This window comes from Paenibacillus sp. FSL K6-1566, from assembly GCF_038050475.1.
In the GTDB taxonomy this organism is placed as follows: domain Bacteria; phylum Bacillota; class Bacilli; order Paenibacillales; family Paenibacillaceae; genus Paenibacillus_AQ; species Paenibacillus_AQ lactis.
Genome location: NZ_JBBOSR010000001.1, coordinates 2757744 through 2988429, shown reverse-complemented (window position 1 = coordinate 2988429; position 230686 = coordinate 2757744). Strand labels below are relative to the sequence as shown.

Sequence of the window (230686 nt, the reverse complement as noted above, 5' to 3'; positions counted from 1 at the left end):
AACAAGCGCTGGTTCAAGGTTTTGGTCACAAAAACGAGCGTCGCCCCTAATGCGGTCATTCCCCATGTAAACAAGGTAGCGAGCAGTGCTTGTAGAATGGGATTCAAGTTCATAAATACATCTACCATTATGGATGAGCTCCTTTTTATGTAAGTGATTATGCTAATGATAAAGTTAGGGTTTCCCCATCAAATCCTAGCATGCATATGCCGACTTTTGTTAGAGACATCTAGAGAATATGTACCCAAGAGGGTTACTCCCCATACAGCCCATCAAAATTATATATCAAATATTCCGTATCATTAACACTTACCTTTTGGTAAGTACCTGAACTAAAAGTGCATACTTACATAATTTCGGCTATCGCTTTATACTCAAGACAATTCATCTTGCAAGGAGGACAACGCTTTGAAAACGCTAGTCATCGCAACACACCCTAATCTGGAAACGTCGGTCGTAAATAAGCGATGGGTCGATGAACTCCGGAAATACCCGGAAAAATACACGATTCATGAATTGCATAAGGTTTATCCGGACGGCATCATTGATGTGGAACAAGAACAGCAGCTAATCGAAACGCACGGCAATCTTGTCCTGCAGTTTCCTATCTATTGGTTTAATTGCCCGCCGCTTCTCAAAAAATGGCTTGATGACGTCTTCACCTACGGGTGGGCATATGGTTCCAAAGGCGGAGATAAATTAAAGAAGCGTAAGGTTGCCCTGGCGGTATCCGCCGGCATTAGAAAAGAAGACTATACAAAAGAAGGAAGGTATCGCTATACGCTTGATCAGCTGCTGACTCCGTTTGAGACGACATTCCGATACTGCGATGCGGATTACCGTTCATTCTATGCGTTTTATGGTCAAGAAAATGAACCCGGCGGGAACGTGCCCGGTATGGAGCCGGACCCTGCTCAAAGCGCATTGGAAGCAAGCGCCCGCGATTATGTGAAGTTCGTCGATAGCCTGTAATCGGGGTACCGGTGTGAAGGATTAAAAAAGAAGTATTCCTTGAATTGGGGAATACTTCTTTTTTTGAGTCCGGCCTCATGTCAGGCCTCTTGCGGTACAGATTCGGGCGTGGGCATATGGTTCTCGCCCCACTCGCACATCATATACAGCACGGGAATGAGGGAATGCCCCCGTTCAGATAGCGTATATTCCACCTTTGGCGGAACTTGCGGATATTCCGTGCGAACGATCAGGCCATCCTCTTCCAGCTCCTTTAACATTATGCTCAGCGTTTTAAAGGATATCGAACCGATGCTTCGCTTCAGCTCATTATGCCGCATAACCTTATTTTCGGCCAGCCAATACAAAATGATCATCTTGTATTTACCGCCGATCAAGGACAGCGTATACCCAAAGCCGGTGTCTCGGGGGTTTACGCCGGTAGGAACACAGGTTTCACGCACTAGGGTCACTCTCCTTCTAGTCTGCTTGCCTAATATTTCTTGTATGATAAATCTTATCATAAATACAAGCCGATAATGGGGAAAGCTTCATCTTGTTTCAACAAAAAATCCAGGCAGCAAGTCCGAACGAATTCTCGCTCATGGCTGCCTGGATATCGTTAAGTCATGCTTTACAAGGACGGGTCCATGCTGACATATGGATCATCCAGCCCACACATCTTTTACATATCGACCGGACGATTCCAGCCCGGATAACCAGACGGCAGCTTCTTCTTCGCTCACGCCATGCTGATCCCGGTATGAACGGATCAGCGTCTGTTCCACATCCGGCGCCATTCTTGAACCGTCCCCGCAGATGTACATTTTCGCTCCCGCCTCCAGCAGTGACAGCAATAAGGATCCGTCCTGCTTCATCAAATGCTGGACATAGCATTTCTCCACACCGTCTACCCTGGAGAAGGCTGAATGCAAGGTGACCAGCCCTGCTCTCTCCGCCTGCTCCAGCTCGTCGCGGTAAAGGTAATCATGCTCCGGATTCCGACAGCCGAAGTACAGATGCGCAGCACCCAGCTCCTGCCCGGCATCCCGAAGCGCTTGCCTTGCTTGGATGAATCCCCGGAACGGAGCAACGCCGGTTCCCGGCCCGATCATAATCATTGGCGTTGCCGGGTCTTCCGGGAGCTCGAAGCCGGATTCCGGGGAACGTATAAAGATCAACACCTCTGCGCCTACCTCTAATTCCGCCAAATAATTGGATGCAATTCCCCGGTATTCGCCGCGGCCGCTCCAGGCGCTGTCCCGCACGACGCTGACCGTGATGCTGGCCGTATTCCGGCTGACTCGCGGCGAGCTGGATATTGAATAGTATCTCGGCTTCAGCGGCGGCAGCAGCTCTAGGAACCGTTCAAACGGAAGCTCACAGGCTTCATACCGCTCCAGAAGATCCAGCATACTGATCCGTTTGGCTCTCACTTCATCCTGATATGTCGGATCCTCAAGCAGTTCCAGAAGCTCTTTGGCATGGGGCGGGCAAACCGTACATTCGGCCATTTCCCGAATTTGCGCACGCGTGGCGGGTTCCTGCAGCTCTACGCTGCGGGAGAGCAGATCGTCCAGGCGAACCGGGACGCCGGTCGGCAAATGGGCGCCGCTTCTTCCTTCAGCCGATAAAATAAGATGCGCCCCCGCGTCCAATTTAAATCTTCGGAGGACTCTCTGAACCAGCGTCGCCGGGTTAACCGGAAGAACGCCAAGATGGTCTCCTTCATGGTATTCAGTTCCCTCCGGCAGGGAGATTTCGATATGCTGTGTTATGCGTCCGCTGTCTTCATGCTGCAGATTCCGGCTGTGAACAATGCGCCCGCACGCAGCATGGTAGGTATTGGCCAGCGGTACGGCGGCAGCACCCGGTACGAACTGGACGGACAAAGAGCTGCGCTTCGTCTCATTGACGGCTATCACTGGCAGGCCGAGGGCCTGCATCAGATCCGGCCATAGCTCCGCAGTCCATGCATCGACTTCACGTTCAAAATCACCGCTTGCATCACTCTCGCCTCGCGGCAGCAATCGCTGTGCCCCTTTGATAGCCAGCTGCTCGTCGATCAAACGGGGGATGCGCTGGTACGTGCTTGCCCAATTGTGATCCCCGCAGCCGAATACCGCATACCGCACACCCTGGAGTTCGGACTCATCCGCATTCTCCAGCCATTCCACGAAACTCTTGGCATTCGAAGGCGGCTGCCCGTTGTAAGATGCCGATACAATCACGACCGCCCCTTCCTTCGGAAGCCTTCCAGCGAAGTCATCCAGCGTGCCTACCTGGCTGTCGAATCCTAAATGCTTCGCAGCATCGGCCACTTCTCTGGCAATTCCCTCGGCCGTGCCCAAATTGGATCCGTACAAAGCGAGAAGCGGCGTATAATGTGCATGAGTTACAGGTTCAGGACTTGCGGATTGCCGCTTCTCCGATTCGGTAGAAGCGGCTGCGCCTCCTCCCGGAATCATTAGGGCCGTTCCGTCTTGACGGTTCCGGATTTTAATATGGAACCCTTCCGGCTTCAGCGTAAGCGTCTCCTTCACATTCAGCTCGTAAGACTGATCATCGATAAGTTCAAAATATTTGAGAACCAAACCAAGCACCAAGGTTGCCTCCTGCAGCGCAAATTGCTGCCCGATGCAGGCGCGCTGTCCGTTGCCGAACGGTTTGTACGCATCATGCGGCACCTTGCTCGGATCTTCGAAGCGCTCCGGTCTGAACGCTTCCACGTCGTCTCCCCAGACGCGGGAGTCTCTGTGCAGTCCCGGTATGAGGACCGTCACGCTGTCCCCCTGCTTGACCGAATAGGTGCCGCCGATCGTTGTATCTTCCTTGGCATACAACGAGAAGGCGGGCGCGGTCGGCCACAAACGCAGCGACTCGTTTAGAACCATGCGGACGTATTTGAGCTCCCTCACCTGGTTGTAGGACGGTACGGGATCTTTAAGCACCCGGTCCACTTCGCTGACCGCCTTTTGCAACTTATCCGGGTTTTTCATCAAAAAGTAAATAGCAAACGAAAGCAAGCCGCTTGTCGTCTCATGCCCGGCGATCAGAAACGTGATCATCTGGTAGCGGATGTTCTCTTGATCCAGCCGCTCGCCGGTATCAGGATCTACCCCTTCCAGCATATGGGCCAGCAGGTCCCCTTCATCTCCGCCATGCTTCTGGCGTTCTCGAATAAGCTCATCCACAAGAGAGAACATGAACTGAATATCGTCTTGAAACTGGCGCTTCTTTTTCAACATGAACATGTCTTGGATGCCCAGCCGGTGAAGCTGGTTCATTCCCTCATCAAGCGCACGCACCATGCTATCGATAAACGGATGATTGTCTTCCCGGTAGAAGCTGTTAAACCGGTAATTGAAGCCGCACAGGCCGATCGTATCCAGCGTGAGCCGCGTCATGTCGGCAGGAACGTCCACCGTTTCATCCGGATTGAGACGGGCCCATTTCTGGATCAACTGCATGGCAATATCGAGCATTTTCGTATGGTAGCCCTGCATCGCGCGCTGACTGAAGCTCGAAAGCAGGATGTTATGGGCCTTCTTCCAATTGGGTTCATGCGTTGCGCTTGTGAACAATCCATCGCCCGCAAAGGCACGTACATTCTGCAGCGGTGCCCATATCCGCTTGTCGAAGCGCTTCTCGTCACAAGCATCTCTTACATATTCATGGCCGGAGACGTACAGTTCCCTGCGACCGCCCGGATACTGAAACTGAAAGATCGGGCCGAGCTCCGAAGCGATTTTCACTAGCGACTGAACCGGTGCGGACGAATCCAGCAGGGGCAAATTGCCAAGCGGTCCGTAAGTTTTAGGTTGAGGTATCCCTTTTGTTAGCATCTTCGTTTCCCTCCATCTTCCGAATTTCCATCTGTTATTCGCCCTTCTCCCGGCGGGTTCCACCCTGGTCCGGTACGAACTGACCGAAATCGTAATACGGTCAATTCGCGGTAAAAAAGGAGGATGTGACAGCAGCTTCGCAGTATCCCTATAGCATGGCTGTCTTATCCTAGCCTATACCCTATCATGATATGATGGTCTCGCATATCAGCCGGAGGTCCATAATTATCCAGCCCTAGCCGGGTCTCGCAGTGCTACTTTTCAACCAGGAACCACTCCCTGATTGAATCTTAAGGACTAATCGGCGTTTTTTCGGATACGCCTCCAGATGGGATAACAACCGCTGAACTAGCGGCAACTAAACCCCAGACGCTCTTTGTGCAGGGAAGCATGCTTTCGTTGATATTACTCGGTCTTTTCGGCTTGATGCTGCAATCTAAGCGCATTCCCGACTACAAGGAGCGAGCTCGCCGCCATCCCGATGCATGCGATGCGAGGGTCCAAATATCCCAGCGCAGCCAAAGGTACGGTAATCGCATTATACAGCAGGGCAAACAGCAAATTTTGGTGCACATTCCGCATGGTTAGTCGACTCCAAGTGTAGGCCCCGATGATGCTGGAGAGCCTGTTCCCGATCAAAACCACATCACCGGCCTGTTTGGCTGCATCCGTCCCGCCCCCCATCGCTAACCCGACATCTGCCGCAGCTAAGGCGGCCGCATCGTTGATGCCGTCTCCGATCATGGCTACCTTCCGGCCGCGTCCCTGCAGCTCTTGGATAAACGCCAGCTTGTCTTCGGGAAGCATTTCCGCACGAACCTGATGGATCCCCGCCGCTGCAGCCACCGCTGCTGCAGCGGGCTCTTCATCGCCTGTGACCATCCACACATCCGCTTTTTTCTTCAATACCTGTACGACCTTCCGGGCATCTTGGCGCAGCTTATCATTCAATACAAACGAACCGACGCACTCCCCGTTCAAGGCAATATATAGTCTTGTATGACCCGGCAGATCTTCATGGCGATCCGGATGGATTCCTTGCTCCAGCAGCCATTTCCGGTTTCCCACACGGACGCGGCTTCCTTCTACATGGCCTTCCATCCCTTTCCCTGCCCATTCATGGAACTGCTGGACTTCCGGTAGAAGAGTCCCTCTGTCCCGCGCGGCTCTTACGATGGCTTGCGCTAACGGGTGAGCGGATCGAACGGCCAGCGCTGCCGCCCTGGAAAGCACGTATGCGCCGCAGCCGCGGTATGCGTGAATCTCCTTGAGCTGGGGCCATCCTTCCGTCAACGTGCCTGTCTTATCCATCAATATGACATCGGTCTGCCGAAGCCTTTCCAGAGAGCTGCCTTCCTTAAACAGAATACCTCTTCGGGCGGAGGACCCGGTGGCAATCAGGATGGATACCGGCGTAGCCAGACCAAGCGCACAAGGACATGCGATCAGTAATACGGACAGCGCGTGACGCATGGCGGTTTCGGAAGCATCATGGCCATGGGACAATATCTGCCATCCCGCATAGGTGAGGGCAGCAAATGCGATCATCATAGGAACGAAAATGGCAGCAATTCGATCAACAACGCGTTGAATTTCCGGCTTGCCCTGCTGCGCAGACTCGATAAGGCCAATCATCTGCGATAAGCGGGTCTCCTCATGCTGCTTGTCGACGACAATGTTCAAGCTTCCGATGAGGCAGCGCGTTCCGGCATAAACCCGGTCGCCCGCCTTTTTGGCCACTGCTGCGCTTTCACCTGTCAGCATGGATTCATCGGCATCCGCCGTTCCCGAATGCACGAAGCCGTCAACGGAAATCCATTCCCCCTTATTCACGCGGATCCGGTCCCCGGTCTGCACCTGATCCGTGGTGAGCCATTCTTCGCCATGACCGCGAATTACCCTCACCGATTTAACCTGAAGCTCGTACAGCGCGCTCAGCTGCCTTAACGCTCTGCCTTTCGCTACCGTTTCGAGCCATTTTCCCAGCAGAACTGTAGTCATAACCATTGCGATCGTATCAAAATATAGCATCGTATGCGTCAAGTCGTGCCTTGATTGGAACAGCGTATAGTGACTGTAAAAGTACGCTACGGAGGTGCTTAACGCCACAAGGGTATCCATATTGGCCGTACGGTGGATCATCGCCTGGTAGGCGCCATAATAGAATGGATATCCTACACCGAACTGAAGCAGGGTGGCTAGCACCCACTGAATTACTGGGTCCATCAGCAGAGCCGGCGTCCACCCCATCGGCAAATCGGCGATATGGGCCACCATCGCCCATAAGAGCGGGAGCGACAAGCAGGCCGCGATGATGAAGCGGATGCGGTACGCTCCTGATTCCGCTTCGATTCCTGTATGCGGATTCGACAGCTTGTCGGACGCACCATAGCCAAGCTTTTCGATTCTTTCCAGGATGGTGTTCATGCCGACCCGCTTCGGTTCATAATGAATCGTCGCCCGTGACAAGGCGAGGCTGACGCGGGCTGACTGTACGCCGTCCATCTTGCGAAGGACTTTTTCGATCCGCGCTGCGCAAGCCGCGCAAGTCATCCCGCTGACATGGATTTGATCCAGCTTCACAATGCTTCCTCCCCATCCTTTGCTCACTTCTGAATTCGCTTGTCCATACATTCTATGTGGCTGCCCGAATAATCAGAATGGCCAGGATGGAAACCGGATATGTGAGATGAACAGAGCCCAGCTGTCCCGCGGCCTGCTTCTAATGTTGCCTATTCTTCATTTTCAGGAAATTCGTGAGCTGCTCGTTCATATATTCCGGGCTGCGGGTGAAGCCGTCCTCATGCCATTGAATCAGCAAGCCCATAATGGCATTGGCCTGATACGCGATGACCAGCGGGATGTCGATGGAGTCCTCATTTGGTGCGGATGTGCTTTCCAGCATTAAGCCTTTGATTTTCTCAAACAACGAGTAGTAATAAGACAACGAAGATTTTTTATCAAACACAATTTCATAAAACGGCTGGTATTTCTTCACATGGTGAAAGATGCGGATCGTTGAAGGATCAAGATGGCTAGGGTCCAGCATAGCTACATGACGGTAGGGCTCATAATAGGATTCCTCCAAATCTTTAAGCAAATGATGGAGATGCTCGTCAAATAAAGTCCCTACGTCTTTATAATGCAAATAGAAGGTGCCCCGATTGACGCCCGCTTCACGGCAAAGCGCGGACACTGAGATCGATTCCAACGTGTTCGTTCGTAATAAACGCAATAACGCTTGATGCAGTGCTTTCTTGGTCTTGATGACCCTTAAATCATTTTCGTTCATGGCCTGTTCACCTCTCCACGCATACACAGATGTATACTCCTCGTATTGTTAATGAACGTTAATCCGACAATTTGTTCAATAACTGAATAATGACAAGAATTATATACCGATCGCTGCAAAAAGTACACTAAACGTCTTTCCATCTATCCTATGGCTTTGCCGTCCGAGCGTCGACGCTGGTCATCGTGCAGCAGTCATCATTACAACGCGCGCCGAGAGAGACACGCGGTAGCCGCTTCCCGTTCCGTACGTTTTCCCCAATCGCTGCTGGCAAGGGACGGGGGATGAAAACTCCTCTGCAAGATCGTAACCACCAGCACAAGAAAAAAAGAGCGTCCCGCAGTAGAACAATCTACAACGGGAAGCTCTTCCGTGTTCTGATCGATATCAGGTTATTATAATTACGCTCAATCTATTAGAAGCCGGCTGTCCAGCCTCCGTCCGCGGTGATGACGGCACCGTTAATAAAGCTGGATTCATCGGATGCCAGGAATAAAGCGACTTGAGCGATTTCTTCCGGTTGACCGGCACGCGGAATGACGCCTTGGGTTACTTTCGTGCGGGAAGCACCGAACTCGTCCAGATTTTTCATCGTCGAACCAATATTGGTGATCGTTGCCCCGGGCGCAATGGCGTTACAGCGGATTCCCTTCTGCGCATACATGAATCCGGTGTTCTTCGTAATGCCGATCACCGCGTGCTTCGAAGCGGTGTAGGCTGCTCCGGCATGCGCACCGCTGAATCCGCCCGTCGAAGCCGTGTTTACGATCACGCCTTTGCCCTTTTCAAGGAAAATTGGAATCGCCTTGCGGATCGCACGCATGACGCCTTTCGTGTTGATATCGAAAATCAGATCCCATTTCTCATCATCCACTTCGCCTACCGGCGCCATATTATCCATGATCCCGGCATTATTCACAAGGATATCCAGGGTTCCATACTGTTGAACGGCGGTATCGATCATGGCATTGATGTCCTCCAAATTTGCAACATTCGTTCTTATTGCGATGGCTTCTCCGCCGGCAGCCTTGATCCCGGCTGCAACCGCTTCCGCGCCTTCTTTATTTAAATCGGAGACAATCACCTTCGCCCCTTCTTGTGCATACAGCTCAGCAATTGCTTTACCCATTCCCGATGCTGCACCTGTAACGACAGCCACTTTATCCTTCAACCGCATAACGATCCCTCCGCATATTTATTGAACAGTTGTTCATTTAAATTATAGAAAAGCTTGCACGTCTTTGTCAAACCAGAGATTTGTGGACTACGGAACGAGTCATCCTAGCGAATCCGCAGTCTTTTGCTTAGATAATCTCCGTTTTAACGTAAACGGAGCTGCCGATCATCCCGGCAGCTCCGTTATTATAAAAGTTATGTGAATTTCCTTAGGTAAAAGTTATCATGGCTTATCCAGCCTCATATCGACCTTGCAACGCGGAAGCCCAGATCGTCTATTTTAAAAGCAGGATGACTGCGACGGCGGCAACTCGCGCCGCATCCCCTGGCCTCTTCGGCCCAGCTCCCTCCCCGAAATAACCGATAAGAGCCGTATACGAGGGGATCATATTGATCCCAGCACCACTCCCACACATTGCCGATCATATCGAACAGCCCCCAAGCATTCGGCTCCTTTACACCGACAGCATGAGCCCTGCCCTCCGAGTTGCCGTGATACCAAGCGATATCATCGAGTTCACCGTATCTGTAGCCAGTCGTTCCAGCAAGGCATGCATATTGCCATTCCGCCTCAGTGGGAAGACGGTAGCCGTTCGCTTCACGATCAACATGAATCTGTTCACCACCATCGGTTACGGAGTAGCATTCCTTCAAGCCGAATTGCCGAGACAACGCATTACAAAAATGTATAGCATCATACCAAGAAATATTAGCGACAGGGATCTTGGAGCCCTTGAATCTTCGCTCTCTCGTTTGCATGATCATAGAATAAAATTCTTCCGTAACCGGTACAGGTGAAAGGCAAAATGGATCCAGCTCCACCGTCCACGTCTTGTTGATCCGGTCGTCCCTTAGCTTCACTTGGCCCGCGGGAATCGTTACCATCGGGTAATGTTCATCGTGATGATGAAGCTGCGTCATCCTTGCAACCCCCATTCTACTTAATGGAGCTCAGCTTCTCTATCGCCTGTTGTTCAGTCGGCATAAAGAAAAAATCACTGCCATTATTGCTTTCGTATATGAAATCGCGAAGGCTTCGGCTTGAATAGATGGTGAAATCCCCAACAATGGCAAGCTTCGCTCTATAATTGATGAACTTTTGCAGGATATCGCCGGCTAAACGTGTGCTTAAATCGAAAAAACGCTCGCTGATCAATGATTTATGTATGACGATCCGATCGCTGCCCGTCTCATATTGTACGGTTGCCATCAGATCCAATGCGGACTGAACGTCACTAATTAATATACCGCTGCCAGTAACGAGGGCAATGTCCCTGCCGCCTGCCTCGAGTTTCGTTATCTTCATTTTACATCCTCCCAAGTGTATGGTGGTCTTCCAAGCACGCATGGTTATATATGCGAGAAGTGCATGCGTTGCAACTGCTATCCCCCCTTGCGGCCGGTAAATGATCGTACATAATCCTCGCCAATCGTCCGGTTATCTCCCCCATGGATCAGCGGTACGTCCGCTACCCTGAAGAAGCTTAAACCGATCACCATCGCCAGCAATCCGTAAGCCGCGTTGTAGGTATCCTTAACGGACATTTCTCCCGTCTGATTGCCGAAATCAATGATTTTGGCGATCCCATGGAAATCCCTGCTGTAGCTCTCGGCTACAACCTCCTGAAATTTCGGGTCCAATGCGGCCTTCGAGAAAAATTGAACAAACAGCCTGGCTTGATCGATATGAGGAATATGCATCCTTTCAATTCCATCCAGCTGCGATACGTTAATGCTCGGTGCCTCATCATCACGGTAGGGAGGCAATAGATGCTTCATTGTCACCTCCATCATCTCCATCGCCGTCATGGAGCTTTTGATGTCCGATTCAATCTTAAGCCCGTAATAGGCAAGGAATGCCTTGAAGGCTTCGATGGTCAAATGCTCTTTGTTCTTAAAATAATACGTGACAACCCCCTTTGAGCAGTCTGCATGCTCAGCTACCTTATCCAGGGTCATGCCGTCGATTCCATGCCTGCTGATGCAGGTTAACGTCGCATTGATGAGATCCGCCCGGCGTTTCGGTTCCATTCCGATCTTTGGCATATCCATATCTCTCCTGTTTTTTTATACTGCACGGTCAGAATAAAAAAATTATATCCAAATATTGCCTGCACGTCAAATTCAGCCGCGCAAACTCCGAAACGCTGAGTATTAGAACCCCCTAAAAAAGACGGCTTCCCCGGAATTTAACCGCTCGGATCTTGCTGGTATAACGACTTCCCCGCTATTAGGAACCTTCATCATACATGTGCATGGATGGAACCCGCCATCACCTTTTCAATCAACGGCATCCCATTTCGAATGTTCACTTTCATCACGAAATCGGACGGAACCTCCTGGGTGCATAGCGATAGATCCTCCTCCAAAAACTCAGGCTGCCCGTTGTCGTAAAACTTCTTGGCTGCTTCCGAAGCTCGAATCCGCTGGATGGTCGCTTCCGGCGTTACGCAGTCTGACCGTTGGAGGAGATCGGCGATATATTCGGCGCATGCCAGGTCATCATCCCCCGAGGGATGGGAGGCAATGATGTTAATAGTCGTCTCTTCATCCCGCAACCATCGATCCTTAATAATTTCAGCGGTAGTCCTGGCATTCGAAAATCCAGTAACCAATACATGCTCGGCATTCAACGCATTTAAAGCAGCAGTCACTCCGTTGGTTGTCTTCTGGATCAGAAGCTTCCCTTGGAGATCGAACTCCTGCAAACGAGCAGGCGAGTTATCCAGTTCAAATCCCGGGATTAAAAGCCCCTTAATTTCACCAGCCAATATGAAATCAGGGTTTAAGCGCTTTAGTTCCAAAGCTTCATCGACTGTCGCTGCTGGAATGATGCCTTGAGCCCCTCTCAGAAATGCATGGTGAGCCACGGTAAACGCGCGGATCACGTCAATGACAACATTGATATGAGCAGCCTTGGGTGGCTGGTTATGTCCTTGGAGCATTCGAATTTTCATGTTGCATCCCCCTTACCCTGCGAATTAGGCAGTTTAATAAACAGTATATTTTCGCCGGCATAAGAGGTGATTTGTCTAATCGCAAGCTCTAATTACGCTGACCGTATTTGTACCGCTTCGCTACGGAAGCGAGGTACTCCATAGAAAGGAGGTGATCCAGCCGCACCTTCTCGCAGCCTTGAACTCGGAATCAGCCGCGGAATATATAATCCGAATGTGGTCATAATTAGGATGATATGTACATTTACTGCACAACCTGAAAGGGTACCCTTATGTTCTGTTAAATCTCCACATCGAGGAGCCACATCATGGAAAAGACAAAAAAACGAAAACTGAACATCAGCTTCCAAAGCGATATCGACCTGGAGGACTCTCCGGAGACAACGGACGAAGATTCAAAGGCCAAAGCCAAATCTGCAGGCGGTTCTAAGGGACAAGTCTGGGAATTCATCGCGCTGGCGACCATTCCGATCGTGCTGGTATTCGGCAATTCCATGCTGGTCCCGGGACTTCCCGAAATGCAAAGGGAGCTTGGCATCAGCAAATTCCAGAGCAGCTTGATCATCACCATTTTCTCGCTGGCGGCAGGCCTGTTTATTCCGTTGATCGGGTATCTGTCGGATCGGTTCGGCCGCAAGGTCATCATCATTCCCGCCTTGATCCTGTACGGAGGAGCCGGTATCCTCGCGGGTTTCGGCGCGATATGGAATTCTTATGCGGTCATTATTTCCGCCAGGGCGATTCAAGGGTTCGCAGCGGCGGGAACGGCACCGATCGCGATGGCGCTCGTCGGCGATTTATACGATGGCGGGACCGAGAGTAAAGCGCTGGGTCTTATCGAAGCATCCAACGGCTCGGGCAAAGTGCTTAGCCCTATTATAGGCTCTCTGCTGATGCTGATTGTTTGGTATGCCTCCTTTTTCGCTTTTCCCGTTTTTTGCGCTTTATCGCTGCTGGCTGTGATTTTCTTGATTAAAGAGCCGAAGCGTAACCAAAAGCAGGAGCTCAAGAAATATCTGGGTAAGATCAAGGATATCTTCAAGGAGAAAGGCCGCTGGCTCATCACTGCGTTTTTTGCCGGATCGCTGGGGCTGTTTATTTTGTTCGGCGTGCTGTTTTATCTCTCCAACATCCTTGAGGAGAAGCCCTACAATATCGATGGCGTGATGAAGGGGTTGATTCTGGCCATCCCGCTGCTGGGGATGGTTATCACTTCCTATACAACCGGGAGCCTGATCAAGAAAAAAGGGCTGCTGATGCGCTGGTTAATGAACATCGGTTTAATCGCCATGACGGTTTCATTAGCCGCTACCCTGTTCTTTTTGAAGAACATCTATGTATTCATTGCATTGCTGACGGTCAGCAGCATTGGAACCGGAATGCTTCTCCCCTGCTTGAACACAATCATTACCGGCGCGGTCGAAAAGAGCGAACGGGGGATGATCACATCGCTGTATAACAGCTTGCGGTTTTTGGGCGTTGCAGCGGGTCCTCCCTTATTCGGGTGGATGATGGACAAATCCGATCATGTGGTGTTTATCACCGTTTCTTCCCTTTCTTTGGTGACATTAGGTCTTGTGTTCTTTTTGATTCGGCCCCCTCGCAAGATTGCCTGATCGGCATTCCAATATGGTTAAAGATGGGCACCTGCCTTTAGGGTTGCGCATATGATACCAGTGTCAGTTGGAATATCGACAAATCAAAAATGAATTGGGGAGATTTTAACATGAACAATTCCCTGCGTGCAGTTTGGCCCACGGAGTTAAGTGACCCGAGCGGGCAGCGCAGCAATCCCGCCATGGGAAGAAAAGACCGCGACGCCTATGGGGGCACAGGCCGCGGGATAACGATGGTCATTGATAAGGGTCTTGGCCGTCATGCGTTTACGGATCTGATCGAAACCTCTTCGGATTATATCGATTGCATCAAATTCGGTTTTGGCACGGCTCCGTTGTATAAAATGGATATGCTGCTGTATAAAATCGGCTTGGCCAAACAGCATGGGATCATGGTTATGCCGGGCGGTACCCTGCTCGAGACGGCCGTGCAGCAGGATATTGTCCCTGCATTCTTCAATTCCATTTGCAGCCTCGGATTCAATGCGGTCGAAGTATCCGACGGTACCATCGAGCTGTCCCGCAAACAACGAACGGCTCTGATCCGGGAAGGCAAACAACGGGGATTCCGCGTTTTTACGGAGTATGGCAAAAAGCTGTCCGGCTCCCTCATAGACGCAGCAATGCTTGCCAAAACGATGGAAACGGATTTGTCCGCAGGCGCCGAGTTTATCACGATCGAAGCTCGCGAGACGGGAATGGGCGTCGGCATTTTCGATAAGCAAGGCGAATGTCGGGAAGAATTGATCGATGATATCATTAAATTCGTTCCGGATACGAGAAAGCTGATTTGGGAAGCGCCTCTTAAACACCAGCAAGCCATGCTTTTGCGTAAATTCGGCTCCAATGTACATTTAGGGAATATTCCGCCTTCCGAGGTTCTTGCGCTTGAAACGATGCGCCGCGGGCTTCGTCAGGATACGTTTGAATTTGGGTTGAGGGCGCAGGAAGCGGATAAGTTTTGTTATGTCATTTAACACATAGCCGAAATAACGGCGGTTACGAATAAGGGCAGCCCGGGTAGGATTCCGGACTGCCCATTTATTATACGTTCGATTGACATGATGGTAATTCCAAACAGGGGCTTAGAGCGGCATGAGCTTTTTAACGATAACCCGGCATCCCCTTCAAGTGACAAGCATACACTACAATATCAGGATAGGCTTGTCACTTCAACCAATGAAGGAGATTTCAGTGTGAGCATTCCGTTCTTTCCCGATCGTTGGAGACTCTTGTTTTCTCGTCGAATAGCGATAAGGTTTCTTCTCATTACGGCCGGAGCTATCATACAGGGCTTCGCCATGGCCGTATTCTTGTTCCCTCACGCCATTCCGTCCGGAGGAGGCGCGGGGATCGCGGTGCTGCTTAACCATGCATTCGGCCTCCCGATGAGCTTCGGGCTTTGGCTTGCCAATACGATTTTTCTAGTATTCACCGTCCAATATCTAGGCAGCATCAGCGCTTTCGGGACCGTATATGTCATAACAGTCACTTCCGTATCCGTCAATTTCTTCGAGGTGTTTGTAGATCCGCCGTTCAAGAATGTATGGATTGATCTTCTCTTCGGTTCGGTGATTCTCGGAACCGGCGTCGCCATGCTGATCAGGCAGCGGGTCTCGAACGGAGGAATCGGTTTTGTGGCCCTGGCAATTTATAAATACAAGGGCATCAACCCCGGAACATCGTTGTTCTGGATGAACGGCATCATTTTTGCCCTGACCGCCTATGTGATTGATTGGAAAATCATAATACTAGCCGTGGGATGCCAATGGATGTCCACCCGGATCATTAACTGGATCCACCAGTTTCCCGCCCCGAAGACAACCTATGCACCCGCATGGCGTAAAAAATAATACGTGCTTGAAACGAAGACGAGTGGCTTCAAATGCCGATCCAAGCAATGGAGTCGCGCTTATCAGCCGATACGATTATCTACCGCTAACAGCATGCAGGAAGCGGCAATAGCCGATCTCGGCCGCATTTTTCATCAGCTCCACGTTCAGCCATGCCGCCAGTTCATGAAAGGGTCTCCCCGCAAACGGCCACCGCGTTCGTTCCGAAGACAGGAACTCTTCATCCGTGAGCGCCGACACTTCACGGTTCCATTCGCTTCTCAATTGATTGATCCTATCCCGGGTCTCTTGTATGCCGCCGCTCGAAAAGATATCTTCCCGGGCCAGAGTTCCGCTGCCAAACGAATGGTTCAGTACCATCGACCACCAGTACGCAATATGCCAAGTCAGCCAAGCTATGCTTGGTGGTCCGATATCGTAATTCTCCGATTCCGGCCATTCCGCCCGCCATATTCCGGATTCTTGATGCACATGAAGCCCTTTCGAGGCGGGTCGCCAATGAAACTCCTCGTCTTCCAGCCCGGTTAGATGCAGGTCGAGCAGCTGCCAAGCCATTTGGAACTGGAAATCAAGCGTGCTGCGAATCAGGCAGTTTGGATTTGACGGAGGGGCATCAGCCATACGAGTCACCTCCTCTCTTTATTGTAAACATTAATTTAATCTGTCTATATATTTACAAACATATTAAGTTATCGTCTGATTAAATGTCAATGGAAGGTCTAAACGAAAGTCCAATGGATTGTCGTGCAATCCGCCTCAATAATTTTATAAAATGTAATGATGACTGCTGCACGATACTCTGCGTCGACGCTCGGACGACAAAACTACGGAGAACTCAAACTCAACGAAGAATGGATGACTAGATGATAAAAAATGCTAATCAAAAAAAGCCGCATGATAGCGGCTTTACCTTGTGCCGATCCCCGTTTCGGACAGCCGGGTCGCTTTGACCAAATAAGTCGCCAGTCCAGGAATCATTCGGGCGATGGCGGGATAGAAGCGATTGGTTCTGGCAAATGCCAGGCTCTGAATTCTCCTCGCTCTTCGAAGGAGCTGCGTAAACGCAGCGTTGGCTTCGAGCGAATATTGATATTTCCATTCATCGAAAGGAATGTCTCCGTCTAAATACTTGCCGGTCCAGTCCGCGCATAGGCGTGAGGAGCGCAGCGCAACGGACATCCCGTCCCCGCAAAGCGGCGGAAGCATCATCATGGCATCACCGATGTGCGGGTATTGCGACCATGGCTCGGGCAGGTCGGATAAACGAAGCGGGGCGATCGATACCTGAGTTCCAGGAACAGGCTCCCCTTCAGCCATCCGATCGGCTAGCCTTTTGTTCGAGCGCGAAGCAGACCGGAGAATTTCCGGCACCGATTTCCCGCTTCCCTGCACCGATTTCAAGGTCAACAACGCAGCTACATTAACCCTTCCGCTCTCAATCGGCGATATTCCGACATAACCACCCTCGCAAAAATACAGCTCAACCCGAGGATGCAGCGTCACGCCATGATAATGGGACTTTAAACCAACGTATACGGGATCATCCCGTTCATCACCGGCGGAAGCCGCGCCGCGCGGCTTTTTGGTCCCGTGCGCGCCAATAACAGCCCTGGCCACATACCGAACGCGTTCGTCCCCTTGCTTGGCGTCTACTTCGTACCGCTGGTCGTCCAGCAGCCGAATATGGGTCACGGTCGTTCCCGTGACAATATCCGCTCCAGCGCGCATGGCATGCTGCTGCAAGAGCCGGTCCAGCTCATAACGGCTAAAGCCGTATGCCTGCCCAGGTAACGGAGCTGTGATCTCGCCGCCGTGAGGCATAATAATCATGGCGTGATCCATGATACTCGTTCCGATCGCCAGCTTATCGTGCCGGATGCCTAAGTACTCAAGCATCTCCTTCGTTTCGGGCGACAAGAACTCGCCGCAAGTTTTATGACGCGGGAAATGCTGACGGTCCAGCAGGAGGGTGCGGCGGCCCTGCCTGGCGAGCTGCAGCGCACAGCTGGTGCCCGAGACTCCAGCTCCGATCACGATGACGTCCGTTTCTACCGTCATGGATACACACCACCTTTCATCATGCTTGGGGACAATTTTGGACCGATGGATTTACGATCTGCTACCGTGAGTCGCTTGGCACCTCATATCTTGGGGATGACAACGGAATATCGGAACAGAGGCCTCCATTCGTAAGTCATCGTCTCGTGTGCCAATTGCCGTTTCAGCTGCTCCCAATCGCTTCCGTTAAAGCCCTTGGCCACTGACAACGGTCCATCATGCCTAATGTACCGGTTGCGGGAAATGAGACGCGTTGCCAACCAAACCGCTGCATAGGACAGCCGATGCCGATGGATATCATTGATCACGACTCCGTGGACGGAGGCCCGCAGCATGTGGGATACGATATCGATCAGCTGCTCGCCGTCAAAATGATGAACGAACTGAGAGCCTGTCACAATATCAGCCGTGGCTTCGGGGAGCTCCTTCACGTCCGCACGCTGTACCCGTACCCTTGGTTCCCTGCTGAATAACCGTCTGGCCTCCTCGCATGCTTCCTCCGTCAGATCAACCAGGGTAATCGTCAACTGGATCCCCTTTCGTTCGGACCATCGGATCAGCTTCCGGTTAATATCGCCTGAGCCTGCCCCTACATCCAGAATGCTGAGCTTGCCTGGACTTCCGATGCGCTTCCATAATTGATCCACCCCGGTCAGCGTGGGTCCCGGCGCAGCAAACAGTTTGTTCAGCCGCCTTAAATGCTTGAGTGCCTCGCTTAATTCTTCGCCGCCCCGGGAAAAGTCATCCATCAGCTCTTCTTCCTGCGCCCGCATGGACAATGGTCTAAAGAAGGACATGGTCCTGCTCACTTAAGGATGAAGAATATGCTGGAACGTAGCTAAAGCGCATAAGCTCTGCCGTCAGTCCGGGTCCGAATGCCATGGCAATCCCTTCTGTAGAGGCTTCATTCCGGTTTTTCATATCCATGCGCATGGCGTTCAGCACGAACATAATGGTGACGGAAGACAAATTGCCTGCCGTCCTTAAAACCTCTCTGCTGTAGTGTGTCTGTTCATCGCTTAGACGCATCACATCCTGTACCGCATCGACGATGCCTCTTCCTCCAGGATGGATCGCCCACAGCTCAGGGAGCTGGTCTTCATGGAGCAGGAGTCGAAGCTCTTCCTCGAGATGAGCAGCCAGCAGCTTAGGAATTCGGGGAGATAAATAAAGATCGAAGCCAATATCCCCAACCTCCCATGTCATGTCCTCCGTTGAGTCCGGGAGAAGTACCGAGTAGCCGTAGCCCAGCTTCAGAACATGCTGATGCCAAGCCTCCGGGCAGCCGATGACGCAGGCGGACGCTCCGTCCCCGAAGAACGAAGCGGCAAACAACGCCTCCCTCTCCTTCACCGGCTGAAAATGAAGCGTACATAGCTCCACGCATACAATCAGCACATGGGCACTCGGGTCACCCTGAACGACATCCCGCGCCATCTGAATCGCTTTCAGCCCGGCGGCGCAGCCCTGGAAAATCAATGGCAGCCGATTGACCCGAGGCGATAGACCTAAGTGCCGAATCAGCATAATATCAAGACCCGGTTGAAATTGCCCCGTACAGCTGACCGTAATCATATGTGATACTTTTTCACGGGAAATGCCGGCATCGTTCAATGCCTGCTCAGCAGCCTCCAATCCAAGCGGAAGCGCCTCTCGCTGATAGGTACGCATTCGCTCCTCCGTGGACGGTACGTCCATTTCCTCGCGGAGCGGCAAATAACGGCAATCCTCAAGCGGCCCCAAGTAATTGGGTTCACAGGTATACCGTCTCTCTACGCCGCATGACTTGAACACCCTTTTCGCAAATCGGGCCAAATCCGGTCGATCCTGCAAAGATGAGGCTATTAAATCCGCAATATCGGACTGGGCAACCGAATGGGCGGGCAGGGCTGTCCCCATCCCCAGAATCGCAATATCGGTCGATGATCTCACTTCGCCAACCTCCTGTACAAACTTGGAATGTATTCATGGTATACCCTATTTCGGACATATTGAATTCCAAATTTCGAATATGGATAGGGTTAGGATATCCCAATGAGGTTGAATCGTATCCAGATCGAACCAATTTATCTTAAAACCAAAAAAAGCCCTGCCATAGAATAGGATCCATGACAGGACTGTTCGTTTATGACAATTGCATATCCACTAAAATTTTGCATTGCTTTCGGTCACTAGCAAGGGCCTCAAAGCCTTTTCCAACAATGTCTTCAAGCGGGATGAGACTTGTAATGACCTTATTTCCATCGATGATGCCGCGAGCGAGCAGCCGGATCACCTCAGGGAACAAATTGACATAAGCGTATGACCCGGTAATTTTCGCTTCGGTTTTTACAAAGCTGTTCGGACTGAAGGTAACCGGCTGTTCCCATAGGCTCACCACCTTAAACTCTCCGCCTTTTCGAACCGCGCTGACACCGCTTAAGAATGTGGCCTGAACGCCGGCTGCATCAAAGGCCACATCGACTCCGCCGCCCGTCAGTTCCTTGATTTGTTGAACCGCATCGGCTTCGACCGGATGGATAACATGGGTTGCACCGAGCTCCAGCGCTTTCTCCCGGCGTTCATCGGAAACCTCAACGACAATGATTTCGCTTGCTCCCGCCGCCTTTACCGCTTGAAGAAGCAGCAGCCCGATAGGACCCGCACCGAAAATAGCTGCCGTATCGCCCAGTCGCAGGGTGCTTTGCCGTACGGCATGCACCGCTACGGCTGTAGGCTCGACAAGCGCGCCAAGCTTTACGTCCATTCCTTCCGGAAGCTTAAACGCATTTTGCTCTCGTACAACCGCATATTCCGCGAAGCCGCCCGACAGCGAATAGCCGTAACCGCTGCTGTTCGTGCACAGGTTGGCCATGCCTCTTCGGCAATTGGCGCAATGCCCGCAGGCAATCAGCGGTTCAACGGCCACCTTGTCGCCTGGCTGCATTTCCGTAACGCCCTCGCCAATTTCAACGACCGTGCCGGAGAATTCATGTCCAAGCACCGGCTGTGTCCGGATCGGAAAGGTCCCTGCCATATATTCATGCATATCGCTTCCGCAAATGCCTGCATAATCGACCTTGATGAGCACGTGGCCTGCTTCAAGAGACGGAACAGATGTCTCTTCAACCCGAATGTCTTTCGCTCCGTAAATTTTTGCTGCTTTCATGGTGTTATCCCCTTTGATGTTATCTTGAATGCAAACCGTGCAAGACCAGGCGAATGATATGCTCCGCCGCCTGCGCTGCATCGTCCTTTACAGGCGGCAAATCGCTGAACACCGGCTCGAGAAACGGAATCTGTCTGGAAAAAATAACGGCACCCATCACAAAATGCACGGCATGTACAATCGATTCGAAATGAAGCTCCCCCTGCCTCTTGCCTGCCTCCAATATCGCCCGTAGATGCTCCCATGACGGGTAATAGGCGTTCGATAGCATCCGCAGCCGGGGACTTTGCATCATCATTTCCTGCTGCAGGATATGAATAAGCTCTTCGTTCTCGTAACGGTAGGCAACAAATCCGCGAATAAACTGTTTAAGCGCCTCAACCGGTTCCTCCAAATGGAAGGACAACTTGGCAAAGTGCTCGTTAAGCGGCTCAAACAGCGCATATAGCAGCTTGTCTTTTCCTCCGAAATGGTAGGATACAAGCGCTAAGGCTACGCCGGCTTCGTCGCAGATTTGCCTGACGCTGGTGCCTTCAAAGCCCTTACCGGCAAAAAGCTTCCTGGCCGCCCCCAAAATTTTCTCTTTGACGTCCTTTTCCTGAGCCTGCTCCTGTTCTTCGTTTACCATCGATCTCCATTTCCTGTCTTCATGTATTTGCGATTCTCTATTTCGATAAGTTGCATTTTTAATTTTTGAACGATCGTTTTGAACAAGTGTTCAAGCAGCTGCAAATTCATTCTACTCCTCGTTTTTTTGCCTGTCAAATCATCTTTTACAAGCGTGCGTTACCAAAATCTATAAAGGCTTCACATATTCCCAAATGTTTTTGCTGGGCTTGATCGGCGATAAACCGAAGGAAGTGAATTAAGGACATGTTGCTATCCGCTGCAAGCAAAAACAACCCGCCTTATCGATGGATAAGGCGGGTTGTATCTAAAATTCCCATGAATGTTATTTACCCGATAAGTAAAGACCGAGCTCCGACAGCAGAGCACTCCCTACATAGGTTCCTGTAAATACGAAGACCGCAACAATCGCGACTCGCCATGACGTTTTGCGAAGATCGGCCAGCCGGTCGGCAACGGAGATGCCCGCGAAAGCCAAAATCGGCGTCGTAATGGAGAGGAAATTGACATTGGCAATAGCATCAACGAATACGTCCGATATGAGGCAGCAGATGAGCGAAACGATGGATACCCACCCAAGGACCGGGAACTCCTGCAAGAACTTTACCGGCACTTTCTTCATTAACGTTGAGATGATGACCCCGATAAAGGAAAACAGCCACAAAACGGCCAAACCGGTAATCGTCCCGAATGTAATATGGCCTTCACCGCTCTTTATGAACTTCATCTGTTCCGTAAATAGGATGAGACTGACGCTGAGCAGGAGGACGAGGGCGTATTTAGCATATTTATTCATGCCGGTGCTCATCATTTATCACCTCTGACTAACAATTTGTACATGAACCGCTGCAGCGGCACCGCCAGGAATACCATCGTGTAGGTTCCCAGGAAGCTTGTAAGCAACTGGCTCGCTGCTGCATAGCTGTTGATGGTTTGTTCCATATCAGGCGCTGTTGCGATCAGAGCTGATGACGAGCCTGTCATCATGCTTGCCGATCCGACCCCGGAAGCCATCGCCAACGCTTCGATTGAGAAGCCGGAGGCATGCATAATAGGAGCAATAATGCTGAAGAACAACGTACCGAACAGGGTGCCGATAATATACAAGGAAAGGACGCCCCGCCCTTCGTCGGAGTCGAGCGTATACTTTTCGGATATGTAGGCCAGCTCGCCTTCACGCCCGAGTCCCAGCGTCGAGCCGATCGCTTCTCTTCGCAGGCCGAGCAGAATGGCGATCGGGAGCCCGAGCAAAATCGTCCCCAGATTTCCGATTTCCTGGATGATGAACACCCAGCCGACCTTTAAAATTTCCTCGATCCTCGGAGCGACATCCGCGCCGTATCTTGCCATAAGCGGCAGCATGATGAAAATCAAGTACTTGCTTGAGAAAGCGACATTCGCTTCGCTGTATATTTTCTTCATGAACCCTTTGCGGAAGATCGACAAACCAAGGATCATTGTAATCAATATCGCGAACACGAGCGGCAGCAAACTTATTTTAACAGACCCGACCTTTACCGCCTGAATCCCGATAAATTCGGAAACCGCAATGACGATCAGTACGAATGCGAGTAAATAGATGAATGATTGTTTCGACTTCATGCCTTGACCTCATTTCCGTTTATCGGCTTTGCACTTACAATGGACTCTAGCAGCTGCTCGTATTCGGCGAAAGATCTCCGGTACAGCTTCGAGCGATCGATTCGGCCGTTCATCCCTTCAAGCACCTGGGTCAGAAATCTCGGGAACACCTCATAAATATATTCGGGGTCAATATCTTTGAAATCATCCCCGTGAATCGTACCCGTAAAGCCGCTGTAACCGATTTGTATGCATGGCATCATAAAAGCCAGATCCCCGATATCACCCGCTGCGCTGATGGCATTGTTGTTCCAGATCGCCTCGATTTCATCATTGCGCTGGAATGCTTCCATTACAAATTCCGACAAATATCGATCCTGAACGAACGGCAGATATCCCATCTGCGTCTTGATCTCAACCTCGCCCTGCAGCGCCAGCGCGCTCCCTCTCGCCGCATCGTCCATCTTTTCTGCAGCTTCCTTCATATACTCCACCGAAAGAGTCCGCAAGTCACTTCCGACCGTAATCCGGTTCGGAACGACATTCGTCGACATATCCGAATCAAGGACGATCGGATTCATTCGAACCTTCTCGCTGTCTTTCATTTGCTGCCTGCTAAGCCCGAGCGCCACATTGAACAGCGTTGACATACTGTAAGCATTTTTGGCGGAGAACGGATCAAACCCGGCATGCGTTGCTTTACCCGTAAATGTATACTGCTTGTACAAGAAGCCTGCCAGGTCGCAGTTGATTTCGATCGTACGCTTGTCGAACTCGCCGCCCATGGCGTGCACGCACAGCCCGATATCGATATCGTCGAAGACCCCAAGCTTCATCGCTTCGGGTTTTCCGCCGTAATACGAAATTGTTCCTTTCTTAAGGAGCTCATCCCGGTAGGCAAGATCCAGGTACTCTTCCGCGGGAACGAAAATGAACGTCAGCGTATAATCAAGATTTTCATAAGCGTTGGTCTCCACGTAGTGCTTGTACAATGCAAGCGCAATCGCCACCTGAGTGTAATGTCCGCAATTATGCGCAGCGCCAGTCGCCGGATCGGAACGCCAGTGGGAAGGTGCATAAACGGCGTCCAACTCCGCAATGAAGGCGATGTTGAGCGGTTTCCCGGCTCCGAGCGAGGTCCGTAGCCCCGTCGTGCTGAACGTCTGAAGCTCGGCTTCAGGATTTACTTTCTTCAAGAATTCTTCAACCAGCCCGCTTGTCTTGAATTCTTTGTACCCAAGCTCGGGATGTTCGAATATCGTCCGGGCGATCTGCGCAATTTCTTCGTACTGCTCCTTAAAACTCATAGCTGCCTCCTTCATGATGAAATAATCCTAATGTTATTTTAATTCCTTTGATTATGTCAATAATAATCACGTTATATTATTTTTCTATAAACTTTATAGTGTAATGAAATAAGATACCGGTTATGCCAGTCTCCATATATCGACGATTGATCGCTAAATGGAAGATACTGTAATCCCTATCAGTTATGAAACCTCACATTCATGGACGATGAATATCGTCAAGCTTTATACAATGTGTTTTAGACTCCTTTTGGCGGGCATCGCTATGCTTCTTTTTTTTGCATCAACTACTATTTTGTCCTCGCATTCGTTGTTCACTCCTCGATTTCTGCACTTATGCATGATTCGCCTGCGCTCCATGCAAGGTTGCTGTTGGAGATTGAAACAGCCCCCCAAATCCCTCTTCAGTTGCGTGTCACTTGGGCATTTGCTGCATACAATGGTTAACGTAGCATGAAAGAACCGATTCAATAACCACCGATAGGAAAAGGAGATTTCATGATCGCTTTTATCATTTCTAGGGGAAGTCATTCAGGAACCCTACAGACGGAAAAATCCCTGAAAGCTGTACTGCCTGATTGGGAAGTGATCACGATCCCCGAGACAGGCACAGCCGATCGATTGAATCAATCGCTTCAAAGCTATGACGAAGCGTTTTTTCTTACCCTGCATGGCGGCGATATCCTCCGGCCCGAATTTATGGAACAGCTTCAAGCCTGGTCGCAAGAGCTGCAGGACGGGGATGGCGGAATCGTCATTCAGCCTCGACGATCGTACACAACGCGAACCCAGGACACGATCCAAGATTGCGCGGTTCTATGGCGGACCTCGGCGGTGCTGACTGGCACGTGCCCGGGATTTGCAGGACGAAATTTCATGCCCTTCGATCCATTGGTGCTCTACGACCAATATGTCCGGATTAGGCATGCTTATCGTTGGAAAATGGTCAGCACAGACGCTTATATTCCCGCTAGAGCCTATCCTGAACGGCCTGCCAGAAATCCTGAGGTGGAAGCCAGAGAGATTATGCCGATCATCCTGCGCAGCCAGACTCAGGTAGAAGAGCGGCCGGAGGTTTTATTTTCCCCTGTCATATCGGTTGTGATCTGCACCTACAATAACGCCGATTATCTGCCCTGGGCTGTCCGTTCCGTTATGGCCCAGAATGATCCTGCATGGGAGCTCCTAATCATTGATGACGGATCGACCGATGCAACCCCGTCGTATTTGAAGACGCTGCAAGAGGATTCGCGAATTCGCTGTTATAGGCAGCACCGAAACGTTGGTAAAGCCGCCTGCCTGAATACGGCCCTGCAAAGGGCCCGCGGCAAGTGGCTGCTGGAGCTGGACGCCGACGACTGGCTGGCGCCGGAGTGCTTGGCGCGTCTGTCAAAAGAGGCCCTAAACTCGGAGGATTCAGGGGCGATCTACGCGGACCATTATGAATGGACCGAACGCAGAAGCGGAGAGCTGGTCTTCCGTGGCGTCAAGAAACCGCCGGAAGCGCTCTCCCGTCAATGGCTTCTAGAAGAAGGACCTGCCCTGGCTCCCCGGATGTTCCGTGTCGGTCTGTTAATCAAGCTTAACGGATGGAGCACTTCGGTGCCGCAAGGAGGAAGATTATACGAGGATATTGAATTGTTGGCCCGGCTCGCCCTCGAAGAAACGATCCGCTACCTCCCACTGCCGCTTTATCACCGGCGAATTCGGAGCGGCAGCATGACGCGAATGCATGAGCGCCTTTATAAACCGTGGAGCCGGTCCATGTCGGCCGAAATACGTAACGAAATACGTAAGGGCGACCCTCGCTCCCTTTAAATCACAGCTTAAGGCAGGATGCGGATGAACGTGATGTTATTGCTGAATACCGTCACCACTTCCGCTGCAGGGATATAGCTGGTGCTTGCGATCTCGATCGTCACAATCCCGTCGGCGGCCGATGCCAGCCTCCCTTGCAGAAACTGTCCCGGCTGAACGAGTTCAACGGATCTCCCGATGAAACTTCTTAACGCCTCAATGAAGTTCATGGATAAACTCCCCTCCCATTATCGTATTCAGACAACGGACAACACATTACGAAGCGGGATGAGTACTATGCTTCCGTCTGCCTCCCGCAATTGAACGAAATCCTCCCCGACCAGGATAATCGTACCGAACAACGTCCCGGCAGGCGTCTCGATTGTTGCGAGAGTTCCAACCCGTGCCCTTAAGAAGGATACGATGCCTCCTTGGGCGGGTGTCAGAGCGTCTACCCGACTCTGAAGCGCGCTCACTTGAACGGACAAGCGATCCACCTGCTGTCTGAGAAGTCCCAGTTGGTCCGCCAGTCTTGCCAGCCTCGCGACCACGAACTTTTTTAGTCGCACCCAATGCTTTTGAAGGGTGCTTTTTTTCCTTTTACGGAGTGACGAATTTCTGCTCCGGACGGCTGGAATGCAATCGGAACGGTATACAAAAGTTCTGCGCAATTTCACGGCCTCTACCCCCTTCACTTGGTCATGAGTACAATATGTCGGCGCGGTGCAAGTGGATACCTGTCGTTCTAAAGATAGTCAAATGACCTACCGATCTGTCCACTATTAGAAAGAATGCCAGGGCCCCCTACCCATTCGAGTGCAAAAATGGTGATCTACCCAAGCGGAAATCCATATGGAGACATAATTTAAGACCATAGACAATCGCGTAGGGAGGAGAATGGTGTTGAACAGACCACGGAAGAGGTCCCGGAAGCCGATAAAAAAACGAGTGTCTCTATCGCTTAAGAAACTTGGAAAACGCAACAGATCCATTCGTAATCGCAGGCTGAATGTCCCGTTTTCACTTCCGAGCACCTCTATGCATCTGAAGCCACATACGGCCCAGCCGCTGCCTCTAAGCCCTGTTGGCGTGTCCCAAGGCAAGCAGCAGAATCGATCGGAAGCTGTGCAAATACGCTCAAACCCGCCGGCAGGAGCGCGCGGGGAATATGACGTGCTGCGGTTTCCGGTAATTGATTGGGACTTCCGGTGGCAAAGGCCTCAGCAAATATCGGAGCAATTCGCCCTTCATGGCCACAGGGTATTTTATATAACGACCGACATCGCAGTGCTTCCAATGGAAGAACCCGTTTATGAAGATGTGGCACGGCATGTCGGAATTAAACGGATCGAGCCGAACATATGGCTCATTACGCTCTGTGCCACCCGCAAGCTGAATCTGTACAGAGACCTGATGAATGAGACGGATATCCGATATCTTAGCTGGTCCATCGATTATGTCCGGGCTCGCTTTCAGATAGAGCATCTTGTTTCGATCGTCGACCTTCCGTTCTGGACACCGCTCGTAACAGCCATCGGCAATCACAAGCTCGTGTATGACTGCATGGACGAACATCAAGGATTCTCTACCAATGACAAAGCCATACTGAGCCAGGAGGAGCAATTAGTACACAGCGCCGACTTGGTCGTGGCCTCATCCCAGGCATTGTATGACCGAATGAAGGAACTTCATCCTTCCACCCTGCTTCTGCGCAATGCGGCGGATGCTTCCCATTTTTACAATCCTATGCCCGTCGCACCGGAGCTCACGCCGATTCGGGGACCGGTCATCGGGTACTATGGAGCGATTTCCGATTGGTTTGATATCCGGCTCATTGGCCAACTGGCAGCACGAAGACCGGATTGGACATTTGTCCTGATCGGGCACACGTTTGGGTGCGACACATCTGTCGTTGAGAACCTCCCGAACGTCATGCTCCTTGGCGAGAAGCCATATGAACGGCTTCCATCCTACCTCCACCGCTTTGATGTTGCCTTGATTCCTTTTCTGGAAAACGAGCTTACCCGCGCAACCAATCCGGTGAAGCTCTATGAATATTTGGCTGCAGGCAAGCCGGTTGTTTCCACTTATCTGCCTGAGCTGGAAACCGTGGCGGCCGGCTTAACCCTCGTCGCCCGTACGCCTGAAGACTTCGAACAAGCGATCGAACGATCCCTGCAGCAGCAGGGCCCCCGTGAGGTCCAAGCCAGAACGCAATTTGCGCGGTCTCATACATGGGAAATGAGATATATAGAGCTCCATGAACAGATCTTGTCAAAGCTGTTCCCGAAGGTGAGCGTTGTCATTTTGACGTACAACAACTGGGCTTACACGCGCCAATGTCTGACCAGCCTTCAGAAGCCGGGCCGTTATCCCAATATGGAGGTCATTGTTATCGATAACGGTTCCACGGACGAAACCAGGCAGGGCCTAGCCGAACTCGATTCCGATCTGTTCCGGATCATGTTTTCCTCGACCAATCTCGGCTTTGCCGCAGGGAATTCCCTGGGATGCCGCAAAGCCAGCGGCGAATATATCATTCTGCTGAACAATGATACCATCGTACCCGATGGGAGCTGGATCAGGCGGTTGATCCGCCCTTTGGCGATTGACCCGGATCTTGGCATGACCGGACCTATGTCTAATCATGTGGGCAACGATCAGGCCGTGGACCATTTCGTCGGCAATCCGGTAGAAGGCGCCCATTCGGATTGGCTGCGCGATTTTTACGAGTTTTATGAAGGAGGAAGTCGGTATACCGATCTGCTTGGCTTCTTCTGCGTAGCCATAAAACGCAGCGTGATCGAACAAATCGGAGACTTGGACAGCAATTATGGGGTCGGCATGTTTGAGGACGATGATTATTGCGAGCGGGTCAAGCGGGCCGGTTACAAACTGGCAATCATCGAGGACGCCTTTGTTTATCACCATGGCAGCGCCACGATCAAAAAGCTGAAGCCGGGCGAGTATGATCAGCTTTGGCGCAACAACAAGTCCTATTATGAACGGAAATGGAATAAAGTCTGGCAGATGCCTAAACCGCCGGAAAATCGGTTTTCCGGGGCAGTATCTTCTGAGGAAGTGGCCGCGAGGCTTGCGAACATTACCGTCGAGTGCGTACTGGTGCTCGGAGAGCGCGAGTGGAGTCGTCAGGATCCCAGATGGAAGCGGATCGTTAAGCAGCTCGCCGCCGATCGGAAACGTATCATCGTGGTTCACTTGATGAAATATCATCAACAAGATGTCATTGGCATACGGAAAGCCGGTCCGCAGGTTTATTTCACGAATCGGCTGGATTTGTTCAGCCGTGTCCGTTTCGATAGCGTAATCTATTGCGGCGAAACCGACCAACAGCCCGATGTCCATGCGCGGCGTGAACTTATCGATGGCCCCTCCTACCATGCACACCAGCTGCGCGATTTGGCTGCAAAGCTCGAGAATGCTGAAGTGCTGGAAGAACTTTGCCCTGCCCAGCTGGCACGGGGATCGATTGGGTCCAAGGAGCCCCAGCCCAGCTCGTGACTTCAAGTCCACCAAGCATAATAAAGCCTTCGTCATCCCGGGCCGGATCGCAGCGGTTCCGGGATGCGAAGGCTTATTCGTATTACGTTAATATGACATTCCGTTCTTTATTGTGCATCAGCATGAAGATACCGCTGTATAACCTCCGGATGAGTGCCCGTGAACGGCAACGTTGCGATGCTGTATTCGTCATGCGCAAAATTCCAGTCCGGTTCCCCCTCGTTGGTCAGAAGGTTGACATCTCCGCGCCGATTATCGTTGAACTTGATTTTTTTGCCGAGAGCGTAATGGTAATGATAAATATTCACATCGATCCGGCTGCGCGGCACGCTCCATATGCTCTGGCCCCCGCTTGCTTCAAGCGTGCAGTGATGCCTCTCCTCGCGATACTTTATGCCGATCTTCGCTCGCCACATTCGGGTAATATCGTTGGACCACCGCTCATCTCCCGGACTGTTTACACGGAGTGTCCAGGGATCGCCCCAGAAGTTGACGAATGGAAACTGAAAAATATCCGCATCGGTTCGACGCATCAGCTCAGGCAGAACTTCGATGAAACGGTCGTCGACCATTTCATCGATATCCAAATTCATGATCCAGTCACCGGTCGCCTGTTCGATCAAAAAGTTGCGGACCTTCGATTCATTCCAGTCCTCCGTATAGGGCAGACCGGTTTGGTGCATATGATACAAGCGAATGGGAAGATGGCGCTTGTATTCCTCGATCAACTGTACTGAACGGTCCGTGCTGCCGCCATCCACCATAATGATTTCATCCGCGTAAGCTGCAGCGCTTTCCAAATAAAGCGGTATGAACGTCTCTTCATTCAGTACCGGGACGATCAATGACAATCGCATCCCTGTCAGACTCCTTCCTTTTTTCCTGAATTAGCCGTCTCATTTCTTCCGGTTTGCCAAGTGCGGCCTTGTACCGATGATAGAGCGCATAATTGGACTCATAATTCGGATTTCCCTCAGGTCCCACAAACGGGTGCCAGAAATGCAGCAGATTCCCTTCCAGCCGAATATGCTTTCCGATAATCGTATCCAGGGAATAGGCAAAAGCCTCATCCTCCCCGCCCCATCCCACAAACCGCTCATCATACCCCCCGACTGCCTCGAAGGCGTTCCGGGTAACGAGGTTTAAGCCCCCGACAAACAAACGGGCATCGTGCGGAAGCGTTTCAAGCTCTATCTGAAGCGGCCAACCGATCTCCGCACGCAGAATGCTTTGGGAGTTATTCAGGGTCAGTCGAGTAATGCTGGTAAACGGAATGATCCATTCATGATCCTCCAGCCCACGCACAGCCTCTTTCATCATTTCCGGATCATAGATCAAGTCCCCGTCCGCAATAATGAACCGGTCGCCATTCGCCAACGCCGCAGCCTTGTTGATCGCTTTGGAGCGGCTGAACCGCTCGTGCTCCATCAGGTCTCCGACACATACTTCGGCCCCTGGCAGCAGACGCCTGTAGAACTCCTTTACGTAGCGAAAAGCTTCGTCCCGAGGACCTCCATCCGGCTGATACGGTATCAGCACAGAAATGCCTTCGAACATCGTGCTCACCCCTTCGCCTCAGTTAGGTAATCATTTCTGAAACACGCCGAGCTCCCGCAGCTTGCCGGTTCCGAACGTGTCGGCGAGCTTCTCATATCGTGTGAAGCCGGTATTCTCCTGGATCAGCCTCTTCTCCTTCCGAGGATCGTCTCCGGATTCCCAGAAGAGCAGCTGCTCGACGGATTGATCCAATTTATCAAGAAACGCTCGGCATACCTCTTCATTCTTCATGACATGATAGAAAACGGTCAGCATAATTCCGATATCATAGCTCCCAATGCTGGCACCTTCGAAAGGCTCCGGAATCCATTGAAAATGCGTATGCTCCAAATCGTTCAACGCCTTCAACATCCGGCAATGATCGGCATCATGTTCAATACCTGTCACGGAAGCCCCCTCGCGGGTAAAGCAGCGTGCATGATACCCGATATTACAGCCGATATCGACAACGCGGGTTCCGCGCAAAGGAGACACTCCCAAATAACGCATCATATAATCGAGTCTGGTCGGGTATACACGGTCTCTCTCACTGCTCCAAGAATAAAACTCCGGATGCAGGATCGGCGTATAGATTAGCTGTCGCTGCTGGTCTTGGATCGTAGCGCGGACCGCTCCGGCCTGATCCTCATTGAGCCACTGTGCATAGTCTGATGAGCTCATTTCCAAATATACCCGGCGAAAGCCGAAGACGTACAGGAAGGAGGCTCGGTGATGACCGTCCTTGATATTGAAATATCCCGCGGGATTATATCGCGCTTGTATGGGATGATCCATGAAAAAGCTGCTATTTCTGAGGAGTTCATTCCTCATATTAATGAACTCCATCTGCTTCTGACGGAGCACCGCCTCCCTGTCCGGAGCTTTCAGCCCTCGGGTCGTGTAGATCTTATCGTGCCATTCCAGATAGGCTTCGGGAGAACTTTGATGCCCCATGAAATACGAATATAGGTCCCGATGAGGCGTAAAGCGCATAATGGATATATCGCTATGCAGCAAATGATGCTCGAACCAGGCATCCGTGTAATGATCAATCCTATGCTCCGTACGTGATGATTTCACATCGGTATCCGTAAATACTAGCTCAATCGGCACGGAGCATACCACCTTATGCGGGTTCATGCTGGTTTGATCAGCCATTCCAAGTTGCTCCTCTCAACCATTCGTCTCGGTTTAGGCTCAGTGAAGCAGGCTTCCTTGCAGCAGCATCGTTGCAAAGTCGCGGCCAATGTAATCCTTGAACATCTTTTTTTCCACGACCGGATATTTTTGAAAGTCCGCTTCATTCCAATCGCTGCGGTGGGTTTCATATTCATTGCCATACTCGCTTCCCTGCGGCCAATCCTGCCCGATCGGAATATTAAGCAGGACATAACGGCTGATCTCCAGACAAGATCGCAGAAGCTCATCGCCCCGCCGTTTCGTAAAATGCTCAAGAACATCGCCTAGAATAATCAAATCGTACTTTCTCTGCTCCTTCTGAGTCACTAAAAAGTCGTAGGCTTCCGTACGGTAAATCCGGTTATAGAAGAAATCGTGATAATCGTCGATGCTTCGCTCGAACACCTCAATCCCTTCGATGGTTGTCGTCCATTGCTCCCGGAACACCCTTCCCTGCCATACATCGAGAAACTCGCGGCATATCATGCCCCAGCGCCCAAAGCCCACGCCGACATCAAGCACGCTAGACGGCGCCACCCTGCGGATAAGCTCCACGCAATACGAAATATTTTGCCAATTCGAAGTTCCCATCACTTCACCTCCATTCGGTTAAACAGATGGGATAACCAGCGCCTTGCCCCTGATTCGATGTTCCAGTTCAACTCTACGTTGTTCCGGCACTGTTGACCGATCAAGTTCAGCTCTTCCCTATGATGCATCCAGTGCTCAATGGCGTGGATGAAATCAAGCGGATGATCGGTTTTTAAAATGAGAGGATATAAATCAGAGCCGGCGGCTTCCATAATGTATCCGACGTCCGTAGACAGGACCGGCGTGCCGCAGGCAAAAGCCTCCAGCGCCGGCGCCCCGCCGCCTTCACTCGATGAGGTGATCAGAAGAAGATCAATGGAGCGGTAAAAGCGCGGCATATCTTCATAGGCATACGCTCCGCTTGTTTCCACGAACTGGATTCCCGGATGACGGTCAAAATACTGCTTAATCGGTTCAACGAGCGAATGATAGTTTTTCGACTTCTTCCCCTTGTCGCCGGCCCACCCGATCACAAACGGTTGATCTGGACCACGGACGGATTCCGCGGGGGTAAAATGCAACGTGTCGACAAAATGTCCGATAAAATCGATACGTGCTTGAGGAACCAAATCCTGAAGAGCAGCCGTCAGCCTGCGGTTCATGGCACCGATGACGGGAATGCGGGAAAGCACCAACCGAAGGAATTCAGGGTCCGGAATGATCGGATCCATCCATTCCCGAAAGGCTTCATAATTTCGAGTGAAATAATAATAAGAAACGGCAGCGGAAGAATCGACTCGGATATGCTTGAAGATCGCCCAGGCGGCAATTCCTAAGCACATCGAGCTGATAACGCAATAACGCTGATTGATTTCTTGGGCGCCGACGGATTCAACGAGCTTTTCTGCTTCAGCAAACGACATCAGCTCGAGATTCGGATGATAACGCTGCAGAACCCGGGCTGTTTTCCCCAGAATCCACCAGTCTACATCGTACAGCAGAAGATCTTTTGGCAGTCTGACTCCCCCTTTATCCTTTACGTTCGACATGCCTCCTTTTTGGATTATATTCGAGGGTGTATCCCCTAGTTACGTGATGGACAAAATTGATGAATCGGTCTATTTCATCGGACAAATCGGTTAACCTCTCACTTGAAAGGCATCAAAAAAAGACCCTGACGGATCAAGGTCTTTGTTACTGTCTTTTACGTTTAAAATGTTGGTTGTCGAGAATGATCACCGAATCCGTGGCTGCCCTGGCCGCCGCCGTCTCCTTCGTGTGAAGCACGAGCTCATAAATCGTCCTGCAGCATTGCTGAGCCCCATTAACCAGAAACGGAACGCCAATCACATCCAATTTCAGTCCCCGGGACAGAAATCCTCCAATGCTCATCATCATCGGCACGGTAGGCGACGTATTGGAGAAAATGATCGGTTCATCGTTCTTGAATTTATCCTGAAGCATGGAAGCCATATGAACCATTGCCGGGAGGACGGCTTTGGAATTTCCCTTTCCAACCGTGTATACCGGATTTCCGTCCTCATCCAGTCCACGAAAGATAAGCTTGCCCATATCTGAAGCCGTGAGCTGATTGAAATAATCAACGGCCAATATTTCTTCCTTTGTAAGCTTCCGGTGCGTCGGCAGCTTATTCAAATGGTAAGCGGCCGCCAGCGACGTCGTATGGGTCCCGCCGTAATCGTGGTATATGAAGATCATCCCGCCGTCCCTCCTGCCTAGGCTATTAAGTATATTATTGCCAAACAGGTGGTTCTCATTCGCCAGTATCGGCGTTCCGATATTCTGCAGCTCATGGACGGGGCCAGCGGGAAACCTTCACGATTTCATTTACTGGCGATCGTTCGGATCCGTTCTCTCTCTTCATCTTTGTTCAGATATTCAAATAAGCCGATTCGATTCCCCCATGGATCGGTAAACGTTCCCCATTTAACAGGAACTTCATCCCGAGTGTGGATGGTGAAGCTCTCCGTCTTTAAATGCTGGGCAAGACGTTGGCGCTCCCGTTCGATATGTTGTACACCTAAACGGATCGGACCGCTCCCCGGAGCCGGTTCGCCTTCCGCTACCTGAAGCCAGCACCCGGGAATCAGCTCCCATTCTGCAAATCCTTCATGGGGAATAAAATCAGGCTCCCGGTTCATCAACGTTCGGTACCATTCCAGCCCCTCCGGATAATTCGCAACGCGAACCTGTATCGTTATTTCAAAAATCACACGGTTACCTCGCTTTCCATATATCCATCATCTAAGCAACAATATTAATTCAATCGCTCACTCATAAATTCTTCCCGATTGCTATAAATGCAAAGAAAGCTCTGATTATTCAGAGCTTTCCTCAGATTTTATGGATATGAAAATGCAAATTTAATCCAAGTATACCGCCTGACCAAGGCGTGCGGATTCGTACAGCGCTTCAAGAATGCGGGATACCACATACGCTTGCTCCGGCGTCACGACAGGATCCTTATCCTCTTCGATTGCTTCAATCCATTTTCTCATCTCAATATCAGGCGCCGATTCCTTGCGTCCTTCATAGAAAGCGACGCCACCGGAGCTCAGCTCGATTTCCTTCGTGTATAACCGGCTGAATTGTTCCCCGTTGATCCGAAGCCCGTTCTTCATGTCCGCGCCGCCTTCGGTGCCGCTTAAGCTGCACTTCGCTTCATCGACCTCGAGCGTATTGAGCGCCCAGCTCGATTCCAAAATGATGGTCGCACCGTTCTCCATGACGATCATGCCGAAGGCCGAATCTTCAACCGTAAATTTCTTAGGATCCCATGGTCCCCATGCATTTGCCGCATTTTCCTTACTGGACAACTCATGATACGTAGTGCCAAGCACAACCTTCGGCTTGTAGTTATCCATCATCCACAGCGTCAGGTCAAGCGCGTGCGTACCGATATCGATCAACGGACCCCCGCCTTGCTTCTCCTCGTCCAAGAACACGCCCCAAGTCGGCACGGCTCTTCTGCGCACCGCATGTGCCTTTGCATAGTAGATGTGGCCGAGCTCGCCGGCTTCGCACATTTGCTTCAAATACAAGCTGTCTTCACGGAACCGGTTATTATAACCGATCGTCAGCTTCTTGCCTGTGCGCTTTGCTGTTTCCAGCATTCGCTTGGCATCCGCCGCCGTCTTGGCCATCGGTTTCTCGCACATGACATGCTTGCCCGCTTCTAACGCAGCAATCGAAATGTCGGCATGGGAATCGTTCGGAGTCAGAACATGGACAATATCGATGGTCTCGTCTTTCAGAAGCTCGGTATAATCGGTAACCACGCTGGCATCCGCGGTTCCGTACGTCTTGGCAGCTTCCTCCGCGCGCTCCTTCACGATATCGCAGAACGCAACGAGCTCCACGTTCTTCAATTTGCTAAGGCTCGGCAGATGCTTTCCGTTTGCAATGCCGCCGCAGCCGATAATGCCGATACGATATACTTTACTCATCAATCATCACCATCTCTTTGCATAAAATGTAATCGGTATGAATCCAATGCGCACGCATCAGGTGCAGACGGGCCAGGTGTGTGTTCATCTATGTAATTCTGTCACGGCGAACCGCTGGGGCTATCTGTCACCGGCTAGTCGGCCTTAGCCGATCATGAGAGGCGGGCCGGCTCCAGGTCCTCTGTAAGCGGCAGCGCCATGAATCCTGACATCCAAATATAAGGTACCACATCTTGCGATTTTTTTTAGTCCAACTATGCGACATGTTCGACTATAAAATTACGACATCCTTCAAACACCTGAAGATAAAAACAGCACTTAAGGTGCCTATCGAAGGTGCCATGGCACATACATCATCCTCTCGCATCGCTCTTCACTTTCGACCGGCCAGGTTGAAATATTTTCCAGCCCCCCTTCCAATCAACTCAGCTCTTCGGATACGAACCACTAAAAAACAGCGGATTGCCCGCTGTTCTGTGGTTACCTGCAGGGAGCGCGTCCACTGCAAACTGCTATTGTCTTGAAGGCTGCATGCAAGCTTTTTATAGCGACGGTCCAGCTCCCCCGTCGATATTCACCGATGTTCCTGTGACGTAAGAAGCTGCTTCGGAAGCTAGGAACACGATGACTTTCGCCGCTTCATCGGTGTCGCCGATCCGGCCGAGCGGAATGTGGTGACGGGGATCCCGGGCGTATTGCTCCCATGTGAGACCCGGTTCTTCCCTCTTCCAGCGCTGCTCCAGCTGGTCGCTTCGGATCATGCCGATGCAAACGGTGTTGACCCGAATTCCGTCCTGCGCCAAATCACGGCTCATGGCCTTCGTCAGGGCTTGTCCGGCGGCACGGCTTACACTGCTGGGCATCGATGAGGCAGGCGGGGTCTTGGCTGAAGATGTCGTGACATTAATAATAGAGCCGCCGCTCGCCGCGCGCAAATACGGTACCGCCGCCCGTGAGATGCGGATCGCTCCGAACAGCTTCAGATCCAAATCGGCTGTCCATGCTTCGTCATCGATCCCTTCAAACGGCTTCGCAGCAGCGGTTCCAGCATTATTGATGACGATGTCGAGCCGGCCGTAGCGCTTGACGGTTTCCGCTACCGCCCGCTCACAGTCCGCCGGCTTCGTCACGTCGGCGCTGATGATCAGGACATCCGCTCCTGTCCGATCCTTGATGATCGCGGCCGCGTCTTCCAGCTGCTCCTCGTTCCGGGCGCAAATGGCAACCATCGCTCCTTCCGCAGCGAACGTGACAGCCGTTTCCAACCCGATGCCCTTGCTCCCGCCGGTTACGAGAGCAACTTTGCCTTGAAGTCCTAAGTCCATCTCTTTGAGCTCCTTTCGATTCCATCATTCATGTAAGATAATGTCTTTCACCTATCATTTTATCATTTGAGCCATGCGGGCAATATGAATTTCGGTAATAATGATTTCCGGCAATAAAGGAAAAGCCGATGCCCTTGATCGGACACCGGCTTGTTCTGCTATATGCTGATCCTTCTATTTCTTCTGTGCCAGCCATTGCGACAGCACCGTAATATCGTCTTCCGATAGTCTGTCCTTGAACGACGGCATGCCTCCGCGGCCGTTTGAAATGATGCCGGCAATCTCTTCGGCGGAATGTTCCGCGCCTATCTTCTGAAGGCTTGGAAAGTTGCCGCCTCCGCCCAAATCCGTTGCATGGCAAGCCATGCAGTTTGCATTATACAGCGACTGCGCTTGAGCGCTGACATCCCCGCCAGTCGCTCCCTCGCCGTTACCTGCATTTCCGCCATTCGCCGTATCCGGAGCCTGTTCGGTTCCGTCAGCCGGAGCGGGTTCTGTTGCATTGTTCCCTCCACCGCCGCAGGCTGCCAGTGATAGAACCAGCACGGTGATCAGTGCCGCTATGAACCAACCTTTTTTGAACATGGTGTGTACTACCTCCTTGAAGTGTGATGTGCAAGCTGCAGGTTATACCAACAACCCGCCCTTTTTGCTGTATTGGACAATCCCCTCCGCCGCGCGATAAGCTAAAGCTCCCACAGTGCCTGTCGGATTGTAGCCGCTGTTATGCGGGAAGGCGGACGCCCCGATGACAAACAAGTTTTCCATATCCCACATCTGCATATAGTTGTTCACTGCCGAAGTGTCGGGGCTTGCCCCCATGATGACGCCGCCGGTATTATGCGTGGATTGGTAAGTCGTGATTTCGTACGGCCCAAGCTCTTTCATTTTCAAAATGCGGTCGGTGCCCATCTCCTTCATAATGTCCCCGCAGCGGTCCGATAGATAACGTGCCAGCTCCCGGTCCTGCTCCTCGAAGTCGAAGGTGATCCGAATGAGCGGATCCCCGAACGCATCCTTGTAGGTCGGATCCAAATCGAGGTAGTGATGCCGAAACGGCATCGAGGAGCCTTGGGAACCGATCGTAAGCACGCTGTTGGCGTATTTCAAGGAATTGGCCTTGAACTCTTTGCCCCAACGCGGTGAATCCTCCGGCACCGGGTTGTTCTGAATAGGACGCTGGCCCGTAAACGTATGGGCGATGTTTCCGCCATGGATGAATTTCAGATCGGAGTGATCGAAATTATCCCCGTTATAATCGTCCACGCAGACGCCGAGACTGCCTGCACCGGCGTACAGGTTGAACTTCTGATCGTCGAAAAAGCCGACCGCATTTCCTTTGATAACCTGATAGGCGTAGTTTTTGCCAATGACTCCCTTACCGGTGGCCGGATCATACGGCTTGCCAATCTTGGACAGCAGCATCAGGCGGGTGTTATTAAATACATACCCCGTTGAGACCACAATATCCGCAGGCTGTTCAATATCCTCGCCCGTTGTCATATCCGTGTACATTACTCCGGTCGCTTTGCCTCCGCTATGTAAGATCCTTCTTACGTAGGAGTGCGTCCGGATCTCGAACTTACCGGTTTTCTTCGCAACTGGGATCACGGTAACGACAGGATCGGCTTTCGCACCGTATTCGCAGCCAAACCGCTCGCAATATCCGCAATATTGGCACGCCGCCCGCGAAATGCCGTCCGGGTTCGTGTAGCTTTCGGATAGGTTCGCGGAAGGTACCGTGTACGGGTGGAGATTGAGCTTTTTAGCCGCTTCTACGAACATCTTCATCGATGGCGTATGGAGCATCGGCGGCGTCGGGTAATCATTCGAACGCTTACCCGCGAGCGGGTTCACCTCGCCTGAGATGCCCGCCATTTTCTCGAATTTATCAAAGTACGGCTCAAGCTTGTCGTAGGTTATTCCCCAATCCTGAATCATCATGCCCGGCGGTATTTTATCTTTCCCATATCGCTCTTCCGTCATGCTGCGGATTTCAAAATCATAGGGAAGGAACCGGTACGTCTGCCCGTTCCAGTGTACGCCGGCCCCGCCTACCCCCTCTCCGAGAAGGAAGGATCCATACTGCCGCATAGGCAGGGCGCGAATTTTCTCATTGCCCCGGAACGTAATCGTTTCTTTGGACAGATCCTGCATCAGATCATAACGAAGCGCGTAACGCAGCTCGTCATGCGCCATATAGTAATCCTCCGTCACCCTCTCCTTTCCTCGTTCCAATCCGACAACAGACAGTCCCTGTTTCGTCAATTCCGATGCGATAATACCGCCGGCCCAGCCGACGCCGATTATGACAACATCCGTCTTAGGCAATTTTTTGGCCATATGTTTACCTCGCTTACGTGTATAGTGGTTGAATTACAAGTGATCTCTCAGACTCTGTGGCGGCACGACGGTGAAATCTTTCTCGATGATATTCGTGTAGGTCATCTGGTTGCCGGGATAATCCCTCATCGCCCAGCCCTGCATATTCTTGTTTCCTCCATATAAAGGATCGCTATAGACCCCTTCCAGGGTACTGCTGCGCAGCAGGTTAAAGAATCCGCTTGCGGATATCGTCGTTACGTTCACTTCATCATTCTGAAATGCGGTCAATACGGCATCCTGCTCTTCAGGAGACAGGGCCGGAAAGTCCTTCTTGTATTTCTTTTGACTGTAGTTCTGGAGCTCCCTCAAGCCGATATAGAATATCTCGCGTCGGTTAATCCGCCCCTGATAGCCTTGCGTCTTTTCGCCGACATAGAATGGCGGCTGCATATAGTCTCTGGCATTGAAGCCCCAATCCCCGGCCAGCTGGTGGTCGATAAAGAAGGCTACGCCGAGGTCCTTGGCTCCCGGGCCGTTGTCATCCGCCGGGAATATTCGCTCCACAGCTGCTTGCGTAATTGCATACTGCTCCTGCGTGAAGAACATCAAAGCTTCATTGTAGTTCGCTTCTTGCTTCTGTGGTGCCGGCGGTGTTGCAGGCTTCGCTCTCTCCTTCGGGATCAGATACCCTAGCAAGCCGCCCAGGACGACGCCTCCGACTGCATAGCCGGATCTCGTCAAGAATTTCCGTCGTGACATTCTTTGGGACTCTTTGGTTTTGGTTGCTTCACGGTTTTCATTTTGTTGTGAATGTTGATCTTGTTCGCTCAAGGCTTTGCACCCCTACTCTAGTTCATTTGGATACCGTTATTGTCCCCAGCAAAATTCCATTCATACATTATTCTCCATCCGGGCATGCTACATTTACCAAACCATATGGAGGCGAATAGTTATGAATCCATTCTGGAGTCGCTGCAAAGCTCCGATTCTAGGCTCTGCGCTGCTGCTTGCGCTCACAGCCTGTCAAAATCAAACGGACAATCAACAGAACACGCAAAAAGCTCAGAATGTGCATCCCAATGCAGCGCATCATGTGCAGGATCCGGATCTCATCCCGAGCTACCATGGCATGAAAACACGTACAACCAATGAGAATGGGGAGACGACAAGCGAAATGGGCACGACCGTATACAGCTTGATCGGCTCCTCCAGCCTGCATGAAGGGGGCGTGTCCTCCCACGTCCAATCAAGACTCGCGGGGCTGGGCATTGAAGGCATTAAGGCATTTGTCGTGAATGACACGATCATTCTGGCTCAAGCCGAATCCACCGTGTCTTCAAACCAATATGACCATATACAGAGGAGGGTATTAAGCCAGATGGACGGTTTGTCTGGTAAAGGCGAGCCGGATCCAGGCGTTACAGGGAAAGAAACCTCGCAGACCGATAATCTGTCTCAGGCGAGAGAAGAAGTGAGGAATATGTTTAATAAGCATGTGCAAATTCTCACCGTGACCCATCCGGAGGCGCCTGGCCTGATCGACCGGATCGCATCCAAGCTGCATGATTCGCCGCGAGATGCATCCATCGCCGGTGATATCACCAAGCTTCTGCAAATGACTTCGAAAGAACAATAAATGTAGGGGAGTTGATCTTATGCCACTGGGAAACATCGGAGTAACCGGATTGATTCTGATCCTGTTGATCGCCTTGATTATTTTCGGGCCATCGAAGCTGCCTGAGCTGGGGCGGGCTTTCGGACGGACGCTCAGCGAGTTTAAAAACTCGACGCGCGAGCTCGTATCCGCGAACGATACGGAAGAAGGAGACAAGCTGAAATGACGGATCGGGAGCAGGAGCAGCATCTGACGGAGCATTTTATGGAACTTCGCAAGCGGATTATGATTACATTGGGCACCTTCTTGGTTGCCCTCTGTGCCGCTTTCCTGTACGTAGAACCCCTGTACAAGATGCTGACCCGCGATGTCGAGGGTCAGCTTCAGGTTCTGGGGCCTACGGATGTTATCTGGGTGTATCTCATGATCGCAGGCGTGATCGCATTGGCGGTAACGACTCCGGTCGCAGGTTATCAGGTATGGCGGTTTGTCGTGCCGGGTCTTCGCCCTGTTGAACGCCGCATCACGCTTGCTTATATTCCGGCGATTGCAGGGCTGTTTGTCCTGGGTCTCTCCTTCGGTTATTTTGTGATCTATCCGATGGTGCTTTCCTTTCTGGATTCGCTGTCCGGCAACTTTATGACCGCATACACGGCGGAGAAGTATTTCCGCTTCATGATCAATATGACCGTACCGTTCGGCGTTCTATTCGAAATGCCCGTCGTCATCATGTTCTTAACGTCACTCGGTATCCTGAATCCGCTGCGGCTGGCCAAAATGCGAAAAGTCGCTTATTTGCTGCTGACCATTGCCGCCGTGACCATTACGCCCCCTGATTTCGTGTCCGACATTCTCGTGATCGTCCCGCTGTTCCTTTTGTATGAGATTAGTGTGGGACTCTCCCGTCTCGTCTATCAAAGAAGGCTGACAAAGCTCAATCCGATCAGCGAGTGAATGGTGGCTCGGGTGCGGCAGTGCATTGATGACAACGGAGAAAAGCCGCCATGCCGGCGGCTCTTTAGCGTGTCTATAATTTTGTAGGTTCGTTAAGCTTCAAGCCTTCATTCAGAGCGTCCCTGCAGGTTTATGGACGGATGCCTACATCATTCAGCAGGATGGTTCCGCGCTTGGTCAGGTTGAACTGGAGACGGATCTTGGTTAACTGCTCCGGATTGAAATCCGGATTCATTTTTTTGAAATCGCCTAGCCCGAGATCATAGCTCTGAAAGACGGGTTCCGAGGTCTCCCCAAAATTAGATAATGGCCATTTCAGCAGTTTGCCCTTAATGACAGGCGGCAGTTTGGATATATGGCTGAGGGGAAGGCTTGCCTGACGGCCCTTCTTGTCTTCTACCGTAATCGTAAAATTGATCAGCTCCTTCGGATCGCCGTTATCTTCTTTTCGGCGGGCATCCGCCAGCGAGAATACGATGGAGCTCTCCTCGCCTGTCTTCACCGCTCGTTCAGGGAGCGTAACCGTATAGGCTGCGGGTTCAGCCGAAGCTTTTGAATTCCAACCTAAACGGACTGCGCTGTAATCCGCTTCACCCATTTTGGCCTTCACCTTCTCCTCCTTCCATTGCTGGAGGTTCTCGCCCATTATGCTGCCGCCTGGCAACGTGGTGCTCTGGAGATCAATGTCTTCTTGATAATCCGCAAGCAGGATCGTTTGCGAATCGTTATAATTGCCGACGTACAGATTATCGGGAAGCCATTCCTTGGCGTACCCCAAATCTCTGAACACCTCTCGATATTGCCCTTGGTCCTTCAGCGTGGCATCTAAAAACGAGGCTATAAACACTTTCGCAATCGCTTCCTGTTCATCCCGCGGCATGATTTGACGGACGTTAAACAGTTGGTTCCCCAAGCCTGCCACGTCTCCTCTGCCCCAGCCTCCGTTAAACTGGCCGTGGTTGGCGCCATAAATATAGACCAGGGCTTTCATGTAATCCGTGCCCTCCGTATACCGAATCCGATGATACTGCTTGGCACCGTCCAGGCTGCTGACATCCATATCATGAGCTCCATGCAGAGCCAAATAATGCACATCTTTCAGCGGCAGCGGTTTGCCTTGAGGCTTATATTGCCCGTCCGTGCCGGCGATGGACACCAAAGACCGGATCGAAAAGTTATAATCAAACTTGATATGGCCGCGGTCCGGATGACTCGAGAGCCTGTTGAAGGCAGCGGCGATAGTGACCGCTTCCCCGCCTCGGGAGTGTCCGATCAGGGCGATTCGTTCCATATCGACTTTCTGATAAAAGGGATGGTTCGGATCGCTGTTCCAGCCCTTCCAGGTTTTCAAATGCTCCAGCAGCAGCAAACCTCTTGCCGGATTTTCATTCAGCAGCGGGCTAAGCAGGAACAGATCCTCATACGGGGAGAAATTCAGGAAATTTTCATCCACCGACACAAATATATACCCTTTGCTCGCCAGCAGTTTGCCCAGGTAATCATATCCCGCATCCGAATAATCGTTCATCAAGTGATTTCCATGGACGATGAGAACTAACGGAAAGGGGCCCTCCCCTTCGGGATACCACACTTCTCCGTTTAACGGCATGGCATCGGGGCCAAATCCAAGCGACTTCGTGCGAACGGATGACCATTTATCGACAAACTCGGAAGCATCCACCGTCTTGGTAGTCAGCGAACCGCTTTGATTGAACTCTTTTCGATAGTTGTCCGGACTTCCGTACAGCAGGCTTTTGACTGGATACTCGCCTTGCTCGGCAGGGTTTTTCATCGCCGTGCCATCATACCGGGCTGAAGTTTTCAGCTGTTTCAAGGTCACGTCCGGAGCGGCTTCATCCCCCGCACGAATCAACCAGAAGCTGCCGGAGCCGATCACGAATGCGATCAGGGTTAAACAGGCCACGGCACCAATTTTCCTGGTTTTGGAAGACTGCTTGTATCTTCCGGTTGCAACATTATAAACCAATGCACCAAACAAAGAAAAAACAACTGCAAACAACACGATGAAAACTACCGATACTTCCAACGGTCCAATGAAGCAAAATAAAAGCATGCTGAGGGAGTACAGCAATATCCAAATATAACGACTTGGCAGCTTTTTTACCCCGTGCAGCAGCCATGCAGCCAATCCGCTAATCAACGCTACGGCGAAGACAAACAGGAATGTACCTGTGAAAAAGCGGACGAAACTTTGCCCCGTCAATAGATACCTTGCCTGAATAAGGACCAAGATCAATGCGATGGCGCCAAGCCCGAGTGACGCTCCCTTCCAACCGGGCGTTAGCGGCTTTATGCGTTTCCGGCCAGTGATCCATCTTCGAATCAAGATCGGGCCCTTCTCTGTTTGTTTCTCTTCTTGTGTCTCCAAACTCTCCAGTCCTCCTGTATACCCTTTATAGTTGGTTCTACATCAGAGATTACCGGACAACTCTTTCACTTCGCTTTCCCTATTCTTTCAGTAATCTTACATTTCTTCAGGCAGAAAAAGAACGAATGTCGTTTGCCCGTTCGTGGTCAGCGTGATCGTTCCCCCATGCTTTTCAATGACCTGTTTGGCAATAGCAAGGCCAAGCCCCGTACCGCCATCGCTTTTCCGGGCAAGGTCTCCGCGAACAAATGCATCGAACACCTTCCCCTGTATGTCTTCCGGAATGCCGACTCCATCGTCCGACAGGTGAATTTCCACCCCGTTACCCGCAGCTGCCAATTTCAAGCCGACGGTTGTTCCGGGCGGGTTGTATTTCAAGGCGTTGGACAGGATATTGGAAACGGCCCGGTATAACCAGGTCGCGTTAAATGGGATCCAGATTTCCCGATCGGGAATATCGTAATGGAAATAAAACTTATGCTCCTCGAATACCTCGTAATACTCGGCCGCGATGGCCCTCGTAAATTCCGTTATGTCCGAGGTCTGCACGTCAAAAGGATACTCCGGGCTATCCAGCTTGGACAGCTCAAAGATCCCGTCGATCAGCTCTAGCATCAAACTGGCTTTATTGGAGATCATGCTCAGGATTTGCGCCCTTCTCTCTTCAGAATCAACGAGCCCTACCTCCATCGCTTCGATATATCCCCGAAGGGTGGTCATGGGTGTTTTTAAGTCGTGAGAAATGTCCATCAGCATTCGCTGCTTACTCTCTTCCAGCTCCCGCTTCTCCTTCTCGATTTGTTCGAGCCGCGCTGCCATTTCATTGAAATCATCCTGAATTTGCGCAAGCTCATAGCTCGCTTGAAAATTCAGCCTTTCGTGGTAATGTCCGCGGGCAATGCTCCGGATGCCGTCTGCGATCGACCGAAGCGGAGTGGTTACCCGGGATGCAGTCCACCTTCCGAAGGCATATACGATGATTGCAAACAAAGCGAGAAACAGCAGAAGCGTTTTCAGAGCCATTCCATAAAATACTTTCACTTTCTCTTGCTCATGCTGTTCGCTGTTCACTCCAGGCGCGGCAGCTGGATCGCCCATAACTTCAGCCTCCACCGACTTGATCGGTCCTGAAGCCTCCCTAAAGTAATTCACCATTTGCGCATTTAATACGAACAGTGAAAACGCGGCAATGAGCGCAATCGTTATAAAGAAAAAAATATATTGGCGGATCAGCGAACGCTGCAGGCGATTAGGCGATTTCATGGCTGTAACTCATCTTTCTTCGCAAACCGGTAACCGAGCCCGCGAATGGTTTTGATATAGACGGGCTTCCTCGGACAAGCCTCGATTTTGTCGCGCAGCCTGCTGATTTGGACCATGACGGCGTTATCGTCAGCAAGATAATGCTCGTCCCAGGCATACTCAAAAATTTGCTTCCTCGTAAATACGCGCCCCGGCTCCCCCATGAACAGCTTCAATAATTTGTATTCGATCGCGCTCAGCGAAATCGGCGTTCCCTTGATGTATAACGTGCATTCCCGGTGATCCAGCTGCAGGTCCCCGATGCACGTGTCGAATACCCGCGGAGCTTCAGGCAGCTCATTGAACTCATATGAACGTCTCAACTGGGCCTGTATTCTCGCCATCACTTCCAGCGGGCTGAACGGTTTGGACACATAATCGTCTGCCCCTAGCTTCAGACCGGTTATTTTATCAAGCTCCTGATTTTTGGCCGAAATGAGAATGACCGGGATCTTATAATCCTGCCGCATCATGCGGAGCAGCTGAAACCCATCGATGAACGGCATCATGATATCGAACAGCGCCAGATCCACGTGCTTGCTTCGCAAATGCGCTAAGGCTGCTTTACCGTCGAAAGCTTCCAGTGTCTGATATCCTTCTGCGTCCAGATAAAGTTTAAGCATATCGATAATATCCGGATCATCATCGACTACAAGTATGGTTTTTGGCATTAATGCATCCTCCTCCAAGTAGTATATGGTTCTCCTTGGGAGGCGAATTTCCTTTTTTGCGTGGATTCAAGAACAAGTTGGTAAATAACAAAAAGCACCCTCCGTAATCGGAAAGGCACTTTCCATCTAACCATTTAGCGGCGTCCAACAAAACCATACAAGAGAAGCTGATTAAGCTCAGCCATCTTCTTTTTATAATTCCCCGATCTTGCCCATGAGGCTTGGAGTGACCCTACGGCATTTAATAATTCCAAGAGGGTCTCCACGGAAACCGAAGCGTGAATCGCCCCTTCCTTCTTCCCCAGCTCAATATATTCCTGAATAAGCTCGATTCTGATTTGATTGGTGTTTTCGCTATATAAGCTTGCCAGCACCTGATCTTCAACGGCACCCGGTGTGCCAAGCAACTGGTAGTCTTGTTCGGCACAGATCTCCAGTACTTGGGATAGCTTGTCCTTAAAGTCGATATTTTGCTGCAAAAGCTCCTTGGCTCTTCGGATGGTGTTTTGCATCAGAACGTTTGCACATTCTTTGACCACCCCTTCTTTACTGCCGAAGTAGTTATACAGGGATACCGATGAAACGCCGGATTCTTCAGCAATGTCTTTAATGCTGACATGGATGAAGCCTTTTTCTTTAAAAAGCTTTAATGCCGCATGAATGATCGCATCCTTCTTTTGCTGCGTTCTGATTTCGAATTTGTTCATCCGCCTTCACCCGCTTCCAAATTTCATCACTTCAGGTATTTTAACATAAATCGAATATTTTTTAAATTTAATCGGGAATATTTAAAAACTTCTTGACATCCTGGTTGATGTCCATATAGAATCAAGCTGTTAATTTTTAAATTTCATTACGATTATTTAAAAACTTTGTTGAAACAAATAAGCGCATAAGCAAACACGGGTTGGATCAAATGATTCAACTCAATCAACCGTCCAATCCGACATGACGATGGGAGAGGACGCTAAAGGAGGATCCGCGATGCAAATATTAGTTTACGGCGCAGGCGTGCTGGGCAGTTATTTAGCCCACGAGCTGGAGCGCGGAGGACACAAGGTCACGATGCTGGCCAGAGGACGACGGGCGGATGAGTTGGAGAAGAACGGCAATGTCATCCGGCACTATTTACAATTTCGGACCACGGTACACAACGTACGGGTCATCCGCGAACTCCAGCCGGACGATGTTTATGACCTGATTTTTGTCGTGATGAAATACCCGGATTTCGAGTCGGTATTGCCTGCGCTTGCAGCAAACCACAGCCGCCATATCGTCTTGATGGGCAACAATGCAAGTCCAGGGCCAATGGAGGAGTATTTGCAAACCCATAGTCCGGTACCAAAAAAGGTTGCATTCGCTTTTCAGTCGATCGCTGGCTGGAGAGAGAATGGTCTTGTCATAAGCGTCCGCAGCCCAAGAACCAAAATCAACATCGGAGGTTTAGGCCAGGACCTGTCTTGGCGTTCGGTAATCGACCAGGCTTTGGTTAACACCAAATTTAAGTGGTCTTATCAGAAAGATATGGATGAATGGCTGAAAAGTCATTTTGTGTTCATCTTGCCCCTGAATTTCATAACTTCTTCCTATAACGGCCATCTGCGGAGAGCCGCAAAAGACAAGAAGCTCCTTCATCTCGTGATCGATGCTGTAGATGAGGGACATCAAGTGTTGGAGAAGAACGGTTATACGGTTACTCCCGCCGCTCAAAAGCAATTCGCCCGCAAACAAAGAAAGCTGTTTTACTTCCTGTTAAAGATAATGCTGTCAACCCCGATTAGCGGAATCCTGTTAAGCGATAAGGCCGTATCGGCAAACGAGACGACCGCTTTACAGCATGCCTTCAATCAATTGAAGAAACGGGCGAACATGGCCACACCCGCTTGGGACGAGCTTCAACGGTATTCCCCCGTTGATAGTCCGAATAAGTAGCTTCGTCAATTTAAGAAGCTTTTTCATAGAAAAAATCTCTGCTCGACCAGCGAGCAGAGATTTCATAAACATTCGATCAGATCCGGATCAAAGAGACAGCCGGAGCTGCCCCAGTTCGACCTGGATCATCCCTTAGTCAATAAACTAAGCGCTCTGCGAACCGGCATGTCCTAGGCCATATACCCTATTTCGCCATTCACAACCGTCATACACACCTTGATCTTTAGCAGATCATCCGGATCCATATCATTATGTATCATTCGGTCAACGACGGTGAAATCAGCATATTTCCCGACCTCGATGCTCCCTCTCTCCCCTTCTTCACCCGCCGCTGCTGCACTGCCCGTGGTGAACAGCTCCACGGCCTCGGTTACGCTAAGCTTTTCTTCCGGGATGTAGCCCTCATGCCGCTCACCCGGCTTTCGTCTTGTAACGGCGGCATGAATGCCAAGAAACGGATCCAACGGTTCAATCGGCGCATCGCTCCCGCCCGAGCAAGGCAGCCCGCTTCGCAGCCATTTCTTCCATGCATACAGATAGTTTGTCCGATTGGAGCCGACCCGTTCAAGCACCCAAGGGAAGTCGCTGGCAACGAACCTTGGCTGCAGATCGACGGCCAGACGGAGCTTCATCATCCGCTCAACTGTAGGCGGCTGAACAATCTGGGCATGTATGAAACGGTCCGGAAGCTTAGCATCCATCGGAAGCGGGTTGGCTTCCAGCACTTCTGCCATGCATTCGGCAGCAGCGTCACCGATCGCATGGAAGGCCACCGGATAACCCAGCTTGCGCGCGCTTCGGACAATATGTGCAAGCTCTTCCGGCGAATGCATTGCGAGCCCGCAGGTATGCGGGGCATCGTCATAGGGTTCCATTAACAATGCCGTTCTTCCGCCGACGGCTCCATCGACGAACAGCTTGATTGCACCGATGCGATTCCATTCGTCTCCGCTGCCAGCCTTCAATTGAAGATCCTCTATTTCTGCCAGAAACGCATGATACATGAGCTGATGGGTGCGAAAATGCAATCCCATCTCTCGTAGCTCCCGATGGATGCGAAGCATGTCGTCCGCACTGCCGAGAAGCCGCAGGTCTTCCGTGTGCGCAGCCGTGAGGCCAAGACGGAGCGCATCCCGGCAAGCTTCATGCAGTGCGTGCTTCAAAGCTGCAGGCTCGGGCTGCGGCTGAACGTCAAAAAAAGGAATCGATGCATTTTCATAGATCCATCCATTCATCTGTCCGCTCGGATCCCTGCCGAAGGCTCCGGATTCCGGATCCGGAGCCCCTTCGGGAATGCCTGCTTGGCGAAATGCTGCCGAATTGCCCAAATAAGCATGAAAACAGGTCCTCGTTAAAAAGATCGGATGTACCGTCGAGATTTCATCCAGCTCCAGCCGATGTGGCACCGTGCCTTCCCGGAAGCTGTTCTCGTTCCAATTCAGCCCCAGAATCCAATCTCCCGGCGGCGTTACCTCAGCACGTTTCCTCAGCATATCCAGCATTTCGTCTTTGCTTGTCACTTCCGTAAAGTCGAGCATGCCAAGCTTCAATCCATGCATGCCCAGATGCATATGGGCATCGACAAGGCCCGGAAGCACCCAGGCACCTTCCCAATCCACTATGCGATAGTCTTTGCCTGCCAGCTGAAGCCGCAGATCGGCCGCGCTGCCAATGGCGCGAATGACGCCATCCTCCACAAATACGGCATCCGCAGCTGTGGGGGACTGCCTCGTCCATAATTTTCCATTCATAAATAGGACTGGTTTCATGGATATGTCCTCCGAATGTTTTTCCTCATTATATCAAATTCATAGACTTACCGAAGACGCAAAAAAGGCCCGGGAATCACCCCGAAGCCTTTGCTTCCAACACCTGGCATTATTGCATCGTCAATATGAGCGGTCCGTCCTTTGTGATGGCAATGGTATGTTCATATTGCGCGGATAGCTTTCCATCCGCCGTCCTTGCGGTCCAGCCGTTTGCATCCATCTTGCTTTCCCATACCCCCACATTAATCATCGGCTCGATTGTAATGACCATGCCTTCCTTTAAACGCAGCCCTTTTCCCGGAGATCCAAAATGAGGGATTTGAGGTTCTTCATGGATCCGCGGCCCAATGCCGTGACCGGTGAACTCGCGGACAACCCCGTATCCCCGAGCTTCGGCATACGTCTGAATCGCATGGCCGATATCACCGATCCGGTTTCCGATCTGAGCTTGCTCAATTCCTTTGTAGAGGCATTCGAGGGTTACGTCCATCAGTCCCTTCGCCTCTTCGGAAACGTCGCCGACCGCATAAGTCCAGGCCGAATCCGCCAAGCTGCCGTTCAAATTGACGACGAAATCGATCGTAACGATATCCCCGTTTGCAAGCGGCTCCTTCCGGGGATACCCGTGGCAGATTTCATCGTTTACCGACGCGCATGTTGCATACTGGTAACCGTTATATCCGATCTGTTCCGGAACAGCCCCGTGCTTCTTTAAATAGGTTTCAACAAAACGGTCGATGGCCGAGGTTGAGATGCCGGGCTTGATTAACTTCGCGACCTCGCGATGGCATGCGGCGAGCAGCTTGCCCGCTTCGTGCATGGATTGGATTTCCCTATTCGATTTTAGTGTGATCATGATCGGTTTCCTCCTATATCAGCCTTTGGCTGCCCATTTTAGTGCGTTCATAATGATAACGGTTGCGGCAAGCCGAGCCGCAAAACTTAGTGACCTGGGCCCTGCGATAGGGAATGAACCAGCGATCGCATTGTACACAGGTCTGCAGCGCAAGCGTGCTCTTCTCCATAGCCTCAAGCAGGCTGATGATCGACTCCATGTATTTTCGTCTCAACTGATCCGGTCCATCCAAGAACTCCGAGTGCAGCAGCAGCTGCTGTCCTTCTTCACCGGTATCACTGGTATGCTCGTCTGTTTCACCAGCAAACAGTGAAGCCGCCCTTGGAACTAAGCTCACCTTCAGCCGTATGGCCTGATATTGCTCGAAGAGCTTATTCAAGCGATGGAGCGTATCCATGCCGAGCCGCTTTCCGTCCCGAACCGATTCGGCCAATTCCAGCAGCATATCCCGGAGTCTCTCCTCCAAGCTTCCGCTCTCCACGCTATGCTGATTCAGCTCATTGATCACCTGCAGAAAATAATGCTCTCGGGATAGTATCGGACACATACCAGACGCCTCCTCCTTCATCGATGCTCCCCGTTCAATGGATAAATGGATTCAATCCATTTATACCATTAATATAGCTGAATTTCAACAATTCTAACCCGATTCACTAAAAAGAACACAGACAAAAGGCGCGGCTATGTAAGCCGCACCCCATCCCGTCTATTACACGCTATGTGTTTGTTCAAAGCATTTCTCGGTTACGGTGACGATGATCATGCTGTCCTTGTCAGATCACTTCCAGGTGATCTTTATCCGGCAGAGCACGGAATGTCGCATGCGGCTCGGCCTGGTACCAATACGCAACGGACGCAATATCGTCCTGCAGCGGCAAATACCTTCCACCCGAGCGCCATCCGAGAGCCTGAACCGTCACCCGCAAATCCTCCTCAAACCGGATCGGATCCATGATATGCCAGCGGTACATGCCGAAGCGCTGCTGACTGCGATACAAGCCATCCGGTTTAATGATCTGCGGCAGTCCCAAGAACGGCGTCGAGAAGGTACCGTATTCGCCGGTCGGATGCTCGAAATTCCAGGCCCCGCCGAAATAATCCTCCGTTCCGGTTCCACAGATGGTCGGAAATTCGCCATCGCCGTCCATGTAAAACTTAACCTCACCTTCGCCCCACCAGCCGGTATTGTTCACCTGCCACGCCAAATAAGTGCCGACATAGTGTCCTCTTCCTTGAATTCCGTCGATAATCGTATGAACGTCCTTATATTTCACGGGATTGCTTCGGTTCCATGCAGCATGGAAATAGGCGGTGTCCTCGGGCACCTCAGTCAACGTGTAATTAATCTGATAATACAGGATGACATCCTCTGTCGCCCGATTCTCCACGGTCAATCGCGCGTTACGGCGGAACGGCATCAGCCAGTAACTGTTCATTCCTCCTGCCGGATTTACGGAGATCGGCATGGAATTCACATTGCTGCGCTCACACCAGCCATTACAGAAGAAATCGCCAATAGGCACCTCAACGGATGGAGCCTCTTCATGATCCCAGTAAAAGCGTAAAATTAAATTCCGCCAATGGCCTGGAAACGTGGTCATCCACATATGCTGGATCGCTCCCGGACCGGTGATGTCGGCCAACACAAAGGTGGTTCCTGCCGGAATGGATACGGATGGCGATACCTTCCAGCCTTGGCCCAGATCGCGGGCACATGCTGCCCCGGTTCCTTCCGTCGCCATCGCTCCTTTCCCTTTTTCTCCAGTGAAGTTTTCCGGGCTGATTGAACGTGTGACCGCTTTAGATAAGCGCGGCAAACTTCCCAGACCCATATCCAGGCCGTTGAATGCTGACATGCTTGTTCACCCTCCATTTGTAAGCGTTCTATTGCTAATGATTTCGACAATGCAAACTTATGATATAGTTGACTTTGTACCGAGTTTAAAATATTCCGCGATTGCATGACAGATCCGATCAAGTCAATTTTTTAACCAAAATTGCTCATTATTTCGCCTGCCCGTTTGGGATCCTATACATATTGGCCACAGGAGGTTTCATTATGGATATGAACATGCTTTCACCCTACATACGCGTAGCTTGGGATAGTATCGTGGAACCGCCTTTCATCATCCCGGAGCGTGTTCTCTATGATTACGAGCTGATGTACGTCAAGGAAGGCGAGGTCGAGGTTACTGTGGAGGAACAAACGTTTCACGGAATCCCTGGAGACCTTTTCCTGTTCAAGCCGAAGCAGCCGCATTCCATTCGGCTTCTTAACGGCAAACGCCTTCGCCAGCCGCATATTCACTTCGACTTGTTCTATCAGCCCGACAGCCCTGAAGTCAAAGTATCCTTCAAACCTCTGAAGGCGATGACCCAGGAAGAACGGAGAAGCTTTCGCGAGGATCTAACCCCGCTGCTTGATCTGCCGCTGCCCAATCACATCCGGCTTCATCAGCCGATCATTATTGAGAAGCTCCTGTTTGATATCATTCACGAGCAGGAGCGAAAATTTCCGTACCACGACATTGCCGCCAAAGGTTTATTCATTCAGCTGTGGATTCAGCTGCTGCGCGAGGTGCATTGGCACCGAAACCCGCACCTGCAATCGAAGCAGGAGCTGCTTGACCGCGTCAAGCAATATCTCAGCCATCATACGGACCACGAAATTACGCTGGATGAGCTCGCCAGACTCGCCAATCTCAGCAAATTTTACTTATGCCGCCTGTTCAAACAGGCTTATGGCATGACCCCGATTCAATACCATGTGACCGTCCGACTGGAGAAAGCCAAGCAGATGATCCAATTTACCGACCTGCCGCTCTCCCATATCGCCGAAATGCTCGGTTTTCAAAGCATTTACGCCTTCAGCCGGGCATTCCGCAAGCTAGAGAACGTTCCCCCTTCCTATTACAGGAAGAAGAGCTGATCGCGCTTTAAGCATGAGCCACCGATATAAACATGAAAAAACCATCATCCTATTTTGATCAGGATGATGGTCTAAAGCTTCATTAGAAGCAACTATCCGTTTTCAGCAGCTATCCATCCGTTATTGCCGCGGGCTATTTTATGCTGTCGTTTCGCAATCCCAATCCGGCGATGAGTGCAACGATCAGGGCTGCACTCGTTACCAGAAATGCGTCGGAATAAGGTATGGCACTCAGCGTGTAGAGGGGATTGAGCGGATCGCCGGCAGTGCGGCGAGAAGAGAGCACCGCCCCGATAATGCCTGCCCCCGTTCCTGCACCAAGATACAGCGCACCTTGGTATATGCCGATTCCAACGCCCACCTCCTCTTTAGACAACGAACTGACCGCAGCGCTGTTAGCCGGAGAATTGGTCAGCGCGAATGCGATCCCTGCTCCGAGAACACCCACGGATACGATCGCTGGTGGAGATCCTGCCGCATACGTTGACAAGAATAATGTGGAGACGCCCATCAAGCTGACACCGGCAAGGATCAGTCGTTTCGTCCCCACCCGATCCGATATCCGACCGATCCAAGGGGACAGGAGCGCAACTGCTGCCCCTCCCGGCAGCAGGACCAGCCCCGCTTCCCCCGGCGTAAGCCCGTTCGATTCTGCGACTAGGAGCGGCACGAACACGAGCACTGCAAAATAAGCGAACATTGAAAAGACAGAAACCAGGATGGAACAGACGTAATACCGGTTTGCAAACAATGCCGGAGGAACGAACGGGTTGTCTACGATGGTAATTCTCCGGATAAAACCGGCCAAGGCTAACAGCGAGCAGGCAAACGTGCTTAATGACGCTAAGGAACCGAACCCGGAGCTCTCTCTAAGTGTGACGCCTAGCAGAAGCATACCTGCGGAAAGCCCCAGCAGCACGCCGCCGAGCAGGTCAAACCTTCGGCCACCTGCTCCTTCCGGCAATGGCTTCAGCTTCGGCAGCGCAAACATCGAACCGATCATGCCGCCGAAGATCGGGCCGCCGGCAGTTCCCACGCCGATGCATCCTGCCATGATGCCTAGAACCCCGCCGCGCTTGCCCGGCGGGAACACCTTCGAAACGGCGACAATGGACAACACGGGAATGGCTGACATCCCCGCTCCCTGGACCATCCTTCCCGCAACCAGTACGATAAGATCCCTTGCGAGGGCACAAATCAAACTTCCTAGCGCTAAAATACATACCGCAATCAGAAACAGTTTTTTCAGCTCCACAACATCGGACATCCGCCCGTATAGGGGAACGCCGAAAGCCAGCATAAGCGCAACGCCGCTGACCACCCAGCTGACCTCTGCTTTAGTAGTTTCAAATTGATCGATTAAGATCGGCAGCACTGGGTTCACCATGTCAACCGTTATTGCAGCCACGAGCACAGATAGCGCGAATGTTGCGATAAAGAGCCTTGCTCCGCCCTGTCTTATTGTTGAAGTCAAAGCTTTTGTATTCGTATCATGAGTCATTCTATACGCCTCCTAAAAAATAAAATTCTTTTTTAGGAGGCTGCGTCCACTGCCTTCTTCACCGGTTTCTCACTCCATTTCATGACGAGATGCATCGATGGTCTCTCTTGGCAAACATCAGCCAACGAAAAAAGAGGCACCGACTCATCGGTGCCCCTGCGTGAAGCGTTTGACTCGCTGGAAATCACGCATGATCAGCGAGATTTGTCCGTCACGAAGGCAACATGCTTCCGGGCACCGTATTCTTCAAAGCCATAAACAATGCGGCAAAATGGGCAGACGTATCCCGTTAGCGTCATATCGCCGGATTTTTTTACGGATTGATCCAGATAAGCAGATACGAATACGGATCTCACGTTTGTTGCCTCCTCTCTCCCATAGATACGGACATTATATCCGATACGCTTATGTAAAACAATTCAATCTTGATCAGGATGGAACGCCTCAAAGATTCCTGATTAAAGTAACCAGACGCCCCAGAGAGCCCGGTGGGGTGAAAAAACTGGTCTAACTCTTTGGCCTAGCCCCAAAAAAAGTCGATGAGCTTCCCGCTCATCGACTTCCATCATTCAGATCGCATACGCCTCATAAATCCTGTCGAGCTGTGTCCTTAAGGAATCAAATTTCACGAATCGCCCTTCCCTGATCAACTCCTTGCCATTCACAAACAAGAGCAATACAGGCACGGAGAATATCAGAAATTCGGAGGCAATATCTCGGGCGACTTCCGCATCGACCAAACCTAATCGAATTTGCGGATAATCCGCTAACAGCGATCTCAGCTTCGGCAGGATGGCATGGCACACGCTGCAATCCTGCCGGGAAACATACACAAAGCTTAACGGATGATCATGGATAAATGCATCAATGGCTCTGACCGAGTTCAGCTCATGCAACTCTTTCATTGGGAGCTCCATCGGCTTTCGGTTCCTTAATCCAGAACCGCTTTGATATGCTCGGTCGTCACGGCCCAATGCGAGGCGGTCCAGTATTTCGCCTTGTCTTTGATGTAGATAATTTGCGGGGATTCATGCTTTACATTCAGATCCTCGGCAATCTGATTCGATACCGGTCTGGATTCGATCACCTTGACAAGTGTATAATCCACATCGGCGTTCGGAGTATCTTTCAAATATTGCTCATATTCTTTCAAAGCGTTCGCGCTCACGGGACATGTTGTGCTGTGTTTAAGGATAACTTGTCCGCGTTCCGCCGACTTCTCCAATATGTTCTTCCATTCATCCTGGGTCGTGATTTCTGTCCAATTCATATATGTTCTTCTCCTTCTGCTATAAAAATAAACGCATGCCGCTCTCTTCGCTGCACGATGCAATCTAACATTACGAGTAATGATAGCGGAAAATGGCCCACACATCAAGTTGCAAAACGCTTCGCTCCCGAAGCAGCACTTCGCATCCTTCCGTAAAAAGACATTCTCTCTTGGAAGCAGGCTATGGCTGAAGAACTTAGCTCAAGAGCACAAAGAACCAGGGCATACTTGCGCCGCCTGGTTCTTTGGGTATCCGCCGTTTTTATTTTGCTTGAATATAGCCTTCTGCCTTCAGCAGCTCCGCGATCAGAACCGCACCGCCGGCTGCGCCGCGCAGCGTGTTATGAGACAGCCCTACGAATTTATAATCGTAGATGGTATCCTCACGCAGTCTTCCGACCGAAACGCCCATGCCGCGCTCGATATCGCGATCCAGGTTCGTCTGCGGTCTGTTCTCCTCTTCGAAATAGGTGATGAACTGCTCCGGGGCGCTTGGCAGGCGGAGCTCCTGCGGTCTGCCCTTATATTGCCGCCAGCGGTCGATGATTTCATCCTTCGACGGCTTATTCTCGAACGAAGCAAAGACGGTAGCCAAATGTCCGTCCGTAACGGGTACGCGAATACATTGGGTTGTAATGATTGGGGAAGCGGCTTTCACGATCTCCCCGTTGTCAACACGTCCCCAAATCCGCAGCGGCTCCTGCTCGCTCTTCTCTTCCTCGCCGCCGATGTACGGGATGACGTTATCGAGCATTTCCGGCCAGTCGGTAAAGTTCTTGCCCGCACCGGAAATGGCCTGGTACGTCGATGCCACCACTTGCGTCGGCTTGTAATCAAGCAGGGCATGGAGCGCTGGCACATAGCTCTGAATCGAGCAGTTCGGCTTCACGGCGATGAAGCCTGTCGAGGTTCCCAGCCGTTTGCGCTGCGCCGCGATCACTTCGATATGTTCCGGGTTTATTTCCGGGATCACCATCGGCACGTCCGGCGTCCAGCGGTGAGCCGAATTGTTGGAGATGACAGGCGTTCCCGTTTTGGCGTATGCTTCTTCGAGCGCCTGGATTTCATTTTTCTTCATATCTACCGCACAGAAGACAAAATCCACCTGATCGGCAACCTGCTCCACCTGCGAAGCATCCTGGACGACGATCGGCTTCACATCCTCCGGTATCGGAGTGGCCAGCTTCCATCTTCCCTGCACGGATTCCTCATACGTTTTTCCTGCCGAGTTGCTGCTTGCTGCAATGACCGTTACTTGAAACCAAGGGTGGCCATCCAGCAGCTGGATAAAGCGCTGACCGACCATTCCTGTTCCGCCAACAATACCAACTTTAAGTTTTTGTGACATGTGTACTTCAAATCCTTTCGTAATGGCATCTTTGATTCGGGTGCACGGACCAGCTTCCGTTAGCGAAGGAGGTCATGCAGTAAGCTTTTCTCTAGATTACTATTCAAATCGTCTGAAATGGTGCACGTTTCTTACAGGGATTCCATCCATCCTGCCGGCACAAATAAAAAAATCCCACCCCCAAGACCGAAGTCTAAAGGGACGAGATTGAGTTCTCGTGGTACCACCCCAGATTTGCCGGCATGTCGCCATACCAGGCCTCATCGAGTACGGCATGCTTCCTGCATGTATATACTCTAGCTCTGTAACAGGAGCGCCTGTCACACCATCCCCTTTAAGAGGTTGTTCAAAAAGTCGTCAAACCGACTTTTTCAACTCACACTTTAACCTAGGTTCCGATGTGCTGCTCAGAGGCTTTATTCAATAAGGAATTCTTTACTCCTTCTCAGCTGCCGGAGCTCTCTGCACAAAGAATTCAATATTTACTCATCTCTTCATCGCATTTAATAAGATTATAATACATAAATCGGGATCTGGGGAATCCAATTTTTAAAAAATTTTATCAAGAACCTGTACGCTCCGCTCACACCTTAAGAGTATACTTGCCGCGGGCGATCCGGGTGGCCTCCACCATGTTGCGCAATGAATCGACCGTTTCCTCGATTCCTCTCGTTTTCAGGCCGCAATCCGGATTAATCCAGAACAGCTTCGGATCCAACACGCGCAGGGCGCGCCGGATCATACTGGTCATTTCCTCCACCTTCGGAACGCGCGGGCTATGGATATCATATACCCCCAGGCCGATGCCGAGCTTGTAAGTGTTCTCCTCGAAGCTGTGGATGAGTTCCCCATGGCTGCGCGACGTTTCGATCGAGATGACGTCCGCGTCCATCGCTTCAATCGAATCGATCATGTCATGGAACTCGCAATAACACATATGGGTGTGGATTTGCGTGGTTTCCTGGACCGTGCATGTCGTCATGCGGAATGCCGCTACCGCCCAGGACAAGTATTCGGCCTGCTCCTCCGCCTTCAGCGGGAGTCCTTCGCGAACAGCCGGTTCATCGACCTGAATCATCCCGATTCCGGCTCGTTCGAGCTCCTCAACCTCTTGACGGAGCGCATAAGCCAGCTGATACGCGATATGCTCGCGCGGGATGTCCTCTCGGACGAAAGACCAGTTCATAATCGTAATCGGTCCGGTCAGCATGCCCTTCACCGGACGTTTCGTCTGCGATTGAGCATATTTCGTCTCCTTGACCGTCATCGGTTGTTCAAACGCAACATCCCCGAATATGATCGGCGGCTTCACGCAGCGGGAGCCGTATGACTGTACCCAGCCAAACTGTGTGAATGCGAAACCGGCAAGCTTCTCCCCGAAAAATTCGACCATATCCGTACGCTCGAATTCGCCGTGCACAAGAACGTCCAGTCCGATCTCCTCCTGCAGCTTGATCCATATGTCGATCTGCTCTCGAATGAAGGCCTCGTAACGCTCCTCGGACCATTCGCCTTTGCGCCACTGCTGCCGTGCTTTCCGCACCTCCGCTGACTGCGGGAAGCTGCCGATCGTCGTGGTAGGCAGAATCGGCAGCCGCCATTTCTTCTGCTGCGCGATGTGCCGCTGCTCAAACGGTTGCTTTCGCTGCGGCTTCTTCGAGCGAAGCTCGAGGACGGCGTGCTGCACGTCCTGCCGATTGCGGGCATCGGACAGCTCCAAGGCTTCAAGATCATGATCGCAATGAGTCAGATCATCTCGAATGGACTCGACGCCTGACGATAGCGCTCTGGTCAGAAGCTTGAGCTCGTCCAGCTTCTCGTCCGCAAATGCCAGGGCATTTTGCAGCTCGGGCGGGAGCTTGGCCTCGCGCTTTGCGGTCACCGGCACATGAAGCAAGCTGCATGAGGTCTGCACGATGAGCCTTTCGGGCGCTACCACATTCGTAAGCTCCTGCAGCAGGCCGAGCTTGTCACGAAGCGGGGCTTTCCAGATTCCACGGCCGTCAATGATCCCGGCACCGAGTATTTTATCCTTCGGGAAACCGAAGGCTCGCAAGGAAGCGATATTGCCTTTCAAGCCATGTACAAAATCAAGACCGATGCCTTGAACCGGCAAGCTCACGATATCTTGGTAATTCTCCACCGATTCAAAATAGGTTTGCAGCATAATATTCAGTCCGGGTACGGATGCCGCAATTGTCTCATAAGCAGTCTTTAATCGCTTGTTATCCGCATCCTCCAATTTTGTAACCAATATCGGCTCATCCAGCTGTACCCATTTCACCCCTTCTTGTTCGAGCTCCTGAAGAATATGTACATATAATGGCAGCAGGCGGCCAAGCCAAGCGTCCGTCTCGCTTTCTGCGTAGCCCTTTGATAGCTTCAAGAAGGTCAGCGGCCCGACGATCACCGGCTTCCCTTCAATCCCGAGCTTCTCCTTCGCTTCGCGATAAGCGGCCAGCGGCTTATTTTCGGTGATGACAGGAACCGCCCCTTCGAGCTCCGGCACAATATAATGATAATTCGTGTTAAACCACTTGGTCATTTCACTGGCTGCGGCATCCTTCGTGCCACGGGCAACTCCATAATATACGGAGAGAGGAACCGTGCCTCCTTCATATCGGAAGCGCTTGGGAATGATGCCGAACATGGCGGCTGTATCCAGCATGTGATCGTAATAACTGAAATCATTTACCGGAATGAGGTCGATCCCCTTTTCCCGCTGCTTGAGCAAGTGCCCTAGCCGGATTTCCTCTAATCTGCTCTGAAATGACGGCTCATCCAGCTTGCCCGACCAGAAAGCCTCGAGCGCTTTCTTCCATTCCCTGTCCGCGCCAATTCGCGGGTATCCCAAAATACTGCTAATTGCCATTCTCGTAACACCCCTTACACACATATTTGATTACATGTAAGATATCACGGATCCCCTGGCGGGCAGTAACCGTTTTAAGCTATATCTAGTTATAGCCAAAAGCTATAGCAAGCCTTTAGGCCTTAAAATATAGCCACACCATAAAAAACCCTCCTGGCTCCTTGTATGAGTCCGGAGGGTTTGGAAACCGGTAAGAAACGAAAAATGGCCATCAAGATCCTTGCTCACAGGAACGATGCGATGCCAAAGCCGCATGATCGGTCCGAATCGGTTTCCCTCTAATTCTAGCAGTAATCAATCGTTCGGCCGAGGCTCAGTTTTAGTTCGCAACGTCTTGAATATCACATGTTCGATTGGACCTGAGGCAAATGCTGCCTGTGCCTGTTATAATGATACGGTAAGCGATCCGATCGATCATCGATCATCAATCACCTCATGTCATGGATACTAAGGGAGATACGAACTGGAATGCGTCTTTTTTCATATGCAGCTTCCTTCATCGCCGCATGGCGGGATTATCCGGCAGAAGCGGATTTCATGCTCGGAAACCGATATACCGTCCAAGGCTTGCTTGGCGAAGGAAGCTACGGAATAACCTACCGATGCGAAGACTTGGAGAGCAAGGAGCTCGTAGCTGTGAAGCAGGCAAGACCGAGCAAGGGCCCTTTTGCAAAAAACCTGCTTCGCCGGGAGGCAGCCCTTCTTAAGTCCTTAGCACATCCTCATATTCCGGCATACAAAGATTTGTTTACGTACAAGAATAAGGACTTTCTGGTGATGTCCTATATCGAGGGGGATACCCTGGAGGATTTAATCTTTGACCAAGGCATCCGGTACACGGAACAAGATTGCCTGCGAATTACGCTGCAGCTTCTGGAGATTGTGACCTACATTCATGATCAAGGAATCATTCATCTCGATCTTCGGATACCGAACGTGCTGTTTAAGAACGGAAAGCTGCAGTTAATCGACTTTGGCCTCGCACGGAGAGTCGGAGAACCCCCGCCGCTGCAAAAGCCAAAACAACGATGGACCCGCAAATCCCGTTTGGATATCTCTATACCGGCCAAGAGCGCCGAAGAAAACTCGGATTTGGCGGATATCGGTCATTTTATGCTGTTCATGCTGTACTCTGCTTATGACGTTGATGACGATCCGGATCAAAGTGAGCGAAGCTGGCAGGAAGAATTGATTCTTTCCGCTGAGTTGCACCAGATGATTGAACGCTTGCTTGGGATCCGGGAACCATACCAGGGATCCTCGCATTTCATGAATGAGCTGCGTGAGCTTTATTCGTCATATGATCCAACAATAAGCGGCATGACCGATAAATGACGATGCTTCATTTCAACCTCCACAGCGCCGGGTAAAGTTGAATACGGGGATTAATCTATGATAATATCCGATTAGCACGATGGAATGACCTCGAACAAGACAGGAGGCCAAACAGAATGTTTAAAAAAATCGTCAATAAGTTCCTTCACGCCGCATCCAGCACGCATGGACGGAAGCGTTACGGCAGCTCGGGACAGCACTATGGCAAACGTTACAGCAGTTCAGGAAAACACCTTGGCAAGCGATACAGCAGCTCAGGAAAACACTACGGCAAACGCTACAGCAGCAGCCACGGATTTTCTCGCCGCAAAGCCTCTTCCTCAGACTTCAAGCATCAGCATGGTCACCGTGGGCACGGCTACTATAAAGGCAGAAAATACAGCTCCAGCTAACCCGTAAGAAGCTCTCCTTACCCTCTTAATTATTGAGGGTTTTTTCATGCTTTTAACCGCCAAGCCTCGAGAGACCACACCTTGCATCACTTCGAATTATCATACACCCGCCCGGGCAGTCGACTTCAACCGCTGTTTTCGTCATCGATCCCTTTACATTGGCTCTGACAGCCGCTCTCGACCGGCTTTCCGGCCACCCGCAAACAACCCGATCGCCAGCAGCAATGCCAACAACACGACGAAGAATCCCGCCCAGCCTAGAACCTCTACAGATGCGCGACTCATCACCACTCCACCAATGCCCGAGCCTAATGCAAATCCAAATTGAATAAAGGACGTGTTCACGCTGAGGGCGATATCCGGGGACCGGGGCACCCGAGTGACGAGATATAACTGCTGTGCCGGTGATGTCGCCCATGTCGCCACCATCCATAGCATGATCATTGCAATGACACCCGACAACCACCCGTTGACCATCGAGAGCATAAACAGCATGGCTGCCTGTAGGGAAAGTCCCAAATAGATGGTGAACTTCGATCCTTTGGTATCCGCCATCGCGCCTCCCATTTTCGAGCCGATAAAACTGCAAATGCCTGCTGCGAACAGAATGATGGAGAGCTCTGCTGCCGAAAGCTCGGCGTTGGCCTGCAAATAAGGCGTGATATACGTAAATAAGGTAGAGTAAGCGCCGATATACAACAGGGTTATCATGAGTGCTAGGGCAATCTTTCTATCCTTCAAAATCGACAGCTGCATCCCGAGCGTGACGGCACTCCTTTCCCGCATCGAGGGAACTTTACGGTAAACGGCGAACAGCGGGACCAAGCTCAAGAGACCGATTACGATAAACAGTGCTCTCCAGCCCAGCCATTCGCTCAAGAACGTGCCGACGGGTACGCCAAGCACCAGGGAACCGCTCAATCCCATCAATATGATACCGATGGCTCTCCCTCGATGCTGCTCTCCGGCAAGCCTGGTGGCTACCGCCATCGCAACGACGGTGGCCACCCCTCCGCTAACCCCTTGGAATATGCGGGTAACCAGCATCATCTCAAATGAATGGCTTGCATAAACCATAAGGCTGCTTAAAATGAAAATGCCGAGCATGGTAAGCAGCACGCTTTTACGGTCTGCATTGATCGTAACCGCAATGACGACAGGGGCGCCAATGGCAGCCGAAAGGGCAAACACGGTGACAAGCAATCCGGCGGCAGAGGTTGTTACGCTTAGTTCGGAAGCCACCATTTGAATAATGCCGCTGATAATATACTCAACTGTCCCAATCAGAAAAACCGCCAAAGCGAGCAAATACACGACCCATTTATTGTTCATTCGGCTGCCCCCGCATCGATGATCGGAATTTGAACCTCGACCAGGCACATGCCCGGTTCATCCGATAAGGGCACATAGATTTCCCTTCCAGGCCGATCCTCCCGGATGAGATAGCCGTTATGTTCGATCCAGGCGGCAAGGTCAGCGCAAGCCGTTTCCGAGAATGAAGAATCGGAGCGGAACAGAAGCGTAGCCATCGTCTCAGCAGGCATGAAGCGCTGTCCAAGACCGACAGGAAGCTTGTAGGTTCCCGGTTTGGCGGCAAAGCCGACCTCCAGCTCGAATTCATCATCTTGACGGCTGCTTTCCTTCCAAAGCACCGTCTGTGGCCCAGTCAGGACAGAACGTATACTTCCTTCAAGAAGACTTTCAAAATGTTGAAATAGCTGTGGAATTTCTTCGGCAGTACCAAACGACGCATACGAAATCAATTGCAGGGCATCAACCTGCTTGATGACGGCCTCCTGCTCCATCTCCATCCTTCCCTCTCGTTCCACGAGCTGCATTCGTTTTTTAATACGTGATAGCTTGGACATTTCGTTCTCCAACAGCTGCTGAATCTCACTTTCTTTCAACCTCAGCATACCGCGGATCTGTTCCGCGGATATATCTTCTTGAAGCAGCTGAACCATTTGCTGCAGCGTGAACCCAAGCTCCTTGAAAATGACAATGCGGTTGATCTCCAGAAGCTGCTCGGCGGCGTAGTACCGATACCCGGTCGATCTATCGATCCGCGCAGGCTTGAATAACCCGATCTGATCATAATAGCGCAATGTCTGGATCGGGATCCGGCTCAGCCTCGAAAATTCGCTGATTTTAAACAATATCTCACCTTCCTCCTATGAATGTCGGATTGAGTATATACCTTCGAGTCGACTATAAAGTCAAGAGGGAATTTCATGATGAAAGGCTTTGAGATCAATACCCATGAAAAAATAAAAACCGCGAAGCTCGCGGTTCCATTTGCATCAGCGCATATTGTTATCGCCCAACCTGATCGACATCGCCGGATTAATCACTAGCCTTGAGCACGTTGGCGGTCCTTTTAATTTTCGCGATTCACCATATAATTCAGGAGATGCGTGAGAAAGGCGATCGGACGGGGAAGTTCATCCAACGCTTCCGTCGCCAGGCAATAATGCTCCCACATTTCTCGTTTGGCGCCCTCTATGCCAAGGATGGTCACAAAAGTCGACGTATTGTTCTCTACATCTTGACGCGTCGGCTTCCCGAGGACAACCTGATCGCCTTCCGCATCAAGCAGATCATCCTTGATTTGAAATGCGATGCCGGCATGGTAGGCATACCGCTTCAAGGCGGAGATCTCCGTCTCGTTGACACGGGCGAGGATCGCCGGCATGACCAGCGAAGCCTCGAATGCAATGCCGGTTTTGTAGAAGCAGATCCGGTTCAGCTCCTGAAGCGTGAGCGCCGCTCCCTTGGATTGAAGGTCCATCGCCTGCCCCATGCACATCTCCCCGGCTTTCTGCGAAGAATAGCGCATCAAGCGGAGGACGACCTTAGGATCGAAACCGCTCAGGGACGCTTGTTCTTCCGTCGCCTTCTGGATCAGGTACAGACCGGTTAACTCGGCTGTTGAGCTGTCATACACCTCATGCAGGGTTGCTCTTCCCCGGCGGGTGGACGCATTGTCCTGCGATGGCAAATCGTCAAAAATCAAGGAAGCGGTATGCATATACTCCAGTGATTTTAAAAGAGGGATGATCGCTGAGGCATCAAGCCCGTATTCCTTCACGCCCATCACCCATGTCAGGATGGGCCGCAGCCGCTTTCCGTCCCCATCCAGGCTGTAGTTGGCCGCTTCAATCAGCGAGGTCTTCATCGGAGGAAGATTCTCCGGCTCTGCGATGCGGAGCTGATTATTAATCTGCTCGCGGACCGACTGAACCGTATCGAAGAACTCTTCCTGCTGCTGTCTTTCATTTTTCAGTATCGTGACCATCTGGTCCCGAAGCAGTTTATCGAGAAAATCCACATCGTCCGCTTTTCGGACCATCCGCCGAATAAGGCGGTGGAGCTCCGGCTGCCCGGAGGCGAGCACGCTCATAATCTCGTTATATTGGTCTGAACCGAGCCGCGCTTTGCATCGTTTAAGACCGTTGATGGCACGATCCAGGATCACCTCGCGCGTCATGGCGTCCGAACGGTATACGTTTCGAATCAAATGCGCAATGACCGTCCAGTACAATTCGTACGGGTTGATTAAATCGGGACGCTGCTCCCTGTATTTAAAGAAATAAGTATACGGCGTTACCGCTCCATCCCTCATATCGTCGAACATATCCGCGAAGTCATCGGCCAGCTGGTTATAAATTCCGTAATAAAACGTACGCTGGTCGAAGCCCTCGTCCTCCGGAGCGCTCAATACCGAACGAACAATCAATCGGGAGGAGGAGGATTTCAAAATAATCGGCAAATAAAGCTCTTCATTGGTGTAATCGGCATTCGATAAATCCTTCACGCGGTCCAGATGCTGGGAATGAAAGAATACATAGGATTGCTCGAAGAACAGCATTCTGAATTCCGGCCGTTGATGTCCTTTAATGTATTCAAAGGCTTCGCGAAGCTCGGCGTGTATAAAGCGGATCAGGTTCATATTGGTGCCGGTCCACGTTCCAAGCGCCGGTACCGTGCCCGTAAGCAGCGCGCTCCGGATCATGCGGGAATAACGCTCCTTCTCCTGATCATTCAGCACCCCGGAATCGAGAAGATCGTCAATATACGGGTAAGTCAATCCGTAAGAATAGCCGAGTCGGATGGCATGATCCAGCCTGCGTGCACGCTCTGCGGGAAATATTTCGCCTGGGGACTCTTCCACCTCTTCGATGGCATGCATCACGACGCCGACGATGATTTTGATGAGCTTGCGCTGGGCATGCTCCGGATTCATGTCTTCCGGGATATGGCACGCAACGTTTTTCAGCTTGTTCATCACCCAGATCACGGCGCTCTCAACGCCTTCCTTCTGGGCCCAGCGGTACAGGCCAGCCAAGCTTATGAACGGCGGCTGCTGCCCCCCGCCGGTCCCGGCAGAGCGGATCAGAAACTGTTCAAGACCTTTGACGACTTGTTTGATCCGGGACTGGGTCTTCGGGCAATCCAGCGCTTTGCCAAGATCTCTCATATAAATATAGGACACGCTGCGATCCAGGTAGTCCTTCAATTTCCCAGTATAATTCAGCCATCTCATATATCGATGATAATCCCGTGAATCAGGTTTGCCCGTTCCCCGGCTCATAAAGGACAGCCACGGTTGACGGCGGATATGCTTCCTGCTCCACAATCGGATATCTTCTGCCAGACCGTTCACATAGGTTTGATCCGTAACCTGTGCATGCAAGGTCTCAAAATACCGGGCAGCTTTCTGTTCTGCTTGCTGATACCACAGGTCGGCATAATCTGTAAGCTCCACATTCATTGATGCATTACCTCAGCTTCTAATTGGATTAGATACGTTAAACGTCCGAACATATTCATTCCTTTATACGTGAAAGAACTCCATCGGTTACGAAATCGTCATCAGAAGATCAGCGATCGTCCAAAATCCGGGATACGCCAGCCTGCCGCGCAGCTAAAACGCTTTGAATCGTCTTTCATATCCAGTCTATGCATGTTCCGTTCCCTCTACCTCAAGCATCAAGCCTTTTCGTTTATCGTTTTTTCCGTGATCGTGATAACATCCGGGGGGTCTATTGCTGTATACTTTAGCATACACAATAAAGGCTGCCGATGATCAGCAGCCTTTATCGTTCAGGTATGATGCTTACTTATCTCTCAAATCGGAACCAGCCAGGATCAACGTCCTGCCGCTGCGTTCTCCCGTTTATTGAAGATATCCTGCTTCTACTTCCTGCAGTGCTTGCTTGGCTTGTTCAACCCATTGGTCATCCAAAGAGGCATCCGGATCAATCGGCGACTGAAACTGATCAAACAACGCTCCGATCAATCGCGGCCTCGCATGCTTGTCCGTCCCTGTATTGTAGATATGACGGAACACAAAGGGACGTCCGAGCTTGACCGTGGCCTTGCACCCGCCGCATTCCCCGTCCAGGCTGCCCCTCGTGACATGAAACGGGATCCGCAGCCATACCATTCGTTCATGATCCAGTCGCTTGTCCAAATACCCGTGCTTATAATCCCAGTTGCCCGCTAAAGAGAACTGATGGGTGCAAAAGTATTTATCGATTTCGTCGAATCTGCCTTCGATGTTCTCCAGCCTTGATTCCAGGTTTCTCATTCGCTTAGCCCCCTTGCCCGTTATATATTAAAGGATGGACTCAGGCAGCTGCTGCTATACTTTTCAAGCGGCAGAAATCCACGAACCAAAACTATGAAATGCAAAATGAAGGGATAAAGCGGCTTCCATCAACGAATGCTATGACCAATTCTTTATATATTTGCCAAAGGAGATGGGAACGTGCCATCTTATGACATCGGAACGATACGAGAACGGCTGGCGGAATGGGTGGAAGCGAGCCGTCCATACGCCGCAAGCGGAAGAGTTGCGTCCTACATTCCCGAACTGTCCAAATCCCCGCACAATGCCCTCGGTGTCAGCCTGCTGCATGCAAGCGGCGAATCCGCGACTGCAGGTGATTGCGGAAAAAAGTTCACGATGCAGAGCATCTCTAAAGTCTTTACGCTGATACTTGCATTGATGGATAACGGTGAAGAGGAGGTGTTCCGTAAGGTCGGCATGGAGCCGACCGGCGACAACTTCAACTCCATGCTGAAGCTGGAGCTCGTTCGCCCGGGCATTCCGTTCAATCCGATGATCAACGCAGGGGCCATCACGATTTCATCGCTAATCCGGGGCAGCAGCCCGGAAGAGGTATACGGACGGATCCTCGATTTCCTGCGGGTGCTTGCCGGCAACCGGCAGCTAAGCTGCGATGAGGCAGTGTACCTCTCCGAATCCGAAACCGGCAATCTGAACAGGTCCATTGCTTATTTTCTCAAACAAAACGGGGTGCTCTCGGGAAATGTCGAGGCTGTGCTTGACGTCTACTTCCGGCATTGCTCCATTCAGGCCGATTGCGCCGACCTGGCCCGCATGGGGCTGGTCCTTGCTTGCGGAGGTCTCGATCCGCTCACTGGAAACCGGCTGATCCCAAGGCGATACGTTCAGATCGCCAAAACCTTCATGACGACATGCGGAATGTACAATGCGTCAGGTGAATTCGCCATTCAGGTCGGGCTGCCCGCCAAAAGCGGGGTCTCCGGCGGCATCTTAGCGCTTGTCCCCGGACAGTACGGCATTGGCGTATTCGGCCCCGCGCTTAACGACAAGGGAAACAGCCAAGCTGGCGTGCATTTACTGGAGGTTATATCGAGAGAGCTTGATTGGAGCATGTTTTGACAACCAAACGGGACCAGCTGTGCACCTGATTAAGGCATGTCCGTTCGATGGACACCGCCAGGGGTAAGAGCTCTCACATTTACATCAGAACCACCCGTCAAACGGGTGGTTTGCTCTTGGGGTATAACCCCTTGTTGCCAAACTGCGCCTAAAGACGCTAGCCTGACAATAAAATTGTTCAGGCTCAGTGTAATTTGTCACTTTCACTTACCAGTTAAACTGGTTTACTTCTTCTTGTTACTGTTTTTGCTGAATGGGTCTTCATACTCTTTCACACTCAGTTTATCAATTGCTTGGTCATGTGCTTCTTGCTCACGGATATATTTTGCCACGGTGGCTTCATTCAAGCCCACTGTGCTGACGTAGTATCCCTCCGCCCAGAATTTTCGATTACCATATTTATACTTCAAGCTAGCATGCTTCTCGAATATCATGAGTGAGCTTTTCCCCTTCAGGTATCCCATAAATGATGATACTGAGATTTTTGGGGGAATTGCTACCAACATATGTACATGATCGGGCATCATGTGACCTTCGATTATCTCCACTCCCTTGTATTTACATAATCGTTTGAATATTTCGATTAAGTCTTTCCTCACTTGATTATAAATCTCTTTCCGTCTATACTTCGGGGTGAACACAATGTGGTACTTGCACATCCACTTCGTGTGAGCTAAACTATAGCTCTTGTTTGCCATCTAAGACCATTCCTTTCATTATTGAGCCTGAACATCTCAATTTTATCGGAATGGTCTTGTTGGTCAAACCTCGATCCCTCCACCCGCATAGCGGGTGGTTTTTTGTTTCGCACGCTTCGCGAGCTCAACTGGCTAAAGCCGCAATAAGAAAGAAACCGCGCAGCATACGCGGTTTCTTCAATTGACAGGGACATCCGTTCTGCAAGCTACCGGTTGAAAAACAGCTTTTTGATCCGCTCGGCGAATTCCTGCAGATTAACGCTGGACGGATCGAGCCGATAATACCCGTTCTTCACCGCCTCCAATACCCACAGCGGCAGCTTCTTGCCTTCGATGAGCGGATACACATTGTCGTACGCCCACAGAAGATGCTCCCATCGCCTGTCGTTACCGCTCTGGATATACTCTGAAACATCCAGCACTTTGCCACGGCCGTTTTGCAGCAGCACATTTTTCAAATGAATATCTCTGGGATTGAGCCCTTTCTCCCTGACGAAGCTTCGTGCTGCCTCCACATCATCAATGACTTGCCTCGGTACCGGCACGCCGTACAGTAGACAATCATACAATGTCATCCCGCTCTCCCGGCTGATCGCCACATAACGCTCTCCCGCACCGTAAAACGTAGGGAAATAAGGGCTTCCTTGCAGAGAGCGGTACACGCGAATTTCGGCTTCCTTTTTGGGAAGCGCTTCTGCCGCGTACAACTTGTAAGCATAGTGTGGCAGCGGTTCATAGACAAATACCGCAGCATCTGTGCCGATCCCGATGCAGTGCAGGTCATTCGATTCGCCTTCAATGGTCACCGGATCGTTAGTTCCCTGCTTCATGACCTCCATGCTGGATAAAGCCTTTTCAGCCTGCTTCCATTCTTCCGTGTTCATAAGCCACCTCATTTGGCTATCAGCATAACTTGCATAGATCTTTACGCTCGAAAGGATCAGCGTTTTGCAGGCTCGCACTTGTGCTTGTCCACTTATGACTGTAAATGCCGTGCGGGACCTTTGACAAGCAACAATCGGAATAAGGGCTAGCGTTCCATTGCCGATCCTGGACAGCTTCTTGGTTATTACTTGTATCAGATCATATATTATACTCTTCAACTCACCTTCTTAGTATAAACGCTAGACGAAATTCTGGGCAAATGCCTGAAATGAGCACCCATACGATCCATTCGCACAAAAAAGAGAGCATGGAAAGGGTTAATTTCCAGCTCTCTCTTCATGGACCAAATAAAATGAATTCTTATAACTATTTCATTGCCAGGACTGGATGAACGCGCGGATTACGCTTTGGATCCCATTCCGGGCATTTGCCTGGATGTCCTCCTCCCCCGAGCGTTCCAGATGCTTCAGCGCATTTTCCAACTGATGAACGGCTTGTTCGAGGCGTCCCTCCCCATAGTGGAAATGCGCTTGCCGAATTGCATTTGTAAGCTGCTGCGCGAGCGGGTGTCGAACCTTCCCTTGGTCGATTTGGGACTCCAGCCAATCCGGCAGCTGATCCGGCGTGACTGTCTCCGTATAGGATATGGATGCATCATCATAATACGCCTTCGTCGTCCACAGCTGGGAGCAGAACAAGACCAATCTTACGTAAGCTGCATTCTCCGGAGCGACGGCGCTCATCTCAAGCTGCTGCCATTTGCCGCTGCCTGCTGTAATTTGAAGCGAGGTCCCGCCCACTTGCTTATGGTTGGCATCATAGTAGTTCATTGATGCAAGGGTGCGTCCTTCCTTAAGGTAAACCTGGAATCTCGCCGTATACGCCGTCCCGGGCTTCACGGGAACGGAATCGGATGCAACGGCCACCGTTTCCGTCGCGGAAGCATCCGTGATGTACAAGCTGCTCGGGCCGCTTACGCTCTGCTCATTGCTTAATCCGAAAGACACGTTCGGCGTTTTATTGAACAAGGGGCTCCAGCCGGGGATCATGCCGTTCTCTGCAGATTGGTCAAAGCTTCCGTTCAAGATTGGGAGCTCGATCGGAATGTGAACGGCTCCGTCGCCTTTCGTCACTTCGATTTTTTTAAGTAAGGTATCATCCGAATAATAGATATGTCCGTCATCACCGAGCGTCATCAATGGCGTTGTCGACAGCGTGACCGCCGCTTCCGGCTCGTTCGGATCGATCACGGTAATCCTGCCCGCAAGCGTGGTGTACATATAACCGTCTTCGCCCCACCGGATGTGTGCCGGGCGCCATCTTCCATAATTGGATACGGACGGATAAATATTCGCGCTCTTCACGATGTTCATCGTCTCCGGGTCCATGGCGAAGATCGTCCCGTCCGCCGCTGCCCACAGCAATCCGTCAGGGCCGATGCTGAGTCCGCTGATCATCCCTGGTTGAACGGTTGCGCCCGGGATCGAAGGAACGAATTCCTGAAGCTTTTTACCGCTGGCGATATCCCACACAAATATTTTGGCTGCCGTCTCCGTCGGATCGATGCCAAGCCCGCCGGCCACGGTAGTCGAACCATACAGCTTCCCGTTGCGGACGGCAAGGCCGACAATCGATTGGTTGTGCACGACATCTTCATAGACGGTAAACCCTTGCTCAGGCCCGAGCGAAGGATCATACACGGTCAGCGAGCCTCCCAGCTCGCCGTAGTCCGGGATCGTGCCGATAAACAGCTTGCCATCGCCAGGCGTCATGATGAACGGCCTGTCCTGGTGGGGAATTTTATAAATCTCTTTCGGATTCACCCCATCCTGGATCGGCTGATTGACGTCCAGCTCCCAAATGCGGCCTCCCGGATAGAGACCGAAGTACATTTTGTCACCAAGTGCAGCCATGCCTTCGGCCTGACCTAAGGAAAAGGTCTCGATTTCGCCGGTGATCGGGGAATATGAAGCCCCTTTTCCTCCAGGATAGCCGCTCATGTACAGCTTGCCGTCGGGCCCTTTCTCCAGCGTTTGGATCGGAATCGGATTACCAGAGAACGGGTAGGTAACCGACTTGACCTTCTTCGTCTCCAAATTCATATAAGCAACCGCCCCCGACCACATGACGGTCGCAAGCGATTTTCCCGGGAGATCCGGATCATTCGGCATCTCGATCCAAGCGGTATTGCGAAGATAGGTGGTATATTCGATTCCGGTGTCGACCGCCTCCATCGAGATGAGATCCAGCTCCATCAATCGGTTGTTCTGTACGAAATACACCTTATTGCTGCCCGGCTCGCCATACGATAAGCGAATCCCCTTATTGTCCAGAAAATAGGTGTCGCTCCAAGCCCCGGCTTCCGTGTCATAGAACAGCAGTGCGTTATTCCCTCCGCTCAAGCCGGCTACGATATACTTGCCGGCAGCATCAAGCTGATACACTTGCGCAGTCTGCACCGCACCGCCGTATGTCGGCAGCGGAATAGGCTCTTTCTCCCCCGTTTCCACGTTCACTTTCACAAGGCTTCCCTGAATGCCGATCCCAGCATACAAGTATCCGTTATGGTAGGCCGTGGCCCGGGTATAGCTCTGGCCAGGCATCACGCTGCCGTAATCTCTCATCTCGCCGGTGGAGGGATCATAGCGGCCTACCTTGGCATTCGGATAAGAACCGAAATAGACCCTGCCCTGCTCGTCATATGTCAGCCCATAAACAACGCTCTCTCCGATCCCGCCCAGATCGCGCAGCTCTTTCGTTGCCGGCGAATACGTATACAGCTTGCCGTTACCGCCAATATAGACTGTACCGTCCGGCAGGGTTACATGAGTCCAGGAGCTCTCGGTTCCTTCCAGTCTGTATTTGCGCAGCACCTCCCTGCTGACCAGATCAACAACCTGGAAGATGGCCGGCTTGCCCGTTACCGTCGTATACATGACATCCCTGCCATCTTCTTTGCCGAAAGCTGCATCAAAAATGGCTACATTCTCAATTGGGGAACCGATGGTTACCGGTTCGCCGAATGCTTTGTCCACCCGTGCATCCGCTGGAGCGGCGAGCCACCATTGCGATACGAGAACCAGCATGAGCGCAAGCATGAAAACCAAGCTCTTTTTTGCGTAAACGACCCTTTTTTGCATAAATGAGATCCCCCGTTTCTTGTCTTTTGTGAAAGCGCTTTACATCCGTTCGTCAGCAAAATTGAACTTATAAGCTCGCTATCCCCCTCCTCGTGCCGTAATCCGCGTGCAACGCGTCCAATTTCAATGTCAAACCGTTGGATTCGATTTCACCTCTTCCCCCCTTCGTGATCACGACCTTCACCATCACGACCGTCATGATCGGTAATCTATTGGACGTCCCGCCATTCGCCTTCCAAGATGAGTTGCTGGGGCTGCATCGGTTCAGCTCCTCCATCACCAACCTAGAAGCAGCTATAGGCACCTTTAGTATATGAATGCCTTCTTTTTTTCGTAAAGGAGCGTATTTCCACCATCTGTGATTTTTCGCACCCGTTGCAATTTCGAACCTGCGCAGTATTCCAAACAACGGGCATTCGGCTTGTGGAATTTGCTAAATGGATAGAAATACATAAACACATTCGGATTTAATCTTCCCCGGGTTAGACTCTAGGACCTTTTAACGGCGAACAGCGGAAACCATGACGCATGGTTAAGGACGGACTCTGGCCCCGTAACTTTTTACCTGAGCGGTTAGCCTCAAATTTTCCAGTTTTATCAATTTTCTCTTTCAGCGTTATTTCACTTTAATCAGGGACTAGTTCCATGTTACCCGAACGTATATTCCTGATTGTGCGATAGGCAGAGTCCTGTAAGAACAAGGGCTCATCCCTTTCCAAATCATCAGTGATATAATAACCCCGTTTACAAAGAAAGAGTTTTGGAGGAATGGAGGGAAACTATGAATGTACGAGCATGCCAGAAGCTTGCCGGCCTTCTAATGGCACTGCTTCTGGTAGGGTTGCAGACACCGGCATATGCAGAGCAGGCCAAGGTGAAAGCTACCTGGGTATGGCAGACCGAATGGATCAAGGATGGCGGTGAAGAGCTCCTTGATTATTCGCATGAGGAAGGCATTAACCTGATCTATTTGCAAATTAATCGTCAAATGTCTGCAGAGATTTATCAAACCTTTGTCGAGAAGGCCCATGCGGCTAATATTGCAGTCCACGCGCTGGGGGGCGATCCGGGGTGGGCGCTTGAGAAGCATTTGCCGGATATGCTGGGCCTTGCCGATTGGGTGAATGACTATAACGCAGGCGTGCCGGAGAACGGCCGGTTTGACGGGCTCCATCTTGATATCGAGCCCTACGTGCTGCCCGAATGGGAAATTCGTCAGGAAGAGGTTATATCATCCTGGAAGAGCAATATAAGCGCTTTTCTTAGCCGTATCTCGGGAAGCGGGCTAGAGCTAGGGATCGATATCCCCTTCTGGTTTGATTCATACACCCTGGAAGACGGCACTCCGATCAATGAATGGCTCATGGGATCCTTTGACCATGTCACCGTTATGTCTTACCGGAACCAGTTGGATTCCGAGCATGGAATCCGGTCCCTGACCCAGGCTGAGCTCGAGCTGGCGGATCGGCTCGGAAAGCGGGTCGTAGTGGCGGTGAATACGAAGGAGATGCCCGGCGAAGCCCACACGACATTCCATGGACTTGGCCGGGAATATCTGTCCAGCACATTGGAACAATTATCCGCCGATCTGAGCTCTTACAGCTCATTCGCGGGACTGGCTATCCACGACGCCCGAAGCTGGAGGGACATGCCGACAGGCGGTGACGGGGCTACACCCCCTAACGGAGAGAACCCTGCGCCGAATCCGACCCCTCCTACAACCCCTGATCCTGGTGGCGGCGGGACGGTTCCGGATGCGGACCCGATTGAGCGGGATTCCCGGGTAAGAGGCACCTATATTTGGGAAGCGCGTGACGTGGTTGAAGACGGTCAAGGCATTTTGGCGTTTGCGAAGGAGAAGAAACTGAATTGGCTGTATGTAAGGTTGGATTTGGAACAGCCGTTCGATTCGTATTCTTCTTTTGTCAAACAAGCCTCCGCAGCAGGCATTGAAGTACATGCCATGGGCGGCCATCCGATATGGGCGCTGCAGGAGAACCGTCCACGGATGATGAAACTGGTGAACTATGTAAAAGAATATAACCGCTCCGTTGCCGGCGATGAACGATTCCATGGCATCCATCTGGATATCGAGCCGTATGTCCTGCCCGCCTGGTGGGCCGATTCGGACCGGGTTATTGCGGAATGGACGTCCAATTTGGACGCCTTCGTAAGCGAGCTGAAGAAGGACTCCAGCCTTGAAGCCAGCATGGATATGGCCGTCTGGCTTGACAAGCACAAGGCTCCCGGCTCAGACATATCCCTCAGCAAATGGATGATCGACCGGATGGATCATGTATCGTTGATGGCCTTCCGTGACACCGCAGCAGGCTCGAACGGGATCGTCAGCGTCTCCAAAGAGGAAATCGGATTTGCTAATGAGCTTGGAAAGCCGATCATCCTCTCTGTAGAAATGAAAGCAAGCCATGAAGGCAACCATATCACCTTCTATGAAGAAGGCGCGGCCTACATGGAAGAAGAGCTGGCAAAGCTGCCTGAATTGCTGCAGGATTCCCCTGCTTACGCCGGCAATGTGGTTCATGCTTACGAATACTGGAAGAACGCTAAGCCTTGACGGTTTTGCGTAAATAATTTGGGGTGTCCCGCATGATCTCGGATCTGGAGGGCGCCCCTTGTCCCGTTTGGCGAGAATCGTCATCAAGGGTGTGAACTTGTCTATTTATGTCTATGGTTGTTGAAAGAAAAAAGATTGACGAACCGAAATCTTGACGCTACCATGATGAAGGACATTTCGTAAGGGGCATTCTTCTCTCGAAATAGGGTCCGATCATCGAACGGCTGGCGTTTGAACATCGCAAAACTTCTGAAACCAAGCACATATCAGATAAGGATGATCTCGATTCCCCGTACATAGATCTGATGCTAGGGTCAGAGAATTTCAGCGCATGGATGAACGCTATTTCATCTAAAGAAGGAAAGCAGGTGATTATTTATGAATCTGTTAAAAGAATTTAAAGCCTTTGCGCTGAAGGGGAACGTATTGGATCTGGCCATCGGGGTCATCATCGGTGCCGCCTTTGGTAAAATCGTATCCTCGCTGGTTAGCGACATTATCGTGCCGCTGATCGGCTTGCTGATGGGCGGCGTTGATTTATCCGGGTTGAAGGCAACCCTTGGAGACGCAACGATTACTTATGGAGTATTCCTGCAGACGGTCGTGGACTTTCTGATCGTATCTTTCTCGATCTTCATGTTTATTCGAACCCTCAACCGCTTCAAGCGAAAAGAAGAAGCCAAACCGGACGAGCCTCCTGCACCATCCAAGGAAGAGGTTCTGCTAACCGAAATCCGCGATCTGCTGAAGCAGCAAAACGAAGCAGGCCGCTCGTAAGCGCTAAGGGAGTATGTTTTCGATTAATCGAAAACATACTCCCTTTTTTGATGAAGCCTGTTAAAGCCGCCCGCTTCATAAAAGCACCGAGCAGCTCCATTAAGCTTCCCTGCGCTGTTGAAGCCGCTGCTTCGCCCCAAGGATCATGGCGGTCATCGCGGCCAGCGACGCCTCGATCACTTGCTCTCCCTTCTCTTTCGTAGCCAGCGTCGCATCGCCCAAAACAGCCGAAGAGGTGAAGGTTTCCCATGGTGTTGGGGTGCAATCGGCTTCAAGCCCGATTTGGGGTATATCCCGGATTGCCTTGTCCATGTCGACATATTCTTCGGCAAGATAGAGCATGTAGGAGGTCTCAAGCTCGCATGCGTGAAAATACGATGCGTGGGTGGACGGCGTCTCACGAATCCTGGATATGGCCTCTCCGGTACCCGGATAGAAGAAATAATAGACTTTCAATTCAGGGTGATCATTGTACAGCATTCGGGCGGCGTCTTTTAATGCGGGCATGTTCCCGAGGTGTCCGTTCAGCATGACAAAAATTCGGAAGCCTTGCCGTACCAGACTCTCGCCGATATCATAGAGGATTCGGATCAGCGCTTCATTGGATACGCTCAGACTGCCGGGGAAATGCTGAAGACTCCAAACCTGCCCGTAAGGCAGCGTCGGCAGCGCCAGGCTGTCCGTAAGTTCTGCCAGACGCTCGGCCAGACGCTCCGCCAGCAGATTATCCGTTCCTAGCGGCAGATGGGGTCCATGCGTCTCAACGGCGCCGACCGGCAATATCGCGCAGCCCTTGCGTTTAATCAGCTCGCCGATCTCGTAAGCATTCTGCTGTTGATAATCCATCCAAATCCCCCCTATCGCTTAAAAGCGAAGCAGTTTGCCGGATTATCGACGAAAAACCGGCGGATCAGCTCCTGTCCGTCAAACCCCGCCCGCTCGGCCTCATCGATGAATCGCGGCACCCACTTGGCAATGATGAACTCCAATCCGGGACCGTGGTCATAGTGCTTGTAATACGATTTGCGGGCGGTATCCCCGCTGATCAGAATTTGACCGGCGTATCCTTTGCGGACAAGCTCCAGAATGAGCTCGATCCGGGTGCTCTCTGGAGCGTATTTGATTTTGCCGATGCCATCGAACGACAAGTAGGCCCCTGTTCTTGCAATCTGTTCATGATAATACGGATCCGGATTACGATCCATATGACCTAGGCTTAAGTAACTCAGGTCCACGTTCTCGCTTCGCAGCAGCTCGATCTGCTCCAAAGCCATCGTGCCGACTTCGGTGTGGGAATGAACCGGAGCCTTTGTCTCATGATGGGCCCGGGCTACCGCGCGCAGCGTCTTCTCCTCGAGCGGGGTTATCCGGTTATATCCGGTTCCGAATTTCACCTGACCGGCGCGAAACGGCGTTCCTTCCAGACCTTCTTCCACTTCCCGGATGACGAAATCAGCCAATTCATTGATGGTAGCGCTCTCAATCCATTCATAGTACGTACGGTAATTACCGATGATCGGCTTGAGCTCTTCCTTGATAGACGCATCCCAGAGGAAGCTCTTGTTAAAGCCTGCCGTCCCGATGATCCGGACGCCCGTTTGTTCCATGATGTCGTGGACGGCAGGCACGTCACGTCCGTAATCGACGGCCGTGGCGTCTACAATCGTCTGTCCCCCGTGCTTTTTGAAATCAAGGACATCCTGTTTGGATTTAGCCGGGTCATCGAGCAGGAGATCATCCTCCCCCCGCTCGGACCAGTAGGCAGGGCGGCACACGATATGCTCGTGAGAATAGGTGAAGCCTAGTTCTTCTCTGGGAATATCCGCGTCAAGCGTTCGTATAAAGCTCATGTTGTGTTCCCCTTTCTTCTCCATAATTGATTCCGATCAGGAAGATCGGCACGCCGATTCAGAACAACAGCTCCGACAAGAAGCGGATGATCGGACCGAGGATAAACATATCCGAATCGGCGGCCCACATGGCCGTATCCGGGATGGTGGTCGAGATCAGGAATCGCACCATGATGAATTGACCCCATGCCACGACGGTAGATGTGATGAATCCGCCTAGCAGCGCTCCGCGGACGCCTCCTGTCGAATTGCCGAACACGCCGGCGGTGGCGCCATGGAAGAACAGGACGATCATCGTCGGAACAAAGATATACGACATCGTGTTCCCAAGGACGACAAGCCAGATTAACGCACCGGCGAATGCGCCGACGAATCCGAGCACGACGGCATTCGGGGCATAAGGGTAGGTCACCGGTGAATCAAGCGCAGGTTTCGCGCCAGGCACGAGCTTCGTCGCAATCCCGTTAAAAGCCGGCACCAGCTCGCCGATGAACATCCGGACCCCCAGCAGCACGATCGCGATGCCCCCGGCGAAAGTAAACGATTGCATGATGGAATAGACCAAAAAGTTCTGCTCTCCGGACTGGGCGATCAGCTCCTGTGCAGCAGGCGTTCCTTTCAGCGAGAGAATGATCGCGCCAATCAGGAACAGCACACCCATGCTAAGCGCCGTGATGACGTTCGAATCCCTTAGGAATTCAAGCCCTTTCGGTACCTTGATCTTCTCCGAATCATTCTCCTTATTGCCGATCCACTTCCCGAGCAGGGCCGCAAGCAGCGCGACGGATGCCGAGCTGTGCCCGAGCGCGATGTTATCGTTTCCGGTAATTTTTCGCATAAACGGCTGCGTGAGCGCAGGCTGAAACGTCCAGTACAGGCCAAGGATAACCGCCAGGAACAGCACAAGCTTCCATTGCGGGACGCTCCCACCTGCCGTGTGCACGACGATGCCCGCAAATACGGTGGTGGTCCAGAACATCATATGTCCGGTCAGGTAAATATACTTGAACCGGGTAAACCGGGCGAGCAGGACGTTGATCATAAATCCGGCCAGCATCGCCAGCGTAATCGCGCTTCCGTATTGGGCATTAAACGAATCCTGGCCCAGAAACTGCCCCAGCGATTCCGATTTAAGGCCGAACACTTCCTTCCACATCGGTTCGAAAACATTGAGTGCTTTCACAATAACGTCGGATCCTGCGCTGATGATCAAGAAGCCGATAATCGCCTTGAAGGTGCCGCTGACGATCTGGCTTGCCGATTTCTTCTGCAGTAATAATCCGAGCAGAACAATGAAACCAAGCAGAACGGCAGGAGTCCCGAAAATATTCGTTGCAATCCAGGATATAACACTCACGAGCGTTCCCCCTCGTTACTTTTTATAGAGCTTCCTGAAGCTTTTCCTTGATTTCGTTCAGGTCGAAGTAATTGTTGACGATGACAATCGTAGCGGAATGGCCCGGCAGACTTTGCGCCAATTCGTTGCTGGTCACGATAAAATCGGCAGACATCCCTGAAGCCGTTGAGACATCCGTATGCTCGACGTCCGCTTGAACACCGAGATCTTTCAGCACATTCTCCACGTTCATTCGCAGAATCAAACTCGTGCCTTGTCCAAGTCCACACACACATATGATTTTCATATCGATTACCTCCTGTAATTTAGGTTTGATACGGATATCCATGACGGATTACTTCAATAAATTCTCAAGCTCCTCCGCGCTTTTGGCGCTGCGGATCGCTTCGATATTTGCCGGATCGGTCAGGAGCGAGGATAAGGTGCGCAGCAGCTTGATATGGTCAGAGCTTGACGATGATCCTAGCGCGAAGACCAGATCCACCGGGTCATTGTCGGCATGGCCGAACTTGACCGGCTCCTTCAATCGGGCAAAAGCGACCGCAGCTTCATGGACGCCGCTCTCCGCTTTGGCATGGGGAAGCGCAATATGCGGGGCGATCACGATGTAAGGCCCCTTCTCTCGGTAGGCCGCCAACATGGCTTCCACATAGGATGCCTCCGCCGCGCCGCTGTCCACCAGCAGCTGTCCGGCACCGCGGATGGCCTCCTCCGCATCCTTAACTTCGATATCGAGATTTACCAGGCTTTTATCAAACAAACGCATCTTGCTCCTCCTTCATGTCTCTTCATTCTTCTGAGGTCGTCGAATACTTGCGGATGAGCTGCAGCACATCCTCTTTGCTGTCAGCTTGTCCCATCAAAATGCGGTTGCCGTCGTCTCTAAGCAGATGCGTTAGCTGCGACAATGCCTTCAGATGCGACTCGCCGTCCGCGCTCACCATGACGAACAGTCCGTGAACCAAATGCCTGGATTCATCGCTGAAGGGCACGCCGCTGCGGATGCTGATCAACGCCATCGCATGACGGAAGGCTCCATCCTCCGGCTTCGCATGGGCAATGGCGATTCCTGGTGCAGTGACGATGTACGGTCCGTACCGCTCGACGTTATCGATCATCGCCTGAACGTACTGCGTCTGGATACACCCTTCTTTCACCAGCGGATCGGCGGCTGTACGAATCGCGCTTCGCCAATCGGAAACGCTGTCGAGTATTTGTATTCGCGATGCAGGCAGCAGCTCCGCAAGCGTTGGTTTGTAGTCTGCGGGTGCGATGCTTTTCGCCGCCGTCAGATACCGCTGAATCTCTTCCAGCAGCAGCGCTTTGTCGGGAATCTCGACATGCTTTCCTACCAGATCGACGATGGCCTGCGCGGAAGGTCCGGGCAGCGGTCCGCCGTTCCCTTTAATGTAAGGGGTCAGCTGATTCAGCAAGTGAACCTTCTCGGTATCGTTCAGAACGGCCGGAACGGTAAATACGGGAACCTTGCTGCCATGAAGCGGGACTGTGGAAAAGACGAAATCGACGCTTCGTTCAAACGTCTCGTATTGCCGCAGCGACAGGATCGCAACCAAATCAACGGACGGGAGCAGCTGCTCGATCTGAACCTTGAGCAGCCGGGAAGCGGATATGCCGTTAACGCATACGATGACCGCTGTCTTCCGGGGCGACAATACGATGTCTTGACTGCGTATCCAGCCGCCGAAATGCATCGTCAGATATGAGATTTCATGCTCGCTCAGCGGACGGCCCAGCAGCCCTTCCAATGGCTGAGCCGATTGCTTCGTCAGCTCGAATATCTCCCGGTATTTCACCATGATCGTCTCCGCCAACGGATTATCTGCCGGGATCCCGTACTTTGCACGGTAATATAATGACTTCACATGAAGCACGAGCGGCTTCTCAAGCTCCGCCCGGTTGCGGAAATGAACGCAGCCCTGATGCTCAAAGGCCTCGATCATCCGTCGAACCGCTTCCCGGACCCGCCTCGCTTCCTGGCTGTCCGGTTCGACCTCGAGCTTGTTCACTTTGCCCGTCAGCAGCTGGATCGTAATATAACACACCTCATCTTCCGGCAAATCCGCTCCTGCCAATGACCCCAGGCGTCCCGCGATTTCCTGAGCCGCCCGGTATTGCGGGACCTGCAGCAGCGCCGATTTCTCCTCGTCATCCAGCTCGACTGGGTGCCCTTGGAGAAATCTGCTCGTGTACAGGATTAACCGGGACGCCAGATGGGCAATGGTCTCATCGGACAATTCCATACCGATCAAGCGTTCGCCGGATGCGATCATGTCATATACCGCGGACCACTGCTCTGTTTCCAGCATCATCGCAGATGCGCGGAACAGTTCCTCCGTCATCAGCTGCTCGATTCGAACTCGAATCCCTTCGGTGCTGACGGAGGGAAGCAAATCATTCAAAAAGGAGGATATCGCAGCTCTTACATCCTTCTCGTTCCCCTGCACGGTATAGCCCCGTTTGCGTTCATAAACGATCTGTAAGCAAAAACGTCTCAACTCGCTGCGAAGCTCCTTCAGCTCCGAATGGGCGGTGCCCCGGCTGACCTGCAGCAGCTCCTCCATATGATGCAGATACATCGGCTCGCTGCGGCTGATCAAGTGCAGGCCGAGCCATGCCTTGCGTTCCTCGCGGGAAAGATAGTAGTGGGTCGCCGGAACGTCTTTCATCCGTTTCGGCAGCTCCGACCGCGTTTCCTGAGGCAGCAGGTACCCGGTTTCCCGAACGTATGCGACCGGCGGCAGCTGCTGAAAGCGCAGCCATCCGTTGATTTTATCCATATCGTAATAAACCGTTCGTTTGGAGATGTTGAAGGTATCCATCATTTCCTGGATCGGAACGTAGTCGGCCGTTTTCTGCAGAAGCTCCAGGATCGACATGCTGCGTTCATCAAGAATGGTGACCCCTCCTTTCTTATTGCGGGTATCCCTGCTTGCAATGAATTATACGTTAGTAGCGAGGCATGACAACAGCGCAAACCTCGTACGGTTTCGTGTGCAAAATTATACGGATCCCCAAATTCGGCTTTTGGGAAGTCCAGCATAACATGCGTTAAGGCCGGCATCAAAAAAAGAACCTGCGGGAAAAAATGCCTGCGAGGTCCTTTCGCTATTTATATTGGATTACTCCAGAAATTTACTAACTGGGTAATTGACGTTTTGAGTACCCGTAATCTCCATAAAATTATCGTCATAGGTTTCGATCTTTAATTGGATCAAGGCTTCTTGCAGGGTAATCGAGGCGATATGCTGCGTTTCTTGAACTGCATATTTCTCCTGCATATCTCCGCTATTCAACGAATAGACAAAAAGCTGCCTTGTGGAAGGAATGGTTCCATATTTATTGCCCGTGGAGATCAGCAGATGTGCATCATCCAGCCAATACACTCTTTTCGGCGAAAGATCAGAAGGAAAGTCATCCGATGACAATATTTTGTTCGTATTGTTCCGGGTATGATCGTACAGCCAAATTTCACCCGACATTTCGAATTCGAACGGAGCGATAAAAGTTAATTTGAGTCCATCCGGCGAAACCATCGGTTTGGATGGAAAAGCGCTGGCCAATATGATTTACCACATTATAAACGGGTACGGCTCGTCAGAGGTTACGAGAAGATGAGGTTTCGGTATCGAAAGTGCAACAATGGCATGTAGCAATTCTCTCACCGTCCTGAACAAGCCGCTGGTCGGCAATGTGATTTGCGTTCTGCATATGCCGAATAAGCCGGAGGTATCCGCCGGCTTATTCACCTTTGATGGGATCTTGTTGTGTGGACGAAATCTTATTATTCTTTGCAGATCATCAGCTTGTTTCCATCCGGATCCTTGACGACGAACCAGTGGTCGTGCTCGATCTCCGTTACGATTTCTGCGCCCAGCTCCTTCATGTACGTATAAGATCCTTGCAAGTCTTGCGTCAGGAGCATGAAGGCAGGCGTCTCGATATGCGGCGCTCCCTCTTCCCGACCGCCGCCCCACATTGGCATCGTATCCAGGATAATCCCGGTCCCCTCCATCGGCAGCGGACATAAATGACCGTTCAGGATCGAACATTCCTCTTCATTTAATCCAAGCATGCGGCAGTACCAGACACGGGATCGTTCGATATCGCGGACCGGCACGAAAATGCTCCCTACTTTATTCTTGATCGGGCTGGCGGATGACAGTCCATCCGCTTCTTTCCGAGATCCGTTCATACTAGTTCCTCCGTTCAGCAATTTCATCACTCGAGGTGCCTTGAAGGGGCGGTATCCTTCGGGCATTTCCTGTTCTTTTCTCCTCAGCGGATTCATAGTCGTCTCTCCTTATCCATGTGATCGGGTTATCGGCACGCAGCAGAACGTATTCGGTCGGGAGCGAGAACTTGAGAGCTGCGTAGACCCGTTCGATTGAGGCAGATAACGAATGAACCAAGATCGGCCAGCGTCTGGACTATAGTCTGCCGAGGCCTCCAACCAGCGATTCAAGACCTCCAGCACACCAGTCATCGTACCGCCCGCCTCTGAAGCCAAGCATGCGTATAAGCCCCCATCAAGCCGGGTAAGCCTACCGGTATCCACTGGTGATCGCCTGTATCCTTGCGGGAGAGCTATGAAGACTTCGCAAGCGGATGGTTCATCATCTGTCGTAGCTTTCCGCCAGCTCATAAACACTGCGAAGCCGTCATCCCCGTCCCATCCGCTGCTCTTCAACCACTCGATCGCAGCCTGGTCGGCACGTATTATCGACCCGGACCCTTCGGCCCGAAACGCCAAGACGTCGACCGGCTTGAGCTCAACGATTTCTATGGGTTGTGTCTTCCGGCTGCGTACCACCGGGAGATAAAGATGCACCTGCATGATCTGATCTCCCTTGAACACAAATTGTTCAAAAAGCCGTTCCGAGGCTGGTTCGAACCGGCTCCCCGGAAGCCAGCCGGAATAGAGCCTGTTCCAGTCCCCGACAATCTGCTCAGCCGACAAAGCACGGGCTCTGCAGCTGGCATACACCCCACCCTGAAGATCAACGGGCTTTAGCTCCGGATGAACGATGCCTCCCGGACCGAACGGGATATCAGGAGCAAGCAGCTGATACCCAAACAAAGGCCTCCACTCGTCAAGATCGACGTTCCAGCCGAATACACTCATGTCACAAAGCTCCTGTCCCCTTGCGGCCAAGCATGCACGAAAACGTTTCAGGGCATCTTCTTCCAGTCCATCCTCTCGCTCCGAAACATGCAAGTATCCGATTCCTTTCCGCGGCGGCAGCCGGACAATTCGGATATCCGAATGCGCATGCTGGCCGAACACCCCCCTCTCATGGGAGGTGCCGCTATCTTCGAGCGGGAGGCGTTCGAAGCTGAAGAAGGATTCCGCGTCCCGATATTCGGTCGGTGTCAGTCCCGTGTATCGCTTGAATGCCTTCAAGAATGCTCGATAGGTCTCGAAACCGCATCGGATTGCGATATCCATTGCCCCCAAGTCGGTTGTACGCAGCAAGCCGGCAGCCTCGCTGGTTCTGCGTTTGCGTATGTATTCTTTGACCGGATGGCCAGTCAAGCTGTAGAACACCCGGTACAGGTGGGCTACCGAGACCCCAGCCGTCTTGGCGATATCGGACAGATCCAGGGGCTCGTCAAGAAACTCCTCCATATAATCCATGGCTCGCCTGACAATGTCGCTTGTATGCATGCTGCTTATCTCCCCGCTTGCAACGTTGATAATCATGATCTTTTGAAACTATGATAGCAAACTTAGCTGCGATGCGACTGAACAATTTTATCATTTTAAGAATCTCTTCGGGAAAGGAAATGCGGAGCTGGTATTGAAAATGCATAAGATGATTGCGAATAGATAAGGGTCCCCACCGATGAAAAAACGGCACGAGATTTTATTCAAAAAGATGGAGAGCTATCGCAGCACGGTTATGGATGCACTGAGGGATGTTACGGATGAGGAAGCCGATCTAGTCCCTTCGGGTTTCAATAACAATATGCGGTGGAATGCAGGCCATATCTTTCTCGATCAATACCTGTGGATCCAGGTGCTCACTAAAGAAAAAATGGATCCGCATGAAATAAAATGCGTAACCGAGGCTTCCGATTCGCCTATTTCGGACGAATGAATACACTATAGAATCAGCGTTCACGAAAGGTGGATCCCTAGGGATGAATAACATGGAAGATGCAATTCTATTTACGGCAGCTTCTGGGAGCACGGCTTACGACATCTGGATGTACCGGCTTGCAGACGGCCGCATATTCAGGCTGACCGAGAATCTGGGCGAAGCGCATTCCATTCCATACTGGTCGCCGGACACCCGCTTTGTATCCTTCATCGGCCGTAACGGTATTGTGTTTGTGTTGGATATGCAGGACGGCAACCTGGCCCGCATCGATCAGATCGAGCCCTATACGCTGCTGAGCTGGTCGCCGGACAGCAGGTATTTGACCTACGTAAAGGGCAGCCGGATCGTCATCTACGACATTCGCTTACATCTCAGCACTGGGATCGTTCACGAGGGGGCAGCCGATGCCCAGTGGTTTCCTTCCGGGGAAGCGCTCCTCTATGCCGCCCCGGATGAAATGGGAAACGTGCAGCTATTCCGAACCGACATAGCTGGCACAGACAACAGGGTTCAATTAACGCAGAATACCGAAGGTCCGCTTCACGACGTCAGGATTTCCCCTGACGGGCAGTTTGCGCTCTATACATCGCCGGGAGTCAGCATATCCTTGATATCGGTTGTCAACCTGGCAACGGGCGAACGCCGTCAGCTCGAAGGCGGTCCGCAGGCCAAAAACTATTATCCCGCATGGTCGCCGGACTCCTCTCTAATCTCGTATAGTGCGACGGATTTGATTCAGAATCAGTATATTTCTTACATCCAGACCGATGCTCGGAATGGGGGGCAGCAGCGAACACTGGCGATCTCAAGCTGCTTCGCAACGCCGGTAAGCTGGTCGCCGGACGGCAGTCGCATCGCTTATTTATCGGGCTGCGGCGAACAAGAGCCTGCATCTCAAATTTGGATCGTGGATACAGCAGCCTCCTTACCCCCCGTTAAAATCGTTGATGCAGGACGAATTACGGCTTTAGCGTGGTCACCGCCAAGACCGGCTATCCATCCATACCGCTTATATCGCAATTCAGCGTACAACGTATCATTCTACTACCCAATGAATTGGGTGCGGGTGACCGATGAGCGATACGAAGGCCCGGACGGTTTTTTCCAAATATCCGCCATCATGTCCGAAGCGGACATCCACGAGGTGTGCAGATCGGAGGCATTTCATCCCTTAAGACCCTATGGCAGCAATCCGAGGATCATCCCGGCTGTCATTCAGTCTCAAGCTGCCTGCTATATATTCCCTTCCGCAGATCAGCCCGCCGAAATGGGGAACCAGTCCGCACTGATCGTTAAATATCCGGAGCCGGTTGTTATTCAAGGCAGCTCTTATCCTTATTTTATTTTATGGGCGGATCGAGGTCACATCCTTCAGCTCAGCCGGACGCTCAAGTTCATTCGCTAAATAAAAAACTCCCGAGTTCTACTTACCGATTCTCCTTCCCAGAGGGGTTGGCAATCCGTCGATGGTATGCATGTTTTTCTCCTGCCAATAACTCGCGAGCCCCTCTTCCCCTTTATGCTCCGCCCATCGCTGGAGTGTGTCCCGTTCCTTCTCATAAGTCATGAAAGGCACGGCATAACCGCATGAAGTCTGTACCTTGTGCACGTCAACGACAATAATTTGCCTCGCGCCGGCAATTGGCTCGAAGCGGCTGTACAGCTCTTCCCATCGCTCGTCTCCAGGCAGCAGAACCGTTCCGGTCCCATAGAGACGCAAAATGTTGGGAGGGCCTTCAAACGCGCAGAACATAACCGTAATCCGGCCATTCTCCACAATATGAGCGCTTGTCTCATTCCCGCTCCCGGTCAGATCCAGGTATGCAACTTGATTCTCGGACAGGATGCGAAAGGTATCATACCCCTTCGGCGACAGATTCACATGCCCATCAGGTGACGATGCCGCAGTCCCGACAAAAAACAGATGCTGTTTCCGGATAAACGCCATATGCTCCGGGAGCATGGACGGAAATTGTTTCCCCATTTCAATAGGCCTCCTCTTATAGATTGGCATCACGCCCAAAGCCGCCCTGCCACCCATACTAATAAAATACGGCAGTGTATACAGGCATGTTCAGCCCTTATCGCTGCGGCAATGTTTACGCTATAGAGCGTACTTCGAATAAATTATGTACATTGTACTCGATGAAGGAAGACAAATAAACCATATTTTGGCCCCCGAGGAATAGCGATCCAATGTCCTGTCAGATGGAACAGGAAGAAAGCCTGCTTTCGCAGGCTTTCCATGAAAATCGCGCCGATAACCGGTTAACAGCATGCCAACGCACCGCGATGGTGTTTTTTTCAAGCCCCTGCCTTGCATGCCTTAACTGATCCTCAAACGCGCAGCTGCGTTTCATATAAATGGGCGTATCGCCCTTTCTTCCCGATCAGCTCTTCGTGCGTTCCCTGCTCCTCAATTCCGTCATCGGATAGGACGATAATCCGCTGCGCGTTGCGGACGGTCGACAGACGATGGGCAATGACGATTGTTGTCCGGTTCTCGCTCAGCTGTTCCAGCGATTGCTGGACTGCCCGCTCGCTCTCGTTATCCAATGAGCTTGTCGCTTCGTCGAAAATGATAATCGGCGGATTCTTCAAAAACACACGCGCAATGCTGAGCCGCTGCTTCTGTCCGCCCGACAATTTGACGCCGCGTTGACCGATATCCGTGTCATACCCGCCGGGCAATGCCATGATGAAATCATGGGCATTCGCCCTTTTTGCCGCCTCCACGATCTCCTCCATGCTTGCCTCCATGTTCCCATACCGAATATTGTCTGCAACCGTTCCGGAGAACAAATATACATCCTGTTGAACGATGCCAATGCTTCTCCGAAGCGAGCGCAGCGTAACATCGCGGATGGGGATGCCGTCAATGAGAATGCTGCCTTCGCTCGTTTCATAGAATCTTGGGATCAAGGAGCTGAAGGTGGTTTTGCCGACCCCGGACGGCCCGACAAGGGCAATATACTCCCCGGGTTTGATGTGGAGAGACACATGTTTAAGGACCTCGCCGTAATCCTCCTTATACTTAAAGCTTACATTCCGGAATTCCACGCTGCCGCGCACATGGGCCAGTTCAATGGCATGAGGGGCGTCCACGATGTCCGGCTCGACCTCCAGAATCTCCATAAACCGGTCGAATCCGGTGATGCCCTCCTGGTATAACCTCGCAAAATTTACCAGCCGCTGTATCGGTTCAATCAGGATGCCGATGCACAGGAAAAAGGTCAGCAGGTCCGCAAGCTCAAGCGAAGCATCCACGATCGCCGCACCGCCGAAGACGATCACTGCAATGGTGATCAGCTGCGTAAACCCGACCAAACCTTCATGAAAATAAGTCTCGCTCTTATACCCTTCTCTCCTGCTGTCGACAAAGCGGCGGTTCTCGTATTCGAACTTCTCCTTCTCCACCTGCTCGTTCGAAAACGACTTCACGACCCGGATGCCGGACAAGGAATCCTCTACTTGGGCATTGATGTCCCCGATCCGGTCCTTGCTGACCCGGAGCGCCTTGTTCATTCTCTTATTGAAATAGAACGCGAACACGGCCATCACCGGAAAGAACATAAAAACGATGAATGTAAGCTTTACGTCAATATACATCAAAATGATGAAGGCACCGGTAAATTTCAGCACGGATATCGCCAGGTCCTCCGGACCGTGATGATACAATTCGGTCAGTGAAAGGATGTCATTGGTGGCACGGGTCATCAGCTGCCCGGTTTTATGCTCGTCGTAAAAGCTGAACGAAAGCTTCTGGAAATGGTCAAACAATTCACTTCTCATGTCCCGTTCCATGTAAGCGCCCATCATATGCCCTTTATAGGAGATGAACATATCGCACAGGGTGTGGATGATCACCATACCCAGCATGACCACCCCCATCAAGTAGATCTGACTGAGCGCATCCGGCCTTTGTTCCTCCAGGACATTGATCGTAATATACCTTACGCATAACGGCAGCAGGAGCGTAATGGCCGATACGATGAATGCGCAGGCCAAATCAGCCGCGAGCAGCCCGATATACGGCTTGTAATACGACAAGAATTTTCTCGTTCGGGAATTCAAATAGGATCTCCTCCGCGTTGGAGGGTTAGATTGTCATACCCCTCCTGCTTTTTTTGATGGTGGCGTATCCTGTTCTTCTCATTTTCAACACCCTTCCTGTTTATGGTTATTAACATCATACGCCGAATTTGGCCGACGCATATATGTAACAAATATTTATATTTGAATAATCCCGTGATTCAAGGGAACGTCCCTATCTTTCAACCGATCGATTCTTTTAGCTTCGGACATATTCTATAAAAAATTTCTTGACTTCCCGCTTCGAATTTTATATCTTTATATCACGGCTTAGCTGATCCAAATGTTTGCTAAGCATGAACGTGATTAAAGGGGAGTAGCTGCTACAACAAAGTCGTCAGTTCGAGATTATTCTCCGGCTTTGTTGGCAACGATTCGTTGTTAGCGAGACCTTTACCACACAGACACTGTGGTGAAGGTCTCTTTTTGTGTGTTTGAGACCTTCACCTGCGGTGAAGGTTTTTTTTATGCTCGTCAATAAGTCTTAGGAGGATGTGGAATGGAGCTATTATTAGAGTACGGATGGGTGCTGCTTGTGCTCGTTGCGCTCGAAGGACTGCTGGCGGCGGATAACGCGCTGGTCCTGGCGATCATGGTCAAGCATCTGCCTGAAGCTCAGCGCAAAAAGGCGCTCTTTTACGGCTTGCTCGGTGCGTTTGTGTTCCGTCTCGGATCGCTGTTTGTCATCTCGTTCTTGGTGGACGTATGGCAGGTACAGGCAATCGGTGCCCTCTACCTTCTGTACATTTCGATCAATCACACCCTGAAGCACTTCATTAAAGGCAAGAAGCCAACCGAGGACGCGGAACCGAAGCCGGAGAAACCGAAGAAACAATCCGGCTTCTGGATGACCGTATTCAAGGTCGAGGTAGCCGACATTGCCTTTGCCGTGGACTCGATTCTCGCAGCGGTTGCCCTTGCGGTCGCGCTTCCGCCGAGCGGCATCCCGAATATCGGAGGCCTGGATGGAGGACAATTCATCGTTATCTTCCTTGGCGGATTCATCGGTCTGATCATTATGCGTTTTGCAGCGTCCTATTTCGTTAAGCTGCTGCAGCAGCGCCCTGGACTTGAAGTTGCGGCGTTTATTATTGTCGGTTGGGTCGGTATCAAGCTCGCCGTGATTACCTTGGCGCATCCGGATGTTGCAATCATTAATCATCATTTCCCTGAGAATCCGATCTGGAAAGCGATCTTCTATGTCGTTCTTGTCCTGATTGCGCTCATTGGGTGGTTCACCTCCTCGAAGCGGGAAGTCAGCAGTGACCAGAATGCCGTTAAAGAAGTGGAAGAGCAGCAGCCGGGAAATTCCTTCTGATCATTCAAGCTCCATACAGCAAATTAATAATGAAACGGCCTGTCATCCGGAATAGAACCGGTTGTTGACAGGCCGTTTTTATATGACAGTATACAGGCAGTCCCCTTTACGCGGCAAAGCCATGCCAGCCTACTTGTTTACGGGGCTCGCTTCCCGTTTAATACATTAGCAAATTCGATTCCTTCATCCCAAGCTTAGGAGGCTTTAGCCATGGACATGTTTATAGATTTGAGTATGAAACTGGTGATCAGCTTCTTCGGGTTATGGGTCATCACGTTCATTACAGGACGGAAAACGCTCAGTCAGCTAACGCCGCTTGATTTCCTGTCTTCCTTAATATTAAGCGAAATCGTAGGCAACACCTTGTACGACGACGGCGTTCACATTACGCACTTGTTATTCGCGCTGACGCTATGGACCTCGCTTTCCTACCTCTTCGAGAAGGCAACGACGCATTTCGTAAAGTTCGGTTATTTAACGGAAGGCCGGGCCGTTCTGCTCATCGACAATGGGAGACTGAACCAGAAGTGGCTCGACAAATACGATATTGAATACAAGCAGCTATTATCCATGCTTCGGCGGCAAAACATTTTCTCGCTCCAGGAGGTTAAATTTGCGATTCTGGAAACGGACGGCTCGTTGTCTGTCATGAAGAAGCCTGAATTCGAGCCTCCTTCCGCCAAGGACCTAGGCGTTTCGTCCGGGCCTGACGCCTTCACCGTAACGGTGATCGATAAAGGTAAGATCCTGGAGGAATCCATGCTGGGCCGGAGGATCGATCCCGAGCTCGTGAAGAGAAAAGCACGGGAACAAGGCTTCGAGCGCATGGATGACATCGCCTACGCCGAGTACGGCGATGACGGAGAACTCCGCATCTACTCCAAGCATGAAGTCCGGAATGGACGCCGTGACGGGTGATAAACGTAAAAAAGCCGATCCCTTGGGATCAGGCTTTTTGTTACGGAATCTTAGAAAAAGTCCATCAGCAATGTCTGCCGAACAGGAACAACCGAATCCAGCTCTGCCGCCTTTTGCGTTTCCCCTTGAATGCGGCCGGCTTTGTGCAGGGTTTGCACCCTCTTATATCCCGTTAGAATAGCGCTTAACGCCTGAATGTCCAGGGTCAGGTCAGCTTCCGCACCTTCCTTCGTCTCCAGCAATTCTGCCTCTCCCCTGCCATCGATATTGACGGATAAGCGCCACACCCCGTCGTTCCAAGGAGCGGCGGCATCCTGCACCTTGAGCGTAATTCCAACCTCCACATCCCTCATAAACGGATACTCCTCCAGAAGTGATTTCAGATCGACGATCCGTGCCATGAAATATGGGACCGTCTCTTGCGATACCCGCGGGTCCGGAAGCAGGAATGGCAGCTCGTCGTCTACAGGAACCATCTTGAGGCTTACTTGCTCAATGCGCGAATCATGATTGGCGAAGAAGGTCCACAGGGCGCTGCGGGCTTCTTCATTCAGAAAGACAAACTCATCGCATGTCAGCTCCTTGTCCTTAAGCTGGTACAATGCATAGCCCTGAGGCTCCCCGTCAGCCGAATAATAGATCACATTGTGCCCGTCATCATCCAGAACGGATTGCTTCCACCACTCTTCAGTCCGAAGCAGCGTCCCGTTATACCCGCTTGCAAATGAGCGATAGACGGAATCAAGTGCCGGCAGATCCGCCGCATCGCGAACGATCCGTCCCGGCGACTCGGTCTTAGGCGGAAATTTATGTACAGGGATGACGTATTTCTTATACTCCGCATACAGCTCCCACCCAAATTTGCGATAAAAGGGGATGGAGAACGGATGCAGGAAGGAGACCGTCTGACCCGCGTTCTTCATTTCGTTCAAAGCATGCTTCAGAAGCCTTGAAACATGGCCCTGCCTGCGGTTCTCCGGCCATGTCGCAACTCCTGCGATGCCGCCCATGTCAAAAGCCTTGCCATGAAGATATGTTCGCAGCGGCAGAATGGTCAGCTTCGCCTGCAGGTCCGCCCCATAGAAAATTCCCCAGGTCTGCTCGGGTTTGAAGCGGCTTTTCCGCTCTTCTTTCTCCTCGGGTGTCAATGTGTATTGAAATGCATATTCACCTAATGATGTGCTGGCTTCGAACTCGTCCGTTTTCAACTGTCTGATCATCATGTTATCCACCTCGCAATTTCTGGTATGCGCCTCCCAAGGGTATCGACAAGATAAAGATCTTATCATAAGGGACAGCGGGTCCGATTACTCTACTATAGCATTTACATGGCAACGAGCTACAGACACAAACTCTCTTGATTTAAGGATAATTAACAAACTTTTTGTTAGCTACTTGACATTAATAACCGACTGAGTTTATGATTATCTCATGCAACCAGGACACCAACAAAGATAAAATACAATTTCAATAATCAGGAGGGAATTACAGTGTCGAAATTGAACATCGGTATTATTTTGGGCAGCACACGTCAAGGCCGCTTGAGCCCACAGGTAGGCGAATGGGTGAAGAGCATCGCCGATCAACGCGGGGACGCGAATTATGAGATCGTAGACATCGCCGACTACAAGCTTCCGCTGTTGGGTGAGGCCGATGCGTCCGAGCAGGCAGCCGCATGGAATGCAAAGCTTGCCAGCCTCGACGGATTCGTATTCATCGTGCAAGAGTATAACCACAGTATTACAGGCGCGCTGAAAAACGCCCTCGATTACGCACGCGAAGCTTGGAATAACAAAGCTGCGGGCATCGTAAGCTACGGCTCCGTCGGCGGTGCTCGCGCTGCCGAGCATCTGCGCGGCATTTTGGGCGAATTGTCCGTTGCGGACGTTCGCATTCACGCTGCGCTGTCCTTGTTCACGGATTTCGAGAACGGAACGGTGTTTAAGCCGGCCGACCTCCATCTCACGAACGTGAACGGCATGCTGGACCAAGTGCTCGCATGGAGCGGTGCTTTGAAAACCCTGCGTCAATAATCGTTATAAGGGACTGCTGCGACATCATGGTGATGATGGCGTGCAGTCCTTTTTTATTTTTCCGGCTTACATAAGGAAATAAATAGCTGCAGAGAAGCTCATCTCAAACGGAATTAACGGCCCTCAACATCGATCCCGAAGGTTGCCTTGAAGCCCTTCTTCCCCTTCTCCGTGACGCGCACGGCCCGTGTTTTTGGCAAACGTTCGATCCATTTCAATTCGAGCATCTTCTCAAGCAAAACGCTTCCCAGCGATCCCGCCAGATGATGGCGTCTTTCGCTCCAATCCAGGCATTTATGCGAGAAGGAACGGCGCTTTGCTCTCGCCCGGTCCAGATCCAAGCGGAAATCCCTAAAGAAGGCTTCCCCTGCAGCGGTTACCTCAAATTGCTTATGGTTTTCGTCAAGAACTCCCATCTCCAATAAGGAAGTCGTCAGCTGGATTCCCAGCTTCCCCGCTAAATGATCGTAACAGGTCCTTGCGGAACGAATCGCCCGGTCTTCGTCAGCTTGCCTGAGCGATTTGATTTCCACCGGGGGCGCGATTGACAATAAGGACTCCAGCATCCGTGCGACCTCCGGGTCCCGGATGCCATAATATCGATGCCTCCCCTGCTGTTCAACGCTGACGATGCCCGCATCCGTCATTTTAGACAGATGGAAGCTCGCCGTTTGCGGTTTGATTTCCGCCATATAAGCCAGCTCGCTTGCCGGGTGAAAGCGGCCGTCGAGCATCGCGGTGAGCATGGCCGCACGCGACCCCTCGCTAACAAGCGATGCAACGATCGCCAGATTGGCGTTTGCCTGTGCCTTCATTTCATTTCTCCTCCCATGTCATCCATATTTCGATGATAATCGAAACATCCCTGGACTACAATGATTCTGGAAGAACGAAATGAATCAGGAGGAGAAACCATGCACACATCTGCAGAAAAACCGCTTATCAAGACCATTCATCCAAGCATCCTCTACTATGGTACACCCGTTATTCTTCTAACAACATTGAATGAGGACGATAGCATGAACATTTCACCTTTGTCTTCATCATGGGCGCTAGGACACTCCATCGTGCTAGGCATCGGGCTTGGGGGAAAAGCGATCGAGAACCTTAAGAATCGCCCGGAATGCGTGATTAACGTACCGGATCCTTCACTATGGGAGCAGGTTGAGAAGCTTGCTCCGTATACCGGTAAAGATCCCGTACCGGACTTCAAGCTTCGAAACGGATTCCGGCACGAAAAAGATAAGTATGGCATCGCCGGGTTGACCCCAGTCCCCTCCCTGTCGGTCACGCCTGCACGTATTCTGGAATGTCCGATACAAATTGAGGCCCGCGTCAGCAACATCCACAGCCCTGCCAATGCTTCATTATTTGCCATTGTTGAAACGGAAGCAATCCATGTGCACGCCCACGAAGATATCGTACGTGACGAGAACCACATTGATCCAAATCAATGGAGTCCGCTCATTTATAATTTTCGGCACTATTTTGGTCTTGGCGATCGGCTTGGAAAGACGTTTCGTGCGGAGACCTAAAGCGAAAGATCTACCGATGGCTGTCCTTCCAAAGCGAGGTCCCCATCCTATATGCAGCGTTCTACTTGTAGAGATCCTCTAATCAAATATGAGCGAGCCCGCTCCTGACTAGGATGCGGGCTGGTTTATATTCTTCGATGACAGGCCTTATAGTCCAAAAGGCCCGTTATGTATCAATCATACGATATTAACGAATATACGCCCCATAATCCAAAATAACCTTTCCCTTGTCATCCGGCGAAGCAAAGCGCTGCGGGTGATACTTCTCGAAGAACCACGGATTTTCTTTAAGCTTCCAGCCTAGCTCGGCCAATTGGTCCATGCATTGATTGTGGGGGCCAATGCCGTACAGCTCCCCGCTATCATCAGATCCGTGCAGCCAGCAGATGCCTACGTCACTCTCCGCAATATCGGCATGCGCATAACCTTCCGGAACTTCGGTCTCAGAGGGAAACAGCATGCCAATCCAATATTCAAACTGTCCTCCCTCCATTCGCATCATTCCGTAAGAAGCCCCTTCCGACTCCGGCAGGGGACCAAGGTTAACAAGCTCATCGAACCAACTGCTCGCGATCCATTCCCCCCACTTCTCCCCCAAGCTGCCTGCAGCATCGCGGTCCTGATCTGTATATCGTTTGCCGATCAGCCGCAGCGCCGGCAAATGCTCCTGATAAACCTTAATGACTTCAGCCGCCATCTGACCTAACAACCTCCTAATTTAGAATGGTCTCCCAATCCTTTATTTTTCGATGAAGCCTTCTCCAATTCCTGCAATAGACATCCAACTTATACATTTTTGAACAGAGAAATCTCGCGGAATCAGGCAATCGGTTACTGGCGATCAAGTCCATGATTTATTCAAACAGCAGCTCGGCGGGTATTAAGGTAGTATTCGTTCACCAGCAATGATCGCTTCCCAATTTAAATCAGCAGGAGGATTCATATGGAAACATCAAGACCGATTCCAAAAGAAGAAGGCATAGACAACAGCTTGAGCGTGCTCCGCGAAGGCTATCTCTACGTGACCAACCGGGCCATCGGCTTTCAATCCGACATTTTTGAAACACGGCTCTTAGGCGAACGCGCCATCTGTATGCGAGGCGAAGAGGCGGCCAAGCTTTTTTACGACGGGGAGAAATTTCAGCGGCATGGCGCGGCACCGAAGCGTGTGCTGAAGACCTTGTTCGGTGAAAACGGCGTGCAAACCCTTGACGGTGAGGAGCACCGGCACCGGAAAGCGATGTTTATGTCTATCATGAACCGTGATGGCCTTCTGGCTATGCGCGAGATCACTCGAAAGCAGTGGATGCTCGCTGTCGAACGCTTTGAGGAGCTGGAGCAGATTGTTATCTACGATGAAGCCAAGGAGCTTCTTTGCCGTGCTGCCTGTGAATGGGCCGGCATCCCCATTTCCGGGGAGGAGGTGAAGGAGAAGACGGAATGGCTCGGTGCCATGATTGAGTCCGCGGCTGCAATCGGCATCAAGCATCGGCGTGGAAGAATGGCCCGCTCGAAGGCAGAGCAGTGGCTGGAGGGCTTGGTGCTGGACGTGCGCGAAGGCCGAATGCATCCGGCGAACGGAACGGCCCTCTCCGTTTTTTCCAAGCATCGGGATCTGGCCGGTAATAGGCTCGACCCGAAGGTCGCAGCGGTCGAAATCCTGAATATCCTGCGTCCGATCGTAGCCGTTGCAGTCTACGTCTGCTTTACAGCACTTGCTGTCATTCAGCAGCCGGAAGAGCGCGAGAAGCTGATGTCCTCTGAGGAAGGCAAGCTTCAGCGTTTTGTTCAAGAGGTTCGAAGATTCTATCCGTTCTTCCCCTTTGTCCCCGCCCGCGCAATCCGGGATTTTACGTGGAAGGGTTATGAATTTAACAAAGGTGTGCTGACGATCCTTGACCTGTACGGAACGAATCATCATCCAAAGCTATGGGACCAGCCCGAGCTGTTCAATCCCGATCGGTTCAAGGATTGGAACGGAAGCCCGTTCAGCTTTATTCCCCAAGGCGGTGGAGATCATGATGCCGGTCACCGCTGCGCCGGTGAATGGATTACGCTCGAGATCATGAAGGAAAGCGCGGATGTTCTGGCTAACTGGATTCGGTATGAAGTGCCTTTGCAGGACCTCAGCTTCCGTTTTCATGACATGCCGTCCCTGCCGCACAGCCGCATCATCATCCGCAACGTGAAGCGTTTAAATTCGTAATCAAGAGTCTGGACGAATAATCCTCCCAATCCGTATCCATGGTACGAAGCGCTGCACGATGTCGGAGTTGTTTAGGACAAATAACTCTTGTACAACCTCCTTTGAACATGTCACAATAACAAGAGAGACTTTTGCCACAGCAACTAAACCTACAATGAATCGGAGGGTCTTGATTTGAAAACGATTAAACTTGGAAGCAGTTCGCTTGAAGTACCTGTCGTAGCCGTGGGCTGTATGCGAATAAATTCGCTGGATAAAGCGGAGGCCGAGCGTTTCGTTCTAACGGCGCTTGAGGAAGGGGCCAACTTTTTCGACCATGCCGACATTTACGGCGGCGGAGCCTGCGAGGAAATCTTCTCCGAAGCTATACATATGAGTGCGAGCGTCCGCGAGCAGATCATTCTGCAGTCGAAATGCGGGATTCGTCAAGGGATGTTCGACTTTTCGAAAGAGCATATTCTGAATTCGGTTGACGGCATTTTGAAAAGACTGAACACCGAATACCTCGATGTGCTGCTCCTGCACCGTCCGGATGCCCTTGTTGAGCCGGAAGAGGTTGCCGAAGCATTTGATCAGCTTGAGCGCTCGGGCAAAGTAAGACACTTCGGTGTATCCAATCAAAACCCGATGCAGATTCAGCTGCTGAAAAAAGCCGTGAAGCAGCCGATCGTGGCTAACCAGCTTCAGCTCAGCATCACGAATGCCACCATGATTTCAAGCGGAATCAATGTGAATATGGAGAATGAATCCGCCGTCAACCGCGACGGCAGCGTGCTGGACTTCTGCAGGCTGCATGATATTACGATTCAGCCATGGTCCCCATTCCAATACGGATTTTTCGAAGGGGTATTCTTGGGAAGCGACAAATTCCCTGAGCTGAACCGGCAGATCGATGAGATCGCAGAAAAATATGGCGTAAGCAATACAACCATCGCCATTGCCTGGCTGCTTCGCCACCCTGCCCGCATGCAGCCCGTGATCGGCACAATGAATATCGATCGCTTAAAGGACTGCATCAAGGCGAGCGATATCGTGCTGACGCGTGAGGAATGGTATGCGATCTACCGCGCGGCAGGCAATATTCTTCCATAAGCGCTAGCAGAACATAATTACGGTCAGAGCATAAACACTGTAGAACATTAGCACTGACAGCTCATAATTACAGTCAGAGCATAAGCACTGCAGTACATTAGCACTGTCAGTTCATAATTACGGTCAGAGCGCAAGCACTGCCGAATCATAAACTCTGTCAGCGTAAAAACAGCCTCCGGACCAAGCAGACCGGAGGCTGTTTTATTCCTATGAAACCCGTTGCCGGATTAAGCGCTTTTGCTTGATTGCGCTGCCGTTTTACCCAGCTTGATCGATCCCAGGCAGACTGGGATCAATACCAGCGATAGCAAGCCTCCGGCCAGCGAAAGCGTGCTGTAGCTCGTGCTGGCTGCGACCACGCCGGACAACGCGCCGCCCGAAGCGCCGGCAAGGGCAATCAGCACATCAATCGTTCCCTGCGTCTTAGCCCGGGTAGTTGGATGCGTAGCGTCAACGATCATCGCCGTTCCGCTGATCAAGCCCAGGTTCCAGCCTACGCCAAGCAAGGCGAGGGCAAGGATGAGCAGCACAAGCGAATCGGCCGGCGCGAACGCTGCCAAGATCCCGGAGATCAACAGGACCATGCCGGATGCGATGGACATGGCAAGCCGTCCCACTTTATCCACGAGATAACCGGTAATGAGCGACGGGAGATACATGGCCCCGATATGGATGCCGATCACTAAGCCGACAGCACCTAGTCCGTGACCGTGATGCTTCATGTGGACCGGCGTCATGGTCATGATGGAGATCATCACCACTTGAGTCAATATCATCACGGCTGTCCCGACCACGAGCCCCCGTTTGTTCCCGTCCCCAGTTGTTGAATCCGAAGATGGCCCAGAGCTGGTACGGTTCGCTTGAGCGATCGCTTGCGCTATAGCGTAAGGGTCGGGACGAAGCAACACCAGCAGCACCAGGCCTGCCAGTATGAATGCCGCAGCTGCTAGGATAAACGGTCCCGCTAAAGCGGGCACGCCGATCGACTCTGCGGCCCGGCCCATCACATTGACCAGATTGGGGCCGGCAACAGCGCCGAATGTCGTCGATACCATTGCCACACTGACCGCCGATGTACGCTGTGAAGGCTTAGCCAGATCCGTCCCTGCATATCTCGCTTGCAAATTAGTGGCTGTGCCTACACCGTAGATCAGCAATGAAGCAAACAGCAGAATGATGTTCTGTAAGGACGCTGCAATAATGACCCCGATTGCTCCAATCCCGCCGGCAAGGAACCCTGTTGCGAGACCCGGCCCCCGCCCGAAACGCTGACTAAGCCGTCCGACATACCAAGCACCTAGCGCGGAGCCTACCGTTATCAGTGCGGCTGGAATACCCGCAAAGCTAGCGGTTTTAAGCATTTCCTGGGCAAGCAGCGCTCCGACGGTTAAGCCTGCCGCTAGCCCCGCTCCGCCGAATATTTGCGACAGGATCACGATAATAAGCGTTCGCTTGTACAGCCGTTCTTGAAGAACGGGAGATTCTATGTACTTCTGAATCTTTGGAAGTGCTTGTTCTCTTCCAGAACGTTCCGGTAGTTTCGGCATGATCCGCTCCCCTTTCGTATGCTATTCCTCAGAATACCATAGATTTCTCTCCTCGCTACCCTGTTTTTTTCAAAAGATGTCCCCTGATGGAATCCGGCACGAAAAACAGCCTTCGGTGGTCGATGCACCCAAGGCTGTTTGGCTTTGTATGGGATCAAATTGTGTTCTTCGACCTTCCCCCGCCACCCCTGACAAATGCCGGCTGCCTGGGAGGCGTTCACAGCGAGCTGCCCCCTTTACGGTTAAAGAACCATCATGCTGATCCCTAAAAATTGCACGGAACCTATAATTTCGATAATGCCAACATTCATCGGCTTGATGACTTTTCCGGAAAACAGCCAGCTTCGGCAAAGCGGAAACAGAAACGCAGCAGCGAGCCAGGGTAAGCCGAGGATCAGAGGAACGGCCGGCGCAGCGACATGATACGCCCGCGAATAGACCGTATACCGCTTGTTCTTCCGTTCTCTGAAGACGGATTTCACGAAGAAAACGGTGCCGGCAAAATAGACCACATTCACCAGGGCTACAACCGCCAGCTCTTTACCGACAGTTCCGCCGCCAAGCATATAGGCAGCCGCACCGCCTGTGCAGAACAGCAGAATCGCGCATAGATCATTCAGAAGCGCACGCTCCTTGCGCCGTACGACATGCCATATGTTAACGGTGATCAATGCAAGCAGCACCGGGGCGAACCACAGCATCCACGGGGCATGCCAGATGACGGGAATGAGAAACACCGCTCCGGCTGCAGCGTACCCGATTCCCCAATACACCTCTGAGGTCTGTTTTTTCCTCTTGAGCGATTGTAACAATGGATACAAAGCGAAATACAGCAGCAGCCATGCCAAAAACAGCGGAACATGCAGAACGGTTGGCTTGGCCGCCGTCATTCCGATCATATAGGGGACGATGAGCATCGCCCATCCTCCGTGTTCCCGCGGTATCACGATCTTCGTTCGGTTCATCCTTCTCCCCTGCGCTTTCCAACTGATATTCGATCCTGACTCCAGGCAACAAATGTTTGAAGATACTTGCAGGTTTTCCCAAGGCTTTCGCTTCATCAAGGAATCACTGCCGCAGCGATGACGCTCCTGCCCCTACGTTGTCCGTGCCGTTGCTCGGCCCGCTGCCGCTTGTTCCGTAATGTCGCTGAATGTGCCTACATAATGAATAATATCTCCCGTTTCGTCCTTTACGGCATTGATCGTAAGCAGTTCAAGATACTCTTCCCCGTTCTTTCTGCGGTTCCAAATTTCACCCTGCCAGCTGCCCCGTTCTGCAATTTCCGTCCACATCTCGGTATAGAAGTCCTTAGATTGACGTCCGGATTTCAGGATGCTCGGATTTCTCCCGACCACCTCTTCCTCGGTATATCCCGTCAGCGCAGTGAATGCTGGATTGACCGCATGGATTTTTCCATTCGGATCCGTGACAAGAATGCCTTGGCCTGTCGAGTTAAACACCTTCGAGGAGACCGAAAGTTTGTCCTGAAAGTACATCCAGACGACGATGATAAAGCTGGCGAGGGCTACTTGAGATAAGGCCATGAATCCGATCGCATACTGACCCGTAACCGAATGGATGAACGACAGCATCAGCGGCGGAAAGAAACCGCCGAGACCGCCCATCATGGACACGATGCCGTTCACGATCCCGGCCTGCTTGTTGAAATACAGCGGAACCAGCTTGAAGATGATTCCGTTTCCCAGTCCCGCACCGACCGCAATCGTTAAACAACCGACGGTATATAAACCGATCGACGGAGAGAATGCCAAAAGGATCGCAGCAACCGTAAGTCCGATAAACACGCCCATCAGCAGGAACAGCGGTTTGAATTTGTCGGCAAGAAAGCCGCCGATCGGCCGCATCAATGTTGCAAGCAAAATGAATCCTGCAGTGCGGAGTCCCGCATCGACCTTGGCAAGCTCGAAATGCGTGACCAAGAAGTTCGGCAGGTAGACGGTAAATGCGACAAATGAACCGAAGGTAATAAAATAAAAGAGCGAGAAATACCACAGCTTGTCGTTCTTGTACACGCCCCGAATCTGTTCCATGATCGGTGTCCGAACCATGACTTCCTTGCGGTCTCCCAAGAACACGTTCAACCCCGCAAAGATTAGCAGCAGAACCAGATACAGTTTCACCGTTTTCGACCAGCCGATCTGCGTGGCAATCACCGGTGCGGCAAAAGTCGTTACGGCGGTGCCCAGGTTGCCCATGCCGTAAATGCCGTTCACCAGCCCAAGCTTTTCTTTGGCATAATATTTGGGAAGCGAGGTGACGCCGACGGAGAATACGGCGCCGCCGATGCCGAGGAACAGCCCTCCGATCACAAGATGGGTAAACGTGGAAGCCGAGCTGATAAGATATACCGGAAATAAAAGCGCGATAAAGCTGACGATGAATACAACTCTTGCCCCGACGATATTGGCATAATAGCCGAGCGGAATGCGCAGCACGGAGCCCAGCACCACCGGAATGGCCGTCAGGATGGCAACGCGGTCAGCAGGAACCGGAATATCCTCGCGGATAAACGGCAGCAGCGCGGATATGATCACCCATACCATAAAACCGAGCACCAGATTCATCGTTTGCAGCGGCAGCTGCATTTTTTTGATCATCCCCATCACCTTTTCTCTCGAAAAATGAATGGCTTTCGTATCATGGATCCCCAATTCCATTGTAAGTGCATGTATTCACAAAGATAATAGGGAAGTTCCCTGATCCTTGACAAGGAACTTCCCTATTCATAGGCAGATGGTTTCCCTTCGACGGCTAATGTCCGTAGCAGTATCAGAAATCCAGCAGCTTCTTCTTGAGCGCATATTCAACCAGCTGGGGCCGGCTCTTTAAATTGAGCTTCTCCATAATTTTCGCTTTGTGCGCCTCTACCGTCTTCACGGATACATACAGCATCTCCGCGATCTCTTTATTCCCGTAACCCTTGGCAATCAAAGGCAAAATCTCAAGCTCCCGCTGCGAAAGACTGCTAAGCGGATCCTGCTCGGGACTTTCGCTGTCCTTCTTGATAAATTCCCGCACCAGTGAAGTTGCCATCTGCGGATGAATGTACGTGCCTCCGGCGTAGACCATCCGTATGGCGGAGATCAGCTCATCATCCGGCGCGTTCTTGAGAACATATCCAGACGCGCCGTTCTTCAACACATGAAACAGATAATCCTCATCGTCGTACATGGTCAGAACGATAATCTTGGTGTCTGGATAATCGGCACTGATTTTGCCGGTTGCGATAAGTCCGCTCTCGCCAGGCGGCATGCTCAGGTCCATCAACAGCACATCGGGCCTGTGTTTGGCTACCATCGCGTATGCTTCCAGCCCGTCCGCTGCCGTAGCTACAACCTCCATGTCCTCTTGATAGTTGATAATCATCGAGAACCCGCTGCGAACGACGGCATGGTCGTCGGCAATGACAATCTTCATGAACGGTCCCCCTCCTGCATTACATCTTGAGACAGTGGTACACTGAGCTGCACCGTTGTGCCTGCGCCTGCCGACGAAGTCAGCGTAAACTGCCCGCCAACCAGCTCCGCGCGCTCCCTCATGCCGTACAATCCGAGCCCGGTCCCTTGCGCCTCGTTAATAAACATATTAAAGCCGACGCCCTCATCCCGGACGGTCAGCTGAAGCACCCCATTCTCCTCCCACAGCCGCACATGAACCTCATCCAGCCCGGAATACTTTAGCGCATTAAGCACGGCCTCCTGGCATACCCGGTAAACGACGGTCTCGATTTCGTTGCTGTACCGGGCTGCCGCAAGCTCGGCGGAAAAATGCACAAGCAGGCCATAATTCTTCTCCATCCATTTAAAGTGCGATCTGAACGCAGCTTCGAGGCCCAGATCGTCCAGCGATGCGGGACGAAGCTCTACCGATAAATGCCGAATATCGTCCAGCAGCCGCGTCAAGGACTGCTCCGTCTGCTGGATTTTATTGAGCACATCATCGCTTACGTTCATGTATTTCAGCACGCGCAAATCCACCAGGGAGCTGAGGAGCTCCTGCGCGACGCTGTCATGCAGCTCACGGGAAATCCGCTTGCGTTCATCCTCCTGGGCTTTGATCACGTATTTCAGCATATGGTTACGCTGCAGCATTTCCTGCGTCTTCAGCTGTTTGGTAAGATCAAGCAGCATCAATACGCGGATGCCCTGTTCTTCGTCGATCGTATGATAGCTTGCCGCGAACGGCACGATGCCTTCGTCCCTTGTCCTTAGATATACTTGAAAGGAAGAAAACTCTCCCTTAGGATAATTCAAATAGCATCGGGAGCAGGACATCAGCTCCTGTTCATCCGTGTATCCCTCGCAGGTTTGACAGAACGAGTCGTCAATCCCCGACTGAATCCGCTCAATGACATCGACCTCCAGAATCCGCTCGGCAGCCGGATTCATGCCGACAACGCCGCCTTTTTGATCCATAAAGAAGATGGCTTCCGTACCGTTCCGGTACAGCTTATCCAGCATTTCGCTCAATCGATCCCCGGTCATGGTAATCAAGTCTGCGACACCTCCCTGATCCGAAAAGCTCCAAACGTCACCCCGAGCTGCTCCCGGAAATCGTTAAAAACCGCCGGATTCATCCGGTTCTCCTCCCGGAACCCGGCCAGCAAAACGCCCATTACCCGGGCCTCCACCCACAGCGGAAGGGCCCCCAGACTCTTGAGCTTCTCGGCGGCAATGATCGGAAAATTAAATAAGTCGCGTGCACCAATATCGGCGTTAACGTTTTGAATGAGCATCGATTTTCCGGTCTTGAACACAATTCCGGCGACGCCTTTGCCCGAATGGAGCACGATCCGTTTAAACCGCTCATTGTGATTGCCTGAAGCATACTGCCACGTCAGCACAAACCGGTCTTCGGCAGGCTGGACGAGCGCTAGCGACACGAAATCGAATTGAAACCGATCCCGCAGCCTATCGATTTCCAGCTGATAATCATAGCCAGACTGTTCTATTACCGTCATAGCCCTAACTCCTCTGATGTAGAAAAGAAGGCCGCAAAGCCTTCTCTCGTCTACGATTCATATTTACGGTGCTTCCTATAAAGGATATATCTTCTTCCGACATAATTCAACGGAACGCTCCAGACATGGACAAGACGGGTGAACGGCCATAAAGCGAAAATACCGAGCCCGGCCAGAATGTGGATTTTGAAAGACAAAGGCACCTCTGTCATTAGTGACGCATCCGGACGAAGGACGAACAATTGGCGGAACCATACCGATATCGTCTCCCGGTAATTGAAATCCGGCTCCACTGCATTCGTAACGAGCGTACTATACATCCCCATAATAATGATGAACAGCAGCAGCACATTGACGATCAGATCCGACGCCGTGCTGAGCTTCCGAACGCTTCGCATCGTAAACCTGCGCGATGTCAGCAGAACCATGCCTGCCAATGTCAGCATGCCGAAAGCGCCGCCGACATACACCGCTCCGATATGGTACAAATGCTCATTAACGCCGACCGCCTCCATCCAGGACTGGGGGATGCCGAGTCCCGCGACATGTCCCCCGATGACCGGGATGATGCCCAGATGGAACATCAGGCTGCCTGCTTTCAGCCGCTTCTTCTCGATAAACTCGCTGGATTTGGCCGTCCAGTTAAACTGATCGGTCCGGTATCTGTAGATATGTCCGACAATAAAGACCACGATGCAGACATAAGGGACAATGACCCACAAGAGCTGATCCATCATGTTCATCCGAGCTCCGCCTCCTGAATCGTGCACATTTTGAGCGTGTCGCGAAGCGCACGTATTAATCCGGAGTACGGGCTGTCCAGCCGATCCAGCTCCTTCAACAGATGATACGTTCCGTCCTCCAAGACCGCCAGCATAAGGGACAGGCTCTCCGTCGCTTCCTTCCTGTGCCCTTCCCACCGGGCGGCATATAGAAATTCACACATCAGGGGCAGATAATCCGAGAGCTCGGAGCTGGCTATTTCCAGACCGAACAGCTCGTAGGTCTCCTTTAGCCTGACAAGCATTTGCCCCCGCTCCCTGCTGTCCTCCATCTTGAAATAGGTCATGTACAGGGTCGTCTTTTTTTGAAAGTCAAACGTCTGAACATACAATTCTTCAATCTGCTCCAAGCTGAACTCATGCATGCTGTCCCAATATCGCTTGATTGAAGCATAAGCCGGGTGGCCCGCATCCCAGGCCTCCTCCAAGAGCGAAGGGTGAAAGTCCAGTTTATCCGGATAGGTGAGATGCCGTGCAAAAAAACCGAATGACGGTTGCTGCATCTGGAGCTTATCAAGATCAATCACGCCATATCCCCCCGTAGAAGTTTTCTTCATACAACTCCTTGCCGCTCTTATCGAAAGGATTATCCGGCCCGCAGCCCGACTCAAAGCCTTCAAATCCCTGTGAGCGGTACACGTCCAGATGCTGCTCCTTATGCGAGGTTGGGATGACAAACCGGTCTTCGTATTTTGCGATAGCCAGCAAGCGGTACATTTCCTTCACCTGCTGCGTGGTAAGCCCTACCCGCTCCAATCGGCTGTCATCGTATTCGGCTCCCGAGGATTCGGCCCGCATGTAGGAACGCATCATCGCCATTCGCTGCAGCGCTCCTTTGACTACGGCGGTATCTCCTGCCGTCAGCAGGTTCGCTAAATATTGGATCGGCGTGCGCATTTCCTCGATCGCCGGAAAGATCAGATCCGGATTCGCTACGGAATCCTTGCCCTCAAACACATTCATAATCGGACTAAGCGGCGGAACATACCATACCATCGGCAATGTCCGATATTCCGGGTGAAGCGGGAATGCCAGCTTGTATTCGATTGCGAGCTTATACACCGGGGATTGCTGCGCCGCCTCGATCCACTCTTCGGCGATCCCGTCCGCCCGCGCCTGCCGGATGACCCCAGGATCGTGCGGATCCAAGAACAAACTGCACTGCGCTTCGTATAAATCCTGCTCGTCGGGAGTAGACGCGACTTCCTGAACTCGGTCTGCGTCATAGAGCAGCACGCCCAGATAACGAATCCGCCCGGTGCACGTTTCGGAGCATACCGTCGGCAGTCCAGCCTCGATTCTAGGAAAGCAGAAGGTGCATTTCTCCGCCTTGTTCGTTTTCCAGTTGAAGTAGACTTTTTTGTACGGACAGCCTGTCATGCAATATCTCCAGCCCCGGCATGCTTCCTGGTCCACCAGCACGATGCCGTCCTCATCGCGCTTGTACATCGCTCCGGACGGGCAGGAAGCGACGCAGCTTGGGTTCAGGCAGTGCTCGCACAGGCGGGGCAAATACACCATGAACGATTGCTCGAAGTTGAACTTGATTTCTTCTTCGATCTTCTCAATATTCGGATCCAGCGGCCCCGTTACATGGGCACCAGCCAAATCGTCTTCCCAGTTCGGTCCCCATTCCAAATCCATCGTCTCACCTGTCACGGCCGATTTCGGCCGGGCGACCGGCTGATGCTTCTTCTCCCCCGATGCGGTCAGATGCTCATAGTTATAAGTCCAAGGCTCATAATAGTCCTTCATTTCCGGCATATCGGGATTGTAGAAGATTTTGCCGAGCGCGATTTTGGACAATCTGCTGCCGGATTTGAGCTCCAGCTTGCCTTTGTTCAGCGTCCAGCCGCCTTTGTATTTCTCCTGATCCTCCCAGCGGAAGGGGTAACCGACGCCGAGCTTCGTCTCCACATTGTTGAACCACATATATTCAGCGCCCGGTCTATTGGTCCAGGTGCTCTTGCAAGTCACGCTGCAGGTGTGGCAGCCGATGCATTTATCCAAATTCATGACCATGGCGACCTGTGCTTTAATTTTCAAGCCAATCCACCTCTTTCATTTTGCGGACAGCCACGTACACATCCCGCTGATTTCCGATCGGTCCGTAATAGTTGAAGCCATAGCTGAGCTGCGCGTAGCCTCCCACCATCTGGGTCGGCTTCACGTGAATCCGCGTGGGCGCATTATGACTGCCGCCGCGGTCCTTCGTAATCTCCGAGCCCGGCACATTGATGTGCTTATCCTGGGCGTGGTACATGTACATCGTGCCCTTCGGCATCCGGTGGCTGACAACCGCCCGTGCGGTAACGACCCCGTTACGGTTGTATACCTCGAGCCAATCGTTGTCCTGAATATCATGAGCATCCGCGTCATCATTGTTGATCCATACCGTCGGCCCGCCGCGGAAAAGCGTCAGCATATGCAGATTATCCTGATAGGTGCTGTGAATGTTCCACTTCCCGTGCGGTGTTAGATACCGGAGAACAAGTGCATCCTTCCCGCCGGCGACCTGCTTGTCGCGGGGACCCATCACCATCGGCGGAAGCGTCGGCTTGTAGACCGGCAGCGCTTCGCCGAACTGCAGAAACAGCTCATGGTCGATGTAATAGTGCTGTCTTCCTGTTAGCGTACGGAATGGAACCAAACGTTCGATATTCGTCGTAAACGGCGAGTATCTCCTGCCCATTTTGTTGGAACCGCTGAACACCGGGGTCGGGATGACCTCGCGCGGCTGAGCGGTTATGCTCTGGAAGGTGATTCGCTCTGCTGCCCGGTCTGCGGAAATATCCTTCAGCTTGATGCCGGTGTCTTCCTCCATCGCCTCCCAAGCTCGCTGGGAAACCCTCCCGTTCGTGGCTGATGATATATTCAGGATGACATCCGCTGCGTGCCGGGCCGTGTACAGTTTGGGCAGCCCATCCTTGATCGTTCCATCCTGGTACGTCCCGTTGATTCGTTTCAGCTCGTCGAATTCCTCAGCCACCGGGAAGCTCACGCCGTGGGCGCCGACCTTGCCGGCGGCCAAGTTCGGACCAAGCGTGATAAATTTATCGTAAATTTGCGTATAATCACGTTCGACCACCGTCAAATTCGGCATCGTTATTCCCGGTATCGCCTGGGCCTCACCGGCCTTCCAATCCTTAACCATACCGAATGGCTGCGAGATTTCCCCTTTGCTGTCATGGGCAAGCGGAGTAGCAACCAGATCCTTGTACACGCCCGGCAGATGGGTCTTGGCCATCTCCGAGAAATCTTTGGCGATCGTTCGATAAATGTCCCAGTCCGAACGCGATTCCCAGAGCGGGTCTACCGCAGGATTAAACGGATGGACGAATGGATGCATATCCGTTGAGGATAAATCCGTCTTCTCATACCAGGTTGCTGCAGGGAGCACCACGTCTGCGTACATCGGCGTGGCTGTCATTCGGAAATCAAGCGCAACAAGCAGATCCAGCTTGCCCTCCACATCGCCATGCCACGCCACTTCCTCCGGCTTTTCTTCTTCATTCGGCTCCGACAGAAGATTGTCGGAGGCGCCCAGCAGGTGCTTCATGAAGTATTCCTGACCTTTTGCCGAGCTGGATATCAGATTTGAACGCCATACGAACAGCGAGCGGGGGAAGTTCTCCGGAGCATCGGGATCCTCAATCGCAAATCGCGTCTCACCTTTAACCAGCTGATCAAGCGCATGCCGAACGATCTCATCAGCTGTGCTCTTCCCTTCTCTCTCCGCCTCTTCCGCAAAAGCAAGGCTGCTCTTGTTAAACTGCGGATAGGAAGGCAGCCACCCGAGCCGTGCAGCCAATACGTTATAATCAGCAGGATGGCGGTACCGGATATCCCCGCCGGTCGGGGATTTCAGCGCATCCGCCCCCGACTCCTCATATTTCCACTGGTCGGTGGCGAAATAGAAGAAGGAGGTCGCATTCTGCTGGCGCGGAGGTCCTTGCCAGTCTTTGGCGAAGGCGACAGTCGACCAGCCCTCGATCGGCCGGCATTTCTCCTGGCCTACATAATGCGCCCAGCCCCCGCCATTCACTCCCTGGGATGCCGTAAGGATCACCAGATTCAAGATGGAGCGATATATCGTGTCGCTGTTGAACCAATGGTTGATCCCGGCCCCCATGATAATCATGGACCGGCCGCCGGTATCCAGCGCGTTCTGGGCGAATTCGCGGGCGATCTGAATGACGACCGAGGCTTTTACACCAGTGATCGCCTCCTGCCATGCCGGCGTATAATACGAGCTTGCATCCTCGTAATTTGCCGCCTCGAGCTCGCTCCCGACCCGCCGGATTCCATACTGGCTGAGCATCAAGTCATAGACAGTCGTCGCGAGACATGTTGTTCCATCGGCCAAACGCACCGTCCTTGCAGGAATCATCCGTTCGAATATCCCGCTGCCGCTGGAATCGAAATAGGGAAAACAAATGTTATGCCAATCCGCATTATGACCTTCCATCGAAAGAGCCGGTTCGATTCGTGTCCCGTCTTCCCGCTCCAGCATTAAATTCCATTTCTCTCCCTGCTCCCAGCGCTGGCCAATCGTGCCGTTCGGGACGATGATTTCACCCGTTTCCGCGTCCAGAATAACCGGCTTCCACTCGGCATTCGGCGAGGCGTCTCCCAGATCGCTTGCCCGCAAGAAACGTCCGGCTTTCAAGCTGTCTCCATGCGCATCGAGCATGATCAAGAACGGCATGTCGGTATACTGCTTCGCATAATTCAGGAACATCGGCTCCGCGCGCTCCCGATAATATTCGTTTAAGATAACATGCGTCATTGCCTGGGCAAGAGCTGCGTCCGTTCCAGGATTCGGTGCGAGCCAGTTATCGGCGAATTTCACATTCTCCGCGTAATCCGGAGCCACGGACACGACCTTAGTTCCCTTGTAACGCACCTCGGTCATAAAGTGTGCATCCGGCGTCCGGGTCAACGGCACATTGGAGCCCCACATGATGAGGTAGCCGGCATTGTACCAATCGCTGGACTCCGGAACGTCGGTCTGCTCCCCCCAGATTTGCGGCGAGGCGGGCGGAAGATCCGCATACCAATCATAAAAGCTGAGCATTTCTCCGCCCAGCAAGGAAATAAACCGGGCTCCTGACGCATAACTGATCATCGACATCGCCGGAATCGGGGTAAATCCGGCAATCCGGTCGGGGCCGTATTTACGAATTGTATAGATCAGCTGTGCGGAGATGAGCTTTGTTGCATCCGGCCAAGTTACGCGCACATGCCCTCCTTTTCCTCGAGCCTGCTTGTAAGCCTTGGCTTGATCCGGGTCCTCCACAATGCTGGCCCAAGCCGCAACCGGATCCTCGTGCAACTCCAAAGCCTTGCTCCACATCCGCCAAAGCTTACCTCGGATATAAGGGTATTTAATTCGAAGCGGACTGTACTCATACCATGAGAATGAGGCACCACGCGGACAGCCTCGCGGCTCAAATTCCGGCATATCCGGACCGCATGACGGATAATCGATCTGCTGGTTCTCCCAGGTAATGATTCCGTTCTTCACGAACACCTTCCAGCTGCAGGAGCCGGTACAGTTTACGCCGTGGGTCGTCCGAACGACCTTATCGTGCGACCAGCGCTTGCGGTACATATCCTCCCATTCCCGGCTTTTCTCTTCCAGGACGGACCAATTGTCCGAGTAGCTCTCCACTCTTTTGAAGAATGTCAGTCCCGATTTGCGTTTCATAGGACGCGTCAACTCCTTCTGCTTGAATGACCATGGTTGGGGAATCCATGTATCGTCCATTCGTATGCATTCATTATGCAGGTATCGCTGGAGGCATCCTACTAGGGAAACTCCTATATTCGCAGGGGAAATCCCTGGTCATGCTGGCGGCAGCCTTTTTTCAGGCACGCACTGGGGTCCCCATCTTGGGAAGATGCAGATGCAAAAAGAACCCCTGCCCGGCGGGCAAAGGCTCTTGAATGGGTATCTATAATAACAGGATGGGCATTGCTATAGGAGCGTGCGAATCTCTTGGAACAGAACGTTGTTCTCCAAATGGATATGCTCATAGGTGTCTTTCTCAAGACCCGCAAGGCGTTGGTAGACAAGTCTGTATGTGCCGCATGCATCATCCGGCAGCTCCCAATCATTGGTGACCTCTCGAAGCTCCTGCAATATGCCGCCTGCACTGGAGTGCTCCTCCTCAAGCCCGGTTATCAGGGGCAGCAATTGCTGTCCAGCATCCGTCTTGGATTCGGTGATGACCCGGACCATAAGCGGGAAGACATTCTGATCTTCATCCTGCGTGTGCTCCAGCAGTTCCTTCTTGAGCTGCGTGAACAGCTCTTGAACCCGCAAAAGCTCAGGATGCCGTTCTCCGTGGACACGGGCAAGCTTAGTAACATATGGGGTCAGAGCCGGCAATTCATCACGCAAGAATGCATGATGCTTATGCTGAATGTGCTCGATGAGCTCAAGAGCGCCCAGGGAGGCCGGACGGCTCTCCTGGTATTTCTCAAATTTGTCCTGAAGCAGCTTGACCTGATTCAGGACAGCTTCGGGATCCAGCTGCCGCTGTGCGGCCGCATTCTCCAAGGGAATCTGGCCGCCGCAGCAAAAATCGATGCGAAGCGAACGGAATAAATCAGCCGTCTGAGGCACGGAGGAAACGATATCCGAGACATGGGTATGAAGCGTAATGGTGCTCATAGAAAACAACCTCCTGTCATTTGTGGCCATAGCTTAGCTGCTGGCCGTTTCTCACGCCTCAAGTATAGACAGCCCTTTAATCCGCATCAGTGATTGCAGTCATACGGATTGGGGACAAATTGTGAACGGCAGGCCCCGAAGCAGAAGCACCCATTCAAACCCTGTATGGAGCCCTAAAGGAAACGGCAAGCCTTTAAAATGTACCTGTAAATGTTCCTGTTCAAATTTTAAAGTCACAAATTGTTGCGATTTTATGTGATTCAAATCACAATGCCATGCGAAACGGGGTATCTATAATGATATCATCCACTTTATGAAAGCGAGGCGCAGCTTTATGCTAAGCGAAAAAACGATCGCAACCATCAAATCAACGGTTCCTGTCCTGGAACAACATGGCGTTACCATCACTTCCACCTTCTATCGGAATATGTTCAAAGCGCATCCGGAGCTGTTGAATATTTTCAACCATGCCAACCAGCAGCGAGGCCGCCAGCAAACCGCCCTTGCAAACACGGTGTATGCAGCGGCGCTGCACATCGACCGTTTGGAGGCTATCCTGCCTGCCGTTAAGCAAATCGCGCATAAACACCGGAGTCTTGGCGTCAAACCGGAGCATTATCCTATTGTCGGGGAGCATCTGCTAGGAGCAATTAAAGAGGTGCTTGGAGATGCAGCAACCGAAGAAATTTTGCAGGCGTGGAAGGAAGCATACGGCGTCATTGCGGATGCATTCATTTCTGTTGAAGATGAGATGTATAAGCAATCGGAGACGCAGGTCGGGGGGTGGAGCGGCTTCAAACCGTTCCGGGTCGAGCGAAAAGTACGGGAGAGCGAAGTTATTACGTCCTTCTATCTCGTTCCGGCGGACGGAGGCCCGCTGGCCGCTTTTGAGCCTGGACAATATGTCAGCATCAGGCTGCAAATACCCGGCGAAACTTATACCTTGAACCGCCAGTACAGTTTGTCTGATGCGCCTGGCAAGCCATACTACCGGATTTCAGTAAAACGGGAGGCCGAAGGCATTGATACTCCGGAAGGGAAAGTATCGAATTACCTCCATCAGTCCGTTGAAGAGAACGGGATCGTGGAGCTTTCGGCTCCTGCCGGCGATTTCACATTGAACCTGGAGGATTCGTCTCCGCTCGTCCTCATCAGCGGCGGTGTTGGGCTCACTCCGATGATCAGCATGCTGAACACCGCTGTTGAAGCACAACCGGGGCGTAAGGTGATGTTTATCCACGCAGCACGAAATGCCAATGTCCATGCAATGAAGCAGCATGTCGAGGAGCTCGCGGAAATGAATCCGAATATTTCTTACCGGTGGTGCTACAGCAACCCGGGCGCAGAGGATGGCGGATACCATAAGAGCGGATTGATCGACCTGGCATGGTTAAAAGATACCGTACCCGGGTCATCGGCAGTCTATTATTTCTGCGGTCCGATCCCGTTCATGAAGACGATCAACGACGCGCTTCTGGCAATGGATATTCCTTCCGACCGGATCCATTACGAGTTCTTTGGTCCTGCTGCAAGCCTTTCCTGACGGAGCAGCCGGTTGACCGTTTCCCGTCGCAGCCCGATCAGCTGTCCGATTTCCACTTGGGTCAGGACATCCGTAAGACGCGCAGGTGAGATATACTGCTCGAACCACCGCTGAAGCTTGTGTAATCGCTCAATGGGCTCGATTTCGCTTAATTGATCAATCCGCTCCTGCATCATTCGCAGCTTATCCTGCAGCTGAAGCGCTATGGAACGATATCGTACCGGGTCCTGCTCCAAGGAACCATACCATTCATCCGGACGGTAAACTTGAATCTCGCTTGTCACTAATGCAACCGCGGTTCCGAAATAGGGCTTGGGCGTAATTAATGAATGATGCGGAATCGTTTCCCCGGGGACAATCAAATTCACTAGCAAAGCATTGCCGTCCTGGTGTACACGCTCGATTTTGAGCATGCCGCTCTTCACATGAAACAGCGGGCCGGATTCGCCTTGCCGAAATAAGGTTTCTCCTTTATGAAGGATCATAAACAGGTACCTCCTCAATCATGACACTGTCTCTAATCATAGCGTAAGCGTCATGATATGATCAAGAAGGCCTTATTTGTAGGCGAAGATGTAATGGTAACAGCCCGGTTTCTCTGGTTTTCCTGAGGAACCGGGCTGTTACCGTTTAATAAAGATTCCATGATCTCCCTGCTGCTTGGTACTGTGGTACATTCACGCAACAAAACCGCCTTGAACCAAAAGGCAGTTTTGTTTGCGAAACGCGAAGTTAGGCATTCAGATCGCGTGTTCCGGGGCTATGCTCGTTAGGGAGCTCAGGCAAGTTCGGTACCGGGAAGCCTTCCGGCGGCGGAATGACTTGGAGACTGCCGCCGTTTCGGCTTGGCGTCTGGCCGCTGAAAATTTCACCGATCCGCGTGTTATCCAGCCGAAAATTGAATTGGGCATTATGGAAGCCCATATCCACATATTTTTTACACTCCGGATACTTATTGATATCGTAATTCGGTACAGGGAACAGCTTGCCCCACTCGACGCCAAGCGTCTCCAGCGCCTTGGCAAACGCGTTCTGATGGGCGTTGTCGCGAACGATCAGGAAGGCCAGCGTTTCCCGGAACGTTTTGTTCGTACTCATCTCATAGATTCTTGATTTTTGCAAAACTCCCGTTGATTCCAGCACGAGATTATCGAGCAGATTCGCCACCAGATTGCCGTGGTCGTACACATAATTGCCCATCCAAGGATTGCCTGCCGCATCGACCGGCAGCGAGCTTTGAGCTCCCATAATAAAGTGATGCGGGTTCGCGTGCTTGACCGCCTCATCCAGCGGAGCTTCATCGATTCCGGCATTGCCCGCGCCATCAGCGCCGGCTCCCGTCAACAGCTGGTTGATCGTATGCTGGACGAGCTCGACGTGGCTGATTTCCTCCAAAAACACGCCTCGTATCAAATCCCGAAACTGGGTGTCCAGTCCCCGGAAGTTATTGCTCTGGAAAAAGAACTGCATCATCGTGCGCATCTCGCCGAACCGTCCGCCAAGCGTTTCCTGCAGCACCTTTGCGGCAGCGGGATCGGGTTGATCCGGCACGATCAAATTGATCAGGTCTTCTTTGTAGAAATACATGGCGATGCCTCCGCTTTCCTGGATTGTATTGATGCCTTCAGTTTCATTCCCAGGGACAAGTTTCATGCACGCTGGGGATTATGTAATAATTACCTGCTGTGCACGCCCAAGAAGTTGCAGCATGAAATACATGGTTCCTGTACATAATGACGATGTTCAATAAATATAAAGGAGCGAATCATATTGGGTATTTTAAGCGGCAATCCGAAAGATGAGCCTATGCATTACGGCGAAATCTTCAGCGTATGGGAAACGTCCATGATGGCCAAGGGCACCATCTCTTGCTATGAGGCGTATATGTATCATGCAGGAGACAAGGAGCTGAAGAAGATCCTTGAGGACCTGCTCGACCAAGCGAGACTTGAAATGAAGGAATGCGACGAATTGCTGACCGACAACGGCATTACGCCAGCCCCGGCGCTGGCTGAACGGCCTCCTGCCAAGCTCGAGGAAATCCCGATGGGCGCCCGGTTCACCGATCCGGAAATCGCCGCCAAAATCGCTGCCGAGAATGCGCTAGGACTCGCTTCTTGCAGCAAAGTGATGGGAATGAGCATCCGGGAAGATATCGGCGCTTTGTTTGCGAAATACCATACAACCAAAGCGGCCCTCGGCCTTCGGATTCTTCGCATGAACAAGGAGAAGGGCTGGCTTATTCCTCCGCCGCTCCAAGCGAAGAGGCCTGAATAGCAGCAGCCGCACGAATAGCAAAGAGACTCAGCAGGATCAAAGCCAAGCTGAGTCTCTTCCTTTTGATCGATGGACGGTCGTTTAATGCGGCTTCCAACAAGGCTTAAGCGCGCTGTCTTCGAACCGGGGTATGATCCCGCAGGAGCCACATATGGAACAAATACTCAAAGCCTCCTGCCAAAACCGTAAGCAGCAGTATCTCCGGGAAGCTTAGCGTCCAATTGGCGGCATCGGCAATGATCCACAGCATGACGAATACCAAGCCTGCATCCGCGATGGTCGCTACCATGTTATTCGTCCTTGGCAGAATTAGAAGATCCCCGAGCAGATAAGCAACAATGCCTATGCCCAGCGCGGTGATCAGGGCCGCAATCAGCGTGGCGTTTGAAAGAGCGAGCAGCAAGCCCGTGATCATGACGCCGTGAACCAGCAGCTTAACCAACAGCTTTTCCATAATTATCACTCCTTCTGAAGTTAGGTTATCCAATTGTTACATTTATAACCCGTTTCAGCGCAATCAAACAGCAAGAATGATCTCTAATGGAACCGTGTGCGTGCCCTGTCGTTTTATTTTCATCGTTGAAATCGGGGATACAGGGAAAATACAAGCTATCGATTAAATAACCCTCTCTCCCCGCTCCGTTGTTTGCTACTGTTAAGTTCTTTTAGCCGTATTTAGATTCAGTCCGGATTTGCCAATGTTACGTTCACCTCCTATTCGTTTCTGGTTCACGCCGATCAGCACCATGCCACCCGCCACCAGCAGCCCTCCGGCCCATTGCTCCACTCCTGCCCGCTGACCCAGCAAGACCACGGACAGCACCAGGGCGGTAAACGGCATCATTCCAGAAAATGCCGCCGCCGTGGAAGCATCGCATCGGCGGATTCCCGCATACCATAACACAAAGGCAAGTGCCGTCACAAAGGGACCGTACCAGATCAGCGCTAGCCACTCCTCCCATGCGATCCCTGCAAGGGACCGAAGCGGGTGTTCAAACCCCGCCGGTATAAGACAAAGAAGGAACGCTATCGCAGATACCAGCGTCGTTTGCACAACCGGATCCACCGGTTGTTGTGATCGTCCGTCATTTTTTGTCGAGCTCATACGCGACAGGATATTGAATACCGATTCACTAGAAGCCGCGCAGAGCACCAGCACATTTCCGATTAAGTGCTGTACGGTAAAGGGATAATCTTGCGAGAACAGCCCCTGAATCAGAATAATTCCGCTGACCGTGCTAGCGATTCCGAGCAGACTGAAGCGGTTTACCCGCTCCTTCAGAACAAGCCTTGCCAGCACTACGGTAATAGCCGGCGTTGCCCCAGTAATGATCCCCGCTTCCGCAGCGCTGGTATGGGAGAGGCCAAAGAGCATAAACATGCGGAACAAAAACATGCCAAAGACAGCTTGAAGCAGCAGTTGACGCCAGTTTGTGCCGGCTCGGCTCCTGAGCGTACGAACCAGCGCCTGCAATCGCATCGGTACTAGAATCATAAGCGCGAGCAGAAGACTGATCGCCGTAATCGTGAACGCGCCCAGCTTGCCGTTCAACAGCCAGGCCGTAATAACCGAAGTACCTGCCAGCGTAAACGCCCCGAACAGATACAACATCCCTTTCCATCTTTCCACCCGAGTTCACATCCTCACAAAAAACAATAGTCGCTTGATATCCTCAACATGGTACAATCTTATCGGAGTTGGTTGAAGAACCAGTTCAGCTTGAATTTATACAAACCAGTTGGAGGAATTATGTGGGGATTCGAATTGCGGCGAGAAATCGAGGTTCCGCTTAAGCGTCAAATTTATCTGGCAATCAAGGAACAAATTGTTGCCGGAAAGCTTCGTGCAGGGGAAGCCCTTCCTTCCACCCGTCAGTTGGCGGAGGAACTGAAGATCTCCCGAAATACGGTGAATGAGGCTTTTGATATGCTGTTGGCTGAGGGATTCGTTGTAAGCCGCCAGGGAGCTCCAACAAGGATCGCGGAAGGCGTAGCTGTCCATACGGAGAAAAAGGAGGTTGCTCGGCAGCGCGAGGAACAGCCTCTTCCCCTCCTCGCCGATTTCCGTACTGGCCAACCGGAGCTCCGGCGGTTCCCTAATTATTTGTGGCAGCAAATCTCGATCAAGGCTTTCCGCGAGATGTCTAACGATATGCTCGGGTATACGGGCCCCCAGGGACTGCCAAGCTTGCGTTTTGAAATATCCTCCTGGCTGTACCGGAGTAAAGGACTTGTGGTAGATCCGCTGGATATTTTCATAACGGCAGGCGCGACCCACGCCTTGAGTGTCATTGCCCACCTGTTGTACCGGCAGGATCAGGCGATTATCGTTGAAGATCCGACGAACATCGAAATGCTCCAGTCGTTCATCAATAAAGGCTATCAAGTGAAACGCGTTCCGGTGGATGAGTTTGGCTTATTAACAGACAAGCTCCCAAGAATTAGCGGCCCTGTCTATGTAACCCCCTCGCATCAATTCCCGCTTGGCGGAATATTGCCTGCCGATCGTCGTGCGGCTTTGATTCGGTTTGCGAGGGAAAATGACAGCTATATCGTTGAGGATGATTACGACAGTGAATTTAGGTATGAAGGAGACCCGGTTTCCCCCCTCTATGCCGTGGATCCGGATCGCGTGATCTATATCGGAACGTTCAGTAAAGTACTGTTCCCGGCCCTTCGGATCGGCTATGTCATTCTTCCGCATTGCCTTCAGGAGCGATGGCGTTATTTGCGCACGCATACGGATGTGCAGAACCCTCCCTTCGAGCAAGAGGCATTAGCAGAATTTTTACGGACACGGAAATTTGACAGGCATATCCGAAGCATGCGCAAGCTGTATCGTGAACGTAGACAAGCGCTCCTGACAGCATTAAAGGCATCATTCGGTGACCGTTGGCGGCTATGGGGCGATGCAGCCGGACTGCATCTTGCGGTCGAATTCGAGGATATGCAGTTCGATCCGTCCTTTAAAGACATGTGCAGGAGCAACCGGATCCGGATAACACCTGTTGAATATCACGCGATTGCCAAAGGACTTCACGCCAATAAGCTGTTATTCGGCTATGGTCACCTGGAACCTCAACAGATCGAAGATGGGCTTGCGGTGCTGAAAGAATTTCTGATTGCCCGGGGATATATGTCATCCGCTCGGCTTGCCCCCCTTAAATAACCATGAAAAAACCGCACTATCGCGCGGTTTCTCCGTCGATCTTCCTTTGCTTCTCGCCTTGTGATGGCTCCACCAGCAAATCCAGCAGGAACGCCTTTAGATCAATCACACGCAAGTACCGGGGTTCACGGTCTGTTCCGCAAATAATGAGCGGCACAAGCGATTCCTTCTTCCTTATAGATCCGTGCCCGCCTCCTCCTTCATGCGTCGGAGAGCTTCGGTCTTTGAGCTCATAACCCGGTTTCGAGGTTACAACCATATAGCTCCCGGCGTGGGAATGAAGAGCGCTCGCCAGTCTTTGCAGAACATCAGGGTATTCACCATAGCTTATGGATTGTCCCCCGTCCCCATCATTCTTGCCTGCTTTCAGATTCAAAGCGTCCATGTCCCCTTCGATCTCCCACTTCTGCCCATAGGTGTCCGAGAACGGACCATCCGCACGATATTTCAGTTTCTTGCCTGAAGAACTCCGGGTGACATGAATCCATCCGTCATCTTTCCATGCGGCCATGTCGATACGATTGTCCTTAAGAAGCTTGCCTGCAATTTCTTGCAGCGAGTACTTCCCATTCGCGTTGTATACGTAAGCCATCGTTTCATTCACGGCGAGGATCACATCGGTTTCATCCGTCGGCCGCTCGCCCGGACGCAGGATACGGTACCCGTTCAGTATGGCCGGAAGGTCGATTTCCGAATGCTGATCAGCCGGCAGCAGCTGCGTCATGCCGCTGTCGCCCGCAATGATGATCACGGCTTCATCCAGCGCTTGTTCGGGCGATCCGAAGGCTTGCAGCATGGAATGAAGCTGAGCGTCAAGCTTCTTGACGCCTTCCAAATCCGAAGGCCCTTTCTTATGAAGCTTCTGATCCAGATCCGGCAAATACACGTATAAAAAGTCCGGCAGCTTCTTCTCCTTGATTAAGTATTCCAAGGCTTCCAGCGCAAATTTGTTATCCATTCCCAATCGGTTGGCAATGCTATCAGGCATATTCTTTTTGCCGTTCAGCGGATTGGAGAGGGCACCCAAGGTCAACAGATCGGGGCCTTTGACCTTGATGTTGCGATGAAGTGAGGTCGGTACCTCGATCCACGTTGGAATGGAGAGGGTATGCTCCGATTTTCCCCGATACACCAAACCGTTGATCGAGCCGGAAGTCAACCCGAGTCTGGCCGCTTCTTCATAGATCGTAGGAATCTTCGGATTGAGGTGCCGGCCGTTCAGGTTGATTAGGGCATCCTCAAGCACATGATTCACGCCCTGCCTCAGAATCTCCATCGGACCGGTTCCGTAGTTGATTAACCGTTTCTCCTCGGCCGAATACCAAAGAAGCCCGGGTACTCGATGTTCATGAGGATAGGTTCCGGTCAGCATCGAGCTGTCAATCGTCACCGACATCGTCGGAAACGAACTGACCATATCCCTATGATACTGTCCATTCTCGATAAGATACTGAAAGGTTGGAAGCTGCTTTTGACGGATCCCTTCATCGATGGATTGGGCCATCAAAGTGTCTATCATAAGAAAGATCACTTTCTTCTTATCGGCCCCCTGCTTGGACTTCACATGCAGCAAATCATGCTCTTTCGTCTCTTTATTCCCACAGCCTACCGCAGCCGCCAGGATGAGAACCACAGCAAACCATTTCATTCCCATTGTTCGCATATCGTCACCCGCCTTACCTACATTTTGCAACGGATAACGAAATGTCATTCGAGGGATTTTTTAGCTTGCCGATGCTCCATCCCCGTTCGCTCTTGTCAGCTTGGTAAACGCCCATGCGCCAAGGCACGAGGTGACGAACAACACCGCTCCCATCGGCACGGCTGTCGTCTCGTCAATGCCGACCAGGGGCGATACCGCCGAGCCCAGCAATAACGGTACCAATCCAAGCACAGCGCTTGCGCTACCAGCCCGATGTCCCTGCTTCTCCATGGCCAAGGTAAATGTGCTGGTTGCGACGATTCCGATCGTGATCATGTATATAAAGATTAAGATGACGATGAGGGCCAGCGGACCTCGGATCGCCGTCATGATAAGCAGCAATGAAGTTGCGCTTACCGCCGTCCATACGCCGAAGCGCAGCAATGTCCGTTCCGGAATGATGCCGCCGAAACGTCCGATCAGAAAGCTGCCGAAGATGATCGCGAGGCCATTGATGCCGAACAGAATGCTGAACACCTGCGGCGATACACCATATATCCCTTGATATACAAACGGAGTGCCTGACACGTAAGCAAAGCTCCCGCCGTGGATGAAGCCGACCGTCAAGGCGTATCCGATGAAGGAACGATCCTTGAACAGATCCCCCATGGTCTTTATCGAGTGGCCAATCGAGCTTGACATCCGTCTCTCGGGCGGCAAGGTTTCCTTCAACCGCAGCGTAATGGTGAGCACGATAAACAGACCGAATAAGCTTAGAAAATAAAAGATCGAATGCCAGCTGGCGGATGGAAGCAGCAAAATCGCTCCGCCCGACATTGGGGCGACCATCGGCGCAACGGCATTGATGACCGACAGCAGCGCAAAGAACTTGGTCAGCTCCCTGCCGCTGAACACATCCCGCACGACCGCACGGGAGATGACAAGGCCGGCAGCAGCAGTAAATCCCTGCAAGAATCTAGCGATAATCAGTGTCGTAATATTCGGGGCAAGCGCGCAAAACAGAGAAGACAATGCGAACAGCCCCAAAGAGATGATTAAGGGCATTCTTCTCCCGCGTGCGTCACTGATTGGACCCACGATAATTTGTCCCAAAGCCAGGCCAATCAAGCACGAAGTCAAACTCAGCTGCACCAGTGAGGCTCGCGCTCCCAAGTCAGACGATATATCGGGGAAGCTGGGCAGATACATATCGATGTTGAATGGTCCCAATATCCCCAGCAAACTTAGAAGAAATGCTAGGCCGAGGCGTTCTCTTCCTGTTGGATTATGAAGCATGCGTATCAAACACCTTTACGAAGAATTTAGCTTTAACTATGAATGTAACAGCCAAGCCATAGCTTGCCGAGCAAGTAAATGCATGCTCAAGCATGTTGTTTCCCGGACGACAAGACTTCGACCATTATAAAGGGTTCCGTTCTTTTTGTTAAGTGTTCGTTATAAAAAAACACACGGTAATGTCTTACCGTGCGCTCGCCTTCTTCTTATGATTCAGTTTCCTTCTTTTTCCTAACATAGGAATCCTAGCATAGTACTAATCGGGCCATTTCTTATATCAAAATGGCTTTGACACCATAAAATAAAGGATGGCGAGGGGAAGCAGGGTTGCGATCGTTCCGAATATCGCCCAATACCTTGAGGCCTTCTTATACCCTGCCGTGACCGCTCCACTTTCTACGGAATGCCGGCTGTGCCTGATCATGCTTTTCTGTAAAGGGATCAATACCCCTCCCCAAATCAGCCCTGTCACGCCGAACAAGACAAGCGATGCGGTGAGCCAATTCATTCCTCCAATCCCAAATCCGGAGCGGCCAGCCATCACGATGCCGGAAACGATAAGCAGCAATAATCCCGGAAGCGTAAACACGTAGTCGGCCAGCATCACGTTCTTCGCCGTCCGGTGGATGTGGGACGGATTGCCTTCAATGTCGGCCCTTACCTTCCAGAACGCAGCCGTTATGATATTCCCCACAAACAGCACGCTTCCGGTTATATGAAGAAACAGCCATACCGTCATCAGCTCCTGCCCCCCTTACCGGCTTCTCCGGGCTGGAGAATACCGATGATAAAATCCTTATACTCCTTCGTACCGAAGACGTCGCTCTTGACCCCGATCAATCCCCGTACCCGCAGCCCGAAAGACAGCAATTCGAACAGCTCAGCCGTCCGCTCGGCATCGATGGATTTTGGAATTACGCCCGCTTCCTGCCCGGTCTCGATCCACTTCCTCGAGGTGGCCGTCGATTCCCTGTAAAACCCGGCTACAATTTCGGCAATCCCCGGCTGATCGCTCTTTCCGATCAAATACATCAAAATCTGGTTGCTGACGTCATCGCGGCTTTCCAGCTTCGTCATTCCATGCGCGATGGCGTTCATGGGTCCTTCAAATTGCTTCTTCTTCCCCTGCTTGTTTACTTCATTCATAAACCGTTCGTTTGATTCCGCGAGCTTCGCTTTCAATACATTGATATACAGCTCATCTTTGCCGGAGACGTAATGAAAGATCGCGCCTTTGGAGAGTCCGGTGCGCTTCATAATGTCCGTCAACGTCGTTTGACTGCAGCCCTTCTCCCGAATCAATTCCTCTGTTGCTTCCAGCAGGATGTGCTGCGTTTGCTCTCGGCGTTCTTCTTGCTTCATATGCGATTCCTCCTTATAGGTACTGCATTATCCTTGCGAAGGCAGCCAGCCTGCAATTAATATAGCGGCTATAAACACGATTTGAATAACCGTTCTGATCCCTATCGGTGGAACCGGCCTGCCCGCTAGCTTGAGCTTATGACGGGCTGCATGCATGTTAGCTGGAAACATGGCAATCAGCAGCAGTGCCAGCAAGGTTGCTGCTATCGTTGTCGTCGACGGGAAGAGCAGCAGAAAGGCACCCGTTATTTCAAAAATGCCTGTCAAACTTACGATCATCCCCGCCTTCGGGATCCATGGCGGTACCATCGCAATCAAATCGGGACGCATTCTGCCCCAGTGAGCCGACGCGGCGATCAGCAGCATCACCGCTGCTGCAAAGCGAAGCGATATGACGGTGTCGTTCATGTACTCCCAGCCGGCTAAACCGAGTGACCGAAAAACGAGAAACGAAATGACCATGCCTATAAATGGTGCCATCTCCACCAACTCCTCATCCTCTTTGCTCCTTATTATATATACCGACCATCGGTTTGTAAATACGAACGACAATAAATGAGAGCCGTCCAAATTTACAACCCGCTCACAATGTCATGCGATCGCCGCGACGACATATAAGCAAGCTGTAAATCTGACGGCTTTGATTTGATCTGTTTGATTGCCCGGAGGATTCCCCAATCTATCCGGCATGGGACCATCTATTGTTTTGACGAGGCGGGGTATATTCTGAACAAATGTACGTATAGAACGACACTAATAAGTGCTGACAGCAGGATCAGGCTGAATATTCCCATTGGCGGAATCCACGCCGATAAAAACACAGTGACCGGCGCCAAAAATCGCCCGATCGTATACTGCAGATTGTCAGCGCCCATGTATTGTCCTCTTGCATGCTCCGGAGCATAATGGCTGATAAAGCTTTGCATGACCGGTGAGCGGACAATCTCGCCGAATGTAAACACGATCGTAACGATAAACAAGAACCATAGATTGGTGCTGAAGCCGAGGGCAAACGTCCCTAATCCGGATAACAGCGATGACATAATGAATACGTCGCGCTCCTTCCAATGGCGCAGCCACTTGGTTACCGGCAGGATAAACAGCACAAACAAGAGACCGTTCAGGCCGAGCAGCCAGCCCAATATCTCGGTGCTCGAAAGCATCAGCTTGCCCTCCTCCCAGGAGAACAAAGCCTGAGCAGGCACGTAGTTCGTGACGTAGACGGCTAAATACAAATCCAGCTGCATAATCGCTACCAGCGCGAATATCCCTGCTAGTATGTACACCAGAAACACCTTGTCGCGAAAAATAACGCCGTATCCCTTCCACTGCTCCCTCCATATTTCGCCAACCGTTGCTGAACGGCCAGCGCTTCCCTCCCCAGGCGGCATGGATTCTTTAACGATCAAATAGATAGCGATGAAATACAGCAGCAGGATGAACGAGCAGGTCCACAGCAGCTCCTGCCGGTAATGGAAGAAGAATACCGCTCCAAGCGCCGGGCCTAACACTGCCCCGATATTATTGGCGGTCGTGAACGTAGCGAACACTTGACGCCGGTCCTGTGCCGGAACCAGGTCCGCCACCATGGCCGTGCTGGCCGGCCGATAAATGGCACCGCCGAAGCCAATGGCAATAAACGCCGCATAATCGAGCCAATGGGAAGATGACAAGGCGAATACGGCGAACATCAAGGTTTGGAGCGCAGCGCCCGTTAGCATGACGGGACGGCGTCCGATCCGGTCCGCCAAAGCGCCTCCGATCAAGCTCCCTGCCATGCTGAATAACGGGGGAACCGTCATCAGCATCCCCGCGATATCATTTCCTAACGCATTCCCGAAATAAACCGCGATAAACGGAAAGTACATCCACACGAGCATATTGAACAGCGCTTCGCCAAATAAGCGAACTTTTAAATTGGTATTCCATAATCGAATTTGCATAAGAAATAGGCTCCCTTTAGCTATACAACGCGATGGCTAAGCTCTGACTTCCCGGCCGGGTATCACCTACTATAAAATAATTTCCTGGCAAAATATAGACTTATATTAGGCGTTCGTTTATACTAATAATATGAAAATCGAATAAGACCCCGTTTGATTCAAATGTTCCTTAAATCGAACGTACGTTCTAAATCTAATGATTAAAGACGCCTCCGCGGAGGCGTCTTTTTTAGACTTAAATGCATCATCGTTCTCTGGTTAATCGTTCAGCTGCTTGGTCTCGTATAACCGCTCGAAGATCAGCCGGCTCACCTCGGACACACGTCCTTTATCTTGATATGTCAACCATGCCAGCTCCTCGATCTCCGAGGCTGGCGACAGCTCTCCGTCCGCCTCTGCCGTATAACAGGACATCTTCACGATGGCTCCATCGGTTTTACCATGAGCCTCCGCCTCGAAGGTTCCGTAGTGCACGGCGCTTTCCGGTTGTATCCGAACGGACAGCTCCTCTTCAATCTCCCTGGCAAGCGTTTCGAGCTCCGTCTCGCCGGCCTCACGCTTTCCGCCGGGAACATAGTACGTATCCTTGCCTCTGGAACGGGCGCATAAGATGCGTCCGTCAACCACATGCAGCCATGCGACTTTATCAATGATCGATCCCATGTTTACTCTCCTCCTTCGCGAACTTTTCGAGCTTCTTGCTTCTCTTGTGATCCTCCTAATTTAAACACCAGAATGCCGCCGATGATAACCAGAACTCCAATCAGCTGGTTTATTGTAAAAGGAACCTTAGCAAGACCGAGCCATCCCATGGAATCCCACAAGAGGGCGAACCCGAGCTGTGACGTCATGACAATCGATATGGCGAACGTCGGTCCGAGCATTTTCGTAGCTTGAACCAGACAGATCACCACGCCTACGCCGATGACCCCGCTGATCCAATACCAGGGCTTCATCTGGTCCAGCTGGAAGGTGGCGGTACCCTCAACTGCCAAGCTTATGATGAAGGATGCAGCAAAGCCCAATCCAAGCACCAATGTTGTCGTTGACCATAGTCCCGTGGCAGCATTAACCCGGTTGTTGAATATATTTTGCAGACTTACCAGAGCGCCGGCTATAAGCGCCAATACCAATCCTCCGGCCACATTCCGCTCCTCCTTCACTTTCCTCATATGGCGTTCTTAGCGGTCATTTATTCTTCGTAAATATTGCCCCCGGCCACCTCGAACAGCTTCTCCCGATTCTTGATCAGGATGATGCCGCGGCGGCGCTCGATCAAGCCGTCCTTGCAAAATTTATGAATCACCCGGTTCAGATGCCTGTAGCTTGTCCCGAGCAGATTCGCAATATCTGACAGCTGGAAGACATCTGGAGGATCGGTTGCGAACGCTCCGGAATCGCCTTGCGAGACCGAAAGCAGATAACTGGCCAGACGAACTTCCACCGGATGCATCAGATTAAAGCTCATAAAATTGGACTTAATATAAAATTTGCGGGTGACGATCTGCAACAGAAACTGCAGCAGCGGCGGATGGGACTGACCGTATTTATTCAGCCAACGATGATGAACGGCAACCATGGTCGAAGGCATCACCGCCTGCACCGTGTTGATGAATGGATTTCCTTGAATATACTCAATATCACCAATCACCTCCAGCGGCGTTTTAAAGGACAGGATGAGCGCCCTGCCTTCCGGTGACGTTGTAAACACCTTGATTTTCCCTCCAACAAGCACATAAAGGTATTCAGCGGTCTCCCCCTGCTTGCAAATGCTCTCTCCCTGTTCGTACTCACACAGCAGCAGATGGGGCTCCAGTTCTTCCGGGAACACATGCTCCATCTGGTGCTCGCGAATTAAGGAACGCAGGCGTTCCGGATCGCGACTTTCTTTCATCGATCAGTTCACTTCCCATCTGTTCATGATTCTGTCCTTTGCTGCTACATTTTAAGGAACAGCACACCGGCGATCATCATGGCAATGCCAATGCATTGAGCTGCCGTAATCCTCTTCTTGGCCACGCCGAACCATCCGCCGGCGTCAATCACGAACGTCAGGCTCAGCTGTGCGATCAACAGCGCCGATATCGTCAAGGTTACCCCGATATGCCGGATCGCGGTAACTTCACTGAATATGATCGGTGCCGCCAAAGCGCCTCCTAATACATACAGCGGGTTGACCTGCCTAACCCAATACTGCTTGCTGTCACGGACAAACGACAAAATTACCAATGCCATCAAAAACCCCGTCAGCTGCGTTACGGATGCCGCCGGCCATGTTCCCATATCCTGACTGATCCTTGCGTTCGCCACACCCTGCAGAGTTATGCATGCACCGCCCAGTATAGCAAATACAATTCCTCTCATGCGTATAAACTCCTCGCGTCGTAATTGATCTGTATATTATTAAAGAGTATATCCGGCATTGGGGAAAAGGACATATGTCCTAAATGGGGCGAAAATGATAAAACTCCGATTGCATCTATGACTTTACCCTCTCTATGGTCTAAAATAGAATCTATGTATTCATGTTCATCGCCCATGTGGAAGGAGATTCATATCATTCATGACGAACAAACAAACCTCATCCGAATCGCTGCGGCATAGTCTGCAATCGGACTGTTCCAGCTGCTTCGGCTTATGCTGCGTGGCGCTGCCCTTCGCGGCATCATCGGATTTTGCGGTGAATAAGGACGCCGGAACACCCTGCAGCAATCTGAGAGCCGCTTTCCGCTGCGCCATCCACGATCATCTTAGACAAAAGGGCTTCCGCGGCTGCACCGTGTTCGATTGCTTTGGCGCAGGACAGAAGGTATCCCAGCTTACTTACCAGAGACGCGACTGGCGGCAGTCAACTGAGACCGCCAAGGAAATGTTCGAGGTATTCCCGATAATGCGGCAGCTCCACGAGCTGTTATGGTATTTAAGCGAAGCATTGGAACAACAGCCGGCGCAAGAAATTCATGCCGATATCGAACGAGCGCTGGAGGAGACCGAGCGCATGACGCTTCTCCCTCCGCCAGCTCTGCTGAAGCTCGATGTGGCAGCTCATCGGGCCGAAGTCAATTTGCTCCTGCTTCGGACAAGCGAGCTTGTCCGGGAGAATGCCCGCCGTAAGCACACCGGTCCTCCCGTCAGGAAGAACATCGGCGGCCGGGGTGCGGATCTGATCGGCGCCAAGCTTAAGGGCGCCGATCTTCGATATGCCAATCTGAGAGGGGCTTATCTCATCGCAGCTGATCTGCGCGGCGCGGATCTGAGGGTAGCCGATCTGATCGGCGCGGATTTCCGGGATGCGGACATTCGGGGAGCCAATCTGACCGGATGCCTCTTCCTAACCCAAGCCCAAGTCCAAGCCGCCATCGGGGATGCGAGCACGAAGCTCCCGCCTTCGTTAACGCATCCTGAGCATTGGCCAGCCTAATACGTTCCCGATGGAATGCAGCGAATGCAACTCTATTCCTAGCGTTCGCAAAGCTTAATGCATCGCATACATGGTCATTTGAACATGTCGCTGTTCTGCCTCTTCCACGAATCCTTCAACGGCACAACGCGGTTAAACACAAGATGCCCGGAATGGGCGTGCTTGTTATCGAGACAGAAGTAGCCGTGTCGGATGAACTGGTAGGTTTGATGGAAAGAGGCATTGCTTAGGCTCGGCTCAAGAAAAGCCTTCTCCACCCGAATCAACGATGCCGGGTTCAGGAGCTCCTTCCAATCGTTGCCGGATTCTGCAAAAACAGCGGTCTCCTTCAGAAGGCGATCATACAGATGCAATTCTGCATGGATCCCGCAACTCATGGATACCCAGTGAATCGTCGACTTGACTTTCCTTGCGTTGAACCCGCTTCCGCTTCGTGTCAACGGGTCATAGGTGCAGTGCAGCTCGGTTATTTTACCGGTTAACGGGTCCTTTACGACTTCCTCGCAGCGGATAAAGTAAGCTCCCTTCAGCCGCACCTCCTGCCCCGGCGACAGCCGGTGAAACCCTGCGATCGGATCCTCCATGAAATCCTCCCGTTCGATCACCAGTTCCCTGGTGAACGGGACTTTCCTGGTTCCCAGGGATTCATCGCCTTCATGGTTCCGCAGAACAAGCATTTCCGTCCGGTCCGCCGAAAAATTCGTGATGACCACTTTCAGCGGGTGCATCACAGCCATGGCATTCAGGGACCGCATCTTCAAATCCTGGCGGACAAAGTGCTCCAGCATCGCCGAGTCCACGGTACTAGGATTTTTTAGCGCGCCAAGCTCTTCGAGAAATCGTCGAAGCCCTTCCGGAGTCACGCCCCTACGGCGCAACCCTTGCAGTGTCGGCAGTCTTGGGTCATCCCAACCGTCGACATAACCCCCATCAACCAGCTCCCTCAAATATCGCTTGCTCGTAGCCGTTCCCGAAATATTCAGCCGGCCGAATTCCCTCTGCTTGGGAGGCTCCGTAATATCAAGCTCCCTCAGTACCCATTCATACAGCGGGCGGTGATCCTTGAACTCTGCCGAGCATAAGGAGTGCGTAATCCCTTCAATGGCATCCTGGATCGGATGGGCAAAGTCATACATCGGGTAGATACACCATTCATTTCCGGTTCGGTAATGCTCCGCATGGATAATCCGGTACAGTACGGGATCCCGCAAATTGAGATTAGGCGATGCCATATCGATCTTCGCCCGAAGCACCTTCGAGGCGGCTGCAAACTCTCCATTCTTCATCTGCTTGAATAAGGACTCATTTTCTTCCACCGTCCGGCCTCGGTATGGACTATCCTTCCCCGGCTCGGTCAGCGTTCCCCGGTAAGCAGTCATCTGCTCCGGACTAAGGTCGCAGACATAGGCCCTGCCCTTGCGAATCAGCTTGATTGCGGCCTCGCAGATTTGCTGCGAGTAATCCGATCCGAAATATACATCCGGCTTCAATCCAAGCCATTCAATATCCTGTTTGATCGCCTCCACATATTTAACGTCTTCCTTAAGCGGGTTCGTATCATCGAAGCGCAGATTAAACCTGCCGTCAAACCTGTCAGCGATCGAATGGTTAACCTGGATGGCATATGCGCTTCCGATGTGAAGGTAACCGTTCGGCTCGGGCGGGAAACGCGTCGCGATCGGCCTGCTGTACACTCCGCTCGCGATGTCCTCCCGCACAATGTCCGTCAGAAAGTCGGACTTCATAGCTGCGTTTCTTTTGTCAGTGCTCATGGGTACAACCTCCTCTAAATTAACATGTTCATTTCCTCTGGAACGACAAAAAATCCCGCCCCCAAGACAAATGTCTTGGGGACGAGATTTGATTTCGCGGTGCCACCCCTATTTGCCGATATCTCACGATACCGGCCTCATCAGGTACGGCCATCGGCTGACGGCTTATACCCTAGCTCTATAACAGGAGCTCCTGTCGCACCATCTGCTTATGTAAACCACAAGTTCCGATGCGCCGCTCAGAGGCTTGGTTCAACGAAGGGTTTCCCGCCCCTTTTCAGCTTGCTGGGGCTCTCTGTAGGGAATCCTGACTCGTCTACTCTTCTCTTCATCGCGTTTATAATTTGAATTATAGTATCATCAAAGAACGCAAAAGTAAATCATGGAATTGCACGCCTGGTGGCATTTACACCGGGAGCAGCTTCACCGTCGCCTGCTTGCCGCTCACTTGGATGCCGGTTTCCTTCGTTCCCTTCCCGGCCAGATCGTGGATCAACCGTTCCAGCAGCTTCCGGGCGGCATCGCCCTCCTTGCCCTGAATGCGGATGATCGGCTGGACCGCCTTGCCCGATTCAAGCAGGCGCTGCATTTGGGACAGCTTGGTATCATAGTCGTGCTCCTCGATATGTACGGTGAGGCGAAATTCTTTCACTTTGATCGGACCGCTGGCCGGCTTCTGTCCTTTCTTCTCCTTCGCGGCCTCCTGCTTGGCCATTCCTCGGCTGACCAGCTTGCATGGCGGAGGGCTGCTGAACAGCGAAGTGCACACTAAATCCGCCTTATTCGCTTTCGCCAGCGCTAATGCCTCGTCCCGTGGCATGATGCCGAGGTCCTCGCCGTCGAGTCCCGTCAGTTCAACCTCGCGTGCCTTTATTTTCTCGTTCATCATCAACATCCGATTGCCTCCTTCAGATCCATCCTGATACGTAAGGATAGCATACCATACCCGGCAAAAAAAGATCGCCCAAGCACATCGCTTGAACGATCCTCAGCAGCATCTCCTCACTAGTCGAGCTTTTGAAAGGGATATGGGCTCTCGATCCCGGCTATCTTCAACTACTGATAGTTAGGATTCAGTATCCGTGCTTTGTAGAATGCAGCACCGGTCTTGGTACGCGTTGCACTCGGAAGGAAAAAGTCTGCCGAATCCGTACACCACGTGTAAAGCGTACAGCCGCCGACCGGATTCTTCGCGACATCCGCGACCGTTTGCACCACCTGGCCTGATGACTGATTACCGACAGCCTTTACGCCCACCCGGCTGATCTCGTCAGCTCCCGCATACGTAAGATCGAGCGAATTGGTCGATTTGACGTATTGATATACCTTCCCACCCGATGCCACCCACAATCGGTCAAGGTCTCCATACACCGGTTGTATGTCATGCCCGTTCAAGCGGGTAACATCCAGTCGAACATGCTCGGTCAACGTCGGGCTCGCGGTTGTTCCCCCTACCTTCAACCCAACGATCGCCCCATTTCCCAGGCTCCATAATATTTCATTATGCGGATCCCAAGATACGCCGTGAGCGCTCTCCAAACGATACTCTGCGTATGTCGTTGAATGACAGCTCTGAGACGATGTATAAATCCGTACCCAGCCTCCAGTGCTTGCTGCAACGGCAATGTTGCCGTTGGGCAGAAGTTCGGCGGAGTGGGGATTGCCGCCTACATTCGCTGCCCAGAGCTTATAATTTCCTGCAGGATATGGAATAATCGCGGCCAATCCCCTTGAGTCGGTAACGAGCATAACCTGGGTTCCGAAGAAATCGCTGTTTCTAATCCGTGCTTCCGTCGGCAATCCCCAATAGGCGGTAAACTCAGCGAAGCCGTTGGATGCAATGGGTGCCCAAGACCATTTAACGGCCATGGAATCATTCCAATCAGAGACGCCAGGGTCCATCACCAATATTTTTTTGGACGCTTGATCGCTCATAGCGATATCATAATCCTCCTGGAGAGGCGAAGATGCGTCCACCCAGCTCATTCTTAGGTTATCCCCGGTAATAAAGAGAGTCAGGGCAGCCAGAGAGATACCAGCAGCGAGCAGCAAATGGCGCAGCCGGGATGTCATCTTCTTCCGATTATTCATTCGATCCCTTCCTTTCATCATGTGTTCACGGAAGTTCGATTGCTTTCGGATAAGCAAGATCATAGCCTTCGATCAATCGTTCCCAGCAAGCTGCCACTTCCGAAGGAACAGGTCTGCGGACCTCGAACATAAACGGACCTTGGTAATCGTGCAGAACCAATGCTCGCAAAACCTCGTTCCACCGAATAGAGCCCATGCCCGGCATCCAGTGTCTTTCATCTCGACCGTCGCAATCCGACATATGGACCGTGAAGATGCGTTCGCCCTGTTCTCTGATGAAGCATTCCGGGGCTTCCAGCAGAAGATGGTTGACATCACAACATATGCCGAGCCGAGGATCCGCTGCAAGCAGACTTGCGATCTCCCGGCCCGAATTCCCGAGGCACGTGCGCGGCAAGCATTCAACTGCGATCCGTATGCCGAGCGCTTCCGCTTCATCTGCCAGCACCGATAATGCCCTCCTGCACGCTTCCAGCCGTTGCGGACGTTCCTCATCCGTAATTGGCTCCCAGCTTGGATGGAGTACAACCATGGGAATGCCCCATTCATGGGCAAGCTGCATCAACCGGCATAATAAGCGGGAAGCCTCGACAGAAGCCGCTTCGCTGACGGCCGATATATCGAAGGCGGGGCCATAAGGCAGATGCAGCGTCCAAATGCTGATTCCAAGCTCTCGACTATTCTCGATCCAAAATCTGCAGGTCCGCTCATTCACCGGATTGAACAGATCGAAGGCATCGTTTCGCCAAGCCAGCTCGATAACCTTAATGCCGGCTTGATGAACAGCTTCAATATCGACATGACCATCGGCCCAATCATTTAACGAGAGCGATGTTCCAAGCGGCCACATGGAAGGATGATCCGATAGGACAGACCGCTGCTTCTTTAGTGAAGTCATGCTCCAGCCTCCTTATTGTGATCATAGACGGGCTAATACCCCGGGGCCCAAATCCTAGCCTTGTATATCGCTGCCCCTTTGCGGATCCGATTCGATGTCCCGTGTAAGCGGATCTCGTCCGTCGTCCATTCATAAAGTCCTCCCGGTTTGGGCGCAGCAGAAACGATTACGCCAGAAGGTTGATTGCCGATGCTCTTCACATCATGCCAATCCACAAACGGGCAATCCGCATATTCACTCACAAACCGTCCGGATGATATGACGTACTGGTAGACATGCGAAACCGTAGTGATCCACAAGCGATCGTCGTTTCCCCACACGGGCTGGAGATCATGACCGTACCTGCTTGGCAGGGGAACCCGATCGTCCACCGCGATCTCCGGTTGATCATCTGTTCCTTCGAGACGGAGGGCTACCAAATCATGATCGCCTAGAGCCCATAATACATTTCGGCGAGAATCCCAATGCAGACCATGCGAACCAGGAAGCGGAAGCTCGGCATAAACTTGATCTGTTAGCCCTTGGGAAGAAGCATAGATCCTGACCCAACCGCCTGTACTGGCCGCCACAGCCAGATTCCCGTTAGGAAGCAGCTCGGCCGAGTGAGGATTGCCGCCTACGCAGGCCCCCCATATGAGGGATTCTCCTCCGGGATAAGGAAGGATCGCTGCAAGCCCGCAAGAATCCGTAACGATCATGCACTGCCCACCGCGAATCGGATCATGCCGAAGCTTGGCTTCAGTCGGCAGCCCCCATGCCGGAAGGAGCTCGCTGAATCCGTCCACGTCTAAGAGAGACCAGGACCATATCAATGATTCGTCCATGTTCCAATCGGGCGCTGTCGGGGCGAAAACCAGGATTCGATGGCTTTTCTGGTCTGTGCAGGCAATCGGATAATCCATGCTCTGACTGCCGCTCATTTGTCGAGCCCCTGCTCTCGCACAGCTTCGTTTACTTCCTGTATAGCCTGTGACAAGCCTTTGTTCTCGTAACCTGCCACAATGCTCTCCCACATCGCTACCGGGTCCTCCTTGGATAGCATGACCCTAGTCAAATCCTCCGTCGGATTTATGGCGCTCAGCTTCGATTTGGCCGGGGTATACAGCAGTTCCAGCTGATAATTGGTCGGCACGGGGACATGCTCGGCAATTCGCTGCTTCAGTCCTTCCCTCGACATCCTCGACAGCTTCTCTCCATATGCAATATTGTTGACTTCACTCTCTACGAATTCGAGCTCTTGTCCCCAAGCCGCGAGCGAACCAAACAGGTTGAAGGACGGATACAAGCTGCCAATCGTTTTAAATTCGCCCTCTTCATTCTTCTCACGCGTAATCGTGATCTTCTCGCCTTCTATGGTATAGTCCTTCCCTTCAATTCCGTACTGTTTATCTCTGATAAATTCGTCAGAGAGCAGATAATCGTATATTTGCAGGATTCTGTCCATCTTCTCATCGTTCACTCGAGCACTGAAATAGCTTTCCGACCAGAACGTAACGGCCGTATAGCGGTATCGGTTTCCGTCATCCGATTGCCATGTCACCGGAATGATGTGGGCAATATCCTCAAACTTTGTGTCCTTGTTATATTTGCTCCATGCCGCATTGAGCTTGGCTAAACCGTTCGGAGTAGCCTGCATGGAGATCGCGCCCACTTTACCCTGGCCGAATTTTTCAATCCCGTCGTTTGTTTTCATAATGGCAAAATCCGGATCGATCGCGCCTTCCGTAAAGAGCTGGCGCATCTGCTTGACGACCGTCTTCATCTTATCGGAGGCATAGTAAGGGATATACGTTCCATTCTCCTTCACCCACGAGCTGTTCAGCAGGTGTGGAAAGGTGCCTCCGGCAATGGGAGCCAGCATCGCAGCCGACCGGAAGGTAAGACCAACCGTATCGTTCTTGCCATTTCCGTCCGGGTCATCCTTGGCGAAAGCCTTCAGCATATTCAAATAATCATCGTAGGTAACGGGATCCGCAATCCCTAACTTCTCCATCCAATCCTTGCGGACGATCAAGGAACGTTCCATCGCCCATGTATCATAATCCCGGTACGTCAGGCGCGGAATCATATAGGCCTTCCCGTCCACACGAAGCGACTTGGTTTCGTCGAGCGAAAGCACCTTGGCTACATTCGGATAGGGACTGAGATCGTCTGGAAGTGCGCGAATGATCCCTTGTTTAATCCAGGAATAATACGTCTCCGAGTTAATGATATCGTGACTGAACACATCGGGGAGCTCGCCGGAGGCGCTCCAGAGCTGGTATTTTTCCTTGTAATCCGAATAGCTGATCACTTTGTCAACGAAACGGACATTAAATTTGCTTTCGAGCTGCTTCAAATATTCGTCTGTTTCACGGTTCGGAAAGGCGAGCCCGATGTTAAAAAAAGAGACCGATATATCCAGCTTCTTCCCGTTCTTCCCTCCCCCGGATCCACCTTCTCCAGCATCGCTATTGCCTGCCTTCCTGGTGCAGCCTGTAATGACAAGTGCCAGGATCATGATCGCGATCAAAACGGATTTTCCTTGCCAGCGGACGCTTTGCATAGTAAAACCTCCCCCATCGATATTCGTGAATATGTGTCACTCTTTGATAGCACCCAATGTTACGCCTGCCGAAAAGTGTTTCTGCAGATATGGATACACCAGCATAATCGGCACCATGGTTATAATGACGCTTGCCATTTTGATCCCGTCGGGGTAGCCCTGATTGAGCTGCGACATCATGGCCGCGCCCATATCGTCCCTGGCCATCTTGGTTACGTCTGCCAGCATGTTCCTTAAGAACAGCTGCATGGGATGCTTATCGGTGTCAGTCATAAACAGCATCGCATTATACCATTCGTTCCATCTGGCGACCGCGTAAAACAAGGTAATCGCAGCAATCGTCGGCTTGGAAATCGGAATGACGATGCGAAAGAGGATATACAGATCATTCGCCCCATCGATCTTAGCGGACTCCTCGAGACTCGGCGGGATCGTGCGAAAGTGATTGATCATGACAATCAAGAAGAAGGTGCTGACTGCTACAGGGAATATCATGGCTCCATAGTGATTGATCAACTGAAGCCCCTTAATCGTCAAATAATATGGAATAAGTCCTCCCGAAAAGAGCATCGTAAATACGATGCCTGCCATCATAATGGAGCGGCCGGGCATGGATTTCTTGGACAAGGCATAAGCTCCGCATGTGGTCACCAGCATATTAACCGACGTTCCGAACACCGTGACAATGAGGGAGTTCAACAGCGCTTTCCCGACATAACTGCCGTCAAGCAGCATACGGTATGAGCTGAGATTAAAGCTGGTGGGAATTAAATAGAACTGCTGCTTAACGACCGACGCCGGATCGGCAAATGAAGTGATGAATACATTGTAAAAGGGCAGAATGGTCATGACGGCCATCAGCATAAGCAGGATGTGAATCATGTAATCGGCTCCATTCGCTTTCGGTTTCATTGGCGTCCTCCTTTCACCCGAAATACAAGCAGCAACGCAGCTTGGCATGCTTTAGTAGAGACCATCCTGGCCCAACCTCTTGGCCGCGCGGTTTGCCGCTACCAGCAGCGCAAGATTGATGATGGATTTAAACAAGCCGACGGCCGTTGACGTCCCATAGCTGTCGCCGACCGAAAAAGTCCTTCGGTAGACATAGGTATCGAGAATATCCGCTTTTTCATAAACAGCCGGGTTGTACAGATTAAAAATTTGGTCAAACCCGCTCCCACCGGAACTCATCGTATTGCCGATTTGCAGAATCAACAGGATCACAACCGTGCTCTTTAGAGACGGCCAGGTAATATATCGCATCTGGTGAAACCGATTGGCTCCATCGATGCTGGCCGCTTCGTAGAGTGACGGATTAATCCCGGCGATGGCCGCCAAATAAATGATCGTCCCCCACCCCATATCCTTCCAAATGCTGCTGCCGAACAAAAGACCGCGAAATGATTCGGGGTCTACCAGCAGGCTGACTTTTTCAAACCCCAATATGTCCAGCAATTGATTCAGTACGCCGAACGAGCCCAGAAAATTAACGAGAATTCCGCTAACGATAACCCAAGATAAAAAGTGCGGAAACGTGTACACAACCTGATAAAATTTCTTTAGTCTGGCCGTTCGGACTTCATTCAGAAGCAGTGCAACTACAATCGGTACGGGAAATTCAAAGATTAGCCGGCCAAGTGCAATGATGACCGTGTTTCGGAACGCCGTCCAAAAGTCATCCAATAAAAAGATCTCTTGAAAATTGGCCAGTCCAATCCATTCGCTGCCCCATACGCCCTCGGCGAAATTAAATTCCTTGAAGGCAAGCTGCAGGCCATACAGCGGGACATACTCGAACAGGATGTAGAACACTAGCAGCGGAAACACGAGCAAGTACATGTATTTATGCTCCACCATCCGCGCCCATAAGCTTTTCTCCATCGCATCTGCCCTCTCTTTCATGGCGTTATCTTTTAATGCTCCAAGTATACGGTGCGCTGAAGGTAAACCATATGTACGATCCTCAGATATGCTATGTACTTTTCTAACATCATTCGCTCAAAGCCTTGCGTGTCAAATCCGCTTCAGTCGCACGAAAAAGCCCCGGACACACTAGGTGTTCCGAGGCATTCAGCGGGGCTGATCCGAATCTATGGTTTTGTCGATGCATCTATGGAACGGTACTCGGTCGGCGTCAAGCCCGTGTGCCGTTTAAACATTTTTGCGAAATAGAAATAGTCTTTGTACCCGGCCTGTTCCGCCACCTCTCGGACGGATAAGCGACTGTTGAGCAATAAGCTGCAAGCGTGCTCCATTCGGATATCGTTTAGAAACTTCGTGAAATTGACCCCGAATTCCCGTTTAAACAGCGAACTTAAATAGTTCGGATGGAGAAAGAACTGTCTGGAAATATCCTGAACCGTTAGAGGCTCCCGGAAATTCCCGCGAATGTACTGCTCAATCGAGCGCAGTGTATCGTCCCCCGGGCGCGAATCTGCCGTATCCGTAATCGCGTCAGATGGCCGAATGGCTTCGGGCTGCTTTTCGCGTTTCAGACGATTCTTCAAACCCTGCAGCACTTCGGATATTTCTTCGTTACGAAATGGTTTAAGGATATATCCGCCAGCACCGTAATGCATAGCTTGCCTGGCGTACTCAAACTCCGCGTATCCGCTGGCGACCACGCAACAGACCCCGGTCTCTTCTTCATACAGCTTCTGGATCAATTCGATTCCGTTCATGCCCGGCATCCGGATATCAATGAACGCAACATCCGGTCGATGGTGCTTCATCTGCCGGTAAGCATCCAGTCCGTTGCTGGATTCCCCCACAATTTCAAAACCGTGGGACGGCCAGTCAAGCATTCGCTTCAAGCTTTCCAAGATCCAGGGTTCGTCATCTGCAAGCCAAACCTTATACTGCATTTGTCATTCCTCCATGCGGAAGCTTGATAACTACTCTGGTTCCGTTCGACGGTTCGCTATCGACCGATACGATGCCGTACGCCGGCCCATAGGTATATCGGATTCGGTTGTTTACGTTTAACATGCCGATAAATTTTGTATCCGAGGTCAGGTCCGGGCCAGACTTGTCCTCTAAATGAGCACGGATTTCATCCAGCTGGGCAGGCTCCATGCCTACACCATCGTCTTGCACCCATATCAGCATGCTGCTGCCCTCAATCCGGCTTCCTACCGTTAGGAGGCATCGCTCAAGGCTCGGTTCTATTCCATGGAACACCGCATTCTCCACAAGCGGTTGCAAAATCATCTTGATGACCGAAACCCGCAAGCTTCGTTCATCCACATCATACACAACGTCAAACCGATCCTGGAATCGAATCTGTTGAATCCGGATATAGGCATTAACGATCGCAAGCTCCTCCTTGAGCCGTACTTCGTCTCCGCCTTTAATGCTGTAGCGGAAGATGAGTCCAAGAGAATCCGTCATTTCCCGAATCTCGGGGACGTTCTTCACATATGCGATTCCTTTAATGGTTTCGAGCGTATTGTAAAGAAAATGGGGATTGATCTGATTCTTTAAAAATTGCAGCTCCGCTTGCTTCCTAAGAAGCTTCAGCTCATAAATATATGTTTTTGAATCGACAAGCTTCGCAGCCAGATCGTCGATCTCATCGAGCAGTGTATTGAACTGCCTGGCCATGATGCTAATCTCCGCATACCCGTCAAGCGATACACGTTTGTTCGGATTATCTAATCCTTGCGATCGCAGGCCGCTGATAATTTTCATGAAAGCGCGGATCGGGTTAAGGATGTTGCGGCTTATAGCGGTGTAAAAGGCATATAAGATTACGATGGACAACGAAAAGATGCCAAGAACAAGGGTCAGCATATCCTTCAATCCGCTGAATAGCTCACCTGTTTCGAACACGCTTACGATACTTCCGCCGATCGCCGGCACCGGCCTGGCATGCAGGATGAAATCTCCCTCTTCGTTCTGAAACTTAACGGGCTCGCCCTCCTTGACTTGAAGCGCACGAGCAGCATCCTCTGCCATTCCGCCAACCGATTGGCCGATGCTTGGAGCGTCGTTACTTGTCACTACGATTCCGTTACGGTCCAGTACATAAAATTTCCCGGCAAGATGAGTCGACATCGAGCCGAGCTGGGGTGCGATCGCATCGGCCTCCAGAACGATGACGGCATAACCGATTTTTTTCCCGATTGTCACAACGTTTTTCTTATCATACACAGGCGTACCCACATACACCACATTCTTCGTCGGACTTGAGAGCTTATAGTGATAAAGTCCTGAATAATAGGCGTTGGTCTGGTCGGGAATATCGTCAAAAGGAATATAATCCTTGCAGTTTACGCAATTATAGAAGCCTCCCCCTACCGTAGAGAGGAGCACGATTCTATCGATCCCCTGTTTCATGGACTGAAGATTAACAAGAAGTGCTTCAACTGCTCCCTGCAGTTCGAACTGAGCCAGGCGCTCGCGCTCCATCAAAAATCGCTGAATCGTCTCATTATAAGCGATATTAGGCAAAATGCGGTTAATGGAGTCCGCGTTGTCCGCGATATTTTTCTGAATCGTTGATATCAGCTCCAGGGTATATTCGCTGTTCCGTTTGTAGGTGATTCCCCGCATTTGGTCATAACTCCATAGAAAAGTCCCGAACAATAACAGCAGCATCGCCCCACCGATGGTAAGCAGCTGAACGCGGATGGAATACTTCCGGAGTATAGTGATCACGAACGCTCCTCCGTTCTATGAAAGTTATCATTCTGCAAGCGGAGTCACCCCCGCTACGGACCACGGAACATATCCCTCTTCTAACTCCGTATTCTAGCACAAGATGATTCGGTGCCATATATATCATGAGGTTCATCTTCTTATGCGCTGAAACCGCCATCTGAAAGGGGAACGATTGCCTGTTGTTCATATCGATCCATTGGAAGACTCAGGGTTCATACGAACGTTTCCTTAGCCGGCAAATGTATATCTTGCCATCATATCTCCCCAAGGTGCGATCCCCGCTTTCCGAAAACCGGTCTGGAGATATAATCTCTCCGCCCGCTCATTCTCTTTCTTATAACAAAGCATCACATGCTTCGTCTGATCAGGCGCGCTGCGGATCTCTTCGAGCACTAGCCGCAGGGCCGGCTTCGCATAATGCAGCCCCTGATAATGCTCATCGATCATGAACCTGTAAATCCAATAATTATCATCGTAGGTATGAACCCCGTACATGACAAAGCCGATCATGTCCTCATCATGATAAATGGCCCTTGTTCGGAATCCCTCCATAAACTGCGCCTCAGCGATGGAGTAAAGGTTGGGGGCAATCCACTTTGCTTGCTCAGCCTTCGGCTTGAGGCGAATGCAATCCTCCCAGTTGTTTTTATTGATCGCATGAAGTGAAATCATACGCAAGACTCCTTTTTATCTGGTGTATGGGTCTATCCTAATCCAAACCGGGAAGCCGTTCACGGTATTAATCAGATATAACTGAATAATTCACCTGGAAACCTCAACATCGGAGGATGAAGCGTCAGGAGCAAGAGAATGATTCATTATAAATGTTCTCGGCATATGCCAGAGTACGGCTGGGTGGATAAACTATTAGTAACTTTATTGAATATGGAGGCGGTATTGATGCGGCAACTGAAACAGAATGCGCAATCGAAAGGAACGATCACAATGAATTTAATAATGAGGGCTGCTATATATGAAGAACATATTGAATATCGGGGTGTTGGCCCATGTTGATGCTGGCAAAACGACATTAACCGAACAGATTCTCTTTAAGACAGGCGTGATCAACCGAGCCGGCTCGGTTGATCAAGGCAATACAACGACCGATTCGCTCGATATTGAGCGCCGTCGGGGAATTACGGTCAAATCCGCGGCGGTTTCGTTTATGCTGGGAGAATTGAAGGTCAATTTGATCGACACGCCAGGTCATGCGGATTTTATATCGGAAGTCGAGCATTCGTTAAGCGTTCTGGACGGCGTTATCCTGGTTATTTCTGCCGTTGAAGGCGTGCAGGCACAAACAAGGGTACTGATGCAAACGTTGAAGGAACAGGGCATCCCGACCATTTTATTTATAAACAAGCTCGACCGGATGGGGGCGGACTACCGCAAAGTCTGCAGCATGATCCGTCAGCGGCTGAGCGGGAACGTTTGCGAGATGTCGGTCCCATCGGAGGAAGGTACGGCGTGGGCCACGGTCCGTCCCGCCGACCCACATGAAGCTGGCTGGCTCGAGATTCTGGCTTCGAACAACGAAGATATGCTGAGGCATTATGCGCATGACATCCCTGTTTCTGCGGTTCGATTGCAGGCGGAATTGCGCCAGCAGACCAAGAATGCTGCAGCTTATCCGCTATTTGCGGGATCCGCAGCCAGGGGCGTAGGGATCGACCCCCTCCTGGAGGCATTACAGTCGTTCCTGCCTGTTCATACTCCCGTCGAGGACAGCGCCGATCCTTTATCCGGCCTTGCATTCAAGGTCATGAAGCAGGCAAATGGGGAGCGTCTTGTCTATCTCCGGCTGTTCGCCGGAAGCATCCGGAAGCGGGAGCGAATACCGGTCGTTTCGAAAGACGGGCACACAACGTATATGAAGGTAAAACAGCTGTTTTGCCTGATGCATGGAGCCATCGTGCCAACGGACGGCGTCTATGCCGGGGACATCGCGGTGCTGGGCGGCGTGGATGTGAAGGTAGGCGACGTGATCGGCGTTGTATCCGATCGGATGAAGTCCTTCCGCTTTGAACGCCCCCCGATCCAGGTCAAGGTATCCGCTATGGATTCAAAGGATGCTCCTATCCTGCATCTCGCATTGAGCGACCTCACCATGGAGGACCCTTTCCTGCAATATACGCGCGATTCAAGAACGCAAGAAAGCTTCATTCACGTATTCGGCAAGGTCCAGCAGGAAATCCTGCTTGAAATCATACGGGAGCAGTACGGCATCGAAGCCGTCTTCTCCGCTCCAAAAGTGATTTGTTTGGAGAAGCCGGTTTCTATCGGAGCGGCCGTGGAGCGGATGGGAGAGCCTCAGAACCCCTTCTATGCAACCGTCGGTTTCCGGGTGGAGCCGGGAATCGACGGATCGGGATTGCAATACCGATTGGAGGTCGAGCTTGGCTCCCTTCCGCTGTCCTTTCAGAAAGCGATCAAAGATACCGTGTTCGAGGTCCTGCAGGAAGGGCTCTTTGGATGGTCCGTCACGGATATTGTCGTAACGTTAACTCATACCGGCTATGCAAGTCCCGTCTCGACGGCCAAGGATTTCCGGAGTCTGACGCCGCTCGTGCTGATGAAGGCCTTGAACGAGGCTGGAACGAATGTCTATGAACCGGTGAACAAGCTTCAATTCATCGTACCGGAATTTAGCTTGAGCAAGGTGTTATCGTCCCTGGGTGCATTAGAAGGAACCTTCGAGGAGCCGCGGTTTGTGAACGGCATCGTCCACATCAACGGAACGATCCCTGTTCGCACCTCTGACCAGCTCAAAGCCGAGGTTCATGCCTTGACGAGCGGCGAAGGTCTGCTGACCATCAGGCCCGGGGGCCACGTTCGTGTTCGCGGCAATATTCCGGAGAACAGCCGCAAGCAGGTAAACCCGCTTCATCGCGGGGAGTATATGCTCTACTTGAACAACATCATGTGACCGGACCCTAATCCGTCCTTCGCGAGTTGCTCAGCCGTCCGTGGCGAGCTTCGAGCAGCTGCTGTCTATGAGGCGCGCAAACCGGCGGCTATGATTTCCCCTCTCTATTTTTCTTAGTCCGGTGCAACTCTTTTTGCCTCTCGTCACTTATTAAGTGATAGGAAACAACGTTGCTCTAGACCCACCCGTCATCGCCTTGATAATATAGTCAAGTATTGTTTGAGGGATGCGGAAGGAGTCGGCTAGATGTGGAACAACAGCGTTACGAAGATTTGAAAACAGGTGAAAAGGGCGCCATTATCAGTATAATTGCTTATCTGTGCTTATCTGCAATTAAACTCGTAATAGGTTATGCCGGGAACTCCGAAGCCCTAAGGGCGGACGGATTGAATAATGCAACAGACATCGTTGCCTCGATTGCGGTGCTGATCGGGCTCCGCTTATCGCAGAAGCCAGCGGATCAAGACCATCCGTACGGACATTGGAAGGCCGAAACGGTCGCTTCCTTAATGGCCTCCTTCATCATGATGGCGGTCGGTATACAGGTGCTCTTTGGGGCGGTTTCTTCTATATTTGAAGGCAAGCATGAGGCGCCTGACCTGATCTCTGCGTGGACCGGAGCATTCTGCGCCATTGTGATGTACTTTGTCTATCGGTACAATAAGCGCCTCGCCGCCAAAATCAACAGCCAAGCGGTCATGGCTGCAGCCAAGGACAACCTGTCGGATGCTTGGGTGAGCATCGGCACCGTTGTCGGTATTGTCGGCGCCGCTCTCGGCTTGCCTTGGCTCGATCCGGTGACGGCCGTGCTTGTCGGCTTCCTGATCTGCAAGACGGCATGGGATATTTTTCGCGATGCCTCCCACCACTTAACCGATGGTTTCGATGAGGATAAGATCAGCGCCTTCCGAAAAACGGTGCAGCGCGTTCAGGGCGTTAAAGGCGTTAAAAACATCCGCGCCAGGAATTACGGCAGTAACGCCGTGGTCGATGTCGTCATTCTCGTGAAATCCAATATGGACATTCGGGTTGCTCATGATATCGCCGATGAGGTGGAGCATGCATTAAAGCTCTCGCACGGCGTCTATGATGTTCATGTTCATATCGAGCCCAATTGAGAGGGAAAGTCAGCAGCGAACTTGTAAAAAGGGACGGCCGTCATCGAACGGCCGTCCCTTTTTCATGATCACAAACTCACTTCCATCCATCCCTTGTCAGCCATGGAATGGATACCCGCCCCCTGCTTAGCCCCCAGCATCTCCGCGATAACGAAGGCGTCCTTCGAACCTGTCCGCACACATGCTCCGACTAAACGATGCGAAATTGTTTGCATGTTGGAAGCTTGGATTCCTGCTTTTATGCCTTCTAGTCCTTCAGCTTGGCATAATTGTCTATCACCAAGAAATACAATATAATCATATTGCATAATTTTTCTAAAGAAAGCGGTGCATAGGAAATGAGCAGTATGCTTGGTGTATCCGGACTTGCGTTCTTATTAGTAACCTTATTTACGCCGCTCCTCATCTGGGGGCTGCGCACATTGAAGCTGATGCAGCCGATCCGCACGGAGCTTCCTCCCGATCATCAAGCCAAGCGCGGAACGCCTCTCATGGCCGGTCTTATCCTCTTGATCGGAATCATCGTCTCTTTGCAATTTCATCCCGATCCGCTCATGATCTTCTTATGCTCGACCTTTCTTCTGTTCAGCTCGATCGGCTTCATGGATGATTTTAAAAAGGCTGTCTTTCAGGATCCCTCCGGCATATCCGGGCGGATGAAGCTGGTGTTTCAATTTCTGTTTACCGGCGGGCTGCTGCTCGTACTATTCCGGTATTTCTCGCTCTCAAGCGATATCGAACTATTGGGCGGATATTCCCTGCAGCTGCCGATTGCCGCGTACGTGATTATCATGCTGCTCTTTATCGTCGGATCCGCCAATGCGATCAATTTTACTGACGGATTGGACGGGCTGCTGATCAACGTATCCATTCCCACTTATTTCTTCTTTTTTCTCATATCCGACAAGCCGGAGGTACAAGCATTCTCGCTTGTCATGATCGGCTGTCTTCTCGGTTTGCTGCTGTACAACATTTATCCTGCCAGAGCGTTCATGGGGGATACGGGATCGCTTGCCATCGGCGGCTCCCTTTCATTCCTGGCTGTTATCGAGAAGGTTGAAATTTTAATTCCGCTTCTATTTTTCGTTTATTTAGCCGAGCAGCTTTCAGTCATTCTGCAAGTCTGGTATTACAAGCGCACGAAGCTGAGATTATTCCGAATGACACCCATCCATTTTCATTTCAGCTTGAAATACGGCTGGAGCGAGAACAAAATTGTTGTAATCTTCGGATTTGTATCATGGTTTATGGTGTTCACCAGCTGGCTGATTGCTCGTTATGTAATGTGAGGGATCTTCATATCTCGGCTTCGAACTCGAGCAGCTCTTTACGCAGACTGTCCAGCGTATTCCTGCGTTCTTCTTCGGCCTGTTCGTCATACAACAGCTGCTCCATGAATTCCCAAATATCTTCAAGCCGACGCCTGATTTGATAAAACCGCAGCGCATCTTCATCCATCTGGTAGCCGTTATGCCGGGAACGATAAATATGCATAAATTGCTCAAAATACGGCGTATCCGTCATAAACATCAGATCCGATTCCACCGGCGCTAATTTCATTCCTTCCCAGTCGAGAAGCACTAATTCATCCCCGCTCTGCATCAGATTCCAGTGGTGCAGATCCATATGGCAGAGCGCCATGCGCAGATTGCGGCCTGCTAAACGCTCTGATAGCGTGCGAACCGTACGCATCCCTTTGACCAAGTGCGAACGAGCCGGGGCTATTGCTGCTTCCATATCATCCGGCAAGCCTTCTTGCATGCGATCCTCCAGCTTGCGCAGAAACGGAACCTCGAAGCTCTCGCGAATGCCTTGCGTAGAATACGGGATTTCCTCTCCCAGCAGGTGAAGCTCGCTGACGATTTCGGACAGCTGCTTGACCTGCTCTCCCGTCAATTCGTTCTCGCCAATCGTTTCGCCTTCAATATACTCAAACAGCAGATAGATCCCGTGTTCATCCTCACAGCGGTACTGGCCGTCCAGGGTTTGAACAGGCACCGGCACCTTTCCGCGAAAGGATTCCTGCTCCGAAAGCCACGCCAGGATCGGGATGTATTCCCGAATGGCCGCCGTCCATTTCGGCGTAGAGGCGCGGCTCTTCTCATATTGCTTAAGAAAATAGGCGCGGCGATCATCGCTCACTTTAAATGCCAATGCGGCCCAGCCGCCTTGCTGCGGCCTGACACCACTTATTTCGATGCCGTAGTGATTTTTCATAATGGACTGAATCCGTTGCATCCTAACGTTTCCCCCCTTTCATGAATTAGTATAACCTCCCCTGCTCCAATACGTCGATCCGTATTCCATGCCGGAATCCCGCCCTCCGTACCAGTTACACATTCAATCGCTTTTGGAATCTTACGCTGCATTGCAGACGAACGAATTTGGGCTTACAATGAATGAGCCATTTCCATTATGGATAAACCATTCCGTCCTTGAAGCTGCAGCCAATCAAAGGGGGTAATACCATGTGTGCAAATCCTTGGGATCCCGAGTGGGATGTATCCTCCGGACTCGTCCGGCGTTTGCTGGACCGCCAGTTCCCGGAGCTCTCTGCTGAAACGGTTGAGCGGCTGGGCCATGGCTGGGATAATATCGTCTACCGCATCGGGTCCGACTATGTTTTCCGGTTTCCAAGAAGACGGGCCGCCGTGCCTCTACTGCAAACCGAAGCACGGATTCTGCCGAAGCTATCTGATTACATAACCGTACCTTATTCGAAACCGCTTTATTTTGGCAAGGAAAGCACGGACTATCCGGCACCTTTTCTGGGCTATACCCATGTACCCGGCGTGCTTCCAACCGGCTTAAGCGACGCTCAGCGCGCTCGTTCCGCGCAGATTCTTGCGCAATTTCTAAAGTCTCTTCACGCGTTCCCCCTGGATACGGCCGAAGCGGAAGGGGTTCCGCATGATCAGCGAAATCTATCGGATATCGCTGGACGCAAAGAACGCATGCTGGGCTTTCTGCCGAAGCTGAGCCCGCATCTCGGAAGCGAAACGGCCGGCGCGCTTGAAAGCTATATCCATACGATCACGCTCGGCCGGGCTTCCACGCAGAAAGCCCTGATTCACGGTGATCTGCATTATAAAAACATGCTGGTCGACAACACCGGGATCATATCCGGGATCATCGATTGGGGCGACGTTAATGTGGGGCATCCCGCATGCGACTTAAGCGTAGCCTATAGCTTCCTGCCCCCGTCTTCCCGGCCCGCCTTCTTTGAAACGTATGGTGAGGTCGACGATGAGACTCATGTCCTGGCACGCATGCTCGCTGTATTTATGCCGATGCTCATTTTGCTGCAGTCCATCGACGACCGGGATGAACGAAACAAGCTCGAGGCAACCCGGACCATTTTGCGTGCGCTCGCGTAAACGGCCCATTTACTTACCGCGTGCCTCTCCCGGCGCGAAGGTGTAATGATGACTGCTGCGCGATTATCGTCGACGCTCGGACGACAAACCATGCAGGCAAACAAGAAAGAAGCTTGATTCGATCAAGCTTCTTTCACATGGAGAATCTGTGGAACGACCTCAAATCTTCAACATATTGAGGAGAGGCATGATAGACTGGATTACATTCACGCCAAGCTTGATGTGAGGCAAGATATCGCCGATGAATCCGAGTGGTCCCGGGCCACCTCGGTTTTCGGCTTCGGCGGCAGCTCCGGCAGCAGCTGGAGAACCGCTGCTGAACGCGCCGGCACCGAATAAATCGCTGAATAATCCGGAAATTCGAGCACGTTCGCCGTTCTTGGCGATTCGGGCCGCCATCTGGTCATTAACCCGGAATCCCGACAGGGTGACTTCCTTGCCGTGCACCTTATTCAGTTCGCCGACATAACAGCTGCCGTCCTTCAGCACCACAACGACCGGGTGGCCGACCCATCGCTTGGCCGTTTCGGATCTGGATGTTGCACGTCTCTTCCGTCTTGAAGGCATCCTGCACTGTTCACCTCGCTCCCACTCTAGTAGTTACTACATCCTATGCCGGCTCCTGCTTTATTTCTTGTGCCTTTATAAGCAGGGTATGCGTATACTTTGAGAGCGAAGAATCGCGTAAATCTTCCGATTACGGTAAATGGCAGAGCTGCATGTTCCCTAGGTTGCAGGACGATTGGAAGCTCTCACGGTGCCTTGGTTGGATGAGTGATCGGTACATAGCAGCAGTATCAGCCAATAACCGAAATAACCGAGAAGTCCCCCGAAACCGTTGAGAATCAGATCATCCACATCAAAGCTCCCTAAGGAGAAGAGCAGCTGCGAGCATTCCAGCGCAAGACTGACAGCCAGAGAAGCGACCAAGGCTCCTACGGCTTTCCTTTTGGTCAGAAGTCCCAGGAATATGCCGTTCGGCATAAAAATGACCAGATTTCCCAGAAAATTAATCATATGATGCGGGTCCGAGATCCGCCGGATATTCAGTCGAATCGTTAGAAAAGGCGTGAAATTCGCGGACTCCAGCCCATTCTGTATCATATCGGGGTGCTGCATCGCGCGAGCCAGCTGTTTCAACAGAAACGATGCATCCACCGCGCCGAACTTAAACAGGATAACCTTGAGCAGTACATACAAATATCCGCAATACAGCAGCATTAACGTCCATTTGGGCAATGCCTTCATTATCGGTCACCCCCGCTTCGTTTCACCGTGACGATAACACCATCCATATTGCTGCCGGAGAGCTCATATTGGCTATTCTGAGGAAGCTCAATCACGGTGCCGCCGTTTGCAACGGGTACATAGCGAATATCGTACTGCTGTCCTTCGACGGTTGTCGAGTACGCTTTCTCCTTCTTCAAAAACATTAAGTATTCTTCTAACGTAAACCGCTTCTCTTCCATGATCAGACTGTGCGGCAAGCCGACATACCGGAAATGCCAAGGTTCATATTGGATCCCCGTAATTTCAGTCTTATCCTTCGGATACCTGAGAATAAAGCCATGCTTCCAGGCATGCTCCTGAAGCCATTTGCCTTCCGGCGATTGGTCAATCGGCATCTGGGTTGAGCCGATATCCATGGACAGGCCGAGATTATGCTCGCTGTAGCCGGCGGGCAGCGCATAGTCAGCCCCTTTTTCACGATACAGCTGCTCCTGTTCCTCCATGTCCCGATAGCCGCTGCTGAGCATGAAATGGACAACTCCATCCTCCGCGGCAGCTTCCATCATCCCGTTGAATTGCTCGGCTACTTGTCGTGACAGCCGGATCGAGTTGTCCAGCAGCACATACCCTTGCAAGAGCTCGGGGGTATCGTTCAGATTAACGATATCGGATGGTACTGCCCCGGCATCCAGCTTGAACTCCTTGTTTACCAGGACCAGATTACCTCGACGAACTTGATCTTCTTCTACTAGAACGGTCTGCACCTCGGCATCCGGTTTTTGATTCGTCTGATTATCATCTTTTTTCTGCTTGGCTGGATGAACACCGGAACCCTGACCCAAACCCTCGTTCCCGGCACTCCCCGTAGGGTGCGGTTCCTCGGTCGGTTCGCAGCCGGCCAGCATGAATACGATCAACAGCATGATCCATTTCTTCAACTTTAGCATCTCCCTCTGTCGTCATTAACTCCCTCAGATTACGTGACAACTATTAAGAAAATAGCAGATGAAACCTAAAGATTTTCTTAAGAAGCGGTCGCCCACGATAAAAATATATCCCTTTGACAATCCGTGAGAGAATGGCTTAACTTGGTAACTAGACCATACCCCAAATACCATACACCATACACTAAAAGAAGGTGAATCGCACTCTTGCTCAAATTATTCCGTTACTTGCGCCCCCACTGGGTCGCGGCTGTTCTAGCACCGCTGCTCATGCTGCTGGAGGTAGCCATGGATCTCCTTCAGCCGGTTTTCATGGCGCGCATTATCGACGAAGGAGTCATGCAGAATGATACGACCCGCATCCTGCATACAGGCTTGCTTATGCTAGGATGTGCCGGAGTCGGGCTGCTGGGCGGTCTCGGATGCACCGTCTATTCCTCGATCGCTTCCCAGCGCTTCGGAGCCGACCTGCGGCGGGATTTGTTCCGCAAAGTCCAGACCCTCTCCTTCCGTAACCTGGATGAGCTGTCGACCGGTTCGCTGATTACGCGGCTGACAAATGATATCGTGCAGCTCCAGACAATGGTCCAAATGCTGCTCCGCATTTTCGTACGCTCCCCGCTGCTGGCCATTGGCAGCATGATCATGGCGGTAATCATCAGCCCCAAGCTTGCAGGCATCCTGGCTCTTGCCGTACCGCTGCTGTTCATTGTCATGTTTCTGCTGATCCGGGCAACCTTGCCGCTGTTTTCCAAGGTTCAGAACAAACTCGACAAGGTAAATACGGTACTTAAAGAGAACTTTGCAGGCATCCGCGTATCCAAGGCCTTTGTCAGGGCCGGATACGAGAAGCGGAGATTTCACGAGGCAAACGCGGATTTCACGGATGCTTCCGTCAAAACCCAGCGCCTTGTGGCGCTGAATATGCCGATCCTGACGATGATTTTGAATGTCAGCATCGTTGCCGTCTTATGGTTTGGCGGAAAAAATGCCATCGATGGCAGCTTTGAAGTCGGCAGCCTTGTCGCATTCATCAATTACGTCACCCAGGTGCTGTTTGCCGTCTCATCCGTCGCCATGATGCTGGTGAGGATATCTACCGCCAAGGTCTCGGCCGACCGGATCCAGGAAGTAATGAACACCCAGCCTGATATTGTCTCCCCATCCGCTCCGGTTAAACAGGTGGAGCCTCATGGCGAGGTGGTATTTGACCAGGTTTCATTCGCTTATCGAGCTGACAGCGGAAAGCCTGTTCTGCAAGATATCCAGTTCAGGGCACAGCCCGGACAGAAAATCGCCATCATGGGTGCAACCGGATCAGGCAAGAGCTCTTTGGTTGCCTTGCTTCCTCGTCTGTACGACGTATCGGCCGGAAGCGTGCGGATCGACGGCGTGGATGTGCGGGAATACGATTTGGCTGCGCTGCGCGAGCGGATCGGCATCGTTCTGCAAGAGACCATTCTCTTTACCGGCACGATCCGTGATAACATCCGTTACGGCAAACCGGATGCATCCGACGAGGAGGTTGTTGCTGCGGCAAAAGCAGCCCAAGCGCATGATTTTATCGCCGCCATGCCGGATGGTTACGATACGGTACTCGGACAACGGGGCGTCAATCTGTCTGGCGGGCAGAAACAGCGGATTTCGATTGCCCGGGCTTTGCTTGTAAGGCCGTCCATTTTAATTCTCGATGATAGCACAAGCGCGCTCGATATGAGCACCGAATCCAGATTGCAGCAGGAATTGTCCCGGCTCATGTCAGGCCGGACTTGCTTTATGATCGCGCAGCGGGTCTCGTCCGTAATCGACGCGGACAAAATCCTGGTCATGGATGACGGAAGAATCGTGGCGGAAGGCACGCACACCGAGCTTCTCGCTTCCTGCGAGCTGTATCGGGATATTTACCAATCCCAATACGGCAAGGAGGTGTCCGCCCATGGCTAGAACGGATCAGGAAAGATCGGCTCAGGATGGATCGGAACAGGGTGGATCGGAACAGGAAAGAACGCAGCGTTCGGATCATGCCCCGGATCTTAGCATGCGGGGCGGAAGACCGACGCATGGCATGACCGTAGCAAAAAGCAAGCCCAAGAATACATTCGGCACCATTCGCCGGATTTGGAGCTATATACGGCCTTACAGGGCAGGAATGGCAGCCGTATTCCTGTTCACCCTGGTCAGTACGGTGCTCTCCCTCATCGCTCCATACTTGCTCGGGAGCGCTGTGGATGACTACATTATCCCGGGGGATTATAAGGGGCTTGCCGGTTTATGTGCGGTTCTATTGTCCGTGTATGCAGGGACAGCCCTCTTTGCCTGGCTGCAGCAGCATGTGATGGTGAAGGTTTCCCAATTGTCCATTCAGGACATGCGCCGGGATATTTTTGCTAGGCTGCAGCTCCTCCCTCTTCGTTTTTTTGACAGCAAGACGCACGGAGAACTGATGAGCCGCACAACAAACGATATCGAGAACGTCTCCGGGACGCTGAACCAAAGCGTAACGCAGCTGATCGCCAGCATCCTGTCTCTCATCGGCTCGCTTGGCATTATGCTTTACTTAAACCTATGGCTGACTCTGCTCAGCATGGTAACCATACCACTGGTGATGCTGTTCACGAAGACGGTAGCCGGACGTACCCGCAAGTATTTCTCCAAGCAGCAGGCAAATTTGGGTGAGCTTAACGGGTTTATTGAAGAGACCGTCTCCGGGCAGAAGGTGGTCCAGATCTACCGGAGAGAGCGGCATGCAGGGGAGCAGTTTGACGCGTATAACAAAAAGCTGACCGAAGCGAGCATCCAGGCACAGATCTATGCCGGCACCGTCGGTCCCGTTATGAACGTGCTGAACAACGTCAGCTTCGCTTTGATCGCTGCGGTTGGGGGTTACATGGCCTTCCAGGATTGGACCACCGTTGGAATCGTCGTAGCTTTCCTGAATTATTCCAAGCAGTTCCAGCGTCCGCTGAACGATCTGGCGAATCAGTTCAACCTCGTGCAGTCAGCCGTCGCAGGAGCCGAGCGCGTATTTGAAATCATGGATACGGAATCCGAGTACGAGAATGAAGAACCAATGCAGGACGCCGGCCGCCTACGTGGCGAGGTAGTATTTGATCGGGTATCCTTCAGCTATAAGGAAGATGTGACGGTTCTGAACGATGTGTCGCTAACAGCCAGCCCAGGACAAACCATCGCACTGGTTGGCCCGACAGGCGCGGGCAAAACAACCATCATCAACCTGCTCACCCGTTTCTACGAGATTGATTCGGGCAGCATTACGCTGGATGGCATGGATATCCGACTGCTCGATAAAGACAGCCTCCGCCGCAAGCTGGGCATCGTGCTGCAAGAAGCCTATGTCTTCTCCGCTTCCATCAGGGAGAACATCCGCTACGGTCGAACCGATGCAACGGATGAAGAGATCGAGGTTGCGGCCAAGCTGGCGAACGCCCATGATTTTATCATGAAGCTGCCGGAGGGCTATGACACGATGCTGGTATCCGGCGGGAGCAACCTGAGCCAAGGGCAACGGCAGCTCCTGACCATTGCAAGAGCTGTGCTCGCCGATCCGGTCATTCTGATCCTGGACGAAGCGACCAGCAGCATCGATACGCGGACCGAGATGCATATCCAGTCCGCGATGCGCACGCTGATGCAGGGTCGAACCAGCTTTGTCATTGCGCACCGTCTCAGCACGATCCGCGAAGCGGACGAAATTCTCGTCATGCACCAGGGCGGCATTGCGGAGCGCGGATCGCACGAGCAGCTGCTCGCAAAGCGCGGCTTCTACTACGATCTGTACAACAGCCAATTCAAGCTTCCCGGGTAACGCGAGGCATCCCCATGCATAGGCATGGGGATTTTTTCGCGCCGCCTTAGCGTACAAGAGCCCTAGCTTGTGAACGTATTCCATTAAGCTGGCTTATGTGGGCCCTGCCCGGATATCCTTAGTCCATTCCGTTAAGTCACTTCAGGGAGAACAGAAGCGATTCGAGTATCTGTCTCCGTTTAGAAGTCCCCAGGAGACATGTTACGCTATAACTTCCCTACAAAGGTGTGATCGATCCCCATTCACGTTTTGCGGGTCCGTGTGACTTTACTGCAGCTTAAGAACCCGCAATCAACCCAAAGGCAAGGTAAGCAGCCGTCCCCCACATGATTACCGCCGAAATCCGGTTGATCACCGTAAGCAGTCGGCCCGAGGTGTCCATGCTTCCCACAGCCTTCCCGGCGATTCCAAGGGCTATAAACCACAACCAGGATACCCCGATGCACACTGCAGCAAAAACCGCTTTCTGCACTCCTGCATACTGAAGAGAGCTGGTGCCGATAACACCGACCGTATCAAGCAGTGCATGCGGATTCAGCAGCGATACGGACATCGCGAAGGCAATCTGCTTCTTGGGGGTTAACGAACGGGGACTGCCTTCCTCCTGCTTCCGGGGCTTGCTCTTCCATGTCGCTTGCCCCATGTAGATTAGAAACCCGATCCCGAGCGTGATCATGGTCATGCGCAGCCAATCGTATTGTAGAACGACCACCGATACTCCCATAACGGCCAATGTAATGAGCAGCGTATCACACAGCGCTGCGGTGATAATCACAGGCAGCGCCCTAATAAGTCGCGGTTGGACCGCCCCCTGATTAAATACAAACACATTTTGCACCCCCAAGGGCAGAATCAGACCCAATGCCAATATAAATCCATGAACAATAACGCCGGCCATTTTATTTCATTACGCCTCCAGCTCCATTTTTACCTCATTGTAGGGGAAGGTTGCCCTGGTGTCTCCGTCCAATTGGTTGGCATTTCACCCAACCAATTCGATATAATAGTGGAATCACCATACGGAAAGCTGGGGTAACTGTGTCAGAAGAATGGAGCTTGAACAAGTCAGCAGGCATACCGCTTCATCAGCAAATTTATGACCGTATCAAAGAGAAGATTATGAACGGGGAGTGGCCTGTCGGCACCCGGATTCCACCGCAGCGGGAGCTGGCCGAGCGGTTCGGGGTGAACCGGAGCACGGTGGTGTATGCGCTGGGCGAGCTTGCTGCCGACGGCTTGATTGAAGCCATGACCGGCAGGGGAACCGTCGTTGCCAACAACACCTGGAATCTGCTGTCTTCCGCACCTTCGCCTGATTGGAACCGATATGTGAGCTCGGGCTTCTATCAGCCTAATATTCGGATGATTCAGGCCATCAATAAGGCAGAGGCCGATCCCGGCATCGTTCGCCTCGGGACGGGCGAGCTTTCTTCGGAACTGCTGCCTGCCGGCGAGATGCTGGATAAGCTTAACCGGAGCCATGCCGCAGCCTTTTCACTAGGCTATTCCGAGCCGAAAGGCAGCCTGGCGTTACGAGAAGCCGTCAGCCGTTATTTGCGCAGCAAAGCGATTATCGCATCGCCCGCATCTATTTTGATCGTATCCGGCGGTCTCCAAGCGCTTCAGCTCATCTCATTAGGCCTGCTGCACCGCGGCTCCACCATATTCGTTGAAAATCCGTCCTATCTAAATTCCATTCATGTATTCCAATCGGCAGGCGTGCATATGCATGGGCTTCCCATGGACGAGGAAGGGCTGCGGACAGAGTCGATCAGCCGATTGAAACGGCAGCATAACGCTTCACTGCTTTATACCATCCCCTCCTTCCACAATCCGACCGGCTCGCATATGTCATCCGCAAGACGGCAGGAGCTGCTGAATTTATGCTCCCGGGAACGGCTTCCTGTCATCGAAGATGATGTTTACGGTGATCTCTGGTTGGAGCAGCCGGCGCCGCTTCCGTTAAAAGCAAGGGATCAGCAAGGTCTTGTGCTCTACTTGGGAAGCATGTCCAAGACACTAGGTCCCGGCCTTCGCATCGGCTGGATTGTCGGACCGGAACCGGTCATTGACCGTCTGGCGGACATTAAAATGCAGACCGATTACGGCTCGAGCGCCTTGTCACAGCATGCTGTAGCGCAGTGGCTGTCAGAAGGGCTGTATGAGGAGCATTTGACACGGATTCGCAGAGTATTGAAGCTTCGCAGAGATTATACCCTTCGTTTATTGGAGGAGGATTATCGCGAGCTTGCGGATTGGAGCTGCCCTCAGGGCGGATTTTACATATGGCTCCGTTTCAAACGGGCCCTCTCGATTCGGTCCCTGTTCGATCATGCCCTGGCGGAGGGCATACTGCTTAACCCCGGCATGATCTACGACCGGAACGACCGGCAGCACCTCAGGCTTTCCTATGCCTATGCATCCATGGAGGAGCTGCGCGATGGGCTCCAGCGTCTTTCCCGCATGATCCGCGGGTTGGCATAGCCGGAGCATCCGATTGACGGAACAAATAAGGGCAACCGGAGTAGATGCCTTCCGGCTGCCCTTTTTTTAGGTCGAATCGCCATTATCCCGCTGCATGGATCCTATGATATTGAATAATGTGATCATAACATGGCGATACATGCAATTGAGAGATATTTCACTCAACATGATTTGTTAGGAGAAGTGTTGTCATACATGACGCCGTTCCATCAGATTGATTCCGATGCCCATACATAAAACTGCGATCAGAATAAGCTTGGACAGCGGCAGCCACAGCTCCCCGATTCCATTGTCGTATATCGCAATCCCGGTCAAAGCCTCCATCGCGTGCGTGATCGGAAAGATTTCCGCCACCCCCAGCAGGATCGGGCTCGTAATGGTTCCCGGCGGCATATATACGCCGCTGACGAGCGGCATAATCGGAACGATGGACGGAAACAGCATGTTAAATTTTTCGGGTGTCCGGAGTATCCCCGCCAGCAGGATGCACATCGCAACTATGGTCATGGAGTACAGGGCAATGACCAGAAGCAATAATCCGTATCGATGGCCCAAACCGAAGTTGAAGGCGTAGCGAAAGATCAGAAATACGACTGTGATTTGCACGATGCCAATCATTGTGCTGTATAACAAATGCCCAAAGTAAATCTCCGATTTCCGAACAGGTGACAGGATGAGTCTGCTCCATATGCCAGTGATTTTGTCCTTCGTGATCGTGTTAACTTTGAATCCGATCGTCAGCATCACGAGGAACAAAGAGAACCCAAACATCAGCTGCAGGCCCATGTCGTAACGAAGCAGTTCCTCACCGTCTGTTCCCTTGACCTGAAGCGTTAACGGCGGTTCTTCCAGGTAGGTGTCTATCCGACTGCGAAATCCCTTTTCATCCCCTGCAGCGGCCGATACGGCCCGCAGCTCGAGCTCCCGCTCGAACACGGTGCGAATATGCTGCTCGGCGAGTTGAGCATTGGGACTTTCCTTTACGGCGATTATCCGATAATCGTCCCCCGTCAGCTTGACGGCCAGATCGGCGCGTCCCTCCCTCACCTTCGTTCTCGCAGATTGCTCGTCTTGAGCCCTAAACTTGAACGTATCGCCCTTGTTTAACAGAAGGAGCCATTCCTTCTCACTCTCCTTCAACTCCCCGGTCTCGCTGAACACGTCAATTTTCATCTTCTGCGTCATGCCCCCGCCGAACATCAGGGTCGCGATGATGCTAATTCCGATGAACAAAAGCAGCAGAAAGGGATTTCTTCGTTCTCTCATCCAATGCGATAAAAGAATGGAAACCATCAGATCCCCCCCTTTTTAGGAAACATCCATAAACCAGCAGCCATGATTATCACCGTATATATGCCTAAAGACAGCATCGGAAGCCACAGCTCCTGAAGCGGTGTACCCTGAATCCATTGAATCAGGGAGGTTAGCGCAAGCCCGTTTGGAGTCAGCCGGCCAACTTCCATCAGCCAATCCGGTAAAATATACATCGGTACCATGCTCCCTCCAATAACGCCAAGGAGGATCAACGCGATAAATGAAATCCCTACAGCCACATCCCCATCCTTCATGCGAAAAACCATCGCGGTAAACAAACCGGCGAATGCAGCCACCACTGCACAGAGCAAAACCATGAATATCCCTAACCCCAGCCAGAAGGACAGCGGCCTTCCGGGAAACAATTGAAACAAGACATGCGAGAGCAGGATCACGACCAACATTTGAAGCAAGGCGATGCAAAAAGTAGATGCCATCTTTCCGAGTTGAAACTGCATTGGCCGTGCCCCGGAGTACAGAAGACGAGTAAACACCTTCTCCCTCTTCTCTGTGATCGATTTCGAAGCCATTGTAATTGAGATGGACAGCGTGACAAAAATGGTGATCGCAAACGCAAAATATTGAAAAGATGTAATCATCCTGACACCTTCGATCCGTTCGAGTCCGCCGACGGGTGTTCGGGGAGCGGACCACGTACTACCGTCTGACCCGCTACCGGCGGCATGGCTCAAGGCCGCTTGATAATTGACTGTGCTTAGTAAACCGTTTAGCATATTTTGAAGGACGCTAACCTTGGTGGTGTCCCCCTCAGCAGTCAGAAGAAGCGCAGCTCCATCCCCTTCGTTCAGCAACAGCTTGTTTAACGAATCCAATGTATATGTTTCTGGAATCGTTATGACGGCGGTTACTTCCCCCGCTTTCAATTTCGTGTACGCTGTTTCGTGATCCAGTTGCAATACTTCTATATACCTGCTGACATCCTCGCTTCGAAACATTCCCATCAGCATTGCTTCCGGATCAAGATCAAGCATTGCAGTCTCCTCTACAAGCCCATCCTGTTCATCTGGAGACAACAAGCTTCCCTTCAGCTGCTCGTGAAAACGGGCTACCCCTTCCGTATGGCGGTTCTGGTTCACGAGCGCCACCTTCATTTCCAATGACGGATTGGAGTTATTCACCCAGCCCGGCAACGCAAACCCAAGGATTAGCGTCAATGCAATGGGCAAAAGCAATGCGACCAGCACTTCTTTACGGTCTCTCCAGAACAGCAGGATATCCTTTTTAAAATAGATGCCCAAAGGACGATCCTCCCCTCTAATCCCGCAAATTCCGGCCGGTCAGATGAAGGAACACATCTTCAAGGCTCGGTGAATCAATATGAATGTTTAGGATTTGAACGTCAAAACGTTCAGCCGCTTGGACGACCCGAGAGAGGATTTGATGGTTTTTCGTAACAATCAGCTTCAATCCAAGTTCGGTTTCCTCCACCTGCCGGACGGCCGCAAGTGTCTGCAGCTCCTCCGTAAACTCCGCATGCTGACGGTCTAGCCGAAGGAGCAGCGTTTCCTCACCGGATAAAATAAGCTGAAGCTCTTCCTTCGTTCCCGAAGCGATGATCCGGCCATGATCCATGATATACATCCGGCTGCAGAGCTGCTCGACCTCCTCCATGTAATGACTCGTATACAACACGGTCGTTCCCTTTTCACGGCTCAGGTGACGTACGGTATCGAGGATATGATTGCGGGACTGCGGGTCGATGCCCACTGTCGGTTCATCCATGATCACGATTTTCGGATCGTGCATAAGCGCCACCGCAATGTTAATCCGTCGCTTCATCCCTCCGGAATAGGTCCGGATGAGCTCCTTCTGGCGATCACGAAGTCCCACCATGTCGAGCAGCTCCTGAATTTTTAGCTCTAGCTCCTTCCCTTTAAGTCCATAAACCTTTCCGAAAAACTTCAGGTTCTCGTATGAACTGAGCTCCTCGTACAGTGCGATTTCCTGCGGAACAACCCCCAGCACCTTGCGAAGTTGCTGCGGATGCTTAATGACGCTTTGGCCGTTCAGTCGAACGTCTCCAGCCGTCGGCTTAAGAAGCGAAGAAATCATGGAGATGGTGGTTGATTTTCCAGCCCCGTTCGGGCCGATCAATCCAACCGACTCCCCCTCTTTCAAATACAGGCTGACTTCTTCCACCGCCGTCTTGCCTTTAAAAACTTTACGAAGCTCTACCGTTTCCAGCACGTTGTATCCCCCATTTCATGAAAAGGAATATCGCACAGCGAATGGCCGCGGATACCTAATATTTCGAGCTTGCTTACAGCTTCAAGTGTACATGGAAAAAGGCAGTGAATTCACTGCCCCCGGTCACTGCTTTCATATCAAACCATGACTTCAGTCATGTTACGTTCGTATGTATCTATCATCCTCAATTAAGGCCCCTATTCTTCGTCCGTCTATACGACATTGTGACGAATCGCATAAATCGCCAGCTGGGTACGGTCCCGTAGGTCCAGCTTATCCATGATTTGGCTGACATGATTCTTCACGGTGCCGACCGACAACCCAAGCTCACCAGCGATTTCGCGGTTGCTGCGGCCCTCCCCCACCAGACGCATAATGTCCAGCTCCCGTGGTGTAATCGACGTATCGACCGTCAGCTCCTTCCTCTCCTCCAGCAGCTTAGGGATCACCTTCGCCGCAACGTCTTCCTGCAGCGGAAGCCCGCCTGAGAGGCAGCTTTGAATCGCTCGAATCAGTGCTTCAGGCTCAGCATCCTTGAGCATGTATCCGCTCGCCCCGCTCTTCAGCGCTTCCACGGCATACTGATCGTCATTAAAGGTAGTAAGCATCAGTACCTTCAACTTCGGCCATCTCGCGCGAATCGTTCGGGCAGCCTCCAGACCGCTCATCTCGGGCATCCGGATGTCCAGCACCGCTACATCGTAAATATGGCTTTCGCAGAGCGCGACCGCCTCTTTACCGTTACCTGCTTCCCCGGTCACCCGCATGCTCCCACTGCTTTCAATCATCAATTTCAATCCTTGCCGAACCATGGCCTGATCTTCCGCCAACAAAATCCGTATCAGTTGACTCCCTCCTTGGTCTCCCGGTTCAATAACAACTCTCCTCTTACAACGAACACGTTGTCGTAATGCACAACCTCAAGCGAGCCGCCCTCACTCTCCAAACGCTCCCGCATCGATTGAAGGCCGTATCCCTCGCGGAACGACGACCGGAAGCCTTGGTACGGATTCGAAACCTCGAACCTGAACATTCCGCCGCCCGGCGCTTCAAACAGGATGGATACTTCCCGGGTGCTGCCATGCTTCATGGCATTGGTCATCGCTTCTTGAACCGCCCGGTACACTGCAATCGATTGCGAATTGCTAAGCGGGGTGGTAAGTGCACCGTGCCTGGCGGTAAGATGAACCCGCATGAAGCGCTCGGCCTCCAGCCGGCGAAGCAGGCCCATAATCCCTGCAAGGCCCCCGGTTTCTTGCTGCTTCAGCGACTTTACCGCGTTTCTCGTCTCCTCGAGACTTTCTTTTGCCAGCACTTTCAGCCCTTGCAGCACGTTTGCGGTATCATGATCTGCTTGGAGCCGCTGCATCTCAAGCTGCATGAGGAGGGCGGTCAACTTATGTCCGACGGAATCATGGATATCCCTGCCTACCTGCGCCCTCTCCTCCCGTCTCGCCAGCTGCTCATCCGTGACGAGACGGCGTTTCATATTCCGGTACTCGCTTAGCAGGGCTTCATTACGTGCCAGTGTTTCCTCGTATCTTGCCCTTTGCATCCGAAAGATCCCCAGGCCGAGGGCAAGCAGTATCGCGTACAACAGGAGAAACGGCAGCGGTAATCCAGGATACCCCATCAGTTTCGGTAACATCGCGCCGATCAACAGCACTATGCCGATTCCGATGGATTGGGCCGGGGAGACCCTGTATGCAGCCTTGCCAGCAAGTATGGAGAATACCAGCAGACTATATATATTGGGGCTTCCTTCACTGGCTGGCCATAACGAAACGACAGCAAAGACAGAGGCCGTCAATAATGTGACAAATAACATGGCAGGACGGTTCCGGAACAGCGGTGCGATAAAAAATGCGGCCAGAAATACGGCACTGCTCCCGATCCGCCATGAAAGTACATCGAGATCCCCAAGACTAAGATGCCATAACGCAAGCAACCAGCTGGCGATCAGAAGGAGCAGCCATATCCAAAATGAGCGCAAAGCCTTCCCCCGCTTTCTACGATGGTACCGTGCAGCCGAAACCGATCAGTCCATTCATTATTTTACCAATTGTTAGTTCAGCATCATCATATCATACGCCCTAGGCTCGGTTAACAATCAAATTGGAAATGATCTTCGGCTGTTCATCATTTGTGAAATTAACAACATACCAGCTTGAGGCCTTATAAATAAAGGGCTCTCTAGGTTGTATCCTTCCTCTAAATCAAGCAAAAACACGCCCGGATTTGTGACGAAACTGGTAACTCTCGTGAAGTTTTGAACAAAGTATGAACTGCCGAAAAACCGCGCCATTACAATGATTTCTCTCATAGCCCCCTCGTTTTGTAACAATTTGCACACATAACGTTAAACACATTGACAAATATCTGGATTTTTATGTTAGCAAAACCTGTTTATGTCTTTTGCAAAGCATTGCAGAACTTCCTAGTATATAGGTGACAAGAACATTGAATCGAACGAAGCCGTTTCAAGGAAAGGGGTACATCATGAACAAAAGAGGGCCGTTATTTGCAATGTTTGTAATTTTTACCTTGCTCTTATCGGGATGCAGCTCGCTTACGGTATTAAATCCGAAAGGACCGGCTGCCAGAACCCTATCCGATACAATCATATTCTCCATTCTGATGATGATCGGAATTTTGGTTGTAGTTTATGTGCTTTACATCTTCATGCTCACCAAATACCGGGCGAGAAAATCCAACGAGGGATATGAGCCTCCTCACGAGGAAGGGAACAAATGGCTGGAAATCCTGTGGACGGCCATCCCGATTGTGATCGTCGCGATCCTGTCTGTCGTCACGGTTAAGACAACGGTGGCTGTTGAAAAAGTGCCAGAAGGCTACGAGAATCAGAAGCCTCTCGTCATTTATGCTTCCTCATCCAACTGGAAATGGCACTTCAGCTATCCGGAAGAAGGGATCGAAACCGTCAATTACGTTAACATCCCGACCAACCGACCGATCGAGTTCAGACTCTACTCGTTCGGCCCGATTACAAGCTTCTGGATCCCGCAGCTGCACGGCCAGAAATACGCGATGAGCGATATGGTCACTAAGCTGAACATGGTTGCCGACGAGCCGGGCTCCATGCTGGGCCGGAACGCAAACTTCAGCGGCGAAGGCTTCGCCCACATGGAATTCGAGGCGCTGGCGATGTCGCCTGCCGATTACGAAGAATGGGTCAAGGACGTGAAGGATACGGCTCCTGAGCTGACACAGGACGAATTCAATAAGCTTCTGAAAACCGAGCATGTCGGAAGAATGACTTTCTCGACCAACCACTTGGAGTTCAGTCCTCCGCCTGAAGGTCATCATCATGGCGGCGACAGTAACGGCAATGAAGAGCACCAGGGACATAAAGAGCTGCATCCGGACCCTGCCACAACGGAAGAAACGGAGTTCGACAGTGAGAGCAACGTCAATCCGGATGAGCCGCTGCCAACTTCCCCGGCTGAAGAAAGTTCAACACATCAACATGATGGACATTAATTTGGAAGCTTTTGATGCGAAGCGTCCGATCGACTTCATACATCTAGAAAGGAGCTAGGCCTTTATGAAATGGGACGAATTTTTCGTTACCGGTGAACCGTTAATTTACGGTGCCATGGTGAGCATTGTTCTCGTCTCGCTCGCAATCCTCTTCGGATTGACCTATTACAAGAAATGGGGATATCTTTGGCGGGAATGGCTGACCACCGTGGATCACAAGAAAATCGGTGTCATGTACATCATCTGTGCACTGATCATGCTGTTCCGCGGCGGCGTGGACGCAATCATGATGCGCGCGCAGACCGCTGCGCCGGATATGAAGTTTCTTGACGGACAGCACTATAACGAGGTATTTACAACCCATGGCGTCATCATGATTCTGTTTATGGCGATGCCGTTTATTTTCGGTCTTATGAACGTTGTCGTGCCGCTGCAGATCGGCGCGCGCGACGTTGCGTTCCCCAAATTGAATGCGATCAGCTTCTGGTTGTTCTTTGCCGGAGCGATGCTGTTCAATATCTCCTTCGTGATTGGAGGATCTCCGGATGCCGGCTGGACCGCATACTTCCCATTGGCAAGTATCGAATTCAGTCCGACAGTCGGTAACAACTACTATTCCCTGGCGCTTCAGATCTCAGGGATCGGTACGCTGCTTACGGGGGTTAACTTTATCGTAACCATCCTGAAGATGCGTGCGAAAGGCATGACTCTGATGCGCATGCCGATGTTTACTTGGTCCGTGCTGATTACGTGTGTCATCATCATTTTTGCATTCCCGGTTCTTACGATCGCCCTGCTGCTGATGATGTTCGACCGTATCTTCGGTTCCCAGTTCTTCACGATGGCCAATGGCGGTATGGATATGCTGTGGGCCAACCTGTTCTGGGTATGGGGTCACCCTGAAGTCTATATCGTTATTCTCCCGGCGTTCGGGATTTTCAGTGAGATTATCTCGGCGTTTTCGCGGAAAAATCTGTACGGCTACAGCTCAATGGTCGCGAGTATGGTTGTCATCTCCGGCCTGTCCTTCCTAGTCTGGGCCCACCACTTTTATACGATGGGTCAAGGCGCAATGGTCAACGGCTTCTTCTCCATTACCACGATGGCGATTGCCGTTCCGACGGGTGTCAAAATATTCAACTGGCTCTTTACGCTTCATAAGGGCCGAATCAGCTTTACAACACCGATGCTTTATTCACTCGCCTTCATCCCGATCTTTACGATTGGCGGCGTGACCGGCGTCATGCTGGCTATGGCCAGCGCAGACTACCAATATCATAATACGATGTTCCTGGTTGCCCACTTCCACTATGTGCTCATTCCAGGTGCCGTATTCGCCGTCATTGCCGGCTTCCATTACTGGTTCCCTAAAGTATTCGGCTTCCGCCTGAACGAAAAGCTTGGCAAAACGGCATTCTGGTTCATCGCGATTTCGTTCAACGTCACCTTCTTCCCGCTGTTCTTCCTGGGACTGATGGGTATGACGCGCCGGACGTACACGTATTCGGCCGAGACCGGCTTCGGTCCTCTGAACATGCTGTCGATGGTCGGTGCGATCGGCCTGGCGATCGGATTTATCCTGCTGGTATACAACATTTACTGGAGTACGCGTTATCAGCCGCGGGATAAAACGGGTGACCCATGGGATGCACGCTCACTTGAATGGTCTACGCCAAGCCCAGTGCCAGTCTATAACTTTGCGGTTGCGCCTGAGGTTAAAGGCCGCGATGCATTCTGGTTCTCGAAGAAGAATAACGAACCGCTGTCGAATGAGAAAATTACGAAGATTCATATGCCGAGCAATACCGGAAAGCCGTTTATTCTGGGCATCGCCTTCTTCTTCCTTGGCTTCTTCCTGGTATTCAGCTGGTGGATTCCGTCCATCATCGCCGGTATTGCCGTGCTGATCATATTGGCTACCATGTCCTTTGACCGTGATCATGGTTATTACATTCCGGTTGAAGAGATCGTTCAAACCGAACAGAAACTGCGGGGTGATACGGTATGAAAATAGATGCCTCTCAGCCGCTGGAATATGGAACAGAGGAGAACCGTAATCGCATATTTGGATTCTGGCTGTTCCTCGGAGCTGAAATTGCGCTCTTTGCTACCTTGTTTACCGTCTACTTCGTCCTCGCAGACCGCCATGCCAGCGGTCCGAGCGGAGCGGAAATCTTTGAAATTACGCCGGTACTGCTTGAAACGTTCGTGCTCCTGACAAGCAGCTTTACCATCGGCCTTGCGGTTCACGCGATGCGCCTTGGCCTTAAGAAGCAGATGATGATCTTTATGATCATCACGCTTCTCCTGGGAGCAGGCTTTCTCGGAATCGAAATTTTCGAATTCTTTACGTATGTGCACGAAGGCGTCACGCTGTCTACCAGTGCCTTCGCATCAAGCTTGTTCACCCTTCTGGGTACGCACGGAGCTCACGTGACCTTCGGTCTGCTCTGGGGGACCGCGATCCTCATTCAACTCAAGAAATACGGGCTGGATCATTCAACAGCGAACAAGTCCTTCATTTTCTCGCTGTACTGGCATTTCCTTGATGTTGTCTGGATCTTTATCCTCAGCTTTGTTTATCTGAAAGGACTGATGTGACATGTTAAAACAGCTGTTTCCTATTAAGCATGTAGCGGGTTATATCTCGTCCCTCGTCCTTTCAGCCGTCGCCCTTGTCGTCCTGCTGGATATTCCGGCAGGATCGAAAATGGCCATTTTGCTGGTAACTGCAGTTTTGCAGGCTGCCGTTCAGCTTATGCTCTTCATGCACGTCGGAGAAAGCGAGGATAAGAAGTCCGTCTACATCAATATCGCCTATGCCCTTTTCGTTGCGCTAGTGACCATCCTGGGTACGCTGTTCATCTTTGTATGGGGCTGGTACTCCTAAACGGGAGTCCGCCGCAGCGCGGCAAATGAATATGAGAATAGATCTAGACTGCAAGGAACTGTCCCATTCGTAGGTTTTCTACGGCGGGACAGTTTTTTTATGTTGTCGATCAAACCCGTGGATATTGAGAGCCATGGGGCTGCTCTTCTCCGTCTTTACGTTTTCGACATAGCATTTGCAGGATTTCCGATCTTACGATTCCTGTAGCATTTATGTAAGAGTACTAGTCTTACGATTGCCCTAACCTTACGTTTCCCATACGCTTTCAAGGGGAAGTCCCCGTTCTGTTCGCGCTAAATCAACAACGCGCTGGATAAAGGCTGTTTTTGCCTTCGTGTATTCTTCCGGATCGTCATGATACCGTTCAGCCAACATGCGTTTAAGTTCGCCGTATTCCAGGACCAAATCGGGGTGAGCCCGGAGGTAGTCGCGAAACAGCAATTCCTTTCTTTCGTAAAATCCCTCCTTCGGCAGGATATGCAAGTGATGCGTGCGCACCCTTGCATGTTCTTTTATGAATAAATAGCGTCCGGTCATGCCGTTCTCCATAAAGCGGTAGCCTGAATTGCTAAGCAAAGCTGCATAGTCTTGTTTTTGAAGCAATGGGTGTACGGCCGCGTACATATCGATGATTGGCTTGGCATCTTGATTCGGTATCGACGTACTGCCTGCATGTTCGATGGTGACGATGTGAGGGGCCAGAGCGTTAAGCAATCGGTCTTTCTCTTTCTCAAATTCCAGAGACCATTCCGTTTTGTAAGATACTACTTTGACCACATACTTAGACATTGATTCATCCTCCTTCCCTTATCAGGGCGCTAAATATAACAGGACCTCCAAGAGTATCATTTGATGATGGCTTTGTCAATTATATCCAGCCATAAGGAGTGTCTTTCCAAACAAAAACAGGAGGCCCCCCAAAGATCTAGAGATCTTATAGGACTGCCTCCCTTAAAATCGAGCACGAGAATTATAGTTCTTCGAGCAGCTTTTCCTCCTCCATATCGGTTGACAGGGCTAACCGTTCGCCGGAGCGCCTCTGCATCAGCTGATCCTTGAGCATCCGGACGAATGCATCGTCCCGGGCGAGCCAGACGCCATACTGCCGCTTCAAGTGCCGCTCCGCTTCGTCGAAGGAACCGAATCGAAAAGGCAGCTCCTCCCCGTTCCACTCCACGATCCATTCTCCGGACCGGCAGTATACGAAAACAAGGTCCTCTCCCCAGCTCTCATACAGCACTCCCGATTCGGAGCCTTTGAGATTGAATTGATTCCGGTGCGCATCCAGCCGGATCGGCTCCAATTCGAAAGGCTCGGCTGCAAACAGCCTGTACACCTCCTCCGTGATCGTGCACCCGGATGCCTTGGAGTGGCCACCGCCTCCGTAACGCATTGCCACTTCGGATACATCGACATGGTCGTGAATCGTCCGCAGGCTCAATTTCCGGCCGCCCATATTCAAAATGGCGATATAGTCCAGATGCGGGTAGATCGTCCCCAGCTCACTGGCCAATTCGGAATGATAGGACTCTGCATATACGATGCCGACGCAGTACTCATCAATGAAGGTTTGAATGATCTCCCGCTGCTTGCGCCGAATATAGCGGCCAATCTTGTCCTCCTCCATGTCCAGAATCTTTTCTTCGAACTCGTCGAAATAAAACTCTTCCGCACTGCGCAGACGCTCGACCATCTTCGATTCAAACTCATCGATGGACAGCATGTAGAACAGATCGTTCAGCCGCTTGGCCTCCGGCTTCTCGGCTTCCTCCCATTCCCAGGTATCGTACAGCCGCACAAGCTCCACGAATTGATCGAGGGATTCGGATTGGCTGAGATGCCCGTGTTGAATGAGATACTCGTAGAGCAGGGAGGTTGCCGATGCCAATCGTCCGTCCCTGTGCGTTACCGTCACCTGGCCCCACATATAATCGTTTAAATGGAGCGCGGTTTTATGATGATCAATAAGCTGTACCTGTCCGCCTTCCTCTACGAACAGATTCAACTGCTTCTCAATGTCGGGTGCTACCGACAGATCCGTTATGAATAACATGTCGTAGGGATGCTCTTCTAAGGAGAAGCGGTTCAAGTATCTTGCAACCTGCTGGTTCAATCCATTGATCGTGTTGTAGCGCACGTCGACTCCATCGCCGAACGCACATTTTGCAATAATGCCGCAGCCAACGCCATCCAGGTCGTTGTGACTGTAGAGATGGTACATATCCAGCATCCTCCTTGCAGGTCGTATATAGAATCAATCAGGACAATCTCCACACCATACGATTCCCTAATATCTTCCGTTTTAATCTCCGGATCAGATGACCGTGATCAACAAAAAAAAAGAAGCGTATGCGAATACGCTTCCTCGTTCACAAATACAGCTATGATCTAATTAAGCCTGTTGAACAGATCTCGGACCTTTCGTTGCCTTAACTTCATACATGGCATGGCTCGAGCTGATGACATGTTCGGGCTGCGGCTTGCCGCGGGAATCGCGGTGCCCTTGAATATGAGCGGGACTGGTCTCCCAGCGCTTCCAGGCTTCCTTGTCTTCCCAACGGATCATGACGATCACTTCTTCGGTCTCATCGCTCCGCTTGGCATTCTTAACGAGAACGCTCAGATCGATAAATCCTTCGATTTCTTCAATCGGCCCGGGCTTGCTGAAGCGCTCGACAACCAGATGCGAGGTGCCGGCTTTTACGACGATGGTTTTCGTTTCAATTAACATATTCAAAAAGCACTCCTTTGATAATAATACGATTTACATAATAACTCCATTCTAAATGATAACGATTATCATTGTCAAATCAGCGCCAGTGAGACAGCTGTTCAAGCTCGCCGGTTAATTAAGCGTATGTTTCGGATTGAAAAAAGTCTGGTCAGCAATCAGTTTGCTGACCAGACCTTCATGAATTTAGCGTTGGACGCCGCACGGATTGACAACCCTTGCAATCTTCCTGCAGATAGGAAAGGGTACGAAACCCTGCTTTCTTCAGTTTCCGTGCCGCACGGAAGCCGTCGGAGCGCTTGGGTGTTACGATTACAACATGATCGCCTGGGCGAAGCTCTTTCTCCCATACATAAGGCAATCTTCCGAGCGATATATTGATCATTTCTTTATGTGGGTCCGGCGTAAACTCAGAGACATCGCGGACATCCAACAGCTTCAAATCCGGGCATTCCTTCCTCGCTTGCTGCAGGTCGCTGCACTTCATCAGCTGCAAGTCGGCGATTGGCACATATCGCCGGTATAGAACGACGAAGGCCGCTATTAAAAAGGCAAATGCAATCAGCATGGAAGCACTCCCCCGTAATTGTTATTTCGTACTGGCAGATACTCGCCAAGGAACCGATAGATCGAGCGATGGTTATCTCCCACGCCTCTCTACCCCTACGGGTATATAGTATGTGCTTCCCTGCCAATTGTCAACCCATGTTTATAATGCGCATTCCTCAATTTCAAAACCCATATCTTCAATCATGCCCCAGTCGTCTGTATGCGCCTGGCCGGACGTTGTCAGGTAATCACCGATGAAAATCGAATTGGCTGCATATAATCCGAGCGGCTGCAGGGATCGGAGATTGACTTCCCGGCCGCCGGCAACCCGAATCTCCTTCGACGGATTGACAAATCGCATCATCGCAAGAATTTTTAGACACATCCTCGGAGTCAGCTCCTTCCTACCTTCCATCGGCGTGCCGTCAATCGCATTCAAGAAATTGCAAGGGATCGAATCGGCATCAAGCTCTTTCAGTGCGAATGCTATTTGCACCCGTTCTTCCAGGCTTTCGCCCATTCCGAAAATGGCACCTGAGCACGGAGACATGCCGGAGGTAGTCGCCTGCTTGACCGTTTCTACACGTTGATCATAGGTATGCGTCGTTGTGATATTCTCATAATTGTCTTTGGACGTATTAAGGTTGTGGTTGTACCGGTGCACCCCGGCTTCAGCAAGCTGTGCCGCATGCTGCTCGCTTAGAAAGCCCAGACAGCAGCAAACCTTCAAATCCGTTGTCGCCCGGATCTCCTTCACTGCTTCAACCACATGCTCCATTTCCCGGTTGGACGGACGCCGGCCGGAAGCAACAATGCAATAGGTACCGGCTTTGCGGCGGATCGATTCCCGGGCCCCCTCCAGAATTTTCTCCTTGGTCAGCCATGCGTATTTCTCGATCGGGGCTTCGGATACGATTGACTGGGAGCAATAGCCGCAATCCTCGGGACACATCCCCGATTTGGCGTTTACGATCATATTCAGCTTTACCTTATTGCCGTAATACTCTCTGCGGATCCGGTAAGCGGCTTGCATTACCGTCAGCAGCTCTCCATCGTCACTCTGCAGGATCGCCAGCGCTTCTTCCGGCTTTATAGAATACCCTTGCACAATTTGCTCTGCCAGCTTCAGCCAATCCAACTGAACGGAAGTCGTCATCTCTCACTTCTCCTCTACCAATCAAATATACGTCAACCTAAAAACTTCGATTATAGGTTGACAATATGGGTAATCATACCACACGATCAGCGGGGACAACAATACTTATGCGTTGTCTTTAAACACGGATCTGCCTTCGATAGGCTGCTACATACCAATCAAACTCGGCTTTATTCAGAGCGGTTGACGCAAAGCGGCTGATGCAGGGAGGCTCGGTACTGTGCTGACAGTTCTGTGCTGCCTGTTACTGAACTCTTTGCACAGAGCCCATGTATTTTCCGTTATTCTCTGCCTACTGCCCAAGCTGCTTGTTCTTTTAAGAGATATTGTTGTTTATGAACGAACAAAAGAGCCGTTCCACAAGCGCTTAACCGCTTCGTGAAACAGCTCTTAGTCATTACCTATCCCTTAAGTCAGGGTTCCCGCTTCGGAAGCATCTTGACATAGTCGTCCGACAGCTTCATTAACTGCAATATATAATCATAATCCTGCCGGTAGGGTGATAGGTCCTCAACAGGCTCCATCGTCTTGATGGATACGGCGGACCCATCCTCAAAGCCGTCTCCCGGAACGAACAGAATGTCGTTATTGAAGAACGAGCCTGTCGGCAGATAGTAACGCATGCCAATCACATTCCGCTTCACATTCAGCAGATCATGGCCGAATGCCGTAAACTTTTCGTCCGCCAGCGAAATGCCGAGCAGGTTTGCTACGGTCGGGAGAATATCAACCTGCCCTCCCACTTGTTCAATCGTGCGCCCCTTGTCCATACCCGGAACATGAATAATCAGCGGAATGTTAAAGCGGCTAATCCGTTCATGGTAGGGAATGCCCAATGTCTGCGAGATCATATTCGCATCGGCTTCGGCCGGATTGATGCCGAAATGATCGCCGTACACGACGAGCACCGTCTCGTCCCACATCCCGCTTTGCTTAAGCTGATCCACCAGAGTGCCCAGCGCATAATCGGAGTAGTTCACCGATTGCAGGTAGTTCCCGAGATGGGTTCCCCTTAGCTCTGCAGGCAGGGCCAACTTCGCGTACTCCTCTTTCACGGTATACGGGGAGTGATTCGAGACCGTAATCATATGCGCATATGACAGCTTATTCTGCTGCCGGTTCTCGAGCAGCTTTTCCATCCCGACGCGAAACAGCTCTTCATCCGAAGGGCCGAAGTCATTAAAATGATCATTTTTATAATAAGGCTTATCAAAAAAATGTTGAAAATCCAGGGCAGGATACAGTTTATTCCGATCCCAGAACTTCAGATCGTTTACGTGGAATGTGCTGGTGACATACCCTTGCTGCCCCAGGAGTCTCGGAAGACTTGGCAGTTCCTTGCTGCCAAAGCCGGTCGACATCGCAACCGTGCCCGTCGGATAGATGGAGGTATTGACGGCGAACTCGGCATCCGACGTATTTCCTTGGCCGATCTGCTGGAAGATATGCGGAAAATACAAGCCTTCTTCAGCCAGCTTGTTCATAACCGGTGTAATTTCCTGACCGTCCAGGGACTGCCCGATCGGGAATCGCTGCAGCGATTCCATCTGTACGATGATCAGGTTTTTGCCTTTTGCGGCACCAAATCCTTCCGGCTGCTTCCCTTTGTCTTCACCGTAGGGATACGAAGCCTGCAGCTGCCGGATCTCCCCGATTTTCTCTTGCAGATTTCCTTGTGCCAGTGCGCGGTTCTCCTGCGATTGCCGGACGACGGCAGATACCTGATAGTTCATGAAGCCCATATTCTCTGCTCGGACAATTTCATTCTCGATCCCCCATGCCTTCCTTACGATCAGAGTAGAGAGCACCAGGGCTAGCACCAGAATGCCTCCCATGGCCAAACGCCATCTCATTCCTGATCTGGCAGAGGAAATATAAGAGCGCTGCGTGCTGAAGTGCAGTCCTCTATGGGTTCTTGAGCGGATTTTCCGAAAAATAATGACCAGCAGAATGATCAGCAAATCCAGGAAGAATAAAAAATGCGCCGGCTCCAGCAAAGGGATAATGCTGGATCTCACCTGATTCACCTGCCCCAAACCGGCCATGGCTGTATACGTCGGGATTGACCCGAAATGAACGTTATACACAGCCGAGGCAAACAGAATGAAGGAGAAGACAAGATTGATCACCCTATAGGCGGTTTTCTTGCCTTTTATCGGGAGAAGCAGCTCCAGCAAACTGAGCAGGGCCAGAAGGGACAACGCATCCGTAAGCACCTTTCCCCATGCCACCCCGTTAAACAAGAATACCCTTAATAGGATGAGCTTCAAAAATAACGTCAAAAACATAAAAATATATATTTTTAACCTTTGCTCATGATTCCGATCCATGACTCGATCCCTCTTTTGTAAAATGAATTTAAACGTGCAGCCTCCATTATAACAGGAATGTAAAATCCGATCTAATTCCAAGGCCTCCCCCCGCCCAATCCTTTCCATGTGGGGTCAATTGTCTCAAGCGGAAGGGCCCCGTTCAGCGTAGGATAGAGCATCCTAAACTATAAGGCTGGAGGGACCATTCATGAAGATGGTTGTAACCGGCGGAGCGGGTTTTATCGGGTACCACCTGGTGAACGGACTCGTTAATCGCGGATACGAGGTTCATGTTATAGATAATCTGACAACCGGTGATCCCGGCCGCCTTCACAGTGAGGCGATTCTGCATGTGGCCGATGTGAACAGCCTCCATACTACGGAATATATCGCGATGTTAAAACCGGACGTCGTCTTTCATCTAGCCGCCCAGGCCGATGTGCAGCGATCCATTCAGAGTCCCAGACTGGACGCGGATGCGAACATCATGGGCACCCTGAACCTGCTTGAAGCATGCCGCAAAGCGGGTGTGCGAAAGTTCGTGTACGCTTCGACCGCCGGCGTATATGGCGATCTTGAAAAGCCCGAGCTGCATGAAACCGACCCGCTATCGCCAATCTCCTTCTATGCGTTATCGAAAATGGTAGGCGAACATTACGTGCGGCTCTATCACCGTTTCTTCGGCTTGACTTACACGATTCTGCGCTACGGCAACGTATATGGTCCGGGTCAGACGCCCAAAGGCGAAGGCGGCGTCGTTGCCGTTTTCGGGGCTCGACTGCTGCAGAAGCTGCCGCTGCACATATATGGGGACGGCAGCCAGACGAGGGACTTTATTTTTGTCAAGGACGTTGTGGAAGCCAATCTCGCAGCCATCCATCATGGCGATCAAGAGATTCTGCACGTCAGCACCGGAAGCAGCCAACCGATCAATCACCTGGTCGAGTTGATTCGCTGTAATCATCCCGAACCGATCCATATTGAATATCACCCGGCTAAGCCGGGTGACATCGTCCATAGCTGCCTGAACAATTCCCGAGCTCGCGAGATCCTGGAATGGTATCCCCGCTACCGGCTTGAGGAAGGCATTGCGGAAACCTACCATTCCTGGGTGCAGCCGACATAGGAAGGCCCGAAGCCCCTTCTCCGCAGCCCCTTTTCGGGCGGGTAGAGCTGACGGTAATCACTTAAAAAATAGCCCGGCTCGATTCCTGAAGTGGAATGAGCCGGGCTATTGGTCACGGTGCAAGTCCCTTGGAGCTCCTTTTCAGCGGCACAAGTCCCTTTTTGGGACGTGCTGCGACTTTGGAGCTCCTTTTCACCTGCACAAGTCCCTTTTCGGGACGTGCTGCGCCCTTGGAGCTCCTTTTCACTCGCACAAGTCCCTTTTCGGGACGTGCTGCGCCCTTGGAGCTCCTTTTCACTCGCACAAGTCCCTTTTCGGGACGTGATCCGCCTTCAGAGCTCCGTAAAGATCAAGTAATTGTTCACCCGAACTGACCCACTTTGCATGTTCTTCCGGACCATTCCGGCCGAAACCCATGCAAACCGGCCTGCTCTGTACGACACTTCGTACAAAGCAGGCCGTGCTCGCGCCCCTCACAGCCCGATAGCCTGAAGCATGGATGCAAAGTTCATCGCATACAAATGCGGATTAAAACTCTCGTGCACATGGTTCTTCGCCCGTGTCCGGATGTGCTCACGCAATCCCGGATTCCTCATCAGCTCAAGCCCCTCCTGTACCGCATGCTGGATGTTCCCCAGAACATAGAACTTTCCTGTTTCATTATGATACACCGAGGTTGAGACACCATCCGAATCCGTCGTAAGCACCGGACAACGGCAGCTCATCGCCTCCAGCACCGCGTACGGCGCTCCCTCCACCTTCGATGTGCTGCACAGAAAGCCGCCGGAGTCCCCGATGATGGAGTAATAGTACGGCATCTGTGCATTCGGGACATTCGCACGGATCGTAAGCCGGTCGGACAAGCCGAGCTCGGCGATCAGTGCATGAAACTGCTCGCGTTCCGATGGAATGCTGAGCTGATTATCCTCGAACATCCATAATTGCAGATCCGGTACGTGAGCCATAAGCTGATGTCCAATATGAAGAAATTCGCGCCAGTTCTTATTGTCCTCAATGCGCCCGAGCCACGCTATGATCGGGCTGGCATGAATCCCGGACGGCCTGTATGTGAATTCGGTGCCATCAAAGCAATTATTGAAATTGAATTGCGGTTTGTTGGGATATAAATCCCGGAATAACGCGGAAATATGCGGCGTGTTCGGATTGAGCAGCCCATCCGCATAGGCATTGACATAAGGAATGGCTTGTGTCAGCTGTGCTTGGGCAACGCTCCTTGGTCCGTAGCCTTGGATTTCCAGCAGCATTTTCCCTTGGTAACCCAGCATGCGGAATCTTGGAAAGCTTGCATGATCCGTCGTCACAACGATGCAATTAAAACCGCACGAGTCCAAAATATGCTTGATCTCGATATCGTTCCGGGTCACATATATCGGAAAGTCCGCAGGATTTTGCATACCCGAGCCCCAGGAATAATACAGGCAATGAGATTCAATCCCTGCGAGGCGGAGTGCACGGCACCGCTGTCTGTTCAATGTCTCGACGCCTCCGCTCGGTACATAGTATACGAACAGCACCTTCATGTCGCGCCCTCCTTATTCAATCGTATAAAAATCGGATTTTGAAAATACAGCCACAAGCTGGCCCTGATTTTTGGCATGAACCGTAATTTGCGAGGAGTATGAATAGTTGATGTTCGTTACCAGCAGCAAGCTGAATGTCATATTTTGGTTCGTGATATCTGGCACAAATACGGTAGCCCCCGCTGCGGCATGCACCAGCCCGACGTAATAAACGCCATGGGGATAATACCCGTGGATCAATACGTCAAAGTCCTCCCCGCCCGTGTTCGTAATCGTCAGATCGACCGACTGGATATAACGCGCATCAATACTTCCGTACTCTGCAGCATCTAATCGAAAGATGGACATCGTATTCCCCCCTGCTATTGAAGGATCATTAATAACAGGGTATGTATGACGACCTATCGGCGGAAGGGCCAATCCATTGAGGACGATCGACCAATTCTGTGGAAGGGTTCACCCGGTCCAAGCCGCTTCCCTCCGGCCCGCATTTAATATATTGAAAGAATAAAATATCAAAAAATGAAAGGAGCTGTGTCTTCTCATGGCAACGCTGCAGGATATCAAGGGCGTGTACTCGGCAGTATTCAGCCTAGGGTCAAATTGCTTACCGGGTATGGAAATGAAGGCACACGGCCTTCGCAAGTTCGCCGGTCCCATTGATTGGATGGGAACTCCCGTGCTGCCTCAAATCTCGAGAATGCTCCGCAATCGGTTTCAAGGGATGCTCGTTTACCCGAATTTGGTTCTCGTCAATCAAGCCAGCGATGAGCTGTATAACGTATTGGACCGGGAATACGAGCTTTACATGAACCATGATTTTTACACGCATAACAACTTCCCCCCTCATTTTGCCGCTTTTCCTGAAATCAAGGCAAAATATGACCGGCGCATCGCTAGATTTTTACAATACGTGGAGAGCGGGGGACGAATTCTCTTTATCCGAACGGATTCCAACTACGAGGAAGTCAAAGAATTGGAAGCTGTGCTGAAAGAGCTGTGTACAGGCCCATTCCACGTGCTTGTCGTCAACCATGCTCCGGTCGTCGAGTTGGAATGGCAGGACTGGAATTTGAAGCATGTATGCCCTGTCCTGATGCCGAACGTCGACATATGGATCAGCAACAGGCATCGGTGGAGCTTTTTATTTCGGGACATTTTCGTCGTCTAATGAAAAAGCTTATGTATCGTTCTCGCTTCGTTTACAGTATAAAAGGCAGGCCATGATCAACATGGTCTGCCTTTCCATTGCTCTTGCGGATGGCTAGACGTAATTGACCGGTTCGTCCGGCAGCTTGTATTCCTTAGGCAGCGACTGAAGAATCCGGTTCCACACCGTGTAATCCACAAGCAGCTCCGGCGTTGACACCTGATTAACGAAGATTCGATTGTACAGATCGCTCATTACCGTAAAAGACTGCTGGTTCATGCCGTGCACCTTCTCCTCTCTATCCCGATTTTTGCAAGATTGCGCCCTCGTATATTTTCAGCATCCTGCTGATCATCTTATCCATGGACCAATGCTGCAGCGCAAAGGCTTTCGCATTCTGCCCCAGCTGTTTACGGTACTCATCCTTCTCCAACAAGAGATACAAGAACTGCGCCGTTGCCAGCGGATCGCCTACCGGGGCAATCAAGCCGGTCTGGCCGTGCGTAACCATCTCGGGCAGGCCCCCTGCGGAAGAAACGACGGAGGGAAGACCGGCCATCTGCGCCTCCATGACCGAGAACGGCTGATTGTCCTGAATGCACGTATGCGTGAATATATCCGCCTCCTTCAACAGACTCGGAACATTATGATGCTCGCCAAGGAAGAACACGTCATGCTGCAAGGAAGCCGAGTACGTTTGCGCCTCCAGCTGGCTGCGCAGATCACCGTCCCCGGCAATCCAGCAAACCCAATCGCTGCGCATCTGCTTGAGGATCGCAAGTGCAGAGATCAGGACGTGGATTCCTTTGACGTGAACAAGTCTGGCAGGACAGATAATGACCTTTTTGCCGGGTGGTCTCCGCAGTGTGCTTCCTTCCCGGTATTTGGCCCAGAAGGCTTCGGCATCGAGGCCGTATTGAAACACGGTGATTCGGTAATCCGGGATCCCGCACCGGTGGACCAGGATGTTTTTACACCATTGGTTTGCCGTGATCATCAGGTCAGAGCCCATAGCAGCATGATATTCGACAGCCGGAAAATAACGCCAAGCCGGGCTGCTCTCGTTGACGCCGGCTTCAGGGTGATCCCGGTAATAGTCGGTCATTTCTTGTGTTACGGAACCGTGGACATGGGAAATGAGCGGGGTGCGCTTCGGCTTTACGCGGCCCAGTGATCTAGCCGAGAAAATATCCTGGGTATGGATCAAGTCGTATTGCTCCAGCCCGAAGTAGGCTGCCGCCAGTTCCATGCAATAGCGCTCGAGCTCATAATGGCGAATAGCAAAGTGCTGATTCAATCCCGGCGCCGCCTGGGGAGTCAGCTTGGCCTCAAGCATAGGCACCAGGTGGTCTTTAGAGAGCTCCAGTCCTCGGTTGACGATATGGATTTTTTTATAGTCCGGACTGTTGCCAAGCAAATCGACTTCATGACCGAGCAGCTCGAGTCGGTACTTGAGCTGCTGCATGAAGTTCCAAACGCCGCCTACATGAGGGACCAGCCAATGGGTTGCAAGCAAAATCTTCATCGTATCCCCCGCTATCCGCCGTGCTTCCGAGCAAGATGCTCAAGAATGCCCCGATAATTGTTTTTGACCATTTCATATTCCTTTGCAATCGTCGCGTTATAACGCAGCGTTCCCATTTGTGAATGCACGCGGTACAGCGTAAGCATATCCGGTAAGAAGCCGAAGGCCGCGCCGCTCATTAATAGTCGAATCCACAAGTCGTAATCATGGGTGTAACGAAGATGCTCGTTAAACATGCCTACTCGGAGGAACCAGTCTTTTTTCGCAATAACGGTGCATCCGTTGATGGGATTGGAATAGATGAACTTGCGGCATAGATCGGCTGTGCTGGCCATCGGGATTCCCTCATAGGGCTTGATCATGTGGGTATGCTCATTGATTAAGGAAAAACCAGTGTAGCTGATATCGAGCCCCCGGCTCAACATGAACGCCATCTGTCGCTCGACCTTTTGGGGAACCAGCCGGTCATCCGAGCTGAGCCAAGCAATGTATTCTCCCGAAGCATGCAAAATTCCGTGATTTAAGGCGCTGGCCGTCCCCCCGTTGCTTTTCCCCATATAGTAGACCCTGTTCGTGTAAGGAGCGATCAGATCTGCGTGACTCGTCGACCCGTCGTCCACCACGATGATTTCAACCGCGGGATACGTTTGTTGGACCGCGCTATCCAGTGCTTGCTGTATATACGGGCAGTTATAGAAAGGTACGACTATCGTAACCGTCGGCATCATCCCCCGTCTCTCCTCCTTCTGCCTTGTTTCTTTCCTCGTGTTAACACATCATGGGTTAGTACACCATATGCAGCGCCTCCGCTGTCCGCTAGGACCCCTGTCCCCTGACATTAGACCAATTCATCCCTGTTTCATATAAAAACAGCTATTCCTGTCTGCTGTCCGGCAGGCAAGAATAGCTGTTGTGACTTGATGAGCGCTTGATATCAAACGATCAGTCGGAGCACTACCAAGGATAGAATGCCGACCACCACCGTGGCGAACAAGCTCTTTGTCAAAAAGGCGGTAAGAAAAGCAGGCACAGCGGCGATCAACTCAAGCAAATGGCTGCCGGGATCAACCCGGCCGTCCGAAAGCAGCAGCTCTGAGGCAAGCAGCGCGGACATCACGGCGATCGGCACATGGTCGAGCCAACGGATCGCCAACTCGGGGATACGGAGCTTGCTAAGAATCATAAGCGGCAGCACACGCGGTATAAGCGTGACCACGGCTGAGCCGATAATGAGAAGAGCGATATGCCATCTTATTTCCATCGTTCCACCGCCAATCCCGCCGTAGCCGCGGCCATAATCGCGATAATTACCGCAGCGCTGCCAGGCACGATTGTGCTTGCTGCCATGACGGCAATCACTGAAACGACAACAACCAGCAAATCCAGCTTATACTTCTTGCGACTGATCAGCTGCAGCGCCAGAAGGCCGATGAACATGCCCGGCAACGCGAAATCCAGCCCGTACCGCTCCGGATCCGGTATCCACTCTCCGACCAATCCACCAGCAACGTTCGCTGCGCACCAGAACAGATAAGCGGTTATATTAAGCCCGACCATCCACTTATAACCCAGTCTCTTCTCCTCGACCGCCTTCGCCGATGCCACTCCGAAGGTTTCATCTGTCAGCAGGGATCCGATGAAGAAGCTCTTTCCTAGCGACAAGCCTTTGAAATAGGGCGCTAGGGCCGCGCTAAGGAGAAAATGCCTCGCATTCACAAAAAAAATGGTCACAATAATCGAGATGACCGGACTAGCTGCGGCAACCATGCCGGCCGCGATAAATTGTCCTGAACCTGCATACAGCAGGAGCGATATCAGCGCAATCTCAAGCAGGCTGAAGCCTGCCGTGCGCTCAACGACCCCCGCTGCAAAGCCGATGCTTAAATATCCGAGCAAGGTCGGAATGCAGTCTTTAACCCCCTGCAGAAACGAGTGCTCTGCCGCATCCGGCGTGAGCTCGCTGTATCTGATGCTCATGTTGGTGATCCCTCTCCTACTCCCATTTCTTTTTCTAATAACTATAATACTTCCAAACATTCTGTCAACGGCCTTGTTTCTTTTCGCTTCGCACAAAAAAGCGCTTCGATCAGATTGGGAATCTGTCGAAACGCAGCATTTTCAAATCTTCTATATCCTTCGGTCCTCCGGTCCCGCAGGTCTCGCACCGTCAAGGCTTTAATAGGACTTTAATGCATCCGTCCTTGCGCTCATTGAAAATGTCATACGCATGCGGAGCTTTATCAATTGGCAGCCGGTGCGTAATGATATCCGAAGGGTCGACGATTCCGTCCTTCAGCATCTGATAGATCACCGGAATGTAGTGAGTCACGGGAGCCAACCCCATCTTCAGGGTAATATTCCGTTCGAACAGCTGACCAAGCGGGAATGCGCTATACTTCAGCCCGTAAATCCCGGTCAGCTGAATCGTCCCGAATTTGCGGACCATGCCGGCTGCCATCCGGAATGCTCCGAGTGACCCTCCCTGCACCATCATCAACGTGCCTACCATCTCCAGCCCCGTCCGTTTGGCATCCAAACCAACGCAGTCGATGACAATTCTGGCCCCGCCCTTGGTAATTTCCCGGATATACCCTTCGATCTCCTTGAAGCTTTGAAAATTGTAGGTTTCCACAAGGTTCGTCCGTTTGGCATGCTCAAGTCGGTAATCTACATGGTCAATGGCAATGACACGCTCGGCGCCTTTGAGCCAGGCAAACTTCTGGGTTAACAAACCGATAGGGCCGCTTCCGAGGACTACAACCGTATCGCCTGGCTTCACGCCGGCATTCTCCACGCTCCATAGTGCCGTCGGCAGCGCGTCGGACAGCATCAGCAGCTTCTCATCCTCGATTTCGGCGCTCGGCGGGATGACAAATGGCATGAAGTTTCCGTAGGGGACCCGCAGAAGCTCAGCCTGCGCGCCCTGAAAACCGCCAAAAGCGCTGCTGTAGCCGAAGAAGCCTCCGGTGTCCCTCGCGTCATTGGCATAATCGCATTGGCTTTCCATTTGGTTCAGGCAGTACAGGCACTTCCCGCAAGAGACGACGAACGGGATGACGACGCGGTCCCCTTTTTTCACTTTGCCGACTTCGGGCCCGATCTCTTCAACAATGCCCATCGGTTCATGCCCGATAATATAATCATCGGTCATCTGTCTGAGCTCGCCATTGTACAAATGCAAATCCGAGCCGCATATGGCCGTCGTTGTAACCCGGATCACGATGTCATCCCTGCGGAGAAGCGATGCATCCTTCACTTCTTTGACTTTGATGTTATGCCGGCCTTGATAGGTAACAGCTTTCACACGCAAGATTCTCCTTTGACCGTCCGCAGCCCATGCGAACAAATATATGGCATCGGGCAATATAATCTCAGTGTGCGCCATTACACGCGTAACTAGTCGGCAGCAAGAGGCGAAGCGCTTTTAAGCCGCTCCCTTCTGCTCAAACTCTTTCGGACGCTTAGGGGATGCTCCGACCCGCAAAAACAGAATAAGCCCCAGCAGCACAAGCGCTCCGCCGGCAGCCTGCAGCGGATACATCGTTTCGTGAAGGATAAGAAAAGCCAGCACGCTTGCTCCAACCGGCTCCCCCAGCACGCTCATGGACACGGTTGAAGCCGATGCAAACTTCATCAGCCAATTGAACAGCAAATGCCCGAAGACCGTGGGCACGATGGCAAGCAGCAGGAAGATTCCCCACTCCCTGCCCGAGTATCCGGTAAAGGAATAGCCTTGAATCAGGTTATAGACGGCCAGAATCAGTGACGCCATCACAAACACGAGCCAGCTGTACAGAAAGGAAGGAAGACGTCTTAGAAGAAGCTGTCCGAGCAGCATATGGACCGCAACGGCAGCCGTACCGAGAAGAGACATGAGATCGCCTTTGAAATGTCCTTCCTGTCCGCCGAAGCTGCTGCTGCCGATCAGCAGAAATACGCCCAGGAATGCAATCGACATCCCAAACAGCGCTCCGAGCGAGGTTCTCTCCTTGAACCATAAGTACGCTCCAATCATGACAAATACCGGCTGAAGCGCTAAAATGATCGTGGAACTCGCGACGCTGGTCCACTGCAAGGAGCCCATCCACAATAGAAAATGAAGGGCCAGCATCGCAGCAGAGAGAGCCAAGAGCCCCCATTCCGAGCGCTTTAACGATCTGGCATCGCCCGCATACTTGCCCGCAAAGGGCAGCATCATGATCGCTGTGATCATCAGGCGGTACATGGCCTGGACGGATACAGGACTGTCGGACCATTTCACAAAAATGGAAGAGAATGAAATGGCAATAATGCCTATAAATAAAGGGATGGATACGGGGATAGGTGCTCTGTCTGCCTTCATGTTAGTTGTATGATTCACCTTTCGTGTTATATTAGAGAAAGATTTCAATATTATTTTACATGCAAAGGATCAAAAGGGAATGAAAAAGAAAGATCTGCGAAACCAAATGACCCCGCCAAAATTTCTTGCGATCGGGTTTGCGGCGATCACCTTGTTGGGTACGTTTTTACTTAAGCTTCCAATTTCAACGGCAGACGGAACATCGACGCCCATCATCGATGCTTTCTTTACGGCCGTATCCTCCATCAGCGTAACCGGCCTGGCGGTCGTAGACACCGGCTTGCACTGGTCCGGATTCGGACAAGTCGTCATGCTTCTGCTGATTCAGCTTGGAGGCTTGGGATTCATGACCTCTGCAACCTGGGTCGCCCTGATGTTCAACCGGCGAATCTCGCTGAGGGAAAGAATGATACTTCAAGAGGCCATGGGACAATATCAAATCCAGGGTATCGTCGATCTGATTCGCCGGGTTCTGATCTACACCTTGATCATCGAAGGCACCGGCGCTCTCCTGCTGACACTGCGGTTCTCATCGATGATGCCGCTATCCGAGGCTGCCTATTTTGGGATATTTCAAAGTATTTCCATATTCAATAATGCCGGATTTGATCTCATGAGCCAAATTCACGGACCCTTTGCCGGGTTTGCCAGCTACGTGACGGATCCGTTCGTCAATATTGTATTGATGGTGCTGATTTTTCTCGGAGGCATCGGGTTTATCGTCATTTTCGACCTGATTGAATATCCGAAGTGCCGGAAGCTGTCGCTGCATTCCAAGGTGGTATTGACCGTCACTTCGCTCCTGATCGTCATCGGAGCCCTCATGATTTTCGTGCTGGAATATCATAATACGAAGACACTTGGTCCGTTATCGTACCCGGCGAAATGGATGGCCGCCATCTTTCAGTCCATTACGCCGCGCTCAGGTGGCGTGAGCACGCTCGATATTGCAAGCTTGGAGCAGTCGACCCAATTCTTCATGATCTTGCTCATGTTCATTGGAGCTGCCCCGGGTTCAACCGGCGGAGGCATCAAAGTAACAACGTTTGCGGTTCTGATCGGCGCGGTCATTACGATGATTCAGGGGAAACGAGATGTGGTCCTCTACCGGCACCGAATTTCGCAAGCCGTTGTTTACCGTTCCGTTACGCTAACCATTCTGTCCCTGCTGCTCCTTGTCGGTGCTTCAATGTTCCTGTCCATCACCGAATCCGGCGAATTTCTGCGAATATTGTTCGAAGCCGTCTCGGCATTCGGTACCGTCGGATTATCCATGGGCCTCACCGGCGAGCTGTCCGGGATCGGAAAAATCACGATCGCATTACTCATGTTCCTGGGCCGTCTTGGGCCGCTGACACTGGCGTATGCGATCAGCAGAAAGAACAGCAAAGAGCTGTACCGGCACCCGGAAGGCCGTATCACAATCGGTTAGACGGCTGAAGTCATTTGCCTTCGTACACGCGAAAAACAAACCGTACGCCTCCTCATGAACCGGAAGTGTACGGTTTGTTGTTTCTCATCGTCAAGAATTTCAAACGGCTAACGGTGAATTACCCGGGAACGGCAATGCTTCATTCCGAAGCGTCATCGAAATTGCCCGCATCAATCGCGGCATCCAACAGATCGTCAAAAAGCTCGTCGTCCTCTTCAAGACGTTCATCCACCTGCAGGAATTGCTCTTCAAGCCCGGGCTCGGCCGCAAAGTTCAGGCTGTAATCCCAATCCCGGCCGTTCTTGCTCAGGAATGTAATTTCATAGGATGCTGCATGTCCATCTATGGAAAACACGGTGTATCCCACGAATTGATCCTCTTCATCACGTTTCATGTCCGCACGTTCAATCCGGACTTGTGACATGTGTTTCACTCTCCTTCGGTTATCCGATGATGACTCATCATAGAATTTTAGTATATCACTTTTATTTGCTCCTGATTATTGTTTTTCATATGATGCTTGGTCTAGTATATAATATGAGTGTTAAAATTAATTATCGCAATGGAGGGTACCAAATGTCCGATTTGAATACATCACTCCACAAGTATGCCGAGCTGGCCGTAAAGGTTGGGGTTAACATACAGGAAGGGCAAACTTTGGTCGTGCATGCCCCTGTAGAAGCCGCCGATTTTACCCGTTTGATTGCCGAGAAGGCATATGAAGCAGGTGCGCGCCTGGTAAAGATCATGTGGAACGATGAAGCCATCACTCGTCTACAATTCGAGAAGGCAGCCGATGACGTGTTCACCGAAGCGCCAAAATGGTATGCGGGGGAGCTGACGGAGCTTGTCGAGAACGGTGCCGCTATTCTGCACGTGCTGTCGGAGAATCCGGACCTGCTGAGCGGAATTGACCCGCAGCGAATCGCGAATTTCTACAAAACTCGCGGCGAGGCAATGAAGAAATACCGTGCTTACCAGCAAGCTGATAAATTCAGCTGGTGTTTGATCGCGATTCCGTCGCCAGCATGGGCAGCCGCAGTTTTCCCGGATGTTCCTGAATCGGAGCAAGTACAGAAGCTGTGGGATGCCATCTTCCATACGGTCCGCGTGGACCAGGAGAATCCTGTAGAAGCTTGGAACAAGCATTTGGCTGTGCTGGAGCAAAAGTCCTCCGTGCTGAATGCTAAGAGGTACAAGAAGCTCCATTACGTCGCGCCGGGTACGGATCTCACCATTGAACTGCCGGAGGGTCATATTTGGGCGCAAGGCGACAGCATCAATGAGCGCGGCCATTCCTTTGTTGCGAATATGCCGACGGAAGAAGTGTTTACAGCGCCGCTGAAGACCGGTGTCAACGGGACGGTCGCAAGCACGAAGCCATTGAGCTATGCCGGCAATATCGTGGACAACTTCTCGCTTACCTTTGAGAACGGCAAGGTTGTCAGCTTCACGGCAGAGCAGGGCTACGAAACACTGGAACGTCTCCTGAACATGGACGAAGGTGCCCGTTATCTTGGCGAAGTCGCGCTGGTACCCCACCAGTCCCCAATCTCCGAGTCCAACATTTTATACTACAATACCCTGTTCGATGAAAATGCCTCCAATCACCTCGCCTTAGGAAGCGCATATGCCTTCTGCCTCGAGGGCGGTAAAGACATGAATCAAGAGCAGCTTGCTCAGAAGGGCCTGAACACGAGCGTTACCCATGTGGATTTCATGATCGGCTCGGCCGAAATGGATATCTACGGCATTACCGAGGATGGACGTGAAGAGCCTGTGTTCCTGAAAGGAAATTGGGCATTTTAAGCACTCGATGAATCGTACATAAAGCAGCTGCTTCCTAAGCAGCTGCTTTCTTAACAAGCTAAGCTTCACCTTTTATTGACCTGAGGTCGATTCGCAAAGAGATTGTGGAGGCGCAAGCATAATTCCATAACTTTTGCGGGGACCTTCGGAATTACGCTAAGAATTGGAGGATCATCCATGCTAAGCTTTGAACAAAAATTAGAAAATTACGCAGAACTTGCCGTGAAAGTCGGTGCCAATGTGCAGCCGGGCCAGACGCTTGTCGTCAATGCCATGATTGATGCTGCCCCGCTCGTGCGCCTAATCGTGAAGAAGGCTTATGAAATCGGTGCCAAGCTGGTAAAGGTGAATTACAGTGATGAGGTTGTCAACCGGATCCGTTACGATTTGGCGCCGGACGAATCCTTTCTTGAACCGCCGAAATACTATGCCGAGGAAGTTACGGAGCTCGCGGAGCAGGGGGCAGCATTTCTAACGATCCTGTCCTCAAATCCGGATCTGCTTAAAGGGGTAGACCCGGAGCGGATTTCCAATTATCAACGCACGTACGGCGCCGCCATGTCGAAATACCGTCAATACCAGCAAGCGGATAAAATGAGCTGGACGGGTCTTGCTTACGCCTCGCCCGATTGGGCCGCCAAGGTGTTCCCTGACGTTCCCCAAGAACAACAGGTGGATAAAATGTGGGACGCCATCTTTCACGCCGTGCGTGCCGATCTTGAGGATCCGATCCAAGCCTGGGAAGATCATATCGCAACGCTTCAGCGCAAATCTGATGAGTTGAACCAAAAGAAATACAGCAAGCTGCGGTTTACATCCCCCGGGACCGATCTCACAATCGAGCTGCCGGAAGGGCATATTTGGGCACAAGCCGGCAGTCATAATGAAAAGGGCGAGCGCTTTGTGGCCAATATCCCGACAGAAGAAGTATTCACGGCTCCGCTCAAAACCGGAGTCAACGGAACGGTTCGCAGCACGAAGCCGCTCAGCTATGGCGGTAACATTATCGACAATTTCTCCCTGACCTTCGAGAACGGGCGTATCGTCAACTTCTCTGCCGAGCAAGGCGAGGATACGCTGTCCCGTCTCATTTCTATGGACGAAGGCTCGCATTACTTGGGTGAAGTCGCTCTCGTGCCTTATCGCTCACCGATATCCGAAAGCGGAATACTGTACTACAACACCCTGTTTGATGAAAATGCCTCGTGTCATCTCGCCATTGGCAGCGCGTATGCCTTTAACCTCGAAGGAGGCAAGACGATGACACCTGAACAGCTTCAGGAACACGGTTTGAACTCCAGTATTACGCATGTCGATTTCATGATGGGCTCCAAAGATTTGCAAATTACCGGCATTACCCGTGACGGCAGAGAAGAGCCTGTCTTCATTAACGGAAACTGGGCATAAGCTCATTCTCTAAAAAGCCTTGGCTCAACTTGATCATCGTTACAACCTCATCTGAATGTGGCACAGGGGCTGTCCAAACGTGGAGTTATCTACCGGGACGGCCTCTTTTGCTTGATTGCTGTTTCAGCATACTCATGCCCTCCTTAACTGGTGTTCCAGCATTCTCATGTCCTGCCTATCCCCTTCTATTCAACCCAGCTTGTTCGACCCTGAATGATTTACCCGATAATATCGTGAAGACCGCTGGCATATTCTTATAAGAGTCTCTTACTGTAATTGTTAATTGAAATCATAGGGCTTTTTCTTTCAATGTGTTGTAAAATGATGAGAGAAATAGGATGGTTACACCAGAGAGGGGAATATCGCGTGTCTAACCGATTACAACTCCTCCTTGCAGCAGATTTCACGGAACTCAGTGAACCTATTCAGGAAGAAATCTATTATGAATTTTATGATCTTGTGTATGGACAAATTTTGTATGTAGTCCGGGATCATGCTGCTGTTGAGGATATAATTCAAGAATCCTTTATTAAAGTCATTACCAGTAAGCCTACATTTGACATGGAGAGCAAGATGCGCGGATGGTTCCGGGTCGTCGCCAAAAATTCGACCATGAATTATTTGCGAAAAAATAAAAAATACCGTAACCAAGTGGATGTTGAACGTGTTTTTATTAATGAAGAAGAAATGGTGGTTTCTTCCACCAATGTTGAGCAGCAGGTGGAGTCGAATATGCTGGAAGAGGCGATTGTGCAATACCTGGATCAGTTAAAGCCGGAATACCGGCTTTTGATCGAGTGCCGCTGGAAGCATAACATGACTTACAAGGAAATTGCTGACCTGCTCGATACTCGGGAAGAGATCGTCAAGCAGCGATTGTTTCGAGCTAGGGAATCCGTAAAGAAAATGCTATATAGAGAGTGGGGTGAATTAGATGAGCAACGAAAAATACGATGATTGGTTTAATGAGGCTTTTGATGAAGCCTTCGATCGTGCAGCTTCTAGCTCCTCATACCCTACGAACGACGATAGCAAGCGTCAATCCTGGCAGCAAGTCAAGATGCAGCTTGAGAAGCTGAACCAGCGCAAGAAACGCCGGCGCAGATTTCAATATGCCGGAATTGTTGCCGCTTCGATGGCTTTCGGCGCCTTCATGTTCTCGCAGCCTACGGTCACGCAAGCGGTATCACCGATTTATCAGCAGATTGTGGATTGGGGCAACGGTTTAGCCGGTCAAATCTTTGGCAAGAAAGCACCTGTTGACGAGAGCAAAGCCCTCACCCCGCCTCCGCCGGATGTATCGTCTGTACCTGGTCAAGAATATGTGCCACCTGCCGAACTGATTGAAACCGAGACCTATGAGTTCACCGATTCGGATGCATCCCTAACCGAATCCCAGAAACGCGTGAATTTCAAGATTCCTGAAGTCGGCTATATTCCTAATGGCTATGAGTTCATCCAGGCGTCAGGAATTTCCAATTCAGAAGACGGCCCTATCGAGGATCTGAAACTCGAATATATGAATGGGGACGGTAAAGTAATCCATGTAAGCTTTATCGAAATAACCGCCGATAAAGCCATCAGCGTAGGCGGCGAGGTAACGGGCACACTGAAGCTGGATTCCGGAGCTGCTGCTTATATCACGGAAACGAACCTTCGTTTCCTGCATAATAATGACCAGATCCTTGTTATGATCAGCGGGTTTATTTCGAAGGAAGAGTTTCTCAAGATCGCGAACGGCATCCGGTAAGCCACATGCAAGGCGTGTGAAGTCGGTTGTATAGAAGAAGAGCACCTCATTGGGTGCTCTTCTTCATTATGCTTATTTTTCTACCAGCAAGGAATTCGTATAATAAACCCCATCTTCATATGTACCATTCTCGTTGATCCAATGCGTAGTCTTGGCACGATAATAATAGCCCTGAGTCACGCTGAATGTCTTGGTAGCGCTGTGGGAAGCTTTGTTCGTCCCGTTATCGGAAGACGCGCCTGCATCGACCCACGCGGTTCCCGTCCATCGCTGAAGGACGAACTGGATGCCAATGGCGTCGACGGCTTGTCCGGCACTCGTAGAGCCATAAACGCTGACCTGCGAGCTGCTAGCCTTGCTGATCGAAGAGTAGTAACTCGTAAGATAGTTGTTGGCCATCAGATTCATAGAATTCACGTTCAATTCCACTGGTGGCGGAGGAGTTAAGGCACCGGGTGCAATGTCTGTAGCCGAATCCGCGTAAGCCCCTCCCGCCAAGGTTAAACTTAAAAGTGCACTTACTGCAAGAGCGGAGACCATACGTTTAGGACTGCGTACGTTTGACATAACATCACCTTTCTCTCAATTTGATAGGAACATCCATATTTTAACATAGTCTATTAATGCAATCTTATCGTTTTCTTCATCTTTTGATATATTTTTTGAAACTTTTCTGCAAATAAAAAGAAACAACGACATTTATTGTCGTTCAGATTGTCGAGAAACCCTGTCCTTTTAAAGGATCAGGGTTTCTCTGTATTTCCAAAGTAACTAAGTTAAGAAAAATATGAGGGGGCTACCCCCGTTTTTCCAGGCGATCCAGGTGGATCGCCATCTTCTTCATGTTCTGCACGGCTGCCGTCATCAAGGCCTGTTCCCTGACGTTCTGCAAACCGCGCAAACGGCAATAGCGAAACCCATGGAGCTCTTTGGCATCCGCGAAGCTTCGCTCAATCGTTTCTTTTCGTTTTCGGTAGAGATATTTCCCGGATCGACTCAACCGGTTGCCTCGCACCCACTCTTTGCTGTCCTCCCAGACATGACGGGTTACCACCTTTCGGTGGTTGCGAGACCGTGTGCATTCGTTTAATAACGGGCAGTTCTTGCAATGCTGTGGATCCGAAGCGTACTGCCGGTATCCCTCGCGGTTGGTCGTCGTGTACGGTAATTCGTGCTTCGCTGGACAGACATAAACATTACGCTGTGCGTCATAAGTGAACTTCCATTTTGGGAATAAACCTTGGGTTGAGTGAAATCTTCGGTGAGCAATAACGGCAAAAATATTTCGGCTTTGCAGCCCTTTGCAAATGGGTGAAGTCAAATACCCGGAGTCCAGAGCAACGGCTTCGACTTTAAAACCAAATCGTTGTTGTTGACGATCCAAACGGGATAAATACGGTACAGAATCATGGACATTTCCAGCGGTGACATGTACATCCGTAATCATATTGTATTTCAGGTCCACAGTACGGTGATCTAAGTAGAAAAATCCTTCCGGTTTCCCATCACGGATCATATAACCGCTGTCGGGATCTGTCGTGCTCACTTTGACTTCCTTTTCCTCGATCACGTCCTCTCTAGGCTTTAGCGCTTTTTTCCATGTGCATTCCGGTCAGCCTCCACGGCAGCATTAAGTTCACTCACATAGTCACGGGTGTTTTGTAAAACCTGCTCCTTTGTGTATTTATGCTTGTTCGCACTCGCTTTGACGTGGGTTGAATCGGTAACTAAGACACGTCCGCCCACCATACGGTGCTGGATAGCTTGAAGCACAATCTCATCGAAGATCTCCTGAAAAATCTCGGTGTCTTTAAAGCGAGTGCGACGATTCCAGCTAATCGTAGAATGGTCAGGCACTTTGTCGGTTAGACCTAACCCCAAAAACCAGCGGTAAGCAAGATTGGTTTGAATCTCACGTTCGAGTTGGCGTTCGGAACGGATGCCATAAAAATAACCGAGGAAAATCATTTTAAATAACACGACAGGGTCGATAGCTGGCCGCCCATTATCAGCACAGTAAAGCGGACGAACCTTTTCGTCGATGAAAGAGAAATCGATATACTTGTCCACTTTACGGAGCAGATGATCTTGAGGAACCAATTCTTCAATCGAAACAAATTCGTAAGCCTGCTGTTTTTCTCGATTCGAACGCAACATATGTAACACCCTTCCGAACGGTTTATTTAATACCATTATACAACATTAACGCGGTGTCGTGTTGAATTAAATTCACAAGAAAATAGCTGTCGAGACTTTCTCGACAGCCTGAACGACATTTATTGTCGTTGTTTCTTATAACAACCAGTTTAAGCCCCTGCTTCCTCTTGCAGCAGCTCCTGCTGCTGTCTTGCAAGGCGGATGCGCGAGATTCGTTTATTTTCCGTCTCCTCAATCATGAACGAATAATCTCCGTACATGACGAATTGGCCTTTATGCGGATGCAAAACTTCCAGACGCGATGACAGCCATCCACCGATGGTGTCGTAGTCCTCCGTTTCCATATCCAGACCAAACTGTTCGTTAATTTCTTCAATCAGCATCAATCCGTCGATGGAGTATTCATCCTCCCCCACGAACTCAATTCCCGGCCGCTCTTCATCGAATTCGTCCTGAATTTCGCCGACGATCTCTTCCATAATGTCCTCCAATGTTACCAGACCGGAAGTACCGCCGTATTCATCAATGAGAATTGCGATCTGCGTCTTGCTTTGCTGCATTCTGCGCAGAAGCTCGCTAATCTTGATCGATTCAGGCACGGCGAGAATCGGACGAATCAAGGAAAGCTGGTCACGGATGTGTCCACGCATCAAGTCTTTAATATGAATGAAGCCAATAATATGGTCTTTATCTTCATCACAGACGGGATATCTGGTCCGCATGCCTTCGCTGGCGATCTTCATATTTTCTTCCATCGGCAAATTGTTGTAGAGACAGATCATTTCAGTTCGGGGAATCATGATTTCTCGGGCTGTCGTATCGGAGAATTCGAAGATATTGTCGACCAGCGTCATTTCCGTATTATCGATCAGGCCGATCTCACTGCTCTCCTTCATCATATCCCGAAGCTCTTCTTCGGTGTGAACGTTCCGTTCAACCACCGGCTGCATGCGGAACAAGCGCAGAATGGTATTCGAGAATCCGTTGACGAACCAGATAAAAGGAAACATGATCTTGTAAAATATGCTGAGCGGTGCTGAAGATAACAGCGCAATTCGTTCTGCCTTGCGGACAGCAACCGTTTTTGGCGCTAGCGCCCCGAACACAATGTGCATGATGGAGATAAGTACGAATGCAATCACCAGAGATACCGCATGGATGGCCGTTTCGCTCCAGCCGATTCCGGTAAACCATGGCGAGATCAGGGAGGATATCGTCCGTTCGCCGATCCACCCGAGTCCAATCGACACCAAGGTTATGCCGAACTGGCAGGCCGATACATATCCGTCCAGATTTCTTAATATTTTCTGGGCATACCTTGCGTTCCGATGCCCTTCTTCAGCCAATGCATCAATGCGGCTGCTCTTCACTTTAACCAAAGCGATTTCAGCCGATACAAAAAAACCGTTTAACAATACGAGAAACAATACCAAGGTAAGACTAATCAAACTCGGTAAGGGGTCACTCAATCGATCTCCTATCCGTCATTCCAGATGCGATGACGAACAGGAACACCTCCTTCGGTTATTAAAAATGTGTGGTGCCATTAAGCATAACGACCTGTTCGGACAAAGCGTCAACTTCCCAATGGACTCATCTCCTTATCTTATTCCGACGTTTACGAGCTATATAAGTAATTATATAGTACTACGATACACAGTCAAACTTTGTCTTATGACATTAAAACGCGTTGTTACAAGCTATGTTTTGATTTTCTTCACTTAACCCTCGTTTCCCGGGAATTGATATATTCTATTAATAACAGATAGAATTGGTTCCTCATGTTCGATAAACGTCAGCACTGGTTTCTCTGCAGCCCGTTGCACATGCTAAATAACCTTCGCTTTCCCAGGGAAGCGAAGGTTACATTAGCGAGCGGTGAATATGATCGGATTTACCGACCGGTCGGCGGGTTGCCGATCACACCCGGATATTGGTATTGAAGCGGCTCGTCAAACACGACATAGTCGAGATTGACCATCAGGAGAAGAATGCGACGGCCGGTTGAGCGCTCACTGATAATGATATGATCGCGGCCAGCGGCTTCGATTACGCCAGTGAACACTTTGGCGTTCCACTGCGAGTTATTTTCATAAGTCATGTAAAAGGTGCCGGTTTTGCCTAGATTCAGACGAAGAATGTTCTCAACGTAGGACTGTTCGAATTGAGGCATCGGCATGACGGCGCCTCCCTGCGTAATTTGGCTCCCGCTTGAAACTTGTGGCGGTACATTTCCGGTATACCCTGCGGTTCCACGGCTTGGTACGCCCGGATAACGAACTCCATTCATGTAATTCACAGGTGGTACGCCTTGATTAAACATAAGTATTCCTCCTTCTATATGCCCGCAAGATGCGGTGGTTTACAGAATAAATCAAAACACACTCGGACAATCGGCGTAGGACGGGGTGAAGAAGCAGTGCGCCTTGAAACGCCCTGTATTCTGCTGATTGTACCAGGTTGCCGGGCATTCTCCAGCCGGGCGGAAGAACCAGAGGGCGTTAGAAGCAGGCCAGATTCGTTCCCCGTTGATGACTCGTTGAGCAAGCCGCCGATCTCTATCCCGGGCTCTTTGATAAAAGTATCCCTTTTGTGTGGCTTCAAATCCTCCCGGGTTTTGAAACACCATTTGGTTCATGGTGCGGATGCCTTGAAAGTCCAAGCAGTTGGAGCGAATGCGATTTACGCCGACATTCCCCACCATGAGCATCCCCTGCTCTCCTTCGCCCTCCGCCTCTGCGCGAATGAGTCTAGCCAGCAGATCCACATCGTTTGAGTTGACATTGATGACTGCCACAGATTTCCCCTCGCTTCCTTGATATCACTCTGTATCGTATGTGCATTCGCCCAGAAATGTGCCTGTGCTCGCAAAATTTTTGCTGGAATGGTTTGAGCGGGGAGTTGTGTATATTCATGCGCGGTCAGGGGACCAACAGCATAACCTTGATCCCGTTTATGTACCATTTCCGCCGGTATTCATTTCGCTGAGGCACAAGGGAATTTTCGTTCCGGACAGGGCGCTCATTTGAAATACTCGCTGCTGCTCCGTCCAATTTAGATCTTTGCTAGCTAACTTTTACGGCGCACACTCATACCTGGCAGATGACCTTCACAACAAATCATTTGTAAGCTACGCATTTACCTTGCCCGGAACAGAATGCAATTTCATATTCATTTACTTGGTAAACTAAATGCAGTAGAATGAAATCAAGTAAATATTGCAGAGTATTACCGTTAGCGAAGAACGCCTCGAAAGTTCCGTCAGGAACAATCGAGGCTTTTTTTGTACTCTGATTGAAAAGGAGGACATTATGATTAGCTTTGAAGATAGGTTCAATTTATTTCTCAAGGAACAAAAAAGCACAACCGACAAACGCCGCCTTGAAATGCTGAATCGGGATATGACAGGTACTAAGCTTCTAATTAAGAATGTTGTCTTGCCAGTCCTCAGCACCCTTCAAGGAGTGGATCTGGAGTATCGAATTAAGAACTCCGCGGGTGTGTCATTGTTTATCGATGTCTTTTATACTCCGCTTCGGCTTGGTTTGGAATGTGAGGGATTCGCTGCGCACGCCGAAACGATAACCCGTGAACGGTTCAGCTTCGAAAGAAGCAAAATTCGAACCATGGCAGCGCTCGGGATATCCTACCTGCCATTCAGCATGGATGATATCGAGAAGCGCCCGGAGACTTGCAGAAACTCATTGGCCGATATTCTTGATTACTACAGTCACACCATGCCCAAAATAGCAGAGTTATCCTTATATGAACGAGAGGCCATGCGATATTTCAGCACGTTACACACCCCATTCGCCCTTGCGGACGTACGGCGACACTTCAAAATTTCTCGAAACAAGTCTATTAAAATCATGCATAGTTTACTCGCTAAGGGGCTTATTAAACCGCTTAATCCAAATGCAAAATGCTATCACCGATATACACTAGCCGATGATGCGACTCACTACATGAAGTAAGTTTACTTTTAGCGGCACGCAAGATGCACACACAAGTCCCTATTGAGGACTTGCCGCGCCTGCGGAGCTCCCTTTCACCCGCACACGTCCCTTTTAGGGACTTGCTGCGCCTGCGGAGCTCCTTTTCTCCCGCACAAGTCCCTTTTGAGGACTTGCTGCGCCTGCGGAGCTCCTTTTCTCCCGCACAAGTCCCTTTTGAGGACTTGCTGCGCCTGCGGAGCTCCTTTTCTCCCGCACAAGTCCCTATTTGCAGCTAGAATAAAAAGTGGACACCCCTTAGTGATAAAACGATAATGAAACAAAGCAGACGAGAGGGTGTCAAAAAAAATGAGTGGCAATAGACAACATTACAACGAGACATTTAAGCGTGAAACCGTAAAGTACGTGCAAGAACAGTCGAAGACGCTGGAGCAGATCGCCGATGAGTTGAACATTAATCCAGGCACATTACGCAACTGGGTCAAAAAGTATCGAACATTCGAGCACGAGCCTGTCAATCATGGGGAAACCTTACGTCAGCAAACCCAACTTATCGAAGATCAGAAACGCGAAATTGATGATTTGAGAGAAGAAATTGCGATCCTAAAAAAGGCCATGCACATCTTCAGCAAAGAAAAGAACTAAGGTTCCAGTTTATCGAAGATCATCGCTCCGAGTTTCGATTGGAGAAGATGTGCGTTCTCTTTCACGTGTCTCGGAGCGGTTATTACAAATGGCGTACCTCTGAAGCTTCTGAACGGGAAAAACGTAAGGCAACGCTGGCTGAACGTGTGAAATGGCACTTCTATGACTCCGATGAAACCTACGGCAGTCCCCGAATACGAAACGAGCTGGTGAAGGAAGGATGGACGGTATCGGAACGTACGGTGGGCCTCATTATGCGCGAACATGGCCTTCGTTCATGCATGGCCCGTAAGTTCCGAGTGGTTACGACCGATTCCAAGCATGATCTCCCGATTGCCCCTAACGTGTTGGAACAAAATTTCAAAGCCACAAAGCCCAACGAAAAGTGGGTCGCTGACATCACGTACATCCCCTGCCGCCAAGGGAAACTCTACCTTGCGAGCATCCTGGATCTGTACACCAAACAAATCGTCGGTTGGAAGCTAAGCGATCGGATGACCACAAACCTTACCCTCGATGCCCTAAAGATGGCGTATGCTGCTAAGAAGCCTCCGAAGGGATTGATTCACCATTCCGACCGCGGTTCGCAATATGCCGCTAAAGAGTACCGTGAACAGTTGAAGCAATTTAACATGAAGCCCAGTATGAGCCGCAAAGGAAACTGCTACGACAACGCCTGTATTGAAGCGTTTCACAGTATCCTAAAGCGAGAATTCATTTACAGCAAACCTAAGTTTAAAACAAAAGAGGAAGCCGGGCAGAAGCTGTACCGGTACCTTGAATTTTTTTACAACCGAAAACGTTCTAACAGTACGATTGGGTATATGTCCCCGGTGCGTTTTGAGCAGTGCTATTACGAGTGCATAGCTTAGCTTAGAGGTGTCTACTTTCTTGACAGAAGAGCAATTGAGGACTTGCTGCGCCTGCGGAGCTCCCTTTCACCCGCACAAGTCCCTTTTGAGGACTTGCTGCGCCTGCGGAGCTCCCTTTCACCCGCACAAGTCCCTATTGAGGACTTGCCGCGCCTGCGGAGCTCCCTTTCACCCGCACAAGTCCCTTTTGAGGACTTGCTGCGCCTGCGGAGCTCCCTTTCACCCGCACAAGTCCCTTTTGGGCTCTTGCTGCGCCTGCGGAGCTCCCTTTCACCCGCACAAGTCCCTTTTGAGGACTTGCTGCGCCTGCGGAGCTCGAAACAAGGTTCTGGAACTTCACTCCTCTAAAATGATACAAACAAAAACCTCCTCTCGAACGGAACACCCGTTCAAGAGGAGGCTCTCTGACCAATTATTAAGGAACTAAAGACAATACGGTCAATCAGACTATACAATCATTGAAACTCTACAATTACTGAGACTTTATCATACTGAGGCTTTGCGATCACTGAGATTTTACCACTACTGAGCATTCGATCCCTGCAAACAATTTCAAATGGTATCCACAAGCTTTAACAACAATCGCAAACATCACGATTCCTAAGCAAACACATCTCAACTCACGAGAATCCTAAGTCTGAAACAGCCGGATATGTTATCCGATTCCCCATGACCTTACGACACCTGCAAACGATACTTGTACTGAAAGCTGTACTCCCCAGAGCCGGCTTGGACTACGACATCCTCTTCACCAGCGCTAATCGAAAGGATGCCTGCCGCTTGGCTTAGCGGCACGCCCCCGCCCTCTGTAATGCTTGCAGGATCGGTTGTACCCGGCAATCGAACCTCAGCCGTCGCATTCGGCGGAATGGTTACCTCCACCTTCATAAGGCCGTCGGCCTCCTCCAGCCTCCAGAACGACCGCACTGGCCCATACATGGTATTGATCGAGCCCTCCGCCCACGTCAGGCCCGGTCCCGGGATAGGAGCTATTACCATGTGCTTATACCCTGGAGAAGCCTCCACCGTTTGGATGCCAGCCACAGTCCGGTATAACCAATCGCCGATGGCGCCGTATGCATAATGGTTGAATGAATTCATGTCGCTGCTCCAGAAGCTTCCGTCTTCCTTAATGCCGTCCCAATGCTCCCAGATGGTTGTCGCGCCTTTCGTGACTGGGTACAGCCAAGATGGAAAATCTTGCTGCAGAAGCAGCTTGTAGGCTGCTTCGTGCATGCCATGTTTGCTTAATGCATGGCTGATGTAAGGCGTGCCGACAAACCCTGTCGTCAAGTGGAACTTGCTCTCTTCAAGCAGACGGTGCAGCTTGGCCGCCGCCCGCTTCTCCGCCGGCTCATCCAGCAGATTGAAGAAGATCGCGAGCACATGCGCCGTTTGAGTGGAAGCGGCAAGCCGTCCGGCAGGCGTCACGAATTCCTCCCGGAACGCCTTTACTACGTTGCTGCGAAGATCGGCATACTTCCGGGCGTCATCCTCTTTACCCAGCACAACTGCCGTTTTCTGAAGCAAATCCACCGAATAGGCGTAATAAGCCGAAGCGATAATGTCCCGCTCCGTTGCGCCGACATAGTCGCCCGATTTGGCATCAAGCCCCAGCCAATCTCCAAAATGAAACCCCGTATTCCATAAAAACTCCTGCTCGCCCTGCGCTTGAATATATGACACCCATTGCTTCATGCTCTCATACTGTCGCTCCAGGATCCGTCCATCGCCGTAGCTGACATAAACCGTCCATGGGCAGATCACGGCGGCATCTCCCCATGCCGCAGATCCGAACGAATCACCGAGAATATTGGGCACCACGAACGGAACCGCCCCATCCTCCCGCTGATCATGAGCCAAGTCGGACAACCACTTGGTAAAGAACGGTGCCGTATTCGACAGGAACGCGGCGGTCCGGATGAACATCTGCGCATCTCCCGTCCAGCCGAGACGTTCATCGCGCTGCGGACAATCCGTCGGGATATCCAGGAAATTCCCCTTCAAGCCCCAGCGGATATTGCTCTGCAGCTGATTGACAAGCGGCTCGGAGCAGCGAAACGTCCCCGTCTCTTCCATATCGGTATGAAGAACGACGGCTTCGAACGCCTCCATATCAATGGGTTCCGGGAACCCCGCGAGCCGAACGTACCGGAATCCTTGGAACGTAAACCGCGGGGCATACGTTTCAGTTTCCTCACCTTTAAGCGTATAAGAAATAGTCTGTTTCGCCGTCCGAAGATTTTCGGTATAAAAATTTCCGTCTGCATCCAGCACCTCGGCATGCTGCAGCGTCACCAACGTTCCTGCCGGACCCGCAACACGAAACCGGACCCAGCCAACCAAATTCTGTCCGAAATCAAGGACAGTGTCTCCTTCGGGGGTCGTGACCACTTGTACCGGGCAGATCGTTTCGATCGCACGTACAGGTTCATTGATCTGAGGCTTCAGCATATCGTACCCATGATCAATCACCTCAGCGGCCTGCCACCCACCGTTTTCATCATCCCCAGTGCTCCATGCGGGTATCTCCAACCGGGCATCGTAGGTTTCCCCATGATAGAGCTCCGACATCAGGATCGGTCCCGGCGCAGCCATCCAACTGGAATCGGTTCCGATGATCTCCTTCCGGCCATCCTCGTAAACGACGTGAAGCTCAAGCAGAAGCGCGAGCCGGCTCCCGTAGATATTGCGACCGCCCTGCCATCCTAAATTGCCTTTATACCAGCCGTTACCCAGCCATGCGCCCATGGCATTATTACCTTGCTTCAGCATTCGGGTTACATCAAAGGTTTGCGTCTGGATCGTATGTGTGTAACTCGTCCAACCCGGCGTAAAGTATCTGTCTCCTACCCGCTGTCCGTTCATTTCCAGCTCATACAGCCCAAGCGAGGTTGCGTACACTCTAGCCTCCTTCACGGCGGCCTCAAGACGAAAGTCTCGCCGCAGCAGCGGCAGTTGAGTCGAATCCTCCGGGATTAGAGACAAAGGGGCTGCAATCCATTGACCATCCCATGCATCCCCTTCCAGCTTGCCCATTTCCCAATAGGAGGTTTCCGACCATTCGGAGCATTCCCCTTCTTGATCCCAAACCCGCACTCTATAGTAATAGCGCTTACAAGATACTGCCTCGAAATTGCTGAGTTCAACATGAACCGACTGCGCCGAATCCACCTTCCCTGACTTCCAGCATGGGATCGTAAACTGCTCGTCCTCGGCCACTTCAAGCTCATAAGCCTTTTGCGAGACAGCCCGCTTATCCGATTGCAGCCGCCAGCTTAATCTTGGATGTCTCTCCCCGATGCCAATCGGATGATGCCAATATTCGCACCGAAGATCCGTCACTTCCAACATGTTCATACCTCCGTTCATGAGTGATGTACGCGTTTTTGAATGTTTTTTCAGATAAAAGTTTCCTCGTTAGACTCCTCTGCAAGGAGAGGCTCAACTTCCATTATAGGGATTGCTATGTTCAGTATTGATTGTAAAAAGGACATTTAGATGAGGTATAATGGACATAATTTACGATAATGAATAAGGGGCGACAAGCCATGAAGCGACCGATGGAAACGTACCGCGGAGACTATTTTTTCCGGCAGGGTGCCATGGTATTTGTGAATCGGAGCTCGGAAAGCTTCTCGGTTTCTTACCATAATCATGACTTTTTGGAGATTGCCTACATTGCGGAGGGAGAAGGCTTTCATCACATTGAGGATCAGGTGCAAAAGGTCCGCAAAGGGCAGCTGTTTTTCATCCCGCTCGGCGTGCCTCACGTGTTCAGGCCCACCTCCGCTAACGGAAAAACGCTCATTGTCAACAATTGCATCTTCTCGGTCCTTCTCCTGCCGAAGCTGATCGCCTTTGTGGCGGATCCGGGCATTGTCTCCTTCTTGAAGCAGATGGAGGAGGGGGTTCTCGGTCATCTCTCCGTTGCGGACCGAAATGATCGCTTCGAGCAATTATTCGATGCGCTGTATGAGCAGAATGCCAGGTCCATGTCCGGCTCCAATGATTACCTGCATGCGCTTCTGCTGCAGCTTATTATCGAATTGAAACGAGCCAAAGCCGAGCTCGAACCTGCCGGATCCATGCCGGCAAACGATCATTCCTTTCAGGATGTCCTGCAATACGTGGAGAACCATTATATGAAGGAGCTGACGTTAACGCATCTTGCGCATGCGAGCGGCTTCAGCGAGCGTCATCTGCAGCGCTTGTTTCTGCAGTATACCGGGATGACATGGCATCATTACCTGCAGACGGTTCGCATCCGTATGAGCCGCAGGCTGCTGCGCAGCACATCGTCCAAGATCAGTGCCGTTGCCGAGCAGGTCGGATATCAAGACATCCATTCCTTCAACAGGGTATTTAAGCGGCGGATGGGGCTTACCCCGGGACAATACCGTAAAGATATTCGTCGCTCCATGGAGACCCGGGGACTGATGGACCCCTTTTAAATGGAGTATCTACGTGAAAACGGTCTTAAAGGGCTCGCACTCTCCCTGATTTTTTCAACATGGCGACCATTTTTATGCTTCACCGCATCACAATATACGAGCTTATGTAACGCAATCAGAGCGGAAAAATGTCGCCGTGCAATAGGCGTCATTTCCGCTCTGATTGGGAATGCCTTTTTCTACTCCCCGCGGGATTCGTGGATCTCCCCTTCCTGTTTCAAGATTTGAGGTTCCCCCGCGTAATTGCTCATCCGTTGAAGGTTATCCCGAAGACTCTCCTGCAAAGTAACCCGCATGCTCCCGAGCCCAATCGGTGAACGTTCTGGCAGGTGTGCCGGTAACCTGCTCCACTGTGAAGTTGACGGTATAGGCCTCGACCGGCGGATGCTTATGCCAATTGATGACGTAGTCAATAATCTCTTCCTCAACGCCCATCTTTGCCATGCGTGCACGTTCCTCTGATTCCGTTAGCTGAACGAACCGGATCTCCTTACCAATAACTTTGCTCAGAATGTCCACTTTCTGGGGAACGGTCAGAACCTCGGGTCCGGTGAGCGAATACGTTTTACCTGCATGACCGTCTCTCGTCAAGGCCGCAGCTGCAACACGACCCACATCTCCTTCATGGACGGAAGCCTGTAAAGAATCCCCGAATAGATCCCGAACGACGCCTTCCGTTTGAATGGACTCCTTCCAACTAGACACATTGGACATAAAGTCCACCGGCTGCAGCTGCGTCCACTCCAAGTCGCTTGCTTCAACGGCCTGCTCAATCGTTCCCTTCCTTCCATCCCACAGGATGGTCACGCGCTTTACGCCGGCTTTCTCAGCCATCCGTATGATCTCATCCCCTGTCGTAAGCGGAATATAACCTGCCCCGGTCGTTATTAAATGCAGGGCGGTTACGCCACGAAGCGCTGGCGCCAACGTTGCCGGATCGCTAAGATCACCTGCGAATACTTCAACCTCCGAAGGAAATTTAGCCAAAGCCGGATTCCGGGTCAGCGCTCTTAAGCGGTGCCCTTCGTTCAGCAGCTCTTGGATAAGTTGACGGCCCACTCTTCCCGTCGCGCCCGTAACTAAAATAGTCATTGTAAATCCTCCTCTTATATTCGGTTTGAGCACTTATGTGTGACTCACTCCACCAAAATTCCACCAGCAGCCTGCTCATGTTAAAACCGTTCCGCCTCCATGACGACCTTCCGCATTCCCTCTTCAATAAGGGTTGCCCCCCGGTCGGGGAACTGATGATGTCCTTCGATGATGACGGTCGAAATGTTCGTAATCCCGAAGAAATTCAAATGATTTTTAACGAAACGGACGGCCATTTCGGACGGGGCATCCTCCCCATATACACCCCCCCGTGCATTCAGCAGCACAGCTTTTTTATCCGACAACAGTCCAACAGGTCCTGCCTCCGTGTATCTGAATGTTTTACCCGGAAGATGCATGAGGTCCAGGTACGCATGGAGAACGGAAGGCACGGTCAAATTCCACAGCGGGAACGCTATGACGATTTTGTCAGCGGAAATGAACTGCTCCAGATGCTTCTCCACAATAGAACGGATATGCTTTTCTTTCCCGCTTAGCTCCTTCCCGGTGGCCGATTTGTAATTAGCCTGGATCATATCCCAGCCCAGCAGCGGCAGCTCTTGCTCGTGCAAATGAACCTCGACTATCGTGTCCTCCGCATGCGTCTGCTTGTAATGCTTCAAAAACGCCTCATACATTTTGACGCTGACAGACTCCTCCGCCGGACGATCATTTGCTTTGACGAATAATACGGTACTCATCCCTGTTTCCCTCCGGTATCTAGATTTGTTTAAAGAAATCCTGTGAAGTGCTTATCTCTATTAAATCGAAAAATCCGGAGCGGAACGTCCAGCACGAGTCTAACCCTGGCATACCAAAAAGGCCTTATCCGAAGATAAGACCTTGATCTACGACCTTGGTCGTATAAGGGTTTATGTCTTGAACCATCCATTCTTGATTGCGTACAGCGCGGCTTGGGTCCGATCCTGGACCTCCATTTTACCGAGGATATGCGAAATATGCGTCTTGACCGTCTTCTCGGTAATATGCAATGCAGCCGCAATTTCCTTGTTGCTTCGCCCCATCGTAATTTGCTCCAGCACATCCCGCTCGCGGGCAGTCAGGATGTGGATGCCTTTGGCCGCTTCGTCGCCTGTTGCCACATGGGCGATCAGCTGATTCGTCACTTGCGGATGGAGCGTGCGGTTTCCGTTCATTGCCGCGATGATTGTCTCAACCAGCACCCTAGGCTCGATATCCTTGAGCTGGTACCCGATCGCTCCTGCTTTAATCGCCGGCAGAACTGAATCACGGTCGGCAAAGCTGGTAAGTATAATGACCTTCATTTTGGGAAAACGGGCCATAATTTGCTTCGTCGCTTCAATCCCGTCCATTTCCGGCATTACCAGATCCATCAGAATAACGTCAGGCTGCAGCAGCTCGGCTTTTTCAAGCGCCTCGAGCCCGTTCAGTGCCTGGTCCACGATTTCGATCATGGGCTGCGTCTGCAGGAAATATCGCAAACCTCTTAATACTACCAGATGATCATCCACGATCAATACCTTTATCTTATTCATCCGTACCCTCTTTCCTGGCCTGTAGAGGAACCGTCACCGAAAGAACGGTCCCCATGCCTTCCTCACTGCTAATGCTTAAGGTGCCGTTGATTTCCTCAGCCCTCTCCTTCATGCTGGTGAGCCCAAGCGAACGCTGCTTTTTCTCGATGGTCCCCGGGACGAATCCCCGTCCTTGATCCGAGATTTTCATGAATACATTGGAGCCTTCCCGCGCAATCCGGATCCAGGCACGATTCGTGCCCGCATGCCTGCTGATATTGTTAAGCGCCTCCTGTCCGATCCGGTACAGCGCCTCTTCCACTTCCTTCGCCAGCTCGGGGAGCTCTTTCATGAGGAAAGTGATCTGGATGCCCAGCTTTTCAGCATAATCCTTTAGGGAGGACAAGATCCCGCTTGCTTCCCCGAATGGACGCAGCTGCCAAATAAGCGAGCGCATTTCTGCGAGCGTCTCTTGGGCTAACTGCCCGATATCATGGATCGCTTCTGCGGTATTCGGATCCGCGATCAGCGTCCTCTCGCGAACCCCTTGCGCTAGCAGCGATAGGGAGAATAGCTTCTGGTTGACCGAATCATGGAGATCACGGGCAAGACGATTACGCTCCTCAGCCAGAAGCAATTCCTGCCATTCGTAATAAATGCAAATTTTCTCTATTGCAAGTGAGATATGCTCAGCAAGCATCTCGAGAATTTCCATTTCCAGCTCGCTGAATGGCACGCTATCCCGCCCGATGAAAAGCACGCCTATAGATTCCTTGGTCTGAAAAGTTCGCTCCTGATGGGTTAACGGCAGGGCCGCCGAATGGGGATGGGGCCCAATACCAGGCAGAACCCGTACAGGACCTTCATGGGTTACGACTCGCTGCTCAGCAAAAGCTCGATGGATGATTCCTTCACCCTTGCCGGACTTTCGCGTGCTTTTACGGACCGGCTTCATGGGGCTGTGCGTCACACCATGATGACAAAGGGTATGCAGGTAAAGCTCATCATCTTTCTCGGCCGTAATCAAGGCGACGCTCGGCCAGTCAAAGGAGGCGCACAGTTGCTCGACGATCGCCGTATACATCCGATTTAAATCGTTGATCTTCCACAGATATCTGGTCACCCTCGTTGCTTTCGCATAATAATCAACAATGAAGCGGGCCATGCTGCTCACCGCCTGCTTCTCCCTCAGTTCATACAATCTGGCCCGCTCGACAGCGGTTCCGATCTGGTAAGCGACCGATTGCAGGAGCGCAAGCTCGCTTTCCGAAAAATGCTCTTTGCCTGGAGAACCCACATTGAGAATCCCGATACGGTTCCCTTGCACTGTCAGAGGGATCGTCGCATGGTGCGTTAATTGATGAGTTTCGCCCCAGTTCTCTTTAATTGCATTATGCAGCCGCTCACACTCAATGATCGTAACCGGCTCTGTCAGGCTGCCGGACCAGTACATTCGAAGACATAGACAGTCGCCGCAGCGCATAGGCTTCTTCCCCTCCCAAGTTAAGGCAGGGGGCAAATGACGGTCTGCCATCATGCTGTACTCCGGTTTATCGCCGGCCAGAAACAGCCAGCCCGTTTCAAGCTGAGTCAAAGCCAGCAGCTTCTCAAGCGTAGTCTGCAGCATTTGCACCATGTCGCTGCTTTGGTTGAGCGTCTCTGCGATGGTCTTAAGGATCGTAAGCTCTCTTACATGCTGCTCCGGATGCTCTAACATAAAGGCCACACCTCGTCTATCGGAAAATAGTAACTTATAATAAATAGGGATCATTTCATTCGAATTTGGAAAAGGAAGTTTCATGCTGATAGCGAAGTAGTATTCGAAAGTGAAGTTGATAACACGGTCAGCACCCATTTTAAGATGAAGGAGCTAAAGGCAATGACAACCTCAAGCAAAAATAAAAGGACATGCAGCCAAGGCCATACTTATTATAAAAGCAGCGATTGTCCGACCTGTCCCATTTGCGAGCAGGATCTAAAGCCTGAAAACGGATTTCTCTCCTTGCTCTCGGCACCTGCAAGACGGGCCTTGGAGAATCACGGAATCACGACCTTGCAGGAGCTGTCGAACTACAGCGAGAAGGACATTTTGAAGTTTCACGGGATGGGACCCGCTTCACTGCCGAAGCTGCGAACGGCTTTGGAAGCCAGGGGGTTATCGTTCAAAGAGTAGCAACGGAATATGCCTGCCTGAATCTCATTGTCTGCATACCGATTGAGGAAAAATCGGTGCGCGCGTCCCTCTCAAGTGGGCTCAGCTTAAAGAGCCCTCTTTCCTATGCCTGATCCGGGCTCACATATAGCTGCTTCTCAAGCATGATTTCATCTTCCTTGACGAAGCCTGATTTCCCGTAAGCACGGATCGCCGCATCATTATCGCAGCCAGTCAGCACTTTAATGGTAGCGACGCCCTGCGTACGCAGCTGCTCTTCAATGCATTCGATCATCATCCCCGCAAGCCCGATGCCCCGGGCCTGTTCCTGCACGTACATTTCCGTAATCTCAGCCAGCAGCTCCTCATAGCAGAACGACGTGTAGGTCTGCGCGCAAGCAAAGCCGACCGGTTCATCGTTCAGAAGGGCAATCACGACGATCTCGTCTCCATGCTGCAAGCGCCGCTCCACGGTAGCGACCGGCATCTTTCCTCCATTAAATTCATCGTTTAAGTTAACCAGAGCCGGCGCATCCGAGCTTGTGGCCAAACGCACCTTTGGTACTCGATTCATGAAATCCACTCCCAACGTTTCCCGAAGTCTTCTGAATGCAAGAATCCCTATTAGTATACCATCATTATCCAGTCCAGCCCACGAGTGATTCATCCGTAATTAACAGAGGCATAAAAAAGATCCTTGCTGCACCAGGCAGCAAGGACCTTCATTGTCATGACCTTTGGTTATATGGCGGTTACCGAAAACATCAGACCGGAATACAGAAGGATAACGGCAGCCATCCCGCTGAGCAACCCTTCAAGAGCGCTCCGGTTTTTGCGAAAGGCCCGGATCACGTTCCATAGAAGCACCAAGCCGATCCCTAGACTAACGATCCCGTACCAGCTCCAGCCAAAAGTAAGCGAACCGGATGCATACCCCGGGTGAAACCATTCAAAGGTTGGTGCCGGTCCGTATACGACGAGCGTATCGGCAACCTCGTGAGGCGCCGGCTGCTGGTTCATGTATCCGGTCACGATATACACCAGTCCGATCAGGATTCCTTCGCACTTCGCCCAGCGCTCCGGCTGGAAGGACCGGTCTCGGGACAGCTTCCGCTTCACCAAATACCCGTTAACGAACCCGAACACGAGCAGCGGCAGAATCAGGATATGCTTGACCAGCAGCGCTTGCCCGTAAGATAAAGCCCAGCTGTTTACAGGGTCCGGCGTGACGCCTGTCATCAGAAACAGACCTGAACCAATGACGGTGATAACGCAAATGATGGCCATCGGGTGGAACCATCTCAAAAAGGCGTCCCAACGGTCCAGCGCCTTGCCGAACCATCCCGCAAGCAGCAGGGTGCCCGACCATATCGCCATGGCCGTAAAATGCCCGAAGAAGGCCAGCTGCCCGGCGCTTTCGAACAACGATGCCGCATGATTAAAAGAGGACATCGCCGCCGCTATGCCCAGCAAAGCAACAGGCATCAGCCAGCGAAGCATCGACCCCGGGTTCCGCCGCACGGTTACCGTCAACACGGCCATCACGATGGAAAGCACCAAAATCCATGCATAGCGCTCGCCTTCGCTGAATTTGAACATGATGCTGTTGAAGGACTGCCAGAATCCGATGTCATCCTTAAAGAACATAATGATCTTGAGAAGCGGGATAAAGCTGCATGCCGCCACCGTAATGGAGGCAGCCGGTCCCAGCCAGGCCGGAACGGACACGCCAGGCGTGCTGCTTCTTGTAATCAGTGCCATGACGGTCAGTCCTGCAAGAAGAGCATAGGCGAAATACAGCAGCGGTTCGGTTATCCAATAGTAAGACATTATTTTCTCTTGCGTGAAGCTTTAATAGCGAAGTAGGCCGCAATAAATACTACGATAACAACGACTACAATCCAAACCGTCGAATTTCCGCCTTCGGATTGCTTCGGCTCGCCGTTATCTGCTTGCTGCTCGGTATCCGCCCCGTTATCTGCTTGCTGATCCGTATCTGCTGCGCTGTCCGTTTGACCCGCGTCAGCTTCTCCATTCGAAGCCGTGCCGCCATTCGTTGATGCATTATCGGTACCTGCTGCCGCATCAGGAGCAGGCTCTTCTTCCAGGACAGGCTCTTTCTCGGGAGCATCCACTTGAAAGGAATAGGTTCCGTCGACCGGATGTCCGTCGCCGCCTACAATTTTCCATTCTACGGTATAGGTTCCGGAAGGAAGCGGTTCGTCAACCGCTGCGGACAACGTCTTTCCGCTTACCTGCGTTCCGGATAGCTGGACCTCTTCCCCCTTCTCGTTCTTCACTTTGAGCGTGCTTAGATTCTCGTCTATATTCTCATTGAAAGTAAGGCTGAACTCCTTCACGCTTTCGGTGAGCTTGGCATCCGCAGCCGGGCTGCTGGTCTCTAGTTTGGAATGGGCCCAGGTTGCTGTAGGAAATACCAGCACAAGCAGGAGACCCAACGTTAATAAGAATGAGGTCTTTAATGATTTCAACATGCTAATCTCCTCCACACCACGTATCTTAAATTTTAATCATCCCCATCATAACAAAGAGATTATCCTAAAGCTATCGAGTAATTTGTGAACGTTCTTTACCTGATCGGATAGGCAGGGGCAGCCCGCATTTTCCCGGCCAACGCCGTATCTTCGTGAACAACAAGAAGGCCACCCGAATCGTTCGGATGACCTGATCATAAGAGAGGTAGCCCTTAATGGCCATTGACATCGGATATCCTCCCATCAATTACTGCACCTGCTTCCGATGTAGCTGTTTCCCTTAGAAAGTATTCGACTTTTTCGACAATCCTCTTCTCTATTGCCTGCATCGTATTCTTAAGTTCATCTTATATAGCTACTCTCGCTCATACCAATAACCCGGTATACCGGACGTTAGCCTCATCAGCGCCTCCAGATAATAATAGTCGCCCCAGACCATGTAATCGTCGGGCCCCATGCCTCCTCTTACATAATAGGAGCCATGTTTGATCAGCCCCTCCTCTTCAGGCTCATGCATTGTGGAATACGACCGGACAAGCGAGCTCATCGATTTCTGCACCGCTTCGTTCAGCAGCACCCGGTCCGCGTCCCCTTCAGCGAGAAACTCCATTATTTCCAGCATACCGCATGCGGCTATAGCCGAAGCCGAGCTGTCACGCGGAGTCCCCGGCTCGATCGGCACATCGAAATCCCAATACGCGACGTGATCCTCCGGCAAATGCTGAATAAAATAACGAGCCGCACGCTTCGCCGTTTCCAGATACAACGGATTGCGGGTGTACCGGTACGACAGCGCGAATCCATAGATCGCCCAAGCCTGTCCGCGTGTCCAGGTAGAACCGTCATGATAGCCTTGATGCGTTCCTCCTCGAAGCGGCGTGCCGTCGGACTGATCGAAATAAAAGGTATGGTAGGAGGAATCGTCCCCGCGCATCAAGTAGCGACGGCTCTTTTCTGCGTGAGCTATGGCGGCGTTGAAGTACCGCTCCTCTCCGGTCTGTTGGTGTGCCCAGTACAGGAGCGGAATGTTCATCATGCAGTCGATAATGATGCGGCCGCCGTTCTTCTCGTCTCCCTTAGGCCCCCAAGCCTGGATATACTGCCCGCCTTCCCGGAAACGGAGCATCAGGTGATCCGCAGCCTTCAGCGCGAGCTCCCTCCCCTCATCCCGGCCGTCCACGATCCATGCGGCCAATGCGGAAGGCAGATACAGAAAGCCGATATCATGATGATCCAGATGCTTGCGTTCCTGCAGCCTTATTTTAAAATCATCCATCTGCAGAAGCGCTGTTTCCTTAAAGAACGGGTCCTGCGTGTGCTCATAGCACAGCCAGACCATCCCTGTGTAGAAGCCTTCGATCCAATCCGTGCTCTCCCCCCACTCATAACGCTGCTCCTGCGTGATATGCGGAAATTTCATCGGGTGTCGTTCCAGATTTCTTCTCGTCTTCTCAACCGCATCGCGAATCGCTTGCTCCCACATAACCTAAAGACCTCCTATTCTTTGATCGCGCCGATCATGACGCCCTTCACGAAGTATTTCTGTAAAAATGGATACAAGAACAAAATCGGCAGCGTCGCCACCATGATGGTCGCATATTTGATCGTTTCGCCCACCGGCATCCGATCGCCGCCTCCGACGGATGTCATCATGCTGTTCGTGTCGTTCTGGATGAGGATCTCGCGCAGGATCAGCTGCAGCGGGAACAAATTTCGGTCTCTCAAATAAATAAGCGCATCAAACCATTTATTCCAATGCCATACGCCATAGAACAAAATCATGACGGCGATGACTGGCAGCGATAGCGGAATAATGACGCGGAACAGAATCGTCCAATCATTGGCCCCATCGATCCGTGCAGACTCCTCGAGTGCCACCGGAACCCCCTGAAAGGCCGTACGCATAATGATCAGATTCCATGTCGTCATGGCGCTGGGAATAATGAGCGCCCAGTACGTATCCAGCAGGCCGATATTTTTTACGAGCAAATATTTCGGGATCAGTCCGCCGTCAAAAAACATCGTCAGCACGATCAGCATCATGATGGTGCTTTTCCACATGACATTTTTCCGGGATAAGCCGTATGCGCCCAGCGCGGTCATGAAAATGTTCAGCGTCGTTCCGACAACCACGTACAGCAGCGTGTTGAGATAGCTTCGGATAATATTCGGATTCTCAAACACCATCCGGTAGGAGTCCAGCGAGAAACCCTTGGGCCACAGCAGAATCCCGCGATGCTGAACGAATTCGGAGGGCGTGCTGACGGATGCAAACAAGACGTACAAAAACGGATACAAGGTCACGATGGATAACAGGCACAACAAGACGACGTTGGCCGTATCGAATAGGATTTCACTCACAGATCTCGAAGTTCGCATGCTTCCCCTCCCTACCACAGCTTCGTTTCGGTAAATCGTTTGCTGAGGTAATTAGCCCCTATAAGCAGTACAAAATTGATTAAGGAATTAAACATGCCGACCGCGGCGCTGAAGCTGTAGCTCGCCTCCAAGATGCCCTTGCGGTAGACATAAGTCCCGATCACATCCGCCGTTTCGTACGTGACCGGATTGTACATAATCAGTATTTTCTCATCCTGCAGCGCCATGAAGGAACCGATCCGCAGGATCAGCAAAATGATCACCGTCGGCATGATGCCGGGCAGCGTAATCATAAGCATCTGCTTCCAGCGTCCCGCCCCGTCGACCTTCGCCGCCTCATACAGCGACGGATCGATGTTCGATATGGCTGCCAGATAAATGATCGAGCCCCAGCCGATTCCCTGCCATATTGCAGACGAGGTATATATGGTGCGGAACCATTCCGGCAGCCGCATGAATGATATCGGCTTGCCGCCGAAATAAGCGATCAACTGATTGATCAGCCCGTCAACGGACAAAAAATCCACCAGCATGCCGACGACGACCACAACCGAGATAAAATGCGGAATATACGTGATGGACTGAACCGTCCGCTTGAACATCCGATTCCTCACTTCATTGAGCAGCAGTGCCAGCACGATCGAGGCCGGGAATACAAAGATCAGGTCATAGAGCCCCAGGACGATCGTATTGGTGACGACGCGTTCAAAGAAGAAGCCATTGAAAAATTCAATGAAATGATCGAAGCCCACCCAGGGGCTGTTCCATATGCCAAGTCCGGCCGAAAAGTTTTTAAACGCGATTTGCAGGCCGTACAAGGGCCCGTAATGAAATACGGCATAGAATGCCACCACCGGGAGCAGCATGAGATAAATCACGGAATTCCGCCGGAAATCCCTTGCTGCCCTGGTCCTGAAGCTTTCTTTTTTCACCGGTCTGACGATTGGGTTCATCTCCTGCTTAAGCTGCAATTTCAGCCCTCCCCTGACTTGGAAAATAGAACCATGCGGGAGACAAGCGCCAATCCGGCTGCCCTCCCGCATGGCGAAGCATGCCCTAACGGGCTTAACGGCTGTTGAAACGGTCCAGCGCCGCCTGCTGGATCTTCACCGCTTCCTCGATCCCCATACCCTGAATCGTCTCGACGAACTTGTCGAATCCGCTGATCGGCTCCACGCCCATAATGAATTTGTTCACCATTTCCTCGTAATAGGTGTTTACATCGTTCATGATGGATGCATACCGCGTGCTCTCTTCAGCCGTAGGGGAAATGACCGGCATCAGGCGGCTGTTGTCCGCCTTCATCCAGGTCTCGATCGCCGCTTTCTGCTCAGGCAGCGCGGAATATTGCTCGATATACCGGCGGTCCTGCACGAATGGACCGGAGTAGCTCGCCAAATTGTATTTGGCCAGCGCTTGGGTAATGGACAGCCCGTCCGGATTCTTCATCACTTCATCCGTATACGTCGGGTACCCGTCCTTCATCTCGTAGCTGACGCCTTCGACGCCGAAGTTAAACAGCATATGCCCTTCTTCGCCGTATTTGTAATCGAGCCATTTCACCGTTTCGGCCGGATTTTTGTTGGCCTTCGTAATCGCTGCTCCAAAGCCGTTATACGCCGAGTCCTTCTGACCCAGAATCGGCATATCTCCTTTCTTCAGCACGACGTTTGGCGCTGCCGCCAGCTTGACATCCGGATTGGATGCCTTCATTAGCTCGGTATAACGACCCAAACTGCTGCCCATGTAGCCCGAGAAAGCACCCACTTGGCTGTTCGTGACCTTTGCGTCCTTCAGTGTGGCGTCCGTGGCGGCAAAATCTTGATCGATCAGCCCTTCGGCATACCACTTGCTCATCGTTTCCAGATAAGATTTGAACTCCGGCTGGATCGGACCGTACTTCACCTGACCATCGACCTGATAGAATCCGGTCGTAATTCCCCACGCACCCACGAAAGCATGGTTGATCCCCGTCATGTCCAGGTCAAGCAGCAGCGGGATTTCATCCGCCTTCCCGTTTCCGTTCGGATCGCCCGTCTTGATCGCCTTCAGAACCTCATACCATTCATCGATCGTCTCCGGGACCTCAAGCTTGAGCTGGTCCAGCCAATCCTGCCGAATAATGAGCCCGTTGAACGTCAGCAAGTATTCGTCTCCCCGCAGGAACGGGAACACGTATATATTGCCGTCATCGGTCGTAATGAGCTTCCGGTACTCCGGGTTGTCATTCAATACCTTGGTTAAATTCGGCGCATGCTCCTCGATCAATTCATTGAGTCGGATGATCGTGCCATCCGAGATCGCCTTATCCGGACCGCCGGATACGTTTGCCCACCCATACTCGATGACGTCCGGTAAATTGCCCGAGGACACCATAATATTGAAGGCATCCGCTTCCTGCCCGGCCGGAGGGTGCTGGAAGGTGATTTTGGTACCTGTCGTCTTCTCCAGTTCTTGATAGGCAGCGATGCCATTCATGTCCTGCATGGTCGCGGAAGCGTTTGCATTTAATGTCACCCAATAAGTCAGCTTGCCGGGATAACCGACCTCACCGCCGGATGCAACCTCCTTGCCTTGTTCGCCTCCCTGCTCCTCCGCCCCGGAGCCTTTACCGCTGCAGCCGGCGATCATCGCCACGATTAAGATCAAGATCGCCATTTTTGCCGTACGTTTTCGAATGGTTCCCATAGTCGACGCCTCCTTTTTTTGAATGCATGATTTTCGTGTCAGCCTCGGGACAGCTCTGCCGCCCTTGCCTAATATTAGGGAGAAAGCGCCGGGATCGTACATCATACATTTTCAATATCGGTAAACACCAATTAAGATTCGGCATGATCTTTTCTTAATGTGGATGATAGGGAATGCAGCGTTTCCTTATATTTTCCGGGCGTAATCCCTTCGTATTTCTTGAATACCCGGATAAAGCCGACGTCGCTGGTATACCCGACTGATCGGGCGATCTGCGAGATGGTGCTCCCCGCATCCTTCATCATTTCCTTGGAGCGCTCAATTCGGATCTTCGCCAAATAATCGGTCAGATTCGAGCCGCTGTTCTTCTTGAAGAAAGCCGATAAATACGGCGGCGTAATATTGAACTGCTCGGCAATGGATGCCAAACTGATCATCGCGTCGTCGTGGTGCTCGATAATGTATTTTTTGATTTTTTCCAGCAGCAGCGTTGAGGAATCGCCCCTCTGCTGTTTTACATACAGGCAAACCTGATGGAACATAAACTGCATCTCCGAATACAGCTCTTCCAGAGAACCCGCTTCCGTCATGTTTTCAATGGGCTTTGCAGGCGTCCCCAAGATATCCTCATACTTTAAATTCAAAGCATTCAGCAATTTAAACAAGGTACTGAGCAGATTCGCAAACAGCAGCCGCCCATGCTCCGGGGTAATCTGCTTCCCTGTAAAGTTGTTTTCATACAGCTGCTGAATGATGTCCTTCGTTTTCACCGCGTCCCCGCTCTTCATCGCATTGATCAGCTGGATTTCCGTTTCGATCGGAAAGTCATAATACACCTCCGCTTCCCGTTTCATTTCTTCATAAAACAGAATGGGTTTATAGGCTGTAAAGATCGAGTACTCCAGCGCTCTTACGCTCTCTGCATAACAGCTTGGCAGCTGCCCCATCCCTGCATGGATGCTGCTGATTCCGATCGTGGTCACCGTCCGGAAGCGCTGCTCGATGACTCTTTTCACCTGCTCGGCCCATTCATACAGCTCAACTCCTTTACCGCATTCCTCAGGAACGTTCAGAATAATGGCGACTTCGTTCTTCTCCAGCTCAACGGCGTAGGCGGCATAACCCGGCATCTCTTCCGCCACTTTCCCGGTCACGAATCGGATTAACGCCCATTCCCGCTCACAATCATGATGAATAAAGCCGCTTGCGTCCCGGAGCTCAATCAGCGCCACGGCGAAGCTTGAGTGCGGGAAGGTTATGCCCATGAATGAAAGGGACTGCTGCGAAATATCATCCGTATCGACATGCCCCTTTAACAGGCGAAGCAGGAAATTCGCGCGGATGGCCGGCGTCTGCCTGAACAGCTGCTCTTCCATCTCCACCTGCTTGCCGAAGGAATCCGCCATGGTGGATTTGATAAACTCATATTCGTTTCGGATATTCCCTCCTTTAGTCGGATGGGATTGCCGGATAAAACGAATGATGTCACGAAGAGGATGATAAGCCCGATAGGTCATATATGCGCACACGATAATTCCGGCAGCCAGACATAAGGCCAGAACACCGACCGCCATTCGCTTGACCATGATCACCTTCGCCATAAATACATTTTCGGGAACGAGCGATACATACTCCCAGCCGTTACGAGCTGAAGTGGTAGACACGGTCATCATCCCGCTCTCCGAAGCTGATGCCCCGTTAGCGAGCTCACTCCTCTCACCCGCACTGAGCAGGACCTGCCCCTCCGCATCCTTGATGTAGATCGTGCCGTGATTCGCTTTCACGATCTCCTCAAGCAATCCCATGATTTGCCGTTCTTCGATGAGAATCACCAAAGCGCCCTTCGGGGTGCTCTTTTCCCCGAATGGAAGCGTTTGCAAATAGGTTAGCATTCGTTTCTTGTTTAAGCCCTTGCCGACTTCGGTTACCGGGAGAAAGCGATTAAAATGAACGCCGTGAAGGATATCGTCCTGAAACTGCTTATACGTTAAATTGGGGTAGCCGTAGATTTCCGAGAACAAAATGGATGAATTCGTTTTGAAGCCCGGGCTCACCACCGTATCGCTCTTCCGAAGATACACATAAAAATCCGTTATGAAGCTGCTGCTGTTCCGATAACGCTCCAGCTCCTTCATAAAGCTCAAATAATCATACCGTTCCTCAGCGGTTTGGAGCGTTCCAGACTTGAGCAGGGTGTCCAGCTTCGGATGCGATGAAGTATTCCGGGAGATCAGATGCATCTCATCCAGCCGACCGTCCACCACTTGCTTAGCCTGTTCAATCAGGGCCATATTGGCGTTGTTGGCGTTCTCGACCATGATGCTTTCGATTCTCGTATACAGCCCTCCGAATACGATCACCGGAATGAGCAGCACTACAAGATAGGACAGGAGCAATGTAACAAATACGGACGTACGGCTCGATCGTTCGGCTTTCAATCTAGTTGGAAATACTCCCATCTACTTTCTTCCCTCCAGTTCGATTTGAATGATTCATGATGACCACATTAGATTAATTCCATCATACTGGAATTAATTTTCATGAACAGACTTTCTTGAAAAATGTTAATCGATCACGAAATCGTATCATTCCCGCTGGAAGGCGTCTTTCGGCAAGCGGGATGCCGCACCATTTCTTTACGAGGATTATGTAAAATCCTTACGGGAATATAAAAATACTATAGGAGGGTTTTATACAAGAGAGAATGGCGCTAATCATCCATGCATTCAGGCTAGGGCTTTAGAATCCCACCGCTGACCATAAAAATAAATGCAAAAAGAGCCCGTCCCCAAACAGCAAATTCCGTGGGTAGGCTCCCTCTCTTTATCCATTATCATGGCTCATATATCATTTTACGTGTCATTCCGCCGTCGACGACCAGATGTGTGCCCGTGACGAAATCGTTCTCCGGATCGGTCAGATAAAAACATGCTTTCGCAATATCGGATGGAACCCCGACCCTGCCGGCCGGATGCTGGCTGTGGTCTTCCGGGCGAAGCTCCTTGTAGCTGCCGGTCTCGATCCACCCCGGACTGATGCAGTTCACCCGGATTCGATCCGGTCCCAGGCTGACCGCCATGGCATGGGTTAATGCAACGATCGCCCCCTTGGATGCGGCGTAAGCCTCCGAGTTCGGCTCCGACATCATGGAGCGGGTGGAAGACAGGTTGACAACGGCACCGCCACGGCCGGATTTCCTAATATGTACAGCCGCTTCCCGGGTAGCCAAAAAGCAGCTTCTTGCATTCGTGTTCAGCACATCCTCCCAATCCTGGACGGTCAAATCAAAAGGCGACTTGAAACGCGAAACCCCCGCATTGTTGATCAAAATATCAATTCCGCCGAACTGCTTTACCGCTTCATTCATCAGATGGCGGATATCCTCCTCCTTGCGGACATCGCAAGGTACAAAGAGCGCGGTAAATCCCTGCTCCCTCAAGGCAGCTGCCGTCTCCTCACCGCGCGTTTCATCGATATCGCTTAATACGACCTGCGCGCCTCTGGAGGCATACGCTTCCGCCAATCCGCGTCCGATACCGTTTGCGGCACCGGTTATGATCACCGATTTATTGTTAAATTTCATGCGAGCTCCTCCTTTATCTCCTTCATTATATACCACAGGAGGAGCCCGACTAAAATCCTTGCAAATTAGGTTTTGTGATGCCCATAGCCTCGGACGGTATCACGATTCGACTTCGGATGCCGGACGAAGCTGTAATAGCGGGTCCCCTGAAAACGCAGCAGTCCCTCATCCCCTTCCGCACACATGCCGAATTCCTCGCCATTCACGACAAACTCCATCCTGTCGCCGCTTTCGACTTCGAACGTTAAATAATAGGTGGTTCGAGTACGGCTCGACATCGCTTCATCTGTATGATGCGTATGCTTCACTTCGGTCCGCTTGCTCACAATTTTAGAATCGACGGTTAGCAAAGGCTGTCGGTTGTTCTGGCTCCATTGCAATATTCCTTTCCCTGCCGACAGTATAATAATCCCGATGACGACGATGAAAAATATGGGCATAACGCTGCCGAAAAAATCGAACATCCACTCCGATCCCGATCCCATGCGGCTCCCCCCTCCACCTTGTCTTGAAATATGTATATGCTTAGACTCGGACAATTTAACTCCTTCGAAAGGGAAGTTTTAGCGAAAAATTTAGGAAAGTTGTCCACCAGAGAGCGTTGTTCGCGTCGCTTTTCGATATCCCATATAAAAAAGGCTTCACCGTCACGGATCTCCCGCCGGTAAAGCCTTGCTTATTCATGATTATAGACCTTGCCAAGATACCCCGCCATCCGTGCTCATCATCAGACGGGAGCGTTTCTTGTCTTCCGTTTCAATCAGGAGCCAGCCGACGTCTGATGAAATAAACTGCATTTTCACCACTTTCGGGTACTTTTTCAAATTGCTTGTCAACAGCTCATCCCTTGGATACGGCTTCCAATTCCGGCCCATATCGGTTGTATGGTACACGATGCCGTGCACCATTGCCCATCCGTCATGCAGTCTGCGGAACACCGGTTGGATGCTGCCTTTGTTCGGATCCCCCGTCATTGGGAACGAAACCAAATTCCATGACCTCCCAGTATCGGCTGTAAAATAACCCATGTACTTAGGGGCATCTTTGACCATGCACACAACGGGGATATAGACCTCTTCGCCAACGAAACCGAGCGCTTGGGGCGTACCTGCATAGACCGAACCGCAGCGGTCGAGCGAATCGCTCTGGAATACCTGAGCGGAAGATTTCCATTGACTCCCTCCGTCGCGTGTGATGTACAGCTTGGACGATTGCAGCTCCTGCACCGTTGCAAACCCGACTTGAGGATTGGTGAACCTCATGCCGATCATGGAGCCTGTTCTTGGAATCACCGTTCCCGGTATACGGGTTCTTGGGTACTCTGTATTCTGCATAACCTCATGCCATACGATCCCGTCGTTGGTTCGATACAGCAGCTTCTCCTCCAAGCCTTTGGAGGAACTGCCTGAAGCCATGATCCAGCCTTGCTCTGAGGACACAAAGGATAGCGCCGTCACGGTGCCGGATTTAGGAAGCGCCGATATTTTCCAGCTTTTTCCCCCGTCAGAGGTGTGAAGCAGCACGGTCTCCGTCGAGCCCTGCATGTTCCGTATGATCCATCCATGATCCTTATCGGAAAATACGATATCTTTCCCATACACCAGCTTGCTGCCGAATTCGACATTGGACGAAGGCGAGATGTCCATCCACGTTTCACCATAATCCTGCGTCTGATAGAGTCGGAGCGAAGCGTTGGTGATTCCCCAGGCGATGCCTGTCGTTTCGCTTAACAGGTGAAAGTCGGTCAGCCGGGTATGTATCTGGTATTTGCTCTTCTCCTCCGGAGCTTTCTGGCTAGTCTCCGGCGTTACAAGCGTAATTACCTGTCCTTCTTCTTCCGCTGCATCCTGCATGATCGGTTCAGGAGGTCCTTCTGTCGAAGGCTGCTGTTGTTTTTTTACCGGCTCCGAGGTACATGACGCTAACATGCATACAATGAATGCCAGCGTGCTAAGCCGCAATAGAAAACGTCGTGGTCTCAAAACGGTTCCTCCTCTTCCATACCACTAAGCCAGGTTGCGTTTCTTCGACATTATAACATATTCATTCGATCAGATAAGTACAGATCCGGCTTGCAATATTTACAATCCTGTAGCTTTTTACGGATATTGTTCGTCAAGATGCATAAGGGAGCCCTCGGATTGGAAAACTTTTGAGGTGCAAGAAACCATATCATGCCCAGGGGGTGATTTTCGTGGCAAAACCGGACAATCGCGAAGATAACGTAGAGCATCTGCAGAATGCCGTGCAGAACACCATTGAAAACTTCCGCGAAGCTGAGGACTATTTGGAAGAGTTCGGCGATGAGATTCCTGCCTCGGAGAAGGAGCAAATCGAGGATCGCAATGAGCGCCGCAAGAGAAGCATCTCCGGCTTCCGTGAGGAAATTAAAGACGAGGCCGCCCATCAGGGCGAATAATCGGGATGCTGCCATAAGAAAATCAGGAGGTCCGCTTCTTATGCGCCTCCTGATTTTTTTTGTAAATACATGAACCTTCCTATAATCGGGTAAATACCAGCTTCATGCCGATGATGGTGAAAATGCAGCCTCCCAGGATGTTCATCCATTCGCCAAAACGCGATTTCGATAGAAGCCGCTGGCTGAATGCCCCCGCAAAGTACGCCAAGATCCCGAATATCAGACCGGTCAGGATGAGGAACATCATGCCTAAGATAAAGAGCTGTAAACCGGCATGACCTTGCTTATCATTGACGAACTGCGGAAGGAAAGAGAGAAAGAAAATCGCCACCTTCGGGTTCAGCACGTTCATGAGAAACCCCTTTAAGATCAAATTCCGGCCGGATTCAGGACTGCCTTCCCGAAGACCGATCGGATCCTTCCGGTGTTTAAACGACTTATAGGCAAGATAGAATAAATAACAGGCGCCCGCGATTTTAAACAGCGTAAACACCGTCGCAGACGTTTTAATGATGATGGATACGCCGAGCGCAGCTGCAAGCGTATGTACGATATTGCCTAAGCTCAAGCCGATGGCGCTTAAAATGCCGGCCCGCTTGCCGCTGGTCATGCCCTGCGTAACGGCAAACAGCAGATCCGGACCCGGCACCAGGATAAGCAATATCGCCGATCCTAGAAACAGCAATAAAGAAGTGATGGTAAACATATATTCGGTCCTCTCTCTATCATGTTGAGCTGCGATCCTGCCATGAAAAGGGTGAATCGATCCCCCTGCATTGAATGATTACGTTATTTAACCACATCATATTTTAACACAGGAGCGTCATGACTGGCGGGAAAAATGATAAATGGAATCATTACTGTCCTGGGCCATCTGCATCATCCGGTAAAAAGAGCCTGCATCAGGCAGGGCGCTTCCCCCTACCCGAGCAGACTCTCCTATTCGTTTTCAATCAGGATAGGGCAAAATAATGATGCCCTTATAACGTTCCAGCGCCATCGGTTGGTCTGTTATAAAATGGCGAATGGCCTTGACCCGCGCTTCCAGATCAAGCTGCTCCGTGGTTCCTATTTGGACCGTGGACGCGGATGCGACAGACAAGACATCGACACGATTCACACGGATCAGATTATGCTCTTGGATGACGTCCATATCTACATCCGATGAGTCCGGTAATTTCGGGATATCTCTCGTAAAAATAGGGTAATCTTCAAAGCGGCCTTCATCCTCGTAAAAGACGGGCACCTGCCGTTGTACGGCGAGTGCCTGTGTATACGCATGAAGATCCTCGGATTTACCGCAAATACATGCCGAGCCGTCCGAGATGTTAATGATATGCATGTTCTCCACAAATACGTTTCGCTTCATGGAGCGGATCCCGATGCTAACGGTACGAGCGGACTGACGAGTAACGACTCCGATGGCGTATCGTATATCGATGAGCTGTTGATGATTTTCGTATCTCCGATTAACAGTACGGACGAGCTGGATACCGCGGTTACCCGGATGGAGCCCACATGCAGCTCCTTATTGATGACTGTCAGCTTCATTCCTTTTCCACTTCCCCTGCACTTGTTGAAGATGCTGATTGATTGCGTAAGCAATCTCCTTTTTGACCTGCTGCGCAATGGTTTGCTTCATCAGCACGGCGTCCGGCTCTTCGCCGCTCCGGCCGTATTGGTCCATATATACCTTGATGCGTTCCCCGACTTGTTTGCGAATGTCCTCGAGAATAATGGAAAGACTAGTTCCTGCTGAATCGACCGGAAGCTTTTTCAGACTCCGGTCAAGCTCCCCGGCGATATCATTATCCAGATATTGCGTAACGTCTTCGTAAATATCGGTATATGCTGCGCTTCCGCCATTGCCCCCTTGCGGCGGGACCAGAGATTGACCGTTAACCTCAATATCCCCTTCCGGCTTGCCGCCTGTAGGCATGACTCCGATATTCAATGTTCCTTCCAGCCTCTCGATTTTTAATAAATCAAAATGATATTCAATCCGGTCGACAGCACTCGATTTGGACTGGCGCAGCGTATCCATTTCTGTCCTCAAATCCTTCACCATTTGCTCGATCCGACGTAACTGCTCCGCTTGGAGTTGAAGACCGTTCAGCAGCTGCTGTAAATGATACGGGTACATAGAACCCCCTCCCCTGCAATTGTATGCAGGGTGGAATCGCGTCATTCTTGCCTGTACAATCCTTCCTCGGGAGCAGGCAGGGGAACGATCGGGCTGGCGTTATCGATAGGCTCGAACTCTGGCGCAGGTCCGGTAAAACCACCGGTATTATATATATTGGATAAGGCTCTGATTTCTCCCGCAGTCCCAATCTGGAGCACGGATGAATTCGTTACGGCTTCCACGCGCAGTTGATGAATCGTAATGCTCTGATGAACCGTCACATTCACAATGTATCACAACCTTACTAAGCATTCGCGGAATCGATAAGGTCCGGATCCACCGTATTTAAGCTGTTGCCCTGGTTATTCGCGATATTGAGACCGATATTGTCGCCGGTATTGAACGAGTTGGAGCCCGAATAGGTTTTCGCGGAGCTGTTCAATACAATAGCGCCGGTATTTCCAACCAAGACCGTAGAACTGGGGCCCACGTTAACAATCTTCATATTGCCGATAATCGAAACCACAATTCCACCTCTTTAATCAGAATCGTCCTTAAATAGGTTATGTAGATATATGCCCAGATGTCACTGCGACCTTCATTCGCCCATACAATGAATCAATGGCAAAAGGGGGTGAAGCATACTTGAGCTCCAAGAATCGACGTCCCGAATGGCTGACCCAGGATTCCTTCTTCAGCAGCAACCCGTTTCCGTTCAAAGACTTGAACAATCTGAGTGAAGAAGTTCAGCTGGATGCGGCCATGATAGAGGATTATGTAAAAAACACCATCAATCAGGCTATATCAGGAAATGATATTCTCTCGAAACCGTCCGAGCTGCGTTATGAAACCTTTGATACCCATAAATTCCTTGTTGTGAAATGCCATGTTCCCATGCGCATTCACCCTGAGAATTTATGGGTGCAGGTGAACCGGACACATATTAAAATCAATGGACTTCCGAAAGAGCATGTCCAGATCATTCAGCTTCCTGCGCCCGTGCAGCCCTCACAAAGCATCGCTACGTACAAACAGTCCTCCCTGCAAATCAAAATGCCTAAATTGAGCAGCGGACGCTATCACGACGTACAGATCCGGTTTCTATGATTGTTCGGGAGCAGCGAAATGCGCGCCATCACAGTCAAGTCGGGCCATTACACCGATGGCGCGCAGCAAGCTGTTTAATATGGGGGTCTCTAACCCCTCCATTTAAAACATGCTCGATATGCATTAGGTAAGATCTAATGGCGGGAAGTTGTGGAAAAGAACTAGGGAGAGAGAAATGCTTTTTTCTATTGTGAATTTTTCATATAGTGAATTTATCAGGTTGTTTCTGTTCAAAATCTACATCCTCTCGCTCTGGACCGGTAGCAGTCGATATGCTATTCGTTTTTAGATTGCGTTGAGATCGTGACGCGACTCGTTTTTTGCTGCCTTCGCGAATACCATGTTGACTTTGACATTAGTGCCAAGGTTTAGAATAAGACCGGATGACACATATAAGGAGGAACATCTAATGGTTAACGAATGGGGATTTTCCAGCCCAATTGACAATGATTCAGAACGGCAAACGAAAGAAGCCGTCTCGGTGCTCGGACTTGGGCCTATGGGTCAAGCGCTCGCAGGCGCCTTTCTGAAGAACGGTCATCCGGTGACCGTATGGAATCGCACGCCCGGCAAATCGGATGAACTGACCCGGCAAGGGGCTGTTCTTGCGGAATCCGTGACGGATGCAGCAGCCGCAAGCGAGCTGATCATTATCTGCGTGCTCGATTATAATGCCGTGCGCTCCATTCTATCACCGGCTGTGGAAGAACTGAAAGGCCGAACCGTCATCAATTTGACGGCAGACACGCCGGAACGGGCCAGGGAGATGGCCGGCTGGGCATCTGCCAACGGCATTGATTACGTGGATGGGGCCATTATGGCCAACCCCGACCATTGGCGAGGCCACGGCTGTCATTTTATACAGCGGCTCGGAGGATGTATACCTGCGGCATAGGCAAACATTGGCCAGCTTGGGAGGAAAGGCGTCTTACCTCGGCAGCGATCCCGGGCGTGCGGCCGCTTACGACATTACCTTACTTAATCTTTACTGGACGGCCATGAACGGTTATATGCATTCGCTTGCCCTTGCACGGGCCGAGAACATTGCAGCCTCTGATCTGGCTCCTTATGCCCATGGTATCGTAGAGATCATGCCTGCCATCATGACCCAACTTGCAGAAGAAGCCGACCGCGGCGTCTATCCGGGGGACCGCTCGAACATTATCTCTGCGGCTGCCTCAATGGAGCATATCACGCACGTTGCGGAGCATCACGGCCTTGACAGCAGCATACTTGGTGCGGGACTGACAGTCGCCAACAAGGCGATTCAGGCAGGGTTCGGGGAGGAAGGCTTCTCGCGTCTCGTTGAGTTCCATAAACGGTGACGATGCTCTCGAATCAACGCTCGGAATGGAGGAAAAAAAGCCCGAACGGCGTTTTAAACGCCGTTCGGGCCTCAATTCATAACGCCGTAGCCGGCTTCGGACATGCGGTCCTCCGCCATCTGCGGCACATCGTCTTTCATCCGGTTCATCTCGCCGATTTTCTCCTCAAGCCTCTGCTTGACGGCAGCGAGCCTTAGAATCCTGGCATTAATTTCGTCCAGCTTGTCTTCGTAGAAATCCATCATCTCTTCGCAGTATTCATATACTTCCGAATAATCATCATTACAGTCCAGAACCTCCGCGATTTCATCCGTCGTCAATCCCATTCCCAAATAGATTTGGATGGCCTTGACCCTTTCGACCGCGTCCTCATCAAACTCCCGGTAATCATTATCCAGGCGCTTCGGGCGAATCAGCCGTTTCTTCTCGTAATGGCGTATCGACCGGGCGCTTACACCTGTCAGTTTAGACAGCTGGCTAATTTTCATGAAGAAACCTCCTCGGTAAACAGGGATTCCCTTCCATTATAAACCTTGACACTAGTGTCAAGGTCAACGAATATTTTGCACTCTTAGCCCACAACGAATAGGCAAGTCAACCGAGTGGCCTAAAGGTCGGCTCTTGACTTGCCTATTCGTTGGTTCCGCAGCTCGGATCAGCCTTTAACCGCGCCTTCCGTCAATCCCTTTTGAATATATTTTGATATGAACAGATACACGATAAGCACCGGGATGACAGTCAAGGAAACGGCGGTAGCCATCAGGCCGAAGTCCGTCCCGTATTGGGAGCTGATTTCGTTAAGGAGCGCCACGATCGGGCGAACATTCTCCTTGTTTACGAAGATCAACGCAGAGAAGAGATCGTTATAAGACCACATGAAAACAAATATACTTGCCGATGCAAATACGGGCTGAGAGATCGGCACGAAGATCTTGGCAAACATCTGCCACCGATTGCAGCCGTCCATAAAGGCGGCTTCCTCCAGCTCTTTCGGAATGGTGGACATATACCCCGCAATCACTAGGGTGGCAAAGGTCAGATTGCCAGCCGTCTGAGGGAAGATTAACCCCCAGTACGTATTGACGAGACTCGTTTTGATCAGAAGCTCGTACACGGGAACGACCGTTGCAAACGCAGGAATAAGCAGCGTCGCGTACAAAATGGAATAAATCGTTCTCTTTCCTCTAAAGTTGAATCGGGATAACACGTAGGCGGCTAATCCCCCGAGCAGAAGCACCAGAAATACGGTGCCGAACGACATGATCAAGCTGTTGATATAGCTGCGCCCGATATTGATACGGTCAAACGCATTTTGATAATTTACGAACACCGGATCCCAGGAGATGGCAAAGGAATTATTCATAACGTCCCTGGAAACCTTGAAGGAGTTGTTGACGATCCAGAACAACGGATAGATCGTTGTTAAAGACCATAGGGTCAATACGATATACATCACAGCGGTGCTTATTTTAAACCGACGCTTTTTCACTCGCTGCGTTTTGTGTTCAACGACGATGGTTGGCTCCATAACTGTACACCCCTATAATGCTTAGTATGTAATCTCATCTCTCTTCAGCAATCGGTTAGCGATGACCGCCAGCAGGACGCCGAAGACCACCATATAGATCGCCACGGTCGAACCGTAGCCGAAGTTCTGGTCTACCATGGCCTTTTTGTACATATAGGTTCCGAGCACCTCGGTCCCATTCTGGCCGCTCGTGATCACCCATACGAACTCGAACACTTTCAGTGTACCGGTGATCGCCAGTGTGATCACAACCTTGATATCGCTCATAATCAGCGGAATGGTCAGCATCGTCGTTCTCTTGAAGGCCGATATCCCTTCGAGTTTTGCTGCCTCGTAATAGTCCGAAGGAATTTTGGACATCGCCGTGAGGAACAAAACGAAATAAAACCCGACATAATGCCATACGGTCGGAATGGATACCGCTTTTAACGCATTCTTATCATCCAGCCACAGCACCTTCTCGATATCGAACTGGGCAAGCAAATTGTTAAGCAAGCCGAAATTGTAATTGTAGAACAGGACGAACAATAGCGATATAGCCGTACCGGAAATGACGACAGGGAAGAAAAAAACGGTCCGGTAGAATGATTTCAGCTTGGAAATATTGTCAACAAGGACGGCGAGCACGAGGGCAATACCGACCTGGAACACGATAACATACAGCATGATTTCTAAGGTATGCAAGGTTGCCGCGCCGAGCAATTTATCCGTGAACAGTCTCTCGTAGTTCGCCCAGCCGACAAATTTCTTGTCGAAGAAACCGGTGGTCCGATAGAAGCTCAGGTACAAGCTCTTAAAGAACGGATAGTACAGAAAGATTGTCATGATCGCTACCGCAGGCAATAAAAACAGTACGATATACTTTCGATCACCCTTCATTTTTCATCACCTTTGAGGTTATTTTGTGCAATTCTCTCGAAATGACTACGCCGCCCGAATGAAAAACAACAGGGGCGGCGTTTCGTCACTTATAATTCTACCGTTTCTACAAACATGAATTATTTTTTGTTGGCGTCTTCAACCTTTTTCGCTTCGGCGATCGCATCTGTTGGCGATTTTTTGCCCTCAACGACTGGCTGAACGCTCGCACGCAGATTGCTGAATGTTTCCTGCGACACTTTGCTGTCTACCGGAGAGCTGATCGAATTCGCCTTCGCTGCCATCGCGAAGCCGTCAAGCGCAACCTGCGGCAAGCCGGTTACTTCAACGTCAGCTGCAGGCGTACCGCCGTTCGCGGAAGCGATTTTTTGAATGGTTGCCGGAGAAGTCAGATGCTTCAAGAGCTCAACCGCAGCATCCTTCTTGGCTGCATCATCATAGGTTTTCTTCGATAGATAGAAGCCGGATCCGAAACCGCCGACGATATCGTTGCCGCTGCCGGCGCCGCCAGGGACAGTCGGGAATGGCACGACGGTCGAATTGTCGCGAGTCTCGTCGCTCCAGCCGCCGACAGCCCAGGATCCTTCCAGAATCATGGCTGCAAGGCCTTCACTGTAGTAGTTTCCTGCCATGCCCAGGTCAATCGTAGCCGCGTCTTTCGGGAACGCTCCAAGGTCATACAGCTCCTTCATGGCTGCATAGCCCTTCTCCCAGTTCGGATCGATACCGTCGATCAGGCCCTTGGCCTGGCTTTCAGGACCGGCTGCAGAAAGAATCGTATGCTCGATCAGATAGTGGGATTGGTCAAATGGTACGGATAAAGGAATAATGCCCTTCTTGGACAGCGTTTTCACAGCTGTGGTCAGCTTCTCCCAGTCGGTAGGAAGCTCCAAGCCGTTCTCCTTGAAAATCTTCTTGTTAACAAACAAGCCTTCATAGAAACCGGTCAGTGGAGCCGCGTAGATGTTGCCATCCTTCTGTCTTGCAAGCTCCAGCGCATCCGGGATAAAGCCGTTCTTCCAGTCCGGGTTGGCATCAAGGAGTTCGTTCAAAGGAACGACCTTGCCTGCATTCACGAAGCCTTCAGCATCGGCCCCGATGAAGTAGAACAGCAGGTCCGGCTCATTGCCGCTGTTCATATCGGTATTGACCTTCGTTCTGAATCCGTCATCGTTGGCGGACATCGTGTCATTCTCGATCTTTACGTTCGGATGCGCTGCCGTGAATTCGTCCAGTGCGGACTGAAATGCTTCACGTGCAGCGTCCGTGCCGCCGAACGTCGAGAACACGCGGAGAGAAACGGGAGCTGCGTCATCCTTCTTATCAGGCGCAGGCGTTTCCGTGTTCTGCTTCTCGCCATCCGCAGCCGGCGTGGTGCCACCGTTGTTCCCGTTGTTTCCGCAAGCGGCAAGGAACATCGTGAGCATCAGCATGACACTCAGAAGTAACATTGAAGACCTTTTCATTTGGAATCCCCCTAAGTATTTTTTCAAGACGTATGTATTACTTGCTGTCTACCAGCATTTTAGTCCATGCCA

The 230686-nt window shown here is 51.4% G+C and carries 218 protein-coding genes and 1 other annotated feature (1 of these 219 running past the window's edge); of the genes, 56 read left to right on the top strand and 162 right to left on the bottom strand.

Translation table 11 applies throughout. The annotated features are described in order from the left end of the window. Positions 1 to 128 carry the 5' end (the start) of a ZIP family metal transporter gene (locus NST08_RS13150; protein WP_007128320.1) on the bottom strand. Its footprint begins 688 nt before the window's first position, so the window shows 128 of its 816 coding nt (coding positions 1-128); the start codon lies at positions 126 to 128; its stop codon lies off the left edge, out of view. A 280-nt stretch (positions 129 to 408) separates the two neighbouring features. Here NST08_RS13150 and NST08_RS13145 point away from each other — a divergent pair, with 280 nt between their 5' ends. After that, on the top strand, positions 409 to 972 hold the full coding sequence (locus tag NST08_RS13145) for an NAD(P)H-dependent oxidoreductase (protein WP_144878415.1): 564 nt from the start codon (positions 409 to 411) through the stop codon (positions 970 to 972). 80 nt (positions 973 to 1052) lie between these two features. Here NST08_RS13145 and NST08_RS13140 read toward each other — a convergent pair whose 3' ends face one another. The 9 genes from NST08_RS13140 to NST08_RS13100 all read right to left on the bottom strand — a co-directional run bounded on the left by NST08_RS13140 (position 1053) and on the right by NST08_RS13100 (position 12221). Then, the gene (locus NST08_RS13140) at positions 1053 to 1415 is read right to left on the bottom strand and encodes a winged helix-turn-helix transcriptional regulator (protein ID WP_007128322.1); all 363 of its coding nucleotides are present in this window, start codon (positions 1413 to 1415) and stop codon (positions 1053 to 1055) included. 201 nt (positions 1416 to 1616) lie between these two features. Further along, entirely contained in the window at positions 1617 to 4796 is a 3180-nt protein-coding gene (locus NST08_RS13135) for a bifunctional cytochrome P450/NADPH--P450 reductase (RefSeq protein ID WP_251535135.1), read from the bottom strand. 405 nt (positions 4797 to 5201) lie between these two features. Continuing rightward, positions 5202 to 7379, bottom strand: coding sequence for a heavy metal translocating P-type ATPase (locus NST08_RS13130; protein ID WP_028404590.1), 2178 nt, complete (start codon positions 7377 to 7379; stop codon positions 5202 to 5204). A 139-nt stretch (positions 7380 to 7518) separates the two neighbouring features. After that, positions 7519 to 8088, bottom strand: a complete 570-nt coding sequence (locus NST08_RS13125; RefSeq protein ID WP_028404589.1) for a TetR/AcrR family transcriptional regulator — start codon at positions 8086 to 8088, stop codon at positions 7519 to 7521. 415 nt (positions 8089 to 8503) lie between these two features. Then, positions 8504 to 9265 carry an SDR family oxidoreductase gene (locus NST08_RS13120; RefSeq protein ID WP_028404588.1) on the bottom strand — a complete coding sequence of 254 codons (762 nt, stop codon included), beginning with the start codon at positions 9263 to 9265 and terminating at the stop codon, positions 8504 to 8506. A gap of 239 nt (positions 9266 to 9504) precedes the next feature. After that, positions 9505 to 10185 (bottom strand): formylglycine-generating enzyme family protein, encoded by a 681-nt coding sequence (locus NST08_RS13115; RefSeq protein ID WP_028404587.1) that lies wholly within the window; start codon positions 10183 to 10185, stop codon positions 9505 to 9507. Between the two features lie 16 nt (positions 10186 to 10201). Further along, the gene (locus NST08_RS13110) at positions 10202 to 10570 is read right to left on the bottom strand and encodes a DUF4180 domain-containing protein (protein WP_028404586.1); all 369 of its coding nucleotides are present in this window, start codon (positions 10568 to 10570) and stop codon (positions 10202 to 10204) included. A gap of 77 nt (positions 10571 to 10647) precedes the next feature. Next, on the bottom strand, positions 10648 to 11310 hold the full coding sequence (locus tag NST08_RS13105) for a TetR/AcrR family transcriptional regulator (RefSeq protein ID WP_341341834.1): 663 nt from the start codon (positions 11308 to 11310) through the stop codon (positions 10648 to 10650). A gap of 197 nt (positions 11311 to 11507) precedes the next feature. Further along, positions 11508 to 12221, bottom strand: coding sequence for a 2-phosphosulfolactate phosphatase (locus tag NST08_RS13100; protein ID WP_028404584.1), 714 nt, complete (start codon positions 12219 to 12221; stop codon positions 11508 to 11510). Positions 12222 to 12529: 308 nt separating this feature from the next. Here NST08_RS13100 and NST08_RS13095 point away from each other — a divergent pair, with 308 nt between their 5' ends. From NST08_RS13095 to NST08_RS13085, 3 genes are all read left to right on the top strand, one after another. Further along, complete coding sequence (locus NST08_RS13095) at positions 12530 to 13837, top strand: MFS transporter (protein WP_007128331.1); 1308 nt, start codon at positions 12530 to 12532, stop codon at positions 13835 to 13837. 110 nt (positions 13838 to 13947) lie between these two features. After that, complete coding sequence (locus NST08_RS13090) at positions 13948 to 14814, top strand: phosphosulfolactate synthase (protein WP_007128332.1); 867 nt, start codon at positions 13948 to 13950, stop codon at positions 14812 to 14814. A 219-nt stretch (positions 14815 to 15033) separates the two neighbouring features. Then, positions 15034 to 15690, top strand: a complete 657-nt coding sequence (locus NST08_RS13085) for a YitT family protein (RefSeq protein ID WP_007128333.1) — start codon at positions 15034 to 15036, stop codon at positions 15688 to 15690. A 75-nt stretch (positions 15691 to 15765) separates the two neighbouring features. Here NST08_RS13085 and NST08_RS13080 read toward each other — a convergent pair whose 3' ends face one another. The 9 genes from NST08_RS13080 to NST08_RS13040 form a co-directional block, all read right to left on the bottom strand. Further along, positions 15766 to 16311, bottom strand: coding sequence for a DinB family protein (locus NST08_RS13080; protein WP_007128334.1), 546 nt, complete (start codon positions 16309 to 16311; stop codon positions 15766 to 15768). A 285-nt stretch (positions 16312 to 16596) separates the two neighbouring features. Then, positions 16597 to 17748, bottom strand: coding sequence for an NAD(P)/FAD-dependent oxidoreductase (locus tag NST08_RS13075; RefSeq protein WP_007128335.1), 1152 nt, complete (start codon positions 17746 to 17748; stop codon positions 16597 to 16599). Positions 17749 to 17831: 83 nt separating this feature from the next. Next, positions 17832 to 18545 (bottom strand): methyltransferase domain-containing protein, encoded by a 714-nt coding sequence (locus NST08_RS13070; RefSeq protein WP_007128336.1) that lies wholly within the window; start codon positions 18543 to 18545, stop codon positions 17832 to 17834. Further along, positions 18532 to 19680 (bottom strand): type III polyketide synthase, encoded by a 1149-nt coding sequence (locus NST08_RS13065; RefSeq protein WP_007128337.1) that lies wholly within the window; start codon positions 19678 to 19680, stop codon positions 18532 to 18534. The genes NST08_RS13070 and NST08_RS13065 overlap by 14 nt, the downstream gene beginning before the upstream one ends. Before the next feature lie 193 nt (positions 19681 to 19873). After that, entirely contained in the window at positions 19874 to 20896 is a 1023-nt protein-coding gene (locus NST08_RS13060; RefSeq protein ID WP_210095312.1) for a 2,3-butanediol dehydrogenase, read from the bottom strand. A 19-nt stretch (positions 20897 to 20915) separates the two neighbouring features. After that, positions 20916 to 21524 (bottom strand): TetR family transcriptional regulator, encoded by a 609-nt coding sequence (locus tag NST08_RS13055; RefSeq protein ID WP_007128340.1) that lies wholly within the window; start codon positions 21522 to 21524, stop codon positions 20916 to 20918. 324 nt (positions 21525 to 21848) lie between these two features. Then, on the bottom strand, positions 21849 to 22331 hold the full coding sequence (locus NST08_RS13050; protein WP_083832588.1) for a hypothetical protein: 483 nt from the start codon (positions 22329 to 22331) through the stop codon (positions 21849 to 21851). Continuing rightward, positions 22331 to 23125: a DUF3100 domain-containing protein gene (locus NST08_RS13045; RefSeq protein ID WP_007128343.1), complete on the bottom strand. Its 795-nt coding sequence runs from the start codon at positions 23123 to 23125 to the stop codon at positions 22331 to 22333. Before NST08_RS13045 ends, NST08_RS13050 begins: the two co-directional genes overlap by 1 nt. After that, entirely contained in the window at positions 23122 to 24411 is a 1290-nt protein-coding gene (locus NST08_RS13040) for a M20/M25/M40 family metallo-hydrolase (RefSeq protein WP_007128344.1), read from the bottom strand. The genes NST08_RS13045 and NST08_RS13040 overlap by 4 nt, the downstream gene beginning before the upstream one ends. 498 nt (positions 24412 to 24909) lie before the next feature. On the opposite strand from NST08_RS13040, the gene NST08_RS13035 reads away from it, so the two are divergent. After that, positions 24910 to 26229, top strand: a complete 1320-nt coding sequence (locus tag NST08_RS13035; protein ID WP_007128345.1) for a glycosyltransferase family 2 protein — start codon at positions 24910 to 24912, stop codon at positions 26227 to 26229. Positions 26230 to 26237: 8 nt separating this feature from the next. On the opposite strand, the gene NST08_RS13030 is transcribed toward NST08_RS13035, so the two are convergent. Together NST08_RS13030 and NST08_RS13025 are read right to left on the bottom strand one after the other, a co-directional pair. Continuing rightward, entirely contained in the window at positions 26238 to 26438 is a 201-nt protein-coding gene (locus NST08_RS13030; RefSeq protein ID WP_007128346.1) for a hypothetical protein, read from the bottom strand. A 27-nt stretch (positions 26439 to 26465) separates the two neighbouring features. Beyond that, complete coding sequence (locus tag NST08_RS13025; RefSeq protein ID WP_007128347.1) at positions 26466 to 26885, bottom strand: hypothetical protein; 420 nt, start codon at positions 26883 to 26885, stop codon at positions 26466 to 26468. A gap of 361 nt (positions 26886 to 27246) precedes the next feature. Here NST08_RS13025 and NST08_RS13020 point away from each other — a divergent pair, with 361 nt between their 5' ends. Further along, positions 27247 to 29730 carry a glycosyltransferase gene (locus NST08_RS13020; protein WP_251535155.1) on the top strand — a complete coding sequence of 828 codons (2484 nt, stop codon included), beginning with the start codon at positions 27247 to 27249 and terminating at the stop codon, positions 29728 to 29730. A 107-nt stretch (positions 29731 to 29837) separates the two neighbouring features. Here the strand turns inward: NST08_RS13020 and NST08_RS13015 are convergent, their stop codons facing one another. The 12 genes from NST08_RS13015 to NST08_RS12960 form a co-directional block, all read right to left on the bottom strand. Next, a complete protein-coding gene (locus NST08_RS13015; protein WP_251535157.1) occupies positions 29838 to 30587 on the bottom strand; it encodes a glycosyltransferase in 750 nt (249 codons plus the stop codon). Continuing rightward, positions 30553 to 31287 (bottom strand): galactosyltransferase-related protein, encoded by a 735-nt coding sequence (locus tag NST08_RS13010; RefSeq protein WP_251535159.1) that lies wholly within the window; start codon positions 31285 to 31287, stop codon positions 30553 to 30555. Before NST08_RS13010 ends, NST08_RS13015 begins: the two co-directional genes overlap by 35 nt. A gap of 30 nt (positions 31288 to 31317) precedes the next feature. Beyond that, positions 31318 to 32424 carry a class I SAM-dependent methyltransferase gene (locus tag NST08_RS13005; RefSeq protein WP_251535161.1) on the bottom strand — a complete coding sequence of 369 codons (1107 nt, stop codon included), beginning with the start codon at positions 32422 to 32424 and terminating at the stop codon, positions 31318 to 31320. A 39-nt stretch (positions 32425 to 32463) separates the two neighbouring features. Beyond that, on the bottom strand, positions 32464 to 33036 hold the full coding sequence (locus tag NST08_RS13000) for a methyltransferase domain-containing protein (RefSeq protein WP_007128352.1): 573 nt from the start codon (positions 33034 to 33036) through the stop codon (positions 32464 to 32466). Continuing rightward, a complete protein-coding gene (locus NST08_RS12995; protein ID WP_341341833.1) occupies positions 33036 to 34025 on the bottom strand; it encodes a glycosyltransferase family 4 protein in 990 nt (329 codons plus the stop codon). The genes NST08_RS13000 and NST08_RS12995 overlap by 1 nt, the downstream gene beginning before the upstream one ends. Positions 34026 to 34170: 145 nt before the next feature. Then, positions 34171 to 34695, bottom strand: coding sequence for a DUF3189 family protein (locus NST08_RS12990; RefSeq protein ID WP_028404570.1), 525 nt, complete (start codon positions 34693 to 34695; stop codon positions 34171 to 34173). A 125-nt stretch (positions 34696 to 34820) separates the two neighbouring features. Continuing rightward, entirely contained in the window at positions 34821 to 35210 is a 390-nt protein-coding gene (locus NST08_RS12985; protein ID WP_028404569.1) for a VOC family protein, read from the bottom strand. A 150-nt stretch (positions 35211 to 35360) separates the two neighbouring features. Next, positions 35361 to 36443, bottom strand: coding sequence for a Gfo/Idh/MocA family protein (locus tag NST08_RS12980; RefSeq protein WP_007128356.1), 1083 nt, complete (start codon positions 36441 to 36443; stop codon positions 35361 to 35363). Between the two features lie 542 nt (positions 36444 to 36985). After that, positions 36986 to 37768: an SDR family NAD(P)-dependent oxidoreductase gene (locus tag NST08_RS12975; RefSeq protein WP_007128357.1), complete on the bottom strand. Its 783-nt coding sequence runs from the start codon at positions 37766 to 37768 to the stop codon at positions 36986 to 36988. A gap of 174 nt (positions 37769 to 37942) precedes the next feature. Next, positions 37943 to 38353: a c-type cytochrome gene (locus NST08_RS12970; RefSeq protein WP_007128358.1), complete on the bottom strand. Its 411-nt coding sequence runs from the start codon at positions 38351 to 38353 to the stop codon at positions 37943 to 37945. 42 nt (positions 38354 to 38395) lie between these two features. Next, positions 38396 to 40111 (bottom strand): GMC family oxidoreductase, encoded by a 1716-nt coding sequence (locus NST08_RS12965; protein ID WP_007128359.1) that lies wholly within the window; start codon positions 40109 to 40111, stop codon positions 38396 to 38398. A gap of 33 nt (positions 40112 to 40144) precedes the next feature. After that, a complete protein-coding gene (locus NST08_RS12960) occupies positions 40145 to 40924 on the bottom strand; it encodes a gluconate 2-dehydrogenase subunit 3 family protein (RefSeq protein ID WP_028404548.1) in 780 nt (259 codons plus the stop codon). Between the two features lie 121 nt (positions 40925 to 41045). On the opposite strand from NST08_RS12960, the gene NST08_RS12955 reads away from it, so the two are divergent. Genes NST08_RS12955 through tatC form a run of 3 tightly spaced genes read left to right on the top strand, consistent with a single transcriptional unit; the run spans position 41046 to position 42662 of the window. After that, complete coding sequence (locus NST08_RS12955; protein ID WP_007128361.1) at positions 41046 to 41729, top strand: hypothetical protein; 684 nt, start codon at positions 41046 to 41048, stop codon at positions 41727 to 41729. 19 nt (positions 41730 to 41748) lie between these two features. After that, on the top strand, positions 41749 to 41934 hold the full coding sequence (gene tatA, locus NST08_RS12950) for a twin-arginine translocase TatA/TatE family subunit (protein ID WP_007128362.1): 186 nt from the start codon (positions 41749 to 41751) through the stop codon (positions 41932 to 41934). Then, on the top strand, positions 41931 to 42662 hold the full coding sequence (gene tatC / locus NST08_RS12945) for a twin-arginine translocase subunit TatC (protein WP_007128363.1): 732 nt from the start codon (positions 41931 to 41933) through the stop codon (positions 42660 to 42662). The genes tatA and tatC overlap by 4 nt, the downstream gene beginning before the upstream one ends. A gap of 130 nt (positions 42663 to 42792) precedes the next feature. Here tatC and bahA read toward each other — a convergent pair whose 3' ends face one another. From bahA to NST08_RS12925, 4 genes are all read right to left on the bottom strand, one after another. Beyond that, on the bottom strand, positions 42793 to 45051 hold the full coding sequence (gene bahA / locus NST08_RS12940) for a bacitracin amidohydrolase BahA (RefSeq protein ID WP_007128364.1): 2259 nt from the start codon (positions 45049 to 45051) through the stop codon (positions 42793 to 42795). Between the two features lie 96 nt (positions 45052 to 45147). After that, on the bottom strand, positions 45148 to 46314 hold the full coding sequence (locus tag NST08_RS12935; RefSeq protein ID WP_007128365.1) for a HAMP domain-containing sensor histidine kinase: 1167 nt from the start codon (positions 46312 to 46314) through the stop codon (positions 45148 to 45150). Beyond that, entirely contained in the window at positions 46311 to 47024 is a 714-nt protein-coding gene (locus NST08_RS12930) for a response regulator transcription factor (protein WP_007128366.1), read from the bottom strand. The genes NST08_RS12935 and NST08_RS12930 overlap by 4 nt, the downstream gene beginning before the upstream one ends. A gap of 134 nt (positions 47025 to 47158) precedes the next feature. Continuing rightward, positions 47159 to 47731 (bottom strand): TetR/AcrR family transcriptional regulator, encoded by a 573-nt coding sequence (locus tag NST08_RS12925; protein ID WP_007128367.1) that lies wholly within the window; start codon positions 47729 to 47731, stop codon positions 47159 to 47161. Between the two features lie 277 nt (positions 47732 to 48008). On the opposite strand from NST08_RS12925, the gene NST08_RS12920 reads away from it, so the two are divergent. Continuing rightward, positions 48009 to 48956: a ketopantoate reductase family protein gene (locus NST08_RS12920; RefSeq protein WP_210095298.1), complete on the top strand. Its 948-nt coding sequence runs from the start codon at positions 48009 to 48011 to the stop codon at positions 48954 to 48956. Between the two features lie 170 nt (positions 48957 to 49126). On the opposite strand, the gene NST08_RS12915 is transcribed toward NST08_RS12920, so the two are convergent. From NST08_RS12915 to NST08_RS12900, 4 genes are all read right to left on the bottom strand, one after another. After that, positions 49127 to 50725 (bottom strand): amidohydrolase, encoded by a 1599-nt coding sequence (locus tag NST08_RS12915; RefSeq protein WP_213613883.1) that lies wholly within the window; start codon positions 50723 to 50725, stop codon positions 49127 to 49129. A gap of 109 nt (positions 50726 to 50834) precedes the next feature. After that, complete coding sequence (gene map / locus NST08_RS12910) at positions 50835 to 51581, bottom strand: type I methionyl aminopeptidase (RefSeq protein ID WP_007128370.1); 747 nt, start codon at positions 51579 to 51581, stop codon at positions 50835 to 50837. 13 nt (positions 51582 to 51594) lie between these two features. Continuing rightward, entirely contained in the window at positions 51595 to 52128 is a 534-nt protein-coding gene (locus tag NST08_RS12905; RefSeq protein WP_007128371.1) for a hypothetical protein, read from the bottom strand. A gap of 226 nt (positions 52129 to 52354) precedes the next feature. Continuing rightward, positions 52355 to 53437, bottom strand: a complete 1083-nt coding sequence (locus NST08_RS12900; RefSeq protein WP_007128372.1) for a glycoside hydrolase family 172 protein — start codon at positions 53435 to 53437, stop codon at positions 52355 to 52357. A gap of 203 nt (positions 53438 to 53640) precedes the next feature. Here NST08_RS12900 and NST08_RS12895 point away from each other — a divergent pair, with 203 nt between their 5' ends. After that, the gene (locus NST08_RS12895) at positions 53641 to 54510 is read left to right on the top strand and encodes a helix-turn-helix transcriptional regulator (RefSeq protein WP_007128373.1); all 870 of its coding nucleotides are present in this window, start codon (positions 53641 to 53643) and stop codon (positions 54508 to 54510) included. A 133-nt stretch (positions 54511 to 54643) separates the two neighbouring features. Here the strand turns inward: NST08_RS12895 and NST08_RS12890 are convergent, their stop codons facing one another. The 6 genes from NST08_RS12890 to metE all read right to left on the bottom strand — a co-directional run bounded on the left by NST08_RS12890 (position 54644) and on the right by metE (position 61501). After that, positions 54644 to 56011 (bottom strand): MFS transporter, encoded by a 1368-nt coding sequence (locus NST08_RS12890; protein WP_341341832.1) that lies wholly within the window; start codon positions 56009 to 56011, stop codon positions 54644 to 54646. 194 nt (positions 56012 to 56205) lie between these two features. Continuing rightward, positions 56206 to 56367, bottom strand: a complete 162-nt coding sequence (locus NST08_RS12885) for a hypothetical protein (protein ID WP_007130282.1) — start codon at positions 56365 to 56367, stop codon at positions 56206 to 56208. Positions 56368 to 56580: 213 nt separating this feature from the next. Then, on the bottom strand, positions 56581 to 56916 hold the full coding sequence (locus tag NST08_RS12880; RefSeq protein WP_028404540.1) for a thioredoxin family protein: 336 nt from the start codon (positions 56914 to 56916) through the stop codon (positions 56581 to 56583). Positions 56917 to 56942: 26 nt separating this feature from the next. Next, positions 56943 to 57281, bottom strand: a complete 339-nt coding sequence (gene ytxJ / locus NST08_RS12875; protein ID WP_007130284.1) for a bacillithiol system redox-active protein YtxJ — start codon at positions 57279 to 57281, stop codon at positions 56943 to 56945. A 262-nt stretch (positions 57282 to 57543) separates the two neighbouring features. Next, positions 57544 to 58629: an aspartate-semialdehyde dehydrogenase gene (gene asd / locus NST08_RS12870; RefSeq protein ID WP_077565737.1), complete on the bottom strand. Its 1086-nt coding sequence runs from the start codon at positions 58627 to 58629 to the stop codon at positions 57544 to 57546. Between the two features lie 583 nt (positions 58630 to 59212). Further along, complete coding sequence (gene metE, locus NST08_RS12865) at positions 59213 to 61501, bottom strand: 5-methyltetrahydropteroyltriglutamate--homocysteine S-methyltransferase (RefSeq protein WP_210095295.1); 2289 nt, start codon at positions 61499 to 61501, stop codon at positions 59213 to 59215. A gap of 468 nt (positions 61502 to 61969) precedes the next feature. Between metE and NST08_RS12860 the strand changes: the two genes are divergently transcribed. Both NST08_RS12860 and NST08_RS12855 read left to right on the top strand, forming a co-directional pair. After that, entirely contained in the window at positions 61970 to 62836 is an 867-nt protein-coding gene (locus tag NST08_RS12860) for a serine/threonine protein kinase (protein ID WP_341341831.1), read from the top strand. Between the two features lie 116 nt (positions 62837 to 62952). Further along, complete coding sequence (locus NST08_RS12855) at positions 62953 to 63228, top strand: hypothetical protein (protein WP_341341830.1); 276 nt, start codon at positions 62953 to 62955, stop codon at positions 63226 to 63228. A 153-nt stretch (positions 63229 to 63381) separates the two neighbouring features. Here the strand turns inward: NST08_RS12855 and NST08_RS12850 are convergent, their stop codons facing one another. Continuing rightward, positions 63382 to 64560, bottom strand: a complete 1179-nt coding sequence (locus tag NST08_RS12850; RefSeq protein ID WP_341341829.1) for an MFS transporter — start codon at positions 64558 to 64560, stop codon at positions 63382 to 63384. Continuing rightward, positions 64557 to 65384 (bottom strand): MerR family transcriptional regulator, encoded by an 828-nt coding sequence (locus NST08_RS12845; RefSeq protein WP_341341828.1) that lies wholly within the window; start codon positions 65382 to 65384, stop codon positions 64557 to 64559. The genes NST08_RS12850 and NST08_RS12845 overlap by 4 nt, the downstream gene beginning before the upstream one ends. A gap of 75 nt (positions 65385 to 65459) precedes the next feature. Here NST08_RS12845 and NST08_RS12840 point away from each other — a divergent pair, with 75 nt between their 5' ends. After that, complete coding sequence (locus NST08_RS12840; protein ID WP_341341827.1) at positions 65460 to 65582, top strand: hypothetical protein; 123 nt, start codon at positions 65460 to 65462, stop codon at positions 65580 to 65582. A 23-nt stretch (positions 65583 to 65605) separates the two neighbouring features. Here NST08_RS12840 and NST08_RS12835 read toward each other — a convergent pair whose 3' ends face one another. After that, positions 65606 to 67999 (bottom strand): polyprenyl synthetase family protein, encoded by a 2394-nt coding sequence (locus NST08_RS12835; RefSeq protein ID WP_341341826.1) that lies wholly within the window; start codon positions 67997 to 67999, stop codon positions 65606 to 65608. A 405-nt stretch (positions 68000 to 68404) separates the two neighbouring features. Beyond that, positions 68405 to 68818 carry a YugN-like family protein gene (locus NST08_RS12830; RefSeq protein ID WP_007130292.1) on the bottom strand — a complete coding sequence of 138 codons (414 nt, stop codon included), beginning with the start codon at positions 68816 to 68818 and terminating at the stop codon, positions 68405 to 68407. A 180-nt stretch (positions 68819 to 68998) separates the two neighbouring features. Here NST08_RS12830 and glsA point away from each other — a divergent pair, with 180 nt between their 5' ends. After that, the gene (glsA, locus tag NST08_RS12825) at positions 68999 to 69940 is read left to right on the top strand and encodes a glutaminase A (protein WP_341341825.1); all 942 of its coding nucleotides are present in this window, start codon (positions 68999 to 69001) and stop codon (positions 69938 to 69940) included. Between the two features lie 224 nt (positions 69941 to 70164). Here glsA and tnpA read toward each other — a convergent pair whose 3' ends face one another. The 3 genes from tnpA to NST08_RS12810 form a co-directional block, all read right to left on the bottom strand. Further along, positions 70165 to 70638 carry an IS200/IS605 family transposase gene (gene tnpA, locus NST08_RS12820; protein WP_007127619.1) on the bottom strand — a complete coding sequence of 158 codons (474 nt, stop codon included), beginning with the start codon at positions 70636 to 70638 and terminating at the stop codon, positions 70165 to 70167. A 206-nt stretch (positions 70639 to 70844) separates the two neighbouring features. Then, positions 70845 to 71522 (bottom strand): serine/threonine protein kinase, encoded by a 678-nt coding sequence (locus NST08_RS12815; protein ID WP_251535178.1) that lies wholly within the window; start codon positions 71520 to 71522, stop codon positions 70845 to 70847. 372 nt (positions 71523 to 71894) lie between these two features. Continuing rightward, complete coding sequence (locus NST08_RS12810; protein ID WP_232239411.1) at positions 71895 to 74621, bottom strand: FIMAH domain-containing protein; 2727 nt, start codon at positions 74619 to 74621, stop codon at positions 71895 to 71897. A gap of 823 nt (positions 74622 to 75444) precedes the next feature. On the opposite strand from NST08_RS12810, the gene NST08_RS12805 reads away from it, so the two are divergent. Continuing rightward, the gene (locus NST08_RS12805; RefSeq protein WP_007130297.1) at positions 75445 to 77238 is read left to right on the top strand and encodes a hypothetical protein; all 1794 of its coding nucleotides are present in this window, start codon (positions 75445 to 75447) and stop codon (positions 77236 to 77238) included. Positions 77239 to 77616: 378 nt separating this feature from the next. Further along, on the top strand, positions 77617 to 78015 hold the full coding sequence (gene mscL, locus NST08_RS12800; protein ID WP_034274289.1) for a large conductance mechanosensitive channel protein MscL: 399 nt from the start codon (positions 77617 to 77619) through the stop codon (positions 78013 to 78015). 99 nt (positions 78016 to 78114) lie between these two features. On the opposite strand, the gene NST08_RS12795 is transcribed toward mscL, so the two are convergent. The 9 genes from NST08_RS12795 to NST08_RS12755 all read right to left on the bottom strand — a co-directional run bounded on the left by NST08_RS12795 (position 78115) and on the right by NST08_RS12755 (position 86908). Continuing rightward, entirely contained in the window at positions 78115 to 78861 is a 747-nt protein-coding gene (locus NST08_RS12795; protein WP_341341824.1) for a creatininase family protein, read from the bottom strand. Between the two features lie 11 nt (positions 78862 to 78872). Continuing rightward, on the bottom strand, positions 78873 to 79865 hold the full coding sequence (locus NST08_RS12790; RefSeq protein WP_341033674.1) for a phosphotriesterase family protein: 993 nt from the start codon (positions 79863 to 79865) through the stop codon (positions 78873 to 78875). A gap of 58 nt (positions 79866 to 79923) precedes the next feature. Continuing rightward, a complete protein-coding gene (locus NST08_RS12785; protein ID WP_213613852.1) occupies positions 79924 to 81222 on the bottom strand; it encodes a PTS ascorbate transporter subunit IIC in 1299 nt (432 codons plus the stop codon). 22 nt (positions 81223 to 81244) lie between these two features. After that, positions 81245 to 81508, bottom strand: a complete 264-nt coding sequence (locus tag NST08_RS12780) for a PTS sugar transporter subunit IIB (RefSeq protein WP_007130302.1) — start codon at positions 81506 to 81508, stop codon at positions 81245 to 81247. Between the two features lie 48 nt (positions 81509 to 81556). Next, entirely contained in the window at positions 81557 to 81988 is a 432-nt protein-coding gene (locus NST08_RS12775) for a PTS sugar transporter subunit IIA (RefSeq protein WP_007130303.1), read from the bottom strand. A gap of 22 nt (positions 81989 to 82010) precedes the next feature. Then, positions 82011 to 84119: a BglG family transcription antiterminator gene (locus tag NST08_RS12770; protein ID WP_341341823.1), complete on the bottom strand. Its 2109-nt coding sequence runs from the start codon at positions 84117 to 84119 to the stop codon at positions 82011 to 82013. A 243-nt stretch (positions 84120 to 84362) separates the two neighbouring features. Further along, entirely contained in the window at positions 84363 to 84803 is a 441-nt protein-coding gene (locus NST08_RS12765; RefSeq protein WP_341341822.1) for a DUF4652 domain-containing protein, read from the bottom strand. Between the two features lie 221 nt (positions 84804 to 85024). Further along, positions 85025 to 85435, bottom strand: coding sequence for a VOC family protein (locus NST08_RS12760; RefSeq protein ID WP_341341821.1), 411 nt, complete (start codon positions 85433 to 85435; stop codon positions 85025 to 85027). A gap of 108 nt (positions 85436 to 85543) precedes the next feature. Further along, a complete protein-coding gene (locus NST08_RS12755; RefSeq protein ID WP_341341820.1) occupies positions 85544 to 86908 on the bottom strand; it encodes a helix-turn-helix domain-containing protein in 1365 nt (454 codons plus the stop codon). A gap of 178 nt (positions 86909 to 87086) precedes the next feature. Here NST08_RS12755 and NST08_RS12750 point away from each other — a divergent pair, with 178 nt between their 5' ends. After that, the gene (locus tag NST08_RS12750; RefSeq protein ID WP_341341819.1) at positions 87087 to 87341 is read left to right on the top strand and encodes a DinB family protein; all 255 of its coding nucleotides are present in this window, start codon (positions 87087 to 87089) and stop codon (positions 87339 to 87341) included. A 43-nt stretch (positions 87342 to 87384) separates the two neighbouring features. Beyond that, positions 87385 to 88749, top strand: a complete 1365-nt coding sequence (locus NST08_RS12745; protein WP_341341818.1) for a hypothetical protein — start codon at positions 87385 to 87387, stop codon at positions 88747 to 88749. Between the two features lie 18 nt (positions 88750 to 88767). On the opposite strand, the gene NST08_RS12740 is transcribed toward NST08_RS12745, so the two are convergent. Both NST08_RS12740 and NST08_RS12735 read right to left on the bottom strand, forming a co-directional pair. Next, the gene (locus NST08_RS12740; RefSeq protein ID WP_007130310.1) at positions 88768 to 89328 is read right to left on the bottom strand and encodes a pyridoxamine 5'-phosphate oxidase family protein; all 561 of its coding nucleotides are present in this window, start codon (positions 89326 to 89328) and stop codon (positions 88768 to 88770) included. Positions 89329 to 89681: 353 nt separating this feature from the next. Beyond that, complete coding sequence (locus NST08_RS12735) at positions 89682 to 91418, bottom strand: ABC transporter ATP-binding protein (protein WP_341341817.1); 1737 nt, start codon at positions 91416 to 91418, stop codon at positions 89682 to 89684. Positions 91419 to 91935: 517 nt separating this feature from the next. Between NST08_RS12735 and NST08_RS12730 the strand changes: the two genes are divergently transcribed. Both NST08_RS12730 and NST08_RS12725 read left to right on the top strand, forming a co-directional pair. Continuing rightward, positions 91936 to 92754, top strand: coding sequence for a TerC family protein (locus NST08_RS12730; RefSeq protein WP_007130312.1), 819 nt, complete (start codon positions 91936 to 91938; stop codon positions 92752 to 92754). A 210-nt stretch (positions 92755 to 92964) separates the two neighbouring features. Further along, positions 92965 to 93672: a YetF domain-containing protein gene (locus NST08_RS12725; protein WP_007130313.1), complete on the top strand. Its 708-nt coding sequence runs from the start codon at positions 92965 to 92967 to the stop codon at positions 93670 to 93672. 50 nt (positions 93673 to 93722) lie between these two features. On the opposite strand, the gene NST08_RS12720 is transcribed toward NST08_RS12725, so the two are convergent. Next, a complete protein-coding gene (locus NST08_RS12720) occupies positions 93723 to 94895 on the bottom strand; it encodes a GNAT family N-acetyltransferase (RefSeq protein WP_341341816.1) in 1173 nt (390 codons plus the stop codon). Positions 94896 to 95162: 267 nt separating this feature from the next. Here NST08_RS12720 and NST08_RS12715 point away from each other — a divergent pair, with 267 nt between their 5' ends. Beyond that, entirely contained in the window at positions 95163 to 95705 is a 543-nt protein-coding gene (locus NST08_RS12715; RefSeq protein WP_007130315.1) for an NADPH-dependent FMN reductase, read from the top strand. A 113-nt stretch (positions 95706 to 95818) separates the two neighbouring features. Here NST08_RS12715 and NST08_RS12710 read toward each other — a convergent pair whose 3' ends face one another. Continuing rightward, positions 95819 to 96520: an ArsR/SmtB family transcription factor gene (locus tag NST08_RS12710; RefSeq protein ID WP_341341815.1), complete on the bottom strand. Its 702-nt coding sequence runs from the start codon at positions 96518 to 96520 to the stop codon at positions 95819 to 95821. Between the two features lie 99 nt (positions 96521 to 96619). On the opposite strand from NST08_RS12710, the gene NST08_RS12705 reads away from it, so the two are divergent. Then, entirely contained in the window at positions 96620 to 97240 is a 621-nt protein-coding gene (locus tag NST08_RS12705) for a flavin reductase family protein (protein WP_341341814.1), read from the top strand. Positions 97241 to 97427: 187 nt separating this feature from the next. Here the strand turns inward: NST08_RS12705 and NST08_RS12700 are convergent, their stop codons facing one another. Further along, entirely contained in the window at positions 97428 to 97937 is a 510-nt protein-coding gene (locus NST08_RS12700) for a GyrI-like domain-containing protein (protein ID WP_341341813.1), read from the bottom strand. A 246-nt stretch (positions 97938 to 98183) separates the two neighbouring features. Here NST08_RS12700 and NST08_RS12695 point away from each other — a divergent pair, with 246 nt between their 5' ends. Together NST08_RS12695 and NST08_RS12690 are read left to right on the top strand one after the other, a co-directional pair. Then, positions 98184 to 99446, top strand: a complete 1263-nt coding sequence (locus tag NST08_RS12695) for a cytochrome P450 (RefSeq protein ID WP_341341812.1) — start codon at positions 98184 to 98186, stop codon at positions 99444 to 99446. 174 nt (positions 99447 to 99620) lie between these two features. Continuing rightward, positions 99621 to 100538, top strand: coding sequence for an aldo/keto reductase (locus NST08_RS12690; protein ID WP_341341811.1), 918 nt, complete (start codon positions 99621 to 99623; stop codon positions 100536 to 100538). Between the two features lie 227 nt (positions 100539 to 100765). Here NST08_RS12690 and NST08_RS12685 read toward each other — a convergent pair whose 3' ends face one another. From NST08_RS12685 to ric, 11 genes are all read right to left on the bottom strand, one after another. Continuing rightward, a complete protein-coding gene (locus tag NST08_RS12685; protein WP_341341810.1) occupies positions 100766 to 102085 on the bottom strand; it encodes an MFS transporter in 1320 nt (439 codons plus the stop codon). A 242-nt stretch (positions 102086 to 102327) separates the two neighbouring features. Further along, on the bottom strand, positions 102328 to 103050 hold the full coding sequence (locus NST08_RS12680; RefSeq protein WP_341341809.1) for a YwiC-like family protein: 723 nt from the start codon (positions 103048 to 103050) through the stop codon (positions 102328 to 102330). A gap of 132 nt (positions 103051 to 103182) precedes the next feature. Then, positions 103183 to 104706, bottom strand: a complete 1524-nt coding sequence (locus tag NST08_RS12675; protein WP_341341808.1) for a nitrate/nitrite transporter — start codon at positions 104704 to 104706, stop codon at positions 103183 to 103185. Positions 104707 to 104878: 172 nt separating this feature from the next. Beyond that, positions 104879 to 105526 carry a response regulator transcription factor gene (locus NST08_RS12670; RefSeq protein ID WP_213616863.1) on the bottom strand — a complete coding sequence of 216 codons (648 nt, stop codon included), beginning with the start codon at positions 105524 to 105526 and terminating at the stop codon, positions 104879 to 104881. Continuing rightward, on the bottom strand, positions 105523 to 106602 hold the full coding sequence (locus NST08_RS12665) for a sensor histidine kinase (RefSeq protein WP_028405544.1): 1080 nt from the start codon (positions 106600 to 106602) through the stop codon (positions 105523 to 105525). The genes NST08_RS12670 and NST08_RS12665 overlap by 4 nt, the downstream gene beginning before the upstream one ends. Continuing rightward, on the bottom strand, positions 106599 to 107069 hold the full coding sequence (locus NST08_RS12660; protein WP_028405543.1) for a GAF domain-containing protein: 471 nt from the start codon (positions 107067 to 107069) through the stop codon (positions 106599 to 106601). The genes NST08_RS12665 and NST08_RS12660 overlap by 4 nt, the downstream gene beginning before the upstream one ends. Before the next feature lie 50 nt (positions 107070 to 107119). After that, positions 107120 to 107812, bottom strand: a complete 693-nt coding sequence (gene narI, locus NST08_RS12655) for a respiratory nitrate reductase subunit gamma (RefSeq protein WP_341341807.1) — start codon at positions 107810 to 107812, stop codon at positions 107120 to 107122. Then, on the bottom strand, positions 107809 to 108378 hold the full coding sequence (narJ, locus tag NST08_RS12650) for a nitrate reductase molybdenum cofactor assembly chaperone (RefSeq protein ID WP_340900722.1): 570 nt from the start codon (positions 108376 to 108378) through the stop codon (positions 107809 to 107811). Before narJ ends, narI begins: the two co-directional genes overlap by 4 nt. Beyond that, positions 108371 to 109897 (bottom strand): nitrate reductase subunit beta, encoded by a 1527-nt coding sequence (gene narH, locus NST08_RS12645; protein WP_341341806.1) that lies wholly within the window; start codon positions 109895 to 109897, stop codon positions 108371 to 108373. Before narH ends, narJ begins: the two co-directional genes overlap by 8 nt. Next, entirely contained in the window at positions 109887 to 113561 is a 3675-nt protein-coding gene (locus NST08_RS12640; protein ID WP_213616865.1) for a nitrate reductase subunit alpha, read from the bottom strand. The genes narH and NST08_RS12640 overlap by 11 nt, the downstream gene beginning before the upstream one ends. A 270-nt stretch (positions 113562 to 113831) precedes the next feature. Next, the gene (ric, locus tag NST08_RS12635) at positions 113832 to 114530 is read right to left on the bottom strand and encodes an iron-sulfur cluster repair di-iron protein (protein ID WP_028405539.1); all 699 of its coding nucleotides are present in this window, start codon (positions 114528 to 114530) and stop codon (positions 113832 to 113834) included. 334 nt (positions 114531 to 114864) lie between these two features. Here ric and hmpA point away from each other — a divergent pair, with 334 nt between their 5' ends. After that, a complete protein-coding gene (hmpA, locus tag NST08_RS12630; protein WP_213616867.1) occupies positions 114865 to 116073 on the top strand; it encodes an NO-inducible flavohemoprotein in 1209 nt (402 codons plus the stop codon). Here the strand turns inward: hmpA and NST08_RS12625 are convergent. Together NST08_RS12625 and NST08_RS12620 are read right to left on the bottom strand one after the other, a co-directional pair. After that, positions 116037 to 116558, bottom strand: a complete 522-nt coding sequence (locus tag NST08_RS12625) for a Crp/Fnr family transcriptional regulator (protein ID WP_007130333.1) — start codon at positions 116556 to 116558, stop codon at positions 116037 to 116039. The genes hmpA and NST08_RS12625 overlap by 37 nt on opposite strands. Before the next feature lie 247 nt (positions 116559 to 116805). Next, positions 116806 to 117660 carry a manganese catalase family protein gene (locus NST08_RS12620; protein WP_007130335.1) on the bottom strand — a complete coding sequence of 285 codons (855 nt, stop codon included), beginning with the start codon at positions 117658 to 117660 and terminating at the stop codon, positions 116806 to 116808. Positions 117661 to 117843: 183 nt separating this feature from the next. Between NST08_RS12620 and NST08_RS12615 the strand changes: the two genes are divergently transcribed. Further along, complete coding sequence (locus NST08_RS12615) at positions 117844 to 118350, top strand: DUF3231 family protein (protein ID WP_007130336.1); 507 nt, start codon at positions 117844 to 117846, stop codon at positions 118348 to 118350. A 103-nt stretch (positions 118351 to 118453) separates the two neighbouring features. Here the strand turns inward: NST08_RS12615 and NST08_RS12610 are convergent, their stop codons facing one another. Both NST08_RS12610 and NST08_RS12605 read right to left on the bottom strand, forming a co-directional pair. After that, entirely contained in the window at positions 118454 to 118804 is a 351-nt protein-coding gene (locus NST08_RS12610) for a DUF2512 family protein (protein WP_007130337.1), read from the bottom strand. Between the two features lie 201 nt (positions 118805 to 119005). After that, entirely contained in the window at positions 119006 to 119980 is a 975-nt protein-coding gene (locus NST08_RS12605; RefSeq protein WP_341341805.1) for a DMT family transporter, read from the bottom strand. Positions 119981 to 120100: 120 nt separating this feature from the next. On the opposite strand from NST08_RS12605, the gene pdxR (NST08_RS12600) reads away from it, so the two are divergent. Next, the gene (gene pdxR / locus NST08_RS12600; RefSeq protein ID WP_028405535.1) at positions 120101 to 121519 is read left to right on the top strand and encodes a MocR-like pyridoxine biosynthesis transcription factor PdxR; all 1419 of its coding nucleotides are present in this window, start codon (positions 120101 to 120103) and stop codon (positions 121517 to 121519) included. 16 nt (positions 121520 to 121535) lie between these two features. Here the strand turns inward: pdxR (NST08_RS12600) and NST08_RS12595 are convergent, their stop codons facing one another. The 10 genes from NST08_RS12595 to NST08_RS12550 form a co-directional block, all read right to left on the bottom strand. Beyond that, positions 121536 to 123182, bottom strand: coding sequence for an alkaline phosphatase family protein (locus tag NST08_RS12595; protein WP_034273384.1), 1647 nt, complete (start codon positions 123180 to 123182; stop codon positions 121536 to 121538). Between the two features lie 60 nt (positions 123183 to 123242). After that, positions 123243 to 124457, bottom strand: a complete 1215-nt coding sequence (locus tag NST08_RS12590; RefSeq protein ID WP_341341804.1) for a Bcr/CflA family efflux MFS transporter — start codon at positions 124455 to 124457, stop codon at positions 123243 to 123245. Positions 124458 to 124734: 277 nt separating this feature from the next. Then, positions 124735 to 125196, bottom strand: coding sequence for a DUF2269 family protein (locus NST08_RS12585; protein WP_341341803.1), 462 nt, complete (start codon positions 125194 to 125196; stop codon positions 124735 to 124737). Continuing rightward, positions 125196 to 125819 (bottom strand): TetR/AcrR family transcriptional regulator, encoded by a 624-nt coding sequence (locus NST08_RS12580; protein WP_341341802.1) that lies wholly within the window; start codon positions 125817 to 125819, stop codon positions 125196 to 125198. Before NST08_RS12580 ends, NST08_RS12585 begins: the two co-directional genes overlap by 1 nt. 27 nt (positions 125820 to 125846) lie before the next feature. Continuing rightward, entirely contained in the window at positions 125847 to 126299 is a 453-nt protein-coding gene (locus tag NST08_RS12575; RefSeq protein WP_007130344.1) for a DoxX family protein, read from the bottom strand. A 218-nt stretch (positions 126300 to 126517) separates the two neighbouring features. Next, positions 126518 to 127762 carry an MFS transporter gene (locus NST08_RS12570; RefSeq protein WP_007130345.1) on the bottom strand — a complete coding sequence of 415 codons (1245 nt, stop codon included), beginning with the start codon at positions 127760 to 127762 and terminating at the stop codon, positions 126518 to 126520. 258 nt (positions 127763 to 128020) lie between these two features. Then, positions 128021 to 128425 carry an NUDIX hydrolase gene (locus tag NST08_RS12565; protein WP_007130346.1) on the bottom strand — a complete coding sequence of 135 codons (405 nt, stop codon included), beginning with the start codon at positions 128423 to 128425 and terminating at the stop codon, positions 128021 to 128023. A gap of 2 nt (positions 128426 to 128427) precedes the next feature. Then, entirely contained in the window at positions 128428 to 128907 is a 480-nt protein-coding gene (locus NST08_RS12560; protein WP_007130347.1) for a DMT family transporter, read from the bottom strand. A 47-nt stretch (positions 128908 to 128954) separates the two neighbouring features. Beyond that, positions 128955 to 129656, bottom strand: coding sequence for a Crp/Fnr family transcriptional regulator (locus NST08_RS12555; RefSeq protein ID WP_007130348.1), 702 nt, complete (start codon positions 129654 to 129656; stop codon positions 128955 to 128957). 44 nt (positions 129657 to 129700) lie between these two features. Next, a complete protein-coding gene (locus tag NST08_RS12550; RefSeq protein WP_007130349.1) occupies positions 129701 to 130126 on the bottom strand; it encodes a DMT family transporter in 426 nt (141 codons plus the stop codon). A 199-nt stretch (positions 130127 to 130325) separates the two neighbouring features. On the opposite strand from NST08_RS12550, the gene NST08_RS12545 reads away from it, so the two are divergent. After that, a complete protein-coding gene (locus NST08_RS12545; RefSeq protein ID WP_007130350.1) occupies positions 130326 to 131183 on the top strand; it encodes a pentapeptide repeat-containing protein in 858 nt (285 codons plus the stop codon). Between the two features lie 74 nt (positions 131184 to 131257). Here the strand turns inward: NST08_RS12545 and NST08_RS12540 are convergent, their stop codons facing one another. The 11 genes from NST08_RS12540 to NST08_RS12490 all read right to left on the bottom strand — a co-directional run bounded on the left by NST08_RS12540 (position 131258) and on the right by NST08_RS12490 (position 143823). Beyond that, a complete protein-coding gene (locus tag NST08_RS12540; protein WP_210095292.1) occupies positions 131258 to 132955 on the bottom strand; it encodes a glutamine--tRNA ligase/YqeY domain fusion protein in 1698 nt (565 codons plus the stop codon). Positions 132956 to 133029: 74 nt separating this feature from the next. Further along, positions 133030 to 133296: a binding site (T-box leader), on the bottom strand. 65 nt (positions 133297 to 133361) lie between these two features. Further along, the gene (gene infC / locus NST08_RS12535) at positions 133362 to 133850 is read right to left on the bottom strand and encodes a translation initiation factor IF-3 (RefSeq protein WP_007130352.1); all 489 of its coding nucleotides are present in this window, start codon (positions 133848 to 133850) and stop codon (positions 133362 to 133364) included. Between the two features lie 161 nt (positions 133851 to 134011). Then, on the bottom strand, positions 134012 to 135046 hold the full coding sequence (locus NST08_RS12530) for a DUF6528 family protein (RefSeq protein ID WP_007130353.1): 1035 nt from the start codon (positions 135044 to 135046) through the stop codon (positions 134012 to 134014). Between the two features lie 25 nt (positions 135047 to 135071). Next, positions 135072 to 135944, bottom strand: a complete 873-nt coding sequence (locus NST08_RS12525) for a sugar phosphate isomerase/epimerase family protein (RefSeq protein WP_341341801.1) — start codon at positions 135942 to 135944, stop codon at positions 135072 to 135074. 32 nt (positions 135945 to 135976) lie between these two features. Next, positions 135977 to 136864: a DUF6528 family protein gene (locus NST08_RS12520; protein WP_341341800.1), complete on the bottom strand. Its 888-nt coding sequence runs from the start codon at positions 136862 to 136864 to the stop codon at positions 135977 to 135979. Next, entirely contained in the window at positions 136861 to 138489 is a 1629-nt protein-coding gene (locus tag NST08_RS12515) for an extracellular solute-binding protein (RefSeq protein WP_007130356.1), read from the bottom strand. The genes NST08_RS12520 and NST08_RS12515 overlap by 4 nt, the downstream gene beginning before the upstream one ends. Positions 138490 to 138525: 36 nt before the next feature. Further along, a complete protein-coding gene (locus NST08_RS12510) occupies positions 138526 to 139401 on the bottom strand; it encodes a carbohydrate ABC transporter permease (protein ID WP_007130357.1) in 876 nt (291 codons plus the stop codon). A 51-nt stretch (positions 139402 to 139452) separates the two neighbouring features. Then, positions 139453 to 140370 (bottom strand): ABC transporter permease, encoded by a 918-nt coding sequence (locus tag NST08_RS12505; RefSeq protein WP_007130358.1) that lies wholly within the window; start codon positions 140368 to 140370, stop codon positions 139453 to 139455. A 209-nt stretch (positions 140371 to 140579) separates the two neighbouring features. Continuing rightward, complete coding sequence (locus tag NST08_RS12500) at positions 140580 to 141353, bottom strand: response regulator transcription factor (protein WP_007130359.1); 774 nt, start codon at positions 141351 to 141353, stop codon at positions 140580 to 140582. After that, the gene (locus NST08_RS12495; RefSeq protein ID WP_007130360.1) at positions 141343 to 143148 is read right to left on the bottom strand and encodes a cache domain-containing sensor histidine kinase; all 1806 of its coding nucleotides are present in this window, start codon (positions 143146 to 143148) and stop codon (positions 141343 to 141345) included. The genes NST08_RS12500 and NST08_RS12495 overlap by 11 nt, the downstream gene beginning before the upstream one ends. Before the next feature lie 231 nt (positions 143149 to 143379). Further along, on the bottom strand, positions 143380 to 143823 hold the full coding sequence (locus NST08_RS12490) for a GNAT family N-acetyltransferase (RefSeq protein ID WP_007130361.1): 444 nt from the start codon (positions 143821 to 143823) through the stop codon (positions 143380 to 143382). A gap of 301 nt (positions 143824 to 144124) precedes the next feature. Here NST08_RS12490 and NST08_RS12485 point away from each other — a divergent pair, with 301 nt between their 5' ends. From NST08_RS12485 to mraY, 3 genes are all read left to right on the top strand, one after another. Further along, positions 144125 to 146077, top strand: coding sequence for an elongation factor G (locus NST08_RS12485; RefSeq protein ID WP_007130363.1), 1953 nt, complete (start codon positions 144125 to 144127; stop codon positions 146075 to 146077). A 248-nt stretch (positions 146078 to 146325) separates the two neighbouring features. Next, positions 146326 to 147195 carry a cation diffusion facilitator family transporter gene (locus NST08_RS12480; protein WP_007130364.1) on the top strand — a complete coding sequence of 290 codons (870 nt, stop codon included), beginning with the start codon at positions 146326 to 146328 and terminating at the stop codon, positions 147193 to 147195. Between the two features lie 338 nt (positions 147196 to 147533). After that, on the top strand, positions 147534 to 148484 hold the full coding sequence (gene mraY, locus NST08_RS12475; RefSeq protein WP_028405522.1) for a phospho-N-acetylmuramoyl-pentapeptide-transferase: 951 nt from the start codon (positions 147534 to 147536) through the stop codon (positions 148482 to 148484). Between the two features lie 7 nt (positions 148485 to 148491). Here the strand turns inward: mraY and NST08_RS12470 are convergent, their stop codons facing one another. Beyond that, positions 148492 to 149433 carry an aminoglycoside phosphotransferase family protein gene (locus NST08_RS12470; protein ID WP_210095291.1) on the bottom strand — a complete coding sequence of 314 codons (942 nt, stop codon included), beginning with the start codon at positions 149431 to 149433 and terminating at the stop codon, positions 148492 to 148494. 230 nt (positions 149434 to 149663) lie between these two features. Here NST08_RS12470 and NST08_RS12465 point away from each other — a divergent pair, with 230 nt between their 5' ends. After that, complete coding sequence (locus tag NST08_RS12465; RefSeq protein ID WP_007130367.1) at positions 149664 to 150572, top strand: phosphotransferase; 909 nt, start codon at positions 149664 to 149666, stop codon at positions 150570 to 150572. Between the two features lie 159 nt (positions 150573 to 150731). On the opposite strand, the gene NST08_RS12460 is transcribed toward NST08_RS12465, so the two are convergent. From NST08_RS12460 to NST08_RS12450, 3 genes are all read right to left on the bottom strand, one after another. Then, the gene (locus NST08_RS12460; protein WP_007130368.1) at positions 150732 to 151139 is read right to left on the bottom strand and encodes a hypothetical protein; all 408 of its coding nucleotides are present in this window, start codon (positions 151137 to 151139) and stop codon (positions 150732 to 150734) included. A gap of 159 nt (positions 151140 to 151298) precedes the next feature. Beyond that, on the bottom strand, positions 151299 to 151820 hold the full coding sequence (locus NST08_RS12455; protein ID WP_144870112.1) for a VanZ family protein: 522 nt from the start codon (positions 151818 to 151820) through the stop codon (positions 151299 to 151301). Further along, on the bottom strand, positions 151820 to 152740 hold the full coding sequence (locus NST08_RS12450; protein ID WP_445669842.1) for a M15 family metallopeptidase: 921 nt from the start codon (positions 152738 to 152740) through the stop codon (positions 151820 to 151822). The genes NST08_RS12455 and NST08_RS12450 overlap by 1 nt, the downstream gene beginning before the upstream one ends. A 213-nt stretch (positions 152741 to 152953) precedes the next feature. On the opposite strand from NST08_RS12450, the gene NST08_RS12445 reads away from it, so the two are divergent. Beyond that, positions 152954 to 154690 carry an ABC transporter ATP-binding protein gene (locus tag NST08_RS12445; protein ID WP_028405517.1) on the top strand — a complete coding sequence of 579 codons (1737 nt, stop codon included), beginning with the start codon at positions 152954 to 152956 and terminating at the stop codon, positions 154688 to 154690. Continuing rightward, entirely contained in the window at positions 154683 to 156572 is a 1890-nt protein-coding gene (locus NST08_RS12440) for an ABC transporter ATP-binding protein (protein ID WP_028405516.1), read from the top strand. Before NST08_RS12445 ends, NST08_RS12440 begins: the two co-directional genes overlap by 8 nt. A gap of 277 nt (positions 156573 to 156849) precedes the next feature. On the opposite strand, the gene NST08_RS12435 is transcribed toward NST08_RS12440, so the two are convergent. After that, a complete protein-coding gene (locus NST08_RS12435) occupies positions 156850 to 157470 on the bottom strand; it encodes a LysE/ArgO family amino acid transporter (RefSeq protein WP_007130373.1) in 621 nt (206 codons plus the stop codon). Between the two features lie 140 nt (positions 157471 to 157610). On the opposite strand from NST08_RS12435, the gene pdxR (NST08_RS12430) reads away from it, so the two are divergent. Then, positions 157611 to 159056, top strand: a complete 1446-nt coding sequence (gene pdxR / locus NST08_RS12430) for a MocR-like pyridoxine biosynthesis transcription factor PdxR (RefSeq protein ID WP_210095289.1) — start codon at positions 157611 to 157613, stop codon at positions 159054 to 159056. Between the two features lie 189 nt (positions 159057 to 159245). Here the strand turns inward: pdxR (NST08_RS12430) and NST08_RS12425 are convergent, their stop codons facing one another. The 5 genes from NST08_RS12425 to NST08_RS12405 form a co-directional block, all read right to left on the bottom strand. Next, entirely contained in the window at positions 159246 to 160349 is a 1104-nt protein-coding gene (locus NST08_RS12425) for an ABC transporter permease (RefSeq protein ID WP_210095288.1), read from the bottom strand. After that, positions 160349 to 161629, bottom strand: a complete 1281-nt coding sequence (locus NST08_RS12420) for an ABC transporter permease (protein WP_341341799.1) — start codon at positions 161627 to 161629, stop codon at positions 160349 to 160351. Before NST08_RS12420 ends, NST08_RS12425 begins: the two co-directional genes overlap by 1 nt. Positions 161630 to 161645: 16 nt before the next feature. Then, complete coding sequence (locus NST08_RS12415) at positions 161646 to 162578, bottom strand: ABC transporter ATP-binding protein (protein WP_210095286.1); 933 nt, start codon at positions 162576 to 162578, stop codon at positions 161646 to 161648. A gap of 212 nt (positions 162579 to 162790) precedes the next feature. Then, positions 162791 to 163423 carry a response regulator gene (locus NST08_RS12410; protein WP_210095323.1) on the bottom strand — a complete coding sequence of 211 codons (633 nt, stop codon included), beginning with the start codon at positions 163421 to 163423 and terminating at the stop codon, positions 162791 to 162793. Further along, entirely contained in the window at positions 163420 to 164571 is a 1152-nt protein-coding gene (locus tag NST08_RS12405; RefSeq protein WP_210095285.1) for a sensor histidine kinase, read from the bottom strand. Before NST08_RS12405 ends, NST08_RS12410 begins: the two co-directional genes overlap by 4 nt. A 506-nt stretch (positions 164572 to 165077) precedes the next feature. On the opposite strand from NST08_RS12405, the gene qoxA reads away from it, so the two are divergent. The 4 genes from qoxA (at position 165078) to qoxD (ending at position 168969) form a co-directional block, all read left to right on the top strand. Further along, positions 165078 to 166079 carry a cytochrome aa3 quinol oxidase subunit II gene (gene qoxA, locus NST08_RS12400; RefSeq protein WP_028405515.1) on the top strand — a complete coding sequence of 334 codons (1002 nt, stop codon included), beginning with the start codon at positions 165078 to 165080 and terminating at the stop codon, positions 166077 to 166079. 64 nt (positions 166080 to 166143) lie between these two features. Beyond that, positions 166144 to 168087: a cytochrome aa3 quinol oxidase subunit I gene (gene qoxB, locus NST08_RS12395; RefSeq protein WP_007130377.1), complete on the top strand. Its 1944-nt coding sequence runs from the start codon at positions 166144 to 166146 to the stop codon at positions 168085 to 168087. Continuing rightward, complete coding sequence (gene qoxC, locus NST08_RS12390; RefSeq protein ID WP_341341798.1) at positions 168084 to 168680, top strand: cytochrome aa3 quinol oxidase subunit III; 597 nt, start codon at positions 168084 to 168086, stop codon at positions 168678 to 168680. The genes qoxB and qoxC overlap by 4 nt, the downstream gene beginning before the upstream one ends. A gap of 1 nt (position 168681) precedes the next feature. After that, positions 168682 to 168969 carry a cytochrome aa3 quinol oxidase subunit IV gene (gene qoxD, locus NST08_RS12385; protein WP_028405513.1) on the top strand — a complete coding sequence of 96 codons (288 nt, stop codon included), beginning with the start codon at positions 168682 to 168684 and terminating at the stop codon, positions 168967 to 168969. A 246-nt stretch (positions 168970 to 169215) separates the two neighbouring features. On the opposite strand, the gene NST08_RS12380 is transcribed toward qoxD, so the two are convergent. From NST08_RS12380 to NST08_RS12355, 6 genes are all read right to left on the bottom strand, one after another. After that, complete coding sequence (locus tag NST08_RS12380) at positions 169216 to 169758, bottom strand: GrpB family protein (RefSeq protein ID WP_210095284.1); 543 nt, start codon at positions 169756 to 169758, stop codon at positions 169216 to 169218. Between the two features lie 181 nt (positions 169759 to 169939). Continuing rightward, positions 169940 to 171190 (bottom strand): DHH family phosphoesterase, encoded by a 1251-nt coding sequence (locus tag NST08_RS12375; protein ID WP_028405512.1) that lies wholly within the window; start codon positions 171188 to 171190, stop codon positions 169940 to 169942. Between the two features lie 171 nt (positions 171191 to 171361). Then, on the bottom strand, positions 171362 to 171700 hold the full coding sequence (locus tag NST08_RS12370) for an antibiotic biosynthesis monooxygenase (protein WP_007130382.1): 339 nt from the start codon (positions 171698 to 171700) through the stop codon (positions 171362 to 171364). 178 nt (positions 171701 to 171878) lie between these two features. Next, positions 171879 to 172268: a rhodanese-like domain-containing protein gene (locus NST08_RS12365; RefSeq protein ID WP_007130383.1), complete on the bottom strand. Its 390-nt coding sequence runs from the start codon at positions 172266 to 172268 to the stop codon at positions 171879 to 171881. 141 nt (positions 172269 to 172409) lie between these two features. Further along, positions 172410 to 173405, bottom strand: coding sequence for a biotin synthase BioB (gene bioB, locus NST08_RS12360; RefSeq protein ID WP_210095283.1), 996 nt, complete (start codon positions 173403 to 173405; stop codon positions 172410 to 172412). Between the two features lie 413 nt (positions 173406 to 173818). After that, positions 173819 to 175735, bottom strand: a complete 1917-nt coding sequence (locus NST08_RS12355; protein WP_210095282.1) for an LTA synthase family protein — start codon at positions 175733 to 175735, stop codon at positions 173819 to 173821. A 190-nt stretch (positions 175736 to 175925) separates the two neighbouring features. Here NST08_RS12355 and NST08_RS12350 point away from each other — a divergent pair, with 190 nt between their 5' ends. Continuing rightward, positions 175926 to 176843, top strand: coding sequence for an NAD-dependent epimerase/dehydratase family protein (locus NST08_RS12350; protein ID WP_210095281.1), 918 nt, complete (start codon positions 175926 to 175928; stop codon positions 176841 to 176843). A 473-nt stretch (positions 176844 to 177316) separates the two neighbouring features. On the opposite strand, the gene NST08_RS12345 is transcribed toward NST08_RS12350, so the two are convergent. Next, the gene (locus NST08_RS12345; RefSeq protein ID WP_028405508.1) at positions 177317 to 178384 is read right to left on the bottom strand and encodes a glycosyltransferase family 4 protein; all 1068 of its coding nucleotides are present in this window, start codon (positions 178382 to 178384) and stop codon (positions 177317 to 177319) included. Positions 178385 to 178396: 12 nt separating this feature from the next. Further along, the gene (locus NST08_RS12340) at positions 178397 to 178732 is read right to left on the bottom strand and encodes a hypothetical protein (protein ID WP_341033729.1); all 336 of its coding nucleotides are present in this window, start codon (positions 178730 to 178732) and stop codon (positions 178397 to 178399) included. Positions 178733 to 178928: 196 nt separating this feature from the next. Here NST08_RS12340 and NST08_RS12335 point away from each other — a divergent pair, with 196 nt between their 5' ends. Next, positions 178929 to 179555, top strand: a complete 627-nt coding sequence (locus NST08_RS12335; protein ID WP_007130389.1) for a DUF1796 family putative cysteine peptidase — start codon at positions 178929 to 178931, stop codon at positions 179553 to 179555. A 93-nt stretch (positions 179556 to 179648) separates the two neighbouring features. On the opposite strand, the gene NST08_RS12330 is transcribed toward NST08_RS12335, so the two are convergent. The 7 genes from NST08_RS12330 to NST08_RS12300 all read right to left on the bottom strand — a co-directional run bounded on the left by NST08_RS12330 (position 179649) and on the right by NST08_RS12300 (position 185401). Further along, entirely contained in the window at positions 179649 to 179813 is a 165-nt protein-coding gene (locus NST08_RS12330) for a hypothetical protein (protein WP_007130390.1), read from the bottom strand. 19 nt (positions 179814 to 179832) lie between these two features. Next, positions 179833 to 181059, bottom strand: a complete 1227-nt coding sequence (locus tag NST08_RS12325) for a glycosyltransferase family 4 protein (RefSeq protein ID WP_007130391.1) — start codon at positions 181057 to 181059, stop codon at positions 179833 to 179835. Positions 181060 to 181070: 11 nt separating this feature from the next. Beyond that, the gene (locus NST08_RS12320; RefSeq protein ID WP_007130392.1) at positions 181071 to 181787 is read right to left on the bottom strand and encodes a glycosyltransferase; all 717 of its coding nucleotides are present in this window, start codon (positions 181785 to 181787) and stop codon (positions 181071 to 181073) included. A 206-nt stretch (positions 181788 to 181993) separates the two neighbouring features. Then, entirely contained in the window at positions 181994 to 182320 is a 327-nt protein-coding gene (locus tag NST08_RS12315) for an AzlD domain-containing protein (protein ID WP_007130393.1), read from the bottom strand. Continuing rightward, entirely contained in the window at positions 182311 to 183036 is a 726-nt protein-coding gene (locus NST08_RS12310; RefSeq protein ID WP_007130394.1) for an AzlC family ABC transporter permease, read from the bottom strand. The genes NST08_RS12315 and NST08_RS12310 overlap by 10 nt, the downstream gene beginning before the upstream one ends. 190 nt (positions 183037 to 183226) lie before the next feature. Next, entirely contained in the window at positions 183227 to 184363 is a 1137-nt protein-coding gene (locus tag NST08_RS12305) for an alcohol dehydrogenase catalytic domain-containing protein (RefSeq protein ID WP_007130395.1), read from the bottom strand. A gap of 120 nt (positions 184364 to 184483) precedes the next feature. Then, positions 184484 to 185401 carry a DMT family transporter gene (locus tag NST08_RS12300; protein WP_341033732.1) on the bottom strand — a complete coding sequence of 306 codons (918 nt, stop codon included), beginning with the start codon at positions 185399 to 185401 and terminating at the stop codon, positions 184484 to 184486. A gap of 79 nt (positions 185402 to 185480) precedes the next feature. On the opposite strand from NST08_RS12300, the gene NST08_RS12295 reads away from it, so the two are divergent. Continuing rightward, on the top strand, positions 185481 to 186833 hold the full coding sequence (locus NST08_RS12295) for a TrkH family potassium uptake protein (RefSeq protein ID WP_007130397.1): 1353 nt from the start codon (positions 185481 to 185483) through the stop codon (positions 186831 to 186833). Positions 186834 to 186972: 139 nt separating this feature from the next. Here NST08_RS12295 and NST08_RS12290 read toward each other — a convergent pair whose 3' ends face one another. After that, positions 186973 to 187257 carry a hypothetical protein gene (locus tag NST08_RS12290; RefSeq protein ID WP_007130398.1) on the bottom strand — a complete coding sequence of 95 codons (285 nt, stop codon included), beginning with the start codon at positions 187255 to 187257 and terminating at the stop codon, positions 186973 to 186975. A 152-nt stretch (positions 187258 to 187409) separates the two neighbouring features. Here NST08_RS12290 and NST08_RS12285 point away from each other — a divergent pair, with 152 nt between their 5' ends. The 4 genes from NST08_RS12285 (at position 187410) to NST08_RS12270 (ending at position 191799) form a co-directional block, all read left to right on the top strand. Next, a complete protein-coding gene (locus tag NST08_RS12285; protein WP_007130399.1) occupies positions 187410 to 188642 on the top strand; it encodes an aminopeptidase in 1233 nt (410 codons plus the stop codon). A gap of 177 nt (positions 188643 to 188819) precedes the next feature. Beyond that, positions 188820 to 190049 carry an aminopeptidase gene (locus tag NST08_RS12280; protein ID WP_028405501.1) on the top strand — a complete coding sequence of 410 codons (1230 nt, stop codon included), beginning with the start codon at positions 188820 to 188822 and terminating at the stop codon, positions 190047 to 190049. A gap of 366 nt (positions 190050 to 190415) precedes the next feature. Continuing rightward, entirely contained in the window at positions 190416 to 191006 is a 591-nt protein-coding gene (locus tag NST08_RS12275) for an RNA polymerase sigma factor (protein WP_007130401.1), read from the top strand. Beyond that, the gene (locus tag NST08_RS12270) at positions 190984 to 191799 is read left to right on the top strand and encodes a DUF4367 domain-containing protein (protein WP_007130402.1); all 816 of its coding nucleotides are present in this window, start codon (positions 190984 to 190986) and stop codon (positions 191797 to 191799) included. The genes NST08_RS12275 and NST08_RS12270 overlap by 23 nt, the downstream gene beginning before the upstream one ends. A gap of 72 nt (positions 191800 to 191871) precedes the next feature. On the opposite strand, the gene NST08_RS12265 is transcribed toward NST08_RS12270, so the two are convergent. From NST08_RS12265 to NST08_RS12245, 5 genes are all read right to left on the bottom strand, one after another. Further along, a complete protein-coding gene (locus tag NST08_RS12265; protein WP_232239339.1) occupies positions 191872 to 192216 on the bottom strand; it encodes a hypothetical protein in 345 nt (114 codons plus the stop codon). 379 nt (positions 192217 to 192595) lie between these two features. Beyond that, positions 192596 to 193956, bottom strand: a protein-coding gene (locus NST08_RS12260) for an IS1182 family transposase (protein WP_213617301.1) whose coding sequence is annotated in 2 segments (ribosomal slippage) — positions 192596 to 193389 and positions 193389 to 193956 — 1362 coding nt in all. Because the reading frame shifts where the segments join, the coding sequence is not laid out codon by codon here. 149 nt (positions 193957 to 194105) lie between these two features. Next, positions 194106 to 195425, bottom strand: a complete 1320-nt coding sequence (locus NST08_RS12255; RefSeq protein ID WP_341341797.1) for a hemolysin family protein — start codon at positions 195423 to 195425, stop codon at positions 194106 to 194108. A gap of 425 nt (positions 195426 to 195850) precedes the next feature. Next, positions 195851 to 196279 (bottom strand): spore coat protein GerQ, encoded by a 429-nt coding sequence (gene gerQ, locus NST08_RS12250; RefSeq protein WP_007130405.1) that lies wholly within the window; start codon positions 196277 to 196279, stop codon positions 195851 to 195853. Positions 196280 to 196330: 51 nt separating this feature from the next. Next, entirely contained in the window at positions 196331 to 196753 is a 423-nt protein-coding gene (locus NST08_RS12245) for a cell wall hydrolase (protein ID WP_007130406.1), read from the bottom strand. 514 nt (positions 196754 to 197267) lie between these two features. On the opposite strand from NST08_RS12245, the gene NST08_RS12240 reads away from it, so the two are divergent. The 3 genes from NST08_RS12240 to NST08_RS12230 all read left to right on the top strand — a co-directional run bounded on the left by NST08_RS12240 (position 197268) and on the right by NST08_RS12230 (position 199426). Then, complete coding sequence (locus NST08_RS12240) at positions 197268 to 197930, top strand: hypothetical protein (RefSeq protein ID WP_341341796.1); 663 nt, start codon at positions 197268 to 197270, stop codon at positions 197928 to 197930. 327 nt (positions 197931 to 198257) lie between these two features. Next, entirely contained in the window at positions 198258 to 198554 is a 297-nt protein-coding gene (locus NST08_RS12235; protein ID WP_007131733.1) for a transposase, read from the top strand. Positions 198555 to 198565: 11 nt separating this feature from the next. Continuing rightward, positions 198566 to 199426 carry an IS3 family transposase gene (locus tag NST08_RS12230; protein ID WP_341342626.1) on the top strand — a complete coding sequence of 287 codons (861 nt, stop codon included), beginning with the start codon at positions 198566 to 198568 and terminating at the stop codon, positions 199424 to 199426. A 133-nt stretch (positions 199427 to 199559) separates the two neighbouring features. Here the strand turns inward: NST08_RS12230 and NST08_RS12225 are convergent, their stop codons facing one another. After that, complete coding sequence (locus NST08_RS12225) at positions 199560 to 199784, bottom strand: hypothetical protein (protein ID WP_341341795.1); 225 nt, start codon at positions 199782 to 199784, stop codon at positions 199560 to 199562. A 317-nt stretch (positions 199785 to 200101) separates the two neighbouring features. Continuing rightward, entirely contained in the window at positions 200102 to 202780 is a 2679-nt protein-coding gene (locus tag NST08_RS12220) for a glycoside hydrolase family 78 protein (RefSeq protein ID WP_341341794.1), read from the bottom strand. A 197-nt stretch (positions 202781 to 202977) separates the two neighbouring features. Here NST08_RS12220 and NST08_RS12215 point away from each other — a divergent pair, with 197 nt between their 5' ends. Continuing rightward, positions 202978 to 203880 (top strand): AraC family transcriptional regulator, encoded by a 903-nt coding sequence (locus tag NST08_RS12215; protein ID WP_341341793.1) that lies wholly within the window; start codon positions 202978 to 202980, stop codon positions 203878 to 203880. Between the two features lie 261 nt (positions 203881 to 204141). Here the strand turns inward: NST08_RS12215 and NST08_RS12210 are convergent, their stop codons facing one another. From NST08_RS12210 to NST08_RS12195, 4 genes are all read right to left on the bottom strand, one after another. After that, entirely contained in the window at positions 204142 to 204972 is an 831-nt protein-coding gene (locus NST08_RS12210) for an NmrA family NAD(P)-binding protein (protein ID WP_341341792.1), read from the bottom strand. Between the two features lie 80 nt (positions 204973 to 205052). Then, positions 205053 to 205673, bottom strand: coding sequence for an FMN-dependent NADH-azoreductase (locus tag NST08_RS12205; protein ID WP_341341791.1), 621 nt, complete (start codon positions 205671 to 205673; stop codon positions 205053 to 205055). A gap of 171 nt (positions 205674 to 205844) precedes the next feature. After that, a complete protein-coding gene (locus tag NST08_RS12200) occupies positions 205845 to 206489 on the bottom strand; it encodes a response regulator (protein WP_007130065.1) in 645 nt (214 codons plus the stop codon). Continuing rightward, positions 206482 to 208185 carry a GAF domain-containing sensor histidine kinase gene (locus NST08_RS12195; RefSeq protein ID WP_341341790.1) on the bottom strand — a complete coding sequence of 568 codons (1704 nt, stop codon included), beginning with the start codon at positions 208183 to 208185 and terminating at the stop codon, positions 206482 to 206484. Before NST08_RS12195 ends, NST08_RS12200 begins: the two co-directional genes overlap by 8 nt. Positions 208186 to 208347: 162 nt before the next feature. Between NST08_RS12195 and NST08_RS12190 the strand changes: the two genes are divergently transcribed. Beyond that, positions 208348 to 208641 (top strand): RNA polymerase alpha subunit C-terminal domain-containing protein, encoded by a 294-nt coding sequence (locus NST08_RS12190; protein ID WP_007130063.1) that lies wholly within the window; start codon positions 208348 to 208350, stop codon positions 208639 to 208641. 103 nt (positions 208642 to 208744) lie between these two features. Here the strand turns inward: NST08_RS12190 and NST08_RS12185 are convergent, their stop codons facing one another. From NST08_RS12185 to NST08_RS12135, 11 genes are all read right to left on the bottom strand, one after another. Further along, positions 208745 to 209194, bottom strand: a complete 450-nt coding sequence (locus NST08_RS12185) for a GNAT family N-acetyltransferase (protein ID WP_007130062.1) — start codon at positions 209192 to 209194, stop codon at positions 208745 to 208747. 167 nt (positions 209195 to 209361) lie between these two features. Further along, on the bottom strand, positions 209362 to 210450 hold the full coding sequence (locus NST08_RS12180) for a copper resistance D family protein (RefSeq protein ID WP_007130061.1): 1089 nt from the start codon (positions 210448 to 210450) through the stop codon (positions 209362 to 209364). Continuing rightward, entirely contained in the window at positions 210450 to 211115 is a 666-nt protein-coding gene (locus tag NST08_RS12175; RefSeq protein WP_007130060.1) for a copper resistance CopC family protein, read from the bottom strand. Before NST08_RS12175 ends, NST08_RS12180 begins: the two co-directional genes overlap by 1 nt. A gap of 355 nt (positions 211116 to 211470) precedes the next feature. After that, positions 211471 to 212598 (bottom strand): glycoside hydrolase family 88 protein, encoded by a 1128-nt coding sequence (locus tag NST08_RS12170; RefSeq protein ID WP_007130058.1) that lies wholly within the window; start codon positions 212596 to 212598, stop codon positions 211471 to 211473. A 14-nt stretch (positions 212599 to 212612) separates the two neighbouring features. After that, positions 212613 to 213494, bottom strand: a complete 882-nt coding sequence (locus tag NST08_RS12165; RefSeq protein WP_007130057.1) for a carbohydrate ABC transporter permease — start codon at positions 213492 to 213494, stop codon at positions 212613 to 212615. Between the two features lie 11 nt (positions 213495 to 213505). After that, complete coding sequence (locus NST08_RS12160; protein WP_050954030.1) at positions 213506 to 214447, bottom strand: ABC transporter permease; 942 nt, start codon at positions 214445 to 214447, stop codon at positions 213506 to 213508. Between the two features lie 112 nt (positions 214448 to 214559). Then, the gene (locus NST08_RS12155) at positions 214560 to 216182 is read right to left on the bottom strand and encodes an extracellular solute-binding protein (RefSeq protein ID WP_007130055.1); all 1623 of its coding nucleotides are present in this window, start codon (positions 216180 to 216182) and stop codon (positions 214560 to 214562) included. 131 nt (positions 216183 to 216313) lie between these two features. Next, on the bottom strand, positions 216314 to 218641 hold the full coding sequence (locus NST08_RS12150; RefSeq protein WP_007130054.1) for a helix-turn-helix domain-containing protein: 2328 nt from the start codon (positions 218639 to 218641) through the stop codon (positions 216314 to 216316). Between the two features lie 374 nt (positions 218642 to 219015). Then, positions 219016 to 219765 carry an SDR family NAD(P)-dependent oxidoreductase gene (locus tag NST08_RS12145; protein WP_007130053.1) on the bottom strand — a complete coding sequence of 250 codons (750 nt, stop codon included), beginning with the start codon at positions 219763 to 219765 and terminating at the stop codon, positions 219016 to 219018. 65 nt (positions 219766 to 219830) lie between these two features. Continuing rightward, entirely contained in the window at positions 219831 to 220250 is a 420-nt protein-coding gene (locus NST08_RS12140) for a DUF2500 domain-containing protein (RefSeq protein ID WP_007130052.1), read from the bottom strand. A 201-nt stretch (positions 220251 to 220451) separates the two neighbouring features. After that, a complete protein-coding gene (locus NST08_RS12135; RefSeq protein ID WP_341341789.1) occupies positions 220452 to 221747 on the bottom strand; it encodes a WD40/YVTN/BNR-like repeat-containing protein in 1296 nt (431 codons plus the stop codon). Positions 221748 to 221959: 212 nt separating this feature from the next. Between NST08_RS12135 and tlp the strand changes: the two genes are divergently transcribed. Further along, positions 221960 to 222184, top strand: coding sequence for a small acid-soluble spore protein Tlp (gene tlp, locus NST08_RS12130; RefSeq protein WP_028403490.1), 225 nt, complete (start codon positions 221960 to 221962; stop codon positions 222182 to 222184). Between the two features lie 79 nt (positions 222185 to 222263). Here the strand turns inward: tlp and NST08_RS12125 are convergent, their stop codons facing one another. The 6 genes from NST08_RS12125 to NST08_RS12100 form a co-directional block, all read right to left on the bottom strand. Next, on the bottom strand, positions 222264 to 222890 hold the full coding sequence (locus NST08_RS12125) for a LysE family translocator (RefSeq protein WP_341341788.1): 627 nt from the start codon (positions 222888 to 222890) through the stop codon (positions 222264 to 222266). Positions 222891 to 223133: 243 nt separating this feature from the next. Beyond that, on the bottom strand, positions 223134 to 223553 hold the full coding sequence (locus NST08_RS12120; protein ID WP_341033748.1) for a spore germination protein GerPE: 420 nt from the start codon (positions 223551 to 223553) through the stop codon (positions 223134 to 223136). After that, positions 223550 to 223735, bottom strand: a complete 186-nt coding sequence (locus tag NST08_RS12115) for a hypothetical protein (RefSeq protein WP_007130047.1) — start codon at positions 223733 to 223735, stop codon at positions 223550 to 223552. Before NST08_RS12115 ends, NST08_RS12120 begins: the two co-directional genes overlap by 4 nt. Next, a complete protein-coding gene (gene gerPC / locus NST08_RS12110; protein WP_341341787.1) occupies positions 223713 to 224327 on the bottom strand; it encodes a spore germination protein GerPC in 615 nt (204 codons plus the stop codon). Before gerPC ends, NST08_RS12115 begins: the two co-directional genes overlap by 23 nt. Positions 224328 to 224368: 41 nt before the next feature. Next, on the bottom strand, positions 224369 to 224596 hold the full coding sequence (locus NST08_RS12105) for a spore germination protein GerPB (protein ID WP_040738616.1): 228 nt from the start codon (positions 224594 to 224596) through the stop codon (positions 224369 to 224371). 17 nt (positions 224597 to 224613) lie between these two features. After that, entirely contained in the window at positions 224614 to 224835 is a 222-nt protein-coding gene (locus tag NST08_RS12100) for a spore germination protein (RefSeq protein WP_007130045.1), read from the bottom strand. Between the two features lie 119 nt (positions 224836 to 224954). Here NST08_RS12100 and NST08_RS12095 point away from each other — a divergent pair, with 119 nt between their 5' ends. From NST08_RS12095 to NST08_RS12085, 3 genes are all read left to right on the top strand, one after another. Beyond that, entirely contained in the window at positions 224955 to 225416 is a 462-nt protein-coding gene (locus NST08_RS12095; protein ID WP_251536766.1) for an Hsp20/alpha crystallin family protein, read from the top strand. 409 nt (positions 225417 to 225825) lie between these two features. Beyond that, complete coding sequence (locus tag NST08_RS12090) at positions 225826 to 226311, top strand: NAD(P)-dependent oxidoreductase (protein ID WP_341341786.1); 486 nt, start codon at positions 225826 to 225828, stop codon at positions 226309 to 226311. A 7-nt stretch (positions 226312 to 226318) separates the two neighbouring features. After that, positions 226319 to 226741, top strand: coding sequence for an imine reductase family protein (locus NST08_RS12085; protein WP_341341785.1), 423 nt, complete (start codon positions 226319 to 226321; stop codon positions 226739 to 226741). A 71-nt stretch (positions 226742 to 226812) separates the two neighbouring features. Here the strand turns inward: NST08_RS12085 and NST08_RS12080 are convergent, their stop codons facing one another. From NST08_RS12080 to NST08_RS12065, 4 genes are all read right to left on the bottom strand, one after another. Beyond that, on the bottom strand, positions 226813 to 227229 hold the full coding sequence (locus tag NST08_RS12080; protein WP_007130042.1) for a MerR family transcriptional regulator: 417 nt from the start codon (positions 227227 to 227229) through the stop codon (positions 226813 to 226815). A gap of 167 nt (positions 227230 to 227396) precedes the next feature. Then, positions 227397 to 228269: a carbohydrate ABC transporter permease gene (locus NST08_RS12075; RefSeq protein ID WP_007130041.1), complete on the bottom strand. Its 873-nt coding sequence runs from the start codon at positions 228267 to 228269 to the stop codon at positions 227397 to 227399. A gap of 21 nt (positions 228270 to 228290) precedes the next feature. Further along, positions 228291 to 229148, bottom strand: a complete 858-nt coding sequence (locus NST08_RS12070; RefSeq protein ID WP_007130040.1) for a carbohydrate ABC transporter permease — start codon at positions 229146 to 229148, stop codon at positions 228291 to 228293. A 119-nt stretch (positions 229149 to 229267) separates the two neighbouring features. Next, a complete protein-coding gene (locus NST08_RS12065) occupies positions 229268 to 230614 on the bottom strand; it encodes an ABC transporter substrate-binding protein (RefSeq protein WP_341341784.1) in 1347 nt (448 codons plus the stop codon). Between the last annotated feature and the right edge of the window lie 72 nt (positions 230615 to 230686).

What these genes read in the sequence shown, in the direction of transcription:
- NST08_RS13135 (WP_251535135.1), bottom strand. Translation starts at nt 4,796, where the DNA reads ATGCTAACAAAAGGGATACCTCAACCTAAAACTTACGGACCGCTTGGC.
- NST08_RS13125 (WP_028404589.1), bottom strand. Translation starts at nt 8,088, where the DNA reads ATGAACGAAAATGATTTAAGGGTCATCAAGACCAAGAAAGCACTGCAT.
- NST08_RS13120 (WP_028404588.1), bottom strand. Translation starts at nt 9,265, where the DNA reads ATGCGGTTGAAGGATAAAGTGGCTGTCGTTACAGGTGCAGCATCGGGA.
- NST08_RS13115 (WP_028404587.1), bottom strand. Translation starts at nt 10,185, where the DNA reads ATGACGCAGCTTCATCATCACGATGAACATTACCCGATGGTAACGATT.
- NST08_RS13110 (WP_028404586.1), bottom strand. Translation starts at nt 10,570, where the DNA reads ATGAAGATAACGAAACTCGAGGCAGGCGGCAGGGACATTGCCCTCGTT.
- NST08_RS13105 (WP_341341834.1), bottom strand. Translation starts at nt 11,310, where the DNA reads ATGCCAAAGATCGGAATGGAACCGAAACGCCGGGCGGATCTCATCAAT.
- NST08_RS13100 (WP_028404584.1), bottom strand. Translation starts at nt 12,221, where the DNA reads ATGAAAATTCGAATGCTCCAAGGACATAACCAGCCACCCAAGGCTGCT.
- NST08_RS13095 (WP_007128331.1), top strand. Translation starts at nt 12,530, where the DNA reads ATGGAAAAGACAAAAAAACGAAAACTGAACATCAGCTTCCAAAGCGAT.
- NST08_RS13090 (WP_007128332.1), top strand. Translation starts at nt 13,948, where the DNA reads ATGAACAATTCCCTGCGTGCAGTTTGGCCCACGGAGTTAAGTGACCCG.
- NST08_RS13080 (WP_007128334.1), bottom strand. Translation starts at nt 16,311, where the DNA reads ATGGCTGATGCCCCTCCGTCAAATCCAAACTGCCTGATTCGCAGCACG.
- NST08_RS13075 (WP_007128335.1), bottom strand. Translation starts at nt 17,748, where the DNA reads ATGACGGTAGAAACGGACGTCATCGTGATCGGAGCTGGAGTCTCGGGC.
- NST08_RS13070 (WP_007128336.1), bottom strand. Translation starts at nt 18,545, where the DNA reads ATGTCCTTCTTTAGACCATTGTCCATGCGGGCGCAGGAAGAAGAGCTG.
- NST08_RS13060 (WP_210095312.1), bottom strand. Translation starts at nt 20,896, where the DNA reads ATGAAAGCAGCAAAAATTTACGGAGCGAAAGACATTCGGGTTGAAGAG.
- NST08_RS13055 (WP_007128340.1), bottom strand. Translation starts at nt 21,524, where the DNA reads ATGGTAAACGAAGAACAGGAGCAGGCTCAGGAAAAGGACGTCAAAGAG.
- NST08_RS13050 (WP_083832588.1), bottom strand. Translation starts at nt 22,331, where the DNA reads ATGAGCACCGGCATGAATAAATATGCTAAATACGCCCTCGTCCTCCTG.
- NST08_RS13045 (WP_007128343.1), bottom strand. Translation starts at nt 23,125, where the DNA reads ATGAAGTCGAAACAATCATTCATCTATTTACTCGCATTCGTACTGATC.
- NST08_RS13040 (WP_007128344.1), bottom strand. Translation starts at nt 24,411, where the DNA reads ATGAGTTTTAAGGAGCAGTACGAAGAAATTGCGCAGATCGCCCGGACG.
- NST08_RS13035 (WP_007128345.1), top strand. Translation starts at nt 24,910, where the DNA reads ATGATCGCTTTTATCATTTCTAGGGGAAGTCATTCAGGAACCCTACAG.
- NST08_RS13030 (WP_007128346.1), bottom strand. Translation starts at nt 26,438, where the DNA reads ATGAACTTCATTGAGGCGTTAAGAAGTTTCATCGGGAGATCCGTTGAA.
- NST08_RS13020 (WP_251535155.1), top strand. Translation starts at nt 27,247, where the DNA reads ATGCATCTGAAGCCACATACGGCCCAGCCGCTGCCTCTAAGCCCTGTT.
- NST08_RS13015 (WP_251535157.1), bottom strand. Translation starts at nt 30,587, where the DNA reads ATGCGATTGTCATTGATCGTCCCGGTACTGAATGAAGAGACGTTCATA.
- NST08_RS13010 (WP_251535159.1), bottom strand. Translation starts at nt 31,287, where the DNA reads ATGTTCGAAGGCATTTCTGTGCTGATACCGTATCAGCCGGATGGAGGT.
- NST08_RS13005 (WP_251535161.1), bottom strand. Translation starts at nt 32,424, where the DNA reads ATGGCTGATCAAACCAGCATGAACCCGCATAAGGTGGTATGCTCCGTG.
- NST08_RS13000 (WP_007128352.1), bottom strand. Translation starts at nt 33,036, where the DNA reads ATGGGAACTTCGAATTGGCAAAATATTTCGTATTGCGTGGAGCTTATC.
- NST08_RS12995 (WP_341341833.1), bottom strand. Translation starts at nt 34,025, where the DNA reads ATGTCGAACGTAAAGGATAAAGGGGGAGTCAGACTGCCAAAAGATCTT.
- NST08_RS12990 (WP_028404570.1), bottom strand. Translation starts at nt 34,695, where the DNA reads ATGATCTTCATATACCACGATTACGGCGGGACCCATACGACGTCGCTG.
- NST08_RS12980 (WP_007128356.1), bottom strand. Translation starts at nt 36,443, where the DNA reads ATGAGTAAAGTATATCGTATCGGCATTATCGGCTGCGGCGGCATTGCA.
- NST08_RS12975 (WP_007128357.1), bottom strand. Translation starts at nt 37,768, where the DNA reads ATGGACTTAGGACTTCAAGGCAAAGTTGCTCTCGTAACCGGCGGGAGC.
- NST08_RS12970 (WP_007128358.1), bottom strand. Translation starts at nt 38,353, where the DNA reads ATGTTCAAAAAAGGTTGGTTCATAGCGGCACTGATCACCGTGCTGGTT.
- NST08_RS12965 (WP_007128359.1), bottom strand. Translation starts at nt 40,111, where the DNA reads ATGGCCAAAAAATTGCCTAAGACGGATGTTGTCATAATCGGCGTCGGC.
- NST08_RS12955 (WP_007128361.1), top strand. Translation starts at nt 41,046, where the DNA reads ATGAATCCATTCTGGAGTCGCTGCAAAGCTCCGATTCTAGGCTCTGCG.
- tatA (WP_007128362.1), top strand. Translation starts at nt 41,749, where the DNA reads ATGCCACTGGGAAACATCGGAGTAACCGGATTGATTCTGATCCTGTTG.
- tatC (WP_007128363.1), top strand. Translation starts at nt 41,931, where the DNA reads ATGACGGATCGGGAGCAGGAGCAGCATCTGACGGAGCATTTTATGGAA.
- NST08_RS12935 (WP_007128365.1), bottom strand. Translation starts at nt 46,314, where the DNA reads ATGAAATCGCCTAATCGCCTGCAGCGTTCGCTGATCCGCCAATATATT.
- NST08_RS12930 (WP_007128366.1), bottom strand. Translation starts at nt 47,024, where the DNA reads ATGCCAAAAACCATACTTGTAGTCGATGATGATCCGGATATTATCGAT.
- NST08_RS12925 (WP_007128367.1), bottom strand. Translation starts at nt 47,731, where the DNA reads ATGAACAAATTCGAAATCAGAACGCAGCAAAAGAAGGATGCGATCATT.
- NST08_RS12920 (WP_210095298.1), top strand. Translation starts at nt 48,009, where the DNA reads ATGCAAATATTAGTTTACGGCGCAGGCGTGCTGGGCAGTTATTTAGCC.
- NST08_RS12915 (WP_213613883.1), bottom strand. Translation starts at nt 50,725, where the DNA reads ATGAAACCAGTCCTATTTATGAATGGAAAATTATGGACGAGGCAGTCC.
- map (WP_007128370.1), bottom strand. Translation starts at nt 51,581, where the DNA reads ATGATCACACTAAAATCGAATAGGGAAATCCAATCCATGCACGAAGCG.
- NST08_RS12905 (WP_007128371.1), bottom strand. Translation starts at nt 52,128, where the DNA reads ATGTGTCCGATACTATCCCGAGAGCATTATTTTCTGCAGGTGATCAAT.
- NST08_RS12900 (WP_007128372.1), bottom strand. Translation starts at nt 53,437, where the DNA reads ATGTCAGCATTCAACGGCCTGGATATGGGTCTGGGAAGTTTGCCGCGC.
- NST08_RS12895 (WP_007128373.1), top strand. Translation starts at nt 53,641, where the DNA reads ATGGATATGAACATGCTTTCACCCTACATACGCGTAGCTTGGGATAGT.
- NST08_RS12890 (WP_341341832.1), bottom strand. Translation starts at nt 56,011, where the DNA reads ATGACTCATGATACGAATACAAAAGCTTTGACTTCAACAATAAGACAG.
- NST08_RS12880 (WP_028404540.1), bottom strand. Translation starts at nt 56,916, where the DNA reads ATGAAAGAGTTGCATGAGCTGAACTCGGTCAGAGCCATTGATGCATTT.
- ytxJ (WP_007130284.1), bottom strand. Translation starts at nt 57,281, where the DNA reads ATGAATTGGACAGAAATCACGACCCAGGATGAATGGAAGAACATATTG.
- asd (WP_077565737.1), bottom strand. Translation starts at nt 58,629, where the DNA reads ATGTCACAAAAACTTAAAGTTGGTATTGTTGGCGGAACAGGAATGGTC.
- metE (WP_210095295.1), bottom strand. Translation starts at nt 61,501, where the DNA reads ATGGCAATTAGCAGTATTTTGGGATACCCGCGAATTGGCGCGGACAGG.
- NST08_RS12860 (WP_341341831.1), top strand. Translation starts at nt 61,970, where the DNA reads ATGCGTCTTTTTTCATATGCAGCTTCCTTCATCGCCGCATGGCGGGAT.
- NST08_RS12855 (WP_341341830.1), top strand. Translation starts at nt 62,953, where the DNA reads ATGTTTAAAAAAATCGTCAATAAGTTCCTTCACGCCGCATCCAGCACG.
- NST08_RS12850 (WP_341341829.1), bottom strand. Translation starts at nt 64,560, where the DNA reads ATGAACAATAAATGGGTCGTGTATTTGCTCGCTTTGGCGGTTTTTCTG.
- NST08_RS12840 (WP_341341827.1), top strand. Translation starts at nt 65,460, where the DNA reads ATGATGAAAGGCTTTGAGATCAATACCCATGAAAAAATAAAAACCGCG.
- NST08_RS12835 (WP_341341826.1), bottom strand. Translation starts at nt 67,999, where the DNA reads ATGAATGTGGAGCTTACAGATTATGCCGACCTGTGGTATCAGCAAGCA.
- NST08_RS12830 (WP_007130292.1), bottom strand. Translation starts at nt 68,818, where the DNA reads ATGAGAAACCTGGAATCAAGGCTGGAGAACATCGAAGGCAGATTCGAC.
- tnpA (WP_007127619.1), bottom strand. Translation starts at nt 70,638, where the DNA reads ATGGCAAACAAGAGCTATAGTTTAGCTCACACGAAGTGGATGTGCAAG.
- NST08_RS12815 (WP_251535178.1), bottom strand. Translation starts at nt 71,522, where the DNA reads ATGAACACGGAAGAATGGAAGCAGGCTGAAAAGGCTTTATCCAGCATG.
- NST08_RS12810 (WP_232239411.1), bottom strand. Translation starts at nt 74,621, where the DNA reads ATGCTTGCGCTCATGCTGGTTCTCGTATCGCAATGGTGGCTCGCCGCT.
- NST08_RS12805 (WP_007130297.1), top strand. Translation starts at nt 75,445, where the DNA reads ATGAATGTACGAGCATGCCAGAAGCTTGCCGGCCTTCTAATGGCACTG.
- mscL (WP_034274289.1), top strand. Translation starts at nt 77,617, where the DNA reads ATGAATCTGTTAAAAGAATTTAAAGCCTTTGCGCTGAAGGGGAACGTA.
- NST08_RS12795 (WP_341341824.1), bottom strand. Translation starts at nt 78,861, where the DNA reads ATGGATTATCAACAGCAGAATGCTTACGAGATCGGCGAGCTGATTAAA.
- NST08_RS12790 (WP_341033674.1), bottom strand. Translation starts at nt 79,865, where the DNA reads ATGAGCTTTATACGAACGCTTGACGCGGATATTCCCAGAGAAGAACTA.
- NST08_RS12780 (WP_007130302.1), bottom strand. Translation starts at nt 81,508, where the DNA reads ATGAAAATCATATGTGTGTGTGGACTTGGACAAGGCACGAGTTTGATT.
- NST08_RS12775 (WP_007130303.1), bottom strand. Translation starts at nt 81,988, where the DNA reads ATGCGTTTGTTTGATAAAAGCCTGGTAAATCTCGATATCGAAGTTAAG.
- NST08_RS12770 (WP_341341823.1), bottom strand. Translation starts at nt 84,119, where the DNA reads ATGTCGATCCTGGAGCTTCTGCAGAAAACGGCCGACTACGTTCCGATC.
- NST08_RS12760 (WP_341341821.1), bottom strand. Translation starts at nt 85,435, where the DNA reads ATGAACGGATCTCGGAAAGAAGCGGATGGACTGTCATCCGCCAGCCCG.
- NST08_RS12755 (WP_341341820.1), bottom strand. Translation starts at nt 86,908, where the DNA reads ATGCATACAAGCGACATTGTCAGGCGAGCCATGGATTATATGGAGGAG.
- NST08_RS12750 (WP_341341819.1), top strand. Translation starts at nt 87,087, where the DNA reads ATGAAAAAACGGCACGAGATTTTATTCAAAAAGATGGAGAGCTATCGC.
- NST08_RS12745 (WP_341341818.1), top strand. Translation starts at nt 87,385, where the DNA reads ATGAATAACATGGAAGATGCAATTCTATTTACGGCAGCTTCTGGGAGC.
- NST08_RS12740 (WP_007130310.1), bottom strand. Translation starts at nt 89,328, where the DNA reads ATGGGGAAACAATTTCCGTCCATGCTCCCGGAGCATATGGCGTTTATC.
- NST08_RS12730 (WP_007130312.1), top strand. Translation starts at nt 91,936, where the DNA reads ATGGAGCTATTATTAGAGTACGGATGGGTGCTGCTTGTGCTCGTTGCG.
- NST08_RS12725 (WP_007130313.1), top strand. Translation starts at nt 92,965, where the DNA reads ATGGACATGTTTATAGATTTGAGTATGAAACTGGTGATCAGCTTCTTC.
- NST08_RS12720 (WP_341341816.1), bottom strand. Translation starts at nt 94,895, where the DNA reads ATGATGATCAGACAGTTGAAAACGGACGAGTTCGAAGCCAGCACATCA.
- NST08_RS12710 (WP_341341815.1), bottom strand. Translation starts at nt 96,520, where the DNA reads ATGAAGGCACAGGCAAACGCCAATCTGGCGATCGTTGCATCGCTTGTT.
- NST08_RS12705 (WP_341341814.1), top strand. Translation starts at nt 96,620, where the DNA reads ATGCACACATCTGCAGAAAAACCGCTTATCAAGACCATTCATCCAAGC.
- NST08_RS12700 (WP_341341813.1), bottom strand. Translation starts at nt 97,937, where the DNA reads ATGGCGGCTGAAGTCATTAAGGTTTATCAGGAGCATTTGCCGGCGCTG.
- NST08_RS12695 (WP_341341812.1), top strand. Translation starts at nt 98,184, where the DNA reads ATGGAAACATCAAGACCGATTCCAAAAGAAGAAGGCATAGACAACAGC.
- NST08_RS12685 (WP_341341810.1), bottom strand. Translation starts at nt 102,085, where the DNA reads ATGCCGAAACTACCGGAACGTTCTGGAAGAGAACAAGCACTTCCAAAG.
- NST08_RS12680 (WP_341341809.1), bottom strand. Translation starts at nt 103,050, where the DNA reads ATGAACCGAACGAAGATCGTGATACCGCGGGAACACGGAGGATGGGCG.
- NST08_RS12675 (WP_341341808.1), bottom strand. Translation starts at nt 104,706, where the DNA reads ATGATCAAAAAAATGCAGCTGCCGCTGCAAACGATGAATCTGGTGCTC.
- NST08_RS12670 (WP_213616863.1), bottom strand. Translation starts at nt 105,526, where the DNA reads ATGAAGATTGTCATTGCCGACGACCATGCCGTCGTTCGCAGCGGGTTC.
- NST08_RS12660 (WP_028405543.1), bottom strand. Translation starts at nt 107,069, where the DNA reads ATGACGGTAATAGAACAGTCTGGCTATGATTATCAGCTGGAAATCGAT.
- narI (WP_341341807.1), bottom strand. Translation starts at nt 107,812, where the DNA reads ATGAACATGATGGATCAGCTCTTGTGGGTCATTGTCCCTTATGTCTGC.
- NST08_RS12640 (WP_213616865.1), bottom strand. Translation starts at nt 113,561, where the DNA reads ATGAAACGCAAATCGGGACTGACATTCTTCAAAAGAGTGGAGAGCTAC.
- ric (WP_028405539.1), bottom strand. Translation starts at nt 114,530, where the DNA reads ATGAGCACCATTACGCTTCATACCCATGTCTCGGATATCGTTTCCTCC.
- hmpA (WP_213616867.1), top strand. Translation starts at nt 114,865, where the DNA reads ATGCTAAGCGAAAAAACGATCGCAACCATCAAATCAACGGTTCCTGTC.
- NST08_RS12625 (WP_007130333.1), bottom strand. Translation starts at nt 116,558, where the DNA reads ATGATCCTTCATAAAGGAGAAACCTTATTTCGGCAAGGCGAATCCGGC.
- NST08_RS12620 (WP_007130335.1), bottom strand. Translation starts at nt 117,660, where the DNA reads ATGTATTTCTACAAAGAAGACCTGATCAATTTGATCGTGCCGGATCAA.
- NST08_RS12610 (WP_007130337.1), bottom strand. Translation starts at nt 118,804, where the DNA reads ATGGAAAAGCTGTTGGTTAAGCTGCTGGTTCACGGCGTCATGATCACG.
- pdxR (WP_028405535.1), top strand. Translation starts at nt 120,101, where the DNA reads ATGTGGGGATTCGAATTGCGGCGAGAAATCGAGGTTCCGCTTAAGCGT.
- NST08_RS12595 (WP_034273384.1), bottom strand. Translation starts at nt 123,182, where the DNA reads ATGCGAACAATGGGAATGAAATGGTTTGCTGTGGTTCTCATCCTGGCG.
- NST08_RS12590 (WP_341341804.1), bottom strand. Translation starts at nt 124,457, where the DNA reads ATGCTTCATAATCCAACAGGAAGAGAACGCCTCGGCCTAGCATTTCTT.
- NST08_RS12585 (WP_341341803.1), bottom strand. Translation starts at nt 125,196, where the DNA reads ATGACGGTATGGCTGTTTCTTCATATAACCGGAAGCGTGCTGTTTGTG.
- NST08_RS12580 (WP_341341802.1), bottom strand. Translation starts at nt 125,819, where the DNA reads ATGAAGCAAGAAGAACGCCGAGAGCAAACGCAGCACATCCTGCTGGAA.
- NST08_RS12575 (WP_007130344.1), bottom strand. Translation starts at nt 126,299, where the DNA reads ATGGCACCATTTATAGGCATGGTCATTTCGTTTCTCGTTTTTCGGTCA.
- NST08_RS12570 (WP_007130345.1), bottom strand. Translation starts at nt 127,762, where the DNA reads ATGCAAATTCGATTATGGAATACCAATTTAAAAGTTCGCTTATTTGGC.
- NST08_RS12565 (WP_007130346.1), bottom strand. Translation starts at nt 128,425, where the DNA reads ATGGGATCGATCATTGATAAAGTCGCATGGCTGCATGTGGTTGACGGA.
- NST08_RS12555 (WP_007130348.1), bottom strand. Translation starts at nt 129,656, where the DNA reads ATGAAAGAAAGTCGCGATCCGGAACGCCTGCGTTCCTTAATTCGCGAG.
- NST08_RS12550 (WP_007130349.1), bottom strand. Translation starts at nt 130,126, where the DNA reads ATGAGAGGAATTGTATTTGCTATACTGGGCGGTGCATGCATAACTCTG.
- NST08_RS12545 (WP_007130350.1), top strand. Translation starts at nt 130,326, where the DNA reads ATGACGAACAAACAAACCTCATCCGAATCGCTGCGGCATAGTCTGCAA.
- NST08_RS12540 (WP_210095292.1), bottom strand. Translation starts at nt 132,955, where the DNA reads ATGAGCACTGACAAAAGAAACGCAGCTATGAAGTCCGACTTTCTGACG.
- infC (WP_007130352.1), bottom strand. Translation starts at nt 133,850, where the DNA reads ATGTTGATGATGAACGAGAAAATAAAGGCACGCGAGGTTGAACTGACG.
- NST08_RS12530 (WP_007130353.1), bottom strand. Translation starts at nt 135,046, where the DNA reads ATGAATAATCGGAAGAAGATGACATCCCGGCTGCGCCATTTGCTGCTC.
- NST08_RS12525 (WP_341341801.1), bottom strand. Translation starts at nt 135,944, where the DNA reads ATGACTTCACTAAAGAAGCAGCGGTCTGTCCTATCGGATCATCCTTCC.
- NST08_RS12520 (WP_341341800.1), bottom strand. Translation starts at nt 136,864, where the DNA reads ATGAGCGGCAGTCAGAGCATGGATTATCCGATTGCCTGCACAGACCAG.
- NST08_RS12515 (WP_007130356.1), bottom strand. Translation starts at nt 138,489, where the DNA reads ATGCAAAGCGTCCGCTGGCAAGGAAAATCCGTTTTGATCGCGATCATG.
- NST08_RS12510 (WP_007130357.1), bottom strand. Translation starts at nt 139,401, where the DNA reads ATGAAACCGAAAGCGAATGGAGCCGATTACATGATTCACATCCTGCTT.
- NST08_RS12505 (WP_007130358.1), bottom strand. Translation starts at nt 140,370, where the DNA reads ATGGAGAAAAGCTTATGGGCGCGGATGGTGGAGCATAAATACATGTAC.
- NST08_RS12500 (WP_007130359.1), bottom strand. Translation starts at nt 141,353, where the DNA reads ATGCAGTATAAGGTTTGGCTTGCAGATGACGAACCCTGGATCTTGGAA.
- NST08_RS12490 (WP_007130361.1), bottom strand. Translation starts at nt 143,823, where the DNA reads ATGATTTCACTTCATGCGATCAATAAAAACAACTGGGAGGATTGCATT.
- NST08_RS12485 (WP_007130363.1), top strand. Translation starts at nt 144,125, where the DNA reads ATGAAGAACATATTGAATATCGGGGTGTTGGCCCATGTTGATGCTGGC.
- mraY (WP_028405522.1), top strand. Translation starts at nt 147,534, where the DNA reads ATGAGCAGTATGCTTGGTGTATCCGGACTTGCGTTCTTATTAGTAACC.
- NST08_RS12470 (WP_210095291.1), bottom strand. Translation starts at nt 149,433, where the DNA reads ATGCAACGGATTCAGTCCATTATGAAAAATCACTACGGCATCGAAATA.
- NST08_RS12465 (WP_007130367.1), top strand. Translation starts at nt 149,664, where the DNA reads ATGTGTGCAAATCCTTGGGATCCCGAGTGGGATGTATCCTCCGGACTC.
- NST08_RS12460 (WP_007130368.1), bottom strand. Translation starts at nt 151,139, where the DNA reads ATGCCTTCAAGACGGAAGAGACGTGCAACATCCAGATCCGAAACGGCC.
- NST08_RS12455 (WP_144870112.1), bottom strand. Translation starts at nt 151,820, where the DNA reads ATGAAGGCATTGCCCAAATGGACGTTAATGCTGCTGTATTGCGGATAT.
- NST08_RS12440 (WP_028405516.1), top strand. Translation starts at nt 154,683, where the DNA reads ATGGCTAGAACGGATCAGGAAAGATCGGCTCAGGATGGATCGGAACAG.
- NST08_RS12435 (WP_007130373.1), bottom strand. Translation starts at nt 157,470, where the DNA reads ATGGCCGGCGTTATTGTTCATGGATTTATATTGGCATTGGGTCTGATT.
- NST08_RS12425 (WP_210095288.1), bottom strand. Translation starts at nt 160,349, where the DNA reads ATGGTTTCCATTCTTTTATCGCATTGGATGAGAGAACGAAGAAATCCC.
- qoxA (WP_028405515.1), top strand. Translation starts at nt 165,078, where the DNA reads ATGAACAAAAGAGGGCCGTTATTTGCAATGTTTGTAATTTTTACCTTG.
- qoxB (WP_007130377.1), top strand. Translation starts at nt 166,144, where the DNA reads ATGAAATGGGACGAATTTTTCGTTACCGGTGAACCGTTAATTTACGGT.
- qoxC (WP_341341798.1), top strand. Translation starts at nt 168,084, where the DNA reads ATGAAAATAGATGCCTCTCAGCCGCTGGAATATGGAACAGAGGAGAAC.
- qoxD (WP_028405513.1), top strand. Translation starts at nt 168,682, where the DNA reads ATGTTAAAACAGCTGTTTCCTATTAAGCATGTAGCGGGTTATATCTCG.
- NST08_RS12380 (WP_210095284.1), bottom strand. Translation starts at nt 169,758, where the DNA reads ATGTCTAAGTATGTGGTCAAAGTAGTATCTTACAAAACGGAATGGTCT.
- NST08_RS12375 (WP_028405512.1), bottom strand. Translation starts at nt 171,190, where the DNA reads ATGTACCATCTCTACAGTCACAACGACCTGGATGGCGTTGGCTGCGGC.
- NST08_RS12370 (WP_007130382.1), bottom strand. Translation starts at nt 171,700, where the DNA reads ATGTTAATTGAAACGAAAACCATCGTCGTAAAAGCCGGCACCTCGCAT.
- NST08_RS12365 (WP_007130383.1), bottom strand. Translation starts at nt 172,268, where the DNA reads ATGCTGATTGCATTTGCCTTTTTAATAGCGGCCTTCGTCGTTCTATAC.
- bioB (WP_210095283.1), bottom strand. Translation starts at nt 173,405, where the DNA reads ATGACGACTTCCGTTCAGTTGGATTGGCTGAAGCTGGCAGAGCAAATT.
- NST08_RS12355 (WP_210095282.1), bottom strand. Translation starts at nt 175,735, where the DNA reads ATGGATCGGAATCATGAGCAAAGGTTAAAAATATATATTTTTATGTTT.
- NST08_RS12350 (WP_210095281.1), top strand. Translation starts at nt 175,926, where the DNA reads ATGAAGATGGTTGTAACCGGCGGAGCGGGTTTTATCGGGTACCACCTG.
- NST08_RS12345 (WP_028405508.1), bottom strand. Translation starts at nt 178,384, where the DNA reads ATGAAGGTGCTGTTCGTATACTATGTACCGAGCGGAGGCGTCGAGACA.
- NST08_RS12340 (WP_341033729.1), bottom strand. Translation starts at nt 178,732, where the DNA reads ATGTCCATCTTTCGATTAGATGCTGCAGAGTACGGAAGTATTGATGCG.
- NST08_RS12335 (WP_007130389.1), top strand. Translation starts at nt 178,929, where the DNA reads ATGGCAACGCTGCAGGATATCAAGGGCGTGTACTCGGCAGTATTCAGC.
- NST08_RS12330 (WP_007130390.1), bottom strand. Translation starts at nt 179,813, where the DNA reads ATGAACCAGCAGTCTTTTACGGTAATGAGCGATCTGTACAATCGAATC.
- NST08_RS12325 (WP_007130391.1), bottom strand. Translation starts at nt 181,059, where the DNA reads ATGAAGATTTTGCTTGCAACCCATTGGCTGGTCCCTCATGTAGGCGGC.
- NST08_RS12320 (WP_007130392.1), bottom strand. Translation starts at nt 181,787, where the DNA reads ATGATGCCGACGGTTACGATAGTCGTACCTTTCTATAACTGCCCGTAT.
- NST08_RS12315 (WP_007130393.1), bottom strand. Translation starts at nt 182,320, where the DNA reads ATGGAAATAAGATGGCATATCGCTCTTCTCATTATCGGCTCAGCCGTG.
- NST08_RS12310 (WP_007130394.1), bottom strand. Translation starts at nt 183,036, where the DNA reads ATGAGCATCAGATACAGCGAGCTCACGCCGGATGCGGCAGAGCACTCG.
- NST08_RS12300 (WP_341033732.1), bottom strand. Translation starts at nt 185,401, where the DNA reads ATGAAGGCAGACAGAGCACCTATCCCCGTATCCATCCCTTTATTTATA.
- NST08_RS12295 (WP_007130397.1), top strand. Translation starts at nt 185,481, where the DNA reads ATGAAAAAGAAAGATCTGCGAAACCAAATGACCCCGCCAAAATTTCTT.
- NST08_RS12290 (WP_007130398.1), bottom strand. Translation starts at nt 187,257, where the DNA reads ATGTCACAAGTCCGGATTGAACGTGCGGACATGAAACGTGATGAAGAG.
- NST08_RS12285 (WP_007130399.1), top strand. Translation starts at nt 187,410, where the DNA reads ATGTCCGATTTGAATACATCACTCCACAAGTATGCCGAGCTGGCCGTA.
- NST08_RS12280 (WP_028405501.1), top strand. Translation starts at nt 188,820, where the DNA reads ATGCTAAGCTTTGAACAAAAATTAGAAAATTACGCAGAACTTGCCGTG.
- NST08_RS12270 (WP_007130402.1), top strand. Translation starts at nt 190,984, where the DNA reads ATGAGCAACGAAAAATACGATGATTGGTTTAATGAGGCTTTTGATGAA.
- gerQ (WP_007130405.1), bottom strand. Translation starts at nt 196,279, where the DNA reads ATGTTTAATCAAGGCGTACCACCTGTGAATTACATGAATGGAGTTCGT.
- NST08_RS12240 (WP_341341796.1), top strand. Translation starts at nt 197,268, where the DNA reads ATGATTAGCTTTGAAGATAGGTTCAATTTATTTCTCAAGGAACAAAAA.
- NST08_RS12235 (WP_007131733.1), top strand. Translation starts at nt 198,258, where the DNA reads ATGAGTGGCAATAGACAACATTACAACGAGACATTTAAGCGTGAAACC.
- NST08_RS12220 (WP_341341794.1), bottom strand. Translation starts at nt 202,780, where the DNA reads ATGTTGGAAGTGACGGATCTTCGGTGCGAATATTGGCATCATCCGATT.
- NST08_RS12215 (WP_341341793.1), top strand. Translation starts at nt 202,978, where the DNA reads ATGAAGCGACCGATGGAAACGTACCGCGGAGACTATTTTTTCCGGCAG.
- NST08_RS12210 (WP_341341792.1), bottom strand. Translation starts at nt 204,972, where the DNA reads ATGACTATTTTAGTTACGGGCGCGACGGGAAGAGTGGGCCGTCAACTT.
- NST08_RS12205 (WP_341341791.1), bottom strand. Translation starts at nt 205,673, where the DNA reads ATGAGTACCGTATTATTCGTCAAAGCAAATGATCGTCCGGCGGAGGAG.
- NST08_RS12200 (WP_007130065.1), bottom strand. Translation starts at nt 206,489, where the DNA reads ATGAATAAGATAAAGGTATTGATCGTGGATGATCATCTGGTAGTATTA.
- NST08_RS12195 (WP_341341790.1), bottom strand. Translation starts at nt 208,185, where the DNA reads ATGTTAGAGCATCCGGAGCAGCATGTAAGAGAGCTTACGATCCTTAAG.
- NST08_RS12190 (WP_007130063.1), top strand. Translation starts at nt 208,348, where the DNA reads ATGACAACCTCAAGCAAAAATAAAAGGACATGCAGCCAAGGCCATACT.
- NST08_RS12185 (WP_007130062.1), bottom strand. Translation starts at nt 209,194, where the DNA reads ATGAATCGAGTACCAAAGGTGCGTTTGGCCACAAGCTCGGATGCGCCG.
- NST08_RS12180 (WP_007130061.1), bottom strand. Translation starts at nt 210,450, where the DNA reads ATGTCTTACTATTGGATAACCGAACCGCTGCTGTATTTCGCCTATGCT.
- NST08_RS12175 (WP_007130060.1), bottom strand. Translation starts at nt 211,115, where the DNA reads ATGTTGAAATCATTAAAGACCTCATTCTTATTAACGTTGGGTCTCCTG.
- NST08_RS12170 (WP_007130058.1), bottom strand. Translation starts at nt 212,598, where the DNA reads ATGTGGGAGCAAGCGATTCGCGATGCGGTTGAGAAGACGAGAAGAAAT.
- NST08_RS12165 (WP_007130057.1), bottom strand. Translation starts at nt 213,494, where the DNA reads ATGCGAACTTCGAGATCTGTGAGTGAAATCCTATTCGATACGGCCAAC.
- NST08_RS12160 (WP_050954030.1), bottom strand. Translation starts at nt 214,447, where the DNA reads ATGAACCCAATCGTCAGACCGGTGAAAAAAGAAAGCTTCAGGACCAGG.
- NST08_RS12155 (WP_007130055.1), bottom strand. Translation starts at nt 216,182, where the DNA reads ATGGGAACCATTCGAAAACGTACGGCAAAAATGGCGATCTTGATCTTA.
- NST08_RS12150 (WP_007130054.1), bottom strand. Translation starts at nt 218,641, where the DNA reads ATGGGAGTATTTCCAACTAGATTGAAAGCCGAACGATCGAGCCGTACG.
- NST08_RS12145 (WP_007130053.1), bottom strand. Translation starts at nt 219,765, where the DNA reads ATGAAATTTAACAATAAATCGGTGATCATAACCGGTGCCGCAAACGGT.
- NST08_RS12140 (WP_007130052.1), bottom strand. Translation starts at nt 220,250, where the DNA reads ATGGGATCGGGATCGGAGTGGATGTTCGATTTTTTCGGCAGCGTTATG.
- NST08_RS12125 (WP_341341788.1), bottom strand. Translation starts at nt 222,890, where the DNA reads ATGTTTACCATCACTTCTTTATTGCTGTTTCTAGGATCGGCGATATTG.
- NST08_RS12120 (WP_341033748.1), bottom strand. Translation starts at nt 223,553, where the DNA reads ATGAAGCGAAACGTATTTGTGGAGAACATGCATATCATTAACATCTCG.
- NST08_RS12115 (WP_007130047.1), bottom strand. Translation starts at nt 223,735, where the DNA reads ATGAAGCTGACAGTCATCAATAAGGAGCTGCATGTGGGCTCCATCCGG.
- gerPC (WP_341341787.1), bottom strand. Translation starts at nt 224,327, where the DNA reads ATGTACCCGTATCATTTACAGCAGCTGCTGAACGGTCTTCAACTCCAA.
- NST08_RS12090 (WP_341341786.1), top strand. Translation starts at nt 225,826, where the DNA reads ATGGTTAACGAATGGGGATTTTCCAGCCCAATTGACAATGATTCAGAA.
- NST08_RS12080 (WP_007130042.1), bottom strand. Translation starts at nt 227,229, where the DNA reads ATGAAAATTAGCCAGCTGTCTAAACTGACAGGTGTAAGCGCCCGGTCG.
- NST08_RS12075 (WP_007130041.1), bottom strand. Translation starts at nt 228,269, where the DNA reads ATGGAGCCAACCATCGTCGTTGAACACAAAACGCAGCGAGTGAAAAAG.
- NST08_RS12070 (WP_007130040.1), bottom strand. Translation starts at nt 229,148, where the DNA reads ATGAAGGGTGATCGAAAGTATATCGTACTGTTTTTATTGCCTGCGGTA.
- NST08_RS12065 (WP_341341784.1), bottom strand. Translation starts at nt 230,614, where the DNA reads ATGAAAAGGTCTTCAATGTTACTTCTGAGTGTCATGCTGATGCTCACG.